Source organism: Gammaproteobacteria bacterium (genome assembly GCA_015709695.1).
Lineage (GTDB): Bacteria > Pseudomonadota > Gammaproteobacteria > Steroidobacterales.
The window spans coordinates 851987-1081225 of sequence record CP054183.1 but is presented as its reverse complement, the minus strand read 5'-3'; the positions used below and the strand labels follow the sequence as shown (position 1 = coordinate 1081225).

The following is a 229239-nucleotide window of genomic DNA, read 5'->3' as shown; positions in this document are numbered from 1 at the left end:
GGCGCTCGGCGTGGCCCCGGGCGGCCTGCGCCGCGAGCTGCGCATGGGCTGGTGGCTCGGGCTCTCCGAACTCGGCTGGATGCTGATGGCGGCGACACCCGCGGGCATCTGCTGGCTGAGCTTCGGGCCGGCGCCGCAGGCGCTGCTCGATGAACTCGCCACCGCATTCCCGCGTGCCACCTGGGTGGCCGACGGCTCGCGCCTGCGCGCCTGGTTCGAGCAGGTGCGCCAGCACATCCTGCTGCCGGAGGCGGCGCTGGAGCTGCCGCTGGACGTGCGCGGCACCGCCTTCCAGGCGCGCGTGTGGCAGGCGCTGCGGAGGATTCCGCTCGGCCATACCCGCAGCTATGGCGAGCTGGCGCAGGCGCTGGGCCGGCCCAGCGCGGCGCGGGCAGTCGCCGCCGCCTGCGGCGCCAACCGCGTGGCACTGCTGATCCCCTGCCACCGGGTGATCGCGGCAGACGGCTCGATGGCGGGCTATCGCTGGGGCGTCACCCGCAAGCGCAGGCTGCTGGAACGCGAGGGCAGCCTGTGCGGCGGGGCTGCCGCCGGCGGTCAGATGGCGATTTCCACCGCTGGCTCGCGCAGGTTGTAGCGCGAGCTCATCACATGGCCGTAGGCGCCGGCGTTGGCGATCGCCAGCACGTCGCCTTCACGGCACAGGGGCAGCAGGCGGTCCGTGCCGAGCCGGTCGCCGGTCTCGCAGTTCGGGCCGACCACGTTCACCACCTCGGCCGAGGGCTCGCCCCAGCGCGAGAGGTTGGCGATCTCGTGGTAGGCGCCGTACAGGGCCGGCCGGATCAGCGAATTCATCCCGGTGCTCACGCCGACGTACTGCACCTCGCCCTTGCCCTTGGTCTGGGTCACCGTGGTGACCAGCACGCCGGCCTCGGCGATGAGGTAACGGCCCGGTTCGAGCCACAGCTCGTAGGCCGGCCAGGCGGCGCGGATCTCCTCGAGGCTGGCGCCGAGCGCCGCCAGGTCCAGCCGCCGGCCATCGCGCTTCTCGGGCACGCCCAGCCCGCCGCCGAGGTCGAGGAACCGCAGCTGCGGGAAATCCTGTGCCGCCGCGGCCAGCAGGCGCGCGACCTGCTGCCAGTTGCCGTGGCTGAGGATGCCGCTGCCGGTATGGGCATGCAGGCCGACGACGCGCGCGCCGGCGCGCTCGGCCAGGGCGCGTGCTTCCGCCAGCTCGAACAGCGGGATGCCGAACTTGGAATGCACGCCGGCGGTGCGCACGTGCTCGTGGTGGCCGTGGCCATGGCCGGTGTCGATGCGCAGGAACACCTCGCGTCCGGCGAACAGGCCGCCCCACTCGCGCAGCGGATACAGGTTGTCGAGCGTCAGCCAAACCTGCTGCTCGAGGCCGAACTGGTATTCCTCGCGCGGCGCGAAGTTGGGCGTGAAGAGGATGCGGCCGCGGTCGATGTCCGGGAACAGCTCCAGCACGCGGCGGATCTCGCCGGGTGACACGCACTCGAAGCCGAGGCCGGCCGCATGCACCTCGCGCAGTACCGCGGGATTGCTGTTGGCCTTCATGGCGAACAGCACGCGGCCCAGCGCGGGAACCGCCTTGAGCCGGGCAATGGCCGCGCGCACCGATTCGAGGTCGTAGACGTAGGCCGAGGAATGCCGGGCGGCGAGGCCGATCAGCTCGGCGCGCCGCCGCGCCCACCAGGGTTCGGGCAGCGATGCCGGCGCCGGGGCAGCTTCCCGCAGCTCCTCCCAGGTCGGCCCGAACACGGCGTCCTGGCGCGCGGGCTGCACCAGCAGCTCGTGCAGGGCCTGGATGACGCGGCGCGACTGGCCCTCCTCCACGACGATGCTGAGGTTGAGGTCGCTGGCGGCCTGGCTCATGAGGTGGATCGGCAACTCCTGGAATACATCGAACGCCGGACCGATCTGGTGGAGCACGGAGCGGATCTTCTGGCCAACGAGGCTGACGACCTCCACGTTCTCGATGATCTTCACCCGGCAGAGCTTCTCCAGCGCGGCGCGCAGCGCGGCGAGCGTGGCGGCGTCGATGGCATTGGCGCCGGGATCCAGGGTCACCGTCACGTTGCTCTCGGAGGTCGACACCAGGTCGATGGACAGGCCGAGATCGGCGAAGCAGCGGAAGGCGCTGGCGAGGAAGCCCACCGCCTGCCACATGCCGAGCGTCTCCATGGACACCAGCGTCACCCGGGTGCGCCCCGAGATGGCCTTGACGCGCGGCGCATCGCTGCCGGCATCGCGGCTCACCAGCGTGCCGGGCAGGCCCGGCTGGGTGGTGTCCTTGACCCGCAGCGGGATGCCCTGGTGGCGCACCGGCGCCAGGCAGCGGGGGTGCAGCACCGAGCCACCCGTGGAGGCGATTTCCTGGGCCTCGGCATAGCTCAGGGCGCGCAGCAGCCGCGCACCCTGCACGGTGCGCGGGTTGGCGCTGAACATGCCCGGCACGTCGGTCCAGATCTCCAGCCCGGCCGCGCCCAGCTTGGCGGCAAAGTAGGCGCCGGAGGTATCCGAGCCACCCCGCCCGAGGATCACGGTCTCGCCACGCGCATTGCTGGCGATGAAGCCCTGCGTCAGCACCACCCCGTCGGCTTCGCGGCAGCGTTCCTGCAGCGTCGCATCGGCATCGAAGCCGCAGCTGGCATTGACGTAGCGGGTACGTTCGCTGGTGCCCGGCACATCGACCGACTGCAGGACCTGCCGGGCATCGAGCCAGGTGGTCGCCAGGCCGCGCGCCTGCAGGTAGGCCGCGCCCAGCGTCGTCGACATCAGTTCCCCCATGGCCATGGCGCGGGCATGCAGGCGTGGCGTCACTTCCCCGGTGAGGCGCATGCCGGCGAACAGCTGCTCGAGCTCGAGCAGCAGGCCACCGACCAGGGCCCTGCCATCCACGCGCATCTCCGCGGCCAGCGCCAGGTGAGCGGCCTCGATCGCCGCCAGCTGCTCGCGCACGTCCTCGCGGGCGACACGGCCCAGGGCGTCCTGGATGCGGTTGGAGACGCCGGCCAGCGCCGAATGCACCACCAGCGGCCGGTAGCCCGCCGCCACCCGCTCCAGCAGCAGGTCATGGATGCCGGCCCAGTTGCCGGCAGTCGACACGCTGGTGCCGCCGAACTTGAGCACGATCCACGGCGCCTCGCGCAGCGAGGCTGCGCGGGGCCGGGCGGGAAAGGTATCGGCATCCAGTGTGGTCATGGGTGGTTTTCCTGCGTTGATGCGGCTGCACCGGCATTGGCTGCGCCCACATGCAAAAAGCCCGCGCCGGTCGTACCGTTGCGGGCTTCCTGGATGAACGCCTGGTTCCGGGCCTTGCGATTAAGCGCCTTCACCCCCGCAACACGGCGCCGGGGCCCGGGAGGCCTTGCGCTTGAGCCTGGACTGGCGGGGGGTGGCTGACATGGGGCGCAAGTAGACCGGATGCAGGCCAGCCGGTCAAGGGTCCGGCTGGCCCGTGGTGACGGCACCGCGCGAGGCCGAACTCACCAGCTGCGCGTACTTGGTCAGCACCCCGGGCCGCGCCGTGGCCGCGGGTGGCGTCCATTGCGCCCGGCGGCGCTGCAACTCGGCTTCCGTGACGTCCAGGATGATGGCCCGGGCCGCGGCATCGATGGTGATGACATCCCCGTCCCGGACCAGGGCGATCGGGCCGCCCACCGCGGCCTCGGGCGTCACGTGGCCGACCACGAAGCCGTGACTGCCACCGGAGAACCGGCCGTCGGTGATCAGCGCGACGCTGTCGCCCAGGCCGCGCCCCATGATGGCCGAGGTCGGGCTGAGCATTTCGCGCATGCCGGGGCCGCCCTTCGGCCCCTCGTAGCGGATGACGACCACATCGCCGGCGACGACGACGCCACCGAGGATGGCATCGAGCGCCAGTTCCTCGGAACCGAACACCCGCGCCTTGCCGGAGAAGCTCAGGCCCTCCTTGCCGGTGATCTTGGCGACCGCACCGTCCGGCGCGAGGTTGCCCTGGAGCACGACCAGGTGGCTGTCCTTCTTGATGGGCTGGTCGAAACCACGAATGATCTTCTGGCCGGCCGGATAGCTGCCGGCGCCGGCGAGGTTCTCGGCGAGGGTCTTGCCGGTGACGGTCAGGCAGTCGCCGTGCAGCAGGCGCGCGTCGAGCAGCATTTTCATCAGCGGCTGGATGCCGCCGATGGCCACCAGCTCCGACATGCTGTAGTAGCCGCTGGGCCGCAGGTCGGCCAGCACCGGCACCCGTGCGCCGATGCGGGTGAAATCCGCGAGGCCGAGCTCGATGCCCGCCTCGTGGGCGATGGCGAGCAGGTGGAGCACCGCGTTGGTGGATCCACCGACGGCGATGACCAGGGTGATGGCGTTCTCGAAGGCCTCCCGGCAGAGGATGTCCGAGGGACGGATGCCGCGGCGGACCAGCTCGACCACTGCCGCGCCGGCGCGTCGGCAGTCGCTGTGCTTGTGGCTGGACACGGCCTCCTGGGCCGAGCTGTCGGGCAGCGACAGGCCCAGCGCCTCGATGGCCGAGGCCATGGTGTTGGCGGTGTACATGCCGCCGCAGGAGCCGGGGCCCGGAATGGCCGTCTGCTCCACCTCCAGCAGCTGCGCCTCGCTGATGCGCCCGCTGGCCACCGCGCCCACCGCTTCGAATACCGAGACGATGTCGCGGCGCGCGGCGCCCGGCTTGATGGTGCCGCCATAGACGAAGACCGACGGCCGGTCCAGGCGCGCCATGGCCATGACGCAGCCGGGCATGTTCTTGTCGCAACCGCCGATGGAGACGAAGCCATCGAAGCCCTCGGCGCCGACCACGGTCTCGATGGAATCCGCGATGACCTCGCGGGACACCAGCGAGTAGCGCATGCCGGGGGTGCCCATGGAAATGCCGTCGGAGACGGTGATGGTGTTGAACACCACCGCCTTGCCCCCGGCCGCATCCGCACCGGCCGCCGCCTCGCGCGCCAGCGTGTCGATGTGCATGTTGCAGGGCGTGACCATGCTCCAGGTCGAGGCGATGCCGATCTGGCTCTTCCTGAAGTCGGCTTCGGTGAAGCCCACCGCCCGCAGCATGGCCCGGCTGGGTGCCTGGGCGATGCCGTCGACGACCACGCTGGAATAGCGGCGTTCGCCGCCTGGCCTGGAGCCCTTGTCCGTCATGTCCGGTTCCTGGTGCTGCTGGATTGGCGCGGCCACGCACGGTGCCCGCGGCTGGATCCGCCTAGTCTAGCATCCGCGGCGCGCCGGCCGCGCCCTCAGTCGCCGAGGATCTTCCCGGGGTTCATGATGCCGGCCGGGTCGAGCACCTGCTTGATGGCGCGCATCAGGTCCAGTTCCACGCCGCTGCGGAAGCGGCGCAGCTCGCGCGCCTTGAGCAGGCCGATGCCATGTTCCGCGCTGAAGCTGCCGCCGAGCCCGACGGCGATGTGGTTGACCTCGGCCGTCAGCGTCTCCCAGAGGTCGACGAAGGCCGCGGCTTCCATGCCGGTCGGCTGCGTGAGGTTGAAATGGATGTTGCCGTCGCCGACGTGGCCAAAGGCCACCACGCGGACGCCGGGCAGCACCTCGGCCACGCGCTGCGTCGCCTGCCCGAGGAACTCCGCCACCCGCGACACCGGTACCGAGACGTCGTTCTTGATGCTCGCCCCGCCGACCCTCTGCGCATCGGAAATGTGGTGGCGCAGCGCCCAGAATTCCTCGCGCTGGGCGCCGCTGCGCGCCGCCACGCCGTCGAGCACCAGGCCGGACTCCAGGCAGTCGCCGAGGAAATCCTCGAGATCCTCCTCGGTCCCCGCCTGGTCGCGGGCCGTAGCAATTTCCAGCAGCACGGTCCAGGGCGCCGGCTTGTCGAACGGCTCGCGGGCCGAGGCGAGGCTGGCCAGCACGAACTCGATCGACTGGCGGCTCATGAGCTCGAAAGCGATCAGCTCGTCGCCGAGCGCCAGGCGCGCACGGCTGTGCAGGGCGATGGCTGCCGCGGCATCCGCGAGCGCCACGACCGCGGTCGCCACGCCGCGCGGACGCGGGTAGAGCATGCAGGTGGCCGCGGTGATGAAGCCCAGCGTGCCCTCGGCGCCGATGAACAGCTGCTTGAGGTCGTAGCCGGCATTGTCCTTGCGCAGCGAGCGCAGGCCGTCGAAGACCCGCCCGTCGGGCAGCACCACCTCGAGGCCGAGGACCAGCTCCCGCGCCGTGCCATAGCGCAGGACGTTGGTGCCCCCGGCGTTGGTGGAGAGATTGCCGCCGAGCATGCAGCTGCCCTCGGAGGCGAGGCTCAGCGGGAAGAAACGGTCGGCCTCCGCGGCGGCCGACTGCAGGGCCGCCAGCACACAACCGGCTTCCGCGGTGATGGTGTAGTTGTCCGGGTCCAGGTCACGGATATCGGCCATGCGCCGTGCCGAGAGGATGATCTCCGGGGCCCCGACGGTCGAGCGCGCGACGGCGCCCCCCACCAGGCCGGTATTGCCCCCCTGGGGCACCACGCCGATGCCGTGGCGGGCGCAGAGGCCGATGACAGCGGCGGCTTCCTCGGTGGTGGCCGGCAGCAGCACCAGCTCGGCCACGCCACGATACAGGCGGCGCCACTCGGCCAGGAAGGGATCGAGATCCGCAGGATCCTCGAGGCAGCCACCTGGCCCGACGATGTCCCGCAGTTCGCGGGCGACCGCGGAGTCGATGATGCTGCTCATGTTCCTTGCGACGCTCCGGCGGCCGGCCTGCGGCTTGCGCCGTCGCCGATGGATGCAGTACGTTCTACCGCGCCTCATGTTAGTTCCCCATGGCCGGGGAGCCAAGCCTGGCCCGTACCCCTGCCGGGCCCACGAGTGACTGGATGGATGAAATCTTGCGAGGCCACGGCATGTCGGCTGACGCGGAGCGGGAAGCCGACGGCACGCTGGCCGGCGCCAGCCTGGGCTTGCGCCAGCGCAGCACCCTGCTGGACCTCGACCGGCAACTGCATGCGCACTGGAACCTCGGTCGCAACCTGATCCTGGCCTGGTGCCCGTACGAGAGCGGCGTGCTTGCACTGGTGGTGCCCCACTACGCCGTGGCCGAGTACGCCAGCGCAGGCGGTGGCGCCGCTGCCGCGGAGGATGCGCGCCAGGATTTCGTGCTGCGGCTCTTGTCGGGGCCGCGCCGCTTCGACCTGCGCCAGATCAGCAATGCCGCCCGGCTGCTGCATGCCGAGCCGGTGTACCTCGCGCTGCGCCAGCCGCTGGCGGGCAGCGACGGGGAAACGCAGCTCATCGACCACATGGTGCGCCGCTACGGGGTGAGCTTCGTGCCGAGCCGTGCGGTGGCGCTGTTCGACATCGTCGGCTTCAGCCTGTTGCGGCCCTTCGAGCAGATGACCCAGCTCAACAGCCTGGCGCACTCGCTGAATTCCGCCCACAGCAAGATGATCGGCAGCCGCGTCAACGTCAACTTCGCCCGCTCGGGCACCGGTGATGGCTTCTACATCTGGAACCGCGACCTCGGCGTCGAGGCGAACACCAACCTGTACCACCTCATGCACCTGGTGCTGGCCGACAACGCCATCGCCCGGCGCAAGGCCGTCGGCCGCTCCGTGCCGCTGCTGCGCGCCTGCTTCCATGCCGGCAGCTGCTACGAGTTCCACCATGCCGAGGGCCTGAACCCGACGCTGACCACGCAGATCGTCGGCGACGTCACCATCGAGCTGGCGCGCATGATCGAGCGCGCGCTGCCGGGGCAGATCCTGGTCGGCGACTTCCATGCCAGCCTGCCGGACGACGACGCCGCGGCCGGCCGCACCTTCGACCTCGATGCGGTGCAGTTCATGGACCGCGCCCAGGGCAACCTCTCGCGCCTCAACGGCCTGGAGCTGGCCGGCGAGGCGATCGAGTCCATCAAGTGCTACCTCACCGGCCGCGCCCGGGCCGACGGCACCTTCACCATCCGCCGCCTCGCCATCAGCGACAAGCACGGCCTCACGCACCGCGTGTTCAACGCCAAGGTGAACATCTACCGGCGGGCCGCCGAGCCCATCCTGCTCGGCATCGAGGACCGCTACCTGCAGGGCGACCAGGGGGCGCTGGCCACGGCCGGCCACATCGTCCGTCCGGCCACCACGCACTGATGATCAAGGGAGAGTCCAGTATCAGCTGTGTCCGGGGCGGGGGCGGCGTCACTTACGCATGCAATACATCAGTGGGCACTGGTATTGCCTGCTTTCCCGTTCGAGATGCGACCTTGAGGAATCCAGACAATCTGTCCTCGAGTCAGTGGCTCATCCCGAATCAGAATCTCTTGCCTCCCATCCGTCAGAGACACCGCTGCGACGTGCCAAGTCTCCACCGGGAAGCCACGCCACCACGCGCCGCGTGTCAGTTGCACAAGCAAAGCGTTGTACTCCTCAATGTAGACAAGGGGTGATGCATGCGGCGGCAGTTTCAGCTCCTGATAATCTCTGCCATCGAGGCCGACAAAATAGTGCTCGTCCGTTCCATCTATGCCACACAGAAGTTGGTGCGTTATTGTCCGCCATGCGTATGGGGTGCATCGTCGTGCAAACGGCAGCCGGGCGGCTTGATTTGTCGCTAGATTGACCAGCCAGGGAGCTATTGCTTGCCCCACCCCACTGCCTGCCTGGAGCACGATCTGATGAAGGCCGACCTGAACCACATTGTTATACGAGGGAAGACGACCCAATGCGGGCACTACCTCCTGAACATCGTGGTCATCAATCAGATCCGCCAGGAACAGGCGAGGGCCTGTTTCGGTGGAGGTACGAAAAAAAACATAGCTGTCGGAACCAGCCAGAAACGTCGGGTGGTAGCCCGCATGACGGTCATACGCGGCTGAAGTGTCCCGATCAATCACCACAATTCTCGATGGTGGGCCCATTCTGCTGGTATCCACCAACAGTCTCCTCTCGTCAACCACTGCCAGCGACCCGTACGGCGCATACGCCGACGCGGACCACTCGATCAATCGGACACTTGTTCGTGATTCCAGATCGAATTCGATGACCCCCTCATTGTTTGTCGTATAAATGAGGGTCCCGCGCGGCAAGATGCTACTGTGCATACTTTCCCCAGTGGCAGTAACCGGGAGCGACCATAAGGCAAAAAGAAGCAATGCTCCGGCAGGGCCATTGGCCCTTATTGGGTACGCGAGCAACTTTGGAAAACACATGTCCTAGTCGCTGAACCTAAGAAGGGTCTGATCTATGCGCTGCACGGAGGCGTGATAGGCCTCTCGTGCAGAAGACTTTCTTAAGCCGCCGACACGGTCGGATTGCAGAAGTACTCCAATGTCACGGGCCGGGCGCCCTTCCTGACGAAAATAGAGCGGGTGGTGCTCGTGCCCGGTGAACCCGCGCCGTGTGGTCGCCGTGATGGTGGTCCACTCCGCCGCCAGCAGCTGGTCCTGCCAGGCGCTGCCGCGGCGGGTCCCGAAGGCAGCGAAGCTCAGCTGGCTGAGCAGCGTGCCGTCGGCCTGCATCACCGCGGTGGCCGAGCCCAGATGATCCCCGGTGACGTAGTAGGTGGCGCTGGCCGGGCTGCCGGCGCTCTTGCGCACCTGCAGCGCCATCGTGCCCGCCCCTGCCGGGATGTAGTGCTTCCACTCGGTCACCGCGCCGCGGGTCACCTTCTCCATCACCCCGCCGAGGTAGAGCGTGGTCTCCGTGGTGCTGGCGGAGTACACCGCCACCTGCTTCCAGCGGCTGCGGTTGGGCCCATAGGCAAACTGGCTGGAGGCAAACTGGCTGGAGACACCGTCCTGGGTAATCAGGACGGGCAGGTCGTAGCTGCTCCAGCTGATGGTCCTGCCGTCGGTAGCACCTCCGCGGGTAGTCATGTTGCCGTTGGCGTCGTAGGCGTAGGTATCGCTCAGGCAGTCGCAGCCGCAGTCGTGGAGCACCTCGCTCACCGCGTGCGGGTGGGCCGCGTTGCTGTACTGGTAGCTGTAGCTCATCCCGCCCTCCAGCCGGCTCGCGATGCTGCCGTTGGCGTTGTAGCCGAGCGCGAGGTTCTGCATCCCGGCGCGCTGGGAATAGGACAGGCGGTTCAGCGCATCGTAGAAGAACGTCTCGGTCAGCCCGCCCTGGGTGTGGTCGGTGCGGGTCTTCAGGTTGCCGCCGGCATCCCAGCTGAACGAGAGGTCCTGGCGCACCGCGCTGCCCACGCTCGCCGTGCGGCTCTCCAGCAGACCGGTCAGCGGATCGTGGCTGCTGATCACGCCGATCCCCGGGCTCGCGCTGCCGAGCGTCTCATCGAGCGCCTGGCCGCGGGCATCCATGGTGTTCAGCTGCCAGAACACCGTGGCCGGGTTGTCGTAGTCCGAGACCTTGTTCAGCAGGCCGTGGTCGTAGCCGTAGCGCACCCGCAGCGGCGTGCCCGTGCTCGCCGGGTAGGTCAGCGAGTCGGGCATCCCGGCAGCGTTGTAGTCGCGCTTGAGCACATAGGGTCCGCCATCGGCCGTGATCGTGGTCTGTGCCAGTCGGCCGGCCGAGTCGTAATCATAGACCTCCGCGTAGCCGTCCGGGCCGCTGACCTGGCGCAGCTGGCCGATCTCGTGCAGCCCCGCCTGGGTGCCCCAGGTCCAGGTGCTGGTGCCCTCGGGTTCGGTCCGGGTCAGGGGGCGGCCGAGCGGGTCTGGCCGCCGTGCCATCGGCCCGACGGACTTCGTGTCGGTGGGTGACCGCGGCTGGCTCGACGCACAGGGCTATCTCTATCTCAGCGGACGGATCGATGAGGTCATCAACAACGGGCGCCTCAAGGTTTACCCGGAGGAGATCGAGCAGCTCATCCTCAGCCATCCGGCGATCGAGGACTGCGTGGTCTTCCCGATCCCGGACCCTGTGTATGGCCAGGCCATCGCCGCAGCCGTCACCATCGCGGCCGGACACACATTGCGGGAAGCGGATCTTTGCGCATGACTCGCCGGCCGCATGTCGGAACACAAGCTGCCTGTACGCATCTGGTGCGAAACCCAGCCACTGAGGGCCAGCGCCGGAAAGGTCAACCGGCACGCGCTGGCGGAGCGGCTGCTGGCCGGCTCGACCCGAGCGGCCGAGCGAATCTGCCCGCATCGGGTCATGCAATGATGCGTCTGGGTTCCCGACATCCGGCAAAACCAGGCTGCCAGGCGAAATGCCGGAACGTCCGGTCGCGGAAGCTCACTGGCAACCGGCTGCTGCGTCACTCGATCACCGCTACCGCAGGTCGCCGGCTGCGCGCCGGTCGGCTACACTCCGGCGGCATGGGCTTTGAACGTCCTATACGCGACGACGCTGCGGCCAACATCGTCCGCCCGGCCACCACGCACTGATGAACCGGCAATCCATACGCTACAGCGCGCTGGCGCTGCAGGTGACCACGCACTCCGTGGGGCATCTCGCCAGCGGCGACGACACCCGGCGGCAGCTGCGGGAGCACATCGCGCGCCTGGCCCGGACCGTCGCTGCCAGCACGCAGCTCGTCGCCCACACCAGCGGCTCGGCCGTGCGGCTCGTGGTACTGCCGGAATACGCGCTCACCGGCTCGCCGACGCCGGGCCGGTTCGCCATCTGGCGCGCGCGGGCGGCGCTGGTGCCTGGCGGCGCGGAATACGAGGCGCTGGGGAGGATTGCCCAGGATGGCGGCCTGTACCTGGCGGGCAATGCCTACGAGGCCGATCCCGCCTTCCCCGATCTGTATTTCCAGGCCTGCTTCATCATCGGCCCGGCCGGCGACGTCATCCTGCGCTACCGGCGCATCGTCTCGCTGTATTCGCCCTCACCCTACGATGTCCTGCAGCGCTACCTCGACCTCTACGGCCCGCAGGCGCTGTTTCCCGTGGTCGACACGGACATCGGGCGCCTGGCCGCGGTCGCCTCCGAGGAGATTCTCTATCCCGAGATCGCCCGCTGCCACGCCATGCGCGGCGCCGAGATCCTCGTGCACTCCACCAGCGAGATGGGCAGCCCACGGCCCACCGCCAAGGACATCGCCAAGCGGGCGCGGGCCGCCGAGAACCTCGCCTACGTGGTCTCCGCCAACGCCGCCGGCGTGGTCAACACCCCGCTACCCGCCCAGTCCACCACCGGCATGGCCAAGATCATCGACTACGAAGGACGCATCCTCGCCGCCGCACCCGGCGGCGGTGACAGCCTCGCCGCCCACGCCGAAATCGACCTGCACGCCCTGCGCGCGCGCCGTCGCCAGCCGGGACTCACCAACGTCCTCGTCCGCCAGCCCTTCCAGGCCTATGCCGAGAGCTACCGCAGCGTCACCTTCCACGCCGCCGGCCAGCTCGAAGCAGCCGGCATCACCGCCGAGACCGCCACGCTGCGCGAAGCGCAGCTGCGCGACATCGAGCGGCTGGCGGGGCTGGGGTTGATTTGAGGGCCAGCGTGGCCAGCTAGCGACGCCGCCCCTTCGCGCCGCCCTTGCGGCTGCTGCGTTCATGAGCGTGCGCCTCGCCGTCCCCGTGGTCGTGAACGTAGAGGTCGGCAGTGCCTGCGCCAGCCTGGCCGTCCTCGTTGGCGTAGTCGTAGGCGGGGAACTCGAAGTCGTGCGGATGGTTGTGGCCGTCCGGCGAGCGGATCCACTTGTAGAGGTTCGGCTTGTTCCGGCGCAGCTGGGCGGCGGAGCGCTCGCGGTTCTCGTCGGGAGTGGACCACGGGTTGAAGTGGAAGTAGTTGTGCAGGATGCTGTCGGTGCGGCCGAAGCCCAGCACGCCGAGTTCGCTGGCGAAGGCGCCGTGGTTGATCCAGGCGGGCCGCCAGAAGTAGCCGCCGGTCGGCAGGTTGCCGAACTGCATCATCGAGGAGGTGCCCCAGATGTGGTAGCTCTCCTCCGCGCAGTCGTGGTAGGAGATGTTGTCCTGCCAGTAGTTGGGCGTCATGCAGTAGAGCAGCGAGTGCGCGTGGGTCTGCGGGTCCGAGCGCAGCATCTTCACCATGCAGCCGGGCGCCACCGACGGATTGACGAAGTTGGCGACCTTCCACTGCAGGCCCTCGTAGGCGTCCACCATGATGAGCTGGTCACGCAGCGCCCGCGGGTGGTCCTCGTCGGACTCGAGGAAGCTCGGCTCGCCGTAGTTGTAGAACATCAGGCCCTCGGCACCGCGCGGCGAGCTCATCGCCGGCATGGACACGCCCGCCGGGACGAAGAAGTAGTTGCCCTTCCCGTACACCTTGTCGCCGTACTGCACGGATCCGGACAGGATGAACAGTTCCATCTCCGAATAGCTCATGCCCGGAGGCTGGCGATAGCCCGACTCGAACCGCACCGTCATCGAGCAGGCCCCGGTGTCGGTATCCAGGCTCAGCATCTTGTACTTCATCCCCTTGGGGAAACCCGGCAGGGTCATTCTCTTGAAATCGACATCGCGGTCGACGAAAGGCTCGATATGCGGACGTGCCATGGCTGTGGATCTCCGTGAATGCGCTTGCTGGCCGGACTCTGCACCGGAACGACGCGCCCGGCAAATCGGCCGGGCGCCGGGCTTTGTCATGTCGTAATGACAATAGAATGCCGAAAAAAGCCCCGGAGTGAAAGCAGCATGACGCCGCGAGGCCTTGAACGGAAAATGGTCGGGGCGAGAGGATTCGAACCTCCGACCCCCTGCACCCCATGCAGGTGCGCTACCAGGCTGCGCCACGCCCCGAATCGGAAACTGCGGAATGATCCTGCCACCTGCGGATCGTGCGAACCGGCGAGCCGCGCAACGTGTGCGGAGACCGCCGGTCGGGGGTAAAGAGCCCGCAAGGGCGCGCAATCATAACCCAGCCGCCGCCGCCGGGGAACCGCGGGCGCTCAGCGGCGCAGGATCTTCAGGATTTCCTCGAGCTCGACGCGCAGCTGCCGCACGATCTGCTGGCTCTGGGAGACGTCGCTCTTCGCTTCCTCGCCGGTGAGCTTCTGGCGCGCACCGCCGATGGTGAAGCCTTCGTCATACAGCAGGCTGCGGATCTGGCGGATGATCAGCACGTCCTGACGCTGGTAATAGCGCCGATTGCCGCGGCGCTTCACCGGCTTGAGCTGCGGGAACTCCTGCTCCCAGTAGCGCAGCACGTGCGGCTTGACCGCACACAGCTCGCTGACTTCGCCGATGGTGAAATACCGCTTCCCTGGGATGGGCGGCAGTTCGTCGTTATTTCCCGGTTCCAGCATAGGCTTCCACTCGGGCTTTTAGTTTTTGTCCCGGACGGAAGGTCACGACCCGCCGCGCGGTGATGGGAATTTCTTCGCCCGTCTTCGGGTTCCGGCCCGGCCTGGTATTCTTGTCGCGCAGATCGAAGTTGCCGAATCCGGACAGCTTCACCTGTTCGCCGCTGGCAAGGGACGCTCGCAGGTCCTCGAAAAAGAGGTCGACGAGTTCCCTGGCTTCACGCTTGTTGAGGCCAAGCTCGTTGAACAGGGATTCTGCCATATCGGCTTTTGTCAGGGCCATGACTGCTGATTCTCTCGCTGGCCGGCCTATTGTCTGATTCTGGCCTTGAATTCGCGGCCCAGCGCCGCAGTCACTTCCTGCAGGACGCCGTTCGCTTCCTCGTCCGTTAGGGTGCGGGATGTATCCTGCAAAATCAAGCCTATAGCAACGCTTTTTTCAGCGTTGCCAACCTGCGGACCGGTGTATATGTCAAATACGAACGCATCCCGCAGCAGCGCGGGCGGCGTGGTGGCACGCACCCGTGCCAGCAGGCTCGCCACGGGAATGTCCCGCGTCACCACCATGGCGATATCGCGGCGCACCGCCGGCAGCTGCGAGAAACCCGCGAACGAAGGCTTCGACGGGATCAGCGCTTCCAGCGACAACTCGAAGAGCATCGTGCCCGGCAGCTCCAGTTCCGCGGCGAGCGCCGGGTGCAGCTCGCCGAGCCAGCCGGCATCACGGCCCGCCACGCGGATGCGGGCGGACCGGCCCGGGTGCAGCGCCGGATGCGACGCCACCTCGAAGCTGACGGCATCCAGCCGGCCACCCCGGGCCAGCAGGGCTTCGACGTCCGCCTTCACGTCGAACACGTCCACCGGCTGGGCGCGCTCGCCCCATTGCTCGGGCCAGCGCGGGCCGATGGCGATGCCGGCCAGGCAGCGCTGCTCCTCCGGCGCCTGCCCGTCACGCCCCAGGTAGCGCGCGCCGGTCTCGAACAGGCGCAGCCGCGGTTGCTGCCGGCGGAGGTTCTCGCGCGCCGCCAGCACCAGTCCGGGCCACAGCGACTGGCGCATCACCGCCAGCTCGGCGGAGATCGGGTTGGCCAGCTGCAGTGCCGCCGCCGGATCGGCGCCGAAGCGGCTCGCCATGGCCGGCTCGATGAAGCTGTAGGTGATGGCCTCCTGGTAGCCGCGCGCCACCAGCAGCATCGCTGCATGGCGCACCGGATCCGGCACCTCGCCCACCGCTGCCGGCTGCACCGTTGCCGCACCGGGCAGGGCGGGAATGCGCTCATAGCCGTGGACGCGGGCAACCTCCTCGATGAGGTCCTCCTCCCGCTCGATGTCGAAGCGTGCCGCCGGCGGCGTCACCAGCCAGCCCTCCCCGTCCGGTTTTACCTGCATGCGCAGACGCACCAGGATCTCCTGCACCTCCGCCGGGTCGATCTCCACGCCCAGCACCCGGGCGAGACGCGCGCGGCGCAGCCGCACGGCATGGCGCACCGGCAGCCGGGCCGGTTCGCAGCGATCCACCACCGGCCCGGGCCGGCCACCGGCAATGGCCAGCACCAGTTCCGTGGCGCGCTCGATGGCACGTGGCGGCAGCGTCGGATCCACACCACGCTCGAAGCGCAGCGAGGCCTCCGTATGCAGGCCGAAGCGCCGGGCCCGGCCGGCCATGGCGGCCGGCGTGAAGAAGGCGGCCTCGAGAAAGATGTCCCGCGTGGTGGCGCTGACCGCCGTACGGCTGCCACCCATGATGCCCGCCAGCCCCACCGGCCCCGTCCCGTCGGCGATGACCAGCACGTCTTCCTGCGGGTGGACCTCCTGGCCATCGAGCAGCACACAGGCCTCGCCCGGCCTGGCGAGCCGCGCGGTGACAGCGCCATCGAGCCGCGCCAGGTCATAGGCATGCATCGGCTGGCCCAGCTCCAGCATCACGTAGTTGGTCACGTCCACTACCGGGTGAATAGGGCGCACGCCGCAGCGGCGCAGCCGCTCGCGCATCCACAGCGGCGTTGCCGCATCGGGCCGCAGGCCGCGGATGATGCGGCCCGCGAAACGCGGGCAGGCGCCAGCATCGGCGAGTTCGATCGGTTGCACATCGGCAATCGTCGCCGCGATGGCCGGCTGCGCGGCCTCGGCCCGCGGTGCCGCCTCGAGGGCCGCGACTTCGCGGGCGATGCCGAGGATGCTGAAGCAGTCGGCGCGGTTCGGCGTGATGTTGAGATCGAGCACCGGATCGCCCAGCTTCAGCAGGCCCGTGACATCGCTGCCCGGCACCGCATCGGCATCGAGTTCCAGCAGGCCGTCGACACCGGCCTCCAGGCCCAGCTCCCTGGCCGAGCACAGCATTCCGGCAGAGGGTTCCCCGCGCAGTCGCGTCGGCTTGATGACCAGGCCACCCGGCAGCCGCGCACCTTCCAGCGCCGTGGCGTACAGGCCGCCTTCGCGGACATTGGCGGCGCCGCAGACGATGCCGAGCGGCTCGGTGGCGCCGATGTCCACCTGGCACAGCGACAGCTTGTCGGCGTTGGGATGCCGCCTGAGGCCGACGACGCGCCCGACGACCACCCGCTCCAGCGGTTCGCCTGCCCTGTCCAGGGCATCGACCTCCAGGCCGAGCATGGTCAGCCGCCGGGCCAGCGCCTGCGGGTCCAGCCCGTGGGGAACCTGTTCCTGCAGCCAGGAGTCGCAGATCTTCATCGGCGCCTCAGTTGAACTGGCGCAGGAAGCGCAGGTCGTTGTCGAAGAACAGGCGCAGGTCGTTGACGCCACAGCGGAGCATCGTCAGGCGCTCCACGCCCATGCCAAAGGCGTAGCCGGTGAACTCCTCGGGATCCACACCGGCCTGGCGCAGCACTTCAGGGTGAACCATGCCGCAGCCGAGGATCTCCAGCCAGCGCCCGGATTCGGCCTGCACATCGACCTCCGCCGACGGCTCGGTGAAGGGGAAATAGGACGGCCGGAAGCGCAGCGTCGCCGGGCGCTCGAAGAAGCGCTCGACGAACTCGTGCAGCACGGCCTTCAGGTTGGCGAAGCTGACACCGCGACCGACCACCAGGCCCTCGACCTGGTGGAACATGGGCGTGTGGGTCATGTCCGAATCGCAGCGGTATACACGCCCTGGGGCGATGAGCCGGATCGGTGCCCCCTGCGCCCGCAGCGCGCGGATCTGCACCGGCGAGGTATGCGTGCGCAGCAGCCGCCCGCCAGGGAAGTAGAAGGTGTCGTGCATCGCGCGCGCCGGATGGTTCTCCGGGATGTTCAGCGCCGTGAAGTTGTGGAAGTCGTCCTCGATCTCCGGCCCCTCGTGGACCGCGAAGCCGGCGCCGCGGAAGATCGCCTCGATGCGCGCCAGCGAGCGGCTCACCGGGTGTTCCCCACCCGGCGCCGTACCGCGTCCGGGCAGTGTCAGGTCGACGCGTTCCCCGGCCAGCGTGGTCGCCAGCTGCTCGGCCTCGAGCTGGGTGCGGCGCTGTTCCAGCGCGGCGATGACGGCATCACGGGCCACGTTGATGGCCTGGCCGGCCGCCGGGCGCTCCGCGGCCGGCAGCCCGCCGAGCTGCTTCAGCAGCGCCGTCAGCTCGCCCTTCTTGCCGAGGAAGCGGACCCGGACTTCATCGAGCACGGCGAGGTTCGCGGCCTCGGCCACGGCAGCCCGCGCGCGACCCATGAGCCCTTCGAGTGCGTCCATAGGTTCCTGCAACAGAACGGCCCCGGCACCTCTGCCGGGGCCGTCCGGTGATCTCCGCCAGCGGCCGCGGCCGGATCAGGCCGCGAGCTGGCCCCTGGCCTGCTCGGCCAGGGCGGCGAAGGCCTCGGCATCGTGCACCGCCAGGTCGGCGAGGACCTTGCGGTCGACCTCGATGCCGGCCAGCTTCAGTCCGTTGATGAACCGGCTGTACGACAGGCCGTGGGGCCGGATGGCGGCGTTGATGCGGGCGATCCACAGGGCGCGGAACTCGCGCTTCTTCACGCGGCGGTCGCGGAACGCATACTGCCCCGCCTTGATGACAGCCTGCTTGGCCGCACGGTAGACCTTGCGGCGACCGTTGTAGTAGCCCTTGGCCTTCTTGAGGATCTTCTTGTGGCGCTTGCCTGCGGTAACGCCACGCTTGACTCTTGCCATGTCCTGTTCCTCCCGTTACGCGTAGGGCAGCTGCTTGCGCAGGCCCGGCACGTCGCATTCCTCGACCTGGTGCATCGGGCCGAGCTGGCGCTTCCGCTTGGCGCTCTTCTTGGTGAGGATATGGTTCAAGTGGGACTGGCCGTGCTTGAAACCGCCATTCCCCGTTGCACGGAAACGCTTTGCAGCGCCGCGCTTGGTCTTCATCTTCGGCATGTCACTCTCCTGGGGCCTGAACCGAACCTCGCGGCCGGGGCAGGCGGGTTTCGGCCAGAGGCTCCGGGCGGGATGCCCGGCGCTGGCTGGCCGTCACTCACTTTCTCTTTGGTGAAATCACCATCACCAGCTGGCGGCCTTCGAGCTTCGGCATCTGCTCGACTGCGCCATGCTCCTGAAGGTCCTGCTGCACACGTTGCAGCAGCTTGAAACCCAGGTCCTGGTGCGCCATCTCGCGCCCCCGGTACCGCAGGGTCACCTTCGCCTTGTCACCTTCGCTCAGGAAGCGCACCAGGTTGCGCAGCTTGACCTGGTAGTCGCCTTCCTCGGTGCCGGGGCGGAACTTCACTTCCTTGACCTGGATCTGCTTCTGCTTGCGCTTGGCAGCATGGGCCTTCTTGTTCTGCTCGAACAGGAACTTGCCGAAATCCAGGATCCGGCATACCGGCGGGTCGGCGGTGGGGGAAACCTCCACCAGGTCCAGTTCCTGGGACGATGCCATCTCGAGCGCCTGCTCTCTGGTCATCACCCCGATCATCTGCCCGTCGGCGCCGATGACCCGCAACTGGCGGGAGTCGATTTCCTCGTTCCGCCGAATCCTCTTGCTAGCGACGATGCGTCAATCCTCCATAGCGACGCGGCCGCGGCTCGCGACCTCGGAACCAAGGTGCCGGGACAGTGCCTCGAGGGACATCGTGCCCAGATCCTTGCCGCTTCGCGTGCGCACGGCCACGGTCTTCGTTTCGGCTTCCCGGTCGCCCGTCACCAGGAGATAGGGAACCCGCTGCAGCGTGTGTTCGCGAATCTTAAAGCCGATCTTCTCGTTTCTCAAGTCCGCCGCGATTCGAAAGCCCTGATTTTCCAGTACTTCCTTGACCGTGCCGGCGTAGCCGGCCTGGCGGTCGGTGATATTGAGGACCACGGCCTGCACCGGCGCCAGCCAGGACGGCAGCCGGCCGGCGTGGTGTTCGAGCAGAATGCCGCAAAACCGCTCCAGGGAACCGAACATGGCCCGGTGGAGCATGACCGGCACCCGCCGCTGGCTGTCGTCGGCGACGTAGCTGGCCCCCAGACGCCCCGGCAGGTTGAAGTCCACCTGCAGGGTGCCGCATTGCCAGTCCCGGCCGATGGCGTCGCGCAGCACGAATTCGAGCTTCGGGCCGTAGAAGGCCCCCTCCCCCGGGTTGCGGGTCATCTCCAGGCCCGCCGCCTCGGCCGCGGCCAGCAAGGCCGCCTCGGCCCGGTCCCAGATGGCGTCGCTGCCGACACGCTTCTCCGGCCGGTCGGAGAACTTGATGCGGATGTCCTCGAAGCCGAAGTCGCGGTAGATACCGAGGATCAGGTGGGTGATCGCCACCGACTCCGCGGTGATCTGCTCCTCGGTGCAGAACACGTGGGCATCGTCCTGGGTGAAGGCGCGCACGCGCATCAGGCCATGCAGCGCCCCGGAGGGCTCGTAGCGGTGGACCTTGCCGAACTCGCAGATCCGCAGCGGCAGCTCGCGGTAGCTCTTCAGGCCCTGGTTGAACACCTGGATGTGGCCCGGGCAGTTCATGGGCTTGATGGCGTAGACCCGCTCGTCCGGAGTCCGGGTCATGAACATGTTCTCGCCGAACTTCTCGACGTGACCGGATTGCACCCAGAGGCTGCGGTCCATGACCTCCGGGGTGTTGACCTCGAGATAACCCGCCTGCTGCTGGCGCTCGCGCATGTAGCCGATGAGCTGCTGGAACAGCGTCCAGCCCTTCGGGTGCCAGAAGACGGCGCCGGGCGCTTCTTCCTGGAAGTGGAACAGGTCGAGCTCGCGGCCGATGCGGCGGTGGTCGCGCTTCTCGGCCTCCTCGAGACGGTGCAGATAGTCCTTGAGCGACTTCTCGTCCGGCCAGGCGGTACCGTAGATGCGCTGGAGCATCTCGTTGCGCGAGTCACCCCGCCAGTAGGCGCCGGCCACCTTCATCAGCTTGAACGCCTTGAGCTTGCCGGTGGACGGCACGTGCGGGCCGCGGCAGAGGTCGAACCAGTCGCCCTGCCCGTAGAGGCCGATCTCCTCGCCTGCCGGGATGCCGGCGATGATCTCCGCCTTGTACTTCTCGCCGAGGTCGCTGAAGACCCTGACGGCCTCATCGCGCGGCAGCACGCGCCGGCTGACGGGCAGGTCGGCCCTGGCCAGCTCCTTCATCTTCGCCTCGATGGCGGCGATGTCCTCGGGCGTGAAGGGCCTCTCGAAGGCAAAGTCGTAGTAGAAGCCGTCCTCGATCACCGGGCCGATGGTCACCTGCGCGGCGGGGAACAGCGCCTTGACCGCCTGCGCCAGCAGGTGCGCGGTGGAATGCCGGATGACCTCGAGACCGTCGGCGTCCTTGTCGGTGACGATGGCGACGCGCGCATCGCCGTCGATGCGGAACGAGGTATCGACCAGCCGGCCATCGACGCGGCCCGCCAGCGCGGCGCGTGCCAGGCCGGGGCCGATGGCGGCGGCCACCCCGGCCACCGTGACCGGGTGATCGAAGCTGCGGGTGCTGCCATCGGGCAGGGTAACGACGGGCATCGGTGGCCTTCGGGGCTGTACGCTGGAATGGTAGGCGCGAGTGGAATCGAACCACCGACCCCTTGCATGTCAAGCAAGTGCTCTAACCGCTGAGCTACGCGCCTGTGGGCATTCGGGCCGCCGGCAGGCGGCCACGGAGGCGCAACGATACCCAATCGGCCGCCCCCGCCGCAAGGCACTCAGCCCGCCTGGCGCGACGGGGGCAGTCCCAGCCCCTGCTCACGCAGCGCCGCGATCTGGTCCCGCAGCCGGGCGGCCTGCTCGAATTCCAGGTTGCGGGCATGCTCGTGCATGCGCTTCTCCAGCCGGCGCAGTTCCTGCGCCGTGCCCGCGGGACCCAGGCTGGCGTAGTCCGGCGCGGCCGGTTCGGCCACCCGCCGACGCTCGCGGCCCCTGCCGCGGGCCGGCTCGCTGCGCGCACCCTCGAGGATGTCGCGCACGTCCTTGCGGATGCTGGCCGGGACGATGCCGTGGGCCTCGTTGTAGGCCAGCTGCCGGGCGCGCCGGCGGTTGGTCTCGGCCATTGCCCGCTCCATGGAACCCGTGACGCGGTCCGCATAGAGGATGGCGGTGCCGCGGACGTTGCGTGCCGCCCGGCCGATGGTCTGGATCAGCGATCCCTCCGAGCGCAGGAACCCTTCCTTGTCGGCATCGAGGATCGCCACCAGCGAGACCTCCGGCATGTCGAGGCCCTCACGCAGCAGGTTGATGCCGACCAGCACGTCGAAGCGGCCGAGGCGCAGGTCGCGGATGATCTCCGTGCGCTCCACGGTCTCGATGTCGGAGTGCAGGTAGCGCACCCGCACGCCATGCTCCTGCAGGAAGTCGGTCAGGTCCTCCGCCATGCGCTTGGTCAGCGTGGTGATCAGCACGCGCTCGTCGTCGGCCACCCGGCGGTTGATCTCCGACAGCACGTCATCCACCTGCGTGGCGGCGGCGCGCACCAGAACTTCCGGATCCAGCAGCCCGGTCGGCCGCACCACCTGCTCCACCACGGCCTGCGATTCGCGGCGCTCGTACGGACCAGGCGTCGCCGAGACATACACGGTCTGCGGCGCGATGCGCTCGAATTCGTCGAAGCGCAGCGGGCGGTTGTCCAGAGCCGATGGCAGGCGGAAGCCGTACTCCACCAGCGTCTCCTTCCGCGAGCGGTCGCCACGGTACATGCCGCCCAGCTGCGGGATGGTCACATGGCTCTCGTCGACGATCAGCAGTGCATTGCGCGGCAGGTAGTCGAACAGGCAGGGCGGCGGCTCCCCGGGCTGGCGCCCCGAGAGGTAGCGGCTGTAGTTCTCGATGCCGTTGCAATAGCCGACCTCGTTGATCATCTCGAGGTCGAACATCGTGCGCTGCTCCAGCCGTTGCGCCTCGAGCAGCTTGCCCGCCTGGCGAAGCACCGCCAGGCGCTCGCGCAGCTCCTCGCGGATCTGCTCCACGGCGCGCAGCATGATGTCGCGCGGCGTCACGTAGTGGGTCTTCGGGAACAGCGTCAGGCGCGGCACGGACTCGCCCTGCTCGCCGGTCAGCGGGTCGAACCAGGTGAGCGACTCGATCTCGTCGTCGAACAGCGCGACGCGCACCGCCTGGCGCTCCGAATCCGCGGGGAACACGTCGAGGATCTCGCCACGCACCCGGTAGCTGCCCTGGGACAGCTCGAGGTCATTGCGCGTGTACTGCATCTCCGCGAGGCGACGCAGCAGGTCGCGCTGGTCGACGCGATGGCCACGCGAGAGGTGCAGCACCATGCTCAGGTAGGCCTGCGGATCGCCGAGGCCGTAGATGGAGGAGACCGTGGCGACGATGATGGCGTCGGCACGTTCCAGCAGCGACTTGGTGGCCGAGAGCCGCATCTGCTCGATGTGGGCATTGATCGATGCGTCCTTCTCGATGTAGGTATCGGTGGACGGCACGTAGGCCTCGGGCTGGTAGTAGTCATAGTAGGAGACGAAGTACTCGACGCGATTGCGCGGGAAGAACTCCCGCATCTCGCCGTAGAGCTGCGCCGCCAGGGTCTTGTTGGGTGCGAGGATCATCGCCGGACGCTGGATCGCGGCGATGACGTTGGCCATGGTGAAGGTCTTGCCCGATCCGGTGACGCCGAGCAGCGTCTGCCTGGCGAGCCCGGCCTCGATGTCGGCCACCAGAGCGCGAATGGCCTCGGGCTGGTCTCCCGCTGGCCGCAGCGCTGTCGTCAACTCGAACCTGTCCATGTGCGCCCTTGGTTGCCGCAGGGGGATACCTTAGTATCTGCAGCCGCCTCGTATCGGCCGGATTGCCGGGGATCAGCCGTTGAGCCTATCAGTTTCCCAGCGCCTGCAACGCGCCAGGCCCTCACCCACCATGGCCACCAGCGCGCTGGCCACGGAGCTGCGCAGCCAGGGCCGTCCGATCATCGACCTCAGCGCCGGGGAGCCGGACTTCGACACGCCGGCCCACGTCCGTGCCGCCGCCATCGAGGCCATCGGCAGCGGCCTGACGCGCTACACGCCGGTCGAGGGATCGGCGGCACTGAAGGCTGCCATCATCGGCAAGTTCCGGCGCGAGAACGGCCTGGAATTCGCGCCGGAGCAGGTCATCGCCTCCTCGGGCGCCAAGCAGTCCTGCTTCAACCTGGCCATGGCCGTGCTGAATCCGGGTGACGAAGCCATCATCCCGGCGCCCTGCTGGGTGTCCTATCCCGACATGGTCCGGCTGGCGGACGCCGAGCCGGTGATGGTCAATGCCAGTCTCGCCGACGGATTCCGCATCACGCCGCGCGCGCTGCAGGCCGCCATCACCGAACGCACGCGGCTGCTGTTCCTCAACAGCCCGGGCAATCCCACCGGGGCCGCGTACAGCCGCGCCGAATGGCAGGCGCTGGGTGCGGTCCTGGAGCAGCACCCGAACATCGTCATCGGCGCGGACGACATCTACGAGCACATCTACTGGGGCCCGGAGCCGTTCGTGAGCTTCGCGGCGGCCTGTCCGTCGCTTGCGGATCGCACGGTGACCATCAATGGCGTCTCCAAGTGCTACGCGATGACGGGCTGGCGCATCGGCTACGCGGCGGGACCGCGGAAGCTGGTGGCCGCCATGAAGAAACTGCAGGGCCAGAGCACGTCGAATCCCTGCAGCATCTCCCAGGCTGCCAGCATCGCCGCGCTGGAGGGTGGGCAGGATTGCGTGCGGGAGATGACGCAGGCATTTCGCGTGCGCCATGACTACATCGTGGCCGCCCTGGATGCCATCCCGGGCCTGCGCTGCATTCCGGCTGCCGGCGCGTTCTACGCCTTCCCCGATGCGGGCGAAGCCATCCGCCGCCTTGGTCTGGCGGATGACGTGGCCCTGTGCGAGCTGCTGCTGCGCGAGGCCGACGTCGCGGTCGTGCCGGGATCGGCCTTCGGTGCCCAGGGGCATTTCCGCCTGTCGTATGCCTGCGGTATCGACACCCTGAAGGAAGCGATCGGCCGGATGCGCCGCGTCCTGGCCTGATTGGCCCGGCCGACGGACAGGTGCCTTGACTTGGCCTGCCGCTTAAAACAGAATCGCCCCGCTTCTCAAGGGCTTAAGCCCCGCAGCATGAGTCTGGTATCCACTCCCCGGTAGCTCAGTGGTAGAGCGATCGGCTGTTAACCGATTGGTCGCTGGTTCGAGTCCGGCCCGGGGAGCCAGTCTCCTGCTGCCGCTGCGATAACGCAGCCCCCCATTCAGCGTTCCTCCCCGCCGAAGCGCACGCGCGCCGTGAGGCCCCAGGTGGCCAGGCGGGGATGCGTCACCGTCAGCCGCCAGGGAAAGAAGTCGTCCGGGGTCGAGGATGGCGGCGCCTGCTGGTAGACGTCCGTGGCATTGGTGAAGAAGACGTCCCGATAGGCGGCGATCGGGCTGTCGTCGTTGAAGACGTTCCGTCCCCAGAGCTCGACCGAGTAGCGGCCCGATTCGATGCCGAGCGTCAGGTTCACGTAGCTGTGGTCCGGCAACCAGCTGTCGTTGCTGTTGCCCTCGTAGACCTTGCCCTGGTAGCTGTAGTCGGCACGCGAGAACAGGCTCCATTCGCCGGACAGCTGCCGCCGGTAATCCAGGCTGGCGCTGGCCTGCCACTCCGGCTGGCGCAGCATGGTGTTCCCCGAGATATCGCCGGAGCGGGCCTTGCAGTCCGCTTCCGCGGCAGGGTTGGTCACCGCCGCCTGGCAGTCATCGGGCCGGAAACCCGGGAAGGTCGCCAGCGTCGCCTGGCGGGTCCCATGGTCCCAGGTGGCATCGGTATGCGAGCCGCTCAGCCGCATGGACAGGTCATCGGTGATCTGCACGTCCATCACCACTTCCCAGCCGATGATCGTCGCGTTGCCCAGGTTGCCGTTGAAGCTCACCGGTGTCTGGAAAGCCCGGCCATCGAAGGGGCTGCTCTCGTAGACCTCGGGAATGACCACGTCATCCCAGTTGTTGAGGTACACCGACATGTCGATCGCCATGCGCCCGTCGGGCGTGTGCCCCTTGATGCCCAGTTCGGTGGCCAGCAGCTTCTCCTCGTCGAAGGGCTTGATGAGCAGTCCCGAGCTGAGATCGACATAGTTGACGCTGACGACGTCGAAGCCGCCGGATTTTTCACCCCTGGACACCGACGCGTAGGTCATCCAGTCGGGGGAGACGTCGAGCTTTGCGCCCAGCCGCCAGGTGACGGCATCCCAGCTGTCCTTGTCGTGGGCACTGAGGAGCGGGTCGGCAGCGGCGAGATTCACCTCGTCCCAGCGGTACCCCTGCACTTCCTTTTCCTCATGCCCGTAGCGCAGCTGGGCATCGAGCGTCAGGGCATCGGTCACATCCATCTCGCCCGAGGTGAAGACCGACCAGGAATTGTCCCGGTTCTCCTGGATGTGACGCTCGAGCGGATCGGCATCACCCCCGGGCTTGAACCAGGGGCGGAAGGCGGCATCGCCGATGATGATCGGGAAGGTCGTGACGATGGGGCCGAACTGGTTGGCCGGGAAGGCGGGCGCCGGCTGATTGGTCGCCTCGACGCCACGCTCGCGCACGTCTCGATCCACGTCGTACCAGTAGGCACCGGCCGACCAGCGGAAGGGCTGGTCCTGGCCGCTGGTGAAGCGGATTTCCTGGCTGATCTCCTGCGTCTCGCTCTCCTGCTGGAGCTGCAGCAGCCCAGTGGTGAGGCGGTCGACCTGGAGCACGCCAGCGAGGCGGTTGCAGGTGTAGGCCCCGCCACCGAGGTCGGTGGTGCTGGTGCAGAAGACGAAGGGCAGGTCGACGCCGAGGCTGCGGTTGCCATCGACCAGGGCAGACTGCGTGGTTCTGGAATAGCCGGTCAGGGCGGTGACCGTCCCGCCGAGCACGTCCCAGTCGATCGTCAGGTGGCCCCGCGCGAGGTCCCGGTCCTCGCCGAGTGCGCGCGCGATCTTGGGGATGGACTCGTTGGCCAGCGCATCGGCAAGGTACTGCGCAGACGGGGTGCCGATGCCGCGCAGGCTGTCGGCATACTCGTCCATGCTGGGGATCCGGCCGCAGAAGTCCTGCAGGCGCTTCAGGTTGAGGTTGGCATCCACGCGGTTCTGGCAGGTGGCCGGGTAGGCCGTGGTCGCCGAGTCGTCTATCTCGTCATTGGAGTAGTACAGCGCGCCGGTCATGCTGAAGCTTTCCGCCGGCACCCAGCGCAGTGTTCCCTGGGCACTGCGATAGCGGTAGCCGGATATGTCCTGGTGGCCCAGCGGATTGCCATAGGTGCCGTCGAATTCGTCGTAGAGCGCCGACAGGCGCCCGGTCAGCTGGTCGGAGAAGATGGGCCCGGTGATCGCCGCCTGCCCCCCCATCCGGCCATCCGAGCCACCGGTCATCTCCGCCTTCATGCCGAACTGGTCGGAGGGCATCTTCGTCACGTAGTTGATGGCGCCGCTGAAGGCATTGCGGCCGTACAGCGCGCTCTGCGGCCCCTTGACCACTTCGATGCGTTCCAGGTCGAGCTGGGAGAAGTTCAGCCCCTCGCGACCCGAAACGTAGATGCCATCGACGAAGATCGCCGCGTTGTTCTCGCCGAAGATGTCCGTGGGTGCCATGCCCCGGATCACCGGCACCGCGAGGAACTCGCCCTGCGCATTGAAGAAGGACAGGCCTGGTGTCAGCTCCGCGACGTCATAGAGGTCACGGATGCCCGCACTCTCGATGGCGTCGGAGGTGAAGGCCGTGACGGCCACCGGCACCTCCTGCAGGTTCTCGGCCTTCTTGCGCGCGGTGACGACGATCTCCTGGATCATCGTGTCGACCTGCGCCAGTGCCATGCCCGTGGGCACACTCACCAGTAGCGCGGTGGCGACGACTGCAGACAGTTGGACGATGCCATTGCGACGGCATGGCGCTTGCTGCTTTCCCATGGTTGCCCCCCCCTGACAAACCCCAGTCAACCGGGCCCGCCGGGCAGTCCGACAGGGCGCCCGAACCGGTCCTGTTGGCTGGTATAACCGAATTTCAGCCCGGGCGCCACATCCGCGGCCGCCGAAAGCCGCCGGGTGCGGGCGGGAAAACAACGGCGGCTGCCGCGGTGCCCAGGCCTCAGCGATGCGCGGCGAGGTGCGCCTTCAGCGACTCGCGCAGCGCCTGGTCCTCCATCGCGAAATCGACGATGGCCTCCACGTAGCCGAGCTTGCTGCCGCAGTCGTAACGCCGGCCGGCGAAGCGGAAGGCGTGCACCGGCTCCTGCCGCAGCAGCGCCGCGATGCCGTCGGTGAGCTGGATCTCCCCGCCCGCGCCGCGGCCGATATTCTCCAGCATGTCGAAGATGGCGGGCGTGAGCAGGTAGCGGCCCACCACCGCCAGGGTCGATGGTGCCTTGTCGGGTGCCGGCTTCTCGACGATCCGGCGCAGCCTGCCCTCGCTGTCCGCATCGACGATGCCGTAGCTGCTGGTCTTCTCCGCCGGCACGTCCTCCACCGCCAGCACGCTCGCGCCATGCTGCTCGTAATGCCCGCGCATCTGCGCAAGGCAGGAAGTACGGGCGCGGATCAGGTCATCAGGCAGGTGCACGAAGAACGGCTCGTCGCCCACCGCCGGACGGGCACAGAGCACGGCGTGGCCGAGGCCGAGGGGCTCGCCCTGCCGGATGTACACGCAGGACACCCCGTTCGGCAGGATGTTCCTGACCAGTCCCAGCAGCTGCTGCTTGCCGGCCGCTTCCAGCGCGCGCTCGAGTTCCGCATCGCGATCGAAATGGTCCTCGATCGAACGCTTGGTGCTGCCCGTGATGAACACCAGCCGTGTTGCACCGGCAGCCAGTGCCTCTTCCACCGCATACTGGATCAGCGGCTTGTCGACGATAGGCAGCATCTCCTTGGGCATCGCCTTGGTAGCGGGCAGGAAGCGTGTGCCCCGCCCGGCCACCGGGAAGACTGCCGTTCGTACCGGCTTGAACCTGGCCATGGTTGCTGGATCCGCCTGGGAATGGACGCAAGATCTTAGCGAAATCCCCGGGCGAATTCCGCGACGGGCATGGCCTGTGGACGGGTACGGCGCCGCCGGCGCCGCACCCGTCCCGCAGGAGCCGCCTACCTGGCAGGATCGCGGAGCTGGAGGTTGGCCTTGTTCTGCTGGAGGACCTGGGGCCCGATGCCCTTGACCTTGAGCAGCTCGTCGGCGGAGCGGAACTTGCCGTTCTTCTCCCGGTATTCGACGATCGCCTTGGCGCGTGCCAGGCCGATGCCGTCGAGTTCCCGCGCCAGGGTGGCGGCATCCGCGCTGTTGAGGTCGACGGGCCCGGCCAGCCCCAGGGCAGGCACCAGCAGCGCCGCGGCGATGATCAGCCAGTTTCGCATGTCAGTCTCCTTGATGTGTCAGCAGGGGTATCACCCGCCACCATGGCGGATGCTGACAGCCTAGGATCCGGACCAGGACGATCCCAGCGGGAAAACATGCGTGAAACAGCGGAAACGCGGGCCACGGCGCCGCGACAGCTTCAGCGATCACCCGACTCGAAAGCCAGCCGCACGCGCGGCCGCACCACGTCCCAGGCCGCGCAGCCCGGGCACTGCCACTGCAGGCTGGCACTGGCGTAGCCGCACTCGAGGCAGCGGTAGGAACGGCCGGCGCTCGCCATGTGGCGCAGCGCCCGGCGCACCCGCTCCAGGGCCTGCGCCCGCTCGGCCTCGGGCGCCGATGCCAGCCGCTCGCCATCGACGAGCGCCTGCAGGGTGGCATCGGCACGGATGAAATCCCGGAGGCAGGCCAGTGCGCGCGGGTCATTGATGCCAGGATCGAGGATGGTGGCAAACGCCACCGCGCGTGCTGCCCGTGGATCCTGCGCCAGCAGGTCCTCGATGAACCGCGAGAAATCAGCATCGCGGCCGGCAGCGCGGCAGGCCGCGGACAGGCGTGGCAGGACATCCACCAGCAAGGACGGCTCGCGCTCCGCGACGCGCTGGTAGCAACGGATGGCCTGTTCATGGTCGCCGGCGTCGGAGGCCACCGCGGCGCGCACCAGCGCCAGCCGCACGCTGTCCTGGCGAGCCTGTGCGGCCCGGTCCAGCCAGGCGATGGCCTGCGGCAGGTTCCTGGCAAGCCTGGCCTGCTCGGCCAGTTCGCAGAGGTAATGTGCCACCCGGCCGGAACGCGCTGCCGTACGATCCACCGCCTCCAGCTCGCGGTGCAGCTCGATGGCGCGCTCCCACTCGTGGGTGAGCTCCGCCAGGCGTATCAGGCGGCGCAGCGCTTCGATCCCCTGCCGCGGGGAACCGCGCAACTCCGCCAGCAGGGTCTCGGCGCGGTCGAACAGGCCGGCACTCAGGTAGTCCTCTGCCAGCGCGAACTGCGCCTGCTCCCGGTGGTCGCGCCGCAGGTTGGGGCGATCGATCAGGTCCCTGTGGACGCGGATGGCGCGCTCCACCTCGCCCCGCTTGCGGAACAGCTGCCCGAGCGCGAAATGGGTCTCGATGGTGTCTTCATCGAGTTCGCCAGGGGTGGTGAAGGCCTCCAGTGCCCGGTCCGGCTGCTCCCTGAGCAGGAACCGGAGGCCGCGCACGTAATCGAGGCCGCTGGGTCCCAGTTCCTCGTCGTCCAGCTGCCCGAGGCGGGCGAATACGTAGCCGAGCGCTGCCGCGATGAACAGCAGCCCGGCAAAGAAGAACGCCGCCTCAGTCGGCATGCGGCGGAGGCAGGCTGCGCAGCGTATGGACCTCGGCCTCGGCGAGGCGCAGCGCCTTGCGCAGCTTGCGCCGCTCCAGCCACATGCGCAGCAGCACCAGCGCCAGGCTCAGCAGGCCGAATACCCAGCCGGCGGCAAATGCCAGCGTCAGCGCCAGCGACTTCTGCATGCGGGTCTCGAACAGCCCGAGGTCGAGGTCGACGAGTCCCGGGTTCATGGCCGCGAACAGCACGGCCAGCACCAGCATGAGGAACAGCAGCAACAGCCAGAAGATCCTGTGCACGATGATCCCTGCCACCTCCGCCGGGGTTGGGGGACGGCTATTCCTTGATCGGCAGCGACTTGTTCTCGTTGACGCGGTCGCGCAGGTCCTTGCCGGGCTTGAAGTGCGGGACGAACTTCCCGGCCAGCGCCACGGCCTCGCCCGTCTTCGGGTTGCGCCCCTGACGTGGAGGCCGGAAGTGCAGGGAAAAACTGCCGAAACCGCGGATCTCGATGCGCTCGCCCGATGCCAGCGCGTTGCTCATCAGTTCCAGCAGGTGCTTGACCGCCAGTTCGACGTCCTTTGTCGGCAGATGCTTCTGCTTGCGTGCCAGCAGCTCGATGAGTTCAGACTTCGTCATGGCCAAGGCAGTACTCCCCCTGATCATCCGTCACCGCCGGCCCGGGTCTGCTGCCCCGGCAGCCGGCGGTGGCGCCCCATCACGCCCGGTTGCGCTCAGCCCTCGCTGCCGCCGCCGGCGATCCGCTCCTTGAGCAGGTCGCCCAGCGTGGTCCCGGAAGTGGCATCCGAGGAACGGTAGCTTTCCACCGCCTCCGCCTCCTCATGGGCCTCCTTGGCCTTGATGGACAGCGAAATGACGCGGCTCTTGCGGTCCAGGCCGGTGAACTTCGCCTCCACCACGTCGCCGACCTTCAGCACGGAACGCGCATCCTCGACGCGGTCACGCGCCAGCTCGCTGGCGCGCAGCTGCCCCTGGATGCCGTCGCCAAGGTCGATGACTGCGGCACGGGCATCCACCTCGATGACCGTTCCCTTGACGATGCTGCCCTTGGGAAACTGCGCCATGAACGTCGACAGCGGGTCGTTGTCGAGCTGCTTGACGCCGAGCGAGATGCGCTCGCGCTCGGGGTCGATGCTGAGCACCACCGCCTCGACATCCTCGCCCTTCTTGTACTTGCGCACCGCCTCCTCGCCGGGGGCATCCCAGGAAATGTCGGAGAGGTGCACCAGGCCGTCGATGCCGCCAGGCAGGCCGATGAAAATGCCGAAGTCGGTGATCGACTTGATCTTGCCGGTGACGCGGTCGTTCTTGTTGTAGCTCGCCGCGAACTCGGCCCAGGGATTCGGCTTGCACTGCTTGAGACCCAGCGAGATGCGCCGGCGCTCTTCGTCGATGTCGAGGACCATGACCTCGACCTCGTCGCCGATCTGCACGACCTTCGACGGATTGACGTTCTTGTTGGTCCAGTCCATCTCCGAGACGTGGACCAGCCCCTCGACGCCCTCCTCGATCTCGACGAAGCAGCCGTAGTCGGCGATGTTGGTGACCTTGCCGAACAGCCGGGTATTGGGCGGATAGCGGCGGGAGATCGCCTCCCAGGGATCCGAACCCAGCTGCTTCACGCCGAGCGAGACGCGGTTCTTCTCGCGGTCGAAGCGCAGGATCTTGACGTTGATCTCGTCGCCGACATTGACCACTTCCGAGGGGTGCTTGACGCGCTTCCACGCCATGTCGGTGATATGCAGCAGGCCGTCGATGCCGCCGAGGTCGACGAAGGCACCGTAATCGGTGAGATTCTTGACGATGCCCTTGACGGTGGCGCCTTCCTGCAGCTGCGAGAGCATGGCCTCGCGCTCGGAGCTGTATTCCTGCTCCACCACCGCGCGTCGCGACACCACGACGTTGTTGCGACGGCGATCGAGCTTGATCACCTTGAACTCGAGGTCCTTGCCCTCGAGGTAGGAGGGGTCGCGCACAGGGCGCACGTCCACCAGCGAGCCCGGCAGGAATGCGCGCACATAGTCGACGTCCACCGTGAAGCCGCCCTTGACGCGCCCGCTGATCAGGCCCCTGACGATCTTGCCGTTCTCGAAGGCATCTTCCAGCTGCTCCCAGGTGCGGGCGCGCTTGGCGCGTTCGCGGGACAGGCGGGTCTCGCCATGGCCGTCCTCGACGGAGTCCAGCGCCACTTCGACGTGGTCACCGATCTGCACCTCGATCTCGCCACGTTCGTTGCGGAACTGGCTGGTAGGAATCACGGCCTCGGACTTCAGTCCGGCGCTGACGACCACGACCTCGTTGGACACCTCCACCACTCGACCGGTGAGGATGGTGCCGGGGCGGATACGGCTGCTGGCAAGACTTTGCTCAAAGAGCTCGGCAAAAGATTCGGTCATTTATGTTCATCCGGCCGCCAACATCAGGGCGGCGATTGGTTGTGTCCGCAACATCCTGTCGCGAAACGGTTCAGTTGCAACTCCGCAGGTCACCCACGCCCCTGCGGTCCGGTCCCGGGCGCCACTCCGGGGAATGCCGCGGCTGCCCAGCCGAGCACCCTCGAAACCACCTCATCGACACCGATGCCGGTGGAATCCAGGGTGCGTGCGTCCGGGCAGGCCCGCAGCGGCGCGACGGTTCGCTCCGCATCGCGGCGGTCGCGCTCCGCCATGTCCTTGGAAAGGGCGGCAAGGCTAACATCAATACCCTTCTGCTTCAACTGGTTATGGCGCCTGCGGGCGCGCTCGTCCACGGCGGCCGTCAGGAACACCTTCAGCCCGGCATCCGGGAAAATGACCGAGCCCATGTCGCGCCCGTCGGCCACCAGTCCCGGGGCCACGCGGAATCCCCGCTGGCGACCGACGAGGGCGGCGCGCACGGCCGGCCACGCGGCCACCCGCGAGGCGGCGGCGCCGGCGGACTCCGAGCGGATGGCGCTGCTCACGTCGCGCCCGCCCAGCAGCACCCGGCCCTCGGGGCCGGCGAAGGCATCGAAGCGGGCATCGAGGCTGGCAGCAACCGCCGCCAGGCCGGATTCGCCGTCCAGGGAAAGCCCCTGCTCCAGCGCCGCGACCGCGACGACCCGGTAGAGCGCACCGCTGTCGAGCAGATGCCAGCCGAGGCGACGCGCCACGGCCCGGGCCACGGTGCCCTTGCCGGAACCACCCGGGCCGTCGAGGGCGATGACCGGGACGTCAGGCGGGGCGGTCACTGCCAGCGGTCTCCTCGATACGCAGGCCGATGCGCTGCGCCAGGGCGGCAAAGCCAGGGAACGAGGTGGCGACGTTGGCCGTGTCGAGGATGCGCACCCCGCCCTGCGCGCAGCTGGCACCGACCGCGAAGGCCATGGCAATGCGGTGGTCGCCGGCACTGTCCACCTCGCCACCACCGAGCGGGCCACCCTGGATGCGTGCGCCGTCGGCGGTCTCGATGATCCCCGCACCGAGGGCCCGCAGGCCGCTGGCCATGACGGCGATGCGATCGCTTTCCTTGTGCCGCAGTTCCTCGGCGCCGCTGATCACGGTTTCGCCGTCGGCCAGTGCGGCGGCCACGAAGACCGCGGGAAACTCGTCGATGGCGAGCGGCACCAGAGCCGGCGGAATCACGGCTCCACGCAGCTGCGAGGGGCGGACGGTGATGCGCCCGACCGGCTCGGCACCCGGCGCGACCTCCTGCGCCTCCACCGTGAAATCCAGGCCCATGAGGCGGAATATTTCCAGGATGCCGGTCCGCGTCGGGTTCAGGCCAACGTGTTCGATGACCAGCGAACCCTCCCGGGCCAGGCCGGCGGCGAGGATCAGGAACGTGGCGGAAGACAGGTCCCCGGGCACATCCACCGGCACGGCCTCCAGCTTCCCGGCCGGCTCGAGGTGGACCACCAGCCCTTCGCGCCGCACGGCCTGGCCGAAGGCCGCCAGCATCCGCTCGCTGTGGTCGCGGGTCACCGCGGGTTCGCGCACCGTGGTCGTGCCGCTGGCGTACAGCCCGGCCAGCAGCAGCGCGGACTTCACCTGTGCGCTGGCCACCGGCATGGCGTAGTCGATGCCATGCAGGGCGGCACCGCCGAGGATGCGCAGCGGCGGGTGCCCATCGACGGTCTCGATGCCGGCACCCATCTCGCGCAGCGGCTGCGCGACCCGCTCCATCGGCCGCTTCGACAGCGAGGTGTCACCGACCAGCGTGGACTCGAAGGACTGCCCTGCCAGCAGGCCGGCCAGCAGCCGCATGGCGGTGCCCGAGTTGCCCATGTCGAGCGGACCGGCGGGCGGGCGCAGCCCGCGCAGCCCGGCACCGGCCAGGGTGACTTCGGTATGGCCGGTGCGGACCACATCCACGCCCATGGCCTGCATTGCCGCCAGCGTCGCCAGGCAGTCCTCGCCGGGCAGGAAGCCGCGGATGCGGGTGGTGCCGGAGGCGATCGCGCCCAGCATGATGGCGCGATGCGAAATGGACTTGTCGCCCGGTACCCGGATGGCGCCATCGACGCGCCCGCCCGGGCTGGCCAGCAGGCACTTCACGGGCCACTCCGGCCGACAGCGTCGGTGAGCCGTGCCATGCGCGGCCTAGAGGATGGCCTTCGGGTACGAGCCGAGGACGCGGAACAGGTCTGCCTGGCGGCGCAGCTGCTCCAGCGCGCGTGCAACGTGGCGCTCCTCGGCATGGCCGTCGACATCGACGAAGAACACGTAGTGCCACTTGCGCTGGCGCGACGGCCGGGATTCGATGCGCGTCATGTTGACCTTGTGCTCCGCCAGCGGCGCAAGCAGGCGGTGCAGCGCGCCGGCGTCCTCGCCCTTGCTGCTCGAGAGCAGCAGGCTGGTCTTGTCGTCGCCACTCGGCGGGAACAGCTTGCGCCCCACCACCAGGAACCGCGTGGTGTTGTCCGGCCGGTCCTCGATATCGGCCACCAGCTTGTCGAGGCCGTAGACCTCTGCCGCCGCATCGCCGGCGATGGCGGCGGTGCCGGCCTCGTCGCGGGCGCGGCGGGCACCTTCGGCGTTGCTGGTGGCCTCCACCGTCGGCACTCCCGGCAGGTATTCACGCAGCCAGGCACGACACTGGGCCAGTGACTGCGGATGCGCGCAGACCCGCGCTACCTGTTCCAGTGCCGGCATCGTGCCCAGCAGATGCTGGCGCACGCGCAACTCGACCTCGCCGCAGATCTTCAGCGGCGAACCCAGGAACAGGTCCAGCGTGTGGTTGACGGTACCCTCCGTGGAATTCTCCACCGGCACCACGCCGAAATCCGCGGCGCCGGACTCCACTTCGTGGAACACCTCGTCGATGGTCCCCAGGGGCAGCGCACGCACCGAATGGCCAAACTGCTTGTAGACGGCCGACTGGCTGAAGGTGCCTTCCGGGCCCAGGTAGCCGACCTTCAGCGGCTCCTCCTGCGCCAGGCAGGCGGACATGATCTCGCGGAACAGCCGGACCATCTCCTCGTTGCTGAGTGGCCCGCGGTTGCGGGCGGCCACGCCGCGCAGCACCTGCGCCTCGCGTTCCGGCCGGTAGAAATCCACCGCACCGTGCCGGCCCTTGGCGACGCCCACCTGCTGTGCCAGCCGGGCACGCTCGCTGATGCGTTCGCCCAGCTCGGCATCCAGCGCATCGATCCGCGCGCGGATGGCGCCCAGGTCCGCCTCCGGCGGCGCCGGACGTGCCCTGCGCCGGGATCCGGGCGAGGACTTGCGCTTGCGGGCCATGAAGGGAGCGATCCCGGTCAGGCCGACTGCGGCCGCCCGAGGTCGCGCACGCAGAGCACGCCCTCGATGCCGCGGATCTTCGCCAGCACCTGGGGCGTGGGCGCGCCATCCAGGTCGACGATGGTATAGGCGAGGTTGCCGCGCGACTTGTTGAGCAGGTCGGCAATGTTCAGGCCCGCATCGCCGAGGCTGCCGGAGATCTGCCCGACCATGTTCGGTACGTTGGCGTTGGCGATGGTGATCCGGTGCGCGTTCATGCGCGGCAGGTCCGCATCGGGAAAATTCACCGAGTGGCGGATCAGGCCATTCTCCAGGTAACCGCGCACGGTGTCGGCCACCATCACGGCGCAATTGATCTCGGCTTCCTCGGTGGATGCACCCAGGTGCGGCAGGGCGATCACGCCCTCCCGGCCCAGCAGCCGGCGGCTGGGGAAATCGCAGACGTAGGCGGCGAGCTTCCCGGAGCCCAGCGCATCGAGGATGGCCGCCTCGTCGACGATCTCGCCGCGCGCGAAATTCAGCACCACGGCCTTGCCGGGCATCAGACGGATGCGGGTCTCGTTGACCAGCGCGCGGGTGGCATCCAGCAGCGGCACGTGCAGGCTGATGACATCGGCACGGCTGAACAGCTCGTCGAGACTGCGCGCCTTCTCCACACCGGAGGACAGCTCCCAGGCACGCTCCACCGTGATCTGCGGATCGAAGCCGATGACGCGCATGCCGAGTGCGAGCGCCGCATTGGCCACCTGCACGCCGATGGCGCCGAGGCCGATGACACCGAGCGTGCGGCTCGGCAGCTCGAAACCCACGAACTTTTTCTTGCCGGCCTCGACGGCCTTGTCGAGTTCGGCACCCTCGCCGGGCAACTGACGGGTGAAATCCCAGGCCTGGCAGAGGTTGCGCGCCGCGAGCAGCATGCCGCCGATGACCAGTTCCTTCACCGCGTTGGCGTTGGCCCCGGGCGCGTTGAACACCGGGATGCCCAGCTTCGACAGACGCTCCACCGGGATGTTGTTGGTGCCGGCTCCGGCGCGGCCGATGGCCAGCACCGATTGCGGAATGTCCATGTCGTGCATCTTTGCCGACCGCACCAGGATGGCGTCGGGATGGCCGATCTCGGAAGCCACTTCGTAGCGTTCCCGCGGCAGCCGCTTCAGCCCCTGGACCGCGATGCTGTTGAGCGTGAGTACCTTGTACATTGCAGTGCTTGCTTCGTCGTTTCCGGGTGAGTGCTGCCGTCAACCGTGACGGCGCGCGAAATCCGCCATGAAGGCGACCAGGGCATCGACCCCCGCCTCCGGCATCGCATTGTAGATGCTGGCGCGCATGCCGCCGACGGAGCGATGGCCCTTCAGCTCGGCCAGCCCCGCGGCTGCTGCCTCGGACAGGAACACCGCATCCAGCTCCGCATCCGGCAGGGTGAACGGCACGTTCATCCACGAACGATGCGCCTTCGCCACCGGGTTGCGGTAATAGCCCGAGCCATCGATGGCCTGGTAGAGCTTGGCGGCCTTGCGCCGGTTCACCTCGGCCATGCATGCCAGGCCACCCTGGCGCTTCAGCCACTGGAATACCAGGCCGGCGATGTACCAGGAATAGGTCGGGGGCGTGTTGAGCATGCTCCCTTCCTTGGCCTGGGACGCGTAGCGCAGGATCGGTGGCACGGTCTCTGGCACCCGATCGAGCAGGTCCCGGCGCACGATCATGAGCACCAGGCCCGCCGGGCCGATATTTTTCTGGGCGCCCGCATAGATCACGCCGAACTTCCGCACATCCACCGGACGCGACAGGATGGTGGAGGACATGTCCGCCACCAGCGGCGCCATGCCCACATCCGGCACCTCATGGAACTCCAGCCCGCCGATGGTTTCGTTCGGGCAGTAATGCACGTAGGCCGCCCCGTCGCTCAGGCGCCAGCTGGCGCGGGCGGGCACGTCGGTGAAATTCCCGGCTGCGCCATCGGCGACGACGTTGACCTTGCTGACTGCCCTGGCCTCGGCGGCCGCCTTCTTCGACCACTGCCCGGTCACCACGTAGTCAACCACCTGCCCGGGCGCCGCCAGGTTCATCGGCAGCAGCGCGAACTGCTGCGTGGCGCCACCCTGCAGGAACAGCACGGCGTAGTCGTCGGGCACGGCCAGCAACTCGCGGACATCCGCTTCGGCCTGCGCCGCCACATTGATGAAGGCCTTGCTGCGGTGGCTGATCTCCATGACGGAAACGCCGCGGCCCTGCCAGTCGGTCATCTCGTCCCTGGCCTGCTCGAGCACCTCCAGCGGCAAGGTGGCCGGACCCGCGCTGAAATTGAATATGCGACCCATAAGCCTAGCTTCCTGTCTCCGTTGAGAATGGCGAGGGCCGCCGCCTGCGGCCTGCGCCCGTTGCGGTCCGTCCTGCCGTCACTCCTGGTCGTCGTCGCCCGAGAGGGCGATGATGCGGTCCAGTCCGACCAGGCGCTCGCCTTCGTCGAGGCGGATGAGGCGCACGCCCTGGGTGTTGCGGCCCTGTTCGGAAATCTCGTCCACCGGCGTGCGCACCAGCGTACCCACCGAGCTGATGAGCACGACATCGTCGCCGGGCTCGACCTGGATGGCGCCGACCATGCGGCCGTTGCGTTCCGAGGTCTGGATGCCGATCACGCCCTGGCCGCCGCGGCCCTGCAGCGGGAACTCGTCGACGCGCGTGCGCTTGCCGAAGCCGTTCTCCGTCGCGGTCAGGATGGTGCCGTCGGCAACGATCATGAGCGCGATGACCTCGTGGCCGTCACCCAGGCGGATACCGCGTACCCCGGCCGCGGTCCGGCCCATCGGCCGGACATCGTCCTCGTGGAAGCGGATGGCCTTGCCGGAACTGGCGCAGAGCATGATGTGGCTCCTGCCGTCGGTGATGGCCACGTCCACCAGCCGGTCGCTCTCGTGCAGCTCCACCGCACGGATGCCCGCATTGCGCGGCCGCGAGAACGCATCGAGGCTGGTCTTCTTGACGATGCCCTGGCTGGTGGCCATGAACACGTACTTGTCCTGCTCGAAGTCGCGGATCGGCAGCACGGCATTGACGCGCTCCCCTTCCTCCAGCGGCAGCAGGTTGACGATGGGCCGGCCGCGCGCTTCGCGGCTGGCGCGGGGCAGCTGGTAGACCTTGAGCCAGAACAGGCGCCCGCGGCTGGTGAAGCACAGCAGCGTGTCGTGGGTGTTGGCCACGAACAGCTTGTCGATGAAGTCCTCGTCGCGAACCTTGGCCGCCGCGCGCCCCCGGCCGCCGCGGCGCTGCACGTGGTAGTCCGCCAGGCTCTGCGCCTTGGCGTAGCCACCGTGGGAGAGCGTGACCACCACGTCCTCCTGCGGCACGAGGTCCTCGATGGACAGGCTCTCGTGGCTCTCGATGATCTCGCTGCGGCGCGGATCGGCGTAGCGCTCGCGGATCTCGCCGAGCTCTGCGCGGATGACGGCCATGAGCTTGTCCGGGTTGCGCAGGATCTCGGTGAACTCGCGGATGTTGTCGAGCAGCTCCCGGTACTCGTCGAGGATCTTGTCCTGTTCCAGCGCGGTCAGCCGGTGCAGGCGCAGATCGAGGATCGACTGGGCCTGGACCGCCGACAGCCGGTAGCCGCCGTCGACCAGGCCGAATTCGCCACCGATATCCGGCGGACGCGTGGAGATCTCGCCGGCACGTGCCAGCATGTCCGTCACGGCCCCGGGCATCCACACGCGCGCCACCAGCGCCTCGCGCGCCGCGGCCGGCGAAGCCGAAGCCTTGATGACGGCAATCACCTCGTCGATGTTCGCCAGCGCCACGGCCTGGCCCTCGAGCAGGTGGGCGCGCTCGCGGGTCTTGCGCAGGTCATGGATCGTGCGCCGCGTCACCACCTCCCGGCGGTGCCGCAGGAAGGCCTCGAGCATCTCGCGCAGGTTGAGCAGCCGCGGGCGCCCGTCGCGCAGCGCCACCATGTTGATGCCGAACACCGTCTCCAGCGGCGTCTGCGCGAACAGGTTGTTCAGCACCACGTCGGTGAGCTGGCCGCGGCGCAGCTCGATGACGATGCGCATGCCGTCCTTGTCGGACTCGTCGCGCAGCTCGCTGATGCCCTCGATCTTCTTGTCGCGGACCAGGTCGGCGATCTTCTCGATCAGGCGCGCCTTGTTCACCTGGTACGGCAGCTCGGTGACGATGATGGCCTCGCGGCCCTTGTCGTCGATGGGCTCCACATGGGTGCGGGCCCGCACATGGCAGCGGCCGCGGCCGCGGGCATAGGCCTCGTAGACACCGTGCGTGCCGTTGATGATGCCCGCCGTCGGGAAGTCGGGACCCGGGATGCGCTTGATCAGTTCCGCCAGCGTGATGTCGGGGTCGTCCATCAGCGCCAGCACGGCGTCGATGACTTCACCGAGGTTGTGCGGCGGGATGTTGGTGGCCATGCCGACGGCGATGCCGGATGAGCCATTGACCAGCAGGTGCGGGACCCGCGTCGGCAGCACGGTCGGTTCCTGCTCCGAGCCGTCGTAGTTCGGCACGAAGTCGACCGTCTCCTTGTCGATGTCCGCCAGCAGCTCGCCGGCGATGCGTGCCATGCGCACCTCGGTGTAGCGCATGGCGGCCGGCGCGTCGCCATCCACGGAGCCGAAGTTGCCCTGCCCGTCCACCAGCAGGTAGCGCATCGAGAAGGGCTGGGCCAGGCGCACGATGGTGTCGTAGACGGCCACGTCGCCGTGCGGGTGATACTTGCCGATGACATCACCGACCACGCGGGCGGACTTCTTGTAGGGCTTGCTGTGGTCGTTGCCGAGTTCCCGCATGGCGTACAGCACGCGGCGGTGCACCGGCTTGAGGCCATCGCGGACATCGGGAAGCGCGCGGCCGACGATGACGCTCATGGCGTAGTCCAGGTAGGACTGACGCATCTCGTCCTCTAGATTGACCGGCAGGATTTCCTGGGCTATGTCCGCCATGATCGCAACAATTCACCGTCACCGGCCCCCGGCGCGACGCGCCAGGAACCGATTGCAAGCACCGTCTTTCGAAACCCGGCCGGGCAGTGGCCGACAGACCGATTCCAGCCGCGAAGTCTAGCACAGGCAGTGCGCCGGCCGCAGGCTTGACATGCGTTCCCGGGCAGCGAAATACCGCGGTTTTATCGCGCCATGTGATCAGGCAATATGCCCCGCCGATGTCTCATTCAGCCACCAGTCATGCCGACCTCATCATCCGTGCACGCTGGCTCCTGCCGGTGGAACCGGCGGGTGTCAGCCTCGAGGAACATGCACTGGTGGTCGGCGATGGACTCATCCTCGCACTGCTGCCACAAGCCGAAGCCATGCGGCGGTTCGGCGCCGCCACCGTCATCGACCGGCCACACCATGTCCTGCTGCCGGGCCTGGTCAATGCCCACAGCCGCGCTGCCACGAGCCTGATGCGCGGACTCGGGGCAGGGCTGCCGCCGGAGGAACGCCAGCAACGGCATATCGGCCCCGCGGAAGCCCGCTGGGTGGGTCCCGGATTCGTCCGCGACGGCACGCGACTCGCCATGCTCGAGATGCTCCGCAGCGGCACCACTTGCTTCGGTGACAGCTACTACTTTGCCGATACCGTGGCGGCGCTCGCCGTCGAGCACCACATGCGCGCATCGGTCGGCATGCTGGTCGGCGAGCGGCCCACGCCCTGGGCGCAGGGCACGGAAGAATGCTTCGCGCGGGGCCTCGCGGTCCACGACCAGTACCGGGACCACGCGCTGGTGCGCACGCACTTCGCGGCCGATGCGCCGAATGCGCTGGGCGATCCGACGCTGCGCCACCTGCGGTTGCTGGCCGACGAGCTCGACGTGCCGGTGCACATGCCCCTGCACCAGACCACGGACGAAGTCAGCCTGGGCATCGCCAGCCATGGCTTGCGCCCGCTGGAGCGCCTGGCCGGGCTGGGCCTGCTGACGGGCGGCTTCGCGGCGCTGCACGCCACGGAGATCTCCGGCGAGGACTGCGCCCGGCTCGCGGCCGCTGGCGCCAGCATCGTCCACTGCCCCACGCGCAGCCTCCTGCATGCCAGCGGCTGCATCCCGCTCGCCAGACTGCTCGACGCCGGGGTCGGGCTGGCGCTCGGCACCGGGGGTGCCGAGTCCTGCAATCGCCCCGACCTGTTCGGCGAGCTGCGCCTGGCCTCGCTGCTGGCGCGTGGCCAGAGCCGCGCTGCCTCGGCCATTCCGGCCGCGACGGCACTGTCCATGGCCACGCTCGGCGGCGCCCGCGCCCTCGGCCTCGGCGAACAGCTGGGCAGCCTGGTGCCGGGGAAGTACGCCGACCTGATCTGCGTCGACCTCGGCAGCAGCGGAATCCCGCCCGGTCCCTGCGACCTGTGGCAACTCGTGCTGGGCGACGACCACTGCGTCACCGACAGCTGGATCGGCGGCCGCCAGGTACTGGAGGATGGTCGCGCCCTGTACTTCGACGAGACCGCGGTGCGGGCTGCGGCAGCAGCCTGGCGCCAGCGGCTGGGCAGCGCATGAGCGACCCGGGCCGCAATGCGGATGCCGGGGAAGTCACGCGCTTCAACGCGCTGGCGAACCGCTGGTGGGATCCGGCCGGGGAGATGCGCCTGCTGCACCGGATGAACCCGGTGCGCGTCGCCTTCATCGCCGCGAGGGCACGGCTGGACGGCGCCCGCTGCCTGGATGTCGGCTGCGGCGCTGGCTTGCTGAGCGAAGCGCTGGCACAGGCCGGGGCCAGCGTGACGGGTATCGACCTGGCGGCCGACTCCCTGGCCGTGGCGCGGCTGCACCAGCTGGAGTCGGGCCTGGATGGCATCCGCTACCTGCAAACCACGGCGGAAGAACTGGCGGCGACGGAGCCGGGCAGCTACGACATCGTCACCTGCCTCGAGGTCCTCGAGCATGTGCCCGATCCCGCGTCCACGGTGGCGGCCTGTGCACGCCTGCTGCGCCCGGGTGGCGCGGCATTCTTCTCCACCATCAATCGCAACCTGGCCGCCTACCTGGTCACCATCGTTGGCGCCGAGTACCTGCTCGGCGTGCTGCCGCGGGGCACCCACGACTACGCCCGTTACATCCGGCCCTCGGAACTCGACGCCTGGGCCCGGCAGTCCGGTCTCGTGCTGGAGGACCTGGCGGGCATCGAGCCCTCGGGCACCGACGACTTCCGCATCGGCGACAGCGTGCGCGTCAACTACATCGCCCACTGCCGGAAGGCCGCCTCGTGACTTCCGGCCTGAGTACCGTGCTCTTCGATCTCGACGGCACCCTGCTCGACACGGCACCGGACATGGTGTCCGCGCTGAACGACCTGCTGCGGGAGGAATCCGCGAGGCCGATGCCGTTCGAGGTGGCGCGCTGCCACGTTTCCAATGGCGTGCTGGGCCTGATCCGCCTTGCCTTCGGCGATGTGCCGGACGACGAACGCGGGCGGCTGCAGCAGCGCTTCATCGATCTCTATTCGCGACAGCTCGCCCGGCAGACTCGCCTGTTCCAGGGCATGGATCGCGTCCTCGCCACCCTCGAGGCTGCGGGCGTCCCCTGGGGCGTCGTCACCAACAAGCCGGGCCGCCTCACCGAACCGCTTCTCGCCGCGCTGGCGCTGCGGCGTCGCTGCGCCGCGGTCGTCAGCGGCGACACCACGCCGGAGCGCAAGCCCCATCCGCAACCCCTGCGCCATGCACTGGCCGAGATCGGCGCCGATGCCCGCTCTGCGGTGTACGTCGGAGACGCAGCGCGCGACGTCAGCGCAGGGCGCGCCGCCGGCATGCGCACCGTAGCCGCGCTCTACGGTTATATTCCGCCCGGTGAGGACCCGCAGGCCTGGGGCGCCGACCACCACATCGAGGCTCCGGAAGACCTGCTGGCCATGATCGAGGCACGGGCTGACAGGATGGGACGGCGATGAACCCCGACGTGACGTCCATGCTCGCTGCACTGCTCGCGGCCGCGGCACTGGGCGCGCTGCTCGGCTGGCTCTGGGCCTCGCTGCGGGCCGGGCGCCGCCAGGCACAGCTCGAGCAGGAACAGGCGGGACTGCTCGCCCGCCTCTCGGGCGAGGAAGCGCGATCCGCTGAGCGCGCTGCCGTCGTCGCCCAGGCCGAGGAACGCCTCGGTGCGGCGTTCAGCCGCCTGGCCGGCGATTCCCTCACCCGCAACAGCGAAACCTTCCTGCGCCTCGCCCGGGAAAACCTCGGCATGCACCAGGAGAAGGCCAGGGCCGAGCTGACGGAGCGGGAACAGGCCGTCGCCGCGCTGCTGGCACCGATCCGCGAGGCGCTGGAGAAGACCACGCAGCAGATCTCGGCCATCGAGAAGGAGCGCACCGAGGCCTTTGGCAGCATCCGCACGCAGCTGGCGGCCATGACCGCCGACCAGCAGCTGCTGCACACCGAGACGCGCAACCTCGTCAATGCCCTGCGCCGCCCGGAAGTCCGTGGCCAGTGGGGCGAACTGACGCTGCGCCGGGTCGCGGAGCTGGCCGGCATGGTGGAGCATTGCGACTTCGTCGAGCAGACCACGATCAATACCGCCGATGGAACCATGCGTCCCGACATGGTGGTGCGGCTGCCGGATCGCGGGGCACTGGTGGTGGACGTGAAGACGCCGCTGGACGCCTACATCGAGGCCATGGAGGCCGGCAGCGACCAGGAGCGGCGCGCCGCGCTCCAGCGGCATGCGCGCAAGGTCGCCGACCGCGTGCGCGAGCTCTCGGCCAAGGCCTACTGGGCACAGTTCCCCGAGAGCCCCGAGTTCGTCATCCTCTTCATCCCGGGCGACCAGTTCCTCTCGGCGGCGCTGGGGGAGAACCCGGGCCTGCTCGAGGATGCGCTGCGCAACAAGGTGGTTCTGACCACGCCATCGAGCCTGGTGGCGCTCCTCAAGGCGATCGCCTATGGCTGGCGGCAACTGTCACTGGAGCGCAATGCCGAGGAGATCCGCCGCCTGGGCCAGGATCTCTACGACCGCCTGGCACCCTTCATTGGCCACATGGCACGCCTCGGCAAGCAGATCGAGGGTGGCGTGAAGGCCTTCAACGACGCCGTCGGCTCGCTGGAGCGCAAGGTGCTGCCCGGCGCGCGCCGCCTCACGGAACTCGGCATCAGCAGCCGCCAGCAGCTCGATGCGCCCCAGCAGGTGGAAACCACGCCGCGCGAGCCGCTGCCACCTCCCACGTCAGGCGCTACGGAATCCGGCGATCCGGAGCCGGCCGCCGAGAGCGACGACCTGCCACGCCCGCACTGAGCGGCACTGGATTCGACCGACATGAGCCGTATCGACCACCGCAACTACCAGCCGCACCCGCAACTGCTCGACGGGCGCGTCATCCTCGTCACCGGCGCGGGCTCGGGCATCGGCGCGGCGGCAGCCCAGGCCTTCGCCGCCCACGGCGCGACACTCATCCTGCTCGGCCGGACCACGCGGAACCTCGAGTCGGTACACGACGCGATCGTCGCCGCGGGCCATCCCCGGCCCTCGATCGCGGTGATGGACCTGGCAAAGGCGCAGGGTCCGGCGTACTTCGACCTCGTGGCGCAGCTGCGCGCGACCTATGGCCGCCTCGACGGCCTGCTGCACAACGCGGCGATGCTCGGGGACCGCACTCCCATCGAGCAGTACGATGTCGGCACCTGGCACCAGGTGCTGCACCTGAACCTGACGGCGCCTTTCGTGCTCACCCAGCAGCTGATGCCGCTGCTGCGCGAATCGGCCGATGCCTCGGTGGTCTTCACCAGCAGTGGCGTGGGCCGGCATGGTCGCGCCTACTGGGGCGCGTATGCGGTGTCGAAATTCGGCATCGAGGGCCTGGCGCAGGTGCTGGCCGACGAGACCCGCGACGTCACCCGCATCCGCGTCAACTGCATCAACCCGGGCGGCACGCGCACCGCCATGCGTCGGCACGCCTACCCGGCCGAACTGCCCGATGCCCGCCCGGAGCCGGCCCGCATCATGGGGCCTTACCTCTACCTGATGGGGCCGGACAGCGTCGGCTGCACCGGCCAGAGCCTCGACTGCCAGTAGGCCCGCGCGGCCTCAGCCCGCGTCCGCGCCGGGCGCCGGCAGGCCCGCTGCCGCGTAGAGGCCGGCGAGCTGCTGCGGGCTCATCTCGGCGAAGCGCCCGCGCGGCAGGTGACGGGGCAGCCGCACCGGTCCGAAGCGCACGCGGATCAGCCGGCTGACCTGGCAGCCGACCGCCTCCCACAGGCGCCTGACGATGCGGTTGCGGCCCTCGGCCACGCACACCTTGTACCAGCGGTTGGCGCCCTCGCCGCCTTCGGCCGCAACGGACGCGAAGCGCCCCGGTCCGTCGTCGAGCTGCAATCCCTCGCACAACAACTGCAGCACGTCCTCGGTGACGACACCGCGGACCCGCACGGCGTATTCGCGCTCCAGCCCGCTCGATGGGTGCATCAGTGCGTGGGCCAGCTCGCCATCAGTGGTGAACAGCAGCAGGCCCGAGGTATCGATATCGAGCCGTCCGACGCTGATCCAGCGGGCACCGTTCGCCCGCGGCAGCGACTGGAAGACGGTCGGACGGGCCTCCGGATCGGTGCGGGTGCACACCTCGCCCACCGGCTTGTGATAGACGATCGCCCGGGGCTTCGGCCGGCGCCGCCGCGACACACCGCGCAGTGGCTGCCCGTCGAGGGTGATGCGCTCGCTGCCACTGACCTTCTGCCCGAGGCTGGCCAGCTTGCCGTTGACGCGCAGGCGGCCGGCGGCGATCCAGCCCTCGATCTCGCGACGCGAGCCGAGGCCTGCCGCCGCCAGGAATTTCTGCAACCTCTCCGCCATGGCGGCCGGCCCAGCGCCGCGCGCGGCGGCAGCTCAGCGGACCTGCAGCGGTATGACGTCGGCCGATTCCGCCGCGTCCGTCCCGGCGGCCACCTCGACGTGGGCCACCAGCGCCGCAGCCCGCGCCTCGGCAATCGAAGCCACTGTGGCCGGCTCTGCCGGCAGATGCGGGTCCAGCGGGCGCACCAGGGGCTCGGCCGTGCCCGGCGCGGCCTCCGCGGCGAACCCGCCTTCGCCCAGGTCCAGCTGCGCGGTGAGCCGGTCCAGGTCACGGATCTCCGCCAGCGGCGGCAGGTCCTCCAGGTGGCGCAGGCCGAAGTAGTCGAGGAACTCGCGCGTGGTGCCGTACATGGCCGGCTTGCCGGGCACGTCGCGATAGCCCACCACCTTGATCCAGCCCCGCTCCATGAGCGTGCGCATGATGTTGGTGGTGACGACGACTCCGCGGATCTGCTCGACGTCACCCCGGGTCACGGGCTGGCGGTAGGCGACGATGGCCAGCGTCTCCATCAGCGCGCGCGAATAGCGCGGCGGGCGCTCTTCCCACAGCCGCCCGAGCCAGGGCGCCATGGCCGGGCGCACTTCGATGCGAAATCCGCTCGCCACCTCGTTGACCATGATGCCGCGCCCGTCGTAATCCTGCTGCAGCTCGTCGAGGGCGGCCCGCAGCTCGGTGCGCTCCAGCGGGGACTCCTCTCCGAACAGCCCGCGCAGCTGGTCCAGCGTCAGCGGCCTGCCCGCCGCCAGCAGGGCCGCTTCGATCACGTGCTTGATCTCGTTCTTCTCCATGGTCGGCTACTCCGGATGCTCGTTGGCGCCGCCGGGCAGCCCCGGCGCTTCCGGCCCGGCTGCCGTGGCAATGCGCACGTGAATGGGTGCGAACGGCTCGGACTGGACGATTTCGATGAGGGATTCCTTCAGCAGCTCCAGCATGGCGAGGAAGGTCACCGTCACGCCCATGCGTCCCTCGCGGGGTTCGAAAAGGCGGTGGAATTCCTCGAAGCCACCCTGGTTGAGGCGGGACAGCACCTCGGACATGCGCTGGCGCACGGACAGCGGTTCGCGCTGGATATGGTGGCGGGCGAACATGTCGGCCCGCTGCAGCACTTCCTGGAACGCCAGCAGCATTTCCTTGAGCGTCACGTCGGGGAGTTTCACCACCACCGGCCGCTCCCGCAACCCGGCGCTCGCCTGGAAGGTGTCGCGCTCCAGGCGGGGCAGCTGGTCCATGGCTTCGGCCGCCTGCTTGAAGCGCTCGTACTGCTGCAGCCTGCGCACCAGTTCCGCGCGCGGGTCGGCCTCCTCCTCGTCCAGCGACTCGGGTCGTGGCAGCAGCATCCGCGACTTGATCTCCGCCAGCATGGCAGCCATGAGCAGGTACTCTCCCGCCAGTTCCAGCTGCAGCTCCTTCATCACCTCGATGTAGTTGACGTACTGGCGCGTGATCTCCGCGATCGGGATGTCGAGGATGTCGAGGTTCTGGCGGCGGATCAGGTAGAGCAGCAGGTCGAGGGGGCCCTCGAAGGCCTCGAGGAACACCTCCAGCGCATAGGGCGGGATGTAGAGGTCGCGCGGCAGCTCGGTGACCGGCTGGCCCTCGACGACGGCGAACGGCATCTCGCCCTGCGCGGGCTGGCCACCCGGCTGTTCCGGCAGGAACACCCCGGCCGGCCCGGTGGTGTTGTCGACCACCGTCAGCGCGGGCTCGCCTGCCACCTCGGCCATGGACATCGTCAACCGCCTTTCACGCCAGCGACCAGCAACACCAGATCCCGCACCACCGCGAACAGCGGCCACAGCACGTCGTTGAGCACACCGAGAAGCAGCAATCCCAGGATGATTATAAGGCCGTAGGGTTCGATGGCATCGAGCCGGCGCCCGATGGACTCGGGCACCAGGCCGCGCAGCACCCGGCCGCCATCGAGAGGCGGCACAGGAAGCAGGTTAAAAATGCCCAGCAACACGTTGAATGACACGCCAAGCCTCGCCATGCGCGCGAGGAAATCCGCGGCCACCGGCGCCCACTGCGCCAGTCCGGCCGCCAGGTGCAGCGACGCTGCCCAGCCGATCGCCATCAGCAGGTTTGCACCCGGGCCGGCTGCGGCCACGGCGATCATCGCCCGCTTCGGGTTGCGCATCGCGCGCGGATTGATCGGCACCGGCTTCGCCCAGCCGAACAGCAGGCCACCCATCCACAGCGTCAGCAACGGCACTACCACCGTGCCCAGCGGATCGACGTGGCGCAGCGGGTTGAGGCTGAGGCGGCCCAGCATCTCGGCGGTCCGATCGCCGTAACGACGCGCCATCCAGCCGTGCCCGACCTCGTGCAGGGTGATGGCGAAGATCACCGGGATGGCGCCCACGGCAATCATGCGGATGAATTCCGGGGCGTTCCCTGCGTCCATCGGTGGAGTATACGGGGCGATGCCGCCGGGAATCAGCTGAACGCCGCGGTGTCGCCGCGGCCCTGCCGCAGCACGCGGGGGAAGCCGGCGATCAGGTCGACGACCGAGGTCGGCTCGACGCTGCAATTGCCGCTCTCGATCACCAGGTCCACCTGGCCACGCAGCCGCGCGTAGATCTGCTCGGGATCGTTGAGCGGCATGGCATCGCCGGGCAGGATCAGCGTCGAGCTCATGATGGGTTCACCCAGTTCACCGAGGATGGCCAGCGGCACCGGGTGGTCGGGCACGCGGATGCCGATGGTGCGGCGCCGCGGATTCTGCAGGCGGCGCGGCACTTCGCGCGTCGCCGGCAGGATGAAGGTATAGGGACCCGGCGTGCGCGCGCGCAGCAGCCGGTATGCCCAGTCCTCCACCCGCGCATAGGTGGCGATCTCCGAGAGGTCGCGGCACACCAGGGTGAAGTTGTGGTCCTTGCCGGTCTGGCGCAGCCGTTCGATGCGCGCCACGGCGTCGCGTGCACCCATCTGGCAACCGAAGGCATAGGAGGAATCCGTGGGGTAGACCATCAGGCCGCCGTCGCGCAGGATAGCGACCGCCTGCTGCACCAGGCGGCGCTGCGGATTGTCGGCGTGCATGATGAAACGCTGGGTCACGGCCGCCATTCTAGTCAGGGCAGGCCACCGGCGCCGGGAATTTTCGCTATCATCGGCGCCACCGAAACGGCTCCTGCCATGCAATCACTCATCGACCTGCTGCCCGTCGTCCTTTTCTACGTCGCCTACAAGTTCAGCGACTTCCGCACCGCCATTGCCGTGATGATGGTGGCGATGACCCTGCAGGTCGCGCTGACCTGGCTGATCACTCGCCGCGTCCATCGCATGACGCTGATCTCCGCCGGCCTGGTGGTGGGCCTCGGCGGCATCAGCCTGTTGCTGCGCAACGAGCTCATCTTCAAGTGGAAGCCGACCATCCTGTTCTGGGTCTTCGCCATCGTCTTCCTTGGCAGCCAGTTCATCGGCGCGAAGCCGATCGCACAGCGCTTCGTGGAATCGGCCAGCAAGGACGCGCTCAGCATCCCCGCGGACGACTGGCGCACGCTGAACATCATGTGGGTGGCATTCTTCGCGCTGGTCGGCGCGCTCAACCTGTACGTGGCCTACAGCTTCCCGGAGGATGTCTGGGTGAATTTCAAGCTGTTCGGGCTGACCGGGCTGACCCTGCTGTTCGCGCTGGTGCAGGCGTTCTGGCTGTCGCGCCACGAAGCCAGGGACGGGGGTTGACCATGCTCTATGCCATCATCGCGGAAGATGCCGCGGACAGCCTGCCCGGACGCAGGCAGGCGCGGCCGGCCCACCTGAAGCGCCTCGAGCAGCTGCGCGACGAAGGCCGCCTGGTGCTGGCGGGGCCGCATCCGGCGCTCGATGCCCCGGACCCCGGGCCCGCGGGCTTCACCGGCAGCCTGGTCGTCGCCGAATTCGAGTCGCTCGAGGCGGCCCGGCGCTGGGCCGACCAGGATCCCTACTGCGCGGCCGGGGTCTATGCGCGGGTGGCCGTCAAGCCGTTTCGCCAGGTGCTGCCGTGAACGCCGCGGAACGCCGCGCTGCCATCCATGCCCGCATCAGCGCCAGCCTGCAGCCGCAGGAACTGGTGATCGAGGACGAAGGCCACCTGCACATCGGCCATGAAGGTGCCCGCGACGGACGCGGACACTTCCGCGTGCGGGTGGTGAGCGAGCGCTTCTCCGGGCTCGGCGCCCTGCAGCGGCACAGGCTGGTCTACGCCGCGGTGGGTGAGCTGATGCAGACCGACATCCACGCCCTCACCGTCGTCGCCCTGACGCTCAGCGAGGCAGCCCGGCAAGGCTGACCGGCGTCGAGGGCAGCACTTCGCCGGGACGGGTGACGCCCAGCCAGGCCGCGGCGGCCAGGGCCAGCCAGCCCGCCAGCATCAGCGGCAGGACGGCATTGAGCCGCGCCACGGCCACTTCGCCGCCCTGGCCCGCGGCGCCGCCGCGCGACCGCCGCTCCTCGTCCGCGAAGACGCGCCAGGCTGCCCTCACCCGCAGGCCGAGGGCCAGCAGCAACGCGAACAGCAGCAGCTTCACCGCCACATACGGCGCCGTGTCCAGGCGGCCGGTGAACCAGGACCAGGCCACCGACAGCGGCACCGCGACGATCAGCAGGCGACGCAGCCCCTCCTCCAGTCGTGACGCGTACTGGCCGGCCACGCTGCCGGCAGCGAACCAGGCCACCAGCACCAGGCCTGCCCAGGCGGGGCCAAGGGCAACGATGGCTGCCATCTGCCACCAGGGGTGGCCGATGCCGACGTACTCGGTGAGGATGCCGCCCACCGTGAGCATCAGGCTGGCAGCCAGGCGTGGCGCCAGATCGATGGCGCGGGCCAGCTCCAGCGTGCGCGAGCGCTGCTCGGGCAGCAGCCGCGAGGCCGCTGCCGCCCGCACCGCGAGCACGACACCGAGATCCGCGCCCAGCCAGAAGACGAACAGGATCAGGTGCGCGAAGGTCCACAGCCGGTGCGCGGTGATGCCCGGCACGCTGCGTTCGCCGACCGCCGCCGCGGCCAGCGCCAGCGCCGGCAGCAGCGCCAGCAACACCAGCGGCCAGGCCGTGCCGCGGCGGTTCATCAGTCGCGCGCCGGCAGGACGCGCTCGCCCAGCACACTGTGCGCGCACCCACCGACCCCTTCGTTGATCGCCACCAGCCCGGCGAGCCTCGCGCCGGAATGACTGGCCTCCAGGACGACATCCACCCTCATGGCTCCTCCTGCCCGCAGCCGGCGCCACGCGCGGCCGGGCCCGGAGTATACGCAGCGGTCATCCGCAGGGTCCACGCCGGATGCGCGCGCAGCGGCTAATATCCGGCCATCACCAGCCGTCGGGATTACCTGCACATGAGCTGCTTCCGCCGGATCGTCCCGGGGCCTGTCCTTGCGCAGCTGCTGATCGTCACGGCCTGCGCCCTGCCCGCTGCCTGCAGCACGACCTCCCTGCCGGAAGCTGACCCGGCGCTGCAGGCCTTGCCGCAGGCCGGAGACTACTGCCTTGCCGCCGAGCGCGTGGTCAGCCGCAGCAGCCTGCCGATGCAGCTCGTGGTGCACCGCGATTTCCAGGACTTCGTCAGGTCCAAGGCGCTGATCGCCGGGCCGACACTGCAGCAGTTCGACTGGATGGATGCCGACGGCAAACCCCTCGGCATCTCCTGCAAGCTGAAGAGCAGCGACCATCTCCTGCAGGCCTTCGGCCCCGGCAGCGCCGGGCCCGATGGCCGCTGCCAGGACATGAACCGCGCGGTCCTCGCCCTGGTTGCCCGCCAGGTGCCACACCCGGCCTTTCCGCGCGTGGTGCTCGACCCCGACGAGGTCGTCGTCAACGAACAGCAGCCGGGCATGACCGGCCCGGACTGGCTGGCACCGTTCACGCTGGCGACGGTGGATGCCGATGGCAGCCTGCGGATCCACAGCAAGGGATTCATCGTCGATTTCCTCGACCCCCGCTTCGCGGCGATGCCGGAGCGCTTCCGCGGCGTGCACTACTGCCACTTCATCGCACCGGATTACCTGCGGGCACTGCTCGAGGGCAAGGCCGGCGCCGGCGCGGTCATCGGCCGGAAGCTGGACCTGCCCGCAGCACGCTGACCGGCCTCAGCGCAGGCTGGACTCGCACAGCCAGCGCAGCAGGCCGGCTTCCGGGCCCCACCCGGCCAGCGCATCGAGGGCCTCGCGCTGCAGCGCCCGCATGCGCTCCCGCGTGGCCTCCGGCCCCAGCAGGGACAGCAACGTGGCCTTGCCGTGCCGCTGGTCGCTTCCCCGCGGCTTGCCGCTCGAGGCCGGCGGCACTTCCAGGTCGATCAGGTCATCGGCGAGCTGGAAGGCGAGGCCGTATGCCCGGCCGAAGCGCTGTGCCGCCTCCAGCCAGCGCGGCTCAAGCCCGGGACGCAGACGACAGGGCATGAGCACCGCGGCTTCCAGAAGCCGGCCGGTCTTCAGCCTGCAGATGGCTTCCGCCTGCTCCACGCCAGCGGGCCGGCCCGCCGCCTCCATGTCCAGTGCCTGGCCACCGGCCATGCCGGAAGACCCGCTGGCCATCGCCAGGTCGCGCACCAGCTGGCAGCGCGCCGCAGGCGAGGCATCCATGTCGCTGTCGGTGGCCAGCACGAGATAGGCATGGGCCTGCAGGGCGTCGCCGACGAGGATCGCCGTCGCCTCGTCGAAGGCCACATGGGTCGTCGGCCGGCCGCGTCGCAGGTGGTCATCGTCCAGCGCCGGCAGGTCGTCGTGCACCAGCGAGTAGGCATGCACGATCTCCAGGGCGACGGCAATGGCATCCACCCTCGCCGGCGGCAGCCCGAGCCAGGTTCCGGCAGCATGCGCAAGCAGGGGGCGCAGGCGCTTGCCGCCGCCCAGAACCGCGTAGCGGATCGCCGTGTGCAGGCGCGCCGGGCAGGTGGCGGCCGGGGGCAGCCAGCGATCCAGCGTCTGGTCGACGCGCAGGCGCAGCTGCTGCGCCAGTTCTTGCGGGTTCACGGCGCAGGCACCCGTGCCGCCGGCGGCATCAGCGGCAGTAGCGGTAGTACTCGACACCCTCGTCGGCGAATTCTGCCGAGCTGCTGGTGCCGATGCGGTCGATGACGAATTCGTCGTGCCCGGCCAGCGGCCGTGGTCCGGTTCCGGTCCGGTGCAGTGCCACGTACTCGTCCTGCGTGAGATCGACAGCCGGCTCGAGCGCATCCGCGAAACCGATGCGGCCGGCAGCCACGGTCCAGCCCGGCACGACACGCATGGGCATGGCCTCGGCGGCATCGCCGCTGCCGTAGCCGAGCGCCAGCACTTCCCTGCCCGCCAGGTCCATCCCGGATTGCGCCGCCTCTTCCAGTCCCGCCGCCAGCCAGGCTGGCAGCGATGCCGAATAGACGTTGCCGAGTTCCCGCATCGGCCGTGCGCCGAGCCGCATCCTCGCGGCGACGAGTTCCTGGTACAGCGGCTGGTCACGGAATTCCCGCAGCAGCCTCATGGTCAGCGGCCAGGGATCGCGCTCGAGGCCGCCCTCGCGGACCAGCGCCAGGATATCCGGGGCCGCGCGCATCTCGGCCAGCACGTCATCGATGCCGACACCGGCCGTCTCGCAGTAGCCCGCGAGCTCGGCCTGGCCCGCGGCACCGCTGCGGGCGAGCCCGGTGAGATAGCAGAACCCGAGCGCATTGAGCGGCATGCGCTCGTAGGGGCGATGCATGAACACGGCGCCGACCGAGCGGAAGTAGCCGAGAGGATCGCGGCCCAGCCGGCGCAGCATCTCGCGGACGGCGTGCTGCGCCTCGTCGAGGTAGCAGGTGGTGGAATACTTGCCGTTGAAGACCGGCGTTTCCCTGAAGCAGCTGCCCTGGCCGTTGGCGCGGACCATCGGCTTGCGGAAGTCGATGGCCCGGTAGGCCGAAGCGCTGCCGCAGCCGGCGAGATCCACCTCCAGGAGTCCAGGCCGCTTCTCCAGCAACACCGCCACTGCCCCGGCGCCCTGGGTCGCTTCCCCGGAACTGCCCCGCTCGTACTTGGCCACATCCGCGCTGATGGCGATGCCCACGGCATCCCCGGGTTCGGTCGCGAGGAACCGCAGTGCGCCCTTCATGGCATAGATGCCACCCAGGCAGGCATGCTTGAACTCGGGCACCTCGCAATGACGGCTGAGCGGCGCCACACCCCGCTCCTGCATGGCCAGGTCCAGCATGCCGCGGACGATCACCGCACCGGCGGAGTTGTCGGTGCTCGATTCGGTGCCCAGCGCCAGGAACCGCACCCGGCCCGGGTCGATGTCGTAGCGGTCCATGAGCCGCAGCGCCGCGGTCGCCGCCATGGTGTAGATGCTCTGTCCGGGACCGGCCATGCGGAAGCCGGTACCCACCACCGAGCTGACCTTGTCCCAGGAAGTGCCGGTCCAGCTGCACCACTGGCGCAGGTCGACGCGATACGGCGGCAGGTAGGCTGCAAAACCCGAAATGCCGACGGCTTCAGTGCTCATTGCGATGGCGACCATGTTCCGGAGGGCCAGCCACCCCGCTGCACCCGACATCCGGGGGCGAATAGTAAAGGAGCGCCGCCGGCCTCGAAAGCGGAGTATCCCTTACCAGGCCGGCCGCCAGTCCCTGCCGCCCGGCGGCAGCAGTGGCCTGCACGGCCGCCCTCCCCGCCGCAGCCGGCGGGGGCGCCCGCTGCGCTAGTGCTGGCCGAAGCGGTAGGTTGCCCGGATGCCGAAGATGCGCGGATCCGGCAGCGTGCCCCAGTAGTGCATGATGCCGAGGCCGCCGGTGAAGCCGGTCTCGGAGACCTGCCGGCCGAAATCCGGGCCGGATCCGCCGCTGCGGATGGTGTCGTCGTCGAGCAGGTTGTCGATGTAGGCGATGATCTCGTACTTGGGATGGATCAGGCCGACCCGCGCGTCCACGTTCCAGTACGGATCGAACCAGACGCCGTTGTCCTGGTCGAGATAGCGCCGGCTCTGCCAGTTTGCATTCACCTCGGTCAGCAGGTCGATGCCGTCGTCGGTCAGCGGATGCTTGTAACTGGCGCCCAGCGCCAGCGCGTGCTCGGGTGTCCGCTCGAGCCAGGCGCCGTCATAGTCGATCTGGCAGGCGACGGAACCGATGGCCTGGAAAGTCGCCGGATTGACGGTCTGCCCATCGGGCACCGTCGGATTGTCGAGGTAGACCAGCTTGCAGCCGCGTCCCGAGCTGTACGCCTGGGCGATGCGCTGCGCGCTGGTCACGTTGTCGACGAAGCTCGTGTACTTGGCATCGAGATAGGTGTAGGCCGCCGTCAGCACCAGCCCGTCGACGAACTCCGGCTGCCACAGCAGTTCCAGCTCCAGGCCCCAGATTTCTGCGCCGGAGGCGTTGAGCACGCGTGGCGTGGCCACGCCGTCGACCATCACCTGCGTGGTGATCTGCTTGTCGGTGTAGTCCTGGAAGAAACCGGAGATGTTGGCCTGCAAGGGGCCGAAGAAATTCGTGGTGTTCTTGCTGCCGATCTCCCAGGCCTGCAACTCCTCCGGGTCGTACTTCTCGGCGGTCACCGTGGAGGCGACCCCGCCGGACACCAGCTGGTTGATGCCGCCCGGCTTTTGCGCCTTCGCCCAGAAGAAGTACAGCAGGTTGTCCGGGGTGACCTTCCAGTTCAGCGTCACCTTGGGAGTATGGTAATTGGAGGATGTCGAGGCCTCCAGCGTCCGGTAGCTGTCGTTGCTGGTGAGGTTGTTGCCGATGATGACTTTCTCGGCCGAGCAGATGACGTTGGTGCCACTGGTCTGCTCGTCGAGGAACACCTGGCCGATGATGCCCATGTAGCCGAGGTTGGTGCAGCCGACCTGGTTGGGCTTGAGCAGGCGGAAGCGCTCGGACACGAGCCGGTCCTCCACCACCAGCTGCCAGTCGTCGGTGATCTGCCAGTCGATGTTGCCGTAGAACGACCAGTGGCGCGTATCCGCCTCCCAGTAGGGCGCGGGCATAGGCAGCGTATTCAGGTACTCCTGCTGCCAGCCGATGACGGAGTTGCCGGTGCCGTCGCAGACGCCGGGCTGGTAGCCGAAGGTCGGGTAGGTGAAGCGGCCGCTGCCGTCGACATCCAGCCGGCCCTCCTTGTCCAGCGGCATGCACAGGTACAGGCCGTTGCGGTCGTCCAGGGTGCGCTTCTCGTCCCAGTACAGCGCGCCCACCGTGTACTGCCAGGCGCCATCGAGCCGCGATTCGAACCGCAGTTCCTGGCTGAGCTGGTCGACGCCGGACTCGGTGTCGGCGATCTGGCTCGCCAGCAGCTGGTCGGGGCGGCGGCCATGGTAATAGGCGCCCGGTGGGGGGGTGGCCGGGTAGCTTGCCGGCGCGCCCCCGGGCGGCGTGAACTTGTAGTCCGCCTCGGCCTGCCAGTCCTGGTCGAAGCTGTCCCGGCCGTTGAAATTGGTCCAGCCCGTGAAGGAGCTGAGACGGCCGCCGTCGAGATCGAAGGTGGCGATGATGCTGAGCCGGAAGGTTTCGAGGTCGCTGCCATCGAAGTCCTGGCCAGTGAGCGGATTCTCGCTCTGCTTGACCACCCGGCCCTTGCCGTTGCCCATCGAGGTGGGCTGGCAGAATCCCGGGCCTTTCGACGGATCCTTCAGGCTGTCGGGGCAGTACTGGTTGAAGTCGAGGAGCGCGGTCGAGCCGTTGCTGCCGGACTTGGTGAAGCCCAGGCCATTGAGCAGCACGTCGTCGTTGCCGGGCTGGGCGGCACGCACCGCGAACATGTTGCGGGCGTGCTGGAGCATGGCATCCGGGTAGGGCATCAGCCGGTTGCCAGGCCCATCCTGCCAGCCGCCGCCGACGCGGGCGTTGGCCATCGGACCGTAGTCCTCGCGGCTGTACTCGCCGCGCAGCTTCACCTTGGTGATGTCATCCGGGCGCCAGACGGCGGTGAGCGCCGCCCCGGAGCCGCTGCTGTCGCCCACGTCCTGGCCCGACATGGCATTCACGTAATGGCCACCCTGGCTGTACCAGAAGCCGGTCATCCGCAGGCCCAGCGTGTCCGTCACCGGACCACCGAAGGCCGCGTCCACCTGCTGGAAGCCGTCCTGGGCGAAATCGAGCCGCGCGGTGCCGTTGAACTCGTCGCCGGGATCGCGGGTGATGTAGTTGATGGCGCCGGCGAACGCGGCACGGCCATACAGCGCGCTCTGCGGCCCCTTGACGATCTCGATGCGCTCCACGTCGCTCAGCAGGCGGCGATTGGCGAGCAGGCCGGAGCCGGCCGAGATGAGGTTTTCCGTGGTGACGTCGATGTTGTCCACCAGGAACGCCACGTTGGAACGGCCGCGGGTGTTGGACAGGCCGCGGATGGTGATGCGCGTGTCCGACGGGCCGAAGGCGCGGTCGAACTGCACGCTGGGCGAGCTCTTCACCACGTCGCTGAGATCGGCGACGCCCTGGCGCTCGATCTGGTCGGCGGTGATGGCCGACACGGCGATCGGCACGTCCTGGAGGTTCTCCTCCTTCTTGCGGGTGGTCACCACGATTTCTTCGATCTGTGGCCATGCCGCGCCGGGCATTGCCGACATGGCAGCCGCCGCGAGCAGTGCCAGGCGCCGTACGCTCACCATATATCCCCCAAAGCAAAGCCGTCACGCCGGCCGGCGATCACCTCGCCATCGCCCGGCCAGCGTGCTTTCGTTACCGGCAACCCGGATGACCCCGACCACCTCGACCGGTAAGGCTATCTCAACGAACCCCAGCTTGCCTATCCGCACATCGGACAGCGGCAACGGATAGTGGCTGCCGATGCGATTCGCTATAGTCGCGCAGCTAGAATCGCCGGAGCAGAAAATCCGGCACCCGGCTGATGCGTCGGCCGTGGCAGCGGCCTGTACCAACCCGGGAAGACAGCATGACGAGCATTCTCAAGCGCGCCAGCATGGCGATCCTCGCGTTGTTGCCGATGACGGCCGTCGCCGATGTCAGCTGGTACGTGGGTGGCGGCGTCGGTGGTGCCAAGCTCGAGGAGGATGTCGATGTGGCCATCGGCGCCTTCGTCAACGACGGCAGCGGCGGCCTCACCCCCCTGACCTGCCAGCAGCCAGCCGGCAACATCTATGGCTGCACGCCCGGCCAGCCCGTCGAGAAGAGACTCGGCAAGTTCCGCGGCAGCGACCTCGGCTACCGGCTGTTCGGCGGCGTGCGCTTCGGCCGCTACTTCGGCATCGAAGCCGGCTACGTCGACCTCGGGGAGCCGGAGGACTCGCTGGACCTGGCGATTCCGCCCTCCGCCACCAGCCCGGAGACGGACGTCGCCCTGAAGCTGTCCGACGAGATCCACGGCATCGATGCCTATCTGGTGGGAGCCCTGCCCCTCGGCGAGCGCTGGGAGGTCATCGCCAAGCTCGGCATGATCAGCTGGGACTCGACCTTCAAGGCACGCAATGCCTACGGCGAAACCTTTCCGAACACCGGGACGGCAACGCTGCCGACGGTGCTGCCTTCGAGCTTCTCGGTGGGCACCGACGGCACCGACCTCGCCGGCGCCATCGGCTTCAACTACAAGGCCAGCGAGCACATGACGCTGCGGGCCGAGGGCAGCTGGTACGACATCGAGGACACCGAGCAGGCCTGGCTGCTCGGCGGTTTCGTCATCTATACCTTCTGAAGGGCCGCGCGCCCTGCTCGGCAGCGTGGCCGCCGGGCCTCACTGGTCCGCGGTGGCTGCGGCGGGCGCTTCCAGCGGGGCCGGCAGCGCCACATGGTTGCCGGTGCTGAACTGGTAGTCGCGGAAGACGTGGGTCGCGGTGAGGATCTGGTAGCGGCCATCGGCAAGGCGATGCGTCGTGTCCTTCAGCCGGTACACGTAGTGGCCGCAGGTGTAGCAATTGAACTTGCTGAAGTGGTAGCAGAGGCACACCTTGCCCTGCACCGGCAGCTTGTGGCCCTTCTCGTCGACCGGCGTCGCGTCGTAGGCGTCGAGGTAGGCACAGGTGCCCTCGCGGCTCAGCAGGTAGCCGAAGGCCTCGCACTGCGGCTTGATGTTCGAGTCGAAGCAGGGGCTGTAGGACAGCAGGCGGATGGGATAGCCGGTCGGTGACACGCCGGAGACCACCAGGTCCTCCTCGCGGGCGCGGGCGTAGTCCTGCTTCACCCGGGCCGGCAGCCCGCACTCCTCGGTGATGGTGAAACGGGTGGCGACCTGGACGGCGGCCGCGCCCATGCGCAGGTAGGACGCGGCATCGGTGCCGGTGAAGATGCCGCCCGCCGGCAGCACCGGGATGTCGAGCTTCTCTTCCCGGAGGAACGCGAGGATCTCGGCGACGATGCTGCGCAGGTCGTAATCCCGCCAGTCATCACCGAAGCCGAGATGCCCGCCGGCGAGCGGGCCCTCGACGATCACGTAATCGGGCATGCGCTTCAGGCGCGCGGCACCCTTGAGGAAGATCTTCAGCGCGCGGACGCTGGAGACGATGGGGCCGATCTTCACGTCGCGGAACCGCGGGTGGTCCTCGACCAGCTTGAGGCTGCCGATGTGCAGGCCGGCCGACAGCGTGATGCCGTCGATGCCGCCGTCCATGGCACCCGCCAGCCGGGCCCGCAGCGTGTCTCCCGGCGCACCCATGGTCAGCTTCTCCATCACGTTGATGAAGATCGCGCCGGGACCCTGCTTGCGGTCCATGGTGTGCCGCACATGGTTGAGCTGCGCCTGGCGCAGGTGCTCGAGGTCGAACTTGACCGTGGTCTTGTCGATGCCGTCGCGGGTGCCGCGATGCTTCTCGGACTTGGCCTTGGTGAAGTGGGTGTCGTACTTGCGGTCCGAGACGTGCTGGACCATGGCATCGGAAATGTGGCCCACCCCGCCGAGGCGGCAGGCGGTCAGCGCCAGCTCGGAGGTGGAGATGTCGACGCCCATGCCGCCGATGACGATCGGCACCAGCTCCAGCCGGCCGAGTTGCCAGCGGTAATTGTCGACCTTGTCTTCGGAAAGGTCCCGAGCGTCCATCACACCTTCTGCGACAACAAGCCAGGAGGCGATATTAAAGGAGTATCACCCTCCGGAACAGCACCGCCTGCGGCAACCGGCATCCGGGGGCCACCGGTGATACTGTCGTTTCGAAACCACTTTACCACCACTCCGGGCATGTCGGGCGCTGAAACCGCGCCACAGCCCGCGCTGGTACTGCCGGCAGGACTGGTGGGCCGTGCGCGATTCGAACGCGCGACCAACTGGTTAAAAGCCAGCTGCTCTACCGACTGAGCTAACGGCCCGGGGGGACTGGGCGCGAATCATAGCCGATCGCGACCCGGCCGACCTAGCCAGCCGGGCTGCCGGCCTGGTAGCGGGTGACGTCGGCCATGCCCGCAGCCTCGAAGCCTGCCCGTCGCAGCCGGCAGGCATCACAGGCACCACAGGCGGCGCCACCGGCATCGGCCTGGTAACAGGAGACCGTGGCGGCGAAGTCCACCCCGAGATCGTGTCCGAGGCGGATGATGTCCGCCTTGCCCAGCGCGATCAGCGGTGCCCGGATCTCCACCGGCCGGCCGTCGACGCCGCGGCGGGTCGCGAGGTTCGCCATGGCCTGGAAGGCGGCGACATATTCGGGGCGGCAATCCGGATAGCCGGAGAAGTCCACGGCGTTGACGCCGGTGTAGATGAAATCCGCATCGAGGACTTCGGCCCATGCCAGCGCGAACGAGAGGAACACGGTGTTGCGCGCGGGGACGTAGGTCACGGGAATGCCCACGACGGGATGGCGTGGCACGGCAATGCCGGGATCGGTGAGCGCCGAGCCGCCGAGCGCACCGAGGTCGATGCGCAGGCAGCGATGCTCGCATGCGCCGAGCAGGCCGGCGACGCGGACTGCGGCATCCAGCTCGGCGCGATGCCGCTGGCCATAGTCGAAGCTCAGCGCATGGCAGCGGTGGTGCTCGCGGCGCGCGGCCAGCGCCAGGCAGGTGGCGGAATCCATGCCGCCGGAGAGCAGGACCACGGCCCGGCCACGCTCAATGGCCACGGGCATCCCCCCAGAGCAGCTTGTGCAGCTGCAACTGCAGGCAGACATCGAGACGGTCGGCGAGGATCCACTCGGCCAGCAGGCGCGGCTCGAGCAGGCCCCAGGCCGGCGAGAACAGCACCGCGCAGCGTGCCCGCAGGCCATGGTCGGCGAGCACCTGCCTCGCCCAGTCGTAGTCACTGCGATCCGCAATGACGACCTTCACCTGGTCGCGGGGCTTGAGGCTGTCGAGGTTGACCCAGAGATTGCGTGCCGACTCGCCGGAAGATGGCGCCTTCAGGTCCATGATCACCGCCACGCGCGGGTCGATGCCGGTGATGTCCAGGGCGCCACTGGTCTCGAGCTGCACGAGGTAGCCGGCATCGCAGAGCCGGCCGAGCAGCGCGCGGCAGTCCGCCTGGGCCAGGGGCTCGCCTCCGGTCACGCACACGTGGCGGGAGCCGAAGGCCGCCACGGCATCCATGATCGAGTCGAGGCTGCGCAGCTCGCCACCGCTGAAGGCATAGGCGGTATCGCACCAGCTGCAGCGGAGCGGGCAGCCGGTGAGGCGCACGAACACCGTGCGTTCACCCGTGGTGTGCGACTCCCCCTGGATGGAGTGGAAGATCTCGCTCACCCTCAGCCGCGCCGGGCGGCTGGTGCTGCTGTCCGCTTCCGGAGTCATGGCCGTGGGCACGGCGGCACCCGCGGTGCCGCGATCAGTGGCCCTCGCCGGCCATGGATTGCAGGCGCTGGCTGGCGAGGCGGGCGGCGGTCGTGTCGCCGTAATTCTGCACGACCGTCGTCAGCGCCTTGCGGGCGGCGTCGTAGCGCTTGAGCTCGTAGTTGCAGTAGCCGACCTTCAGCAGCGCATCGGGTGCCTTGCGTGACTGCGGGTACCTCGACATCACGGCCTCGAATTCCGGCAAGGCCTCCTTGTACTTCTGCGCCACGTAGAGGCTCTCCGCCAGCCAGTACTGGCCGTTGTCCGCCAGGCTGCTCTGCGGGTAGCTGGCGAGGAACTGCCGGAAAGCCTGCGTGCCCTGCTCGTAGCGTCCCTGCTTGAGCAGGTCGAAGGCGGCCTGGTAGCTGGCACGGTCATCGCCGGCCGCCGTCGCGGCGGCAGCCGCCCCAGCCACGGCCGCTGCGCCCGGTTCGGCCACTGCACCGCGTTTCTCCAGGGCCTGCAGGCGCTGGTCGAGATCGAGGTAGAGCTGGCGCTGGCGCTCGCCACCCTGCTCCACCGTGTTGCGCAGGGTCTCGACGTCGTTGCGCAGCGAGCGGTTCTCCTTCTGCAGGCTGTCGATCTGGGACATGAGGTTCATCAGTCCCTGGTTCTCGACCACGCGCTCCACCCGCGTCAGGCGGTTGTCCAGCTCCACCTGCTTCAGGTGACCCGGGTCCTCCTCGGGAGGCACCATCTGGCACCCGCCGGCCATGACGGCCAGGGCGGCGAGTGCCAGCGTTGCGTACGAGGTGCCGCGCGTACTCATTGCCGGCTCAGGGTGCGTAGACGATTTCGACGCGACGATTCAGCGCCCAGGACTCCTCGTCGCTGCCGGTGGCGGCCGGGCGTTCCTCGCCGTAGCTGACGGTGCTGATCTGGCTCGCTGCCGCCCCCTGCAGCAGCAGGGCCTGCTTGACCGCCTGCGCGCGGCGCTCGCCGAGGCCGATGTTGTACTCGCGGCTGCCACGCTCGTCGGTGTGGCCTTCGAGCCGGACCCGGGTGCCCGGGTTGGCGGCCAGGTAGCGGCCATGGGCGGCGACGATCTCGCGGAAATCGGCCTTGATGTCATCGCGGTCGTAGTCGAAGTACACGGTGCGGTTCTTCACCGACGCCCTGGGACCGGCTGCGGCGGAATCATCGATGGCCGTGCCCTGGCCCATGCCGCCATCGGCGACCCCGCCCGACTGGGCGCCGGCTGCCGCACCCGACTGGGTGCCATAGCCGAGCGCATCCTGCTCCTTGGTGCCCTTGCCCGCGCAACCCGCGAGTACGACCATCATCAGAACCAGGCAGACATTCTTGATGCTCATGAAACTCGTCACTCCTGCATTGGCTCGATGGGCGCCGCGGACCATCCGCGGCATCCCCGTCGAAATCAGTTCGTGCGGAACGGCGACCAGGCCGGCTCGCGCACATCGCCCTCTGCCGCCGGGATCCGCTGCCGGACACGCCCGTCCGCCGACACCGTGGCGAGCACGCCGCGCCCGCCCTCGCGGGTGGCGTAGATCAGCGTCTCGCCATTGGGCGCGAAGCTCGGCGACTCGTCCTGCCGCCCGTCGGTGAGGACCTGGCTGAAACCGCGCTCCAGGTCGAGGATGGCAATTCTATAGTTGCCCCGGTCATTGGTCACCACGGCCAGCCGCTTGCCGTCGGGGGACACGCGCGGCCGCGCGTTGTAGTTGCCCTCGAAGCTGACCCGCTGGGCGCCGCCACCCGTGGCGAGAATGCGGTAGATCTGCGGCCCCCCGGCCCGGTCCGAGGTGAAGTAGATGCTGCGCCCGTCGATGGACCAGGCCGGCTCGGTCTCGATGGAGCGCTGGTCGGTCAGGCGCGTGAGCACCTGGGAGCCCAGGTCGAGGGTGAACAGGTCGAGGTTGCCCTCCCCCCGTGACAAGGTCAGCGCCAGCATGCGCCCATCCGGGGACCAGGCGGGCGAGCCGTTGACGCCGGAGCGCGCCGAGACTTTCTGCCGCGCCCCGCTGCGCACGGTCTGCACATAGATCTCGGCCACCTTGTTCTCGAACGACACGTAGGCGAGCTTGCGCCCGTCCGGCGACCAGGCCGGCGACATGATCGGCTCGCGCGATTCCACCATGACCTGCTCGTTGGCCCCGTCGGCATCCGCGATGATCAGCCGGTAGATGTCCGGCTTGCCGCCCTTGTGCAGCGCCGCCACGTAGGCGATGCGCGTGGAGAAGATGCCGGGGACGCCCGTCAGCTTCTCGTAGACGACGTCGGCCACGCGATGCGCCGCCAGGCGCAGCTCGGCGGCAGTGGCCGGCTGGCGATAGCGCAGCAGCCGCTGGCCACGCAGCACGTCGAAGACGAGGAACTCGATGTCGTACTGGCCGGCCGCTGTCTCGCGCAGCTGGCCGATCACCACGGCCTCGGCGCCGACGGCCTTCCAGTCCCCGAGGTCCACCTCGGCCTCGGTCGTCGGCCGTTGCACCAGGTCACGCCCGGCCAGGGGCTCGAAGCGGCCGGAACTCGCCAGGTCCCGGGCAACGAGGCCGGCCACATCGAAGGGTGCCGTGCCCGCGCCCTGCCAGCCGAAGGGCACGACGGCGATGGGCACCGGCCGGGCCACGCCACCGACGATCTCGATGCGCAGCTGCGCCGGAAGCGGCAATGCCAGCATGGTCAGGCAGCAGAACGCGACAAATCTCGGCAACAGGTGCTTCGGCATGGCGTGCACATCGACCTCCGGAGGGCGGCTATTGTTCCGGTTTGAAGGTAAAGAGCAAGTTCCGGTCGAACAGGCGCGGATCCGAGGGCAGCGGCAGCGGCGAGGCCCGCAGCACCGCGGCCTCGACCGAACGCGCGAAGGCGGCATCGCCGGTGCAGTTGAAGGCCACCGCGGAGGTCACCTCGCCACCCGGGATCTGCTGGACACGCACCTCGCAGCTGTCGCCCGTCCTGGCGCTCGGCGGCTGGTTCCAGTTGCGCCGCACCTTCTGGGCGATGATGTCCCGGTACTCCGCGGCCGCCGGCGATCCGGCCACCGCCGCCAGCGCTTCCTCCTCCGCCATCTGGCGCGCGAGGTCGGCCTGGCTCTGCGCACGGCGCTTCTCGGCCCTGGCCCGGGCTTCGGCTTCCGCCTTCGCCTTCGCGGCTGCCTGGGCATCGGCCTGTGCCCTGGCACTGGCTTCGGCACTGGCTTCGGCCCTGGCTTCGGCCTCGGCCTTCTCCTGCGCCCGGGCCTTCTGCTGCGCATCCGCCCTGCGCTGCGCGGCTTCGCGCTCGCGCGCCTGGGCCTGGGCCTGGCGCTCCTGCTCGGCCTGCCGGCGCTGGTCGGCGAGGCGGCGGGCCTCGGCTTCGCGCCTGGCGTCTTCCCTTTCGCGTCGCTGCTGCTCGGCCTGTTCCGCCAGCCGCGCGCGCTGCAGCGCCTCGGCCGCGCGCTGGCGCTCGGCGCGGCTGTCGATCACCGTCGCCTGGATCGCCAGGCGCGCCGGCTGCGGCGGAGTCCGGGGCAGCAGGTCGAGGTTGAGCGCCAGCAACACCAGCAAGGCCAGGTGCAGCAGCGCCGACACCGTGAGCACCACGCCGTGCTCGCGCAGGAACTCGTTCTGGAACCTCAGGGTTTCAGTCATGCGTAGGGGATGCAGCCCGGACAATGGTCCTAGGTCTGACCGCGCCGCCTGCGGGAAGTGTCGGGCGGGTCGGTGAGGAAGCCGACCTTGGTCGCCCCGGCCTGCTGGAGCAGCACCATGGCCTCGACGACGCGCCCGTACGCCACCTTCTGGTCCGCCTTCACCAGCACCGGCGTCTCCGGCTTGCGGCGCAGCACGGCCGAGGCGAGTCCCACCACTCGCTCGGCGTCGATGGGCGCATCCTCGCGGTCACCCACACTGAGGTAGAAGCGGCCGGCGGCATCCACCGAGAGCACCAGCGGCTCGTCGTTCTTTCCCGAGTCGATCGGTTCGGCGGCCGCCTTGGGCAACTCCACCTCCACGCCCTGGGTCAGCAGCGGCGCGGTCACCATGAAGATGATGAGCAGCACCAGCATCACGTCGATGTAGGGCACCACGTTGATCTCGCCCATGAGGCGGCGTTTCGGCTTGCGGCGCATGGGCGGCTACTTCCCCTCGCGCTCGCCCGCCGGCCGCGGGTGCGCGTGGCGCTGCAGGATGGCCGAGAACTCCTCGGTGAAGGTATCGAAGCGCACCTCCAGGCGCGTCACCTTGTCGGCATAGCGGTTGTAGGCGATCACCGCCGGGATGGCGGCGAACAGCCCCATGGCCGTGGCGATCAGCGCCTCGGAGATGCCCGGCGCCACCATTGCCAGCGTCGCCGACTGCACGTTGCCGATGGCCTGGAAGGAATTCATGATGCCCCAGACGGTGCCGAACAGCCCGACATAGGGGCTGGTGGAACCGATGGTGGCCAGCGTGGCCAGGTTCTGCTCGAGGCGATCCATCTCGCGCATCTGCGCCACCTGCATGGCACGACGGCAGCCCTCGAGCAACTGCTGGGGCGCCAGCCCCGGTTGCTGCGCCAGCCGGCGGAACTCGCGGAAGCCCGCCTCGAACAGTCCGGCCATGCCGCTCGGCGCGCTGCCGGCCTTGGTCACGTCGCGGTAGATCGCCGTGAGATCGCCACCACCCCAGAAAGTGCTCTCGAAGGCGTCGGATCCCAGCGCCGCCTCGCGCAGCGTCCGGCGCTTGCGCAGGATGATCGCCCAGGAGGCGATCGAGGCGCTCACCAGCAACAGCAGCACCAGCTGCACGACGAAACTCGCGCCCAGCACCAGGTCGAGGAAGGAATGGCTTCCGGTCATGCGTCATCACCCATGTCGGTCGGTCCCTGTAAGGATATCGGGCAGGATTCCCGGCGGTATCCGCCGTGGACGGAAGTTCGCCGCCTCGAGGCAGGCGGCCTCGCAGCGCGCGCTCGCCAGCAGCACGCCGTCGCCGGCGCGGCACACCTGCTGGTCCAGCGAGAAGCGCACCCGTTCACGGCCGACGAGCCGCGTGCGCACCAGCAGCTCGTCGTTGAAACGCGCCGGCTGGTGGAACCGCAGGTCGGCCGCCGTGACGGAAAAGCACAGGCCGTGTGCCGCCAGCAGCTGGTCCTGCTCGACGCCGTGGCTGCGCAGCCACTCCGTGCGGCCCCGCTCCATGAAGCGCAGGTAGTTGGCGTAGTACACGACGCCCTGTGCATCGGTGTCCTCGAAGTACACGCGCACCGGAAACTGGTGCCAGCCTGCGGGGGATGTGCCGGTCATGCCTGCTTCAGTCGCCGTCGCCCGGCGCCTGGCCCTCCTGGCCCTCGTGGCCCTCGTGGCCCGCAAACAGCGAGAGCGAGGACTCGCGTGCGCTGCGCGGCACGGGCAGGCCGAAATGCTGGTAGGCACGCGCCGTGGCCATCCGCCCCCGGGGCGTGCGCATCAGGAAGCCGCGCTGGATGAGGAACGGTTCCAGTACATCCTCGATGGTGCCGCGCTCCTCGCTGACCGCCGCGGCCAGCGACTCGATGCCCACCGGCCCGCCGCCGAAGTTCTCGATGATGGTCAGCAGCAGGCGCCGGTCCATGGTGTCGAAGCCGTTCGGATCGACCTCGAGCATGTCCATGGCGGCGCGGGCCGTGGCTTCGTCCACCCGGCCGCTGCCCTTGACCTCGGCATAGTCGCGCGCGCGCCGCAGCAGCCGGTTGGCGATGCGCGGCGTGCCGCGGGCGCGGGCGGCGATGAGCCGCGCGCCCCCGGCATCGATGGCCACACCGAGGATGTGGGCCGCGCGACTGACGATGTCGTGCAACTCGTCCTCGGTATAGAACTCCAGGCGCTGCACGATGCCGAAGCGGTCACGCAGCGGCGAGGTCAGCAGGCCCGCCCGGGTGGTCGCGCCCACCAGCGTGAAGGGCGGCAGGTCGAGTTTGATCGAACGTGCAGCCGGACCCTCGCCGATCATGATGTCGAGCTGGAAGTCCTCCATGGCCGGGTAGAGCACTTCTTCCACGACCGGGCTGAGGCGGTGGATCTCGTCGACGAACAGCACGTCGCGGGCCTCGAGGTTGGTCAGCAGCGCCGCGAGGTCACCCGGGCGTTCCAGCACCGGCCCGGAGGTGTGCCGCAGGTTCACGCCCAGTTCGTTGGCGACGATGTGCGCCAGAGTGGTCTTGCCGAGGCCAGGGGGACCGAAGATCAGCACATGGTCCAGCGCTTCGGCACGCTGGCGCGCGGCCTGCACGAAGATCTGCATCTGCCGCTTCACCGATGCCTGCCCGATGTAGTCCGCCAGCGTGCGCGGGCGGATGGCCCGCTCGTAGGCCTCCTCCTCGCCGCGACCGGCGGCGGCAACGATCCGTTCCGGTTGTGCATCCGTCATGGCGCGGGCCTCAGCTGCGTCCGCCGGGCGCCGCCGCCCTGAGGGCAGCGCGCAGGATGTCGGCCGTCGTCGTCGCCCCGGCCGCCTGCGCCTGCTCCACCAGGCGGCGCGCTTCCACCGGGCGATATCCCAGCGCCTGCAGTGCATCGACGACCTCGGCCTCGGCCCGGGCCGCGGGAGGGTCCGCCGGCGCCACGGCGGCACCGAGGCCGGCCGCAGCCATTTCCTCGACACGCTCGCGCAGGTCGAGGATCAGCCGCTCGGCCGTCTTGCGGCCCACACCCGGCACCCGCGTGAGCGCCGCCGTGTCACGCGCCTGCACACAGCGCACGAAGCCATCGACGCTGATGCCGGAGAGGATGGCCAGCGCGATGCGCGCGCCGACGCCGGTCACCTTGAGCAGGTCGCGGAACAGCCGCCGCTCCGCCTCGGAGGCAAAGCCGAACAGCAGGTGCTGGTCCTCGCGGATCACCAGGTGCGTGCGCAGCTGCACTTGGCCGCCGATCTCCGGCAGGCGCACCCAGGTGGACGCGGGCGCCTCCACCTCGTAGCCGACACCGGCCACCTCGACCAGCAGCTGCGGCGGATCCTTGTGCACCAGCGTGCCGCGCAGGAAACCGATCATCGCCGCACCACGCGCAGCCGCCCCATGCCCACCAGGCGCGCGCCGAGGGGCCGCGTATGGGCGTGGCACAGCGCGACGGCCAGTGCATCGGCCTCGTCGGCCGCCAGCGGTGCCGGCGGCTGCAGCAGCGCGCGCACCATGTGCGCCACCTGCGGCTTCTCGGCGCCGCCCTGGCCCACCACCGCCAGTTTCACGGCCCGGGCCGCGTACTCGTGCACCGTCAGCTGCCGATCGAAGCTGGCACAGATGGCGGCGGCACGGGCCTGGCCCAGCTTCAGCGCGCTGTCGGCGTTGCGATGCACGAAGACGCGCTCCACGGCGAGTTCCACCGGCTGGTGGGCGGCGACGATGGCGCCCACGCCGGCGAAGATCTCGCGCAGGCGCGCCGGCAGGTCCTCGCCTTCGGTGCGGATGCAGCCGCTCGCCACGTAGCGCACCGTGGCGCCGCCGGCATCCACCACACCCCAGCCGGTGACGCGGGAGCCGGGATCGATGCCGAGGATGCGTGTCCAGCCCGCATGGCCTGCCGCCCCCATGACCCTGCGCTGGCCGCCTCAGGCGAGGCGCGCCAGCACCCCCCCGGGGAACCCGGCGTTGCAACAGACCTGCTGGACGTCGTCGATTTCCTCCAGCGCATCGAGCAGGCGGGCCACGGCCAGGGCGTCCTCGTTGCCGAGCGGCACCGCGGTGGCCGCGCGCTGCATGACCTCCGCCGCCACCGGCTCGAGGCCCGTTGCCCGCAGCGCATCACGCACGGCGACGAAATCCGCTGGTGCGGTCAGCACCTCGGCCGAGCCATCGGCGGCGATGACGACGTCCTCGGCGCCCGCATCGAGCGCCGCCGCGAGCAGTCGCTCCTCGTCGATCCCGGGCGGGAAGGTCAGCACGCCTGCCTGACTGAACAGGTAGGCCACGGACCCCGCGGCACCGAGGTTGCCCCCATGCCGGGCGAAGACATGGCGCAGCTCCGACACGGTGCGGTTGCGGTTGTCGGTCATGCACTCGACCAGCACCGCGACACCACCCGGGCCGTAGCCTTCGTAGCTGATTTCCTCGATGTCGCTGCCCTCGAGCCTGCCGGCGCCGCGACGCACGGCGCGCTCGATGGTATCCCGCGGCATGTTCTGCGCCCTCGCGCGGTCCAGCGCCAGGCGCAACCGCGCATTGGCTTGCGGATCCTCGCCCCCCATGCGCGCGGCCACGACCAGCTCGCGGATGAGCCGCGAGAACGCCTTGGCGCGCTTGCTGTCCTGGGCGCCCTTGCGGTGCTGGATGTTCGCCCACTTGCTATGGCCGGCCATGCGCATCCCGTCCGGAGCGGCACCGGCCGGGACGGCCTGGCGCCTGCGGAAATGGCGAGCGCCCGCGGCTGGCGGGTCCTCGCGACGACAACGCCGGCATCATAACCGAAACCGGGCGCCGGCCGGGCCGGCTGCGGCAGCCCGATTCAGCGATTGATGGCGTGGATCGCGCGCCGGTCGACCGACAGCGCCGCCTCGTGCACCGCCTCGGCGAGCGTCGGATGCGCATGGATGGTGCGCTGCAGGTCCTCCGCGGTGCCCTGGAACTCCATGGCGACCACCGCCTCGGCGATCAGCTCGCCGGCCATGGGCCCGCAGACATGCACGCCGAGGATCTCGTCGGAGCCGGCATCCGCCAGTACCTTGACCAGCCCGGCCGCCTGGTCCATGGCCTTGGCGCGGCCACTGGCGGCGAAGTTGAACGTGCCCGCCTTCCAGGCGATGCCCGCCTGGCGGAGTTCATCCTCGGTACGCCCCACCCAGGCGATCTCGGGTGTCGTGTAGATCACCGACGGGATGATGCTGTAGTTCATGTGGCCGTAGCGGCCGGCGATCAGGTCGGCGACCATCACGCCCTCCTCGGATCCCTTGTGCGCCAGCATCGGGCCGCGTACCACGTCGCCGATCGCCCAGACGCCGGCGACCGTCGTGCGGCACTGCCCGTCGACCTCGATGAACCCGCGCGCGTCCACCGCCACACCGGCCAGCGGATCGAGGAGGCCCTCGGTCCAGGGTCGGCGGCCCACCGCCACCACGACCTTGTCGACCTCGATCTCGTGGGAACCCTGGCGGTCCTCGTAGCGCAGGCGGACGCCGCCGGCGGTGCGCTCCCCGGACTGCACCTTCGCGCCCAGGTGGATGTCCAGCCCCTGGCGGCGGAACTGCCGCTCCGCCTCCTTGGCGATCTGCCCGTCGGCCATGAACAGGAAGCGGTCCATGGCTTCGAGGATGGTGACTTCGGCGCCGAGCCGGCGCCAGACGCTGCCGAGCTCGAGGCCGATGACGCCGGCACCGATGACGCCGAGGCGCCCCGGCACGGCGTCGAAGGCCAGCGCGCCGGCCGAGTCGACCACGCGCTCGCCGTCGAACGGCAGGGACTGCAGCGCGGTCGGCGCCGATCCGGTGGCGAGGATCACGTTCGTGGCCTCCAGCAGCCGCGGCTCGCCCGCCGCCGGCGTGAAGCGCACCTTGTTGCCCGGCAACAGCTGGCCATGGCCCGCCAGCGAGGTGACGCCATTGGCCTTGAACAGCCCCTGGATGCCGCCGCAGAGCTGGGCGACGATGGCCGCCTTTCGCGCCTGCATGGCCGGCAGGTCGAGGTCCACGCTGCCCAGGCGGATGCCGTGGGTGGAGAACTCGTGGCGGGCACGATGCAGGAGTTCGGAGGACTCGAGCAGCGCCTTGGAGGGAATGCAGCCGGCATTGAGGCAGGTGCCACCCAGCGAGGGCTTGCCCTCGGGCGTGACCCAGGCATCGATGCAGGCCGTGGACAGGCCGTTCTGCGCCGCGCGGATCGCGGCCACGTAGCCGGCGGGCCCGCCGCCGATGACGACGACATCGAACTTGCTGCTCATGGCATCAGACCTGCAGCAGCAGCCGGCCCGGATCTTCCAGGACGTCCTTGACCGCGACCAGGAACTGCACCGCCTCGCGACCGTCGATGATGCGGTGGTCGTAGGTCAGCGCCAGGTACATCATCGGCCGCGCCACGACCTGGCCGTCGACGATGACCGCCCGCTCCTGGATCTTGTGCATGCCGAGGATCGCGCTCTGCGGCGGGTTGAGGATCGGCGTGGACAGCAGCGAGCCGAAGATGCCGCCATTGGTGATGGTGAAGGTGCCGCCGGTGAGGTCCTCCATGCCGATGCTGCCCTCGCGCGCGCGCCGGCCATACTCGTTGATGGCGGCCTCGACCTGCGAGAAGGAGAGCCGGTCGGCGTCGCGCACCACGGGCACGATCAGCCCGCGCTCGGTGGAAACGGCGATGCCGATGTCGTAGTAGTCATGATGGACGATGTCGTTGCCCTCCACCGAGGCGTTCACCACCGGATAGCGGCCGAGTGCCTCGATGCAGGCCTTGACGAAGAACGACATGAAGCCAAGCTTCACCCCGTGCTGCTTTTCGAAGGCCTCGCGGTAGCGGCTGCGCAACGCCATCACCGCGCTCAGGTCCACCTCGTTGAAGGTGGTGAGCATCGCCGCATTCTGCTGGGCATCGACCATGCGCTGGGCGATGCGCGCGCGCAGCCGGCTCATCGGCACGCGGCGTTCCCCGCGCCCGCCGTCGGCCACCGCTGCGCGTGCCTCCGCCGGCCGGTCAGCGGCCGGGGCGGCTGCCACGGTGCCGGCAGCCGCGGCAACGTCGGCCTTGAGGACGCGGCCCTCGCGGCCACTGCCGCCGATGGCGGCGAGATCGACGCCGGCCTCGCTGGCGGCACGCCGGGCAGCCGGACCCGCCTTGCCTGCGCTGCGGCCCGCCGACGCGCTGGCCGCAGCAGGCGCGGCGGCAGCAGTGGCTGCGGGCTTTGCCGGGGCTGCGGCGGGCTTCGCCGCCGCGCCCGCAGCCTTCGCCTCGCCCTCTTCCAGCACGGCGAGCAGTTCGCCGGCCTTGACGGTCGCGCCGTTCTGCACCCGCAGCTCCTTGATGATGCCGTTCACGGGCGAGGGAACCTCGAGGACGACCTTGTCGGTCTCCAGCTCCACCAGGCTCTCGTCGCGGCGCACCGCGTCACCGGGCGCCTTGTGCCAGGCAATCAGCGTCGCGTCGGCGACCGATTCCGGCAGCTGCGGGACTTTCACTTCGATGGTCATGGCCATGCGATCTCCGGTGAATGCGCTCAGGCGTCCGGCGCCTTGATGCCGAGCGCCGCGTTGACGAGAACCTGTTGCTGGTACACGTGCAGCTGGAACACGCCGGGCGCCGGCGCGGCGGCGGCCGGCCTGCCGGCGTAGTAGAGCTCCTGCGCACGCCCCAGCGGCTCCTGCAGGCGGTGGCGGATCTGGTACCAGGCGCCCTGGTTCTGCGGCTCCTCCTGGCACCATACCACCTCGCGGACCGCCGGATGGCGGTCCAGCACCGCGGCCAGCTCGCGCGACGGGAACGGATAGAGCTCCTCGATGCGGACGATGGCCACGGTCCCCAGCTGCTGCTTGCGGCGCGCTTCCAGCAGGTCGTAGAACACCTTGCCGCTGCAGACCACCAGCCGCGTGACGGCGCGCGCCTCCAGCGGATCGATTTCGGGGATCAGCGACTGGAATCGGCCCTGCACCAGCTCGGCCAGCGGCGAACTCGCCAACCGGTGGCGCAGCAGGCTCTTCGGCGTCATCACCACCAGCGGCTTGCGCAGGTCGCGCAGCATCTGCCGGCGCAGCAGGTGGAACATCTGCGCCGGAGTCGACGGCACGCAGACCTGCATGTTCATCTCGGCGCAGAGCTGCAGGAAACGCTCGAGGCGCGCCGAGGAATGCTCCGGGCCCTGGCCCTCCTGGCCATGCGGCAGGAACAGCGTCAGGCCGCAGAGCCGGCCCCACTTGGCCTCGCCGGAACTGATGAACTGGTCGATGACCACCTGGGCGCCGTTGACGAAGTCGCCGAACTGGCCCTCCCAGATGACGAGCGACTGCGGTTCCGTGCTGGCATAGCCGTATTCGAAGGCGAGCACGGCCTCCTCGGAGAGCAGCGAGTCGGTAACCGTGAACGCACCGCGCCGCCCACCGAGGTTCTCCAGCAGCACATGGGTGTCGCCGGTGACCTGGTCATGCAGGGCCGCATGGCGATGGAAAAAGGTGCCGCGACGGCTGTCCTGGCCGGTCAGGCGCACCCTGAACCCGGCCTTCACCAGGCTGGCGTAGGCCATCATCTCCGCGAAACCCCAGTCCATCGGCAGCTCGCCGGCCGCCATGCGCACGCGATCCTGGACAATGCGGGCCACCTGCGGATGCAGCGTGAAGCCGGCCGGGATCCGCGTGACCTCGGCGGCCAGCAGGGCGACATCCGCCTCCGGCAGCACGGTCGACACCGGCTCGTTCCAGTCGGCCTTGCGGTAGCGGCTCCAGTCCACCGTGTACTCGTTGCCGATCATGCCGAGCACCGCCTGCGGCAAGGGCTGGCCCTGGTCCAGCCGCTCGCGGTATTCCTCGGCGAGGCGCTCGGCCTCGGGCGCATCCATGACGCCGCCCTCGACCAGCCTGCGCATGTAGAGCTGGCGGGTGGTCGGGTGCTTCTTGATGGCCTGGTACATCAGCGGCTGGGTGGCGGCCGGCTCATCGGCCTCGTTGTGGCCGTGGCGGCGATAGCAGACGAGGTCGATCACCACGTCCTTGCGGAACGTCTGGCGATACTCCAGTGCCAGGCGCGTGACCAGCACGGCCGCTTCCGGGTCGTCGCCGTTCACGTGGAACACCGGCGCCTCGATCATCCTGGCGACGTCGCTGCAGTAGGGTGTCGAACGCGCATCGTCCGGGTTGCTGATGGTGAAGCCCACCTGGTTGTTGACGATGATGTGCACCGTGCCGCCGGTGGTGAAGCCACGCGCCTGCGACATCTGCAGTGTCTCGGCGACCACGCCCTGGCCGGCGAACGCCGCGTCGCCGTGGATCAGCACCGGCAGCACTTCCTCGCCGCTGCCATCGCCGCGCCGTTCCTGGCGGGCGCGCACCGAGCCCTCGACCACCGGATCGACGATCTCGAGGTGCGAGGGATTGAATGCCAGCATGACGTGCACGTTGCCTCCCGGGGTACGGATGTCCGAGGAAAACCCCATGTGGTACTTCACGTCGCCCGAGCCGGTCATGGCCTCGATGTTCTGCTTGCCCTCGAATTCCCTGAACAGCGCCTGCGGCGCCTTGCCCAGCACATTGACCAGCACGTTGATGCGGCCGCGGTGCGCCATGCCGATGACGAGCTCCTGGATGCCGCGGGCGCCGCCCTGCTGGATCAGGTCGTCCAGCATGGGAATGAGGCTGTCGCCGCCCTCCAGCGAGAAGCGCTTCTGGCCGACGTAGCGCGTGTGCAGGTAGCGCTCGATGCCTTCCGCGGCCGTGAGCTGGCCGAGGATGTGGCGCCGTTCCGCACTGGTGAAGGGTTCGCCCAGCTGGCCGCGCTCCAGGCGCTCGCGGATCCAGCCGCGCTCGCGGCTGCGCGACAGGTGGGCGTAATCGGCACCGATCTTTCCCGAGTACACCCGGCGCAGCAACGCCAGGATGTCCCGGAGCTTCATGCGGGCACCGCCGGTGCTGGCCAGCCCGTTGGTGAAGAACTCCGTCTCCATGTCGGCCTCGCCCAGCCCGACATAGTCCAGCCGCATCACCTGCGGCAGGCGCCGCTCGGCGAAGCCCAGCGGGTCGAGATCGGCAACCTGGTGGCCGCGCTGGCTGTACACCTGGATGAGCCGCGACACCGCCGCCTGTTTCGCGCTGAAGGCATCGCCTGGCCGGCCCGCCGGCGCCACGGCAACGGTTCGCGCAGCGGCAGGCCGGGGCCCGCTGGCCGCCGATGACGGCAGCTCGACGACCCGGGAAACCTTGTCCGGGACCGGCCCCATGCTGGCGAAGAACGACCGCCAGTTCTCCGGCACCGATGCCGGATCGCGCTGGTAGGCCTCGTAGAGGTCCTCGACGTAAGGGGCGTTGGCGCCAAACAGTGGCGAAGAAAGGTAGTGGTCCCTGATGGACTGGCTCATGGACGGCCCGGGAAGCGCTGAGAAGCTGCGAATGATAGAACGAGGCGCAGGCCCGTGCTACCGCGTGCTGCCGCTCATCCGCCGAACAGCATCCCGGCGCCGCCGGCTTCCGCCATGACCTGGTACAGCAGGTACAGCTCCCAGCCGATCAGCGTGACATAGCCGAAGACACAGGCCTTGAGGAGTCCCAGCACCGGCACGCTGCCGAAGATGCGACGCCTCGCGGCAACGGCGAGGGCGACGACGCTGGCCGCGGTCAGGCCGATCTTGGCCCTGAGGAACCAGTGCGGCCCCTGGCCCAGCAGGGCCCGCATCAGCACGTTGAGTTCCTCGCCGCCGACCGCCAGCAGGTTGAGGGTGAACAGTGCATCCGCACAGCTCATCAGGACGATGGCCAGCGCCAGGTACAGCACCCGCGGCTCATGCCAGTCGAGGAAGATGCGCTGCTCGTCGCCCCGGCGCCGGCCCACGCGTCGTCGCGGCCTCAGGCCTCCATAAAAGAAGGACCAGGTCGAGTGATGCCGGCGATCGGCGGCGCCACGCCGCTCCTCCCGGGTATCGGAACCGGCCTGGGCATCCAGCGCCGGCATGGCGGACATGGCATTCCTGCGGAGAAACGGCACGTTAAGTTTAATTGCTAAATTATTGTTATTACAGGGCAGGAGACTAACAGGAACCGGGTTATCCGGCCAGTGCCCGTAACCGCTCATCACCCCTGGCGCAGGACGGCCGGCGCCGGGCGGCTACCCCGGCCGCCGAAGCCGCCGCAGCAGGCTGGAGGTATCCCAGCGCCCGCCCCCCATGGCCTGGACTTCGGCGTAGAACCGGTCGACCAGCGCGGCCACCGGCAGCTGCGCGCCGTTGCGGCCTGCCTCGGCCAGGCACAGGCCGAGGTCCTTGCGCATCCAGTCCACGGCAAAGCCGAAATCGAAGCGGTCGCCGATCATCGTCGCGCCGCGGTTGTCCATCTGCCAGCTCTGTGCCGCGCCCTGGCCAATGGCCTCGAGGACACGATGCATGTCGAGGCCGGCCGCCTGGCCGAAGGCAATGCCCTCGGCCAGGCCCTGGACGAGCCCGGCGATGCAGATCTGGTTGACCATCTTGGCGAGCTGGCCCGATCCCGGCGGACCCAGCCGGGTCACCGCCCGGGCAAACGCCAGCGCCACCGGCCGCGCCCGCTCGAAGGCCGCCTCCTCGCCGCCGCACATCACCGTCAGCTGTCCGCGGAGCGCGCCCGCCTCGCCGCCCGATACCGGCCCGTCGATGAAATGCAGGCCGCGGCGGGCGGCCTCCGCCGCCAGCTCGCGTGCCAGCACGGCCGAGGTGGTGGTGCAGTCGAAGAAGATGGCCCCGGCATCCATGCCGGCGAAAGCACCCGAGGCACCGAGCACCACCTCGCGCAGGTCGGCATCCGCACCCACGCAGGCGAAGACGATCTCCGCGCCACCGGCCGCCGCCTGCGGCGTGGTCGCGACGGTTCCCGCAAACTCGCCGGCCCAGCGCTGCGCCTTTGCCGGGGTCCGGTTGTACACCATGGTGTCGTGCCCGGCGCGGACCAGGTGGCCCGCCATCGGGTAGCCCATGGTTCCGAGACCTATGAATGCCACGCGCATCTGGGGCCTCCCTCCATCTGGTGGCCATCGCCGCCACATTATGGCAACGAGTCCTTGACCTGTGCGAACCGGCGCGGACATCCTGCAAGCGGGGCCCAACAAATCCGATCAACATGCTCCCGGGGAGGGAAACCATGAAACAGCTGATGGCTGCAGCAGCGCTGCTGCTGGTCGCTTCCGTGTCGAATGCCGCACCGGTCACCTACACGCTGACCGGCGTGGACTACATGAACTCGTTTGCCAGCGCACCCGTCATCTGCACCGGATGCGGGACCGGCACCGCGATCGACGACGGTGCCGGCAACATCACCATCAGCGGCATGGCCTGGGAACTCAACGCCGGCGGCAACCACTACCTCGCCAGCTTCGATGGCACCACCACCCTGGCACCCACGCAGACGCCGGTCACCAATCCGGTCAATTCGCTGCCCGCCGGCAGCGTGCTGACCCGCAGCGGCGGTTTCTGCACCACCATCGTCGTCGGCACCTCCGACCTCTGCGATCCGGCGTCCGTGCGCTCGGGTTACGCGGCGTCGTTCAACTTCTACACCGGCACCAACAGCGCCGGCGGCACCTGCGGCCAGCCGCTGACCAACTACAACTCCATCAACCGCTGCCGCGTGGACCTGTCGGTGTCGGGCAACACGCTGACGCTGCAGCTCAAGCGTGCCCTGTCGGAGAGCGCCACCTCGGGCAGCTACCAGTTGCTGACCTTCAGCTTCGAATCGGCCGTGGTGCCGGTACCGGGTGCGGTCTGGCTGTTGGGCTCGGCGCTCGGCTTCCTGGGCCTGGTCCGTCGCCAGCTCGCCTGAGCAGGAGATACACAGATGAAACCGCTCAAGCTGATCGCCGCAGCGGCCGTGCTCGGCACGGTCTCGCTGACGTCCCATGCCGCCCTGCTTGGCCGTGACCTGAATGGCAGCCCGGCGAGCATCGAGGGCTACTACGATACCGCGCTCGACATCACCTGGCTGGCCGACGCCAATCTCGCCGCGACCAACACCTTCGGCGTGTCGGGCATCACCGGCACCGGCCAGATGAACTGGACCACGGCCAACGCCTGGATCGCTGCCATGAACTCCGCCAGCTACCTTGGCATCAGCAGCTGGCGGCTGCCGAACCTGTTCGACATCGGTGGCGACGGCTGCACCGTGTACTCGTACAGCTCCTACAACGGCGGCGACTGTGGCTACAACGTGGTCAGCACCGGGCCGCAGGCGTCGGAGCTGGCCTCGCTGTACCACGCCACGCTGGGCAACGTCGCCTACTACAACACCAGCGGCGGCGCGAACTACGCCGGCCCCCCGCACATCCAGGCCACCGGCCCGTTCCAGAACCTGGGCAACACGCTGTACTGGTACGGGCAGTCGACCGTCACCGACAGCTCCGGCAACAACTGGGGCGAACCGCCGCTCAATGCCTGGTACTTCGGCATGCCCTCCGGCGGCCAGCGCCCGATCGACATGACCCAGGTGACCACCATGACCGCCTGGGCCGTGTTCGATGGCGATATCCAGGCCACCGTGCCGGTGCCTGGTGCCGTGTGGCTGCTCGGCTCGGCCGTCGGCCTGCTCGGCCTGGTGAAGCGCGTCAGGCCACGGGCGGAGCGGGCGTAAGCAGCTCGGGGCGGTTGTTTGCGGGGGAATTCACCGCGGTCGTCACCGTCCAGGCTTCCATGCCCGCCTCGGGATAGGGGGCGAGGCAAGCCAGGGCCGCATCCGGCCCGCCTGCCAGCCAGGCAGCGTGATCCTCGCGTCGCAGGATTGCCGGCATCCTGCGCTTCGCGTTGTGGATCTCCGCCATCAGCGGGTTCGCCGGAACGGTGATCAGCGTCACCGATTCCAGCGTATCGCCATCCGCCGGGGCCGACGCATCCCAGAGCCCCGCGAGGCCGAACAGCTCGCGGTCGCGCAGATGGATGAACCAGGGCTGCTTGCGTGCGCCGATCAGCTGCCATTCGTAGAAGCCCAGCACGGGCACGATGCAGCGCTGGCCCTTCTTCCAGGGGCCCCGGTAGCTCGCCGCCGTGGTCATCGTCTCCACCCGTGCGTTGATGGTGCTGAACTTCGGCACCACGCCCTTCGCCCAGAACGGCACCAGGCCCCATCGCAGCAGATCACAGCTGCGCCGCCCGTCGCGCTCGCGGACCACCGGCACCCGCTGGCTGGGCGCGACGTTGTAGCTGCGGATGTAATCGCCCAGCGGATCGTGGCGCGGCGGCAGCGACCACTCGAGCTCGATGGCGGCGATGTCGGGGCTGACGTAGCGGCCACACATGGGGCGATCTTACGCCCGCCGGTCAGGACCGGGACGGTGGCAGGCTGGTACCCCGGCCGCGATTCGAACGCGGGACCTTCCGCTTAGGAGGCGGACGCTCTATCCCCTGAGCTACCGGGGCACGGGGATCGGAAGCGGGGGATTCTAGACTGTAGAGTAGCGGCATGACACCCGAACGATTCGCCAGGCTCAGGGCCGTGCTCGACCGCAGGCAGCCGGACCTCACCGTGCTCTGCGAGGACGTGCACAAGTCGCACAACATCTCCGCGATCCTGCGCACCTGCGATGCCGTGGGCGTGGCCGAGCTGCACGCCGTGTCGCCGGGCGGGGAATGGAGCCGCCACCGGGGCGTGTCCGGAGGCAGCCGCAAGTGGGTGAAAAGCCGTGTCCACCGGGATCTCGGCGAGGCTGCCTCCGAATTACACAGCCTTGGATATCAGATAGTTGCAGCACATTTCTCGGAATCCGCCATCGACTACCGCCGCTGCGATTTCACCCGCCCCACCGCGGTGCTGCTCGGCGCGGAGCGGCTCGGCGTCAGCGCGCGTGCCGCAGCGCTCGCCGATGCGCACATCGTCGTGCCCATGCGCGGCCTGGTGGAATCGCTGAACGTCTCGGTGGCCGCCGCGGTGATCCTCTACGAGGCGGCACGCCAGCGCGAGGAGGCGGGCATGTACTCCAGGCCGCGACTGGACGGGCAGGCCTACCGCGAGCTGCTTTTCGAGTGGAGCTACCCGGCGGCCGCCCGGCATTGCCAGGCCCGTGGCCTGCCCTACCCCGCGCTGGACGCGGAGGGCTTCATCCAGCGCCGGCAGCTGGCGGGTTCGCTGCGGGAGTCCCGGCTGGCGCAACGTAGGGCACGCCGTACTTCAGGCGCAGGGTCTTGACCTTGCCGTACCAGGGAATGCTGACGACATAGAGGTTGTCGTACTCCTCGGCGGCCATCGGCGGCAGCTTCTTGCTCCCGTGCAGCTCCTGGATGAGCAACGGCAGCGGCTCGGTGTGCGTGACCACCAGCACCACCTTGCCCTTCCATTCCTTGAGGATGTGGTCGAGCAGGCCATCGATGTCCTTGACGTCCGTGACCTGGACCTTCAGGTGCAGCCGGCGGGCCAGCGGCTCGGCCGTCTCCTGGGTGCTGCGGTACTGGTTGGCGAATATGGCATCGACGCCTGCCACCACGTCCACGTCGCCGAGCACGCGCGCGAGTTCCTCGGCACGCGCCTGGCCTGCCGCGGACAGGCCGGGGTTGTCGCCCTGGCTGCGATCGATGTCGGCGTAGCGGGTGAGGATCACCGTGGTGGTGGCCTGCGACTCGAAGAACCAGGCGAGCGCGAAGGCCATCATCAGGAAGACCAGCACGGCCGCCTGGCGCCGCAGGCGGCGGCGCTTGCTCCTGCGCTGGTCGTTGGTCATGGCGCGCGCCCTCCCCCCTTGCCCGGCTGCTGCTCTCCACGCATGGCGGCACATTCTACCGGCGCCGCGGCGCCATGGGGCAGGCCGGCTGGCACGAGGTCAGGCAACGACGCCCTCGAGCAGCGACAGCGTCGCCGGCGCAGGCAGCGGCAGCACGCGCACCAGCCGCAGATCGGCCGCCTCGAACAGGCGGCGGAACTCCGCCTCGGTCCGCTCGCGCCCGCCGGTCAGCGCCATCATGTTCACGTCCATGAACTTGTTCGGGTCCGGGGCATTTCCCGGTTTCATCACCGCATCGATGACGAGGATGCGCGCGCCGTCGCGCAGTGCCTCGCGGCAGCCGCGCAGCACCGCCAGCGCATGCTCGTCGTCCCAGCCGTGCATGATGCGCTTGAGCACGTAAAGGTTGCCGCCGGGCGGGATGGTGCGGAAGAAATCCCCGCCCACCACTTCCCAGCGGCCCGCATAGCGATCGGCAGCGAGCTGCTCCGGGGCAGCGACCACCTGCGGCTGGTCGTAGAGCACCCCGTGCACCTCGGGATGGCGGTCGAGCACCGCGGCCAGCAGGCCGCCCTGCCCGCCACCGACGTCCACCACAAAGGGGAAATCGCCGAAAGGATAGCTCGCCGCGATCAGCGGGTTCTCGATCTGCGACAGGCGGGCCATCGAGCGGTCGTAGATCGTGTTGATGTCGGGGTGCGAGGCCAGGTAGTCGAAGAACGAGCGGCCATGCGCCTGGTCGAAGGCGGTCACCCCGGTGCGCAACATCTCCGGCAGGTGCTCGTAGCTGCGCCAGAGCAGGTCCTGCCAGGGGCGGCGCAGGCGGTCACGCACCGATCCGGGCACGTTGACACGCAGGAACTCCCCGCGCGGCGTCAGGTGGAAGCGGTGGTCCTCGTCTTCCGCGAAGAAACCGAAGGGCGCGAGGAAGCGCAGCATGCGATAGAGCGTCTCCTCGTGCAGGCCCGCGCCCGCTGCCAGCTCCGCCGCGGTCTTCGGGCCCGGCCCGAGGCGATCGGCGATGCCCTGCTCGGCCACCGTGACCAGGCAGCGCACCAGCAGCGCATTCGCGTAGAGATCCTGCAGGAAAAGCGCCGTCTCGGCGCCTGGGTCGAAGGACCCGGAATCGCTCATCGTCTGTTCGCTCCTCGTGGACTGGCGGGAGTGAGGGATTCTAACCAGACTGCAAGCTATTGATCCTCAACCTCATTTCCGTCTGCTGGAATATCAGTACCATAAGAAGTACCAAGTTCCATTTCATCCCGCGCCGCCAGCAACTTTCTCTCGGCGACAGCTACATTTTAGCCCAAAGACCCTCCGTCAGTCTTTAGCTTCGGTGTCTTCAATATTCGCCACCGACGACGCATTGTCCACAGCATCCTTAATGGTTAGTGCAAGCTTTCAGCTACTGCAAGACAAGACCTAGCCGGACAGTGCGATGACACTTGCAACTGGCCGTAGATAGATGCCCAAGGTCAGCGCCTCTCCAACTGCAGGCGGCTTGTAGCGAATAAAGAATGACTCGAACAAGAACACATGCGCATCACCGTTGTCGTCCTGCAGCACAACTTCTGCGCTCCCTAGAGGTCCGCCCATCTTCGCGGTGCAGTACCTCTCCACAGCTTGAAAAAGAGTTACCTCATCTACTTTTCCAAATCGGGTATCAAAAGCCGGCGACTGGATGCAGTGACGACAAGGGTGAAAGGGATCAAAATCGGAAAGCCGACGGGTGATGTGAGGATGGCCACTGATCATCGCCACCATTGGCTGACTTTCGCCCAGCGTCTCAACAAACCTCCATAGCGTGCTCGAAATCGTGTTGCCAAATTTCCCGTTCAGGGACTGGATAGTTTCAATGGTAGGTTGCAGGGATCTAGCCTCCTCGCCAAAGCGATCGCGGAGAAAGAGCAATCGCCCCGCGGCATAGTTAGCCTCGGCTTCTATTTCAGCCTGGCAATGCGGCAATAGCGTGTGCCGGTTGTCTCCGTGCATGACATCGTCATGCCAGGGAATCAGACTGTGCCCCACTTCATGAGCTTCGCTCCATCGATGCTTTTTCTCCGGAAGCGAGCCATCGAGAAGAATTCTCTTTCTGTCTGGTACGTATAACGCCTGGAGCGACCATTTCTTGATCGCATCCAGCAAGAGCATGGGGCGCTGCGCGACTTGAATTGTTGCAACCCGGATCCGCGACACAACCTCGCGAAGAAGCGTTGGGTCATCGGCGCGATAGAACTCCCTGTCGAGTTTCAGTAGATCGCGGACGTCTTCGAGCCTCAATGGGGGCTCGGGATTTCCGAGCCCCCGTATTACGCGTTCGATCCGACCGTCGATGTCCCGGGCTGTCCGCAGCGTTATTCGAGTATTCTTTGCCAACAGACTTTCGCTCCGTTCACTTCTTTTCGCTCAACACCGCGACAAAGGTTTCAAGCGCCTCTCGCTCCTCCCGAGTCAGAGCCACAACGGGCTCTGAGCGCGCGGCAAAGCGCACAGCTTCTTCATAAATCCGTTCATTCTTGGGCTGGGTAAGTCCGGCGATTTGCAACAGGTTGGATCGTTGCACATCGAAAATCATCGACAACTGATAAACCGTACGGACTTCCGGCTTGAAATGCGGATCATCCTCAATACCCACCAGCTCGCCAATATCTACATCGGCATCATTGGCTAGCTTTTCAATGGTCAAGCCGCGGCTGCGCCGCATTAAACGCACAAAACGGCCAAACGCAACCGCAGGTTCGTCGTGTGCGCGTTGTTCCATCAGCTCTCCGTCAAATACGGGATCGATGGCGAGAAAGCCCGCACCGATATCCGCATCTCCTTCGAGCTGTGCCATGTTCATGCACCACTCTTCTGTGAGATCAATTTTCATGGCTGTATTCCTTTCGCAATAAAAGCCTCCGCTTGTTCAGGTGTCATTTCGAAATAACGCATCGGGCTGTAGTTCGGATCTGTATCCACACCAAAATCACTCATCGCGCACGTCTTCGCATAGAAGGCATTCGACTGTGGCAAGGCGTGCAGCCCAATCCGCCCCCGGAAACCTTCGCTGCGACTCAACTCTATAGCCGCCCGAACCAGGATTGACCCTACGCCACGGTAGCGCGGCGGATCGAACAGCTCCTTCTGGTTCCACGGCGCGTTCTCCAAATACCGCACATAGACCAAGTTCTTCCCCCGATGCGCTTCGACGCGGCATCGCTTGGTCGTGGTATCCAGAATCATCATGCCCTGAGTTACGCCGCCGCAGACGACACTGAACCCCGGATGCGCCAGCAACCCCTGGAGAGAAGCGGTCTTCTGGCGCCAGTCCCAGTGGCGGCTCTGCGGCCAGAGCTTTCGCGGCACGCCCGCCCGGTGCAGTCGCTGCAGGGCCTTGAGCATCTCAGGGACCCACTCGCCTTCCCAGTCCGCGAGCTGCTGTTCCGTGATGGCATCCCATAGCTCAGCTCTTTCCGGCTTGCCGGCCTCCGTATTGAACAGAAATGCCGTTGAGACGATGACGCTCACAACATCATGACCTCAGCCTTTTCCTTGGTCTTGTCATCTTCAAAAAAGAGCTTTTCGCCCTTCTCGATTCGAGCCTCAAAGACCTGATAGAGACGCAAAGCCTGCCGAAGTACAGCGGTCTTGCTCAGATCCTTCTTCTCACAGAGCTCCTCAAGCACCCGCATTTCTGCATCCGTCAGATTCAGGGTCATGGTCCGTTTTGCATTCATGAGAATTCTTATACTCGACTAGATGATTGAATTTCAATCAGTATTTAAATTCTTCAGGGCTATTGACTAGCTATTATTTAGCTATATTATATGTATTCATGGGCTCTAGGGCCCTCCAGCAATCAGGTGACCCATGACCAATTCGGATACTTCGGTTGAAGACCTCGGCGAGGCACTGCGAGCCGGTCGCACTCCTCGCGAACATGGCCCCTACCGCATCCAGCTCGGCGACGAGCGCTTGCATTTCCGACCCGTCGTCATCGCCGACCCCGTCCCGACCGGCCTTCAGCTGCTGGAAGCCGCCGGCGCGCTTCCGATTGCTGAGCACCTGGTATTCCAGATACTGGCAAACGGGCTGCTGGAAGGACTGCGACCGGACGAGACCACTGACCTGCGCACCGCTGGCGTGGAGAAGTTCGTCGTGTTCCGGAGCGACCGATCCTTCCGCTTCATTCTGGACGACCGCAATTTCGAATGGGGTGCAGAACGAATTCTCGGCGGCGTGCTGCAGAAGCTTGCCGGCGTCGATCCAAGTACGCATGCCGTATACCAGGACCGTCCCGGAAGCCAAGACAAGCTGATTGGCGAGAGCGAGTACGCGAACCTGCAACCCGCGGGCGTAGAACGGTTCCACACCCAGTCCATTGGGGTCACTATCGTCGTCGAAGGCACGCCGCACGGATGGACGAAGGAAACCATCACCTATGCGCAGGTGGTCACTTTGGAAGTGCCTGACTACGCGCAACACCCCGAAATCACCTACTCGGTGAAATACAAGAACGGCCCCAGCCAAAATCCAGAAGGCGTGCTTTCTCCGAATGGGTCAGTGTTGTTTTGCGCTTAAAGGTGACCCGGGATTTGCATCTAAAGTTGACCCGCCTTGGTCGTTGTCAGTATGTCTCAGGCAGGGGTGGATTTGGTGGTTCGTCGCTCCTTGCGGGGTTGGGTTGAGCTGTTCCTGAACCGGTAGCTGTCATTGCCGGTCTCGACGATGTGACAGTGATGGGTGAACCGGTCCAGCAGGGCCGTGGTCATCTTCGCGTCCCCGAACACGCTGGCCCACTCTGAGAAGCTCAGGTTGGTGGTCACCAGCACGCTGGTTCGCTCGTAGAGCTTGCTGAGCAGGTGGAACAGCAGTGCTCCTCCGGCCTGGGAGAACGGCAGGTAGCCGAGTTCGTCCAGGATGACCATGTCGGTGTTGGCAAGGCCCTTGGCAAGATACCCGGCCTTGTTGAAGGCCTTCTCGGCCTCGAGCTGGTTGACCAGATCGACGGTGGAGAAGAACCGCACCCGCAGGCGATGATGCACGACGGCCTGGATGCCTATGGCGGTGGCCAGATGTGTTTTGCCGGTGCCGGGTCCGCCGACGAGCACGACGTTGTGGGCGCTGCGCAGGAACTGGCACTCGTGCAGTGTCTTGACCAGCGCGGCATCCACGCCACTGTGCTCGAACCGGAACCCGGCCAGATCACGGTGCGCCGGGAACCGCGCACCCTTGAGCTGATAGTTGACCGAGCGCACTTCACGCTCGGCGACCTCGGCCTTGATCAGGTCTTCCAGGATCGGCCGAGCCTGGGTGAACGCCGGACCCTGCTGGGCAGACAGGTCATCCACCGCATGGGCCATGCCGTAGAGCTTCAGGGACTTGAGAGAAAGGGCCAGGGCGTCAGCCGACATGGCGATCTCCCAGCAGGTGATCGTAGCGGTCCACGTTGGCTTCGGGTTCCTGTTGCAGGGCCAGGCGCGCCGGGGTGTGGATGGGCGCTGGCACATCGGCGGCCAGCAGCCGACTCAGCAGGTTCAGGATGTGCGGCTTGGAGACGGTGCCGGAGTCCAGCGCCAGCTCGACGGCGCACAGCACCGCCTGCTCGTCATGGCGCAGCACCAGGGCGAGGATCTCCACCATCTCCCGATCTCCGCCCGGGCGCTTGAGCAGCACCGACTGCAGGCGCCGCAGTCCTTCCGGGAACGTGGCAAAGGGGGCGCCATTGCGCAGCGCGCCGGGCTTGCGCTGGATGACGGCCAGATAATGGCGCCAGTCGTAGACGGTGCGAGCTGCGTTACTGCTGTGGTCGCGCGCAAACAGGCGCGCATGCTCGGCGATGATCTGCCCTTCGGCCACCACGACGAGCCGATCGGCATAGGCGCGCACGCTCACCGGCCGGTTGGCGAACGAGGCCGGGACGCTGTAGCGGTTGCGCTCGAAGGTGATCAGGCACGTGGGCGAGACGCGCTTGGTGTCCTCGACATAGCCATCGAACGGCGAAGGCGCAGGCATCAGGTGAGGCTGCTCCTCGGCCAGCACCTGGGCCACGGTGCGTTGCGGATGTTCCGGGTGCTGGATCTGGCTCCACAGGCCGATGCAGCGTCGCTGCAGCCAGTCATTGAGCGCCGGCAGATCCGGGAACCGGGGCACCTCGTGCCAGATGCGCGGTCGCGCATCCTGCACGTTCTTCTCGATCTGGCCCTTCTCCCATCCGGCGGCCGGGTTACAGAAGTCGGTCTCGAACAGGAAGTGACTGGCCATGGCCCGGAAGCGCACGTTGACGATGCGCTCCTTGCCGCGTCCGATCTTGTCCACCGCGGTCTTCATGTTGTCGTAGATGCCGCGCCGGGGTACGCCGCCAAAGACAGCGAAGGCGTGATTATGGGCGTCGAAGAGCATCTCGTGGCTCTGCTGTGGATAGGCCCGCAGCAGGAAAGCGCGGCTGTGGCACAGCTTGAACTGCGCCACGGAGAACTTGCAGCGTTCCCCGCCGATCACCGCCCAGTCCTCGCTCCAGTCGAACTGGAACGCCTCTCCAGGCGCGAATCTCAGCGGCACGAACGTGCCGCGGCTGGTGCGCTCGGCTTCTTGAAGCTGGCGCTGCCATGCGCGGGAAAAGGCCGCTACGCGGTCATAGGAACCCTCGTAGCCCAACGCCCGCAGATCGTTGTGCAGCTGGCGCCAGTTGCGCCGCTGCTTGCGGCCGCGTCCGGCCTCTCGCTCCAGCCAGCAGGCGAGCATGTCGGCAAACGGGTCGAGCTTGATCGGACTCTTGCGCTGCGGGTAGACCGGCTCCACCACGCCACTGGCCAGGTACTTGCGGATCGTGTTCCGGGACAGCTTGGTGCGCCGGGCAATCTCGCGGATCGGCACCCCTTCGCGCAGGTGCCAGCGTCGTATAACACTCAATATCGCCACGTCGATCACTCCAGAAATCTCCTGCCCCAAAGAGCAGGACGGGGGTGTACACGTGGGTCAAAATTGGATGCAAATACCCGCTATAGGTGGGTCAGTTTTAGGCGCAAATCAACACATGAAGCCACAGCCCAGTGGTTTGGGAGCTGAAAAGGCCCGAAACCACTGGTAGATCCGATCCGTTCCCCAGAACTTCTGCGTCCCCCACGGGAAGGCAATCTCCAGTGGCAGGGGCGTACGCACGGCTTCTTCGTAGTAGTCCCGATATCGGTGGAACTGCCGCCACGCCGTCATGGCGTGATTGCACAGTTCCCGTAACAGCCGCAGGGCTTCGTCCGGTGACGACTGGAATAACGAATGGAATGGCTCGCGCAGGGGAGATTCCGGCCAGAAATTGCGAAAATCGCGATCAACACAGAGTTCTTCCCGCTCGAAATGTGAGATTCCACCGCCGATGAGTGGCGAGGGCGCATCAGCCATGAGTTGCTCAAGGCGAGTTCTCTCAGCTTCCGGCTTTGCGAGCACCTGTCGCCGGCGTTCCGCATTTCTGGCGGCCTCTTCTCGCTCTCGCTTAAGCCGATCATCCGGCAACTCCTGTTTAAGATACGCGAGCGCAAAGTCGACAAGGAGCTTCGAATGTGTCTGGGAGAGCCTTGGCGAAAAGGCAACGATATCCTCAAACCGGTCCCTGAGAAGTCGCTTGGACGTCATGAGGCGTCTCAGGTAATCATCGACCAAACTTGGCTCGGATCGCGACCCTTTCAGGACAAGATTGGAAAGTGACTTTCTGAATTCATCCCACCCGGAAATACTTCCCCACCGTTCAGAGGGGCGATCCCACGAACGTTCGACCTCAGCAGCATCCAGTTCTGCTAGCCATTCGGCGCCCTTTTCGAGAATCGCCTGCGAGGTCCGCAATTGCAGGTCAGCAAACGCGTTCTGCCATACCTCGAAAACCGAAAGGATATCGGGATAGAGCCGAACAGGGATTTCAGATACATGATGGAGAAGAAACGATATAAGCCGACGCCACGCACTGAAATCCGCTGGCCATCCCAGTAGGTCCGCAAAGCGCTGCCTCTGGTCCTGCGGCAGATTGCTTGCAAGAATGTCTTGGTTTGGAATGGTCTTTTCAGCCTGAAACCACACCAGCGCCTTCTTCAGGAACCTGAAGTCTTCCTCAAAGGCCACGTTGGCGAATTGCCCTTCGTCGGCTGAGAAATTGGAGATTCCCATTGGACCCAGGAGCCACGCCCTGGTCCATTGAGATCGCATCTGTGAACCCGCAACACGCGCCAGATGCGCCCCCCAGCCTTGTCCACGGCTGTATTCCCATTGCGCAAGAAGCTCGACGACACGAGACACGGCCGGCGGCTCTCCGCAGGAGCGAATTTCCTCCAGCCAATCGTCATTTCGATCAGTCAATGCGTGGAAGAACGCCCATTCGAAGAAGATATCGTGCGAGAAGCGCACCGAGTGGCCGCGCCTGAACTCCTGAAGAATTCCATCCAGGATGAGCTGGTCGAGTAACGCCACCGACGGCTGGGATAGAAGCCGCAGGGCAATGGGTTCGCTCAGTTTGCGGCTGCGCAGTCCAGCCAGTTCCACGATAGCTCGCTGCCGGGCGATGGCATCCTGGCCGGTGGCGCTGTAGCCTCCCCGAGCCCACCAGTTCTCGATGAGATCGACTTCAGATGCAGGTTCGAACTGCGGGCCGTTCGCATTGGCCGTGTAGTTCTGATTGAGTATCTTGGTGAAGAACGGCCGACGGACGACATCGCGCACGGCCTGCGTACCGAACAGCAGGCTCCTCAGCTGCGGCTTTGCCGTGGCAATCACCTCCGCCTCGTCGTCATCCAGCGACCCGACAGAGACGCTGGCGACACTGACGTTGTCGAGTATGTCGGCCATCCAGTTGCGTAGCATTTCGATGCCGGCGTCCCTGACGGAAACCACGATTCGCCAGTTTTCTAGAACCTGGGATCGAGTGATCTGCCGCAAGACATCCAGAACAACAGACTGGTTCTCCTTCTCGACACGGTCTATGGCGTCGATGTAGAGCACCGGAGTACCAATTGCACCGATCTCCACGAGCAGATCTTGCAGGGCAGCTCCTGACAATCCATGCGCCGATGCGAAGCCAATCCAGTTTCGGCCATCTATCTGGTCGGCTTTCAGGAACAGAACAGGACCACGTCCTAGCGCGCGCTCGACACGCTGACGCAACAGGACCGATTTCCCACTACCTGGGAGTCCCTTGATCTGGATGAGACGTGACGCCGCCAGCTTGTCGTCGAGACTCACGGAAAGCGATGGACGATCCAGTTTGACGCCACCAATATCGTCCTGAATGCCATCTACATAGCTGCGCGCCAGAGTTACCAGCTTGTCCAAGTCCGGCTTGAGGGAGACAGCGACCCGCAGGCCGGCGACCTCCGAGACGGACCGAACCAAACGAGCGCGATCATATTCACCGGCCTTCCCAGCTGATGTACGGGCAAGATTGACCAGATGTGACCAAACCAGCGGGGCCTTCCCTGCTTCAGCGGGAAGCAAGCAGTCACGCACTCGTGACATGGCTTGGGGCGGGTCCACGGCGCCGTCATGGAGGAAGTCAAATTCGATCAGCACGAAGTGCGCCAGGAAGTCTTTGACCTCAACGTCGGAACATGATTCTCCGCGGACTTCGAGGAGAAGGGCCTCGATATCATTCCGGACCGCCCGAACCCCAGTACTCGCGTTGCCTCCTGGAACGAACCGCGCTGTGAAGTGATCTACCGTCACACTCTCTCGGGCAAACTCGCACAGTGTGTTCAATGCCCTCACCTTGTCTTTGGCAACGCTGCCAACGGCTGCCCCATAACGATCTTGCTGCCGCCGAAAGCCAGGTTTCTGAAGCGTCAGCCAGCAGTCGCGAACAACTTCGCAGAAATCCGTATTTGTCTTGGCTTGGCTGATGACCAGTGAACGTTTGGCTTGGAGGCTGAGTCGGGCCAGATCACCTGTTGCGGATCTGGAATCGACGATGATGTCGTCCAGCGGCTCACCGAAGTCACGCTGCTGGAACGCAACGCGGCACACTGCCCGATTGTCGATTCCGGGAGCGAAACCTTCGGCCAGCAGGCTCGCGAGATACAGGGCTCCTACTGAACCTTCGAAGGTAAAGCCCGCCCCGCCGGCTAATTCAGGAGACTGCGACACATTCTCTCCAGATCAAGGTAGGCACAAGACCATCTTCCTAGGAGGATAGTTTTTTTACGACCACGACGACCTGCCTTGCAAGGCGCCTCCGTCTCCACTAGGCGAATACTGACTTCTGGAAAGCTGATGCTGAAGCTAGCGGCTCTGGAATTCGTAGAAATCCCTCTCTATAGCAGTGCCGCGATCTGTATGTTCTTCTCCGAGAAGTCGCAGCATCTTTCGGAAGGCAGATTTTCCAGGTGGAGCAAGAATTAGACGGCAAATTTGAGATCGGACACCAAAGCTGTTGCGCAGCGCCGTCGCTACGCAGCCAACATTCACACCGACCTTGGGCTGGAAATCGATGCCAAGCTGCACTGATGCGATTCCCTTAGAGTCACTTTGTCCGATGAGTCGATCAATGTTAACGCTGACGCTCTGGAGAGTCTTCCTGCGAGCCAAAACCTCACGCATGTCTTCCCCGTCTAGCCCCTGTTGCAGCTCTCCCAACCATCCGCGAAGCTCTGCATAACGGCTGCGGAGCGCGATTGCAGTCGGAATAAGCTGTCCTAGCGTTGCGCATTCGGAGATGACTTCTACGACGATCGGTGGCAGCCTCAGAGTGCCAAAAATCCCATCGGTGCCAGTCCGTTCGTACAACTTGCACTGCTCGCTATCGACAAACTTAGTGAGCATCTCCCGCGCGTTGGGAGGTCCGCCTAGAAATCCAGAATGCATCAGTAAACGCTCTCGTAGTGGATGGGGCGTGTACGGCAGCCGAGACATCTCCGCACGAGCCAGCATGCCTGCTGCACCCCACAGCACTTGGCTCAGCATGGCATCGGATGCCAGTCCACGCTGCTCGAACTCCTTTTTGTTCTCGTCGTGCCCGGCCTGAATGCCGGGTGCACATCGACTGAGTTGATTGGCCAGGATCTCTCGTCGGGGAACCCAGAGCGCTGCCGAACTGCTGTACTCTCGACCGACTATCAACTTCTTCGAATGTAGCGCTGCCGTTGACGGCAGGTCTGTCCAGCTAGAGATGAAGGCCGCATCAACGACAAGCTCATCATTTAAGACGAGATGTTGCAGCAGCTGGCAAAGACAGGCTAATCCAACTACATCTTGCGAGACATCCTGATACTTCGGTTCTCGAGCACTAGCAGTGATGTCAAGCTCGTGCGCGCACTCGCCTCGACACTGCCAGTGGAGTAGTTCACCTGCGTTTTGCAGTGTCCAGTTGTCTACAAGCGCTTTGATGACCATAGCTCAACGCAACCTAGCTTAGTGGCGACTGTCGTGCGCACGCCCGTCTTGTGAATTCAACAGAGAACAAGTCGTGACGGAGGAGCTGGCTAGCAGGGCTCCTTATCGACTCATCAGCAGCGCGGCCAGCAACCCAAGGCCAATCACAATCGCGGCAGAATTGCCTTGCTTCTCAGCCACGATCTCGACGCCCTGCAGGCGCAACTGCGCCTCGTACTGTTCAGCCCAGGTGAGCACGGCAGACGGATGCACACCCAGCCGCCCCGCGATGTTGCGCAACTGCGAGATGTTCAACACAGACTCACCTGATTCTAGTCGCGAGTACGCTGACTGCGACAAGCCCAAGGAGGCTGCGAGGTCTCCTTGCTTTATGCCTTGCGACTCTCGCTGATGTGCCAATATCCTGCCAATCAATGCCGGATAGGCGACCACGGGCTGTGGTGGGGATGTTGACTTCGCTCTCATGTATGCGTTTAATGCAAGTATGCAAGAGGAGAGACTATCATGAACATTGCCCAGCGTCAGCAGTCTGTCTGGGAGCTACCGGCTGGAACCATCATTCGAGTACGCCACGACTGGTACTACCACGTGGGACTGATTGGCGATCGCATCGTGAGTGCGGAGCGTAGCGTGCTCGCCTTCTCGGCCGACACTAAAGGCTTCGTCGAGCAGCCCTACTCCGAATTTGCGAAAGGGCGAGATGTCACTGCAGACGGCTACCCAGGCTGCTTGCCAGCAGCGACTGTCTTGCAGCGAGCACGCGCCATTCGAGACCGGCCCTATTCCTGGGCAGGATTCAATTGCGAGCACTTCGTCAGACACGCACACGGTCTTCCGGTCGAAAGCCCTCAGCTTAGGGAATGGACAATCCTCGCCAGCATCGTCGGGCTGCTGGCGTGCGTAGCGGCGCGCTCGTGAGGGGACCGGTGTGGACCGACGTACCAGCAGATTCAACACCAAGGTCCAATTTGAGCCGTACCTCTCCGTGAATAATGGTGCAGCCGCAGCCACCGGCCTCCGCCCGCCCCCTCCAGCTCCTCTTGCGCTAGCTGGTCCGCCGGCATTGGCGGAAAATCGAGAGCCCGCTTCTCCCTATCAGGCATCTTCCAATGGGCGGGCCGGCCGATACACTCTGGCAGGCTCGTAACTAACTAATCCAACAACGGAAAACCAGGGACGGTACGGTGTATCTGGCGCAGTTGAACATCGGGAATTTCAGGAAGCTGGCCCAGGTGGAGCTGAAGTTCCAGCCGGGGCTCAACGTATTGGTCGGCGCAAACAATGTCGGCAAGACCGCAGTCATCGATGCACTCCGGGCACTGCTGGCAGGCCACGATGAACCTTATCCTCGGCTGGACATCGACGATGTCCACCATCCCAGGGCTGGTCAGCCGGCCGGCGACATCGTCTTCCAGTACATCTTCCGCGACCTCGATCTGGACGAAGAAGCAGATTTCCTTGGGGCTCTGAAACCCGGTAGCGGCGGAAAACTCGAAGCCCATATCACCATTCGCTATACCGATGCCGATAAGACCGGCCGAATGCGCGCCAAGCGCTGGTGTGGCGACCACGAGGACGTGGGCCTGACTGCTGAGATGATGGAGAACCTGCGGGGCGTTTATCTCCCGCCTCTTCGCGATGCTTCGCAGAGCCTGAAACCCAACCGTACGAGCCAGTTGTCCAGGCTGTTCCAACTGCTCGCCGACGACGTAGGGCGAGACGGCATCAACGTTGCCCTGCAGAAGCTTGACGAGGAACTCAAGAAGCACCAGCCGGTAGTCACTACCCAAGATGCCATCAAGAACCGACATAGCAGCATGCTCGGGCCCCTTCTAGCCCAAGCCTTGGATCTCGGCCTAAGCGGCAGCGACTTCCAACGCTTGGCTTCCCGCTTGTCATTGCTGGTGGATTCCTTCGAGATCGAGCAAAACGGACTCGGGTTCAACAACCTGATCTTCATGGCCGTCGTACTCAGCGAGCTGGCAAAGAACCCTGAGGCCAGCTATCGTGGCCTCATCATTGAAGAGCCAGAAGCACATTTGCATCCGCAGCTCCAGGCCGTGCTTCTTGGTTATCTGGAGACCATCAAGACTGCGGAGGGCGAGAAGCCCGTTCAACTCTTTGTAACCAGTCATTCACCGAATTTCGCCAGCATCGCGAACCTCGATACGCTGACATGCTTAGTGGACATGGAGGGCAAGATCGAGGCCTTCTTCCCGCGAACAATCGAGTTCCCGGCAGGAAAAAGAGAGAAGCTCGAACGCTACCTCGACGTGACCCGCGCCGAGTTATTCTTCGCACGTCGCGTGATCTTCGTCGAGGGGGCCGCGGAACTGATGCTTGTAAGTGTTCTTGCCGAGAAGTGTGGCCACAAGCTACGCGAACATGGCATCAGCCTTATCAGCGTAGAAGGCTTGAACTTCGACTCCTTTCTGCCGCTCTTCGGAGAGAAGGCGCTGAGAATTCCCGTGGCGGCGATCACGGATGCCGATCCCGTAGATGATCCAGGAGATGGTAACGAGCCGCAGGCGCTTTACCCTGCGCCAGGGGACACCATCACGGTTTCCAGCAACACCGCCAAGATGAAGACTCGCGAAGACACTTTCGTTAAGGTCTTTCACGGGCTTAAGACATTGGAGTATGACCTTGCCCTTCACGCTGACAATCGTGCGGCGATGTTGAAGGCACTCAAGGAGCTGCATCCCAGAATCGGCGAAATAGTCGAATCGTCTGTTGAGGCCGCGACGGACGACGCAGCTAAGGCGCGAGCGCTATTCAGCGGCATGTTCGAGCGCAAGCAGAATAATGTTCAGAAGGGTCGATTCGGCCAGGCTCTTGCTCAAGTGCTGTCAGATGGCGCGCCGTGCCAAGTGCCAGACTACATCAAGAACGCCGTTGCGCACGCCTGCCAACTGAAGCCAGCAGTGCTGTGACGACGCTATCGCAGGAGCAACTGGATGTCATTGGCTCGGACCCTGTGCCGATGTCGGTGATCGCCTGCGCCGGCAGTGGCAAGACACTCACGGCAGTACGTCGCCTCGTACGCCTACGGCAACACCTCGGGGCACACCGCAGTCGCGTTGCGCTGCTGTCGTTTTCAAATGTTGCCGTTGATACCTTCAGGAAGGGTTATCACGCACTGATTCAGGATGCACCCGCCGGCGCTGCCCTCGGCCGCGTCGAGATCGACACTCTTGATGGATTCATCACTGGAAACGTACTTCGCCCACACGCCTACAGGACGATGGAGGCGAAGCAAGCTGCCTTTCTGGTAACCGGTGGTGAAGCGTTCTTGAGCGGTTTCAACTTCCGGACCGACACCTATCCTCGCGATATTGCATCTATGCAGGTCGGGATCGACACCGGGTCTGTTTATTTCTGCTATTCGAACAATGACGAGACAAGGCGACTCGATACTACCTATGCCTCCGACATCGTCCAGCGACTGGGGAAGATCGGCGCCTACACGCACAACCTCGGTCGCTACTGGTGCTACCGCACCCTCCAGCATCAGCCGGCCATACTTCGCGCACTCGCCCGGCGCTATGCGCACATCCTGATAGATGAAGCGCAGGACATCGGCTCCTTGCACCAGGCGATCATCGAGCAACTTATTCAGGCAGGGTGTCAAGTCTCGCTAATCGGTGACCCAAATCAGGGGATCTACCAATTCGCGGGAGCGGACGGGGCGTTCCTATCGCAATACGGACTCCGACCTGGCGTGAAGAATCTTGGCCTGACAAGGAATTACCGCTCAGTGCCAGCGATCCTGGATGTCGCGAACAAGTTGGCGACACGCACGGACGCCCCGGACCGATGCGCGCCCGCGACGACGCACGGCAGCTTCTACGTTCCATATAAGAACGCCGACCGCGAGAAACTCGTGGCCGCCTTCCGGGCTGCCGTCGAAGCCGCTGGACTGAGCGTCCAGCGCTCTGCGGTACTCTGCCGGGGCCGCGATCTCGCAGATAAGCTCGCCGGCAATCAGGGCGCTCCCGGCCAAGGACTTGTGCGAGGCATGGCGCAAGCCGCAATACTTCGCGATCGGCATCAGGACTTCCTACGCGCCTTCAAGCATGTGACAGCCTGCATTGTCGGTCTACTTTCCGCTCCGCCACCGGGACTCATTGCAAGGATAACGCAGGCATCACAACAGCCTGCAGACCGATCGCTACGCCGCCTGATCTGGGCATTCACGCGCGACGCTGGTTCCGGCCTCCCATCCTCTGCATTGATTGCCGACACGCAGTGGCATCCGCAGATGGTTGCGCGAACCAAGGCGCTGCTTGCGACTCTTGCGAAGGACCACGGCTTGGCGACTGCCGACAATCTCGGAAACAAGCTCGCCAAGAAGAGCCTGCCGAACTCGCCCCTTGCTTCCGCCAATGATCTAGCTGCGGACGCAGACGCACGCATCCGCGTCGATACCGTCCACCAGGTAAAGGGAGAGAGTCTGGATGCGGTCCTCTACCTAGCCAACAAGGACCACGCCAGCGCACTACTGACCGGTGTGGGCAGCGAGCTAGGGCGAATCGGCTACGTGGCGATAACCCGCGCGCGAGACCTTCTATGGCTCGGCGTGCCTACCAATGCGCTCTCCGAATTGCAGCCAGCCCTGCTCGCGAGTGGCTTTCAGGAATTCAGCGCTACGCCGCAAACGTCCTGATTATCGGCCACTCAAGGAGGCCATGAATCAATGGGGATTAATTATCAGTCCACGGTGATCGGCGATGTGCGCCTTACGCAGGTTAGTGCCGTGCCAGCTACAGGGGCGATGCTGCTGCGATTCACGCTCGAATGGAGCATTCATCCGAGGCGCGACCAAGACTATGCCGTCTTCGGGACCTATGTCCGCATATGCGTCGCGGTCGAGGGCGGCTCTGACTCCGTTCATCTCGGACACGGTCACCCCGAGGTTGCTTGGACCGAGCGCGCACGCGAAGGTATCCCGTATCGCACCCCCCTCATATACAATCTCACTCTGCCCGCCGACCAACTGCTCGCCCTGGAGAGCCGCCGCCAGAACCGCGGCTTGGTGTTCAGAGTCGAAGTCCGCGGAAACACTCTCGGTCAGTACGGCGTCGGTCCGTTGGATGAGACACTCAGTATCAACGTCGGCCTGGGTGACTGGCTGCGGATTCTTGCGGAAGGCGGCACTGCCGAGGCGCTTCTGATCGGCCTCCCACTCTCGCTCGCACCTGATTCGGACGCGAGCACGCCGTTGGTACTCGTCCGCCAAGCTCACCGATTCCTGCAGAGCGGGGAGTATGACGCCTGTGTTGCAGAATGCCGACGGGCCATGGAGAGCCTGTGGAAGGCCGCAGGTGTACAGGACGCAGCCAAGCGCGCACGCGGCGCTCTGGCGAATCCCGCACAGCGTCGCGCCATGACCAAGCTAGATAGGACTCTGGCCATGGGCGAAGCCCTCGTCTCCCTCACCCAGCCTGCTCATCATGTCGGTGACGACGGCGATCCGGAGATTTTCAGCCGAGCGGAGGCGACTTTGGCGCTCGCTACAGCGGCGTCACTAGTCGGAGCAATATCAGCACCGAAACATAGACCAGACCCTTCCGAAGAGACAACTTCGTGACAGTTACGGCATCAGCGGCGCACGCCTTGGCTAAGGCTACAGCTTCGATGGGTCTCAGCAGGGAACAACGCCAACCTAGTGAACGACGAGCCGGTCACCTACTTGAGGCCATAGGAGCCAATATGGTCGCTCGCACTCTTGCAGCCATTCAAGAATCGCGAACCACCCACTATCACCCATGCGGGCACCTTAGGCTTTGTTCGCGTCCTGCGCGACGCGCATTTGACGGCTATTTTCCCAGAAACGCGTCGCCCGGCCGGCATCGCTTGCGACCTCGATAAGTTCGCCACGAGGAAACCGCTATGGAAGCGAACCGTTCGCCGCACCTGCAACGACTGACCCAGGAAGAGCTGCAAGACCTCGTGCAGGCCGTTCAATCCCGGAGATTCGTGATAATCCGCCTGACGTCTGACCAGTTTGGAGCTTTCACCGAACGACGATCCATAGGGCGCCCATTCACGATGGCCATAGCGCCAGATCTCATCAAGGATGTCCGACCACCGACGATCTGCATTATCGTCTCCGCACCAAGCCCGTTTTCCGAAGATCCAGAGGACCCGACAGACGCGCATATCGGCATTCTCGTCGCTAAGCGTCAGCTCACAGCTATCGAGCGCGGCATCAAGATCAATTCCACGCGACCCATCACGCCGTCTACCCTGAAGGGGATTGCAGACCTCCTCCATTCAGGAGCAACTCCCCACGACTTGCGCGCCCGCCTACTGGAGGGAGCCGCCCTCACCCCACTTCCGCCCGTCTCCAGCTCGCACCTCATCAAGGCACTTGCGCAGATACCAGACAATCACGCAGCGATGAGCACCCTCGCTTCCCGCCTACATCGGCCATTGGTCGACCGGCCCAACCGACAACTGCAGGCTGACGCCATCCGTACCGCACTTGAGATTTTCGGTCTTCCCATCGACGCCTTGCCGCGCGAGCTTGACGTGCTCAAAGCCAAGGACACCGAACTTTCAACGTACTGGCTACAGGAGGATTCCGTCATCGAGCATGACGCCCGCCACATACCAGGGCTCGCGCTGGGCCCTGTCCATGTAACAGGTCGGGCGGAGTTTCGACGGCACAACGAAGTGTTGGAAGTGATCACCGCCAATCGCCGTCCGCTGGAGCGGGTTTTTGGTATTGATCTTATCTACCACAACGTAATCCGCAGGAGCTTAGTGATGGTTCAGTACAAGATGCTGAACCCACACCCCGCGGCCCGCAAGGCTGGCGTCCCTGGTGATTGGATCTACAGACCCGACGCCAAACTCTCCCAGGAAGTCGCACGAATGAAGAGGTTCCAGCGAAAGCTCCCATCGAGACCTTCCGACTATCGTCTCAATCCCGGGATGTTCTACATGAAGTTCGTTCGGCGGGACAAGATTGGCGCACGCGCAGCGATCACCGTTCCTCTTGAACACTTCGAGCGACTGCGACGTCGCCCCACCAACAGGGGGCCTCGGGGCGGAATGCTGGTTAGCTACAACGCCCTCGGCGGTACTTATCTGCGTGACGACGCGTTCTTCAGTCTGATACGCGCGGGATACATCGGCTCGCCCGCGGGAACGACCAAAGTTCTGCTACCCCTCATTCAATCTTTAGTGAATGGCAATCGCGCCGTGATCGTGGCTATTCAAAAGGCGGTCCCATAACAACCGCCTGATGCTCTCAGAGCCATCACGCTACTTCTCTGGGAAGTACCTCATGCAGAGCCAACTCGACAGCACGCGCCACGTCAGCCCTAACGAGCGCCGCGTTCCATACAATGACCGACGCCAATTTGTAGCTCAGGGCTGCGGTTTCCCGCGGTTTTCGAAATAGAAACATCGCAGCGTGGATATACTGGCGTGGATGCGGTTCGCCACCAGATACCTTATGCACTTCGGCGACCCATCGGTTCTGCTCAGTACCGGCAGTATCGGGGATCGACTCGAACACGCCAACAATACCTTCGCGACAATACGCAGCATCAAAGTACCGACTCACGACAGCATTGCCGCCCGCAGCCAGCAGGCAGTCGGCGATATCGACAGTCCCCAGCTGGAGTTCGCTAACATCCACAGCCACGATGTTCAATGCTGTCGCCGACGGATTCGGATGAAATTTTCGAGTAGTCGCCTTTTGGATGATGTCACGCTGAAGTCTCACGACATCCGGCAAATCATTGTCGATATGCATGGCGCCTAAGCTGGTTCTCTCCAGTTGCCGATTGATCTCCGCCTTGGTGTTTCGATGCTGCCCGAGAAGTTTCATCTCAATGAACATCTCGCGACCGGCCACGTTCCAACGAAAGTCGATGTCTCCTGTCATTCCCTGCCGGGCACCATAGATCAGATCATGTCCCTTCCTGACAAACAGTTCGGCAAAGTTGACCTCAAGGACACGCCCGCGGAAATCCCCCGCCTCTCGGGCAGTGCAGAACTGGCTGAGCAGACCGGCGAAACGTCCGCTGGCTTCAACGCGATCTATCTTTTCGAGCAAGGCATCGGCGTATGCCATCGCGTTCTCACGACCTCCAGCGGCCCGGATGATTCTTGTAAGTTCCTCGATGGTCATACGACACCCCTAGAGTCCGCGGAATGATACGCGCCTCGCAGGGCTTCATGGCGGCACAATAGCCAATTGGGTTGGCTGAGCGAGCAGGATCAATGCCACACATTCTTTTGACTGGAGCCGGCTTTACGCGAAACTGGGGCGGATGGCTCGCAAAGGAACTTGAGGGCGACCTACTAGCCCGCCTGGCTCAGCACGATCCGTTGCGCCGCCTGATTCAATCCTCAGACAACTACGAAGAGGCGTTAGGAAAGGCGCGTTCTGGTGGTGACGGACGTGTGCGAGTATCCCCGGAGGAAGTAAGGATACTCGAGGACGGGATCAAGGAGTCCTTCTGGGCCATGAACATCGCCTTGGGTCAGCGTGTATCAATGTATCTGGCAGGCGAGACAGAGCACTCCATTCTCAGCTTCCTTCCCAAGTTTGATGCGATATTCACGTTGAATCAGGACTTGCTTCTGGAGTTGCACTACAACGCCGCACACCGGCCCGGTCGTTGGGCTGGGAGTTATTACCCGGGAATCGAGCCGGCCGTAGCGACCCCACTGAACAGCCGAGAGGTCATTAGGCTTGAACGACGTGTTGGGACAGTAGGCCAGCCAGATCCCAGTAGACAACCGATTTACAAGCTCCACGGTTCCATTGAATGGACTGATGGAACGGATTCCTTGTTTGTTGTCGGTGGTGGAAAGGAAGCTTACATCCAAGAAAAGCCGCTTCTCACGCAATACTTCAAGATTCTTAAGGACTATCTGCACCAACCCAATACTCGACTCATGATTATCGGATACGGTTTTGCAGACAATCACGTCAATCAATTAATCGAGTCCTCGTCTCAGGCAAATCCCTCACTGAGCGTTTACTACGTTCATCCACACGGACGTGACGCCATACGCCGAGGAGTGCAGAACAGGGCAGTTATACAACCCATTCCACCACTGGCCGACGTGCCTTGTATCGGAGAATCGCGGCGGCCACTGACGACCACATTCGGGGGAGACACCCTTGAATACGACAAGGTGATGCGATTCTTTGAATGGCCTTTGAAGCATTAGACGGTGAAATGCCGTTGTATCGAGTCATCCACATCTTCACCCACCTCGCTCTGGACTACTCACGCTTGCTCGGTCAACTCTATGCGTCGTCGCGCGAATTTAGCTAGTTGGCTTTCGAAGTGCCGATCCCACGACCTACCGTGACCGGCTCCTGCCGCGCTCGGCGCCCAGATGGACGTTTTGAACCAGTTCAGCAGCAATGAGGTCACGATCGGTACGTGGCGATCCCATATTCGCAACGAACTGCCGCACGTCATTCGCCAACCCATGCCGCCCCTCCGACTCCAGCTTAGATGCAACCTGATTCCATCCCTGCACGACATGCTTGCGCGTCTCGACGAGATGTCGCTTTCCAGGTTCCACACGTATGTCTCCCTTCAAGAGGTCACGCGCGACAGCCTCTGCCTGCGCTCGCATGTAGGTCGAGTCACCACGCTGGCTAGCCCGATAGATGCCATCCTTTTTTGACGAACGGCTCTCACCCCTCACCGCTCGCTCTGTGGCATTGGCCGCCACGCCTAGCAATCTCAGGTGCCGCGCGAATTCCGAGCGCCAGTGCCGCAGCGTCGCCTTCTTGATGTTTAGACGCACGCCCTGCTCACTGACTGCCTTCAACACGAGATGGACGTGAGGATGCGGCTCGTCCGTGTGGAGCACGAACGCATAGCGATGCTGGAGGGCGAACTGCTGTCGGGCAAGATTGCGAACCGCACCGAGCACCTTGTCCGGCGGAGTGCCGGGCGGCATGGAGAACATGAGCTTGTGGATCAGTTTCGGAGGCTTGCGACCGTTGGCCACCACTAGGCCAGACTGCTGGCGCACGCCATCCAGATCGAGATCCCAGTCCTCCAGAAGTGCGTTACCAATGCACCCCTGCAGGCGCTCCCCATCATCGCCCTCAAGTTCCAGCTCGCCGTACCGGCCGATGTAGTCCAGATGCTTGCCGGCCGCCTTGAGGTCGTTGCTGTCGCGGGGCAGAACCTTCACCACGGCCTCGGGGACACGCTGCACGGTCCTCCGCACCTGCTCCACCTGCGCAGGCGTCAGCCGGTCAGGCGGCCGCATCCCTCCCCGCGCATAGCTGGCGATGTCGAGCAGGGGTTCGCCCTTTGGGAACCTAAACGTCTTCGCCACAGCCGCTCTCCCAACTGGTCAGGTTCGCTTTCAGAAGGCCCTTGGTGTTGTCGCGCAATGCCTCGCAGACCTTCAGCATGGCCCGGAACTCGTCCCGCACAGAGCCGGGTGGCCGGCCGCCCTCGTTCGCTGCCCGGGCGATCTGGTTGATGTTCCGGCCGATGGCCGCCAACTCGCCAATGCTGCGCTTGAGGGCCAGCAGCTCATCCTTGGGCAGCGGTGCGAGCTTGCGTAGATGCGCCCGAAGCAGGACGGACGCGTAGGTGGCAGGCCGCATCCCACGCGCCTCAGCACGCGCGTCCAGCAACAGCCGGTCGTCGTGCCGGAGCCGGACGAACATCGGCCGGCCACACGCGCTCGACCCGTGCGCCTCCCGGCCCGGTTTCCGGACACTGGCCGCGCGGCACGATATGCGCTCCCCTACATCCGTTCCGCGCGCGCTCCGAATCTCCCGGATGACGAGCCGCTTCAGCCACGCCGCCTCGGAGAGAAGTTCGCCGTCGGCGAGCGCCTTCGCCTGGACTTTCAGTTCCGGAGCGACTCTGGTCTTCAATACTTCGTTGTCACCCATGGGGCCAATTTGGCCCCAACAGCAAGCCGCAGGCTATCCTGCGTTTTCGGGAAAATAGCACCCAAACCCTCACCACTTCCGCGCCCGACCTCCAGCGACTCCGCACCGCCAGCGCTGAAGCCCTCGTCCGATCGAGCCCGATGCAGCCACCTGCACCGGGCTCTCTTGGTCTACAGCCACCCACCCGCCCGCAGCGCCTCGCGGTTCGCTCGGTGGGCCTCCAGCGTCGATTCCCGCTGCTCCGGTGGCGCCTGCTTGTAGTGCTTGCCCCGACTCTTGATGGCGTGGCTTACGGTAGTCGTGGATACGCCCAGACTGTCGGCCAGCTGCTTCAAGGTCATTCGCGAGTCATGCCAGGCCAGCACGGTTGCGATCTGGGCCTCGGTCAACGCCCGGGGGCGACCCAGGACAGACCGCCTGAGATAGCGATCGGATTCAGGGATGGGCTCCTGCTTCGGAGAGGAATTCTGCGATGCATTGCCCCGACGACGTGGGCTGGGCGGCAGTCTGTCTGCACGTTCTAGACGGTTCATGATGACGGTATCTCCTTGGGTTCGAAGCGAGCCTCATGCCCGCTCACCACCCCGGAAAACCTCTTCAGCGACCCCAAGACGCCGCCGACCGTCCAGCCAGAAAAATCCGTGACCGGCGCAGCCGGCGAAGCAGCGCGGCCTTGCGCGCTGGTGCGGATTTTGGGAACGCCAACGTTGAACGAAGCCCTGCGGCAGCGGCCAACCCACAGGCCCGCCCCCACCCTCCAACGGATCATCACGGAAGGAGCGCCAAGCCGACGCTCCTTCCCAAGCCATCACAGGACGCCGCGCTCCGCCAGTGACACCACCTTGGCACCGGCGACGATCAGGTGATCGAGCACCCGGATATCCACCACACCCAAGGCGTCCTTCAGGCGCAGCGTGATCAGCTCGTCGGCCTGGCTCGGCTCGGCCACCCCGGATGGGTGGTTGTGCGTCAGGATCACGGCTGCGGCGTTGTGCGCCAGCGCCCGCTTCACGACCTCCCGCGGGTGCACGCTCGCCCCGTCGATGGTTCCCCGGAACAGCTCGTCACAGGCGATCAGCCGGTGACGGTTATCGAGGAACAGACAGCAGAACACCTCGTGCTCGAGACTGGAGAACCGCAACGCGAGGTACCTGCGGGTCACAGTCGGACTCTCGAACAGATCGCCCCGCACCAGTTGCTCGGCCAGGACTTTCAGGGCGGCATCGATCAGGACTTCATCGCTGATCGGGCCACCACTCGCCGATACCCAGCCTGTGCTGAACTTCGGCTCGGCGATCCGGATCGCTCCCGAGACCGGACGGACACTCAATACTCGCGCAACGCGCTGCCGTGTAGACATGAGACTTCTCCAACTCTGCAGGCGGGATTGCCTGCTGAGCCCTCGCCACACGCCGCAGCGCAGCCGTCAGGGCCGCGCGTAGCGCGCTCGCGAGCACGGGCCGCAGGCCCGCGCGCAGGCCTTGACGGCGAGAACGGCGTGTTACGCTGAAATCCATAAAGGCAATCCCGCCTTCCTGGTCTTGCTCTCCGGCGGAAAAAAAAACGGGAGAGAGCACCGAGTGGTGCCCTCTCCCGAATCCGCTCAGGCCGCAAGCCTCTGCGAGGCCAGGTCCCACAGCCGGCTGTTGATCCGCACGTCCTCCCGGATCGAGCTGATCCGGCGCGTGCGCGTCAGGCGTCCGCTGACCGACCGCCGGCTGAGGCCACCCCGCAGCAGGTTCTCCTGCACGCGGTTCAGCACCCGCCACAGGTCGTCACCCACGTCCTCCACACGCCGAGGCGCCAGCAGCGCCGAAGGCTGCATGCCGGCCTGAGCGATATCCTCGAATCGGATCGCCAGCGCCTGGGCAGCGAAGTCGATCTGCTCATCCTTGAACATGGAGCGCTGCTCCATGAGCTCCACCTGGCCGGCCAGGACCTCGAACCGCTCCGCCATCTCCAGCGCGCCCGTGATGACGGCATCCACCACGTCGCCGCGATGGTTGACCCGCACCATCGGGAACGCACCCTGCGAGACGATCAGCCCGTTGGTGCAGATGACGCGATAGATACCCACCCGCAGCTGGTAGGCACTGGTGCCGTCGTGGCTGTTCAGGAACACAATCTCCGGGATCGAGTCCTTGAGCTGCACCGTCTCGAACCGCCGCCGCATCCGCAGGATGTGACGCGTGTGGAGCGGACTACCCTTGCGCGACTGCGCCTGCCGGCCCTCCACCGGCACGAACCCGGCGTTCATCAACCCCGACAGCACGCGCTCGGTCGGAATGAACGTGTACTTCTCGCTGAGGCTCTCATGCGCGGTCGGCGCGAACACCGCCGGCACCTGCTCGCGCAGCGCCTCCATCGACAGGGCATGAGTGAACGCCGTGCTGCGAGATGCAAAGAACATGGAAGTGGAAACTGCATTCATGGTCGTGATCCTCGAAATGTCTTGGGCGGGATTGCCCGCATCCTCGGAATCACGGCGCGCGCAGCCGTCAAGGATCGCCAGACCGCCGCAGGCGGCGAGCGCGGTCGCCGCGCTCGTCCTTGACGGCGAGCACGGCGTGATAGGCTGAAGCGAAACAGAAATCCCGCCCTCTTGGCTCTTCTTCCACTGGCGGGACAAAGAGGATGCAGACCGCAATGAAGACCCACCCATTCACTCGCCCGACTATCATCGCCGCGACCGAATTCCTAGGGGAGACGCTGACACAGGCGAAGTTCGATCAAGTCGTAGTGCGGTTGGGACTTGAGGAAGACATTCCGCAAGGACCTGGAAAGAGCGTTACCGCAAAGAGCGCTATGTTGGCGCGCCTCGTTAACCAACGCGCTTCTCACATTGTCAGCACTTTGGATGGGCCCGCGACCCTGGCCGAAGCCACGGTACGGGAAGCCGTTGGAGCGACCGTATTCCAGTACGCCAATGCCGGACAGGAGCGGCTTCTACGAGGGTTGGCGCTCGACGGTTACGTAGTCTCCTGGGATCCGGTCACACGAATGCCGCTACTGCGCGCGGCGTTGCCGGGCAACGTGGATCTTCCCGCAGCCGATGACGAAGTTCACCAGCTTCTGAAGAAGTTCAACTTCACTGTATCGTTAGGACACCTGGAACAAGCCATCGATGCGCACACACGCGGCGACTGGGCTGCGGCGAACAGTCAGATACGCACCTTCATGGAAGGTCTGCTCAACGACATTGCCATGCACGTTGATCCGCAAAAGGCTGCTGCTCTGGCATCGAGCGAGAACCGACGCGCGTGGCTGGCTGAGCTAGGGTTCCTGTCGATAGGCAGAAACGAATGGACTCCTGATGGAAAGAACTACTTGAACGGCCTGTTCAAGATGCTTCATACGGACGGATCACATCCAGGTCTATCGGACGAAGATCACAGCACATTCCGGCTACACCTTGGCCTTATCACCGGCCGGACTTTGCTTCGCCGTCTTAATAACAGATGCTGACCGGCATCCCGCTCATGACATAGAGAGACTGTAGTAATGGGACAAGCAGCAAAGATATTCTGGTCCTGGCAGAGCGACTATTCACCCAAGACATGCCGCCACTTCATCCGCGAATCCCTGGTAGATGCAATCACCCAAGTCGCCGAAGAGATCAGTGTTGATGATGCAGACCGACCTGAGATTGATCATGACACCAAGGGCGAACGGGGCATGGCCGACATCGCAACCACGATCCTCAACAAGATCGAGAATGCGGCGGTATTCGTCGCCGACCTCACCCCCATCGCGCGGTCTCCAGAAGGAAAGTGGCTGCCAAATCCTAACGTGATGATCGAACTCGGGTGGGCAATGCATAGGCCCGGCTGGGAGCGAGTCATCGGAATCTTGAATATGGCCGGCGGAGCGAAGGTGGAGGATCTTCCCTTCGATATTCGTCAACGGCGAGTAGTCACATTCGTGCTGAACGATGCTGCCGACAAGTCAACGCGAGCGGCAGTCCGATCGAAGCTCGTAAGTGAGCTCAAGGAGGCCCTAAGAATTAATCTCGAGGAGCGACTCGATGACCTCTCGGAACCTCAGCAGGTTAATGGCATTGCTTCAATGGCAAGCAACTATTCCATTTGGTCTTCAGCGGGTGAGGCGCTAACACACAACGATGCCTTTGGAGGAGCAAGACGCAAGAAAGTAGCGATTCCAGACGTTCCGCGTGCCTACGTGCGAATCATCCCCGCAGGCTGGAAGGGCGGTGCACCTTTAGTTTCAGACATTGCCAAGCTGGATCCGTCAGAGAGCGTCGATGCACCATTCGGCGGCGGAAGTAGTGGGGATTATGGAGCGACGGAAGAAGGTCATGTTCGCTATTGGATCACTAGCCAGTTGGAAATGAGTGAAGCATCCTCTATTGATATGACCATGTATTTCGAGGACACAGGCGAGTTCTGGATGTTACATGGCAGTGTGATCGCACAGCACGAAGGTCAGCTCTTGCTAAGAGACCATCCGATGCTCGGACAATGGTCACAGTTTCTGCGGAAGGCAACAGCTGTGATGGATCGTTTTCAGGCACTGAAGATGCGAAAGGTCGAAGCGGGACTCTTTGGAGTTAAGGACCTTCAGTGGTACTCCGAATGGCGAGGAAGTCGGACACCTTCCCGACGGAACGACACGCGAATAACTAGGCAGAGCCAGGACTGGGGACAGGAAGCGCAACTGACCTTTCTAACCGATGCCTACAACCGCGTTAAGAACCTATTTGGCCTTGAGCGAAGTACGGAAGCCGAAATTTCCCGGATATTGCAGCAGTTCGATCCAGCTCGGCTTCGAGAAAGAACTTAGTCAATTGAGACCAACCAGTTCCGAGAGCTACTGTGATGGTTCGTCGCGGACTAACCTCGGCGTCCGACTCCGGTTACGATCAGCGTGGCGCGGCTGGGGTGCCGGCCTGCCTTGTTGCACGGAGGCTTCCATCACGGCTTGGACACGGCTCACGAACAGCTCGCGGTCGCGCGGATCACGGATATGCCGCTCTGCGTAGGCGCGCGCGATCCCCAGGCAAACAAACGCGCTACGCAGCTCAGGACGTTCGCTCATTGCGCGTCTGTCCTCCAGGCGCGCTTTGACCTCGCGTCTTGCCTCCTGGGCGGACTGCGCGAAGTAGCTGACGCTCTCCACAACCCACCGGGCGCGGTGAAACGTCCGCTGCCGATCCGTGCTGCGATCCCCTTCCCTGGCCGGGATGGTGACGGCTTCTGAGCCTACCCGCCGGACGCCGACCATCGCGCCGATCTTCGGCTGGGTCCGGGAGCGCGTGATCGCGCGCTCCAGGTCCGTTCCCCACAGGGTCTCGATGCCGCGGCCCGTGACAAGCTTGAGGTAGTAGGACGGACTGCCGTCGGGCTCGAACTGGTAATTGGCCCTGCCGTGACCTTCCAGGCGGCCGGTGATCAGTTCCCCTCGCCGGCCGCGCGGTGGTACCAGCGTGCGGTTCACGCTCATGCCCTTTCAGCGCGTCGGGTGGAAATCGCGGTCCTGGCTACGCGGTTGCACGGCGCGCTCCTCCGCGGCTCGCAGGTGCACCGGCTCCAGCGGCTGTCCATACTCGATGCGCTGCGCCAGATGCGCCCGCAGGTGCTCCACGAACTGCTCACGTTGCTCCTTGCTGCGGAACCGGTCATCGGCCAGCGCACCACCCATCTGCAGCTGCAGGTAGGAGCCCTCCAGCTCCGGATGTCGGCGTATCGCATCGGTGGCGCTCAGGCTGGTATCGCGCAGCACCTCGGCCATCTTGCGCCGCTCGTCCAGAAAACTCTTGCGCTCCAAAATCCATTGATTGCGGTGCGTATCCAGCGGCTCGGTCCCGATCTGGCGGCCTTCCTTGTCCGCCTTCGCCGCGAGCACCGTCACCGCCTCCTTGCCTATCGCGCGCAAGCCGACCACATCCCCGATCCCTGGCGTACTGAGCGAGTGACGGAACGCGCGCTCCAGATCGACGCCCCAGATCTCCCGGTCCCCGCGCTCGGTCTCGATGCGCACGAAGTACGACATGGCCTGTTTGGGGTCATGGGAGTACGGCGCCGCACCGTGATCCACCAACCGGCCAACGATCAGGTCGCTACCCGGCGGTCGCCGATCCGATGCCTTTTCTGTCGCCGAGGGCGATGACGGCTCGCGCTCGCCCGCGTCGGCCGATTTCGTGTCGGCCGCCGGGGCGCGACGCGCGGCGATGGCGCGCGCCAGGCGCTCGCGCTCGAACTCGGTGGGCTCGTAGCCCCGTACTTCGAGGCCGGCGAGGTTGCCGGCGAACCAGGCCTCCTTGCGAAAGAACTCCGTGCCTCCGACCGTGACCGGCCCGGAAGCCTGCTCGCGGGCAATCGCCACCATGCTCTGTATCACCACGGCGTTCTCGGAGCGCGTGGTCAGGCGGTTGCCCTGGTGTGTGAACGCCTCCGTTCCATCCGGAAAGTGAAACTTGTTGCCGATGTGGATGAACCGCTCCTGCACCGAATCCGGCACACGCAGCCTGCGGCGGGAGTCGTCGGAAGCCTTGGCAGCAGACGCCGCGTCGGCCTTGCGCCCGGGCTGCTCGGCAAACGCCAGCGTGTTCTGCGCCGGGCGCTTGCCGGCCTCAGCTTGGCCGAACTGTATGAAGTTGCCATCGGCCTCGACGACGGCATCGGTGCGGACCGGTGCCGCGGACTTGCGCGGCGCCTTGGCCCGCTTGCGTTCGGGTGGAGAATCTGGGGTCTTGGCCATGAACGGCTCCTAGCGCTCGCGCAGCGCGGAGAGAAAGGACTCGACAGCGGTATCCAGCTCCTGGGGCGTCAATCGTTCTCCTTCGGGCTTGTCGGGCAGTCGCACTCCACTCAAGTCCACGTCGAAATCCTCCAGCTTCAGTTGCTCGATCCGTTCAATGTCCTGCGCCGTGGCACGCCGACGGCGCCTGGGCTTCGCCGGCGGCGGCGCCATGGCCGCCTCGACACCCGCCACGTCGGGCGGCGAAGCCGCCGGCTTGACAGTGGGCGGTGCCGCGGCCAAACCCGGCGCCGCATGGCGCGGCGGCGGACTGATCAGCCGCTTGAACCGCCGCTCGCGGAAGTAGCGGATCTTCGTGCAGCGGATCGGCCGGATGCCCTCGTAGAACACGATGGCCTCTTCGCCCTTCAGTGCCTGCACCTCCTGCGGCAGCATCAACGGCCGGCGCTGCTCGCTGACACTAACGCTGCGCGAACGGTGCGACTTTCTGAACAGGTCGAACGTGGGCTTGGACACCGATCGCGCCTCAACCGTGATCGTGCCCAGCTCCTCGGAGATCTCCTTCGCATCCGAATACTCATCGGCACCAAATACCACGCGTGCGGCGAGGTTGCGAAGGATGGTTTCGGCGGCATTTGCACCATAAACCTCACGCAGCTGCGACCTGGCCTGGATTACCAGCACCGTGCGGATGTTGTAGCCGCCCATGAGCCCGATGGCCTCGGCAATGATCGGGATGCGCCCCAGCGACGTGAACTCATCGAGCAGGAACATGACCTGGTAGACCAGTGCCGGATTGTGCTCGGGCAGCTGCCGGGTCTGCAGCGCGATGGCCTGCTGGAAGAACAGCGACAGCACGGGGCGCAGCCGATGCAGATCCTCCGGCAGCACGCCGACGTAGATGCTCATGCGCCTGGCGCGCAGCTCCCGCAGATCGAAGTCATTGGCCGAGGTCGCCCAGTCCAGGATAGGGTTCAACCACAGGTCGAGCCGCGAAGTGAACGTCTTGCGGATGCTGGAGGCCGTCACCGGCGCCAGATCAATCACATCGCACAGCGCCCGCACACACTCGGCCGACAGCGGATACTTGCCGCTGTTGCGACCCTCGATCAGCCGCTTCCAGTGCGCACCGAACCCCTCATCATCCGAAGCCATGCCCTGCCGCAGGATCTCCCCGATGGTCTTCGGCAGGCTGGGTGTCTCGAACACGTACAGTCCGATCCCCAGGAACAGCGTTCGGGCCGACGCACTCCAGAACGGATCCACACCGGGGGATTCCTGGTAGAGCATGTCCGCGATGCGCTGCAGCCCATTGATGCGCAGCGCCGGGTCGTCGGAGATATAGCCCAGAGGATTCCAGCGGGCGGTGTTGCGGCTTTCCGAGAACGGATCAAACAAGAACACGGCATGGCCGGTGCGCGCCCGGTGACCTGCCGTGATGGTGTAGTTCTCGTGCTTGGGATCGACGCAGATCAGTGAGTCCGGCCATTCGAACAGGTTCGGGATCACGATGCCCGCACCCTTGCCACTGCGCGAGCGGGCAATGACCGCCACCCCCTGCTGGCCGAACAACCGCAGCAGCTTCCTTCCCACCCGCGCCAGAATGATCCCGCTGGGCGCAAACAGTCCCGCCCGACGCACCTGCCCCTTGGTAGAGAACTTCGCATCCCCATGCAGCGGCGGCGAGCGCGGCCTCAGTGCAATGACCAGCGGGATGAATGCGAGCAGCAGGCCGGCGCCGGAGCTGACCCAGAGCTTGCGCCGGATGTCCTCCCGCTCACCGAAGTAGTACCCGTAGCGGAGCACCGTCAGCGGGCTCGCGGCCTTCGGATCAGCCCGCACCCACTGCAGGAACACGAACCCGGCCAGGTACTGCGCAGCAATCAGCAGGCACACCGCCACGACGAGGCCCTTGAGCGTGCGCGCGAGCCACGCCGATCTAGCGGGCGGCCGCCAGCGAGCGGCGCTTGCGTGAAGGGTCATACCAGATTTCCTTGATGCAGCGCTGCCGGTGCTCGACACCGAACTGCACCACCACATCGATGAGCAGATACAGGAGGTGTTTGATCTCCTCGCGGGCCAGCTCCTGGCCGGCACGGCTCTGCTTCACCAGCAGCACCAGCTGCTCGAACGCGAGCTCCGCGCTGGCCGCATGGATGCTGGTGATCGAGCCCGGATGCCCGGAATTCACATTGCGCAGGTAGTCGAACGCCTCCTCGCCGCGCAGCTCCGCCAAGAGGATGCGATCAGGCTTCATGCGCAGACAGCTCTCCAGCAACTGCTTGGGCGTCACCCGCGCCAGCCCCTGATCGTCCTTCGAGTAGAACAACCGCACATGGTTGTCGTGCCGGTCGAGCACCAGCTCCTTGGCATCCTCGATGGTGATCAGCCGCTCGTCGGTGGGGATTTCCCGGATCAATGCCTTTGTGAACGTGGTCTTGCCGGAGCCCGTCGGTCCGGAGACCAGAATGTTCCGCCGCCGCGCCACGGCCAAGCGCAGGAACGACTGATAGTCCTTGGCTTCCAGCAACCGCAGCAGTTCATTCTCTGTGTCATCCGGCGCTCCGCTCGCCCGACGCGTGGCCCGGAACACGCCACGCTGCTCCAGCTCGTCCAACGTCCACACCTCATCGGCTGGCCTTCGGATCGTGATAGCCACCTTCCCCGGCGTCGTCGCCGGCGGCAGCACGATCTGTATGCGCTCGCCGCCAGGCAATGCCGCCGACAGCAGCGGCGATTCGGCGTCAATGCGCTGGCGCGTGGAGTTCGCCACCAGCCGCGCCAGCAACTGGCACCACTCGAACGTCGCGAATGGCAAGGCTTCGCACCGCCAGCCAGTGCGTGTCTCCACATACGCCTCGCCCGGACGGTTGATGCAGATTTCCGTGACCTCCTGATCCGTGAGGATCGGCCGCAATGCCCGCAGCGTCAGATCGAGCGCGGAGGACTCCGCCACGGCCGGCGGCCGCGTGAAGCTCGCCGCCGGCACGGTGACTTCAGCGACTGACGGGCTTGAGTTCATACACGCTCCGGAAATCCAGATCCCGTGCCACCAGCACCTGGATGCGATCCCCCTGCGGCTTCACGACGGTGGGCGGAATGTTCACCGTGGAGCGCAACACCTCGGTCATGATGTCCCGCGTCCCTGAGGGATCGACGACCACCGTCGAGCCCTCCTGGCGCTGCGAGGCAATCGCCGTCTGGATGACCCCGTCAATGACGCTCACCAAAATAGCCGCCCCGAACCGCTCGAAGAAGTGCCCGTTGACCTGTCCCGGCAACCCCGAGCGCCCGAGCTCGTCCGTGCCCGGTGAGGCCAACGGCACCACCACGCCCCCCGGTGTGCGCGCCTCCGTCCACAGCACAAACACGCGTGCCGCGCCCTGCCGCACCTGACCGCGCGTCTCACCCACCAGCTTGGTGCCTCGCTCCAGCAGCACCACACGACCATCCGCGCTGAACGTGTCGGTGGCCAGGATGCAGGTGGTCATGCCCGGCAGCGTCGAGTCGAGCGCCGTCTCGAGCGTGCAGTCGAGGAACGCGCCCTTGGGCAAGAGCAGCCGCCGCGTCGGCAGCACCTGCGCCTGCACCGCCGGCGTCACGCTGGGACGCAGCATCGACGTGAGGTCACCGGAGGGCGCAGCTTCCTCACCCTCAGGGATCGCAAGTTCCGCGATGCCGCCGCTCCCGACACTGCTCGACGCAAACGCGCGACCGGCGAGCAATCGCTCCTGCCGCAGATCCTCTGGGGTCTTCACCGGAGCAGCCGCCGCCGGTGTATACGGCGCATACGCGGCCTCCTGTGCCGGCGCCAACCACGCGTCGGGAGTATCCTCCGGCGGTGGCTCCTCCGGTGCCTCTCCCAGCAACCCCTGCAGCATGGATGGCGGATCGACACGACCCAACGGCCGAAGGTTTATCTCGCCTTCTGCCTTCTCCTGCGCCGAGGACTGCGCCGCCTCTCGCGCATTGGCCCGACCACCGACCCAGTTTGCGTAGTACCAGGCCAGGAGCCCGACACCAATTGCCGCCATCAGCCCGACAGCCAAGAGATTGCTCAATCGCGATTGCAGCGACGGCGGCCGTTGCACAGCGCTCGCCCCACGCTCACCCGGAACCTCTCCGTCCGCCGGCGTATCAACCGGGTCCCGTGAACCTGTCTCAGGTGGCCGACCTCGCAGCCGATCCAGCAGGCTCACGGCGGCGCCCCCTTCACATCGCGCTCCACCAGCGGAGAAACAGTGCCGGATTCCAGGCGCTGCCCTGCCCCGGCAAAGCCCTTATTGACAATGCAGCCGGTCAATCGTCCCCGCCGCAGGATCAGTCGCGGCGCCAGGCGATGGATCACCACATCCCCGGCATCCATCGAGAAGTTCAGCAGCGACTCCGTACCATCCTCGTTGCCAATGAACAGTGCGGGGATCTCCGAGCGGTCGCTGAACGTGATGCGCGTCTGCACGCCATCATCCGAGGCCGCAACGGGCCGAAGCGAGGCATGTCCGCAGTACCAGTAGTCGGCATTGCGAGGCCTAGCTGCCGCTGCGGTGGCCAACTCCCGCTCCATCCGGACCCTAGGATCTTCTCCATCGATCTTCGGAGGCGGCGGATAGGAGAACCGCACGGCATACATCAGTTCATCGGACCGTTCGGGCCGGCGCGCCAGCACCGTGTAGTCAAACCGATACGCGCGCCGATCCGTGAACACCACGAGATTGGTCGCCACGATGGCGGCGCGCGGCTTCAGCAGCACCGAGCTGCCATGACTATCGACCGTCACGCCTTCCAGATCGCCACCACCGGTTCCCGAGAACTGTTCACCCTCCTCGAAGATCAGCTCGATGGCATAGCCCACGAACCCCTGCAGCTTGTAGACCTGATCGGCGTGGTAGGACGCCGTGCGGATACGCGGATCCAGCTGCCCACGCACCGGCAGCGTCTCAGCCCACAGTGCGGCAGACAGAAGAACACCAAGAACAGCCGCGGCGACCCGCCTCACGGAGCACCCCTTGCCGGACTCGCCGCACTGGTTGGGAGGGGTTCCGCCGGCAGCGCCTCGGCCTCGGTCCGGTAATCCACCACCTTGAACCCCAGCGGGTTCCAGCGCCGCATCCGCGCATCCCGGGCCGGTGTGCCATAGACGTACTGGACGGTGGCAATCCAGTGCGAGAGCTGCTCATTGCCATTGCCCGTGCGCTGGGACTTCACGTAGCGCACCTGCGCCAGGTCTTCCACCCCGTTGCCACGCTCGAAGAACGTGATCGAACTGACCTGCACGCGGATGCTGGAGCCATCCTTGTGTTGGTTCAGTGGCGAATCGGGATTGGCACGGTCCCACAGCGTCATCCACTCCTGGTGACGCGCCGGCGCATGGAAGCTCGAACACTCCTCGTAGTCACTCTCGGCGGTGGCGAAATTGAACCGCTCGCACACGGTCAAGTAGTGATCCAGAAAGTAGCGCGTCACGACCTCCGGCATCGAGGCCTGCCCCGCGAACGCCGGCACCACATCGACAATACCCGTGGTGTTGTCCACCCGGATCACGAACGGCTCGACCTGCTTCAGAGGCACCAGCAGCATCAACGCGAACAGCGCCAGCACGGTGACGACGCAGGCACCGGCGGCGACGCGCCAGGCGGTACGCACACTGCGGGCGTTCAGGGCCGCACGATCCGCATCCCAGGAGGCTGCTTCCGCGAAGTACGCCGTCAGCGCCTCATCCTGCTTCATCGCGGATCCCCGGCAGGAACCGGCACAGGCTTTGGCGTCGGTGCATTGATGGGCTGCAACCGCTTCTCACAGTCCACCCGCAGTGCCTGCGTACTGCACCCGGCCACGGCCAGCACCGCCAGTACCAGCAAGCCCACCGACCTGAGTTGCTGTGCAGCTCTCATCATGGTTCACCCGTAACGGATCGAGTTCTGCCGGGGTCGCTTCTCGCGCACCATGCGCGCACCCACCATGCGCTGCCCCGCTTTTCTGGTGAGGCTGTCCCAGCGGCTGCTATCCCGGTCGATGAGCGCACCGCGCCCGAACTGCCCCGCGTGCCGCACCCCGGACTTGAGCCCACCCAGTCCCATCCGCACCAGGTTCCCCACCGCGCCGAACCCGGACAGCGCAATGCCACTAGCCATGCCCTGCGCCATCGCCGGCACCTGCCGCATGATCAGGAACGTCAGCGCCGCGGCCGCGCAGACATGCAGCGCATGGGCGATCTGGATGCCGCCGCCGGTGGCCGCCGCAGCCTCGGCCGCGGTAGAGATCACATCCAGCATCAGCGCCGCCACAAGAATGGTCAGGATCGCAAGGAACGCGTAGTTGCTAAGCTGCGCCAGCCATGCCTCGAAGAACCGCTTGCTGGACTCAAAGAACAGCATCGCCAGGAACAGCGGCCCCAGCGCCAGCAGCACCGCGAGTGCGATCTTGCTCATCGCCAGCAGGAACATCGTGTAGACCGCAGTCAATCCCACGATCAGATACACCGCAAAGGCGGCGAGATAAAACACGATGTCCTCGCCAAAGATCTCCCCCTTCTCCATCAGGAGGCTTGCCGCATCATCCCCGTCGAAGAAGATCTCATCGACCACGGACACCGGCGCGAACGGCGGCGCGGCAGGATCACGGGCCGCGATGATCCCGGCGGCGAGCTGCGTCGGCGCCTGGAAGAACGTATCGACAATGACGGCGTTGTAGTGCCAGAGCTGCAGCGACAGCCCCAGGATCACCCCCAGCGTCAGCAGCCGTTTGGCCCCCTCGATGAACGGTTCCTCGATCTTGCCCATGAGCTGCAGATAGCCCCAGACAATCACGTAGAACACGCCCAGCGTGACGATGGCCGGCTCCAGGATCGCCGCAATCACCGCAAGATTGCTGCCGATATAGGCCGACAGAATGCCGGTCAGCCATGCATCGAACTCGCCGAAGAACCCCATACCCTACTTCCCGGGCACCGGATCGAGCCCCAGCGGCGGCAGATCGCGCAGCGATCCACGGCTCTCCAGCCGCTCGGCCTCGATGGCATTGATGCAGTCTGGCGTCTCGCCCAGCGAGCCCGGATCTGCCTTGCAGCGCCCGAACATCGCCTGCCGCAGCCGCGCATCGGCGCGGTACTCATCCACCGTGTGCTCGGCCACCAGAGGTTCCGGAGATTGCAGCTGGTAGACCAGGACGACCACCCCGAACACGGTCGCCAGAACAGCCAGGAGGATATTCCGGCGCATCTAATTGCCAAGCCCGATCGGTGGCAATCCGCGCAGCGAACCATAGTTCGCAATGGCCAGTTCCCGCGCCCGCTGCTGCTGCGCCCGCTCCTCGGCCAACGCCGCCTGGTGCAGCACCATCAGCTTGGTCTGCTCGTTCTGCAGCATCGCCTGCTCGGCCGCGATGCGCGCCTGCAGGTCCAGCGCCGCCTTGGTGTCGGTGGCCGTCGGTATGGCGTCGATCAGCCCCTGCAGCGAGGTAAAGCGCTGGCTGCTGGCCTGCAGCGCCTGACGGCTCGTCACCTGCATCATGGCCACCGAACGGCGATCGGCCTCCAGCTGCGCTAGTGAGTCCGTCGCCAGGTGCGCCGTCTGCGCGGGGGTCAGCACCGCGTTGCCACGCAGTACCGCGTCCATCTGCGCCGCCAGCGCCGCGTAGCTGGACTCCGCACCACGCACGGCGGCTTCGAGTGCCACCCAGTCCGGCGGCAGATAGTTGCGGGCCGTACCCGACAACAGCCGCTCCATGCCCCGCGTGCCGATCATGGACTGGTACTGCTGCTGGGCCTGCGTAAGCTGGTTGCGGGCCGTGGTCAACTGGTTCTGCAAGGCCTGCAGCTGACTGCGCATCTGCGCAATGGCACGGATGTCGACGACCGCCATCGCGGCCTGCACGCCAGGCGCGGCCAACATGCAGGCGAGGATCAACACGAACACGCCGTATCGCTTCATGACACAACCTCCTGTTCGAGAAAGACCGGCAACCACACTTTCGGATCGGACCCAGTCCGCGCCATCACACGGTGCAACTGCTCCACCGTGCTGGCACGGCCGGAGATCACCTTCAGTTCTGCATCGAACCCCTTCAGATCCAGCTGGCACACCACCGAGTAGTGGCCCTGCTTGATGAGGAACTGCCGCGAGCCCGGCTCCAGTTGTTCTTTAAGCAACTTGAACTCGCGCTCGGAGAGCCCGAACCCCTCGATGTACTCGGCGGCATTGGCATCCGGGTTGGGAAACAGGATCTTGGTCGGCGTCTGCTCGATGATCGTGCGGCTGATCGGACTGTCGAGCACGTCGCTCGCGCTCTGCGTCGCCAGGCACATCACGCCGTTGAGCTTCCGCCAGGTCTTGGGACCGTCCTTCGCGAACCCCTCGAACGCCGGATCGGCGAGCAGCTTCCAGAACTCATCCATCCAGCACACGAAGCGCCGCCCATCCAGCAGCTGCCGGATCACATGGAACAGGTACAGCGTCACCGGCGAGCGCGTCAGTGCGTTGTCGAGGAAGTCCGTGACATCCACGCCGAACAGATTGGCCTGCGACAACTGCCCGGCGAGCGAGTCCGCCGCGTTGTCGAACACCCAGGCATAGTCACCGCGGCTGCTCTCGCACCAGCGCGACAGCCGCATGTGGATGCCCTCGGCCCGCGTCGCATCGGTGAACTCGATCAGGCGCGAGAGCCGGCGGGACGGCGCATCCAGCGCCAGCGTGCCCACCAGCGCCGCATCTAGGTCCGCCTCCTCCCGGATGGTCAGCGTCACGGTGCCGCGCACCAGCGCCCGCAGCCAGATCTTCAGGAACTCGATGTTCTCCGGCGTGGGCGCGAGCTGCAGCGGATTGAACCCAGTGGGCACCCCGTTTTTCAGCGACAGGTACGTGCCGCCCAGCGCCCGCGTCAGGATCTCAAGCCCCCGATCTTTGTCGAACAGCACCTGGGTTGCGCCCTGCCGGGCCAGCATCGTCACCAGAAACCCGATCAGCACCGACTTGCCCGATCCGGTCGGACCACAGATGAACGTATGCCCCGTGTCCTTGCGGCTGCCGCCATCCGGATCGCGCGGATCACTGGCATGCAGCGAGAAGTAGTACGGCGAGCGGGCACTGGTCACGAACAGCGCCAGCGCGTCGCCCCAGTGATTGCCTGTGGGCCGCCCGGCCGGGAAGTTGTGGAACGGCGCCATCGCGCACAGGTTCCGCGAGGTGATCGGCGCCTTGCGCGGGCGCATCGCGAAGCAGCCCGGCAGCTGCGCCCAGAACGCCGCCTCCAGTGCCAGATCCTCGCGGGCTGTCGTCAGCCCCGTATCCGCCAGGATCGCCCGGGCGAGTGCCACGTCGTCATTCAACGCCCGCAACCGCTGCTCGGCCGATATACCGGCCTGCTTGCCCGCGATACTGCTCAGCACCTGCAGCGTGAAATGATGATCTCCCATCACGAACTCATTGGAGGTCAGCTCATCCAGCGCATCCTTCAGCTGCTCGGCCTGACTCACTGCGAAGTCGCCGGCATTGGCCATCTGGTTGTACTGGCGCTGCAGCAGTCCCTGCCCGGCCGCCTTGGTCAGGAACGAGAACGACTGCGTCAGCACGAACTCGAACGGCGCCGACAGCAGCGCGTCATACATGCCTACCGTCGTCGGCGTCGCATACTCCTTGATGCCCAGCACCGCCCCGAAGCGTGTCTGCGTCGGCAGGCGGTACTCCACGGTCTCGCTGCCGAAGATCACCCGCGTGGTCGCCAGCACCTCATTGATGGGCGCCGTGGGCAGCGGCACCGGCACGCGCTCGGCATTGAGCAACAGGCCAAAGAACTCCAGCACCCGCGAACAGTGCCGCCCTCCCAACAAGTACACACCTAATCGCTCCGGGTCATAGCGGGCCAGAGACGAGCTGACCGTCTGCGCCAGCTTCTCGCAGGCATCCAGCGCATCCGCCCGCTCCATCGCCCCAGAACCTGCAGCCGGCGAGCGCATCAGCCGCACGAGCAGATTGGGCGCCGCGCCGGCAATCGGCCGGTAGACCACCGACAGGCACAGCTCGTTGACCATCAAGGTCTCGGTGGACAAGCGCGCCTGATAGCGCAGGGCCAGGCGCTCCGCGAACCCCTCCTGTGACCGCACATCCGAGGCCTGCACCTGCTCTCGCCGGCGGATCACATGCACCCACAGCGCGACATTGGGCCCTGCGATGTTGCGCCACAGGACATTCAGGCGCTCATGCCAGTTGTTGAGCACCTCATCATCGGCGGTCTCGAAGCTCGCGCCATCGAGCCGGAACACCTGCACGTAGTCGCCGGCTTCCGTGCGCACCACATGCGGCGACAGATGCACGCGATAGGGACTCCGGAACGCCGCCGGCAACTCTCGCCGCAAGGCGGTGGCCCTCTTCATGCCACACGCACCACGGCAGCCGCCCTGCGCCGTCCATGCCGATCCGGCAGATCCAGTACCAGCGGACTGTAGCTCACACCCTTCCAGAACCGGATACTGCACACATAGCCCAACAGCCGCGTCTTCATCCACATCATGAGCAAATCGAAGTAGCGCGCATCCCGCGCACACAGCAGCATGCACACGCCGTGGATCGGAAACAGCATCAACAGCACAAGCAGGTTCTTCGTCACGAGGAACAGCTCCATCGTGAACGCCGCATTCAGGAGCAGCGCCGCATAGGTCACCCCGAAGCGCATCGGCGGCCGCGTCACGCCCACGAACAGCGGATCGGCGGTGACTCCGGCGTTGCGCGCCTCCATGTCTACACGCCGAACATCGAGCGAATCCACGCCACGATCTGCGGTGCACCGAAGATCGCCGCAATGCCCACCAGCGCACCGATCACCCAGCCCCAGGAGATGCGGCCGACTGCCGCGGCCAGAGCAAGGCCGATCACGACCAGCACGGCAATGGGTGTCGCGATGGTCAGCGCAAAGCTCACCATCGAGTTGGCGCCGGTATCAAAGGGCGAGGCCTGCGCCCATGCCATGCCCGGCAAAAGCATGAATAGGAGTGAGACCCGGGCAACAATACGGCTGCCGTAGCAGGCTTGAGGCTGATCCACCGGGCACCTCCCTTTTTTTTGAGGAGTGCCATCGGATCACGACCGAAGTCACCAGCTGGAGGGGGAGTTTCCGGGACATTCACCCCCAAACCCACACATCACACCTCATCAGGCTGCCAAACACTTCCCCGGACTCATCTTGCAGCCCCCTGCTCCAACGACGCCCTCTCCAACTGGAGTTTCACGCATAGCAGCATTCACTTTTCCAGTGAAATCACGGCGTTGCGGATCTTTCAATGCGAATTCCGGGAAGTCGGTGATATATTTCAAAGCGTGCTGAGACGCGCCATCTTCTTCCATGTGATATTTGCGCTCCTGCTGGTGCAGGTAAGCGGGTTACATCTGCATCTTTGCGCTGGGCACGAGACAGGCAACAGCCACCCGGTCGCTCACTATGCCGATGATGGTCTTTTCTTTGGTGAGGACCACGCCGAGGATGACTCTAACGACCGCGAGGTGTCGCTCCCTGCGTCGACATTCACTTCGTCAAACCATGCCGAGTATCTGTTTAGTTTTGATTTCGATTCTGCGTGGGTATTGTTCCTTGCTCCAGCCGCTGACCTTGTATCGGCAGCAGTAGAACCTTTTTCCAAGCGCGCGTTTTTTGCAGCATCACTATCCTCACAGGCTTTTGATACGCCTCCCGCGAGGGGTCCACCCTCCAACTCCTGAGTTTCGCCGCCCGGACCAGCCGCATCGACTGGTTCTTTCAGCGTCCCCTAGGAGTTCTTCATGCTTCCTCTTGCTTTTGCTGGGCGTCAGACGCCCATTGTCAGGCTAGCTGTCGAAGGGCCGAAAGATGCTTATCGTGCAGATTCACCACATGCCGGGAGCGGTGTTGCACCATTAGAGGCCAAACGCGCGACAGGAGTTGCCCGCTTAGGGCTGACCTGGGCCCATGAGCATGATGCTGAGCAGACGCCTCTCCGCGTGGTGCCTCAAGGAAAGAAACCGATCTTCGGCGGCCGCCCTAGACGCGTTAAGAATCTCACGCCAGAACTTCGGCTTGTCGTCCCATCGAATGCGCATCACTTGCGCGCATTGGACAGAGATGATCCGGACACCCTGCATCGACAACGACGCTATGTTTCGTGCCACTTCTGGCGCCATTCCGAAGACCATATGCGCGACTCTCCGATCTTCACGCGCAACTTGCCACGCAAACATCAGAGCTTCAAGTGCAAGGCACTCCCATCGCGAACCCGTTATGCCAGGAGGGACAGGACTACCCTCAAGTCGTGCTGGACCTTTACTTCTCACTTTCCCCCACCACGCCTCGTCTCCAAAGCGGATGTCAATGATGACAAATGGAAACGTGGTCAGGCGACGCCGCGCCTCTGGATCCAAACGACTCCACAAATCTCGGTTGGACAAGTAGAACGGCCATTGAACGGAGACCATATTGTCATTGGCCAATTCACAGAGAAGGTCAATGCACTGCTCATTCATCTGATGGGCAAGATGAATGGCTGCAGACCCCTTCCACTGCGTGAGAGACGATGAGCAATCCTTCTCTGCTTCTGTCCCGATCTCTGATTGATTCATTGACGCCGTCGCCATACCTCATAGGCAAAGCGGAATTGTCGGCAGGATCGAAGCAAAAAACGCTTGAGGGTTTCCTAGGTTCAGATGGTAGAAACTTAAACAAGGACGGCCTCATGGATACCAAGGTTGGTGATGATAGGTTCGACCGCCACTATCGGCGGCTACATCTGGGATTACGCCTTCTGACACATGGCGCTCGCGCACAGACCGCCAGCGAGTGGAGCGGACTGACCCCGGATCGATTGACCACCCTGAAACGTCGTTGGTTGCCGGAAGCCGGAGATGGATTTAGGGGTCCAGCGCCGACATCATTCCAGCCTCATTTCCGCTCCACTACCCGGGCTGTTCACGCAACTCTCTTCACTGGCATCTACCAAACTCTGTACCGGCACGATCGGCGCCACAGCTCCGTACGCGAACTGCAACCAAGCCTGGAGAACGGAGAGTTACTGTGCGAAGCCTATGAAGTGTTTCGCATGTGGGCCGAAGAGTCCGATCTAGAATTTGATCAAGCGGTCTTGCTGGCAAAAGGCGTCTCAAAGTCCGACACCATCGAATTGGCACAGTGCAAACACTGCGAGGGCGTATTACTAGTCGACAGGTTGGCCAAGAGAAAGGAACTCTGCAGCGACTGTCGCCATGGAGATTTTGATTAGTTCACTCCTGCGACGTGCAATGGCCAGCACAAAGGACCGCCATCCAGCTCATAAGCATCATGCCGCTATGAAGATACTTCGATTACACCTTGGATCATTCTGCAGATTCTCCCCGACATCGCACGCATACCGTATGCGGCATGGTCCCCCCAAAGCATCGATGGGACAGCCATCAGGCAGACCACGCTCTGGTCCAGTCTACATTCGTGCCTAGAAAGCGAACGTCACGACGCAGGGGCAAGCATGCGCAGCCTGCAAGGCAATCCGAGTTCTCTCGGCGGTCTCGCCGTGGTGCCAACCGCCTGCTTGTCGCGTTCGCAGCATTCAGCACGCTGGGCTTTGGATTGATTCTATGGCGTATCGTGGACAACCTAGCACTGGATCTTGTGGTGTTCTCGTCCAGCAGGACGATCACCCACGCGAACCAGTGGGTGGAGAATCTGCGAAGCAGCGGATTTCACGTCCATCTCGTTGAAACGAGCAGTCCGATACCCTGTCTCGACCTACACATTCCCAAGCAACTTTCTTCCAAGGTCTGTGCAATCACGAAGAACCCTACACGCTATGTCCTGTCTGGCTATGTACCCGCCGAAACGATCTCTCAAATGCTTCGTGAAAAGCCCGGATTTTATGGAATCGCCGCACCTGATTCGAACGCGTCTTCGGACGATCTAGCTTCACCCACGGAGTCACGGCAGCTGATCTGGGGCTTCTGGACTAACGGACACCACGAACTCTTTGCAGTGCCAGGTAGATCGCGCCTTTGAAGCCGCCACATGGAGTAGCTACGCGGCCACACCCGCCATACCCCCGACGACGCAACTAGCGCGAGAAGGATTACGCTCCATATTCCTGGGTAGTAGCTCCGAACGGCATGAAAGCACTCCCCTCGCTGAAGGTGGCTTCGATAGATATTTAGCCCCTCCCACCCCGAGAGGAGTTCCCCTTGTTAGAGCGAGGCGCCGCTGCTCACCACTGCTAGTGATTGAATTCACGCTGTTTTTTGAAAACGCGGTGGCCATCTCAGGATTTTCCGGCTCTTGATGCTATATTCACAGCGTGGGTAAACGTGCCACCTACATATTTCTGATTTTTTCGGTCCTGCTGGTGCAAATCAGCGGGCTTCATCTGCATTTGTGCACCGGTGAAGAAAGCGGCACGGACCATGCGAGCGCTCACTATGCAGACGGCGGTCTCCTATTCGGAGAGCATCATCAGGAAGATGATTCCGACGACACTGAAGCGTCATTCCCGGGCGCAACATTCTCGTCTTCTTCAAGCGCACAGCACGAGCCTGATTTCAGCTTCGATTTCACATGGGTATTGTACGAAATCCCCGCCGTGGAATCCCCGTATGCACGACTTGCAAGAGTAGCGATCCGCACTCAGCCGCAGGTTCCGCTCCCGTCTCAACCGCCTGATCTTCCGCCTGCGAGGGGTCCACCCTCCTACTCCTAAGGTATCGCTCGCCGAGGTGGCTATTGGCCGCCTTTGACTGCGTCCATTAGGAGTTTTTCATGCTTCGTGTTTCTTCACTTGGGCGTACAACGCTCATGGTGCTGCTGTCCATGGGGTGGGCCGGCCACGCAGTGGCTGCCCAAAGCCCACTTACGCTAAGGGATGCCCTCTCCCGAGCCGTACGCTCCAACCCGGAGCTTAGTGCCTATGAATATCTGCTCATCGCACAAGATGGTCGCATTGCTCAAGCCGGTGTAAGGCCGAATCCGACGCTCAACGCCAATCTAGAGAACGTGTTGGGCACCGGCGATGTCAGTGGGTTGAAGGGCGCCGAACTGACCTTGGGCCTAAGCCAGCTCATTGAGATCGGCGGCCTGCGAGATCGCCGTATTGAGGTAGCCCAGGCCGAGCGGGACGGCCTCCAGTCTGAGAAGGCAATCCGTCGCCTCGATCTGGTTGCCGAAACCGCACGGCGCTTTATCACCCTTGTAAGCATGCAGGAGCAGCATGCGCTGACCCATCGCAGCGTTACGCTGGCAGAGGAGACTTTGGCGGCAGCGCAGGCGCGGGTCGAAGCCGCTCGGTCACCTCAGGCTGAGCAGGATCGCGCTGGGGTGGCGCTGGAGCGAGCACGCATTGCGGACGCCCATGCTGAACACGAGCTGATCTCGGCCCGGTATGCGCTTGCCGAAGCGTGGGGCGAAGAACAGCCTGACTTCGAAGCTGTATCGGCTGACCTCTACGCCCTGCCCCCTCCAATCAACTACGAGGAACTACTCCGCTCCCTGGAGAAGGCACCAGACATTTCGCGGTACATCTCGGAATCACGCCTGCGCGAATCTGAAATCCGCCTCCACACGGCCACACGTCGCCCCGGAATAGAACTTGGGGCAGGTCTGCGGCGAATGGAGGCGACAAAGGATACAGCGCTGGTCTTCTCGTTCAGCATGCCCCTCGGTATCAACAATCGCAACGAAGGTCTCATCGCCGAGGCACGAGCACGCCGCGACGGCGCCGAAGCCAACCGCTCCGTGGCTCTCTTGAAGGCGCGAACTCGTCTTGGTCAGCTGTACCGCGAGATGCAGGACCGGGCCCGGGAAGTACCCGCCCTGAGGGATCGCGCCCTCCCGCAAATGGAGGAAGCGTTGCGCAACACCACCTACGCCTTCGAGCGGGGACGCTACAGCTACTTGGAGCTGATCGATGCGCAACGTGAACTGCTCGACCTGCAGGCAGATTTGATCGATGCCGCGACCGAATACCACCAGACACTCATTGAAATCGAACGGCTGACCGGGACGGCGGCCATCGAAGAAGGAATCCAGCCATGAATAAGCCCATCACCATCGTTCTCTCCATTCTCTTCTCCGCAGCACTCGCAACCGGCTGCTCGGACAAGCCTGCCGAAGACAATCACGATCACGACTCGCACTCCGAATCTCAGGAGCACGCCGAGCACGACAAACATGACGATCACCGCGAGGGTGACAAGCACGAGGATCATGGCGACCACAAGGATGAGGCAAGCCATGGCGCCACTGAGGCTTCCACGGCAAAAGGAGCGCAGAAGTGAACAAGCCCATGACACGCGCTGTCGCAGTTCTACTTGCCACCCTGCTCATCGGTGGTTGTGGCGACAGATCTGCTTCCGAGACTGCAGCGTCTTCCGAGCATGCCCATGAGGAAGGCGAAACGCATGGCGATCATGAAGAGCATGGCGACGAAGCAGCGGGAGAGCACGGCGAGCACGAGGAAGGTGGCCACTCGGAAGCACTCCAGCTGACCGCAGAAGCTCGTAAGAATGCCGGCATCGTGGTCGCAGCAGTCGGAGCCGGAAGCATCTCAGAGGTAATCCCGCTCTACGGGGTACTGAAGCCGAATGCCGAGGCCGTTCGCAGCGTCGCCGCACGATTTCCAGGTGTCGTTCGGTCGGTCTCGGCGGTCATCGGGCAAACCGTGAAATCCGGCAGTCCTATGGCAACGGTGGAGAGCAATGAAAGCCTGCAGGTCTATACCGTCACAAGCCCACTGGACGGCGTGGTCACCGAACGCTTCACTAACGTTGGCGAGCAGGCCGGCAGCACTCCCCTGTTCACGGTCGCCAATTTGTCCACGCTCTGGGCTGAGCTGTCGCTGTTTCCTCGCGACCGCACCCGCATTCGTGTTGGTCAGACGGTCAAGATCCGCGTAACGGATAGCGACGACACGATCACCGGAAAGGTCGTGTTCATCTCCCCGCTGGGCACGAGCGCCTCGCAGAGTCTCACAGCGCGCGTGGTCGTCGACAACCGCGACGGCGCATTGACGCCAGGACTCTACGTCCGTGGAGACGTTGCTGTGAGCCAGACACAAGTTCCGTTAGTGGTACCTGCCAGCGCACTGCAAGAACTCGAAGGCGGCACCTCGGTGTTCGTGGAAGACGAGGATGGAATGGAGCCCCGGGTAGTCAAGACGGGACGTACGGACGGCACAGCCGTAGAACTTCTGGAGGGACTCAAAGCCGGAGAACAGGTGGTCGTAGAAGGTAGCTTCGTGCTCAAGGCAGAGCTCGGTAAGGGCGAGGCCGAACATGAACATTGAGGCCGCATTCCTCTGCATCCCCTTCTTCGGAGTACATGTCCATGCTTGAATCCCTGCTGAGGGCGTCCATCGCCCGCCGGGGCGTAGTGATGATCGCCATGCTGGCCATCGCTGCCCTTGGAGTTTGGAGCTATCAGAAGCTTCCCATCGACGCCGTTCCCGACATTACCAACGTTCAAGTCCAGATCAACACCCAAGCTCCCGGCTCTACGCCGCTGGAAGTCGAACAACGCATCACGGTGCCCATTGAGACCGCCATCACCGGACTGCCTGGACTCGATTACCGGCGGTCACTCTCTCGTTACGGACTTTCGCAGATCACCGTGGTGTTCAAGGACGGCACGGACATCTACTTCGCCCGCACGCTGGTAAATGAACGCCTGCAATCGGTACGTGACCGATTGCCCGCAGACGTTGCGCCTGCGATGGGACCGATCGCGACAGGCCTTGGCGAGATCTACGTCTACACCGTTGAAGCCGATCCCGAGGCGCGTCAGCCCGACGGAACAGCCTACGATCCCATGGCATTGCGTTCTCTGCAGGACTGGGTTATCCGACCGCAGCTCTTGCAGGTCGAAGGTGTCACGGAGGTCAACTCCATTGGCGGCTTCGCCAAGCAGTTCCACGTGCAACCTGACCCTGCGCGCCTACTGGCATTCGGCCTGACCTTCAAGGATTTGGCTGAGGCACTGGAGCGCAACAATGCCAACCAAGGCGCAGGTTACCTGGAACGCAACAAGGAACAGTTGCTGGTTCGCATCCCAGGCCAGCTCTCCGGCCTTCAGGATATCGGTGAACTTGTCATCGCCACGCGCGACGGGCTACCCATCAGGGTGCGAGACGTTGCGGATATCAGCTTGGGCAAAGAACTGCGCTCCGGCGCCGCGACTCGCGATGGGCATGAAACCGTGCTCGGCACGGCGGTCATGCTGATCGGGCAGAACAGCCGTACGGTAGCCAGGTCTGTGGCCGAACGGCTGGAAGTGGTCAACAACTCCCTGCCTGACGGAGTCAGGGCCGTGCCGGCCTATGACCGTACCATTCTGGTGGACAAGGCCATTGCCACTGTTCAAAAGAACCTGATCGAAGGGGCCGTCCTCGTCATCGTTGTTCTTTTCCTACTATTGGGGAACCTGCGCGCGGCCCTGCTGACTGCCGCAGTCATTCCCATCGCCATGCTGATGACGATCACCGGCATGGTGCAAACCAAGGTGTCGGCAAATCTGATGAGTCTGGGCGCCTTGGACTTCGGGTTGATCGTTGACGGCGCCGTCATCATTGTCGAGAACTGCCTGCGACGCCTGTCTGAAGAGAGTTCTGCTCGGGGCACGCTAACGCTACGGGAGCGCTTGGACACGGTCTACACTTCCACTGCCGAAGTAATACGTCCAAGTCTGTTCGGCGTATTCATCATCACGGTTGTCTACATCCCGATCTTTGCGCTGGAGGGCGTGGAAGGAAAAATGTTCCATCCGATGGCCCAGACGGTGGTGATCGCTCTTGTGTCGGCGTTGATCCTGTCGGTGACCTTCGTACCGGCGGCCGTGGCCTTCCTATTCCGGGGTCCTGTCAAGGAGAAGCACAACATCATCCTGAGCGGCGCGCGGCGTGGATACGAACCACTGCTGCGCTTCGCGCTGCGCGCGCGCCTGGCATTCGTAGCAGGCGCCGTCGTGCTGGTAGTGCTCTGCGGCCTGCTCGCGTCGCGCATGGGCAGCGAGTTCATTCCCAGTCTGAACGAGGGCGATCTTTCCGTACAGGCTTTGCGCATACCGGCGACGGGTCTCACGCAATCGGTAGAGTTCCAGAAGCAGATCGAAACTCGCCTCATGCAGTTCCCGGAAGTGCAGACGGTGTTTGCGAGGACCGGAACAGCAGAGGTCGCGACAGACCCGATGCCGCAGAACATCTCTGATGGATACGTAATGCTCAAGCCTCAGAAGGAGTGGCCCGATCCGAAGAAGCTCAAATCCACTCTCTCGGCGGAAATGGAGGAGGCGCTGGCAGACCTGCCAGGCAACGCCTACGAAATGAGTCAGCCGATCCAGCTGCGATTCAACGAGCTGATCTCCGGCGTCCGTTCTGACTTTGCCGTGAAGATCTACGGTGACGACATGGACACGCTGCTGGCAACGGGTAATCGTCTCGCCGGTGCTCTGAGAGATGTGGATGGTGCGGCCGACGTGAAGGTCGAACAGGTAACGGGCCTGCCGGTCCTGTCAGTGAAGCCCCGTCTGTCAGCTCTTGCTCGCTACGGCATAGAGCCGGCGATCGTCCAGTCAGTCGTGGCAACCGCCATCGGCGGCTTGCAGGTCGGACAGATCTTCGAAGGCGACGCCCGTTACGACATCGTTATCCGGCTTCCAGAACGTGTCCGTGATGATCTGCACGAGATCGAGCGCCTGCCCATTCCGCTTCCCTCCGGTGGACAGGTCCCACTGGCAGAGCTTGCGGAACTGAACATCAGCCCCGGACCGAACCAAGTAAGCCGCGAAGACGGTAAGCGGCGCCTGGTTGTGACCGCCAACGTCCGGGGCCGGGATCTGGGCAATTTCGTGCAGGATGCGCAGGAGAGCATCGAAGCAATCAGGTTGCCAGCTGGCTACTGGATCGACTACGGCGGAACGTTTGAGCAGCTGCAGTCGGCCGCGAGCCGCCTTTCCATCGTCGTACCTGTGACGCTGCTACTGATCCTCGCGCTGCTGATCCTTGCCTTCGGCAGCGTCAAGGATGCTCTGATCATCTTTTCCGGAGTGCCTCTTGCACTTACCGGTGGCGTGCTGGCGCTGTGGCTCAGGGACATCCCGCTGTCCATCAGCGCCGGGGTGGGTTTCATCGCACTGTCCGGTGTCGCTGTACTGAACGGGCTGGTGATGGTGAGTTTCATCAGGAGCCTGCTCGCTGATGGGAAGGAGCTCTCGGACGCCATTATCGAGGGGGCGTTGACGCGCTTGCGGCCAGTGCTGATGACGGCGCTAGTCGCAAGCCTGGGTTTCGTGCCAATGGCGCTTAACGTCGGGACGGGCGCAGAGGTGCAGCGCCCACTGGCAACAGTCGTCATTGGCGGGATTGTCTCCTCGACGATTCTGACCCTGCTTGTGTTGCCGGGGTTGTACTACCTCGTCCATAACCGCCGAAATCCGAAACTTGGTCCAACGCCCATACCCGCAGTGGAGACGTGAGATGGTCAAGCCAGGCGTTACAACCACGGAGCTGCACATTCCAGCGATGGACTGTGCCTCCGAGGAGGCGGAGATCCGGCGCACCCTTGAGAAGGTGGCCGGCATTGATGGCCTGAACTTCCGTCTGGGAGATCGGGTACTGAGCGTACGCTCTGCCCCCGAGGCCATCCCATCCGTGCTGCAAGCTATTGAAGACGCCGGCCTGCGCGCAACAGTACGTCAGAGCGGCGCCACAACGGCTGCCTCTTCCCGTTTCGCCGGACTGACGCGAGAGATGATGCAGCTATGTGCTGCCCTACTACTCGCACTGGGCGCGGAGGCCATCTCGTTCGCACTTCCCGAAAGCTCGCTCAGTACGGTGCTGCAGCTCGTCCTGTCGCTCGCGGCGATCGCATTGTCGGGTCTGGAGACCTACAAGAAAGGCTTGCAGGCACTTCGCAAGGGTCGGCTCAACATCAACGCCCTGATGAGCGTAGCTGTCACGGGCGCGTTTCTGATCGGGGAATGGCCCGAAGCCGCAACGGTCATGGCGCTCTATTCGATCGCAGAGCTGATCGAGGCCCGTGCAGTAGATCGGGCGCGCAATGCCATCAAGTCCCTGCTGGCCCTCGCGCCCGAAGAAGCCCAAGTGCGCCAAGGCAGCGGCAACTGGGAAACCGTCCCCTCAAGCTCCGTGGCGATAGGCCAGGTCATCCGGGTCAGACCCGGTGAACGATTGCCGCTGGATGGCAAGATCGTCAAGGGCGCGAGCGCCATCAACCAGGCACCGGTGACGGGTGAATCCCTACCAGTGGACAAGCGGGTTGGCGACCCTGTATTCGCGGGAACGATCAACGAAGCCGCCGAGCTGGAGGTCGAGGTCTCGGCGGTGGCGAGCGATTCCACGATCGCGCGTATCATCCATGCGGTCGAAGAGGCTCAAGGCAGTCGCGCACCGACGCAGCGCTTCGTGGACCGGTTTGCGGCGGTCTACACGCCCGGCGTGTTCTTCCTGGCCCTGGGGGTGGCCATCGGCGCCCCGTTGCTGTTCGACTGGGAGTGGATGGCCGCAATCTACAAGGCACTGGTATTACTTGTGGTTGCCTGCCCCTGCGCACTGGTCATCAGCACGCCCGTCACGATCGTCAGCGCATTGGCAAGCGCAGCTCGTCGCGGCGTGCTGGTCAAAGGCGGCGTTCACATGGAAGGCGCCCGAAAGCTTTCGGTGATTGCGCTCGACAAGACGGGCACTGTAACGGAAGGGAAGCCGAGGCTGGTCCATTCCGCAACGCCAGGCCGATCCCGTCCGCCCGACCAAGAGGTGCAGACGCTGGCCGCCAGTCTCGCGTCTCGTTCGGATCACCCCGTCTCCCGCGCCATCGCGGCGGGACTCACTGGGATACCGCACAAAGAGGTGAACGAATTTACCGCTCTTGCGGGCCGTGGTGTTCAGGGCAGCATCGATGGCCAGACCTACTTCCTCGGTAACCATCGACTCATTGAGGAGAAGGGGTTATGCGGCCCGAAGCTCGAAGCTGAACTGGAAGCACAGGAGGAACAGGGACGTACCGTAACCTTGCTTGCAACGGCTGATCGCGTATTGGGCATCTTCGCGGTAGCAGACACGATCAAAGAGAGTTCCAAGGACGCCATTGCAAACCTGCATGCACTGGGCGTCGCCACCGTGATGCTCACTGGCGATAATCAGGCGACAGCCAACACCATCGCCCAGGAGGCTGGCATCTTTGCGGCCAGAGGGAATCTGCTGCCCCAGGACAAACTTGAAGCGATCAAGGAACTCCAGAAGTCCAAGGGGCCTACCGGCATGGTGGGTGACGGCATCAACGACGCTCCCGCACTGGCGGCTGCAGACATCGGCATCGCAATGGGCGCCGCGGGTACCGACACAGCCATAGAGGCAGCCGACCTGGTCGTGATGAACGACGATCTGCGACGCCTGCCAGAAACCGTCAGTCTCTCGCGAAAAACACACGCTGTTCTAGCACAGAACATCACGCTCGCGATCGGCATCAAGGCTGTGTTTCTGGTGCTAGCGATTCTTGGCAACACTTCCATGTGGATGGCTGTGTTTGCGGACATGGGCGCAAGCTTGATCGTCGTTGCAAACGGGCTTCGCCTGCTTCAGGCCAGCAACATGAATTCACTCGCACGTACGTCTCAGCCGCCGACTGCGGACGATGGCCGTGAAAACCCAGGAGTTCGCGAATGAAGTACTCAGATGCTTACGCAAGAATGCTTGTTGCAATGCTCACGGTCACCGCTACGGGCTGCGTGAATCTTCCCGAACCGCATCCGCATCCCATTTCTACGTTCGACGAGGCACTGCATACATGCCGATCCTTGCAGCCCGTTCGCGTCACCAGGAGGTTTCAACTCGCCCCAACCGACTCCCGCATATCGGCATGCCTGGGGCGCCACGGCTGGAATTCTGACGCGACAAAGCTGGCAAGCTCATGAACCTAGAGCATAGACCCGAATCCGAATAGCAAAGAGACCCCCAGCAACAGGAAGATTGCGGCAGCGATCCCATGCACAGCCCGCACAGGTAGCTTCTTCGCAGCCACCTCGCCCAAGAGCACTGCCGGCACATTGGCCAGCATCATACCCAGTGTAGTGCCACCAACCACTGCAGCCAGCGCGCTGTACTTTGCGGCGAGCGCAACCGTTGCTATCTGCGTCTTGTCCCCCATTTCGAGCAGGAAGAAGGCGACCAATGTGGTGCCGAACACACCGAAACGTGCGGTGGAATCCTTGCCGTCGTCGATCCGGTCGGGCACCAGCATCCAGATGCCCATCGCAATGAACGATGCGCCCAGTATCCAGCGCATACCCACTGGACCGATCAGTGCGGACACCCATGCACCCACCACGCCAGCCAGAGCGTGGTTCACCAGTGTGGCGACCAATATGCCGAGGATGATGGGAACGGGTTTGCGGAAGCGGGCGGCAAGCACCAGAGCCAGTAGCTGGGTTTTGTCGCCAATCTCGGCGAGCGCGACCACGCCGGTAGACACGAGGAAAGCTTCGATCAAGATGGAACTCCAGGGTCAGGCCCGCGACGCAATGACGCACTCCTCGCCCAACCCATGGATAAGGAGTACATCATCGGTCTCGCCAAGCCCTGTGCCGGCCGCGCCATGGAGCGAACTCCAAGTCTGTTGACGCGTCCCCGCCTTTTACGGCGGCGGCTACTCCCCAACGAAGTAACGCGAGTGTATCAGGTTTGTCGCGCCCACCAAACCCCACCATCAGCAAGCAATCAACTCAAGTTGGCATGCTAGCGCCTACGGAATCGCTTCTATCCCTTCAGAAGCAGCGCGATCAAAGCATGGTAGAGAATCAGAAGAGCACCGAACGCCAAAGAAATCCAAAGGATGACCAAGAAGGGGAACCGCGGACCGACGGCGGATACTTCGAACAGGATGCCCGCGAAGACACCGCCAAACATCATGAAGCAGCAAACGAAGCTGACAACCGGCTCCAGTAAGACCAGCGTGGTCAGAATCGGGACCAGCAGCATTTTCGCCACTATGCGTACGGAGGTGCGCAAGACTTGATGAATCTTCACGACCGCCTCATCGCAGGAATGCCTGTCCATATTGCCGGGGCGTCATTCCGTAATGGGCGCGAGTTTCCACTCCGATTCGAGCAATAACCCCTATGCGAGAGGCTGGGGCGCTGCGTTTTACCCGGATTCTTCCCGACTACCCACAGCTGTCTTCCACGACGATCTGAACGAGCCTAGATCCCGACGCATCAATTAATGCTCGGGAGTGAACTTCAATGAGTGCCGATGCTGTTTTGTCGAGCCGGGCGACTTCCAAGGTCTCGCCCCCGCCTGTCGTCCTGTCACGCTGGGTCAACGAGCGGTGCCCGGCACTGGCGGAAATCCTCAGCGCCCACGACGTGGCGCGACTGACCCGCAGGCCATGCTGGGTACTGCTGGGCTTGAGCCTAGTCGGCCGTTTTCCGAAGAGGACTACATACAGAGGGCGCTCGGTCGGCTGGAGTCGCTCGGAGGTACTAGCATGGATGACGCGGGAATTGGAGCTAGACCCCGAACAGAGAATCCCCCGCCGTTGCAGGCGCGGCCGTCCGCATCAACGACGCCTACCACTTAGCTTGCCGCCGCGGCGTAGCGCACCTTGAGGGCTGTGCCATGGATCAACCCTTGTTGCCTTCATGCGTGGGGCAGGCCACGGCCCATCAAGAGCAGCTCGCCCCTGCTTTCTTCCGGATGCGCGATGTACTGCGGATAACCGGACTCAGCCGACCCACCTTGTATCGGCGCATCGCCGCTCGCAAGTTCCCGCCACCAGTCCACTTGGGTGGACGGGCTTGCGGGTGGCCTTGCGCTGCCCTGCGATCCTGGGTGGCCGATCCCGAAGGCTACCGTGCTCCCGAGGCCGACCACGATCAGCTGCCCCGTGGGAGGGGTCGGCCCCGCAAGTACGCGACATAGCGAACCTTGCGAGCGATCAGGCAGCCAGCTTCTGCTCCTGCCCGGTCTTCTGCTGCCGCAACTTGTCCAGATAGTCAGCCCACGCCTGCATCATCTTCGCTCGCGGCTCCAGGTACAGCGCATGATTGTAGGCGGCACTCACGGCGTTACGCTCCTGATGCGCGAGTTGCAGTTCGATGTGATCATGCGGCCAGCCTTGCTCGTGCAGAATCGTCGAAGCAACACCCCGGAACCCGTGCCCCGTCATCCGGCTGCGGTACCCCATACGGTAAAGCGCGAACAGCAGCGTGTTGTTGCTCATCGGCTTCTGCGGGTTCACATCTCCGGGAAAAACCAGTTCGTGATCGAAGGAGATTTCCTTCAATCGCTTAAGAATGGCCGTGGCCTGAGTGCTGAGCGCCACGATGTGGGGCGTCCTCATCTTCATCCGTTCGGCCGGAATGTCCCAGCGAAGCTCCTTCATATCAAACTCCGACCAGCGGGCGCCGATCAGCTCGGAGGTCCGCACGAAGGTCAACGCCATCAATTGCAGGGCCAGCCGGGTATGCTCACTGCCAATGTATCCGTCGATCGCCCGGAGCAGGTCAGGGAGCTCCTTGGCGGTCACGCGGGGGTAATTGCGCCGCTTGTGCGGTTTCAGGATGTCGGCGGGTTTCACGTCCGCCACGGGGCTGTGCGCTACCAGATCGTTGACCACGGCATGGCGCATGATCTGACCACAGGTCTGCAGAACCCGGCGGGCGATGTCCAACGCACCCCTCTTCTCGATTCTCTGAGCCAGATCCCGGAAATCCGACGCCGAGAGCCCTGAAACCGGACGTGTTCCGATCCATGGGAAAACATCCGCTTCCAGTCGCCGCAGCACATAGACGGTATGTCGCTCATTCCGACCCGCCTTCCAGCGGCCGTACCATTCCCGGGCCACGGTCTCGAACGCCTTGTTCGTGGCCCGCTTCTCGGCAGCTGGATCTATCCCGTCCGCCAGCTGCTCCCTTGCCGCCTGCAGGCGGTCTCTGGCCTTGGCAAGCGACACATCAGGATAGATGCCCAGAGCAAGCGTCTTCTGCTTGCCGCCAAACTGGTAGTTGAAGCGCCAGTAGCGCCCGCCATTCGGCATGACCTGCAGGTACAGGCCCCTTGAATCCGCGAGCTTCCAAGGGCGATCCAAGGGCTTCGCGCTGCGAACCTGGCTGTCAGTCAATTTCATGGTATCTCCCGAAGTTGCGGTGCCGATACCATGATTGATACCGGCGCCGGGTTGAGACATACCGAGAGTCTATGAAACACCTTGAATCCCCTAAATCGTTGGATTCATGGCATTTTTGGGCGTTTCTTAGACGACTTGAGACAGCGTGGGATCAATAATTGGCGGAGAGGGAGGGATTCGAACCCCCGAGGGACGTGAGTCCCTAACGGTTTTCAAGACCGCCGCATTCGACCGCTCTGCCACCTCTCCGCGCTGCGACATCGGGCAGGCCGCGCACCCGGCCGGCCCCGGAAACCGGGGCGGATTGTCCGCTGCCATGCCCCGGGGGCGCAAGTTCCGGGGTACACCGTAAAGGCGTGCCCGACCTGTGTCGAAGCGGAGTGCGCAATGCAACAGGGGGCAGGCCTGCGCCTGCCCCCTGTCTGCCGTGATCAGCCGGCTGCGCAGTGCGTCAGCCGGGAAAAACCAGCACGCCCGTCAGTGCGGGAGCTTGCGCCGCGCCAGCCCCAGCACGCCCAGTGCCGAGCCGAGCAGCCACGCCGCCGCCGGCACCGGAACCGGTGAAACCTGAACCAGGGCGTCGGTGAATGCCGCGTCGGCATGCTGCACCGTGAGGATGGCCTGGTCGCCGATCGCGGGCAGCACGTGGCCGGGAACCAGGCGATCGAGGAGCGAGGTGTTGAGCAGCAACTCCCATGAGCTGACATGCCCCACCGATCCGTCATAGATCCAGATCATGCGCGCGGCATACTTGCTCGGCTGCGGATCCGGCCCGATGCCAGCCCAGTCGATGTGGCTGTCCTTGTCCAGCACCAGCAGCTGGCCGGAGTTGCCGGCCCAGGTCCAGGGTTCCGTCTGCCCTCCGGTGACCACGGTGGCGCCGAAGTAGGCCGAGGTCTTCACCTGGACCCGGCCGCCGCCGCTGCCGCCGCTGCTGTTGCCATCGCCGCTGCCTGGCGCGATGGTGCTGGTGGTCCAGGTGGCGGCACTGGTGCCGAACTTCGCCTGCAGCTTGAGGTTGCTGGGATTCTGCCCCGCCGGCAGCAGGGCGTTGACGGCGCCACCCGAGAAGGCGCCCCAGCCTGCGGCTGCTGCCGTGATGTCCTGGAACTTGCCACCGACGGCCACGACGTTGTCCCCGGCCAGCCAGGAGTACATGCCATCGCTGATTTCAAGGTTCGATCCGGACGCGATCGAGAACCCGAGGCTGTAGGTGTCGAAAGCGTAGTTCGCCGAGCCTGTCACGTAGACGCCGGACGCCAGCGAATTGCCACCGTAGACCCAGCCGTCCGCTCCGGGATCGCCGGTGACCGACGCCGCCTGCGCAATACCCGCCAGCAGCAGCGACAGCGCCGCGCCGACCCGGATTCCAGTCTGCTTGTTCATGTTCCCCCCGCTACGCCTGTTTGCTGTTCTTCCCGGCAGTCCCTGCGGCTCCCGGGTCTTCACCATGGACCGTACCGCCTCGCCGTACCGCCTGTACATCCCCCGGATGAGTGAATTTCGGCACGCTCCACGCTTCGTTATGTGAAAAGCGGCGGCATCGTCAGGGGGAAATGCTCTCCATGCCGCCCATGTAGCGCCGCAGCACGTCCGGGATGCGGATGCTGCCATCGGCCTGCTGGCCGTTTTCCATCACCGCCACCAGCGCACGGCCGGCGGCGACACCCGAGCCGTTGAGGGTGTGCACCAGCTCGGGCTTGCCCGTCTCCGGGTTGCGCCAGCGCGCGCCCATGCGCCGCGCCTGGAAATCCCGGAAGTTGCTGCAGGAAGAGATCTCGCGATACCTGCCCTGCCCCGGCAACCAGACCTCGAGATCGTAGGTCTTCGCCGAGCCGAAACCGATATCGCCGGCGCAGAGCGCCATCACGCGGTAAGGCAGCTCCAGGCGCTGGAGGATGGTCTCGGCATGACCCGTGAGCACCTCCAGTGCGGCACCGGAATCGGCCGGCGGCACGATCTGCACGATCTCCACCTTCTCGAACTGGTGCTGGCGGATCATGCCGCGCGTGTCCTTGCCATAGGAGCCCGCCTCGGAGCGGAAGCAGGGCGTGTGCGCCGTCAGCTTCAGCGGCAGCTCGCGCGCCTCGAGGATGCGCTCGCGGGCGAGGTTGGTCAGCGGCACTTCGGCGGTCGGGATGAGATAGAGACCCTGTGCGCCGTCGACCGCAAACAGATCGGCGGCGAACTTCGGCAGCTGCCCGGTGCCCTGCAGGCTCGCCGCGTTGGCGAGGTACGGCACATACGCCTCGGTATAGCCATGCTCGCCCGTGTGGGTATCGAGCATGAACTGGATCAGCGCCCGCTGCAGCCGCGCCAGCGGCCCGCGCATGACGGCGAAGCGCGCCCCGGCGATACGCCCGGCCGCCTCGAAATCCAGCCCGAGACGCGCACCGAGGTCCACGTGATCCAGCGGCTGGAAGCCGAACTCGCGTGGCGTGCCCCAGCGACGCAGTTCCTGGTTGGAGGATTCGTCACGCCCATCCGGCACCGAATCATCCAGCAGGTTGGGCAGGCCGAGCTGCAGTTCGTCGAGCTGGCCCTGCACCGCCTGCAGTTCCGCCTCGGCCGTGGCGAGCGCGGCACCGAGGTGCTCGACCTCGGCCAGCAACGGGGCGATATCCGTCCCCTGCGCCTTGGCCTTGCCGATGCCTTTGGAGCGGACGTTGCGTTCGTTGCGCAACTGCTCGACCCGCAGCTGCACGCTGCGCCGGCCCTCCTCGAGGGCGAGGAACTCCGCGGTGTCCAGCCGGAAGCCACGTCGTGCGAGGTTGGCGGCAACGCGGTCGAGGTCGGTGCGCAGCAGTCGGGGGTCGAGCATGATCCTGGTTCTCCGGCGGGCGGGGCTTGCCGTCCGCGGCGAATTCTACCCGCTTGCGGGCGCGCTACCCCGGCTTCCTGCTGTGGCCCGCAGCGCGGTTGCGCTCGCGCAGCTCCTCCAGCCTGGCGGCGATCTTCAGCTCCATGCCGCGGCCGGAGGGCTCGTAGTAGGTCCGCGGTGGCAGCCCATCCGGCAGGTAGCGTTCGCCGGCGGCAAAGGCATCGGGCTCGTCATGGGCATAGCGGTAGCCCTGCCCGTGGCCGAGATCCTTCATCAGCCGCGTCGGCGCATTCCTGATGTGCAGCGGCACCTCGAGCGAGCCGTGCTTCACCACGTCCTCGCGGGCCGCCGCGAAGGCGCGGTACACCGCGTTGCTCTTCGCCGCGCAGGCGAGGAACACCACGGCCTGGGCGATGGCCAGCTCGCCTTCCGGGCTGCCGAGCCGTTCGTAGGCGTTCCATGCTTCCAGCGTCATGGTCAGGGCCCGGGGATCCGCCAGCCCGATGTCCTCCACCGCCATGCGCACCACCCGCCGCGCGAGGTAGCGCGGGTCGCAGCCGCCATCGAGCATGCGGGCCAGCCAGTAGAGCGCCGCATCGGGGTCCGAGCCGCGCACCGACTTGTGCAGCGCGGAGATCTGGTCGTGGAAGGCATCCCCGCCCCGGTCGAAGCGGCGCCAGCTGCCGGCCACCACCTGGGCCACGGTGTCGTCACTGACTTCCCGCGCGCCGGCATCGGCTGCGCGCTCGACCGCCGCGGCAAGGTCCAGCAGGTTGAGGGCGCGGCGCGCATCGTCATCCGCGGCCTGGGCGATCGCCTCCAGCGCGGCATCGCCGAAGGTCAGCTCCAGGGCACCCAGCCCGCGCTCGCGATCGGTCAGTGCACGGCGCAGCAGCGTGACGATGTCGGCGGGCTCCAGCGGCCGCAGCACATACACCCGCGCACGGGAAAGCAGCGCGTTGTTCAGTTCGAAGGACGGGTTCTCGGTGGTGGCGCCGATGAAGATCACCGTGCCATCCTCCACGAAGGGCAGGAAGGCATCCTGCTGCGCCTTGTTGAAGCGGTGCACCTCGTCGAGAAACAGCACGGTTGGCTGGCTGCGGTCGCCCTGCGCCGCCGCGATCGCCTCGCGCACGTCCTTGACGCCCGCGAGCACCGCCGACAGGCCGATGAAGCGTGCACCCGCGGCCTGCGCGACCAGCCGCGCCAGCGTGGTCTTGCCGGTGCCCGGCGGCCCCCAGAGGATGGCCGAGTGCAGCGGCCGCGCCTGGAGCAGGCTGGTGAGCGGCCTGCCCGGGCCAAGCAGCTGCGTCTGGCCGACCACCTCGTCGAGGCTGCGCGGCCGCATGCGATCGGCGAGCGGTTGCCAGCCCGGCGCCGTGTCTTCCCCCGTGATGCCGCTGCCGGCCACGGCGGCCGCCTACTCCGGGCTGGCGCCCAGCCAGCCCTCCACCCAGCCGCACCAGCGGCGCAGGCCGGCGCCGGCCAGGAGCCAGCCGATGCCGATGCCGGTGAAGTCGGCGAGCACGTCCCAGGGATCGGCGGCACGATACGCGAGGAAGCTCTGCAGGAACTCGATCAGCAAGCCATAGGCCGCAAGCAGCGCGATCACCCTGAGGGTCATGCCCTCGTCGACCACGCCAAGGAACCAGGTGACGAGGACGGCGAACGCCAGCACATGCATGAGCTTGTCGCCATTGGCCATGGCGATCGGCGTCGCCATCGGCAGCAGGGCGAGCCCGAGGGTCAGCGCCAGGCCGCCCAGTCCCGCACCCAGCCAGAACCACTTGTAGCGCAGCGGCTGCATGGCGCGACTAGAGGCCGCCCTCGCGGATCACGTCGGCCCCGGGCGGCACCTTGAAGACGAAGGCCTCGTCTTCGACCGGTGCGTTGAGCCGCACGTCGGTGAAGTACACATGGGTCTGCTGGCCCAGCCGGTCCTCCAGCACCAGTTCCGCCGGGCGCTCGCCGGCGAACGCCACCGCCACGCTGCTGAAATCCGCATCCTGCGCCCGCGGCCTGAGCTTGACCCAGGCCAGCTTCTCGCCGCTCCAGGTGCTGACCCGCTCGAAGCGGTCGAGGACCTTGCGGTCCCCGGTCAGCAGCGCCGCCGGCGTCTCGCCCAGCGTATCGGTGAGCGGACGCACGGTGACCTGCTGCAGGTCGGCCTCGTAGAGCCAGAGGCGCTGGCCGTCGGCGACCAGCACGCGTTCGTAGGGAGTGCGGTAATCCCAGCGAAAGCGCCCCGGCCGCTTGAGCAGCAGGGTACCCGCGGCACGCTCCACCACCTGCTGTTCGCCGTCGACGACTTCCTGGCGGAAGCCGGCGCGCATCGACCGCGTGCCTTCGAGGAAGGCCTCGAGGCGGGCCATGCCATCCGGCGCGGCTACGGCTCCGGCGCTGGCAAGGCCACCGAGGAGCAGCAGGACAGCCGCCAGCAGCTGCGGACGAGCCACGACCTCAGGCTTCGGGCGGCGGCGGCGCCAGGACTTCGCGGAAGCCATTGGATTGCAGCGGCCCGACCAGCCCCGCCTGCTCCATGGTTTCGACGAGGCGCGCGGCGCGGTTGTAGCCGATCTTCAGGCGGCGCTGGATGCCGGATACCGAGGCGCGGCGCGTCTCGGCGACGATCTGCACGGCCTGGTCGTAGAGCGGATCCGCCTCGCCATTGCCGTCATCGCCACCGGTCGCCGGCTCGCCCGGCAGCCCGGGGATCGGCGTCGACGGCCCTTCGAGGACCTCGTCGAGGTACTGCGGGGTCCCGGAGCCCTTGAGCTGGCCTGCGACGCGGTGGACTTCCTGGTCGGAGACGAAGGCGCCGTGCACCCGCAGCGGTGCGGCCGTCCCCGGCGCCATGAACAGCATGTCGCCGTGGCCGAGCAGGCTTTCGGCACCGCCCTGGTCGAGGATGGTGCGCGAATCCACCTTGGCCGAGACCTGGAAGGCGATGCGGCAGGGAATGTTGGCCTTGATGAGGCCGGTGATGACGTCCACCGACGGGCGTTGCGTGGCGACGATCATGTGGATGCCGGCGGCGCGCGCCTTCTGCGCCAGCCGGGCGATCAGTTCCTCGACCTTCTTGCCGACGATCATCATCATGTCGGCGAGCTCGTCGATGATGATGACGATGAACGGCATGGGCTGCAGCGGCTCGGCCTTCGCCGGCACGCCTTCGGCGGTGTTGGGCGGGAACGGATCGGGGATGGTCTCGCCCTTCTCCTGCGCGGTGCGGATGCGACGGTTGTAGCCGGCGATGTTGCGCACGCCGAGTGCCGCCATCAGCCGGTAGCGCCGGTCCATCTCCACGACGCACCAGCGCAGCGCGTTGGCGGCGTCCTTCATGTCCGTCACCACCGGGCAGAGCAGGTGCGGGATGCCCTGGTAGACCGAGAGCTCGAGCATCTTCGGATCCACCATGATGAGGCGCACTTCCTCGGGCTTTGCCTTGTACACGAGGCTCAGCACCATGGCGTTGATGCCCACCGACTTGCCCGAGCCGGTGGTACCGGCGATCAGCAGGTGTGGCATGCGCTGCAGGTCGGCCACCACCGACTTGCCGCTGATGTCCTTGCCCAACGCCAGCGTCAGCGGCGAGTTCATCTCCTCATACGCCTTGGAGCGCAGGATCTCGCCCAGCGTCACCAGCTCGCGGGTCTCGTTGGGGATCTCCAGTCCCACGGTCGACTTGCCGGGGATCACCTCGACCACCCGCACGCTGACCGCCGACAGCGAACGGGCGAGGTCCTTGGCGAGGCCGCTGATCTGGCTGACCTTGACGCCCGGTGCGGGATTGAGCTCGAAGCGCGTCACCACCGGGCCGGGATGCACCGAGACCACCTCGACCTCGACGCCGAAGTCGCGCAGCTTCATCTCCACCAGCCGCGACATGGCCTGCAGGCCCTCCGTGGAGTAGCCCGGCGCCTGTTGCGGCGGATCATCGAGCAGCGACAGCGGCGGCAGCTCGCCCGGCATGGTCTGCTCGAACATCCGTACCTGGCGTTCCTGCTGCACGCGGGCGCTGGGCTCGGGCGGCTTGACCACCGGCTCGATGCGCGGGGGCGGCTTCTTCGCCACCTTCTTGCGCTCGGCGCGCACCACTTCCTGGCGCTGCTCCTGGGCCTGCTTCATGTCGGCCCGCTCGCGGAGCTGCCGCACGAGGCTGCGCAGGCGGTCGAAGCCGTCGAGGACCAGGCGGCCGGTGGCATCCATCAGCGCCAGCCAGGACAGGCCGCTGAAGATCGAGACCCCGGCCAGCCACAGCGACAGCAGCAGCAGCGTGGCGCCGGTACTGCCGAGGCTCCCTGCCAGGCCGGTGCCGACCAGTTCACCGAGTGCGCCGCCGGCCGACTGCGGCAGCGAACCCGCGGCGAAGTGCAGGGTGCCGAGCCCGCAGCTGGTGAGCAGCGTCAGCAGGAAACCGGCGAGGCGCGTGCCGAGGACGACGCGATCCAGCGGCCCGGGGAGCTTGCGCATGGTGAACACCAGCCAGCCGGCCAGGGCCGTCATGGTGGGCAGCAGATAGGCCGGGCCACCGAAGAAACTGAAGGCGAGATCGGCAAACCACGCGCCGCCGGAGCCGATCTGGTTGTGGACGGACGAGCCGCTGCCGGTGTTGCTGAAACCGGGATCACGGGGGTCGTAGCTGAACAGCGCCACCAGCATGATCAGCGCGAGCGCACCCAGCACCCACAGGGCGGACTCCCTCAGGGCATTGCCCGCGGGACCTGCCGGAATGCTGTCGCCGTCGAGACGGGCTGCTTTGCTCACAGGGGATTTCACAACAACAACGGGTGACCGCTCCTGCGCCAGAAGCAGTCGCGGGTCATCATAGCAGCAAGTCCCCGGAGGGTTGAACTCTCGCCCGGACGCATGCCGGCAGGCACTTGGCCCATTGCGGCATTCTTCCCTACACTACCGCGCCGGGCGGCACGCCCGCCCCGGATCCACCCGCGGCAGCGCGCTGCACAACCGTCACCCGAAGGATTGCCCGATGGCCGACGCCCAGCACGCCCGACTCCTGATCCTCGGCTCCGGCCCCGCAGGCTACACGGCCGCGGTCTATGCGGCACGGGCCAACCTCGAGCCGCTGCTGGTCACCGGCATGGAGCCGGGCGGCCAGCTCATGAACACCACCGAGGTCGACAACTGGCCAGGCGGTCCCGATGGGCTGCAGGGCCCGCAGCTCATGGAGCAGCTGCGCGAGCATGTCTCCCGCCTCGGTGTCGAAATGGTCTTCGACCACATCCGCGAGGCAGACCTGGGCGGCCGGCCCCTGCGCCTCAGGGGCGGCGAGCGCGAGTACACCGCCGACGCCCTGATCATCGCCACGGGTGCATCCGCGCGCTACCTCGGGCTGCCCAGCGAGACGGCCTATCGCGGCCGGGGTGTCTCCGCCTGCGCCACCTGTGACGGATTCTTCTATAAGGGCCGCGACGTGGCCGTGGTCGGCGGGGGCAATGTCGCGGTGGAGGAAGCCCTGTATCTCGCCAACCTCTGCAACCGCGTGACGCTGATCCACCGTCGCGACAGCCTGCGGGCGGAGAAAATGCTGCAGGACCGGCTGCTGGCCCGTGCCCGCGACGGAAACATCGACATCCTCTGGAACCACGAGGTCGCCGAGGTGCTCGGTGACGAGGCCGGCGTCAACGGCCTGCGGCTGCGGGACACCGGGGGCGCCAGCCGCGAGCTCGCCGTCCATGGCTTGTTCATCGCCATCGGCCACGACCCCAACACCGGCGTGTTCACTGGCCAGCTCGCCATGAACAATGGCTACATTACGGTGCGCTCCGGCCTGCACGGCGGCGCCACCGCCACCAGCGTGCCGGGCGTGTTCGCCGCCGGGGATGTGGCCGATCACGTCTACCGGCAGGCCATCACCTCCGCCGGCTCGGGCTGCATGGCCGCGCTCGACGCCGAGCGCTACCTCGATTCGGCCTGACGTTTGACAGCTCGCGGATCCGCGCCGACGCTGTGGGCCCAGGCCACCCGGGCGGTGGATCATCGGACAAGACGTGCAGCTGCAGATCCTCGAGAGCGTCAGCGCGACCACCGCCGCCGAATGGAATGCGCTGGAGCACGGCGGCCAGCCGTTCCTGCGCCATGAGTTCCTCGCGGCGCTCGAGGACAGCGGCTGCGTGGGCCCGGCAACCGGCTGGACGCCGCGCCATGTGGTTGCCCGCGATGCAGCAGGCCGGCTGGCGGGCGCCCTGCCGCTGTACCGCAAGACGGATTCCTGGGGCGAGTTCGTCTTCGACTTCGCCTGGGCCGATGCCTACCGGCGCGCGGGGCTGCGCTATTTCCCGAAGCTGGTGGCGGCGGTGCCGTTCACGCCCGCCACCGGGCCACGCCTGCTGACCGCAGCGGGGACGGACCGCCCGGCCGTGGCTTCGGCACTGCTCGATGCCGCACTGGAGCACGCGCGCGAGACCGGGGCCTCGTCCCTGCACGTGCTGTTCCCCGACGGTGACGAAGCCGCCAGCCTCGGCAGACGCGGACTGCTGGTGCGCAAGGACTGCCAGTTCCACTGGCACAATCGCGGCTACGGCAGCTTCGATGACTTCCTCGGGCAATTCACCGCCGAGAAGCGCAAGAAGGCCCGGCGTGAACGGCGGCGCGTCGCCGAAGCCGGCATCCGCTTCCGCATCCAGGACGGCGGCGACATCGACGCGCCGCTGTGGGACGCGATCATGCCGCTCTACGCCAGCACCTTCTGGCGCCGCGGCCGCGAACCCTATCTCAACGAGGACTTCTTCCGCCGCGTGGCACGGGCCCTGCCCGGGCAGATGCTGGTCGTGCTGGCAATGCTGCACGAGGCGCCGGTCGCCGTGGCCATCCTGTTCCGCAGCGCCGATACCCTGTACGGCCGCTACTGGGGCAGCTCGGGGGATTACCACAGCCTGCACTTCGAGACCTGCTATCACCAGGGCATCGAGTACTGCATCGCGCATGGGCTGCAGCGCTTCGAGCCGGGCACGCAGGGCGAGCACAAGATCGCCAGGGGCTTCGAACCCGAGGCGGTATGGTCGGCGCACTGGCTTTCGGACCCGCGCTTTTCGGCGGCGATCGATCGCCACCTGGAGCGCGAGCGCGAGCACATCGACGGGTACATCGACGTGGTGCAGGACCACGTGCCCTTTCGCAGGGAGCTGCCATGAAGCGCGGCGCGCGCCTCGCGTGGCTGGATCCGGGCGACCCGCCCGATGCCTTTCCCGATGCCGCCCGTGCCCTCGAACAGCCCAACGGGCTGCTGGCCGCGGGCGGCGACCTCGCCCCGGAGCGGCTGCTGGCAGCCTACGGCCGCGGCATCTTTCCCTGGTTCAGCGCCGGCGAGCCGATCCTCTGGTGGAGCCCCGATCCGCGCGCGGTACTGCGGCCTGGCGAACTGCATGTCTCCAGGCGCCTCGCGCGGACCCTGCGCAGCGGCCGCTTCACGGTATCGGTGGACCAGGCATTCGGCGAAGTCATCCACGCCTGCGCCGCCACCCGCGGCGAGTCGGCAACCTGGCTGACGCCGGAAATGATCGACGCCTATTGCCGGCTGCATGAGATGGGGGTGGCCCATTCGGTGGAATCCTGGTCGGCGGGACGGCTGGCCGGCGGCGTCTACGGCATCAACCTCGGCAGCGTGTTCTTCGGCGAGTCCATGGTGAGCCTGCTGCCCGATGGCTCGAAGGTCGCCATGGTGAAGCTCGCGGCACTGGCGACCGGTCTCGGCATCCACCTCATCGACTGCCAGGTGCCCAACCCGCACCTGATGCGGCTCGGCGCCGTGCTCATGCCGCGAGAGGAGTTCCTGGGTCTCATCGGCCGCGGGACGCGGGAGGCGCCGGTCCGGCGCCTGCGCGCCGAAGCCGCCGGCCCCGTTCCCTTGCGCCCATAGGCAAGTTCTTGCACAATCCGCCCGCCCCCGATACCGGAAGCCCCAATGCCGAAAGAGGAAGCCCTCCAGCTGGATGGCGTCGTCACCGAGACCCTGCCGAACACGACCTTCCGCGTGAAGCTCGACAACGGCCATGTGGTGACGGCACACATCTCGGGCAAGATGCGCAAGAACTACATCCGCATCCTCACCGGCGACCGCGTCACCGTCGAGCTGACGCCCTACGATCTCACCAAGGGCCGCATCACCTACCGCGAACGCTGAGCTTCCCGGGGCAATCCCCGCGGATCGGCACCGTGCGACTTCAGCCAGGCTCGGCGAGATGCGCCAGCTTCCTGGTGTTCGGCAGTGACCTCAGGCCGAGCTGGCCATCATCGTCCAGCACGATGCGCACATGCCCGCCATTGGCCAGGTCGCCGAACAGCAGGTGTTCGGCCAGTGGCCTCTTGATGTGCTCCTGGATGACGCGGGCCATGGGTCGCGCGCCCATGGCGGGGTCGTAGCCCTTTTCCGCCAGCCAGTCGCGCGCCTCGGGGTCGAGTTCCACCGTCACGTCGTTGCGCTCGAGGGCCGCCTCCAGCTCCATGACCATCTTGTCCACGACGCGCAGGATCGCCTCGCGGCCGAGCGGCTTGAACTGGATGATGGCATCGAGGCGGTTGCGGAATTCCGGCGAGAACAGCCGGGTCAGCGCCACCATGCCATCGGTGGCGTGGTCCTGGCGGGTGAAGCCGATGGAGGCGCGGCTCATCTCCTGGGCACCGGCATTGGTGGTCATGACGATGATGACGTTGCGGAAGTCGGCCTTGCGGCCGTTGTTGTCCGTCAGCGTGCCGTGGTCCATGACCTGCAGCAGCAGGTTGAACACCTCGGGATGCGCCTTCTCGATCTCGTCGAGCAGCAGCACCGCATGGGGATTCTTGCTGATGGCCTCGGTCAGCAGGCCACCCTGGTCGAAGCCGACGTAGCCGGGCGGCGCGCCGATCAGGCGCGACACGGTATGCCGCTCCATGTACTCGGACATGTCGAAGCGGATCAGCTCGATGCCAAGGCAATGCGCCAGCTGGCGGGTCACCTCGGTCTTGCCCACTCCCGTGGGTCCGGAGAACAGGAAGGCGCCGACCGGCTTCTCCGGTTCGCGCAACCCGGAGCGCGCCATCTTGATGGCCGAGGCCAGTGCCTCCACCGCCTGGTCCTGGCCGAAGATGACCAGCTTGAGGTCCCGCTCGAGGTTGCGCAGCTGGTCGCGGTCGGATGCCGAGACGCTCTTCGGCGGGATGCGCGCGATGCGCGCCACCACCTTCTCGATCTGCCCGACGTCCACCACGTTGCTGCGCGTCTCCTCCGGCTCCAGGCGCATGCTGGCGCCCGCCTCATCGATGACATCGATGGCCTTGTCGGGCAGCTGCCGCTCGTTGATGTGCCGCGCGGACAGTTCCGCGGCCGACGACAGCGCCTCGTCCGTATAGCGCACGCCGTGGTGCTCCTCGAAGCGCGACCTCAGGCCCTTGAGGATCTCGACCGTCTCCGGCACCGATGGCTCGGGCACGTCGATCTTCTGGAAGCGCCGCGCCAGGGCATGATCCTTCTCGAAGATGTGCCGGTACTCGCGGTAGGTAGTCGAGCCGATGCAGCGCAGCTCGCCGTTGGCCAGCACCGGCTTGATGAGGTTGGAAGCGTCGAGCACACCTCCCGAGGCGGCACCGGCGCCGATCACCGTATGGATCTCGTCGATGAAGAGGATCGCGCCCGGGTTCTTCTTCAACTCGTTGATGACGCCCTTCAGGCGCTTCTCGAAATCGCCGCGGTACTTGGTGCCCGCGAGCAGCGCGCCCATGTCCAGCGCATAGATGGTGCAGTCCTTGAGCACCGGCGGCACCTGGCCGTCGACGATCATCTTCGCCAGGCCCTCGGCCAGCGCGGTCTTGCCGACACCCGCCTCGCCCACGTAGAGCGGGTTGTTCTTCCTGCGGCGGCAGAGCACCTGGATGGTGCGCTCGATCTCCGCCTGCCGCCCGATGAGCGGATCGATACGACCCTCCGCCGCGCGGCGATTGAGGTTCGACGCGTAGTTCTCCAGGGCACTGCCTGCCGGATCGCCGTCACCCTCCTCGGCCTCTGCACCGCGGGCGCCCGTGCCGCGGCGCTCGCCGAACTTGGCGAGCCCGTGGGAAATGAAATTGACCACGTCCAGGCGCGCGACATCGTGCAGGCCCAGCAGGTAGACGGCGTGCGACTGCTTCTCGCCGAAGATGGCGACCAGCACGTTCTCGCCCTTCACTTCTTTTTTGCCGCTGGACTGCACGTGGAACACGGCCCGCTGCAGCACGCGCTGGAAGCCCAGGGTGGGCTGCACGTCCTGGTCGCTCTCTCCCTTGAGGCGCGGGGTCGACTGGTCGGTGAACTCCTCGAGCTCACGGCGCAGGCGCTCCATGTCGGCACCGCAGGACTTGAGGATCTCCGCCACCGACGGGATATCGAGGATGGCCAGGAGCAGGTGCTCCACGGTCATGTATTCGTGACGATTCCTGCGGGCCTGTTGAAAGGCCTCGTTCAGGCAGTATTCCAGTTCGCTGCTCAGCATGCCCGCCTCACGTTTCCTCCAGCGTACACAGCAGCGGATGCTGGTGCTGCTGTGCGTACGAAGTGACCTGCGCGACCTTGGTTTCGGCGATCTCGTAGGTATACACGCCGCAAACGCCCTTGCCCTTGGTGTGCACCTCGAGCATCACCCGCGTCGCCTTGGGCCGGTCCATCGAAAAGATGCGCTCCAGGATCTCCACCACGAATTCCATCGGCGTGTAGTCGTCGTTGATCAGCACCACGCGGAACAGCGGCGGCCTCTTGAGCTTCGGCCGGGCCTCCTCGACAGCCAGACCACGCCCGTCTTCCGGCCGGTTGCCGGGTGGATTGCCTTCACTGGCCATGGCGGAGTTGGTGAACATCGACAGCCTGCACGACAGCGACCATATTACCGCCGGGAAGCGCGACATCGATGCATCCCGGGGCGGACCGGGCACGACAATATGTATACCATCCGCCCGGCGGCCGGACCGTGCGACATCGCACGGCAACCGCGCGGTCGCCGGTGCTTCACTGCGGCTGGCGCGTGACCCGGTCTCCTGCTGATCCCGCGCGTGAAGTCCCGACGCCATCCCGATGCCCCGCCAAAGGAAATCCCCGCCTTCTACGCCCTTACCCCAAGCCCTTGATTATGCTAATTTGCGGTCTCCCGGGCGCGGACTGCGCCGGCCCGGTCCTTCCTGTTGCATGCCCGTGGAGCATCATTGAACCTCGCCGAAACCATGCAGCGCTGGACCGCGCAGAGCCCCGAGGCCCTCCTTGGCCGCGCCAGCGAGACGCTGCCATTCTGGGTGTCGCTGCTGCTGGTGATCGGTATCGGTTACTACTGCGCCCGGCTCATCTGGTTGCTGGTTCCCGGCCCCGCTCCGGCCGCGTGGACACCACCGCCACCGGTTGCTGCGGCGGCCCCGGCCGCGTCGGCCGGCAGCGGTCCGGGTGCCTATGCTGCCGTCGGTGCCGCCCACCTTTTCGGGCAGGCTGCAGCCGAACCCGCCCCGGGCCTCGCCAATGCCGCCAACGCACCGGAGACACAGCTGCAGCTGCAATTGCGCGGCGCGGTCGCCGCCCTCGACGAGCGTTTCGCCCATGCCATCATCGCCGACAGCGCCGGCAACGAGAAGGTGTATTTCATCAAGGACCCGCTGCCGGGCGGTGCGGTCCTGCAGCAGGTGCAGGCCGACCGCGTGATCCTCAGTCGCGGGGGCGCGCTCGAGGCCCTTCTCCTGCCGCGCCTCTCCACCGGCGGCAGCGCGGGCGGGCCGCGCACCCAGGCACCGCAGCCACTGGCGCGCCGGCCGGCCACGCCGTCGATGCAGGAAGCCGTGTCGCAGAATGCGGCGACCATCACCGAGATCATCCGGCCGCAGCCCTTCATGCCGAACGGCGAGCTCAAGGGCTACCGGGTGTATCCCGGCCGCAACCGCGAGCAGTTCGTGGCCCTGGGCCTGAAGCCTGGGGACCTCGTCACAGAAATCAATGGCATGGCCCTCAATAATCCCGCGCAGGCCATGGAGACCTTCCGTTCCCTGGCCAACACGACCCAGGTCACGGTGACCGTCGATCGCGATGGCCAGTCCCAGACGCTGACGCTGGATTCCAGCCAGGTGGCAGCGGCCGGCGAGGGGCCGGCCGGCGGGGCCGCGAGCGCCGCCGCACCCGGGGCCGCCACGACACCCGCAGCAGCGGGCCAATCCGATGCCACGCCGGCCGCGGCGGGCCAGCAGTAGTGTGGACAGGCGCATGCGCAGGATTTCGGGGTTGACGCGGGTGATGCAGCAGCTGGTCGCGCTGGCCGTGGCGCTCGCCCTGGTCTCGGGCCCCGTGGCCGCGCAGCAGGCACAGGGCGCCATCACACCCAACTACAAGGATGCGGACATCCGCCAGGTGATCGAGGCGGTCGGTGCCGTGACTGGCAAGAATTTCGTGCTCGATCCGCGCGTCAAGGCGCAGGTGACGATGCTGTCATCGGCGCCGATGACGCCCGATGCCTTCTACGAGGCATTCCTCTCCATCCTCGCGGTCTACGGTTTCATCGCCGTGCCGTCGGGTAACGTCGTGAAGATCCTGCCCGATGCCAACGCCCGGCAGGTTCCCGGCGCGGAAATCGGCCCGGGCGGCGGCCGTGATGCCGACGACATGGTGACGCGCATCCTGCCGGTGCGGAACGTGGCGGCAGCGCAGCTGGTGCCGATCCTGCGGCCGCTGATCCCGCAGTACGGCCACCTCGCCGCGCACCCGCCGTCCAACATGCTCATCATCTCCGACCGTGCCGCGAACGTCGAACGCATGCAGCGCATCATCGAGCGCATCGACACGGAGAGCACCTCGGACATCGAGGTGATCCGGCTGGAGAACGCCTCGGCGGCCGAAGTGGTGCGGGTGATCACCACGCTCGGGCAGGGCGCCAAGACCGAAGGTGGCGCCGCACCTACGGCCACCATTGTCGCTGACGAGCGCACCAACAGCGTGCTGGTGAGCGGCGACAAGACCGAGCGGCTGCGCCTGCGTACCCTGGTGGCCCACCTCGACACGCCGCTGCAGGAAGGCGGCGACACCCGCGTGCGCTACCTGCGCTACGCCGAGGCGAAGGACCTGGCCACCAAGCTGCAGGCCCAGTACCAGAAGCAGGGCGGTGGTGGCCCCGCCGCGGCGGGCGCCAATGCCGCACCGCCCACGGAGCGTGGCGAGGTCAGCATCTGGGCCGATGAGTCCACCAATGCGCTCATCATCACCGCCCCCCCCAAGGTCATGAAGGCGATGATGGCGGTGATCGACAAGGTCGACATCCGCCGCATGCAGGTACTGGTGGAATCGCTGATCGTCGAGGTCAGCGCCGACAAGGCTTCCGAACTCGGCGTGAACTGGGCCGTCGGGGACTCCAATCTGGAGAACATGGCCGGCGTCACCCGATTCGACCTGCCGAACACGGGCGGCGGCGGCATCATCGGCCTGGCCGCCGCAGCCAAGAGCGGCGAGACGGCGGCCATCGGCGCCGCCATCGGCAAGGGCCTGAACATGGCCGTGGGCAAGGTGCAGGACTCGGGCACCAGCTTCGCCGCGTTGATCAATGCCCTGGCCTCGGATGCCAACACCAACATCGTCGGCACGCCGGTCCTCGTGACCATGGACAACGAAGAGGCCGAGATCAAGGTGGGCCAGGAGGTGCCATTCGTCACCGGCCAGTTCACCAACACCGGGGCCACGGGCGGCACCACCAGCGTGAATCCATTCCAGACCATCCAGCGCGAACAGGTCGGGCTGACCCTCAAGCTGACGCCGCAGATCAACGAGGGCGACGCCGTGCTGCTGAAGATCGAGCAGGTCCTCTCCGCCCTGGCCGCCAATGTCCGTGGCGCCGCCGACCTGGTCACCACCAACCGTTCCATCACCACCTCGGTGATCGTCGAGGACGGCGGCACGCTGGTGCTCGGCGGCCTGATCCAGGATGACCTCACCGAGCAACAGCAGCGGGTGCCGATCCTCGGCAGCATTCCCCTCCTCGGTCAGTTCTTCCGCGTGGACAGCACCACGAAGAAGAAGACCAACCTGATGGTGTTCATCAAGCCGACCATCCTGCGCGATGCCTCGCAGGCCGCCTTCGAGACCAACTCGAAGTACAACTTCGTGCGCAACCAGCAACTCGCCCTCAACCCGGACAAGGTGCGGCTGATGCCCGGCGAGTCCCGGCCCATGCTGCCGCCCGTCGCACCGGCGGCCCCGCCCGCGCTGGACCTGCGCCAGTTGCGACTGGACGCCGCGCCGACCTCCGGCCAGGCCGCTCCCGAAACCGATGGCAACGCCGGCCAGCCAGCTCCCTGACGACGTGACGCTGGAGTTGCCGGCAGCCCCGATGCCGGCAGCGCCGGCCGGCACGACTGCCGGGAACGGCCTGCGGCTGCTGCCGTTTCCCTTTGCCAAGCGCCATGGCGTGCTGGTGCTGGGCTGCGAGGACGGCCACGCGCAGGTTCTCGCCCGCCCGGGCGTGCAGCCGCTGGCCATTGCCGAAACCCGGCGCTTCCTGGGCATGCCGCTCGCCCTGCGACGGGTGGGCAGCGAGGAATTCGACGCCCGCCTCCAGGAAACCTACGAGCGCGAGTCCAGCTCGACCATGCAGATGGTCGAGGGACTGCGCGACGACACCGACCTGCTGCAGGTCGCGCAGCAGCTGCCGGAGCCGTCGGACCTGATGGAGAGCGATGACGACGCGCCCATCATCCGCCTCATCAATGCGGTGCTGACCGCGGCGGTGAAGGAAAACGCCTCCGACATCCACATCGAGCCCTACGAGAACCGCCTGGTCATCCGCTTCCGCGTCGATGGCGTGCTGCGCGAGGTGCTGCAGTCGCGACGGGCGGTGGCGCCACTGGTGGTGTCCCGCATCAAGGTCATGTCGAAACTCGACATCGCCGAGAAGCGCCTGCCCCAGGACGGCCGCATCTCGTTGCGCGTGGCGGGCCGCGCCGTCGACGTGCGCGTCTCCACCATGCCATCCGGCCACGGCGAGCGCGTGGTGCTGCGGCTGCTGGACAAGCACGCCGGGCGCATCGACCTCGACAACCTCGGCATGGACCCGGCGACGCAGGACACCATCGACGAGCTCATCCACAAGCCGCACGGCATCATCCTCGTCACCGGGCCCACCGGCTCGGGCAAGACCACCACACTGTATGCGGCGCTCGAGCGCATCAACGACAACACCCGCAACATCATGACCGTGGAGGATCCCATCGAGTACTACATCGACGGGATCGGCCAGTCGCAGGTCAACACCAAGGTGGAGATGACCTTTGCCCGCGGCCTGCGCGCCATCCTCCGCCAGGACCCTGATGTGGTGATGGTCGGCGAGATCCGCGACCTCGAAACCGCGGAGATCGCCGTGCAGGCGAGCCTCACCGGACACCTGGTGCTGTCGACGCTGCACACCAATACGGCCGTGGGCGCGGTGACCCGCCTGCGCGACATGGGCATCGAGCCCTTCCTGCTCTCCTCGAGCCTGGTCGGCGTGCTGGCCCAGCGCCTGGTGCGCATGCTCGATCCCGATGCGCGCCAGCCCTACACCGCGTCGGAGTATGAATGCCGCGTGCTCGGGGTCGATCCCGGGAGCCCCCCCACCCTGTACCGGCCGCGGGATGACGTGCCGGGCAGCAACGGCTACAAGGGACGCACCGGCATCTACGAGCTCGTCACCATCGACGACGAGCTGCGCACCATGATCCACGACGGCTCGGGCGAACATGAGCTCGAGCGCCACGCCCGCACCCGCAGCCCCAGCATCCGCGACGATGGCCTGAAGAAGGTCCTCGCCGGCGTGACCACGCTGGAGGAAGTCCTGCGGGTGACGCGCGCCAACTAGCCGCCGGGCACGCCGGACCGGCAACGGCCCATGGGAGCCTTCGAGTACACCGCGGTCGACAGCGGCGGGCGCGAGACCCGCGGCGTCATCGAGGGCGACACGCCGCGACAGGTCCGGCAGCTGCTGCGCGAGCGCAAGCTGCTGCCGCTGACGGTCGCCGAGGTGGCCCAGCGGGAAGCGACGCGGCAACGCTCCTTCACGCTTCGGCCGTCCATGACCGCGGCAGACCTCTCGCTGGTGACGCGCCAGCTGGCCACCCTGGTGCAGTCATCCCTGCCGCTGGAGGAGGCCCTGCTGGCCGTGGCGGAGCAGACCGAGTCGCCGCGGGTGAAGAGCATCCTGCTCGGGGTGCGCTCCAAGGTCATGGAAGGCCACACCCTGGCCGATGGCCTCGGCGACTTTCCCAAGGCCTTCCCGGAGATCTACCGGGCCACCGTGGCCGCGGGCGAGCAGTCCGGCCATCTCGATGCGGTGCTGGAGCGCCTCGCCGACTACACGGAGAGCCGCCAGGAACTGCGGCAGAAGCTGCAGAACGCGATGATCTACCCCGTGGTGCTCACCAGCCTCGCGCTGCTGATCGTGGGCGGCATGCTGGTCTACGTGGTGCCCAAGGTGGTGTCGGTCTTCGCCAGCACCGGCAGCGAGCTGCCGGTGCTGACCCGTGCGCTGATCGCCGTCAGCGACTTCCTGCGCGGCTACGGCCTGTTCCTCGCCGTCGGCATCGCCTTCCTCGCCTGGGGAGCGAGGCGGCTGCTGCAGCAGCCCGGGCCCCGCCGCCGCTGGCACCAGACGCTGCTGCGCCTGCCGGTGATCGGCCGCCTGACGCGCGGCTTCAACACGGCGCGCTTCACCCGCACGCTCAGCATCCTCACCGGCAGCGGCGTGCCGGTGCTGGAAGGCCTGCGCATCGCCGCCGAGGTCGTCACCAACCTGCCGATGCAGTCCGCGGTGCAGGATGCGGCAGCACGCATCCGCGAAGGTGCCCCCATCGGCCGCTCGCTGGCAGCCAGCGGCCACTTCCCGCCGATCTGCATCCACCTGATCTCCAGCGGCGAAGCCAGCGGCGAGCTCGAGGCCATGCTGGCCCGCGCCGCAGCCAACCAGGAAAAGGAAGTGGACGGCCTGATTTCCGCGCTGATGGGCCTGCTGGAACCCGCGCTCATCGTCACCATGGGAGCCATCGTGCTGATGATCGTGCTGGCGATCCTGCTGCCGATCTTCCAGATCAACCAGCTCATCAGCTGAGCGTACGCGGGGCTATTGCCAAGCTGCGGAAATCCGATTATATAGCCGCCAATCAGCGCAGCCTGGGACGTCATGTGAGGAAGGCCAAGACAGTCAAGAACCCTCCGGCAAGCCGGCCGGAAGTCGAGTCCGAGCCGGAGGGCGACCAGCGGGTCGACGACGCTGACGCCGAAGGCGATGGAGAAGCCGGCAGGACTGCAGGATCCACCGACAACGTCGGTGACATCTCCGTCGAGGTGAACGTCGAGGATCTCATCGCGCAGATCGAGACCGAGAACAAGGGCGGGCTGGCACCCGACGGCTCGGCACGTCGCAAGATCGAGGACATCCTCGAGGAGAAGCGCGTGGCAAAGGAGATCATGGATCTCGAGGACTTCGACATCGGCGACTGACGGCAGGCTGGCCGGCCTGCATCAGTGGAAGTCACGACTGCGCACCGCCAGCTTCCCGAGCAGCGGACTGTGATCCTCCAGGCTGCCGGCGATCACGTGCAGCACGTCACCCTCCCGCTGCAGCCTTCCCCACACACCCATGAGCATCGCCCGCAGCAGCACACGCCGCTGCCGCAGCACCAGCCGTCCCCGGACGATGACGTTGACCTGCCCGGTTTCGTCCTCGAGGGTCACGAACACGACCCCGCCGGCGCTGCCGGGACGCTGCCGCGTGATGACCAGGCCCGCCGCATGGACCAGGCTGCCTGACTCCAGGCTCCAGAGTCCGGCGGCGCTCACCACCGCCTCGCGGGCCAGCCGTGCGCGCAGCAGCGCCAACGGATGGCGTCCCAGCGTCAGGCCGGTGCTGGCATAGTCGGCAACGATGTCCTGGCCCTCGCTCGGCCTGGGCAGCAGGGGGATGCCCTCGGCGACCTGCGGCCTCGGCCACAGTGGCAGGGGCGGCTCCGTGCCGGCCACGCTCCAGGCAGCGCGGTGGCGATGGCCGGCGATGGCCGCCAGCGCGCCACAGGCGGCCAGCGCATCCAGCTCGCGCCTGCCGATGCCGGCACGTGCGGCGAGATCCTGCACGCTGGCGAAGCGCTCCGTCCCGCGCGCCGCCACCAGCCCCAGGGCCGACGCCGCGGACAGGCCGCGGGCCAGGCGCAATCCCAGGCGCAGCGCCGGTCCCGCCTGCCCGGGCTCCAGTCCGCAGTCCCAGTCGCTGGCATTGACGTCGATGGGGCGGATTTCCACGCCATGGCGACGCGCATCCTGCAGCAATTGCGCCGGCGCGTAGAAACCCATCGGCTGGCTGTTCAGCAGGGCGCAGGTGAAGGCCGCGGGCTCGTGATGCTTCAGCCAGGCGGAGACATATACCAGCAGCGCAAAGCTTGCGGCGTGGGACTCCGGGAAACCGTATTCGCCGAAACCGAGGATCTGCCGGAAGACCTGCCGGGCGAACTCCGGGGCGTAGCCGCGCCGGCGCATGCCTTCCATGAGACGGCGTTCGAAAGGCTCGAGCCCGCCGCGGCGTTTCCATGCCGCCATGGCCCGGCGCAACTCGTCGGCCTCCCCGGGCGTGAAGCCTGCGGCGACGACGGCCAGCTGCATGACCTGTTCCTGGAAGATCGGCACGCCCAGGGTGCGCTCCAGCACCTTCCGCACCTCGGCGCCCGGATAGCTCACCGCCTCCTCGCCATTGCGCCGGCGCAGGTAAGGATGGACCATGTCGCCCTGGATCGGCCCCGGGCGGATGATCGCCACCTCGATCACCAGGTCGTAGTAACAGCGTGGCCGCAGCCGCGGCAGCATGGCCATCTGCGCGCGGGACTCGACCTGGAACACGCCGACGGTATCGGCACGGCTCAACATGGCGTAGACGCCGGGATCCTCCGCCGGCACGCTGGCCAGCGTGAGGTTGCCGCCGCGGCAGGCGTTGACCAGCGCCAGGGCACGGCGGATGGCTGACAGCATGCCGAGCCCCAGGATGTCCACCTTGAGCAGGCCGAGGGCATCGAGGTCATCCTTGTCCCACTGGATGACCGTGCGCTCCGCCATGGCCGCATTCTCGATGGGCACCAGCCCGGCCAGCGGGCCGCGGGAAATCACGAAGCCGCCGACGTGCTGGGACAGGTGGCGCGGAAAACCGATGAGCCCGCGGACCAGGCCCACCAGGCGGCGCACCACGGGACTCGCCGGATCGAGCCCCGCCTCGGCGATGCGCCCGTCGCCGATGTCGCTGCCATCCCACCACTGCATGGCACGGGCCATGCGCTCCAGCTGCGGGCCCGCCATCCCCAGGGCCTTGCCGACATCACGCACGGCACTGCGGGGACCGTAGCTGATCACCGTCGCGGCGAGCGCGGCGCGGTCCCGGCCATATTTTCCATAGATGTACTGGATGACTTCCTCGCGGCGCTCGTGCTCGAAGTCCACGTCGATGTCCGGCGGCTCGTTGCGCTCGCGGGAGATGAAGCGCTCCATCAGCATGGCCATGCGCGCGGGATCCACCTCGGTGATGCCCAGGCAGAAGCACACTGCCGAATTGGCCGCGGAGCCCCGCCCCTGGCAGAGGATGCCGCGCTGGCGGGCATGGCTGACGATGTCGTGCACGGTGAGGAAGTAGGGCTCGTACTGCAGCTCGGCGATGAGCGCCAGCTCGCGGTCGATCTGGCTGCGCAGGCTGGCGCCGATGCCGCCGGGCCAGCGCCGGCCGATGCCCTCTTCCACCAGCTGCCGCAGGTGGCTGGCGGCTGACATGCCGGGTGGCACCAGTTCCCGCGGATACTCGTAGCGCAGCTCGTCGAGGCTGAAGTCGATGCCCGCGGCGATATCCAGGGTGGCGCGCAACAGCTCCGGCGGATAGATCTCGCGCAGGCGTGCCAGTGGCCGCAGGCTGCGCTCGGCGTTCGGCTGCAACCGACCGGCTGCGCCAGCCAGCGTGCTGCCGAGGCGGATCGCCGTGAGCGTGTCCTGCAGCGCGCGCCGGCTGCCGTCATGCATGTGCACGTCACCGGCAGCAACCGCAGGCAGGCCGCAGGCCGTGGCCAGGGCCAGGAGACGGCCAAGCCGGGCCCGGTCGCGGCCGCCGGCAAACAGCCCGATGCCGAGCCAGGCACGCCCCGGGAAGCGCCGGCTCACCCAGGCGGCCTGCGCTGGCGTGGCGGCCTCGTCGGCCAGCCAGATGGCGAGGCAGCCTTCGACACGCTCGGGGAAATCCCCGGGTCCCAGCCGGTAGCTGCCCTTGGGAGCGGCACGCCTGCCGCGGGTGATGAGCTGGCAGATCCCGCCATAGCCGTCCCGGCTGGCCGCCAGCAACACCAGGCGCAGGCCGTCGTCCAGGCGCAGTTCCGTGCCGACGATGAGCTTCAGCCCCAGCTTGCGTGCGGCAACATGGGCACGCACCACGCCGGCGACGGAGCACTCGTCGGTGATGGCGAGTGCCGCATAGCCAAGCGCCGCGGCACGCTCCACCAGCTCGGCGGGATGGGATGCACCCCGCAGGAAAGTGAAATTGCTGATGCAGTGGAGCTCGGCGTAACCGGGCACCGCCTGCAGCCGTGCTGCTTCCGGCACCGGATCACCCGAACAGGCCGTGCAGGTACCAGCGTCCGCTGCGGCGTTCACGAAACACCCACAGCCGCATGCCCCAGCGACTGCGGGCCACGTAGTAATCGCGGCGCACATCGTCGCCGTCCCACCAGCCTGCCTCGATGCGCTCCGGTCCGTCTTCGAGGACCAGGGCTCCATGGAACAGCGGCGTATCCCCGCGCCGGGCCAGGGCCGCCGGCCTGGCCAGGATCCACAGGGGACGCGGGCCGCAGCTCGCAGTGCCTGCGAACGCCGGCCCCGACTCCATGGCATCGACCACCGGCTGCCAGGCCTTCTCGGGGCGGTGCTCGGGACTGGCCCGCAGCCCGTGCACCGCGTGGATGCCGAGACGCAGCCGCAACCGCTCCACCAGTCCGGCCAGCCGTTCGCCCTGGTCGAGCCTCAGGCCGAGCAGGTCTGCTGGCGTCACGGGCTGCAACTCGGCGATGTCGGCCTCCAGTACCAGGGCGACCACGGGCGCGGCCAGGCGCACCGCGGAGAAATGGATGGCCGCCAGTTCGCGCAACTGCGCCACGTCGATGCCGGGCCTGAGCAGGCCGATGCGCAGCAGGCTGTCGCCGGCAGCGTGATGGCGCAGGCGCAGCCACAGGACCCGCGCACCCGCCTGGCGTGGCTGCAGCCGCGCCCGCAGCCTGAGCAGCAGCACCTGCAGGGCTTCGAGCAGCAGCGCACCGTCACGGGTTTCTGCCGGCAGTTCCAGCTCCTCGCGCCAGTGTTCCTCCTGGTGGCGGGCCGGACGCAACTCCGGGCGCCGCCCCAGCGCCTCGTCGATCTCCCGCAGGCACTCCCGGCCGAGCCGGCGTGCGAGGCCATCACGCGGCAGCCGCATGCAGTCACCCAGGTTGCGGACCCCCATGCGCAGCAGGCCGCCGGCTGCTGACGCGGGCCAACCGGCCAGGCTGACGGGAATGTCCGCAAGCATGGCCGGCAGCTGCGCGCTGTCCGTGACCACCCGCCGGTTTCCCGAGCGTGCCAGCCAGAGTGCTGCCCGCGCGGTGGGCGCGATGGCAGCCACGACATCGTGGCCGCGCCCGCTGGCCCCGGATACGGCCGCCTCGAGCAACGCCCCGAGGCCACCGAACAACGCGAGGCTCGAGGCGATCTCCAGCAGCAAGGCATCGCCACCGGGATCCACGTTGACCAGCGGCGTGAAGCGCGTCATCCAGGCTGACAGGCTGGCCAGGCTGGCCTGCTCCAGGTCCGGCCGGCGCTGCCGGACACCGAGACCAGGCAGCAATGCCAGCGCCGCGTTGAGCGGCATGCCAGGGTGGAGGCCACAGGCGGTGGCGGTCGCGCTGGCCAGCAGGATGACGGGGTTGCGCCTGTCATCAGCCAGGACCGCCTGCGGTGCATCACCCGGCGAAACAACCACCTCCAGCGGCAGTTGCGGCAGATGCAGGCACAGCCAGAGGCGGTGGCTGCCCTGTGCCGGCAGGCCGGCAGCGGCCGCTGCGACCAGCGGCGGGGTTGCAGCCGTGAACGGCAGGGACAGGTTCGGGGAGCGCAGGGACATGGTGCATCAGCCGATGTCTGCGACCACCGTCACCGGTGGCCCGCCCCTGCGCTTGAGAACCTGCAGCCTGGCACGGCCCGTGCCGCACTCTCGCGTGAAACGGATGCGCAGCGGTGCCGGTGATGATGCCCGTCGTGCCCTGGCATCACGAAACAGCAGGACCCATGCATCACCGGGTTCCGCCGCCAGTTGCAGACGCCGCAGCGAAGTCTTTCCTGCGGCACCTGCCCAGCCTGCCACCACGGCACAGCTGCGCGAGCGCAGCGCCTGCTCCATGACCCACAGGGTGTCCGTCTCCTGCTTCGAGTGCACGACCAGGAACCTGGCGGGATCGAGGCCGGCACAGGCCAGCGCAGGCGCGTAGGGAATGTAGGGTGGCGCCACCAGCATGATCTGCCCTGGCACCTCGCCTGCACCCCTTGCCCGGGCAGCCAGTCGCCTCAGTGCCGGCAACAGCAGCGTGAATTCGCCCGTGCCAGGGGCCTCGACGAGGAGTTCGGTCAGCTGCCCGAGCGGCCAGCCGCCGCCGAGGGCATGGTCGAGCCCGGGCCAGCCTGTCGGCAGTCCTGCAGCCGGGTTTGCGGACGCACGTCCCGCCCGCCAGATGCGGGAATCCTGCAGCAACCGGCCAATCGATCCCTGGAATGCCACCGGCCTGCCGCCATTGTCAGGAGAGATGGTTGCGCAACACGCCGACCACCACGCCCTCGATCACCATGGGGTCCTCATGGAGGTCGACGCGGATGGGTTCGAAATCGGGATTCTCCGGGATGAGCCACACCACAGGGCCTTCCTGGCGATAACGCTTGACGGTAACTTCCTCCTCGAGCCTCGCCACCACCACCTGCCCATTGCGCACCTCGGGCGTGCGGCAGACGGCCACGAGATCGCCGTCGAGGATCCCCGCGCCCTGCATGCTCATGCCCTGCACACGCAGCAGGAAGTGCGGCTTTGGACTGAACAGCGATCCATCGATGCGATAGCGGCCCTCGATGTTTTCCTGGGCGAGGATCGGATGACCGGCGGCGACGCGACCGATGAGTGGCAACAGATCCTGGTCGCGCAGCTCACCGCTGAGCTGGATACCGCGGGATGCACCCGGCAGCAGCTCGATGACCCCCTTGCGTTGCAGGGCCCTCAGGTGCTCCTCGGCGGCATTGGCGGAGCGGAAACCCAGTGCCCGGGCGATTTCCGCGCGCGTGGGCGGCATCCCGGATTCGTCGATAAACGACTGTATGAACGAAAGAATTTCAGCCTGACGGGAGGTGAGTTCGGCCATGTCCGGATACCTGTAAATAATCCCAATACTGTGATTATCTACAGTTATTCGGCCAGTGCAAGCCCGGGCCGTTTTGCTGAAGCCTGCCGTGCAACAGCCCTCTCTCGCAACCGCGTTCCGGGCGGGGCACGTCCTGCCCGCTGCCGCCGTCCGGTATCGCCGTCCGCTATCCGTTGCACGACGGTGGCCAACGATGAACCGACATCGACGGCAACACATTCATCGCGATTGCCCGGCGTCTGGCACGGCGTACGCGCAGCCTCGCGGATTGCGAAGCACGCTGGATTCGTTCATCATTATGACCGCTTTGGGGGAGGCTCCAGCAGTTTTCTCCCATGTTTTGGCCGCGGTATTCGCCGCAATCTCGTCAAGATCACCAATCCAGAGGACTTGTGATGAACACAAAGCTCGCAATGAAGGCAGGCGTTGCCGCTCTTGCCCTGATGATGGCAGCCGGCTGCTCGTCGGTTGCAAAGAAGGACTTCGACGCGCTGAGCGCCAAGGTCGACCAGCTGACCCGGGACACCGCGTCCGCCAAGTCTGCTGCCGACGCCGCCAGCGCCGCCTCCAGCGAGGCCGGCCAGAAGGCCGCCGCCGCGCAGAGCACCGCCAACCAGGCCCTGAATGCCGCCAACCAGAGCCAGGCCTGCTGCGACGCCACCAACGAGAAGATCGACCGGATGTTCAAGCGCAGCCAGGCCAAGTAAAGCCTGAGCCATGCAAAAAAGGCCGCAGCGAAAGCTGCGGCCTTTTTCTTTTCCAGCACGCCCGCGCCGGTCACCTGCGCGGGTATTTCACCGCATCGCCGGACCGCCCCGCGGCCGGCTCCCGCTCCGGCGAATTACCGGCAACAGCGCTGCTGACCGCGGTGTCCGCAGCCTGCAGCGGTCCGCCAACCCGTACCGGAATTCCGAGCTTCGCCTGGTACACCGCCTCCACGAGCGGCCAGTCCACCTGCGCCGGACGTCCCTCGGTGGCACGCACGTAGCGCGCCATGAGGTCCGTCATGCCCTGGTCGCCGGCACCGGCATCGCCTTCGAGGTGCGGATGCACTTCCAGGTAAAGGCCATCGGCGGCCCAGCCGAACTTGTAGGGCTGGTTGACGATCTGCACCGGCGCACCGACCGGCACCTGCGGGAACAGCCACTGGATGTCTTCCGGATACATGCGGATGCAGCCATGGGTGACCTGCATGCCGATGCCGACCGGCCTGTTGGTGCCATGGATCAGGTACCCGGTATTGGTCAGACGCATGGCGTAGTCGCCCAGCGGGTTCTTCGGCCCCGGTGGTATGGCGCGCGGCAGGATATCGCCATCGGCGGCATGCTCGGCGCGGATGCTCGCCGGCGGATACCAGGTCGGCTGCGCCTGCTTGGACAGTATTTTGTGCATGCCGATCGGCGTTGCCCAGTCCATGCGGCCGATGCTGATGGGGAAGGTCGCCACCACCGGGCGTCCCTCATCCTTCGTGAAATAGTAGAGCCGGTATTCCGCGATGTTCACCAGCACACCCTGGCGCGTGCCTGCCGGCAGCACGTAGCGGGTCGGCAGCAGGATCTCCACGCCCTCGCCAGGCAGCCAGGGGTCGACGCCCGGATTGGCACGCACCATGTCCTCGTAGCCGAGGCCGGCACGCCGGGCGATGTCGGTCAGCGTGTCTTCATAGGTCGAGCGGACCGTCGCCAGCGCACCGACCAGGTCGGACCCCGGCTCCAGCGCCAGCGTCTCGGCCCGCAGTGCGGGAGCCGCCAAGCCGATGAGCGCCGCCAGTGCCAGCGCAGCCAGGCGCCAGCGGCGGTAGTCGGCAGCGCAAAGCAGCAAGAATCGCGGTACCAGTCGCATGATGTGATTCTATTGGGGGCACCGGCTGGCAGCCAGTGCACAGGCCCGCCGGTATTCAGAAGCGGATCAGGCAGGCGCCCCAGGTGAAGCCGCCGCCGAAGCCCTCCAGCAGCAGCAGGTCGCCGCGCTTCACGCGGCCATCGCGCACGGCGACATCCAGCGCCATCGGCACCGATGCGGCCGAGGTATTGCCGTGGTCCTGCAGGGTGAGCACGACGCGATCCATCGGCATGTCCAGCCGCCTGGCCGTCGCCTGGATGATGCGCAGGTTCGCCTGGTGCGGTATCAGCCAGTCGATCGCCGAGTGCTGCAGATTGTTGGCGCCGAGCGCTTCCTCGACCAGCCCCTCCAGCGTCTTCACGGCAACCTTGAACACCTCGTTGCCCTTCATGTGGATGAAGGCGCCGGCGTCCTCGCCGAACACCGGGCCCGGCCGCCGCGAGGGACCGTAAGGGTGATACAGCAGGTCCTTGTAGTGGCCATCGGCACCGAGATGGCAGGAAACGATGCCGGGTTCGGCAGCGGGCTTCAGCACCACGGCACCGGCGCCGTCGCCGAACAGCACGCAGGTGGTGCGGTCGCTCCAGTCGGTGATCCGCGAGAGGGTCTCGGCACCGATCACCAGGGCGCATCGCGCCTGCCCGGTGGCGATGAAGCGGTCGGCGATGCTGAGCGCGTAGATGAAGCCGCTGCAGGCCGCCTCGACGCTGAACGCCGCGCAACCGCGGATGCCCAGCCGTTCCTGCAGCAGGCAGCCGACATTGGGGAACACCACGTCGGGCGTGGTCGTGCCGACCACGATGAAATCGATTTCCGACGGGGTGACGCCGGCCGCCTCCATGGCGCGTCGCGCAGCCTGCTCGGCCAGGTCCGTCGTGGTCTGCGTCTCGGCGGCAATATGCCGGCGCTCGATGCCGGTGCGATCGCGGATCCACTCGTCGGTGGTATCCACCATCTTCTCGATGTCCTGGTTGGTCAGGATGCGCTCGGGCAGATAGCGTCCGGTACCGGCGATGCGCGAGTACATCTAGCTGGCCTGTTCCTGGAGGAGCCTGCGGATCTGGTCGGGCACCTGCTTGGAGACCTCGATCATCGCCGTGTGGATGGCCTGGCGGTAAGCCACCTTGTCGGCGCCGCCGTGGCTCTTGATGACGATGCCGTCGAGGCCCACCAGGCTGGCGCCATTATAGCGGCGCGGGTCGAGCCTGTTGGCGAGCGAGCGCAGCACCGGCAATGCCACCAGCCCCGCGAGCCGGCCGTAAATGCCGGAGCGGAACTCCTGCCGGAGGAAGTGGCGCACCAGGCGGGCCGTGCCCTCCATCGACTTCAGCGCGACATTGCCGGTGAAGCCGTCGCAGACTACGACATCGGCACGCTGGTCGGGGATGCGGTCAGCCTCGATGAAGCCGACGTAGTTCAGGGGGCTTGCCGCCAGCAGCGCCGCTGCCTGCTTGACGGTCTCGTTGCCCTTGATCTCCTCTTCGCCGATGTTGAGGAGCGCAATGCGCGGGTACTCGATGTTCTCGATTCCCGTGGCCACCACCGAGCCCATGACCGCGAACTGGAACAGGTGCTGCGGCGTGCAGTCCGAGTTCGCGCCGAGATCGAGCATGTAGGTGCGGCCGTGGATGGTGGGCACCGGGACCATGATGGCCGGGCGGTCGATGCCGGGCAGGGTCTTGAGGACGAAGCGGGCGGTCGCCATGAGGGCGCCGGTGTTGCCGGCGCTGACGCAGGCATCGGCCTGGCCGGCCTTCACCAGGTCGATCGCCACGCGCATGGAAGAGTCTTTCTTCTTGCGCAGGGCGTCGGCCGGATGCTCGTCCATGCCCACGACCTGGCGGGCGTCCTGCACGGTCACGCGCGAGGCAATGTCGCCGAGGTCCTGGACGTAGGGATCGATGACCTCGCGCTGCCCGACGAAGATCAGGTGGAGGTCCGGGTGGTGGCGCAACATCGCCAGCCCGGCGGGAACGCACACCGCTGCGCCCTGGTCGCCGCCATGGGCATCCAGCGCGATGGTAACGGGCCTAGACAAGGCTTGCCCTCAGGCCGTATCGCGTCGATGAACGGGTGGCGAGCGGTGACAAACGGCCGACGCAGCTACTCGGGCGATTCTTCCGCGGTCTCGATGACTTTCTTGCCGCGGTAATAGCCATCGGGACTGACATGGTGCCGGCGATGCGTCTCGCCAGTGGTCGGCTCGACCGAGACCGCCGGCTTTTCCAGCCTGTCATGCACACGGCGCATGCCGCGCGTCGACGGGGTCCTGCGACTCTTCTGAACTGCCATCTCGAACTCTCCTGAAAATCCTATTTCCTGTCCTTGCCGCCATCCCGGATCAGAGCACCCAGGCCGGCAAAGGGCCGGCTGAACCGGGCTCCCGCGGCGGGCTGCAGTGCCGGCCCTGCAGCGATGCCAGCGGCTGGCTTGCAGCCCTCGGCCTCCTGATGCAGTAGCGCCAGCGGCATCATCGCCAGGATCTCGTCCTCGACCATCGACCGGAGCGGCAATGCCCCATCGCTGTCCAGCATGACGCTGTCGAACGGATCTGCCAGATCGTCCGCCGAAGCATCGTCCGGCACCACGGTCAGGGCCGCGTGCAGTTCCGCCGGCCAGCGCACCGCGCCCAGGCATCGCTGGCATGGCAATGGCAGCGCACCAGTCACGCTGACTTCCACCACAGGGAAGCCCTCCGGGCCATTCCGGAACCGCAACGACACATCGAGGTGGCCGTCGTCGCCTGCCGCGAGCAAGGCAGCCACGCGCGGTAGCTTGCTGCCGCCGAAGCTGTCGGCCAAGCCCGCGCCTGCCGCCGCCAGCTCGACGAGCTGTGCGGATCCAATGCGCTCAGCGAGCATAAACATTGAAGTTTAAGGACGCTGGCATACCCTGTCAAAATCCAGTAGCGTCGCCCTGCCATGCAGACCGCCGCAGCAAGCACACCCGGCAGCGTGCCACGGGTGGTCCTGGGATCGGGCTCCCGGTACCGGCGACAGCTGCTGGCGCGCCTTCTGCCCGCCTTCGAGGTGGCGGTGCCGGAGGTCGACGAGACCGCGTTGCCTGGTGAGTCCGGACCCGCTCTGGCGAGCCGCCTGGCCCGGCTCAAGGCGGCAGCGGTGGCCCGGAGCTGGCCAGCTGCCGTCGTCATCGGCAGCGATCAGGTCGCTGCATGCGCCGGGCGCATCCTCGGCAAGCCTGGAATCGCCGCAAGGGCCGCCGAACAGCTCGGCCACTGCTCCGGTCAGCCCCTGCTGCTGCACACGGCAGTTGCGGTGCAGGGACCCGATGGCCGCTGCCTGGAACACCTCGACCGGACCACCCTGCAGTTCCGCACCCTGGACCGCGACGAGATCCTGCGCTACGTGGAACGCGACAACCCGGTGGACTGCGCCGGCGCGTTCCGCTTCGAGTCGCTTGGCGTGGCGCTCTTCAGCAAGGTGGATACCCATGACCCCACGGCCATCGAGGGGCTGCCCCTGGTCTGGCTGGCCACGGCGTTGCGCGGATTCGGGGTCGCCATCATCTAGCCGGGGTGCGCAGGGCACGCAGCCGGGCAAGTACCGCGCGCAGGTCTTCGGGCAGCGGACTCGTGACACGGACGACGCGTTCGTCACGGGGACTGGAAACGGCGATGGATGCCGCATGCAGGAACAGGCGCTGCAGCCCGGCCTGGAGCACAACCGGATCCGGCTCCTGGCCATAGCGGGTATCACCTGCCAGCGGCAGCCCGATGTGGGCGGCATGCACGCGGATCTGGTGGGTACGGCCCGTGAGCAGTGCCACCCGCACCAGCGTTGCACCGGGCAGGCGCTCCTCCACCGTCATGCGGGTGGCAGCGGGCTTGCCGCGCTCGTCCACGCGCACATGCCGCTCGCCACCACGCCTCTCGGTGGTGAGCAGCGGCGCCTCCACCAGTCGCTCCGCGTCGCGCAACCTGCCGACCAGCAGCGCGAGATAGATTTTCTCGACCTCACCGGCGCGGAACTGGGCCTGCAGGTGCCTGAGGCTGGAGGCCCGCTTGGCGAACATCAGGCAGCCGCTGGTATCGCGATCCAGCCGGTGCACGAGTTCCAGGAAGCGGGCAGCGGGCCGCGCCGCGCGCAACAGTTCCACGGCACCCAGGCTGACCCCGCTGCCGCCATGGACCGCCAGGCCGGTCGGCTTGTCGATTACCAGCAGGTCCGGGTCCTCGTGGAGGATGCGCGCCTCGAGCCAGTCGGCGCTGCCAGGCTGCACTGGCCGTCCCGCGGTGCCGGGAGCCTGGCGCACGGGCGGGATGCGCACCCTGTCGCCCTCTTCCAGCCGGTGGCTGGCTGGCGCGCGCCGGCTGTTCACCCGCACCTCGCCGGAGCGGATGATCCGGTAGACATGCGCGCGGGGCACCCCCTTCAGGCGTGCGACGAGGAAATTGTCGAGGCGGCGGTTCGCCTCCTCGGCATCGACGGTGACGTTCAGGACACGGGGCTGCCTGGCCACCGGCGGGTCCGGCGCGGGGTCGTCGGTGTTCAACGCTTGCGTAATCCATTGATGACAAAGGTTCTGGCTGGTATATTACCGGCCGCGTACGCTTTGTGCGCTTTCGGTTGCCGGGTTGAGGCGTCCGTCCCCCGACGGGCCCGATACCGGCGGTTCCGAGTTTCCGGAGCCTGCTCCTGGCAGGCTCACCGTTTGGGCTTCCCTGGCTGGCGGACACGGGCCAACACCCGCTCCGCCGCGCCGCGAATTCCAGTGACAGTGCCGCATGCCGGACCCGGTTCAGATGAGGATCAACGAGTGCGGGACAGCCCACCGGGCACCCGCGCCGGGCATGTCGCGGGCATCGGGCGCCAACCCGGGCGCCAGCACGTCACGTCGTTCGCTGGCGCGCGGCCGTCTTCCAGGGCTACCCGCACACCACCCACAAGTAGGGCCCCATGAAGAGAATGCTGATCAATGCAACTCAGGAAGAAGAGTTGCGCGTGGCCATGGTCGATGGCCAGAAACTGTACGACCTTGACATCGAGTCACCCTCCCGCGAGCAACGCAAGGCAAATATCTACAAGGGACGCATAACCCGCATCGAGCAGAGCCTGGATGCGGCCTTCGTCGACTATGGCGCCGAACGCCACGGCTTCCTGCCGATGAAGGAGATCTCCCGCGAATACTTCGTGACCGAGCCCAGTGGCGAGCGGATGAACATCCGCGAGCTGCTGCGCGAAGGCCAGGAAATCGTCGTCCAGGTGGACAAGGAGGAGCGCGGCAACAAGGGTGCGGCGCTCACCACCTTCATCAGCCTGGCCGGCCGCTTCATCGTGCTGATGCCCAACAACCCGCGGGGCGGCGGCGTCTCACGCCGCATCAGCGGCGAGGAGCGCGACGAGATCCGCGAAGCCATGCACGACCTCGATGTGCCGGGCGGCATGGGCGTGATCATCCGCACCGCCGGTGTCGGTCGCAGCACCGAAGAACTCAACTGGGACATGCAGTACCTGTTGAGCATCTGGGAAGCCATCAAGGCCTCCGTGGTCAGCCGGCCGGCGCCGTTCCTGATCTTCCAGGACAGCAATGCCATCATCCGTGCCCTGCGCGACCACCTGGCAAACGATGTTGGCGAGATCATCATCGACGATGCCGCCACCCACGAGGAAGCGCGCCAGTTCATGGAGCGCGTCATGCCGCAGAACCTGCGCAAGCTGCGGATGTACCAGGATCCGGTGCCGCTGTTCACGCGCTTCCAGATCGAAAGCCAGATCGAGTCCGCCTTCTCGCATGTCGTCACCCTGCCCTCCGGTGGCAGCCTGGTGATCGAGCAGACCGAGGCACTGGTATCCATCGACATCAACTCCGCCCGCTCCACCAAGGGCGAGGACATCGAAGCCACGGCATTCGCCACCAACCTGGAGGCGGCCGATGAAGTCGCGCGCCAGTGCCGGCTGCGTGACCTGGGCGGCCTGCTGGTGGTGGACTTCATCGACATGTCCTCGCAGCGCAGCCAGCGCGAGGTGGAGAACCGCCTGCGCGATGCCATGAAGATGGATCGCGCGCGGGTACAGACCGGGCGCATCTCCCGCTTCGGGCTGCTGGAGCTGTCGCGCCAGCGCCTGCGCCCCTCGCTGGGCGAATCGGCGCACCAGACCTGTCCGCGCTGCAATGGCTCCGGCTCGATCCGCGGGGTCGAGTCGCTGGCGCTCGCGGTACTGCGCCTGATCGGCGAGGAAGCGCGCAAGGACCGCTCGTCCAGGGTGATCGCGCAGCTGCCGGTCGATGTCGCCACCTATCTCCTCAACGAGAAGCGCGACTGGATCCGCGCCATCGAGGAGCGTGACCACGTGCAGCTGGTACTGATCGCCAACCCGCATCTGGAAACGCCCAACTACAGCCTGCGGCGCGTGCGCGACGACCAGGTGTCGGCCCCGGAGAACACCGGCGCCAGCTACACGCTCGCCGCGCAGGAGCAGCCACCGTCCGATGCGGCCCTGGACCTGTTCGCACCCCGCGTGAAGCCCGAGGAACCGGCCGTGGTGCCGGCCATGCCCGCCACACCGGCACCGCCGCCGCCTCCCGAGTTTGCCGCCGAGGAGCGGCCCGCGGCAGCACCGGCCGCGCCGACGCTGGGCCTCTTCCCGCGGCTGCGGATCTGGTTGTTCGGCAGCGGCACGACCGCGCCTGCCCAGCCATCCCGGCCAGAGGGCGAGCGCCGCAAGGACCATCACCATCGCCATGACGGCGGCCGCCACCGCGACCAGCACGGCCGCAGCCGCCGCGACGAGCGCCGTGGCGGACGCGGCCACGGTGGCCCCGGTGGCTCCAGTGGCCAGGGCAACCCGGGCTCCCAGTCCAGCCAGGAACGGCGTGACGGCCGGGGCGAGCGTGACAACCGTGACAACCGTGACCAGCGGGGCCAGCGCCCGCCACGTCAGGACAGCGGGCGCCCGCCCGAGCAGCGTGGCGAGGGCCGGTCCGAACCACGCCAGGGCGACGAGCAGCGTCGCAGCCAGGCACCCCGCCAGGGCGCCAACGGCAGCGATCCCGACCCGTCCGCCCGGCGCGACCGCTCGCGTCCGCGCCGCCGCGGTGGCCGGGGTGGTCGTGGTGGTGGCGGTGCCGAGGAGCGCCAGGGGCGTGAAGGCGGACCATCCGGGTTGCCGGCCGAGCCGCGGCCAGCCCCGGAGGCTGGCACCTTTACCGACCCGCAGCGGACGGATGACGGTGGAGCACTGCCGCGGCCCGAGCGCGAGATCGGCGAGCGGCCACAGGATCATGGCCCTGCCTCGCACCCTGCACCGGGTGCAGCCTCCGCAGAGCAGGCACCACGGGAATCCGGTGACGGCCCTCGCCAGCTGCCCTGGGAACCGCCAGCCTCCGGTGGCACCCGCAGCTACACGGTGTGGTCTTCAGGCGCGGGCGACACGGATTTCTCGGGCCGCGACCGCGATTGAGCGATTGCCGGGGCGGTGCGCGTCCGCACCGCCCCGGCAGGATCTGCCTTACCGCTCGTCGAACCCGGCCTGCAACCGCTGCAGCAGGCCTTCGGTCGCCTCCTCCACCATGTCGAGTACTCGCTCGAAGCCGATCGGCCCGCCGTAGTAGGGGTCGGGCACCGAGCGGCCGGCGTCACCGGCCGCGTACTCCATGAAAAGGTGGATCTTCTGCCGATGCTCGACCGCAGCGGCCTCGCGGAGACTGGCGAGGTTGTCCTCGTCCATGGCGAGGATCAGGTCGAAACGCGTGAAATCCTCTGCCGCCACGGCACGCGCCCGCAGGTCGGAAATGTCGATGCCACGACGGGCGGTCGCCGCCTGCGCGCGCTCGTCGGGCGCCGAGCCGGCGTGATAGCCATGGGTTCCCGCCGAATCGACTGCCACCCGCTCCTGCCACCGCAGCTCCCGCAGCCTATGGCGCACCATGCCGTGCGCCATGGGCGAGCGGCAGATGTTGCCCATGCAGACAAGCAGGATGCGGGTTTGCACGCTATCACCCGGAGTCACCATGCCGCTGCTCAGCCTCGCCTGCCGGCCAGCCAGGCCTCGACGGCGGCGAGGTCGGAAGGCGTGTCGACGTCGGGCCCATGGCCCTCCTGCGCCGGGGCGATGCGGATCTCCATGCCCATCCACAGTGCCCTGAGCTGTTCGAGCTTCTCCACGGTCTCAAGGTAGCACGGTTGGCCCGCGCTGAGGCGCTGCAATTCCCCGCAGCGATAGGCATAGATGCCCAGGTGACGCCAGGCGCCCGGCAGCCCGGTGCTGCCATGGCCTGCGCTGGGAATGGAGGCACGGCTGAAATAGAGAGCGCGTCCAGCCTGATCCATGACCACCTTGACCACATGAGGACTGGCGTAGTCCTCCGGCGTCGCGACCGGCACGCACAAGGTCGCCATGGATGCCCGCGGATGGGCGGCCAGCAGCGCCGCGACCTGCAACACGCTGGCCGCCGGCGTGAGCGGTGCGTCACCCTGCACATTCACCACGATCGTGTCCGCCGGCCAGCCGCGGGCGGCGGCCACCTCGGCGATGCGATCCGTGCCCGAGACGTGGTCGGCCCGGGTCAGGGCCACCGTGCCACCGAAGCCGCGCACCGCATCGGCGATGCGCCCGTCGTCGGTCGCCACGATCACCTCGGCCGCGCCGCTCGCCACGGCACAGCGGTGCACATGCTCGATCATCGGCCGCCCGGCCAGCCGGGCCAGCGGCTTGCCCGGGAAGCGCGATGAAGCGTAGCGCGCCGGGATCACCACGCGGAACTCAGCCATGGGCGGCTCCTGCGGCCTGCAGGCGGGAGGCGATGCACGACATCAGCCGATCCTCCGATCCGGGAGCCATCTGCAGCTCCACCGGCAGGTACCAGGTGTCCGGATCGGTCCAATGCGGATATTTCACGGCATCCTTCTCCGTCATCAGGATGGGCCAGGGCACTTCGCTGCGCAGGAGCGCCAGGTCCGCCCTGCCGTGGTCAGGCACCGCCGCCGTCATGACCTGCATGCCGAGGGAGGCCAGCAGCGCGTGGAACCGCGCCGGGTTGCCGATGCCCGCCACGGCCAGTACCCGGCGGCCGGCGAAGTGCTCCAGGGCGCGGCGCTCGCCCGTGGCCAGCGACACAGCCGTCCCGGGGCAGAGCCTGAAGCCGGTTTCCGTGGCACCGGGCTCGCCGCCGTTGACCACCAGCATGTCGACCTCGGCGAGACGGCTCAGGGGCTCACGCAGGGGGCCCGCCGGCAGCAGCCGGCCATTGCCCCAGCGCTGCACGCCATCCACCACGACGATCTCCACGTCCCGGCGCAGCGCATAGTGCTGCAGGCCGTCGTCGGCGACGATGACATCGGCGCCGCTGCGTGCCGCTGCCTGCGCCGCCCGCAGCCGGTCGACACAGACCACGATCGGCGCGCCGGTGCGCCGTGCCAGCAGCACCGGCTCGTCCCCGGCGATGGCCGGGTCGGTGGCCGCGTCCACCAGCAGCGGCTCTGGCTGCGGCACGCCACCGTAGCCGCGGCTGACGACGCCCGGATGCCTGCCGGCTTCCCTCAGCCGCTGCACCAGCCAGGCGACCAGTGGCGTCTTGCCGGCACCACCGGCGGTCAGGTTGCCGACGACGATGACCGGCACGCCGGGGTGGCCGGAGGCAAGCCAGCCGCGCCGGTAGGCGCTGCGGCGCAGGCGCACCGCAAGGCCGAACAGCCAGGCCAGGGGCTGGAGCAGCGGGCCGAGCAGCGAACGGCCATACCAGGCCTGCCGGATGGCGCCAGCCACCACGCCGCTAGTCATCGCGGAACTGCATCCGGTACAGCATGGCGTACTGGCCGCCCGCGGCCAGCAGCTCGTCATGGGTGCCGCTCTCGATGATGGCTCCGGCGGCCATGACGATAATGCGGTCGGCGTTCTCCACCGTGGACAAGCGGTGGGCGATGACGAAGGTCGTGCGGTTGGCCATCAGCTCGTCGAGTGCCGCCTGGATGTAACGCTCGGACTCCGTGTCCAGCGCCGAGGTGGCTTCGTCGAGGATGAGGATGGGCGCGTCCTTCAGCAGCGCACGCGCGATGGCGATGCGCTGGCGCTGGCCGCCGGAGAGCAGCAGCCCGCGGTCGCCGACCAGTGTGTCGAGGCCCTGCGGCAGCTGGGCCAGCAGGTCCCCCAGGTGCGCCGCACGGGCCGCCCGCTCGATGTCCGCGCGCGGCGCGCCGTTCAGCGATCCGTAGGCGATGTTGTTGGCCACGCTGTCGTTGAACAGCGTGACCTCCTGGCTCACCAGGCTGATCTGCTGGCGCAGGCCCTGCAGGGAGTACTCGCGGATGTCGCGGCCATCGATGAGGATCTGCCCATGGCTGGCTTCATAGAACCTGGGCAGCAGGTTGACCAGCGTGGTCTTGCCGCTGCCCGAACGCCCGACGATGGCCAGCTTCTGCCCCGGCGGCACCCGCAGGCTGATGTCGCGAAGCACCGGGCCCTTGGCCGCGTCGTAGCTGAAGCCGACACCGCGGAACTCCACGTCCCCGCGCACGCGCCCTGGCGCGACGCTGCCGCTGTCGACCTCCTCCGCCTCGTCCAGCAGGCTGAACACGCTCTCTCCCGCCGCCAGCCCACGCTGGATCACGGCGTTGATGCCGCCCACCTGGCGCAGCGGCCGCATGAGCAGCAGCAGCGCGGTGATGAAGCCGCCGAAGTCGCCGAGGTTCATGTGGTTGCGGACGGACGGCGAGATCGCCACCGCCGCCACGGCCGCGAGTCCCACCGCGGCGACCAGCGCCACCAGGCCATCGCCCACGCCCTTGGTCACCACCAGCCGCATCTGCAGGCGCCGGCTCTTCTCGTTGGCGACCTCGAAACGCCGGTACTCGTAGTCGCGGGCGTTGAAGATCCTGATCACGCGCTGGCTCTGCAGCGACTCCTGCGCCACCCGGGTGACGTCGCCCATGGACTGCTGGATGCGCTCGCTGTAGCGGCGGAAATAGCGGCCCAGGGTGCGCGTGATGAACGCCATGAGCGGCGCGGCGATCAGGATGAACGCCGACAGCGTCGGGCTCAGGTAGAACATGTAGGCGACGAGGCCGATGGCGGTGAGCACCTCGCGCAGCATCACCGTGACGACGGTGGATGTCGACTCGGCGATCTGGTCGATGTTGAAGGTCAGCCGCGACAGCAATGCGCCGGTGGACGAGGTGTCGAAGTACTGCGCCGGCAGCCGCATGAACTTGTCGAACACCTGCTGGCGAATGTCGGTGACCACTCGCCGCCCTATCCATCCCAGCCCGTAGCTGGAGGCGACATCGGCCGCGCCGCGGGTGAGGAACAGCACCATGATGGCCAGCGGGATCCAGCGGCGCAGGTCGTCCTCGCCGGGGGCCTGGCTGCCGGGGCCCACCACCTCGAGCAGCCGGTTCACCACCCAGGCGAAGGCGGTGTTGGTGCCGGCATAGACGATCATGCCCGCGCCGGCCAGCAGGAACATTCGCCAGTAGCGGAAGGACAGGCCCAGCATGCGGCGGTAGAGCACGGTGGAGTCGCCGCCCTGGCCTGCCATCACCGCTCCTGTTCGCCGCGCGCGCGCAGCGTGGCGATGTGCACGTCGGTGATGCCGAGCCGCCCGGCGACGTCCATGGCCGTCACCACGTCCTGGTGCGCGGCGCGGGCGTCGGCGTTGATGGTCACGGCCTGCACGCCGGCCTGGGGCATGACGCGACGCATGGCGGCCATCAGCGTTTCCGGCCGGTTGTCCACCAGGGCGCGGCCGTTGACGAAGAAGCCGCCCCGCGCGGTGACGGTGACCTCCAGCGCCGGCGCCACGGTGTCGCGGCCGGTCTCGGCCGCTTCCGGAAGGTGGATCGCCAGCCGCGACTGCGCCACGAAACTGGTGGTCAGCACGAAGAAGATCAGCAGCAGCAGGACCACGTCCACCAGCGAGATCAGGTTGAGTTCCGGGTCGTCCCGGGAGCGATCATGCCTTCGCAGGTTCATCACGCCGCCCGATGCTGTCGATGTACTGGCGCCGGTGCAGCGCATCCACCAGCGTGATCGCCTCCTTCTCCATGTCGATCACCAGGCTGTCCACCCGGTCGCGCAGGAAGCGGTAGGCCACCAGCGTCGGGATCGCCACGACGAGCCCGCCCACCGTGGTGATCAGCGCCTCGGAAATGCCGCCGGCCAGTGCCGCCGGATCGCCGACGGCACCGGTGGAGCTGATGGCGGCGAAGATGCGCACCATGCCGGTAACCGTGCCGAGCAGCCCGAGCAGCGGCGAAATGGCGGCGATGGTGCCCAGCAGGTTCAGGTAGCGCTCGAGGTCGTGCACCACGTGTCGGCCCGTGTCCTCGATGCTCTCCTTCATGATCTGGCGGTCGCGGTTGCGGTTGAGCAGCCCCGCGGACAGGATCCGCCCCAGCGGCGAACCCTCCTGCAAGGTCTGGATGTGCGCATGATTGAGCTCGTTGCGGCTCACCCATTCCCAGACCTGGCGCGTGAGATCGTCGGGCAGCACCCGGCGACGCTGCAGCGTCCACAACCTTTCCAGCATGATGGCCAGCGCGATCACCGAGCAGCCGATGATGGGGATCATCAGCACCCCGCCCGCCTTGATGATTTCCAGCATGGATCCGCGGCCCCGAAACGCCTTCCGGTCAGGACTATAACCCGCTCAACGGCCGACAGTTTAACCCAGCGGCGGCAGGGCGCGTGGCGGCCCGGGCACGGTGCAGGACGATGCTGCCGGCATGGGCGTGGTCCACAGGTGGCTGTCATCGCGGCGCGTGATGCGGGCGAGGCGCAGACCCTGCCCGCCGAGCACGAACACCAGGGCACCGGTCGCCGAGGTGTCGAAGGTACAGGCACCGGCCTGCTCCCAGCGTTCGCGCACCACCTCTGCCGGAAATCCCCAGCGGTTCATGAATCCGGCCGAGAACACCACCACCCGCGGCCGGGTGGCGGCCACCAGCGCCGGCCCCGAGGAGCTGCGGCTGCCATGATGGGGTGCCAGCAGCAGGTCGACGGGCGCCAGCGCACCGCGGGCTGCCAGTACTGCTTCCTGCCGGAGCTGCACATCGCCGGGCAGCAGGACGCTGCCGCTGGCGGCATCCACCCTCAGCACGCAGGATGCGTCGTTGTCGGAGAGCTGCGCACCCGCCGGCGGATTGAGGATGCTGAAGCGGACACCATCCCATAGCCAGGCTTCCCCGGCCACGCAGGGCCGCGCCCTGGCGGCAGCGAGCCGCGCCGCATTGCCGCCGATGAGCACGGCCCCCGGATAGGCGCGCAGCACGGTCGCCGCGCCCCCCGCATGATCGAGGTCGTCGTGGGAGATGAGCAGTGCATCGAGCTGGCGAATCCCGGCGGCACGCAGCACCGGCACCACGACGGAATCTCCGGTGTCGAGCCGGCGGTAGGCGGGCCCGGCGTCGTAGACCAGCGAATGGCTCGCGGTCTGCAGCAGCACGGCGAGCCCCTGGCCGACATCCATGACCGTCACGCGCAGCTCCCCGGCCTGCAGGTCACCACGGCCTTCGCTGCCCGCGACCAGTGGCAGCAGCAGCACGCCGGCCAGCAGGCGCAACGGCAACGGCCGCCACCAGGCCAGCATCGCCGCCGCGACCAGGCAGAGCACCAGGCTGGCGATGCCCTGGGGCGGCGGCTGCCAGGCGCCGTCGCCGGCGAGCATCCCGGCCAGCGCCGCCAGCAGATCCATGAGCCGCGCCACCACGGCAGCCGCCAGCCGCAGCAGCAGCGTGCCCGGCAGCGGAAACGCCAGCAGCAGCGCCGCGCCGCCCAGCGCCAGCGGCATGACGACGAGGCTGAACACCGGCACCGCCAGCAGGTTCGCCAGCGGTGCCACCAGCGACAGCTGCTGGAAGTAGGCCAGGGTCAGCGGTGCCAGGCCAATTCCCAGCAGCAGCTGCAACCGCAGCAGGCTGACCGCCCCACCGAAGATGCGCCGCGCAAACCCGCGTGGCGGGACGGCCGCCGGCCGTGGCCGGCGCGTCGCCGCCACCAGCAGCCAGGCGACACCGGCGAACGACAACCAGAAGCCCGCCGACAGCACGGACGCCGGATCGATCGCCAGGATCAGCAACGCCGCCGCGGCCAGCGCATCCAGGCTGTCCGCCGGGCGGCGGCGCCAGGCCAGCAGCGCCACCACGCCCAGCATCAGCAGGGCCCGCAGCACGCTGACACCGAATCCGGCGAGCGCGCTGTAGAGGGTGGCGACCGCCAGCGCCAGTGCCGGGCCCGCGCCCGGCCGGCCGGCCAGCCATGGCCAGATGTGCCCGAGCCAGGGCACCAGCAGCACGAAGGGCGCCGCCACCAGGGCGATGTTGAAGCCCGAGATCGCCAGCAGGTGCGTGGTGCCGGTGCGGCGCATCAGCTCCCAGTCCGCCGGCGACAGCCCCGCGGTCACGCCCACTGTCAGGCCAAGCACATGGGCGCTGCCCGGGCGCCCGGCCAGCGCCGCCTCGATGCGGCCCGCCAGTGTCGCCCGCAGGGTGCCGACGGGACAGTCCGCCAGCTGCGCCTCGAGCCGGCGGTTGAGGCGCGAGGCGCGCACGTAACCCGATGCACCGATGCCACGCTGGTACAGCCATTGCTCGAAGTCGAAGCCACCGGGATTGGCGAGCCCATGCGGCGGCTTCAGGCGCACCAACAGCTGCCAGCGCTCGCCGGGCCGCAGTGGCGGCGATGGCGCGTACCAGCTCAGGTGCAGGCGCGCCGGCAGGCCCTCGCCGCGCCCCGCCGCTCCGGTCTCGAGTACCAGGCGCTGCGCTTCGGCGTCCGGCCGCGGGAAATCGCAGACCACGCCCTGCACCAGCAGGTCGCGCCCGGCCAGCGCGGCGGGCAGGCGTGCATCGACGAGCCATGCGGCACGGTACAGCGTCCAGCCCGCCAGCAGCACCAGCAGCGCCACACGTCCACCCAGGCCGTGCCAGGCCAGCAAGGCGATCGCGCACCAGGCCACCGCTGGCCATGCCAGCAGCGACGGCGTGCCGAAGTATTGCAGCAACCACGCAGCGGCAACGGCAGGGACAGCCAACCAGGACATGTGCGACGGGCCGCCGGATGAACGATAATGCACCGGCACGCGAGGCAGGCTCGCGACGAAATCTCCCCGGTGCGCGGTCCCGACCCCACGTGATTCACCCGGCAGTGTAGGCAATGCCGCGAAAATTCCTGCGGCGCATATCCCGGCAGTACCGCCAGAATGAGCAGGCCTGGTACCTGCGGCCGTTCCGCGGCCTGCTGCGCCAGCCGATGTACTTCGCCGTCAACCGGCGCAGCGTCACCGGCGCACTCGCCATCGGCGCCTTCATCTCCATGCTGCCGGTGCCGGGCCACACGCCGCTGGCGGTGGTGTGCGCGCTGCTGGCGGGAGTGAACCTGGGTGTCGCGGCGCTGGCTGCCTGGCTGAACAGCCCGCTGACGCTGATCCCGGTGTTCTACTTCGAATACCGCCTGGGCGCCCGCCTGCTCGGCATGCCGCCGCAAGCCTGGCCGGATACCGTCAGCTGGGCCTGGCTGCAGGCGCAGCTCGGACTGATCTGGCGCCCCCTGTTCCTCGGTGCACTCATTGCGGCAACGCTGACCGCCGCCATCATCTATTTCGGCAGCAATGCCCTGTGGCGCTGGTCGTCGGCGCGACGCCTGCGCCGGCGCCAGGCACGCCAGCGCGGCTGAAGGCGGCCCGGGCCGCGACTCAGGCCACCATCTCGCCCGCCACCTCGCGCAGGCGCCCGTCTTCCATGTGCAGCACGCGATCCATGCTCCGTGCCCGGGCCAGGTCGTGGGTGACGATCACCAGGCTGGCGCGGGTCTCGGCATTCAGCTCGAGCATGAGTTCGAAGACGCGATCACCGGTGCGGTGATCGAGGTTGCCGGTGGGCTCGTCGGCGAGCACCACCGCCGGTGCCGTCACCAGCGCCCTCGCCACGGCGACCCGCTGGCGCTCGCCGCCGGAGAGCTCGCCCGGCTTGTGATGCAGGCGCGCACCGAGCCCCACCCGCTCCAGCAGCCGCTGCGCCTCCGCGCTGACCTGCGCCAGCGGCAGGCGGCGCAACAGCAGCGGCATGGCGACGTTCTCGATCGCCGTGAACTCCGGCAGCAGGTGGTGGAACTGGTAGACGAAGCCGAGCGACTCGTTGCGGATGCGGCCACGCTCGGCCTGGCCCAGGGTCGCCACATTGCGGCCGAGCACGTAAACGGCGCCGCGGGTGGGGGTATCGAGCCCGCCGAGGAGCTGCAGCAGCGTGGTCTTGCCGGCGCCGGAAGCACCGATGATGGCGATGCGCTCGCCCCGTGCCACCTGCAGGTCCACGCCATGCAGCACCCGCACCACTGCCGGTCCTTCGCGGAATTCCTTCTCGAGCGCGACGCAGGCCAGCGGGATGGCTCGCGGATCCGCGGCAGGGGTGTTTGCAGGACTGTCCATGGCGGGTTGCGGTTCCGTGTTCAGTAGTGGCGCAGCGCCTCGGCGGGCGGCAGGGTCGAGCCGCGCCAGGCCGGATAGAGCGTGGAGCTGAAGGCCAGCCCCAGGGCGATGCCGCCGATGACGGCCACATCGGACCAGCGGAGCTGGGTGGGAAAATCGCTGATGAAATAGATGTCCGGTGCCAGGAACTTCATGCCCAGCGCATGCTCGACCATGCCGACCAGCACATCCAGGTTGACCGCGACCAGCACGCCGAGTGCGACGCCAATGGCCGTGCCGGTGACGCCGATGAGCGTGCCCTGCGCCATGAAGATGCGCACGATGGCCGCCGGTGCCGCACCCAGTGTCCGCAGGATGGCGATCTCCCCCCTCTTCTCGCGGACCACCATGACCAGCGTGGAGACGATGTTGAAGGCCGCCACCGCCACCACCATCAGCAGGATGATGAACATGATGGACTTGGTCAGCTCGATGGAACGGAAGAAGTTGGCGTGCTCCCGCGTCCAGTCGCTGACGTACACGCCGCCACCGTAGGCCCGGGCCACGCCCACCACGCCCTGCGGCGCCATCGCCGGGTCGGCGAAGGCCAGGCGCAGCCCGCTCACCGTGTCACCCATGCGGAACAGCCGTGCCGCATCCTCCATGTGCATGAACACCAGCCCGCTGTCGTACTCGTACATGCCCGCATTGAAGATGCCGACCACGCGGAAGCGGCGCATGCGCGGCACCACGCCGGCCGGGGTGGCGACGCCCTCGGGCACCAGCACCACGACCGGGTCACCGATCCCGACCTGCAGCCGCTCGGCCAGCGGCTGGCCGATGACGATGCCGTAGCCGCCAGGCACCAGCGCGCGGAAATCCCCGGCACGCAACAGCGTCTGCAGGGCAGCCGTGGCCAGCTCAGGCCCGGGCTCGATGCCGCGCACCTCGACTCCCTTCACGGCGCTCTCGCCCACCACCATGGCTTCGCCGCGCACGAACGGCGCGCTGGCCACCACGCCCGGATAGGCGGCCGCGACCTCCTCCATGCGATGCCAGTCGCTGATCCGTCCCTCGAGGCCGGTGATGGTGCCGTGGGCGAGCACGCCGAGGATGCGCGCACGCACCTCGTGCTCGAAGCCGTTCATGGCCGAGAGCACGGCGATCAGCACCGCCACGGCCAGCGCGATGCCCGCCACGGACATCAGCGAGATGAAGGAGACGAAGCGGTTCTTGCTGCGCGAGCGGACATAGCGCAGGGCTATCGCCAGTTCAACCGGTCGCAGCATGGATCCCCGCCCGCTCATTCATAGCGCAGCACTTCGGCCGGCTCGACCGCCGCGGCCCGCGCCGCCGGATAGACAGTCGCCACCGCGGTCATGGCCAGCGCGACCAGGCCCACGGACAGCACGTCGGTCCAGCGCAGGTCGGACGGCAGCGCCGTCAGGTAATAGACATCGGCGGGCATGAACTGGAAGCCGAGCAGCCGCTCCAGCGCCGGCGCGACGACGCCGATGTTGGCAGCCAGCGCCGCCCCGCTGGCGATGCCGGCCACCACGCCGATCCAGCCGATGGCGACGCCCTGTACCGCGAACACGCGCACGATGTCGGCGCGCGAGAACCCCAGCGTGCGCAGGATGGCGATGCTGCCGCGCTTGTCGGTGACCACCATGACCAGCGTCGCCACGATGTTGAAGGCGGCGACACCGACGATCAGCGACAGCAGCACCATCATCATGGTCTTCTCCAGACGCACCGCCCGGAAGTACGTGGCATGGTCCTGCGTCCAGTCGCGCACCAGCAGGCCGGCGCCGTGGCGGGCCGCCCAGGCGCGGATGATGCCGGGCGCCGCGAAGATGTCGCTCGTGGTGACGCGGATGCCGCCGACACGCTCGCCGAGCCCGCCCATGGCGGCCGCATCGGCCATGCTGACGAAGGCACGCGTGCCGTCGTGGTCCTTGACGCCGAGTTCGAACACGCCACGCACGGTGAACTGCCACAGGCGCGAGCGCAGGCCGTTCTCGCGGTCCTTGGTCGGCACCAGCACCGTGACCGCATCACCGACACGGGCGCCGATGCGCGCCGCGAGGGCGTCGCCGAGAATGATGGCCCGGCTGCCGGGCTGCAGGCTGTCGAGGTCGCCCTCGCGCATCCCCTTGCGCAGCGGCGAGCTGTCGCCTTCCAGGGCTGGATCGACCCCCGTCACCACCGCCCCGGCCAGGTCCGCGGCGCGGGCCAGCACGGCCTCCAGTTCGATGACGGGCACCGCCCCGGTGATTCCCGGATAGGCCAGCAGGTCGCGGCGCAGCTCCTGCCAGCCGGCCAGGCCGTCGGCGCGCGATACCCATGCGTGGCCGGTAACGCTGGTCAGACGGTTGCGCAGTTCATCCTCGAAGCCGTTCATCACCGACAGCACGACGATCAGCGCCGCGACGCCGAGCGCCACGCCGAGGGCCGAGGCCAGCGTGACGAAGGAGGCGAACTGGTTGGCGCGCTGGCTGCGCAGGTAGCGCAGCCCGATGTATCCGGAGACGGGACGCCTCACCGGACACTCCTCGGGTGGTCGACGGCACGGGCGTGCACTGGGCGGGTCTCCTCGGCGGGCGGCACAGTATGCACGCCTTCCGGCCGCATCCCCAAGCGTCGGCAGCGGGCCTGCCCGCGTTCCTGCCGGCAGCACGCGATCCCCGTGCTCTGCCGCCGCGGCACCGGCCTCCCGCGGTCGTGCCAGGCCACCCAATAATGTGAAGCAGGTTCAAGAAGCCGCCGGTTTTTCTGCATTACGGTGCGATGTTATAGTCGACTGCTCAAGCGCTGTTGAGGTTATCACGATGCGCAACCGCTCCTGCATTTTCCTCGCCGCCGCCCTGGGATTCCTTGGCATCGCGGGCGTCGCCCGCGCCGACACCCTGATCATGCAAGGCATCGAAGCCGCACGCGACAGCGCCGCCGAGCGTCCCGCCCGCGGCATGAGCATGAAGGCCGTGGAGGCGAAATGGGGTGAGCCGGCAGGCAGGCAGCCGCCCGTCGGCAAGCCGCCCATCACGCGCTGGGACTACGGCAGCTTCGTCGTCTACTTCGAGTACGATCACGTGATCGACGCGGTGATCCGGCGCCACTGAGCCGGCGACCGCTCCGGCCGCCGCGGGGCTGCCGCCACCGCGGCTCCCTGCCAGCAGCAGGCGCGGGCCCGCGCCGGGATGCCGCCCGGCCGCCCACGCCCCGTGTGTGATAATCGCGCCCCCTGACTTCGACCTGGATGTCCATGGCGCGCCCCCTGCTTGCCCGTCCTGACGAACTGCCCGCGCCGGGCACGACCCGCCGCTGGACGAGCCCGCCGGGCTGCGCGCCGGCGCTGGCCCTCACGGAGCTCGCGGCAGGTGGCCGCGGGCTGCTGGTGCTCGCCGGCAGCGTGGCACAGGCCGAGGCGCTGGAGGCGGAGCTGCGCTTCTTCGGCCAGGCCACGGCCCGTATCGAGCTGTTCGCCGACCTCGAGGTGCTGCCCTACGACAGCTTCAGCCCCCATCAGGACCTGGTGTCGGCGCGGCTGCGCATCCTGCGCGGGTTGCGCTCCCGCCCGGCAGGCATCCTGGTCACGGCGGCGTCCACGCTGCTGCCACGCCTGGCCCCGGTCTCGTACCTGGAACACCACGCGGTGCGCGTTGCCGTGGGCGAGGCGCGCAGCCTCGAATCCTTCCAGGCCAGCCTCGACCAGGCCGGTTACCAGCGGACAGGCCAGGTATCCGTGCACGGCGACTACGCCCTACGCGGCTCGCTGATCGATTTCTTCCCGACCGGCTACGAATTCCCGGTGCGGGTGGATTTCCTCGATGACAGCGTCGAGTCGATCCGCAGCTTCGATCCCGACACGCAGCTTTCCGCCGCGCCGCTCGACGCCGTGGACACCATGCCGGCCCGCGAGTTGCCGAACGACGCCGAATCCATCCGCCAGTTCCGCCAGCGCTATCGCCGGCGCTTCGAGGGCAACCCGGCCGAGTCGGTGATCTATCGGGAGGTTTCCGCACGGCGGCTGCCCGGCGGCGTCGAGAGCTACCTGCCGCTGTTCTTCGAGCGGACGGCGACGATCTGGGACTACCTGCCGGCCGACACGCTGGTGGTGGCGCTGGGCGATCCGGGGAAGCTCTTCCAGCAGGGATGGCAACAGGTCGAGGAACGCCACGAGCAGCTCGGCTCGGATCGCGAGCGCCCGCTGCTGCAGCCCGCGGAAGCGTATTGCCCGCCGGCTGAACACCTCGGGCGCCTCGGCACGCTCCCCGTGCTGCAGCTGGAAACCGAGCCCGATCCGGTGGCCGCGCCCGGCGACGTCGCCCTGGCAGCCACCCCGGCACCGCCGCTGATGCTCAATCCGCGCGAAGACGAGCCCGGCGCGCGCCTCGGCCGCTTCCTTGCCGGGCATGGCGGGCGGTTGCTGCTGTCCGTGGATTCCCCCGGGCGCCGCGAGTGGCTGCAGGACCTGCTGCAGCGCCTGGGCGAAACTGCCGATGCCGTGGACGGCTGGGCGGCGTTCCTCGCCAGCCCGCGGCGCGTCGGCCTGGCGATCGCCGGCCTGGAACGCGGCATGCACCTGCCCGGCGCCGGCATCACGGTCCTCGGCGCGCAGGAAATTTTCGGCCAGGCGAGCCGCTCCCGCACACGTCGTCGTCGCGGCCGCGATCCGGAGAGCATCGTCGGCGACCTCACCGACCTGCGCGTGGGCGCACCCGTCGTCCATCTCGACCACGGCGTCGGCCGCTATGTCGGCCTGACCCGCATGACCATCGGCGACACCGTGGGCGAGTTCGTCACGCTCGAGTACGCGGGCGGCGACCGGCTGCACGTGCCGGTCAGCTCGCTCGAACTGGTGTCGCGCTATACGGGCGCGGCGCCCGAGATGGCGCCCCTGCACCGCCTCGGTACCGACCAGTGGCTGAAAGCGCGGCGCCGTGCGGCGGAGAAGATCCGCGACGTCGCCGCCGAACTACTCGACCTGTACTCGCGCCGCGCCGCCCGTCCCGGACGCAGTGCCCGCGTGGATGCCGCAGGCTACGAGGCGTTCGCCGCCGGCTTTCCGTTTTCACTCACCGAGGACCAGGCGACGGCCATCGACAACGTGCTGGCAGACCTCGCCAGTCCCTCGCCGATGGACCGCCTGGTGTGCGGCGACGTGGGCTTCGGCAAGACCGAGGTGGCGCTGCGCGCCGCCTTTGCCGCCGTCGGCAGCGGCCGGCAGGTGGCGGTGCTGGTGCCGACCACGCTGCTCGCCCAGCAGCACCACGAGACCTTCGCCGACCGCTTTGCGGACTGGCCGGTGACGGTCGAGGTGCTGTCGCGCTTCAGGACTCCGCAGGAACATCGCCAGGTGCTGCAGCGCGTGGCCGCCGGCCAGGTGGACATCGTCATCGGCACCCATCGCCTGCTGCAGAAGGACGTGGCCTTCAAGGACCTCGGCCTGGTGATCATCGACGAGGAGCACCGCTTCGGCGTGCGCCACAAGGAGCAGCTGAAGGGCCTGCGCGCCGAGGTCGACATCCTCACGCTCACCGCCACGCCCATCCCGCGCACGCTCAACATGGCCCTGGGCGACCTGCGCCAGCTCTCGCTGATCACCACGCCACCGGCGTCGCGACTCGCCATCAGGACCTTCCTCAGCACCTGGAGCACGCAGCTGATCCGCGAGGCCTGCCTGCGCGAGCTGCAGCGTGGCGGCCAGATCTACTTCGTGCACAACCGCATCCAGGACATCCGCACGATCGGCGAGAAGCTGGCGAAGATCATGCCCGAGGCGCGCATCGAGGTGGCCCACGGGCAGATGCACGAGCGCGAGCTGGAACGGGTCATGCTGGACTTCTACCACCGGCGCTTCGACATCCTGGTCTGCACGGCCATCGTCGAGAGCGGGCTCGACGTGCCATCGGCCAATACCATCATCATCGACCATGCCGAGCAGTTTGGCCTCGCGCAGCTGCACCAGCTGCGCGGCCGCGTCGGCCGCTCGCACCACCAGGCCTTCGCCTACCTGCTGGCGCCGCCACGCGAGGCGCTGCAGGCCGACGCGCGCCAGCGCCTGGAAGCAATGGAGGCCCTGGAGGACCTGGGTGCCGGCTTCGTGCTGGCGACCCACGACCTGGAAATCCGCGGTGCCGGCGAGCTGCTCGGCGAGGACCAGAGCGGGCAGATCCAGGAGATCGGCTTCGCGCTCTACAACGAGATGCTGGCCCGGACGGTGCGCGCCCTCCAGGATGGCCTCGATGCCGATGCGGCACAGGACGGCGCGCGCGGTCCGGAGATCGAGCTGCAGATCCCGGCGCTGCTGCCCGATGAGTACCTGCCGGACATCCACCTGCGGCTGGTGCTGTACAAGCGCATCGCCAATGCCGGCTCCGACGCGGAACTCGCCGCGCTGGGGCGCGAGCTCGCCGACCGCTTCGGCCAGCTGCCCCCCGCAACCACCAACCTGCTGCGCGTGGCCGGGCTGCGCCTGCGCGCCCGCGAGCTGGGCATCGCGCGCCTCGCCGCCGGCGCCACCGGCGGCAGCGTCGAGTTCGGCAGCGCCACCCGCGTGGATCCGGCCGTGCTGGTGCGTCTGATCCAGTCGGACCCGCAGCAGTTCCGGCTGGATCCGCGCCAGCGGCTGGCGTTCCGCGCCGGCATGGAAACCACCGAGGAACGGCTGGCCTACGCCGACCACCTGCTGGCACAGCTCGGCGCCGCGGCGGCAGGCCCCGCCGCTCCCCGCAGGACAGCCGGCATGGCATCATGACCCGCATGGAATGGCGCATGGCCACAGCGATCAGCCATCACGCCGCGGCGGCGGTGCTGGCGTTGCTGGCACTGGCGGCAGCGGCGCCTTCCGCTGCCGTCGCGGCCGACGACAGCGGCGCCTATGAAGTGGAGATCCTCGTGTTCCGCAACCTCGACCAGCGCGGCAACACGACGGAGGTCCCGGTTCCTGCTGGTCAGGCCACCACGGCTGTCGCCCCCGCCCTGCCCGCCCCGGGCGCCGCCGTCGGCGTGCCAGCCACCGGCCTCGATCCGGGCGAACTGCGGCTGACGTCGCTCGCGGCGCGCCTGCGTCGCGGCCCGGCCTATCAACTCGTCTACCACGGCGGCTGGCGGCAGGCAGCCGTGCCGCGGGCGCAGGCCCAGCCGACGACCCTGCCCGCCGCGGCGGCCCAGGCGGGACTCGGCGGCACGGTGACGCTCTACCGCGACCGCTACCTGTACGCGCTGCTGGACCTGTCGCTGCCGGCCGAATCCGGCGCCGCGGGCCAGGTCTGGCACATCAGGCAGGGGCGCCGGCTGCGCGGCGATGCGCTCCAGTATTTCGACCAGCCGGGATTCGGCGTCATCCTCGCCGTCAGGTCGCCGGCGGGTACGGCTGACACCGCGCCGGCGTCGGCGACCGACGAGGAACCCTGAACCGCGCGCAGGCGTTGCACCGCCAGCTGCGGTGCGGGAAAGCCGCTTCAGCCGACGCCGCGTTCCTCGCCGGATGCGCTGGAAGGACGCGCAACCTCGGCTTCGGCCTGCTGCAACAGGCCGTGGTCATTCCTGCCCCAGGCCGGCACCACGCTGCCGAGGCCGACGGAGACCGTGACATAGCGGCCGCTGGGCGAGCGCGGATGATGGATGGCCAGTTCGCGGACCTTGCGGGCGATCTGCCCGGCAAACTCGCGCAGCTGGGACTCCTCGCCACCGCCGAGCAGCGCCGCGAAGCGGTTGTCGGCCACGCGGGCAGCCACATCCCCGGTACGCCGCAACGAGCCGCTGATGGCATGGGCCACCTTGCGCAGGCAGGAGTCCGCGGCATGCTTGCCGTACAGGTCGCGGTAGCGATCGAGGGCATCGACCTGGAAGACGACCACGCTGATGCGCCGCTGTTCGCGGCTGGCCACGGACCAGTCGCGCTGCACCACCTCGAGAAACGCCTGGCGGTTGGCGAGGCCGGTGATGGCATCGCTGCGATCGAGTTGCCGCAGTCTGAGCTGGGCATCGCGCAAGGCCATGCGCAGCGTGTCCTCGCCGGAGGCATCACCGGCTGCCGCCTCGGCATCCAGCGTCACCAGCCAATACGCGGGGTGCCCGGGCCGGTCGAACAGCGGCGAGACCTGCAGGGCCATGTCCACGGGCTCGCCCGATCGCGACTGCCAGCGCTGGCGCAGGTGGCGCACCACCAGGGCGGGACTGCCGAGCAGGCGCTCGCGCTGCGGGGCCAGTTCCTGCGGATCCACCAGCAGGCCATGCCAGGGGCAACCGACCAGGGTCGCGGTATCCAGCCCGGTGAGTTGCCCGATGATGGAATTCATGTAGATGACAGGCCAGTGGTCCTGGCGGGCATCGATGATCAGTGTGCCCAGCGGAAGCTGGTCCAGCGCCTGGATGAGGATATTTTTTTCTATATCTTTCATCAGTATATGTACTGGACTTCAGGCAATTCCGGTCTGGCCTGCGGCGGGCGGCCTGCAGGCGATGCGGCTGGACATAAGGGCCAGCGTGCATCTTAGGCAGCGGCGTGCAGCGGGTCTGTGAAGCAGGTCACCGCCACGCAGGCGAAGCCGGCTTGCGGCGGGAAGAGCGCGCTAGCGTCCGGGGCCATCGCCGGCGGGATCCGCCAGCGCGTAGACGCCGCGCAGCTGCCGCCAGCGTTCCTGGAGATCCATGCCGCAGCCGAAGACGAATTCGTCCCCGATCTCCAGCCCGATGTGCTCGGGCACCGTCGATACCACCGGTCGCGGATGGCGCTTGCGGGCGAGGACGGCACTCACCACCTGCCGTGCACCCGCCGCCCGGCAATGGCGCTGCAACTCGGCCAGCGTGTGGCCGGCGTCGAAGATGTCATCCACCAGCACCGCCACCCTGCCGCGCAGGGGCTGGCGTGGCCTGCTGATCCAGCGGATGTCCCCACCCGTGGTGCTGTCGCCGTAGCGTGTCAGGTGGCAATAGTCGAGGACGAAGTCCCCCTCCAGGCGTCGCGCGATCTCCACCAGCGGGATCATGCCGCCGACCATGACGCCGATGAGCACGCAGTCGCCCGCGTGCACCAGCGGTTGCAGGCCGGCCGCCAGGCGCGACCAGGCACACTCGACCTCGGCGGCCGGAACCAGCAGCCGCGCACCGTGAATGGGCGGATCAGCCATGCAGCTCGAGCGGTGGACGGCCCAGTGCAGCCGCCAGTTGCGCCGTGGCCTGCTTCCACTCGCCGCGTTCGCGCAGTGCCGGCGTCTCCAGGCCTTGCTGCGGCCGGGCCCGCATCGCCACCAGCCTGGCGTGCGCGGCCGGATCACTGAAGCCGGCGAGATCCCGGAGCACTCCGGCTGCGGCAGCCGGATCGTTGCACACCAGTGCCATGTCCGCGCCCGCCTCCAGCGCCTGGCGCACGCGTGCGGATGCACTGCCGCCCGCCGCTGCACCCGCCATGCTCATGTCGTCGGTGAAGATCACGCCCTGGAAGCCGAGCCGTCGCCGGAGCTGGCCCTTCAGCCACAGCGGTGAAAGGCTGGCAATGCGCGCATCGACACGCGGGAAGCGGATATGGGCGACCATGACACCGCCGAGGCCGTGGTCGATCAGCCGCCGGTACGGCGACATGTCCTCCTCGATCTCGACCAGGGAGCGGCGGTCCACCGGCAGTTCATGGTGGGAGTCCGCGGCCACGGCGCCATGACCGGGAAAGTGCTTGGCGACCGCCGCCATGCCTGCCGAGCGCATGCCCTGCATGTAGGAGAGCGCCAGGCTGGCCACGGCCTCCGGGTCGCGGTGCAGGGCGCGATCACCGATGACGCCGCTCACGCCCCAATCGATGTCCACACAGGGCGCGAAGCTGAAATCGACACCATCCTCGACCAGCTCGGCGGCCATGATCCAGCCGCAGGCGAAGGCGAGATGGCGCGCACGGTCGGTATCCTGCTCGTACTCGTGCCCGAGCCAGCGCAGGGCAGGCAGGGCGGTAAAACCGCTGCGGAAGCGCTGCACGCGGCCACCTTCCTGATCCACGGCGATCAGCGGGGCCGGGTGCCGCACCGCGCGGATGCTGGCCGTGAGGGCCCGCAGCTGCTCGCGGTCCTGGAAATTGCGCGAGAAAAGAATCACGCCGCCCACCAGCGGATCGGCCAGGCGGGTGCGCTCCTCATCCGTCAGGGCCAGGCCCTGGACGTCGATCATCAGGGGTCCGAGTGTCATGCAGCCACGCGCCTCGCCAGGCTGCGGCGGTCAGGGCACGATGTCCACTTCGGTCCCTGCGTCGACCCGGTCGAACAATTCGATGACATCCGCATTGCGCATTCTGATGCAGCCATGGGAAAAAGGCACGCCCATGGGCTCGCTGTCCGGCGTGCCATGGATATAGATGTAGCGGCGCATGGTATCGACCTCGCCGAGGCGGTTGCGGCCGGGCTCGACGCCCGACAGCCAGAGGATGCGGCTGAGGATCCAGTCGCGCCCCGGCTGCCCCGCGGCGAGTGCCGGCGTCCACACCTCGCCCGTCGGCCGGCGCCCGCGGAGCACCGCCGCGGCAGGCAGCCCCGCACCGATGCGGGCGCGCACGATGTGGCGGCCACGTGGCGTGCAGCCGCTGCCCTGCCGCTCGCCAGGACCGAAGCGGGATGTCGATACCGGATAGCCGGAGCGGCCCTGTCCGCCGTCGAGCACTTCCAGACGTTGCTCGGTGAGGATGATGCGCAGGCGGATCACGGGACTCGCTCGCGTTCGAACAGTGCCACGGATTCGACGTGGCTGGTGGAGGGAAACATGTCGAGGATGCCGGCCGCGGCCAGGCGATAGCCGTGCCCGTGCACCAGTGTGCCTGCATCCCGGGCCAGCGTCCCGGGATGACAGGACACGTAGAGGATGCGCCGGACACCGGTCCGCGCCAGCGGCTCGATGATGGCGGCCGCTCCAGCCCGTGGCGGGTCCAGCAATGCGGCGTCGAACGCCTGCCCGGCCCAGGGGATGGCACCATCGGCCGTCGACAGGTCGGCCAGGGCGAAGGTCGCGTTGCCGATGCCGTTCCGCCGGGCGTTGTCCCGCGCCCGCGTCACCATCGGCGCCGCGCCCTCCACGCCCAGCACCTCGCCGGCCCTTTGCGCCAGCGGCAGGGTGAAATTGCCGATGCCGCAGTACAAGTCGAGCAGGCGCATGCCGGGCCCGAGGGCCAGCAATTCCACGGCCAGGCGGATCATGCTGTCGTTGATCGCGCTGTTGACCTGGATGAAATCGGTGGGGCCGAAGCCCATGCGCAGACCCGAGTCCGCGATCCCGTACCAGAGGTCTCCGCCATCCTGCTCCATGTCCAGGGGTTGCAGAGAATCCGGGCCACCGGTCTGCAGCAGCAGGCGCAGGCCGTGCCGCTGACGGAAGGCACGCAGCATGTCCAGGTCCGCGGGGTCCGGCGGCTCCAGCACGCGGAACACCAGTGCCGTCGCGTTGTCGGCGACCACCGCCTCGACCTGCGGAATCCGCTGGCGGATGGACAGGCCGCCGATCAGGTCCGCGAGCGGGCCGACCAGCGCGGCCAGCGCCGGGTGCAGCACCTCGCAGTGCCGCATGTCGGTGACCCATGAGCCATGACGCTCGGAGAACCCCACCAGCACGCGCCCCTTGCCGTCGACGTAGCGTGCGCCAAGGCGGGCGCGACGGCGATAGCCCCAGGCCGGTCCGGTGACCGCCGGCATCAGCCGGCCCGGCGTGACCTGGCCGATGCGCCTGAGGCCCTCGACCAGCGTGCGCTCCTTCAGCGCCAGCTGTGCCGCCGGCGACAGGTGCTGCAGGCTGCATCCGCCGCAGGTGCCGAAATAGCGGCAGGCTGGTTCCACCCGCTGCGTCGCGGGCGCATCGATCGCCAGGAGCTCGGCTTCGTCGTAGTTGCGATGTGCGCGCAGCCGCCGGAAGCTCACGGCCTCGCCGTCGATCGCGCCATCGATGAAGACGCGCTTGCCATCGACGCTGACCACACCCTGACCCTCGATGGTCATGTCCTGGATGACACCCGTCTCCGCTGCCGCGTGCTGCAGCCTGCGGAACGCCCGGCGACCACCCATCGCCGTCAGCCGCCCGCCGCTGGCGTGGCCTCGCGCCAGGCCGCCAGGAACCGGGCGAGGTGCGGCTGGCCGGATGCGGCGAGCAGGTCGCGCACCCGGGCGAGCTCGCGCTCCAGCCCAGCCTCGTCGAGCAGGCCGCGGATGTGCTGGAAACGCAGGTAGACCAGGTAGGTGTTGACGACGTCGGTCTCGCAGTAGTCGCGGATCTCGCCGATGCGCCCGGCCTGCCAGGCCTCCCAGACCTTGCCGCCTTCCATGCCCAGCTTTCCCGGGAAGCCGAGCATCACCGAGATGGCATCGAGTCCCGCGCGGCCGCGGCCCTGGAAGCCCGACAGCACGTCCATGAGATCGATGTGTCGCCAGTGGAAGCGGCCGAGGTAGTTGTTGTAGCGGAACTCGCGGTCCTCGTCGCCGACATCCCAGTAGCGGTGCGAAACGATCCCGTGCAGCAGCGCCCGGTAGTGCAGCACCGGCAGGTCGAAGCCGGCGCCATTCCAGGACACCAGCTCCGGCGTGTAGCGGTCGATGCCGTCGAAGAAGCGGCGCACCAGCTCCCGCTCGTCGCTGTCCGGGCTGCCGAGGCTCCAGACCTTCAGCTCGTCCTGGCGGCGGAGCACGACGGAGATGGCGACGATGCGCTGCTGGTACAGCGGCAGGAACTCGCTGCCGACGGCCTGCATCTGCTGGAAGGCCATGGCCTTGGCGACATCGGCATCGTCGATGCCGTCGAGGTTGTACAGCCGCCTGCCCAGCGCCACGTCGGGAATCGTCTCGATGTCGAACACCAGCGTCGTCATGGCCGCCCGCCCTGTTCCCTGCGCATCAGCACGGCCACGGCCACCACCAGCCCCGCCTCGTCGGAAAGCGTCAGGTGGCCCGCGCCGATCCCGAGTTCGTCGCAACGACGGCGGCCCCGGGGCGAATAGATGATCTCCGGCCGCCCGCGCGCATCGGCTGCCACCCCCGCATCGCGCAGCCACATGCCATGGGCGAAGCCGGTGCCCATGGCCTTGACGATGGCCTCCTTGGCGGCGAAGCGCATGGCGAGGAAACGCTCCGGCTGGCGCGTGCGCCTGAACTGCGCGAGTTCCTCGGGCATGAGCAGCCGTTGCGCGAAACGGTCGCCGAAGCGGGCGAATGCCGCCGCGATCCGCTCCGTCCGCAGGATGTCCGTGCCGATGCCGTGGATCATGCCGGCCGGGCGCTGACCATCAGCCGCTTCATTTCGGCCACGGCCGCGGCCAGGCCGTCGAACACCGCGCGGGCGACGATGGCATGGCCGATGTTGAGCTCGGAGATCTCCGCGAGCGCCGCCACCGGCTGCACGTTGTGGTAATGCAGGCCGTGGCCGGCATGCACCTCGAAGCCGAGGCGGGCCGCATGCCGGGCCGCCTGCCGCAGGCGTTCCAGTTCGCGGGCCTGGCCGGCGGCGTCGGGGGCTTCGGCATAGCGCCCGGTGTGCAATTCGATGGTGCGCACCCCGGCCGCGGCGCAGGCATCGACCTGGACAGGATCCGGGTCGATGAAGGGCGCCACGCGGATCCCGGCCGCGGCCAGCCTGGCGGCCGCCTCGCGCACGCGGCCCAGGTCGGCGGCCACGTCGAGGCCGCCCTCGGTGGTCAGTTCCTGGCGGCGCTCCGGCACCAGGCAGCAATCCGCCGGCCGCAGAGTCTCGGCCAGGCGCAGCACCGGCTCCGCCAGCGCCATCTCGAGGTTCATGCGGGTCTGCAGGGTCCGCGAGAGCACCTCGATGTCGCGCTCCTGGATGTGGCGGCGGTCCTCGCGCAGGTGCACGGTGATGCTGTCGGCGCCGGACTGCTCGGCGACCCAGGCCGCCATGACCGGATCGGGGAAACGGCTGCCACGGGCCTGGCGCAGGGTGGCGACGTGGTCGACGTTGACGCCGAGGAGAATGCTGCTCATGTCTCGCGGGAATCCCAGGTGGCTGCCCGGTCCGGGCCTGTGCCGGCCGGGTGGCGCATGATCTCACCGGCCCTGCGCATGGCGCAACGCGCCGCTGCTCAGCGACGCATGGCCCTGACCACCCGGCGTGTCTGCAGCGGCTGCCCGCCCAGGTGATGATCGAGCACGGCGCGGAGCAGGCGCCGGGCGCTGGCCACGGCATCGGCGCCATCGAACTCGCCGCGGCCGATGGCGAGCAGCTCGGTGCCGCGGAAGGTGGTGTCGTCGTCGGCATCATCGGCGACCACCGGGCCGCGCTCGACCACGTAACGGTAGCGCCCGTCCGGATCCAGCGGCAGGCCGGACTGCGCATCGTGGTCGAGGTTCAGGCCATAACCCGCCTCCGCCAGCAGCTGCATCTCGAAGCCGCGCAGCACCGGTCCGGCAGCCGCCCCGTCACCGAGGCAGGCCAGCGCCTGCGCGTAGGCACCGAACACCTGCGGGTGCGGATCGCCCCGGTGCAGGAAGCGCAGCAGCAGCTCGTTGAGGTAGAAACCCGACATCAGGCGCTCGCCCGCCAGGTCCAGCGGCACGGCGGCAGGCTCCGCCGCACCCAGCGTCATCAGCCCGCCGGCGCGCCCCGACCAGGACAGCAGCAGGGGCCGGAACGGCTGCAGCAGCGCCCGCAGCCGGCTTCGCGGCCGGCGCACGCCGCGAGCCACCAGGCTCACCCGGCCATGATCGCGGCTCATCACCTCCAGCAGCACGCTGGTCTCGCGATAGGCCCGGCCATGCAGCACGTAGCTGGGTTCCAGCAGCACGCGCTCGATGGCGCTCACTGCTCGGCCTCGTAGCCGAACTGGCGCAGGGCGCGGGCGTCATCGGCCCAGTTGCGGCGCACCTTGACGTGCGTCTGCAGGTAGACCTTCTTGCCGAGGAAGGCCTCGAGATCCAGCCGCGCCGCCTGGCCAATCGCCTTGAGCCGTTCACCGCCGCGCCCGAGGACGATGGGTCGCTGCGAGTCCTTCGCCACCCAGATGAGGGCATCGATACTGGCCAGCCGTTCGCCGTCCTCGACGGCACCGATCTCCACGGCCAGGCCATAGGGTACCTCCCGCTCCAGTGCCGCCATGAGTTTCTCGCGCAGGATCTCGCCAATGCGGAAATCCCGCCCGCGATCGGTCTTCATGTCCTGGGGATAGAAGCGCTCCCCCGCCGGCAGCCGCGCGAGGATCAGCTCCACCAGCCGCTCGAGGTTTTCGGCCTGCAGTGCCGAGACCGGCACGATCTCCGCGAACAGCTGGCGCGCCTGCGCGGCCTCCAGCAGCGGCAGCATTTTCGCTCGTGGTCGCAGCAGGTCGGCCTTGTTGACCACCAGGATCACCGGCGCGGCGACCCTGGCCAGCCGCTGCAGCACATGCTCGTCCGCGGCACACCAGCCGCTGGCCTCGATGACGAAAAGCACGACATCGGCGTCGGCGAGTGAACTGGCGGCGGCACGGTTCATGGTGCGGTTGATGAGCTTGCGGGCATTGCCGTGCAGCCCCGGGGTGTCGACGAACACCACCTGGCTGTCGGCGCGGCTGCGGATGCCGATGATGCGGTGGCGCGTGGTCTGCGGCCTGGCGGTGACGATGCTGACCTTCTCGCCGACCAGCGCATTGACCAGCGTCGACTTGCCGGTATTCGGCCGGCCCACCACGGCGACGAAGCCGGAACGAAAGCCGCCGGCGCTGGTCATGGGGCCGCCGCATCCGGCCGGACCGCGCGGACCTGCTCCAGGGCGCGCTGCGCCGCGTCCTGCTCGGCGATGCGCCGGCTGGCCCCATGGCCGCCGGCCGCCACGCCCAGGGCCTCGATCTCGCAGACCACCTCGAACGTCTGCGCATGGGCGGCACCGGCGACGTTGCGCACGACGTAGGCCGGCGGGCGGTGGCCTCGCGCCTGCAGCCATTCCTGAAGGCGCGTCTTCGGGTCCCTGAGTTCCTCCTCGTCGGGCAGCTCGTCCAGGCGGCTGGCATACAGCCGCAGTATCACGGCCTCGGCCGCTGCCATACCGCTGTCGAGATAGATTGCGCCGAGTACCGCCTCCAGCGTATTGGAGAGGATCGAGGATCGCTGGTGGCCGCCGGTACGGGTCTCGCCGCTGCCCAGTCGGACGAACTCGCCGAGACCGAGTTCGCGGGCCATCTCCGCCAGCGTTTCACCGCGGACCAGTCGCGAGCGGATCCGGCTCAGCAAGCCTTCACCGGCATCCGGGCGGCGCCGGTAGATGGCATCGGCGATCACCAGGCCGAGAACCGCGTCACCCAGGAACTCCAGCCGCTCGTTGTTGCCGGCCGAGGCGCTGCGGTGGGTCAGGGCGCGTTCGAGGAGCTCCTGGCGAGCGAAGCGATGGCCGAGCCGGTCCTCGGCCCAGCGCAAGGCCGCTTTCACTTGCGTATCTCTACCTCGTCATCGAAGCTGGCCAGCAGGGAGATGTTGGCGATGAACGGCTCGGCACGCTCATAGCGCGCGGCCACGGACAGGCCGCTATCGGAACTCTCGATCTCGAAGTCGCGGGCCTTGAGGCTGTAGACCATCTCGATGTCCAGCTTCTTGTCGATCGCGTTGCGAATGGCCATGGCCGTGGTCTGCTGGCCGTCGAATTCGGCCTTCACGTCGTTGAGTATCTTCCTGATCTTCATGTTCTCCAGGTATACCGGCGTGAGCTTGAGACCGCCGAAGCCGATCAGGCCAATCATGGCCGCCAGGATCAGGAAACTGATGAACGTCACACCCTTCTGCTTGCTACGCATGCGCTGTCACTCCCTAGCCGCAGACACTGCCGGGACCGGAACCACGGCACAAAGGATACACAACCCGCGCAGGCCGCGGGCGCCGCCCTACTCGACCCGCCCGCCGATCCGGCTCCAGCGGGGCATGGCCGGGAAGTCCCAGTTCATCCAGATCCGCACCGCGCGCCCGACGATGTTGCCCTCGGGTATCGGCCCGATGAAGCGGCTGTCCTGGCTGTTGTCGCGGTTGTCGCCCATCATGAAATAGTGTCCCGGCGGCACCACGAACGTGCCATCACCGCGGCCGGAGACCCCGGGGATCAGCAGGATCTGGTGGCGCACGCTGCCGAGCTGCTCCTGCATCAGGATCGAGCCGGGCTGCAGCTCGCCGTCGTACACGCCGAGAAGGGATTCCTCCACCGGCTGGTCGTTGATATAGAGATGGTCGCCGGCGTAGCGGATGGTGTCGCCCGGCATGCCGACCAGACGCTTGATGTAATTGACGCTCGGATCCGACGGCAGGCGGAAGACCATGACATCGCCGCGCTCGGGCTCGCCGATATCGACGATCTTCGTGTTCAGCACCGGCAGGCGCAGCCCGTAGCTGTACTTGTTGACGAAGATGAAGTCGCCGATCAGCAAGGTCGGCATCATGGAACTCGACGGGATGCGGAACGGTTCGAAGAGAAACGAGCGAACCAGCAGCACCAGCAGCAGCACCGGGAAGAACGAGCGCGCGTACTCCACCAGCACGGGCTCGGCGCCGGGCGTCGCCCGGGACCAGGCCCGGCTCACCTGGTAGCCGCCCCAGATCAGGCCCGAGGCCAGGGTCGCCAGAACCAGTATCAGCGAGAAATCCATGCCATCCTCACCAGCAGCCGGGGAAAGCCCGGCGGACTGTATCACGGCCGGTCATCACGAATCCGTGCCGCCCTGTCCGGAATCGAGGATCGCCAGGAAGGCCTCCTGCGGGATCTCCACGGCGCCGAACTGTTTCATGCGCTTCTTGCCCGCCTTCTGCTTCTCCAGCAGCTTGCGCTTGCGCGAGACATCGCCGCCATAGCACTTCGCCAGCACGTTCTTGCGCATGGCCTTCACCGTGGCGCGCGCGATGATCTGCGAGCCGATCGCTGCCTGCAGCGCCACCTCGAACATCTGTCGCGGGATGACCTGCTGCAGGCGCTCGACGATCTCCCGGCCCCGCCGCTGCGCCGACTCGCGGTGCACGATGAGCGACAGGGCGTCGACCTTCTCCTTGTTGATCAGGATGTCGAGGCGCACGAGATCACCGGGGACGAAGCGTGAGAACTGGTAGTCGAAGGAGGCATAGCCGCGGCTGATGGACTTCAGGCGGTCGAAGAAGTCGAACACCACCTCCGCCATGGGAATCTCGTACTCCATGGCAACCTGGTTGGCGAGGTACTCGATGCGCTTCTGCACGCCGCGCTTGCCGACGCACAGCTGCATCACCGGCCCGACGAACTCGTTGGGCACGAGGATACTGGCGGTGATGTAAGGCTCGCGCACCTCGGCGATCTCGTTGGGCGGTGGCAACGAGGCCGGGTTGTCGATCATGCGGGTCTCGCCACCCGTGGTGACGATCTCGAACACCACGGTGGGCGCCGTGGAGATCAGGCTGAGCCCGTACTCGCGCTCGAGGCGCTCCTGCACGATCTCCATGTGCAGCAGGCCGAGGAAACCGCAGCGGAACCCGAAGCCGAGCGCCGCCGAGGACTCCACCTCGAAGCGCAGGGCGGCGTCGTTGAGCTTGAGCTTCTCCAGGGCGTCGCGCAGACCCTCGAAATCGTCCGCACTGGTGGGGAACAGCCCGGCGAACACCCGCGGCTTGATCTGCCGGAAGCCGGGCAACGGCTCCGCGCACAGGCGCGACTCCAGCGTCATGGTGTCGCCCACCGGTGCGCCGTGGACGTCCTTGATGCCGGCGATGACATACCCCACCTCGCCGGCGCCGAGCGCCGCGCAGGCCCTGGCCTTGGGCGTGAAGACCCCGACCTCGGTCACCACATGGGTGCGCCCGGTCGACCAGATGCGGACCTTGGCGCCCCTGGGCAGGGTGCCATTCATGACGCGCACCAGTGACACCACGCCCATGTAGTTGTCGAACCAGGAATCGACGATCAGCGACTGCAGGGGTGCTTCCGGGTCGCCCTTCGGCGGCGGGATCCGCCGGATGAGGAGCTCCATGAGCTCGCGCAGCCCCTGCCCGGTCTTGGCGCTGACCAGCGCGCAGTCCGTGGTATCGATGCCGATGATCTCCTCGATCTCGCGCATGACCTTCGGCGGATCGGCACTGGGCAGGTCGATCTTGTTGATGACCGGCACCACCTCGAGGCCGGCCTCGATGGCCGAATAGCAGTTGGCAACGCTCTGCGCCTCCACGCCCTGCGCGGCATCCACCAGCAGCAGCGCGCCCTCGCAGGCGGCGAGCGAGCGTGACACCTCGTAGGAAAAGTCGACGTGCCCCGGGGTGTCGATGAGGTTCAGCTCGTAGATCGTGCCGTCGTCTGACTTGTAGCGCAGCGCCACGGTCTGCGCCTTGATGGTGATGCCCCGCTCCCGCTCGAGGTCCATCGAATCGAGCACCTGGGTGCTCATCTCCCGCGCCTCCAGGCCGCCACACATCTCGATGAAGCGGTCGGCCAGCGTGGACTTCCCGTGGTCGATGTGCGCGATGATGGCGAAGTTGCGGATCTGGCTGAGGCTGGCGCTCATGTGCCGGTCGGCCCGTGTAAAAAGGCGGCAGATTATACCCGGAAGCGGCGTCGCGCCGTTGTTGCCCGGGAGCGGGGATGCGGCTCAGGCGTCCCGGGCGAACCAGGCCGCGAGCCGGGCTTCGTCGAGCGGCCAGGCGGAAATCTCGACGTTGCCTGCCATGACGACCGGAATGCGCAGGCCGAAGCGCTCGCGCAGCGCCTGGTCGCCATCCACGTCGACGAGGTGCAGCCGGATGCCGTGTGCGCGGCAGCGCGGCTCCAGCGCCTCGACCGCCTCCTCGCACAGGTGACAACCGGGCCGGCTGAGCACCGTCAGCTCGCAAACGACGGTCGGCCCGGTCACGGCGCCTGCTTGCGGTCGAGGGAGCGGGCCGACCCGGCAAACATCTCCACGGTACGGGCCGGCACTTCGCCGATCGCCGTGACCATGTAGCCATCGATGCTGGTGGTATAGGCGTTGGCCGCGCCGATCTGCGACAGGCCCTCGGCCTGCTCGGAGGCCGCCACCGCCGGTTCGACGAACAGGGACACCGTGGCCAGGCCGTCCGAATACACGATGTGGCGCAGGCCGTTCAACGCGTCGGGCGCCGGCTGCGCCTTGCGCACCGTCAGCCGGAATCCCGGCGGCAGCGCCATCACTGTCCATTGTGCCCCGGCCTGGTCAGCCGCGGGTCCGGTGGCCGCCTTTGCGGCACGCCGCACCGCATAGGCGCCGGTTGCCACCGTGGGCTTCACGGCCGAGGCCGGGATCCGCTCCGGCAGCACGATCTGCGTGAACAGCAGCTGCTCCAGGACGCGGTCCTGCTCGTCGACCAGCTGCGTCTTCAGCGGCATGTAGGTGGCGCGGTCCAGCCATATCCGGTAGCCGTAGCGGAAGCCATCCCGCGGTCGAATGACGATGCCCCGTGTGTCACGGCCGGCGATACGTTCCGGCGGGGCCATCGACAGCAGGTACAGCGAGTCGTCGATGCTGGCGGCGCCGGGCAGCCGGCCGCGCAGCGGGCTGCTGGGCTCTGCGCGCCCGTCCCGCGGCTCCACCAGCACCGCATGCTGGTCCGGAAAGATGCCGGTCACTTCATCCTTGTTGCGGATGAGCTGCCGGCCCGCGTCTTCACAGGTGATCTTCTCGGTGACCTGCCCGTCCTGCACCTGGTGCGTGATGTGCAGCACGCTGCTGTCGCCGCCATGCAGGTGCACCAGCGTGCCTTCGTAGTTCAGGTATTCGACCGCATTGGCCATGCGCTCGAGCATGGCGCGTGGCGCCTCTGCCGCCGGAAGCGCTTGCGGCAGGCCTGCCAGCACGAGCACCAGCCCGGGCGCGACCTGCAATGGCTGCCACCGTCGCCGGCAGCTAGCGGGCATCGGCCGGATCCTCCGCCTGCCGCCAGGAGGCGCGCTCGGCGCGGGCCGAAACCAGCCGCGAATCGAAGTTGCTGCGGGAAATGGCGTTGGCGTATTCACCATGCGCCATCAGGTAGCCGGTGAGGCGGGCCGCTGCGCGCGGTCCGAGCCGGTGGCTGGCAATGGCATTGACGTCGGCCAGCGGTTCGGGCCCGGTGCTGTCCCGTGCCGCCATGGCCAGCGCGCCGGGCTGGTCAGGCCTCAGCTGGGTGGTGTCCTGCCAGATGCCCGGTGCCGTCAGCAGCAGAGCTGCCGCCGCCAGCGAGGCAGCCAGGGCACCGCCGACCCAGCCCAGTGCCGTTCCCCTGGCGGCCGCGGGTGCCGGGGCCGGCCCGCCTTCCGCGGCCAGCGCGGAGCGCACGCGGTCGGCGACATCCAGCGCAGCGGGTGCCGCCGCGCCCGTGCGAATGCACTCGCCGATCATGGCGTAGCGGCCAAGGGTGGCCCGCCGGGCCGGATCGCGATCGAGCCGCGCGAGCAGCAGGTCGACCTCCTCGGGTGGGAGCTCGCCGTCGAGGAATGCGGACAGCTGCTCGTCGAGAATCTTGCTCATGCGTCGGCCATGGTCCTGTTGCTATTGTGGTTTGCCGCCCAGCGTCGCGATGCTCTGGTCGATCGCCTCGCGCGCCCGGAAGATGCGCGATCGCACGGTACCCACGGGGCACTCCATGGCCGTGGCGATCTCCTCGTAGCTCAGGCCATCGATTTCGCGCAACATGATGGCGGTGCGCAGTTCCTCTGGCAATGCGGAAATCGTGCGCTCCACGGCCTGGCGCAGCTCCTCCTGCATGGCGATTCCCTCCGGGGAATCCTCGTCGCGCAGGCGGGCATTAGCTTCATAATTTTCCGGGTCCTGCAGGTCCAGGCTGTAGTCCACCGGCCGGCGCTGCAGGGATACCAGGTGGTTCTTCGCCGTGTTGATGGCGATCCGGTACAGCCAGGTGTAGAAGGCGCTCTCGCCGCGGAACGATGGCAGTGCCCGGTACGCCTTGATGAACGCTTCCTGGGCCACATCCTGTGCCTCGGCCGGGTCGTGCACGTAACGCATGATCAGCTTCACGATGCGTTGCTGGTAACGGAGCACCAATACGTCAAATGAGCGCCGATCGCCCTGCTGGACGTTCTGCACAAGCAGCTGATCGCTGGTTTGCTCTGCCATGCGGCCCCGATACCGTAAAGCGGCACGGACCCGCATCAGCGCGATAGACTGCGGTCCGTATGGAAAGTTCGGCCGCGTCCGGCCGGAATGGCAACTCCGTCACAACCCGGCTGGTGCGGCGCAGCGCCGGGGCCATTCTACGCCAGGCGCAGGTGTGCACGCAGGCGCCGCCAGTGCGGTCGCGCGCAGCGATGGCGCCACAGCCAGGCCTGGCGACGGCACCCGTCGTCACAGAGCCATTCCAGGGCGATCACCGGCCCGAGCGAGCGGCCCCATGCATGCAGCAGCTGCGCACCCACGGTGCCAGCGCCGGTATCCAGGCGCCAGCGGCCGCCCGGGAGCCAGGTGACGCGGATGACATAAGCGGGATGGCGGAGCGACAGCCGCCACAGGCCGATTGCCAGCCGCAGCAGCAGCGCAGCAGCAATCCCTGCCTGCATCATCGGGTCAAGCCCGGCACTGGTGATCGCCACGCCGCAGGCAGCACCCAGCGCCAGCGCGAACAACAGCCCCTCGCGCCGGGCCTCAGCATCGACCGTGATCGCCTCCAGAAAGCCGTTCACCGAGCACCTGTGCCACCACCGCGGCCAGGTCGGCATCGTCGCTGCGCAGGCGCCCGTCCAGCAAGGCGACAATCTCGGGATCCGGCAGCGAAAGGAGGCGGCGGAACGCGGCCTGGCCGGCGGTACCGGCCACCGCGTATCGCCGCTCGGCGAAGGTCATCAGCAGCGTATCGAGTTCGCGCATGCCGCGCCGGCAGCGCCAGCGCAGCCTGTTGAACTCCTGCTCGGGCGTCATGTCCGCGCGCGGCCGCTACAGCTTGCGCTCCGCGATCATCTGCTTGATCTCGCCGATCGCCCATGCAGGGTTCAGTCCCTTGGGACAGGTGTAGGTGCAGTTCATGATGGTGTGGCAGCGATACAGCCGGAACGGATCCTCGAGCTCGTCGAGGCGTTCACCGGTGGCCTCGTCGCGGCTGTCGGCCAGCCAGCGATAGGCCGCCAGCAGCACGGCCGGGCCAAGGTAGCGCTCCGGGTTCCACCAGTAGCTCGGGCAGGCGGTCGAACAGCAGGCGCAGAGGATGCAGTTCGAGGGCATGTCGATCTTCTCGCGCTCGGCCTTGGACTGCAGGCGCTCGCGGTCGGACGGCGGCGGGCTCTTCGTCTGCAGCCAGGGCTTGATCGAGGCGTACTGGGCGTAGAAGTGGGTCAGGTCGGGGATCAGGTCCTTCACCACGGGCATATGCGGCAGGGGATAGATGCGCACGTCGCCGCGGATGTCCCCGGTCGCCTTGATGCAGGCCAGGGTATTGGTGCCATCGATGTTCATGGCGCAGGAACCGCAGATGCCCTCGCGGCAGGAGCGGCGGAACGTCAGCGTCGGATCGATCTCGTTCTTGATCTTGATGAGGGCGTCGAGGACCATCGGGCCGCAGCGGTCGAGATCCACCTCGTAGGAGTCCAGGCGGGGATTGCCGCCGGCCGCGGGGTCGTAGCGATAGATGCGGAACTTGCGTACCCGCGTTGCGCCGGCGGGCGCCTTGTGCTCGCGCCCGGGCTGGACGCGGGAGTTCGCTGGCAGCGTGAACTCGGCCATCGGTCGTCCTTGTCAGTCAGTTCAGTAGACGCGCGCCTTGGGCGGCACGGATTCGACATCGCTGGTCAGCGTCTGCAGGTGCACCGGCCGGTAGTCGATGTGTACCTTGCCGTTGCCGTCCAGCCACGCCAGCGTGTGCTTCATCCACTTGACGTCGTCCCGCTGGGGAAAATCCTCGCGCGCGTGGGCACCCCGGCTCTCCTCGCGGTTTGCCGCCGCGGTGATCGTCACCATCGCCTGATCCAGCAGGTTCTCCAGCTCCAGCGTCTCGACCAGGTCGGTGTTCCAGATCAGGCTGCGGTCGCTGACGCGCACGTCGGCGAACGAGGCGCAGGTGCGGGCCAGCTTGTCCACGCCTTCACGAAGCGTGTCACCGGTGCGGAATACCGCTGCGTGGCCCTGCATGATCTTCTGCATCTCCAGGCGGATTTCCGCGGTAGGCCGACTGCCATTGGCCTGGCGCAGCCGATCCAGGCGCGCCACCGCCTGCTCACCGGCATTGGCCGCGAGCGGCCGCGGCCGGCCGGCATCCCTGAGCGTTTCGGCGCAACGCCTGGCGGCAGCGCGACCGAACACCACCAGGTCCAGCAGCGAATTCGAACCGAGGCGGTTCGCGCCATGGACGGAGACGCAGGCAGCCTCGCCAACCGCCATCAGGCCGGGCACCACGGCATCCGGGTTGCCATCCTTCAGCGTCAGCATCTCGCCATGGTAGTTGGTGGGAATGCCGCCCATGTTGTAGTGGACCGTCGGCAACACCGGGATGGGCTCGCGCGTCACGTCGACGCCGGCGAAGATGCGTGCCGTCTCGGCGATGCCCGGCAAGCGCTCGTGGATCACCTCGGGCCCGAGGTGCTCGAGATGCAGGTGGATGTGGTCCGCCTCCGGGCCCACGCCCCTGCCCTCGCGGATCTCCACCGTCATGGAGCGGCTCACCACATCGCGCGAGGCCAGGTCCTTGGCGTTGGGTGCGTAGCGCTCCATGAAGCGCTCGCCGCGGGAATTGGTCAGGTAGCCACCCTCGCCCCGCGCACCCTCGGTGATCAGGCAGCCGGATCCGTAGATGCCGGTAGGATGGAACTGCACGAACTCCATGTCCTGCAGCGGCAGGCCGGCGCGCAGCACCATGGCGTTGCCGTCGCCAGTGCAGGTGTGGGCCGAGGTGCAGGAGAAGTAGGCCCGGCCATAGCCGCCGGTGGCGAGGATCACGCGGTGCGCACGGAAGCGGTGCAGCTTGCCAGTGGCCATGTCCAGGGCGACGACGCCGCGGCATACGCCATCTTCCATGATCAGGTCGATGGCGAAGTACTCGATGAAGAACGTGGCGTGGTGCTTCAGCGACTGCTGGTACAGCGTGTGCAGCATGGCGTGACCGGTGCGGTCCGCCGCCGCGCAGGTGCGCTGGGCCGTGCCCTTGCCGAAATGGGTGGTCATGCCGCCGAACGGCCGCTGGTAGATGCGGCCTTCTTCGGTGCGGGAGAACGGCACGCCGTAGTGTTCCAGTTCGATGACCGCCTGGGGCGCTTCCTTGCACATGTACTCGATGGCGTCCTGGTCGCCGAGCCAGTCGGAGCCCTTGACGGTGTCGTACATGTGCCAGCGCCAGTCGTCCTCGCCCATGTTGCCGAGCGCCGCGCTGATGCCGCCCTGCGCCGCGACGGTATGGCTGCGGGTCGGGAACACCTTGGTGATGCAGGCCGTGCTGAGGCCGGCTTCCACCAGACCGAACGTTGCCCGCAACCCGGCACCACCCGCACCCACGACGACGACGTCGTAGCTGTGGTCGGTAAAGGCGTAATCCCCACTCATGTCCCGGCTCCCAGCGACAGCTTGACGACGGCGTAGACGCCGGCAACGCCCAGCGCCACATGCACGAACCTGGCCAGCACCAGGGACAGCACCAGCGCCCCGGGCCCATGCACGTAATCCTCGATGACGACCGTGACGCCGAGGTACGAGTGATAGAGGAGCACCATGACCAGCAGGATCAGCAGGATGGCGTGCGGCGCGGCGGCGATCCACGCGGCCACCGTGGCGTGGTCGGCGGCGCCCATGCCGGCGAGGCTGAACGCGAACCACAGGCCGAGGAGCACCAGCGCCGCCGCCGACAGCCGTTGCCCCCACCAGTGCTCGAAGCCGGACTTTGCCGAACCGCGGCCGAGGGCCCGCCCGAGGGGTGATCGCAGGCCCATGCCTCAGCCCCCCGGGCCCGACAGGGCCACGATCCAGAACACGACGGTCAGGATGACGGCTGCCAGCACGGCCATCCTGCCGGTGAGGTTGGAGCGGGGTATCTCGAAGCCATGGCCCGCATCCCAGAACAGGTGCCGGATGCCGTTGCAGAGGTGATAGAAAAAGCAGAACGACAGGCCCAGCAGCAGCAGCATGCCCACCGGCGACCGCAGCAGGCCGGCAAGGAACCGGTAGGTGTCCGGGCCGCTTGCCGCCGCCAGCAGCCACGCCGTCAGCACCACGGCGCCGAGCGTCAGCGTCAGGCCGGTCATGCGATGGATGATCGACAGACCGTTGCTGATCTGCCAGCGATAGATCCCCAGGTGCGGCGACAGGGGCCGGTCAGGTTGCGCCATTGGCCATTAACCTCGCATCTCTGTTCAGGCGGCTGCCCCCTGGCAGCTCGCAACCAGCAGTAGTGGGCCCGACGCCGGCAGCCGCAGCGGCGCGTGGCGAACTCGTCAGTGGCGCAGCCACCTCAGAAATCGATGCACCTGCCGCCCTTTTCCCAGTCCCCGAACCGGGTGGGCTCCGGGCCTGCGGGCCCGCCGATCTCGCGCCGGCCGGGCTGCGCTGTCCGCTGCGCCGCGACGGCATCGGCCACATGGGTGTCCTGCGGCCGGGCCGGCCGGGGCTCTCCGGAGTCTCCGTCCGGTCTGGGATCAGCCGCTGGCATGCGCAAAAGTGTGCCAGAATGCGCCTCGTTTTTCACCACGGGCTGCTGCAGCCGTGGACCCGACCGAGGACCGCGACAGGCATCCGCCCGGCCATGCCACTGCACGCACTCCAGCTCCTGCGCATCGCGGGCAGTGATCGCGCCGCCTTCCTGCAAGCCCAGCTGACGCAGGACATCCGGCCGGTTTCCGCCGGGCACGGCAGCCGCTATGCATGGGCCGATGCTCAGGGCCGCGTGCTCGTCGCGGGCGAGGTCTTCACCTGGAGCGAGGCGTTCTGGCTCACGGTGCCGGCAATCCTCGCCGAATCCATCGCCAGGCGCCTGCGCCTGTTCGTGCTGCGCTCGCAGGTCACGATCGACATCGCCGGCGGCATCCTCGCGGGCCGCTTCGTGCCGGCCGGCGCCGTGGCCGACCTGCAGGGCAGCGCGCTGCCGCGGCAGCCACTCGGCTGCGCCGCGACGGAGCACTGGCATGCCCTGCGCCTGGATGCGGAGCGGCTGCTGTTCGCCGCCGCGCCGGCGGCCATGCCGGAGCTGCCGGCAACGCTGCCCGGCACCGCCGCCGATGCAGGCGGCTGGGCGCTCGCGGATATCCGCGCCGGATTCGCCCGCCTCGACTCGGCGACGGGCGTCTACATCCCGCAGATGCTCAACCTCGACCTGGCCGGTGCGGTGAGCTTCGACAAGGGCTGCTATCCGGGCCAGGAGATCATCACCCGCACCCGCCACCTGGGGCGACTGAAGCGACGCCTGTTCCGCTACGCCTCGGGCATGCCGCCGATGGCGCCGGGCGATCCGCTGTTTGCCGCTGCCGGCGGCGAGTGCGGTGCGGTGGTGCTGGCCGCGGCGACGGCCACGGGCAGCGAGATCCTCGCGGTGGTGCGCCTCGATGCCGCCGCCGGCACGCTGTTCGCCGATGCGGCGCTGCGCCGCCCGCTGCGGCAGCTGGACCTGCCCTACGCCGTGCCCGGCGCCATACCGGGAACGACGCCAGCCTAGGTCTGACCCTGGCTCTGGCCCTGGGCCTCGCGCATGTGCGGGAACAGCAGCACGTCGCGGATGGATGCGCTGTCGGTCATCAGCATGGTCAGCCGGTCGATGCCGATGCCGAGTCCCGCCGTGGGTGGCAGGCCGTACTCCAGCGCGACCACGTAGTCCTCGTCGCAGGACATCGCCTCCTCGTCCCCGGCCGTCTTCTGCCTGGCCTGCGCCTGGAAACGCTCGGCCTGATCCTCGGCATCGTTCAGCTCGGAGAAGCCGTTGGCGATCTCGCGGCCGTGGATGAACAGCTCGAAGCGGTCGGTGAGGAAGGGATCCGCGTCACTGCGGCGCGCCAGCGGCGAGACCTCGGCGGGGAAACCGGTGACGAAGGTCGGCGCATCCAGCCGATGCTCGGCGGTCTTCTCGAAGATCTCGGTCAGCAGCTTGCCGGCGCCGTGCCCCGGCTGCACGGCGATGCCGAGCTTCCCGCACCAGGCGCGCAACGCCGCGGTATCACGCAGCTGTTGGCGGTCGAGTCCGGGATTGTACTCGGCGACCAGCTCCTCGATCGACACGCGGCGGAACGGCGCGGCGAGGTCGTAGTTGCGGCCCTGGTAGGCCACGGTGGCGGTACCGAGCAGGCACTCCGCCAGGCTGCGCAGCATCTGCTCGACCATGTCCATGAGCACGTGGTAGTCCGCGTAGGCCATGTACAGCTCGAGCATGGTGAACTCGGGGTTGTGCTGCGTGGAAATGCCCTCGTTGCGGAAATTGCGGTTGAGCTCGTAGACACGCTCGAAGCCGCCCACCACCAATCTCTTGAGGTAGAGCTCCGGGGCAATGCGCAGGTAGAGCTGGCGGTCCAGCGCATTGTGGTGGGTGACGAAGGGCCGGGCCATGGCGCCGCCCGCGATGGCCTGCATCATCGGCGTCTCGACCTCGAGGAACTCCATGGCATCGAGGTAGCTGCGCAGGAACTGCACGAGCTGCGAGCGGCGCCGGAAGACCTCGCGGGACTCCTCGTTCATGATGAGGTCGAGATAGCGCTGGCGGTAGCGCGTCTCCTGGTCGGTCAGGCCGTGGAACTTCTCCGGCAGCGGCCGCAACGCCTTGACCAGCAGCTCGAGCTGCGTGACACGCACCGTGACCTCGCCGGTCCTGGTACGGAACAGCTGTCCCCGGGCCCAGAGGATGTCACCGATATCCCAGCCCTTGAATGCCTTGTAGACCGCCTCGGGCAGTGTGCCCTGCTGCAGGCAGAGCTGGATCTGGCCGCTGCGGTCCTGGACCTTCACGAAGCTGGTCTTGCCCATGACGCGCTTGGCCATCATGCGGCCGCCGACGGCGACCTCCACCGCTTCCGCCTCCAGCGCCTCGGTGCCGTGACCTTCGTAGGTGCTGAGGATCTGCCCGGCCAGTGCCGTGCGTCGCAGCTGGTTCGGAAAGCGGAAGCCGTCGGCGCGCAGCGCCTCGAGCTTGCGGCGGCGCTCGGCCACCAGGTGATGTTCGGTTCCGTCCGGGTTGTCGTCGCTCATGTCGCCACCGTGGCCGCGTGCGCGGCGTGCTACAGGCCCTGCTTCAGGCTGGCCTCGATGAAGCGGTCGAGGTCGCCATTGAGGATGTCGTCCGGGTTGCCCGCCTCCACCATGGTGCGCAGGTCCTTGATCCGCGACTGGTCGAGCACGTAGGAGCGGATCTGGCTGCCCCAGCCGACATCGGCCTTGCTGTCCTCGAGGGCCTGGGTATCGGCGCGGCGCTTCTGCTCCTCCAGCTGATACAGCCTGGCCTTGAGCTGCTTCATGGCCGTGGACCGGTTCTTGTGCTGGGAGCGCTCGTTCTGGCACTGCACCACCACGCCGGTGGGCAGGTGCGTGATGCGCACCGCGGACTCCGTGCGGTTGACGTGCTGGCCTCCGGCGCCGCTGGCGCGGTAGACATCGACGCGCAGGTCCGCGGGGTTGATCTCGATCTCGATATCGTCCTCGATCTCCGGAGAGACGAACACGGCGGCAAAGGAGGTGTGGCGACGGTTTCCGGAATCGAAGGGCGACTTGCGCACCAGGCGGTGCACGCCGGTCTCGGTGCGCAGCCAGCCGTAGGCGTACTCGCCGACGACGCGGATGGTGGCGCTCTTGATGCCGGCGACTTCGCCGGCGGAGGCCTCCAGCATCTCCACGGTGAAGCCCTTCTGCTCGCAATACTTGAGGTACATGCGCAGCAGCATTTCCGCCCAGTCCTGCGCCTCGGTGCCGCCGGCCCCCGCCTGGATGTCGACGAAGGCGTTGTCGGCATCGTGGGCCCCGCTGAACATCCGCTGGAACTCGAGCTGGCCGACCTCGCGGCGCGCCGTGTCGACATCGCGCGCCACGCCTTCGACGGCCGCCGCGTCATCCTCCGCCTCGGCCATGTCGAGCAGGTCGGCGCTGTCGGCCAGGAGCTGGTCGATGCGCCCGAACTGGCGCACCAGGCCATCGAGCTGGGCGCGTTCACGCCCGAGGGCCTCGGCCTTGGGCGGGTCCTGCCAGACGCCGGGGTCTTCCAGCGCCTCCCGGACCTCGGTCAGCCGCTCGCGCTTGCGATCGAGGTCAAAGATACCCCCGTAGGGCAGTGGCACGCCCCTGGAGATCGCGGATGAGCTGGCGTATCGGGCTGGTTTCCATGCGGGAAGCGCGGGTCGTTGCGGAAGGCGCGTCATGCTAAGCGCATTGCACGTGTTCCACAACCAACTGCCGGCGCCGGCGGCCGCCGAAGTCGTTGATGCCCAGGCGGTAGCAGCAACGCATCCGTGCCGGCAGCGGCGTCGCCCGGTTGAATGCCATGGCCTCGAGCGGCTCGCCGCCCGCTGCATGGCGCAGGCTGAGCCGCAGGTGCGCGTCCTTCAGCAGCCGCTGGTCCAGCACCTCGAACTCGTTGTCGAACAGCGGCTCGGGGAAGCCCTGGCCCCAGGGGCCGGCAAAGTGCAGCTGTTCGGCCAGCTCCGCCGTCAGTTCCGCTGCCGACAGCGGGCCATCGGTCCACAGCACCTGCCCCGCTTCCACGCCCGCCAGTGCCAGGGCCAGCTCCGCCTGCCAGGCTGTCGCGAAGGCGTCGAGCTGGTCGGCGGGCAGGCGCAGGCCCGCCGCCATGGCATGTCCGCCGAAGCGCAGCTCGCGGACCACGCCGCGGGTGGCCACCGCGGCGAGCACGTCGCGGACATGCACACCGGCCACCGAACGCGCCGAGCCCTTGAGGATGCCGGCCTCGTCGCCGGGCGCGAAAGCCACCACCGGGCGTCCGGTGCGCTCCTTCACCCGCGAGGCCAGCAGGCCGACGATGCCCTCGTGCCAGTCCGGGTCGAAGAGGCAGATGCCCGGGGCTTCCTCGCCCGGCAGGTCGCGGCCGATGCCCGCCAGGTGCTGCTCGGCCTGCGCCTGCATGCGCTGCTGCAGGCTGCGCCGCTCGGCATTGAGGGCATCGAGGCGGGCGGCGAGCCCGCGTGCGCGGCCGGCGTCGGGCGCCAGCAGGCAATCGATGCCGAGCGACATGTCGTCGAGCCGGCCGGCGGCGTTCAGGCGCGGAGCGATGGCGAAGCCGAGGTCGGCGCTGCGGGCCGTGGCCGCATCCCGCCCGGCGACCGCAAACAGCGCCGCGAGTCCTGGCCGCGCCTCCCCGGCGCGCATGCGTCGCAAGCCCTCGGCGACGAGGATGCGGTTGTTGGCATCGAGCGGCACGAGATCCGCCACGGTACCGAGCGCCACCAGGTCCAGCGCCGCAAGCACCGGCCGGCGCAGGGCCTCGTAGCGGCCGAGCCCGGCGCCATCCAGCGCCCTCGCCAGCGCCGCGGCCAGGTAGAAGGCCACGCCGACGCCACACAGGGACTTGCCGGGAAAGGCCTCGCCCGGCAGGTTCGGGTTGATGATCGCCTGCGCGGCCGGCAGTTCCGCGCCAGGCAGGTGGTGATCGGTGACGATGACATCGATGCCATGCGCCGCGGCCCTGGCCACGCCCTCGACGCTGGTCACGCCGTTGTCCACGGTGATGATGAGCTCCGGACGCCTGGCCGCGGCGAGATCGGCAACACCCGGCGAGAATCCGTAGCCGAACTCGAAACGGTTGGGCACCAGGTAGCCGACGTCGGCAAAGCCCATGCCGCGCAGGGCGGAGACCACCAGCGCGGTGGCGGTGGCGCCGTCGGCATCGTAATCGCCGACCACCAGCACGCGCGCCTGGCGGCGACGCACCGACACCAGCCGTTCCGCCGCCGCCGCGACGCCGCCGAGGCTGCCGACCGGCAGCAGCCCGGACAGCGTGGCGCCCAGCTCCGCCGGGGCGACACGCCGCGCCGCATAGACGCGCCGCAGGACCGGGTCGAGTGTCGCCGGCAACGCCCGGTAGAGCGGCTCCGGCACCTCGCGCTGGCGGATGACAGGCACCACGGCTAAGCTGGCCACCCGCCGGAGCCGGGCCCGGCTCCCCGGACAGCGGATGCAGGCGTGAAACTCGATCCCGACATCACTGGCGGCCATCTCGTCCGCGGATTCACCGGCAATGCCATCCTGGTCGGTGCCGAGAGCTTCAGCCGGCCGTTGATCCTCACGGTGGACCGCATCATCCGCGACTGGGATCCCCCGGCCGTGGAGCAGCTGGCGGACGCCGACTTCGCCGCCATCCTCGCGCTCGAACCCGAGGTGATCCTGCTCGGCACGGGCGCCCGGCAGCGGTTCCCCAATCCCAATGTCACCACCACCATCCTGCGCCAGGGAATCGGCATCGAGATCATGAACACTGCCGCTGCCTGCCGCACCTACAATATCCTCGCTGGCGAATACCGCCGCGTCGCCGCGGCATTATTTGTCAGCTGAAGCGCCCCGGCCAGCGGCGCGCGCCGGCAGGTAGCCGAGAGGATCCAGCGGTGCGCCATTGCGCCGGATCTCGAAATGCAGCGCCGCCGGCAATCCTGCCCCGGCGCCCATGTGGCCGATGGCCTGCCCGGCGCGCACCTGCTCGCCCTCCCGCACCAGCAGGTCAGCGTTGTAGCCGTAGGCCGTGAGCCAGCTGGCGTTGTGGCGGATGATGGCGAGCAGGCCATAGCCGGACAATCCGCTGCCCGCGTAGACGACTTCGCCGGCAGCGGCCGCAACCACGGGCTCGCCAGGCCGTCCGCCGATGAGGATCCCGGAGGCCGTGCGCGTGGACTCGCCGAAGCGTCCCAGCACCTCGCCGCTCGCCGGCCAGAGCCAGCCCGAAGCCGGGGGCGGCGCCGCCTCCACACCCGCGTCCGCGGCGCGCGGCGCCGGTGCACTGCCGGCGGCCGGACGCAGCCGCAGGCGCTGGCCCGGGTAGATCAGGCTGCCATCGCCGAGCCGGTTCCAGCGCGCGAGGTCCCGGTGATCGACGCCGAAGCGCCGGGCGATGCCGAACAGCGTATCGCCGGCCTGCACCACGTAGGTGTCGCCACCGCGGCCAGGCTCGTCCGGCCCGGTTGCGGCACAGCCAGCCAGCAGGCCTGCCGCCAGCGCGGCCGCGAGGAAGCCACTGCGTCGCTTCAGCCCTTGCCCTCCAGCAGCGGCACGAAGCTCACCCAGGACAGGTGCTCGCGCTCGACACCGCTCGCCTGGCGGCTGATGCGCACCAGCTCCTGGTTGCCGGCCGGGCCGACGGGGATCACCAGCCGGCCGCCGGGAGCGAGCTGCGCGACGAGCGCGGCCGGCACCTCGGCCGGCGCCGCCGTGACCAGGATGCCATCGAACGGCGCCTGCCCCGGCCAGCCCTCGAAGCCATCGCCGTGGCGAAAGCGCACGTTGCCGATGCCGAGCCCGGCCAGGCGCTGGCGCGCGGCCCGCTGCAGGCCCGCGAGGCGCTCGATGGTGAACAGCTGGCCGACCAGTGGCGCCAGCACGGCCGTCTGGTAGCCGCAGCCGGTGCCCACCTCCAGCACCTTCTCCAGCCGCCGCTCGCCGGCACCCTCGAGCAGGGCCTGCGTCATCAGCGCCACGATGTAGGGCTGCGAGATGGTCTGGCCGAGGCCGATGGGCAGCGCACTGTCCTCGTAGGCACGGCTCGAGAGAGCCTCGTCGATGAACAGGTGGCGCGGCACCGCGCGGATGCGTTCGAGAACCGCTTCGTCGCGGATGCCGCCGGCGGCCAGCCGCTGCACCAGGCGCTCGCGCGTGCGCGCCGAGGTCATGCCGATGCCGCGCTCGCCGTGCTCGCCGCTCATCGGGCGAGCCACCCGGCCAGGGAAGCAATGGCGGCATGGCGCGTCAGGTCGATCTGCAGCGGCGTCACCGAGATGCGGGCGTTGTCGATGGCGTGGAAGTCGGTGCCTGGGCCGGCATCCTGGCCCGGCCCGGAAGAGCCCACCCAGAAGACGGGGCGTCCCTTCGGATCGGCGGTCTCCACCATGGGCCCGGAGCGGTGGCGATAGCCGAGACGCGTGGCCTCGAAGCCGCGGATGTCGCCGAAGGGCAGGTCCGGGACGTTGACGTTGAGAATGGTGTCCGCCGGCAGCGGCTGCTGCTGCAGCTTCTGCAGCAGGATGCGCACCGCCTGGCCGGCGCTGTCGAAATGGCGTGGCGACAGGCCGGCCAGCGAGACGGCGATGGCCGGCAGGCCGAGGAAGCGGCCCTCGACCGCCGCCGCCACGGTGCCCGAGTACAGCACGTCGTCCCCGAGGTTGGCGCCGTGGTTGATGCCGGCGATGACCATGTCGGGCTCGTGGTCGAGCAGCCCGGTGATGGCCAGGTGCACGCAGTCCGTCGGCGTGCCGTTGACGTACAGGATGCCCTCGCGCGTGCGCCCCACGCGCAGCGGCGCATCCAGCGTCAGCGAATGGCTCGCGCCACTCTGGTTGCGGTCCGGGGCGACGATGGTGAGTTCGGCCAGGTCCGCCAGCGCCAGCGCCAGCGTCGCCAGGCCCTCGGACTGGTAGCCGTCGTCGTTGCTAAGCAGTATCTTCAAGAATGCATTCCTTCCGCAGCCGCGCCACCAGCCGATGACCAGCAAACCGCCCAAGGGCCCCGACCCGGATGACGCCGCGCTGTTCCGCGCCGCGGTGGCCGGCGCGCGCCCGCTCAAGGCGCGTCGCCTGCCGTTGCGCCAGGCACCGCCTGCACCGCGGGCGCGCTTTCGCCGCCACGACGAGGCCCAGGTGCTGCGCGAGTCGCTCCTCAGCTCGCCCGAGCAGCTCGAACTCGAGACCGGCGAGGAACTCGTCTTCCGTCGCCCGGGCATCTCCGCCCGCGCCTTCGCCGACCTGCGCCGCGGCCGCTACGCCGTCAAGGCCGAGATCGACCTGCACGGGCTGACCAGCGACCAGGCGCACCAGGCATTGCGCCAGTTCCTCGCAGACGCCCTGCGTGACCGGCTGCAGTGCGTGCGCGTCATCCACGGCAAGGGCCTGCGCTCCGGCGCCCGCGGGCCCGTGCTCAAGCTCAGTGTCAACCGCTGGCTGCGCCAGTGGGACGATGTCCTCGCCTTCGTCTCGGCACCCGCGCGCGACGGCGGCACCGGTGCGCTCTACGTGCTCCTGCGCCGCTAGGCGCCGCAGCCTACTTCTTCGCCAGCCGCGCCACCAGTGCGCGCATGCCGGCCTGGGTCTCCTCCGAGAACCACAGCTGCGTCGCCAGCCGGGCATCGGCCTGCGGTTCCAGCAGGTCGACCAGGCGCCGCCGCGCCAGCATGCGCGTGCGGTTCATGGCCAGCGGCGGCAGTCCCGCCAGTTGCCGCGACCAGTCCCAGGCCCGTGTCATCAGCTGATCGGGTTCCACGGCTTCGTCCAGCAGGCCGACGGCCAGGGCCTCTTCCACGCCGACCAGCTGGGCCGTCATCGCCAGCCGCTGGGCCAGCCGCGCGCCGATCAGGTGCTCGAGGGTGAGCATGATGCAGTCGGGCACCGGCAGGCCGACCGCTACCTCGTTCAGGCCCATGCGGAAGTTGCCGCGGGCACCGATGCGGTAATCGCAGTGGATGGCCAGCACCGCGCCGCCGGCCGGGGCGTGGCCGCTCACGGCCGCCACCACCGGCACCGGGCTCACGGCCAGCGCGCGGGTCAGCCGGAAGAACGCCAGCCAGAACTCCTCCACCGCCGCGCGCGGCTGCGGCAGCAGCTCCGGGACGTCGAGGCCACCGCTGAACATTCCCGGGCGGCCGGTGAGGATGATGACCCGCGCGCCATTCGCGCAGGCGGCCAGGTGCGCATCGTGCAGGCGCGAGACCAGCTCGGTGTTGAGCGCATTGGCCGGCGGCCGGTCGATGCTGATGGCGGTGATGCCATCGCGGCTCTCGGTGTGGATCACGTGCGTCTCCCCGGCACCCGGCCTGCGCCCCTGCTCAGCGGGCAGCCAGGTCGCGGGCCTGCGCGTCCTGCTTGCCGGTGAAGATGTAGAAGGTCTCGTTGGGGCCGATCAGGCCCAGGTCGGAACGGGCCCGCTCCTCCAGCGCCGAGAAGCCCTGCCGCAGGTCGGCCACCTCGGCTTCCAGCCTCCGGTTGCGCTCCGCCAGGCCGCGGTTCTCGGCGCGCTGCTGCACCAGCTGGCCGCGCAGCTGGGCGACGCCGCGGAAGCCGTCCTCGGAAAACCACAGGCGCAGCTGCAGGAGGCCCAGTGCCGCGACCAGCGCGATCGAGACCACCCGCAGCAGCATGCCCTCAGCCTCCCAGCTTCACCGGAAACGCGGACCTGCCGGCGTAGCGCGCCGCCGGCCCCAGCAATTCCTCGATCCGCAGCAGCTGATTGTACTTCGCCATGCGATCGGAGCGGCACAAGGAGCCGGTCTTGATCTGGGTGGCCGCCGTGCCCACGGCGATGTCGGCGATGGTGGCGTCCTCGGTCTCGCCGGAGCGGTGCGATACCACCGCCGCGTAGCCGGCTTCCACTGCCATGGTTATCGCCTCGAGGGTCTCGGTCAGCGTGCCGATCTGGTTCGGCTTGATGAGGATCGCATTGGCGATCCTGCGGCGGATGCCCTCGGCGAGGATGGCGGTGTTGGTGACGAACAGGTCGTCACCCACCAGCTGCACCCGCTCGCCCAGCTCGCGGGTCAGCAGTTCCCAGCCATCCCAGTCGCCCTCGGCCATGCCATCCTCGATGGTGACGATGGGATAGGCCTGCACCAGGCCGCGCAGGTAGCCCGAGAACTCCGCCGGCGAGAAGCTGCGGCCCTCGCCCTCCAGATGGTAGCGGCCGTCCCTGAAGAACTCGGAGCTGGCGACATCCAGGCCGAGGAAGATGTCATGGCCGGCGCGGAAGCCCGCCTTGCCGATGGCTTCCATGATGGTGTCGAGCGCCGCCGCGTTCGACGGCAGGTTCGGCGCGAAGCCGCCCTCGTCGCCCACCGCGGTGCTGAGCCTGCGGGCAGCGAGCACGGCCTTCAGGGCATGGAACACCTCGGTGCCATGACGCAGTGCCTCGCTGAAGCTCGGTGCACCGACCGGCAGGATCATGAACTCCTGGATGTCGACGTTGTTGTCCGCATGGGCGCCGCCATTGATGATGTTCATCATCGGCACCGGCATCGTGTACGGCCCGCTGCCGAGGGCGCGGAACAGCGGCATGCCGCGCGCGCGTGCCGCCGCGTGTGCCGTCGCCAGCGACACGGCCAGCAGCGCGTTGGCACCCAGCCGCGACTTGTTGTCGGTGCCGTCCAGCGCCCGCAGCCTGGCATCCACGCCCGCCTGGTCGCCGGCATCCAGCCCGGTGATGGCGTTGCGGATCTCGCCGTTGACGTTGGCCACCGCCTTGAGCACGCCCTTGCCGAGGTAGCGTTTGCGGCCGCCGTCGCGCAACTCGACCGCCTCGCGGCTGCCGGTCGACGCGCCGGAGGGCACCGCGGCGCGGCCCAGCACGCCGCCGTCCAGCTCGACATCCGCCTCGACCGTGGGATTGCCGCGGGAATCGATGATCTCGCGGCCGCGTATGTTGATGATCCTGCTCATGACCTCACCCGTGCAAATGACAAGCCGGCCGGCGCTCAGGCACCGCCCGGAAGGGAATCCTCGACGAAGGGCGCGCGCTTCACCGCGCGGTCCAGCTCGACCAGCGTCGCCAGCAGCTCCGCCATCAGCGGCAGGGGCCAGGCGTTGGGGCCGTCGCTCAGCGCCTCGGCCGGCCGCGGGTGCGTTTCCATGAACAGCCCCGCCACGCCGGTGGCCACCGCGGCACGCGCCAGCGGCGCGATGAACTCGCGCTGGCCACCGGAAGCCTGGCCGCGCGCACCGGGCAGCTGCACCGAGTGCGTGGCATCGAACACCACCGGGCAGCCGGTGGCACGCATCGCCACCAGCGAGCGCATGTCGGCCACCAGGTTGTTGTAGCCGAAGCTGAAGCCGCGCTCGCAGACGAGGATCTGCCGGTTGCCGGTCTCGCGGGCCTTCGCCACCACGTTGCCCATTTCCCAGGGCGAGAGGAACTGGCCCTTCTTGATGTTGACCGGCTTGCCGCAGGCGGCGACGCCGCGGATGAAATTGGTCTGCCGGCAGAGGAACGCCGGCGTCTGCAGCATGTCCACCACGTCGGCGACCTCGCCGAGCGGCGTGTCCTCGTGGACGTCGGTCAGCACCGGCACGCCCAGCTGCCGGCGCACCTCGGCCAGCGCGCGCAGGCCCGCTTCCAGCCCGGGGCCACGGAAGCTCGCGGCGGAGGAGCGGTTGGCCTTGTCGAACGAAGCCTTGAAGATGAACGGCATGCCGAGCCGCCCGGTGACCTCGCGCAGCGCGGCGGCCACCTCCAGCACCAGCCCCTGGCTTTCGATGACGCAGGGTCCGGCGATGAGGAACAGCGGCTGCCCGGGCCCGGCCTGGAAATCGGGCAGCTTCATGCCTGGGCCACGGCCGGCAGCGTCCCGGCGCGGGCATCGCGCGCCGCCTGCACGAAGCCGCGGAACAGCGGGTGGCCATCGCGCGGATTGGAGCGGAACTCGGGGTGGAACTGGCAGGCCATGAACCACGGGTGGTCCGGGATCTCGACCAGCTCGACGAGGCCATCGACCGAGAAGCCGGAGAACACCAGTCCGGCGGCCTGCAGGCGCTCGAGGTAGCGGTTGTTGAACTCGTAGCGGTGGCGATGGCGCTCGCGGACGACGTCGCGCCCGTACAGCCGGCGCGCCAGCGTGCCGGCCTGCAGGCGGCAATCCTGGGCGCCGAGGCGCATGGTGCCGCCGAGTTCCGACTGCACCGAGCGCGCCTGGGTGCTGCCGTCGCGGTCCTGCCATTCGGTGATCAGCGCGATGACCGGGTCCGGGGTACCGGCATCGAACTCCGTGCTGTGTGCCTTGGGCAGCCCGGCCACGTGGCGGGCGAACTCGATCACCGCCACCTGCAGCCCGAGGCAGATGCCCAGGTAGGGCACGCGGCGCTCGCGCGCGAAGCGGGCGGCCTCGATCTTGCCCTGGATGCCGCGATCACCGAAGCCGCCGGGCACCAGCACCGCGTCCACGTCCTCGAGGCAGCCGGTGCCGGCGGTTTCCAGCGCCCGGGCCTCGACGTAGCGGATGTCGACCCGGGTGCGGGTCCTGATGCCGGCGTGCTGCAGGGCTTCGGCGAGGGAAATGTAGGAATCGCGGAAGTCCACGTACTTGCCGACCATGGCCACGGTGATCGTCGCCTCGGGTTGCCGGCGGGCGGCGACCACCGCCTCCCATTCCCTGAGGTCGGCCGGCGGCAGCTGCAGGCCGAAGCGCTCGACGATGATCTGGTCCAGGCCCTGTTCGCGGAACACCATCGGCAGGCGGTAGATGTCGTCGACGTCCACGGCGGAGATGACCGCGCGCTCCTGGACGTTGGTGAACAGCGCGATCTTGCGCCGCTGCTCCGGCGGCAACGCCTGCTCCGAGCGGCACACCAGGATGTCGGGCTGGATGCCGATTGAGCGCAGCTCCTTCACCGAGTGCTGGGTGGGCTTGGTCTTGATCTCCGCCGAGGTGGCGATGTACGGCACCAGCGTCAGGTGCACGTAGACCACGTGGCCCGGACCCAGGTCGACGCCGACCTGGCGGATGGCCTCGAGGAACGGCAGCGACTCGATGTCGCCCACCGTGCCGCCGATCTCGACGATGCAGATATCGGAATCCCCCGCCCCCAGCGCGATGCTGCGCTTGATCTCGTCGGTGATGTGCGGGATGACCTGCACCGTCGCCCCGAGGTAGTCGCCGCGCCGTTCCTTGGCGATGACGCTGCCGTAGATGCGGCCGGTTGTGAAGTTGCTGTGGCGGCCGGTCGTGGTGCGCACGAAGCGCTCGTAGTGGCCGAGGTCGAGGTCCGTCTCGGTGCCATCCTCGGTGACGAACACCTCGCCGTGCTGGAACGGGCTCATGGTGCCGGGATCCACGTTGAGGTACGGGTCCAGCTTCACCATGCTGACCTTCAGGCCGCGAGCCTCGAGGATGGCGCCCAGGGAGGCCGAGGTAATCCCCTTGCCCAGCGAGGAGACTACGCCACCGGTCACGAACACATAGCGCGGCATCGGCAACCCATCCAGAAAAGCAGGCGACCGGCCCGGAACTCACCCGGCCCAGGCCGCTGCGACAGAGCAATCAGATGGGAGAGGAAAGGTACCAGATAGGTCCGGTGGCGACAATCGACAGGGGCGATGCCCGTCAGTCGATGCCCGGGTGCCGGTCCCAGCGAACACGCAAGCCGCGCTCGCCCGCGGCGGCAACGAACTCGTGGGCGATCCACAGGCCGGCCACTGCGACCAGCTCCTCGCCGGCGTACAGCAGCGGGATGCGGTCGCGCATCCAGGGGACGACGCCCCTTTCCTGCAGCAGTTTCTTCAATTCGCGGCGATGGCCCTCGCCCGCCGGCCGCAGGCGCTCGCCGCCGCGGCGCTGGCGCACCGTGAGGACGGTGCCGAGCCGTCGCGCTGCCAGCCCGCCGGAGCGCGCCCGCACCAGGCTGATGCGCCCCGCACCGCCGCAGTCGAGGCTGGCACCCGCCCGCACCGGCAACTCCCCTGCCGGCATCGCCGCCGGCAGCGGCGGCTGGATGTACAGGCTGCCGCGATACCGCCGCAGCTCCCCGCCGCTCCAGGCGAGCAGCGGCTGGCGGTCGCTGCCGGCCTCCAGCAGCTGCGCGAGACCGGCGTTCAGGCGCCGCTGCGGCGGTGTCGAGCCGGTCTCACGGCGGCACAGGTGGCGCAGCAGGTTGCGCTGCCGCGGCCCGGTCAGCTGCGCGAGCAGCGCAATCCGCACCCGGCCACCGCGCGACACGCGCCGCGCATCGGCCGCCGCCAGCTCATCCAGCAGCTGCGCCGCCTCGGCGCACAGCCGGGCACTGCGGCCGAGCGCGCTGGCGGCCGCCGGCCACCGGCCCGCCAGCAGCGGCAGGACCTGCATGCGCAGGAAATTCCGGTCCAGGCGAGCATCGGTGTTGGCGGGATCCTCGATCCATTCGAGCCCCGCGGCATGGGCATAATCACGCAGTGCCGCGCGCGGCAGCGCCAGCAGCGGCCGCAGCAGCCTGGCCTCCCCGCGCCAGCCGGCACCGGTGATGCCAGCGAGCCCGGCCGGCCCGGAACCGCGCATCAGGTTGAGCAGCAGTGTCTCCGCCTGGTCGTCCAGATGATGCGCGGTGAGCAGCGTCTCGCCGGGATGCAGTCCCGCCAGCAGGGCCCGGTAGCGCGCCTCGCGCGCCGCCGCCTCGATGCCCTCCCCGCCGGGCACCACCTTGACGGCGCAACGGGAGAACGGCACATCCAGCGCCGCGCACAGTGCCGCACAGCGCTCGCCCCAGCGCCCGGCGTCCGCATGCAGGCCGTGGTCGACATAGACGGCGCGCAGGCCGGTGGCCGGGCGCAGCCCCGCCAGCGCGTGCAGCAGCACCGAGGAATCGAGGCCACCGCTCAGCGCCACGCACAGGCCACCGCCCGGAGGAAGCGCGGCCAGCGCGGCGCGGATGGCGTCAGTGACGGCGTCCACGTCTGCCTGGCCCGTGGCCGGGGCGCATCAGCTCTCGCGGAAGCGGCCGCAGGATTGCAGCCTGGCCTGGCGTCGCTTCAGCAGCTCGGCGGTGTCGAGCAGCTCCAGGTCGCGCAGATTGAGCAGCAGCGCGGCGCGCAGGCTCTCGGCGATGGCCGCGGGATTGCGGTGCGCACCGCCGAGCGGCTCGCGCACCAGCTCGTCCACCAGGCCCAGCTCCAGCAGGCGCGGCGCGGTGATGCCCATCGCCTCCGCGGCGGACTCGGCCTTCTCGGCGCTCTTCCACAGGATGCTGGCGCAGCCCTCGGGGGAGATCACCGAATAGACCGAGTACTCCAGCATGATGACGCGGTCGGCGACGCCGATGGCCAGCGCGCCGCCGGAGCCGCCCTCGCCGATCACCGCACTGATGATCGGCGTCTTCAGCCGCGCCATCTCGAACAGGTTGCGGGCGATGGCCTCGCTCTGACCGCGCTCCTCGGCATCGAGGCCCGGATAGGCACCCGGGGTGTCGATCAGCGTGATCACGGGCAGGCGGAAACGCTCGGCCAGCTGCATCAGCCGCAATGCCTTGCGGTAACCCTCCGGCTTCGGCATGCCGTAGTTGCGCCGCACCCGTGAGCGGGTGTCGCGGCCCTTCTGGTGACCGATGAACATCACCGGCTTGCCCTCCAGCCGGCCGAGGCCGCCGACGATGGCCGGATCATCGGCGAACATGCGCTCGCCGTGCAGCTCCTGGAAATCCGGGCTGATGACCTCCAGGTAATCCAGCGTGTAGGGCCGCAGCGGGTGGCGCGCCAGCTGCGCGACCTGCCAGGAACTGAGGCTGGCGAAGATGCTGCGCGTCAGGGCCTCGCTCTTTTCCTTGAGCCGCTCGATCTCGTCGCTGATGTTGATCTCGGAGTCATCGCCGACGAAGCGCAACTCGTCGATCTTCGCCTCGAGCTCGGCGATCGGCTGTTCGAAATCCAGGAACTTGAGGTCCATCGGCGGGCGATCCGGGAGTCTGCGCGCTGACACTATAGCGGCCCGGCCGCCGCGCACAAGCGCCGGTCAGTGCAGCGGCTGGGCGGCTTCATAGACGAAGCGGAAGCCATCGCTGCCGACCAGCTCCGAGAGCCGCTCGCGCAGCTCGCGGCTCGGGCGCACCGCCCACTCCTCGCCCAGCGTCAGGCGGGCCTGGGCATCGGCGCGGCTGTAGTAGACCCAGATGCCGCACTTGCCGGGCCGGAACGGCTCCAGCGCCCGTCGCAGCCGCGTGGCATCCAGCCGCGACTCCGGGCTGCTCGCCCAGCGGATCAGCAGGCGCGTGGCGCGCGTCTCGATCACGCGGTCGATATCGATGATCTCGCGTGCGGCCAGCCGCCAGCCATCGATGAACGCGTCCCAGCGCAGCTGCCCGGTGACCACGACGATGCTGCCCGGGCTCAGGTGGTTGCGGCAGCGGTCGTAGGTCTCCGGGAACACGCTCATCTCGATGACGCCGGTGCCGTCGTCGAGCTCCACGGTGATGCGCCCGGTGCGCCGGCGCAGGCTGGCGACCAGGCCGGCCACCGTGGCATCGCGCGCCGACTGGTACTCGCTGCCGGGCGGGGGCGGCGTGGCGGCGGCCAGCGCCGCCACCGTTCCCGAGGCGAAGTGGCCGGCATCCGCGCGATACTGGTCGAAGGGATGGCCGCTCAGGTAGAGGCCGAGGCTCTCGCGCTCGGCCTCGAGTCGGCGGCCCAGGCCCCAGTCATCGAGCTGCGCGACCACCTCGTCCTCCGCCGCCGCGGCGCCCGCTGCCGCCTGCCCGAACAGGTCCACCTGGCCGGAATCGCGTGAACGGGCCGCCTGTTCCGCACCGCCGAGCGCGGCGGGCAACGCCGCCAGCAGGCTGGGCCGGTTGGGTCCGAGGCCATCGAAGGCGCCGGCCTTGATCAGCGCTTCGAAGGCGCGCCGGCCGATGCGCTGGCTGCCGACGCGGCGGCAGCAATCGTGCAGGCTGCGGAAGGGGCCGCCTTCGGCGCGCGCCTGCACCAGCTGCTCCGCCGCCGCCTGGCCGAGCCCCTTGATGGCGCCGAGCCCGTAGCGGATGGTCCCTGGCCCGCTGACCTGGAACGGACAGGCCGAGTGGTTGACGTGGGGAGGCTGCACGGTGAGGCCGAGGCTCTCGCACTCGCGCCTCAGCATGAGCAGCTTGTCGGTGTCGTCCATTTCGGAGGTCAGCACCGCCGCCATGAATGCCGCCGGATAATGGGTCTTGAGCCAGGCGGTCTGCCAGGACAGCAGCGCGTAGGCGGCCGAGTGCGAGCGGTTGAAGCCGTACTCGGCGAACTTCTCCATGAGGTCGAAGATCTGTGCGGCGAGCGCGGCATCCACGCCGCGCTGCGCGGCGCCCGCCTGGAACACCGAGCGCTGCTTGGCCATTTCCTCCGGCTTCTTCTTGCCCATGGCACGCCGCAGGAGATCCGCCCCGCCCAGGGTGTAGCCGGCCAGCACCTGGGCGATCTGCATCACCTGTTCCTGGTAGACGATCACGCCGTAGGTGCTGCGCAGGACCGGCTCGAGTTCCGGGTGCAGGTAGTTGACCCGCGCCCCGCCATGCTTGCGGGCGATGAAGTCGTCCACCATGCCCGACTGCAGCGGGCCCGGGCGGAACAGCGCCACCAGCGCCACCAGGTCGTCGAAGCTGTCAGGCTGGAGCTTCTTGACGAGATCGCGCATGCCGCGCGATTCCAGCTGGAACACCGCCGTGGTACGCCCCGAGCGCAGCAGGGCGAAGGTGGCGCGGTCGTCCAGCGGGATCGTGCCGATGTCCACCACCGGCTCGCCACTGGCCAGGCGCCCCGCGTTGATGGTCTTCAGCGCCCAGTCGACGATGGTCAGGGTGCGCAGGCCGAGGAAGTCGAACTTCACCAGGCCCACGGCCTCGAGGCCGTCCTTGTCGAACTGGGTGACGGTGGCGGATTCACCCTCCACCCGGTACAGCGGGGCGAAATCGATGATCCGCGTCGGCGCGATCACCACCCCGCCGGCGTGCTTGCCGGCGTTGCGCACCAGGCCCTCGAGCTGGCGCGCCAGGTCGATGACCGCGCGGACTTCCTCGTCGCCCTCGTACAGCGCGCGCAGCTCGGCCTCGCCGGCCAGCGCATCGGCGAGCTTGATCTTCGGCTCCGGCGGGATCAGCTTGGCGATGCGGTCGGTGAAGCCGTAGGGGTGGCCGAGCACGCGGCCGACATCGCGGACCACGGCGCGCGCGGCCATGGTGCCGTAGGTGATGATCTGCGACACGCGCTCGCGCCCGTAGCGGTCGGCCACATAGTCGATGACCCGGTCGCGGCCCTCCATGCAGAAGTCGATGTCGAAGTCGGGCATCGACACGCGCTCCGGATTGAGGAAGCGCTCGAACAGCAGGCTGTGCTGGATCGGGTCGAGCTCGGTGATGCCCAGCGCGTAGGCGCACAGCGAGCCTGCGCCGGAGCCGCGTCCGGGACCCACCGGGATGCCGTTCGCCTTCGACCACTGGATGAAATCGGCGACGATGAGGAAGTAGCCGGCGAAGCCCATGCGGCAGATGACGGCCAGCTCCTGCTCCAGCCGCTCGCCATACGCCTGCTGCCGGGCGTCGTCGGCGATGCCGGTGGCGGCCATCCGTGCCTGCAGCCCGCGCCGCGCCTCCTGCAGCAGGAAATCATTGACGTCCACGCCGCCGGGGACGTCCAGTTCCGGCATGTGCGCACCGCCCAGTTCCAGTGTCAGGCTGCAGCGGCGGGCGATTTCCACCGAATTTTCCAGTGCCTCGGGCAGGTCGGCGAACAACGTGGCCATCGCGGCGGGATCGCGCAGGTACTGCTGCTCGCTGTAGTCCCGGGCGCGGGCCGGATCGTTGAGCACCCTGCCCTGCTGGATGCACACGCGTGCCTCGTGGGCCTCGAAATCCCCCGCCTTCAGGAAGCGCACGTCGTTGCTCGCCACCACCGGGCAACCTGTCTGCGCGGCGAGGGCCACCGCCGCCGCCAGGAATTCCTCCTCCCCGGGGCGTCCGGTGCGCATCAGCTCGATGTAGAAGTCGTCGTCGAACAGCTGGCGCATGCGCGCGAGGATGGCGCCCGCCTCGTCGCTGCGCCCGCCGGCCAGCGCCGCGCCGAGGATGCCCTGGCGCCCGCCCGACAGCGCGATGAGGCCGGTCGCGCCCCCCGCCTCCAGCCACGAGGCATGCACCACCGGCAGCCCGGCTTCCTGTCCCTCGAGGTAGGAGCGCGACACCAGGCGCGCGAGGTTCGCATAGCCGGCGGCATCACGGCAAAGGAGCACCAGGCGCGCAGGCGGGCGGCCGTCATCGGCCAGTCGCAGCCAGATGTCGGTGCCGACGATGGGCTTCACGCCGGCAGCCAGCGCCGCCTTGTAGAACATGACCAGGGCGAACAGGTTGCCCTGGTCGGTCAGCGCCACCGCCGGCATGCCGGCGCGACGCACCGCCGCCAGCAGTTCGGGAATGCGCACCACGCTGTCCGACAGGGAATACTCGCTGTGCAGGTGCAGGTGGACGAAGTCCGCGCTCATGGTCCCGCCCCGGACCTGGCGGCCGCGCGCACCGGCGCGTAGCTCAGCCGATGCGCCGCGCAGGGCCCGAGGCGCAGCAGCGCATCGCGGTGCCCGGCGGTGGGATAGCCCTTGTGGCGCGCGAAGCCGTAGCCCGGATGCGCGGCGTCCAGATCGAGCATTTCGGCATCGCGCGCCACCTTCGCGAGGATGGATGCGGCGGCGATGGCCGGGCAGGAGCGGTCGCCACCGACCACGGTCCGCACCGGGCCGCCGAAACCGGCGAAGCGCGGCGCACGATTGCCGTCCACGGCGATGTCCAGCGGCGGCACGCCGAGCCCGGCCACGGCCCGCTGCATGGCGAGGAACGTCGCCTCGAGGATGTTGAGGCGGTCGATCTCCTCCACGGTCGCCCGGCCCAGCGCCCAGCCGAGGGCTTGCGCGTGGATGCGCGCGACGAGGCGCTCACGCTGCGCTGCCGACAGCAGTTTCGAATCGCGCACGCCCTCGATCACCTGGCCCGGCGCCAGCACCACCACCGCGGCCACCACGGCACCGGCGAGCGGGCCACGTCCCGCCTCGTCCACGCCAGCGGTGCCGGCTGGTGCCGGAGCCGGGGCATCGGGGCCATCGCGGTGAGCAATCATGGGAGCGGATTATAGGGATGAAGCGCCACACCGGCCCTCAGCGCCGGCCCGCCACCTCCAGTGTGGCGCGGGCAGCGAGCGCACTGGCATCGCGGCGCAATTCGCGGTGCTGGGCGGCGAAACGCGCCGCCAGTGCCGCCTGCCGCTGCGGCGAACGCAGGATCGCCGCGAGTTCTTCGGCCAGGCGCGGGCCCGTGACCTGCGCCTGCAGCAGCTCCGGCACCAGGGCCTCGCCAGCAAGGAGATTGGGCAGCGCGAAATGCTTCACCTTGACCAGCCGCAGTGTCCTGGCCAGCCAGTAGGTGAGCGGCGAGAAGCGGTAGGCCACCACCATGGGCCGGCCGACCAGTGCCGCTTCGAGCGTCGCGGTACCCGAGGCCAGCAGCAGGCCATCGCTGGCGGCCATGACTTCGCGGGCGCGACCGTCCACGAGCTTCACCGGCGGGGCTCCCGCATGGCGCGCGAGCCCGGCCTCGAAGGCGGCGCGCACCTCGGCACCCGCCATCGGCGCGATGAACTGCATGCCCGGCCAGTCCCTGGCGAGGATCGCGGCGGCATCGAGGAACGGCGTCCCGAGGCGCGTCACCTCGCCGAGCCGGCTGCCCGGCAGGAGCCCGACGACCGGGCCGGCACCGAGCCCGAGCGCGCGCCGTGCGGCCTCGCGATCGCTCTCCATGGGTATCTGGTCGGCGAGCGGATGGCCGACGAAGCTCGCGGGCACCCCTGCCGCCCCGAGGAACGGCGCCTCGAACGGCAGCAGGCACAGCACCCGGTCGCAGGCTTCGCGCAGCAGCCGCACCCGGCCGGGACGCCAGGCCCAGACGCTGGGCGACACATAGTGCACGGTGCGGATGCCGGCGCGCCGCAGCACCGGCTCGATGCGCAGGTTGAAATCCGGGGCATCGATGCCGACGTAGACATCCGGCGGCTCGGCGAGCAGGCGTCGCAGCAGCGCGCGCCTCAGGCGCAGCAGCCGTGGCAGGTGCCGCAGCACCTCGGCGAGGCCCATCACCGCGAGCTCTCCCGCCGCAAACCAGGCCTCGCAGCCGGCGGCCTGCATGGCGGGACCGGCGACCCCGGCGAAGCGCGCCTCGGGGCACAGCCGGCGCAAGGCGCCGATCAACCCGGCGCCCAGCTGGTCGCCCGAGGCTTCACCGGCAACGATGACGATGCGCATGGCGGCCGGCGCTGCCGGTCCACGGGCTAGCGGACAATGCTGCGTTCCGAGCGGTCGAGGAACTCGACGATGGCGCGCACCTCGGGCTGGCTTGCCGCCAGCGCGGCGAGCTGCTCGCGCGCCTCCACCAGCCGCAGCCCGGAGCGGTAGAGGATGCGGTAGGCCTCCTTGAGGTTGCGCAGCTGCTCGGGCCCGAAACCACGCCGCTTCAGCCCCTCCTGGTTGATGCCGCGCGGTTCGGGCGGGTGGCCGGCCACCATCATGAAGGGCAGCACGTCGCGGGTGACGCCGGAGAGTCCACCGACGAAGGCATGGGCGCCGATGCGGCAGAACTGGTGCACGGCGCAGAAGCCGCTGAGGATCACGTGGTCCTCGACATGCACATGCCCGGCCAGCGTGGCGTTGTTGGACATGATGACGTCGTTGCCGACCTGGCAGTCGTGGGCGATGTGGGTGTAGGACATCAGCCAGTTGTCGTTGCCGACACGGGTGACGCCCGCATCCTGGGCGGTGCCGCGGTTGATGGTGCAGTACTCGCGGATGGTGTTGCGGTCGCCGATCTCCAGGCGCGTGTCCTCGC

The 229239-nt window shown here is 67.4% G+C and carries 215 protein-coding genes, 6 tRNA genes and 1 pseudogene (2 of these 222 only partly in view); 56 read left to right on the top strand and 166 right to left on the bottom strand.

Features of this window, described 5'->3' with window-relative positions:
• Positions 1–595, top strand: partial view of a methylated-DNA--[protein]-cysteine S-methyltransferase gene (locus HRU81_05030; protein ID QOJ31512.1) — the 3' portion only. 338 nt of this gene lie to the left of the window's left edge; the window shows 595 of its 933 coding nt (coding positions 339–933); its start codon lies off the left edge, out of view; it ends in the stop codon at positions 593–595.
• On the opposite strand, the gene HRU81_05025 is transcribed toward HRU81_05030, so the two are convergent.
• The 3 genes from HRU81_05025 to HRU81_05015 form a co-directional block, all read right to left on the bottom strand.
• Positions 556–3186 (bottom strand): bifunctional aspartate kinase/diaminopimelate decarboxylase, encoded by a 2631-nt coding sequence (locus HRU81_05025; protein QOJ31511.1) that lies wholly within the window; start codon positions 3184–3186, stop codon positions 556–558. The genes HRU81_05030 and HRU81_05025 overlap by 40 nt on opposite strands.
• 237 nt (positions 3187–3423) lie before the next feature.
• A complete protein-coding gene (ilvD, locus tag HRU81_05020) occupies positions 3424–5124 on the bottom strand; it encodes a dihydroxy-acid dehydratase (GenBank protein ID QOJ31510.1) in 1701 nt (566 codons plus the stop codon).
• Between the two features lie 95 nt (positions 5125–5219).
• Positions 5220–6653: an FAD-binding oxidoreductase gene (locus HRU81_05015; protein ID QOJ31509.1), complete on the bottom strand. Its 1434-nt coding sequence runs from the start codon at positions 6651–6653 to the stop codon at positions 5220–5222.
• A gap of 170 nt (positions 6654–6823) precedes the next feature.
• Here HRU81_05015 and HRU81_05010 point away from each other — a divergent pair, with 170 nt between their 5' ends.
• On the top strand, positions 6824–8062 hold the full coding sequence (locus HRU81_05010; GenBank protein QOJ31508.1) for a hypothetical protein: 1239 nt from the start codon (positions 6824–6826) through the stop codon (positions 8060–8062).
• Positions 8063–8130: 68 nt separating this feature from the next.
• On the opposite strand, the gene HRU81_05005 is transcribed toward HRU81_05010, so the two are convergent.
• Positions 8131–8844 (bottom strand): hypothetical protein, encoded by a 714-nt coding sequence (locus tag HRU81_05005; GenBank protein QOJ31507.1) that lies wholly within the window; start codon positions 8842–8844, stop codon positions 8131–8133.
• 279 nt (positions 8845–9123) lie between these two features.
• Positions 9124–10599, bottom strand: coding sequence for a hypothetical protein (locus HRU81_05000; GenBank protein QOJ31506.1), 1476 nt, complete (start codon positions 10597–10599; stop codon positions 9124–9126).
• Between the two features lie 16 nt (positions 10600–10615).
• On the opposite strand from HRU81_05000, the gene HRU81_04995 reads away from it, so the two are divergent.
• A complete protein-coding gene (locus tag HRU81_04995; protein QOJ31505.1) occupies positions 10616–10867 on the top strand; it encodes a hypothetical protein in 252 nt (83 codons plus the stop codon).
• Positions 10868–11258: 391 nt separating this feature from the next.
• Positions 11259–12314 carry a nitrilase gene (locus HRU81_04990; GenBank protein QOJ31504.1) on the top strand — a complete coding sequence of 352 codons (1056 nt, stop codon included), beginning with the start codon at positions 11259–11261 and terminating at the stop codon, positions 12312–12314.
• A gap of 16 nt (positions 12315–12330) precedes the next feature.
• Here HRU81_04990 and HRU81_04985 read toward each other — a convergent pair whose 3' ends face one another.
• From HRU81_04985 to uvrB, 12 genes are all read right to left on the bottom strand, one after another.
• The gene (locus HRU81_04985; GenBank protein ID QOJ31503.1) at positions 12331–13338 is read right to left on the bottom strand and encodes a DUF4437 domain-containing protein; all 1008 of its coding nucleotides are present in this window, start codon (positions 13336–13338) and stop codon (positions 12331–12333) included.
• A 166-nt stretch (positions 13339–13504) separates the two neighbouring features.
• Positions 13505–13581: transfer RNA gene (locus HRU81_04980), tRNA-Pro, on the bottom strand.
• Positions 13582–13730: 149 nt separating this feature from the next.
• Positions 13731–14087: a MerR family transcriptional regulator gene (locus HRU81_04975; protein QOJ31502.1), complete on the bottom strand. Its 357-nt coding sequence runs from the start codon at positions 14085–14087 to the stop codon at positions 13731–13733.
• Positions 14068–14367 (bottom strand): integration host factor subunit alpha, encoded by a 300-nt coding sequence (gene ihfA / locus HRU81_04970; GenBank protein ID QOJ31501.1) that lies wholly within the window; start codon positions 14365–14367, stop codon positions 14068–14070. Before ihfA ends, HRU81_04975 begins: the two co-directional genes overlap by 20 nt.
• A gap of 26 nt (positions 14368–14393) precedes the next feature.
• A complete protein-coding gene (gene pheT / locus HRU81_04965) occupies positions 14394–16775 on the bottom strand; it encodes a phenylalanine--tRNA ligase subunit beta (GenBank protein ID QOJ31500.1) in 2382 nt (793 codons plus the stop codon).
• 7 nt (positions 16776–16782) lie between these two features.
• On the bottom strand, positions 16783–17766 hold the full coding sequence (gene pheS / locus HRU81_04960) for a phenylalanine--tRNA ligase subunit alpha (protein QOJ31499.1): 984 nt from the start codon (positions 17764–17766) through the stop codon (positions 16783–16785).
• A 75-nt stretch (positions 17767–17841) separates the two neighbouring features.
• Entirely contained in the window at positions 17842–18201 is a 360-nt protein-coding gene (gene rplT, locus HRU81_04955) for a 50S ribosomal protein L20 (GenBank protein ID QOJ31498.1), read from the bottom strand.
• Between the two features lie 15 nt (positions 18202–18216).
• Entirely contained in the window at positions 18217–18414 is a 198-nt protein-coding gene (gene rpmI, locus HRU81_04950) for a 50S ribosomal protein L35 (protein QOJ31497.1), read from the bottom strand.
• Between the two features lie 97 nt (positions 18415–18511).
• Positions 18512–19012, bottom strand: a complete 501-nt coding sequence (gene infC, locus HRU81_04945) for a translation initiation factor IF-3 (GenBank protein ID QOJ33289.1) — start codon at positions 19010–19012, stop codon at positions 18512–18514.
• Positions 19013–19033: 21 nt separating this feature from the next.
• A complete protein-coding gene (gene thrS, locus HRU81_04940; GenBank protein ID QOJ31496.1) occupies positions 19034–20962 on the bottom strand; it encodes a threonine--tRNA ligase in 1929 nt (642 codons plus the stop codon).
• Positions 20963–20990: 28 nt separating this feature from the next.
• A tRNA-Val gene (locus HRU81_04935) sits at positions 20991–21066 on the bottom strand.
• A 75-nt stretch (positions 21067–21141) separates the two neighbouring features.
• Positions 21142–23172: an excinuclease ABC subunit UvrB gene (gene uvrB, locus HRU81_04930; GenBank protein QOJ31495.1), complete on the bottom strand. Its 2031-nt coding sequence runs from the start codon at positions 23170–23172 to the stop codon at positions 21142–21144.
• Positions 23173–23251: 79 nt separating this feature from the next.
• Here uvrB and HRU81_04925 point away from each other — a divergent pair, with 79 nt between their 5' ends.
• Both HRU81_04925 and HRU81_04920 read left to right on the top strand, forming a co-directional pair.
• Complete coding sequence (locus HRU81_04925; GenBank protein QOJ31494.1) at positions 23252–24433, top strand: pyridoxal phosphate-dependent aminotransferase; 1182 nt, start codon at positions 23252–23254, stop codon at positions 24431–24433.
• A 104-nt stretch (positions 24434–24537) separates the two neighbouring features.
• Positions 24538–24612, top strand: a tRNA-Asn gene (locus HRU81_04920).
• Positions 24613–24648: 36 nt separating this feature from the next.
• On the opposite strand, the gene HRU81_04915 is transcribed toward HRU81_04920, so the two are convergent.
• From HRU81_04915 to gyrA, 13 genes are all read right to left on the bottom strand, one after another.
• Positions 24649–27243, bottom strand: coding sequence for a TonB-dependent receptor (locus HRU81_04915; GenBank protein ID QOJ31493.1), 2595 nt, complete (start codon positions 27241–27243; stop codon positions 24649–24651).
• Between the two features lie 253 nt (positions 27244–27496).
• Complete coding sequence (gene galU / locus HRU81_04910) at positions 27497–28360, bottom strand: UTP--glucose-1-phosphate uridylyltransferase GalU (protein ID QOJ31492.1); 864 nt, start codon at positions 28358–28360, stop codon at positions 27497–27499.
• Between the two features lie 125 nt (positions 28361–28485).
• Positions 28486–28752 carry a helix-hairpin-helix domain-containing protein gene (locus HRU81_04905; GenBank protein QOJ31491.1) on the bottom strand — a complete coding sequence of 89 codons (267 nt, stop codon included), beginning with the start codon at positions 28750–28752 and terminating at the stop codon, positions 28486–28488.
• A 140-nt stretch (positions 28753–28892) separates the two neighbouring features.
• Positions 28893–30077, bottom strand: a complete 1185-nt coding sequence (locus tag HRU81_04900) for a tetratricopeptide repeat protein (GenBank protein ID QOJ31490.1) — start codon at positions 30075–30077, stop codon at positions 28893–28895.
• Complete coding sequence (locus HRU81_04895) at positions 30067–30360, bottom strand: LapA family protein (GenBank protein ID QOJ31489.1); 294 nt, start codon at positions 30358–30360, stop codon at positions 30067–30069. The genes HRU81_04900 and HRU81_04895 overlap by 11 nt, the downstream gene beginning before the upstream one ends.
• A gap of 37 nt (positions 30361–30397) precedes the next feature.
• Positions 30398–30700, bottom strand: a complete 303-nt coding sequence (ihfB, locus tag HRU81_04890; GenBank protein ID QOJ31488.1) for an integration host factor subunit beta — start codon at positions 30698–30700, stop codon at positions 30398–30400.
• A gap of 95 nt (positions 30701–30795) precedes the next feature.
• Positions 30796–32478, bottom strand: coding sequence for a 30S ribosomal protein S1 (gene rpsA / locus HRU81_04885; protein QOJ31487.1), 1683 nt, complete (start codon positions 32476–32478; stop codon positions 30796–30798).
• 89 nt (positions 32479–32567) lie between these two features.
• Positions 32568–33290 carry a (d)CMP kinase gene (locus tag HRU81_04880; GenBank protein QOJ31486.1) on the bottom strand — a complete coding sequence of 241 codons (723 nt, stop codon included), beginning with the start codon at positions 33288–33290 and terminating at the stop codon, positions 32568–32570.
• The gene (gene aroA / locus HRU81_04875; protein QOJ31485.1) at positions 33274–34596 is read right to left on the bottom strand and encodes a 3-phosphoshikimate 1-carboxyvinyltransferase; all 1323 of its coding nucleotides are present in this window, start codon (positions 34594–34596) and stop codon (positions 33274–33276) included. Before aroA ends, HRU81_04880 begins: the two co-directional genes overlap by 17 nt.
• Before the next feature lie 45 nt (positions 34597–34641).
• Positions 34642–35781, bottom strand: a complete 1140-nt coding sequence (gene pheA, locus HRU81_04870) for a prephenate dehydratase (GenBank protein ID QOJ31484.1) — start codon at positions 35779–35781, stop codon at positions 34642–34644.
• A gap of 17 nt (positions 35782–35798) precedes the next feature.
• The gene (locus tag HRU81_04865) at positions 35799–36980 is read right to left on the bottom strand and encodes a phosphoglycerate dehydrogenase (GenBank protein ID QOJ31483.1); all 1182 of its coding nucleotides are present in this window, start codon (positions 36978–36980) and stop codon (positions 35799–35801) included.
• Between the two features lie 39 nt (positions 36981–37019).
• Positions 37020–38102 carry a 3-phosphoserine/phosphohydroxythreonine transaminase gene (serC, locus tag HRU81_04860; GenBank protein QOJ31482.1) on the bottom strand — a complete coding sequence of 361 codons (1083 nt, stop codon included), beginning with the start codon at positions 38100–38102 and terminating at the stop codon, positions 37020–37022.
• Positions 38103–38180: 78 nt separating this feature from the next.
• Entirely contained in the window at positions 38181–40727 is a 2547-nt protein-coding gene (gyrA, locus tag HRU81_04855; GenBank protein QOJ31481.1) for a DNA gyrase subunit A, read from the bottom strand.
• A 218-nt stretch (positions 40728–40945) separates the two neighbouring features.
• Between gyrA and HRU81_04850 the strand changes: the two genes are divergently transcribed.
• From HRU81_04850 to HRU81_04830, 5 genes are read left to right on the top strand one after another with little or no spacing between them, the layout of a single operon-like run.
• Positions 40946–42274, top strand: a complete 1329-nt coding sequence (locus HRU81_04850; protein ID QOJ31480.1) for an amidohydrolase family protein — start codon at positions 40946–40948, stop codon at positions 42272–42274.
• Positions 42271–42984, top strand: a complete 714-nt coding sequence (gene ubiG / locus HRU81_04845; protein QOJ31479.1) for a bifunctional 2-polyprenyl-6-hydroxyphenol methylase/3-demethylubiquinol 3-O-methyltransferase UbiG — start codon at positions 42271–42273, stop codon at positions 42982–42984. Before HRU81_04850 ends, ubiG begins: the two co-directional genes overlap by 4 nt.
• Positions 42981–43664 (top strand): phosphoglycolate phosphatase, encoded by a 684-nt coding sequence (gph, locus tag HRU81_04840; GenBank protein QOJ31478.1) that lies wholly within the window; start codon positions 42981–42983, stop codon positions 43662–43664. The genes ubiG and gph overlap by 4 nt, the downstream gene beginning before the upstream one ends.
• Positions 43661–45001, top strand: coding sequence for a DNA recombination protein RmuC (locus HRU81_04835; protein QOJ31477.1), 1341 nt, complete (start codon positions 43661–43663; stop codon positions 44999–45001). Before gph ends, HRU81_04835 begins: the two co-directional genes overlap by 4 nt.
• Before the next feature lie 21 nt (positions 45002–45022).
• The gene (locus HRU81_04830; protein QOJ31476.1) at positions 45023–45778 is read left to right on the top strand and encodes a YciK family oxidoreductase; all 756 of its coding nucleotides are present in this window, start codon (positions 45023–45025) and stop codon (positions 45776–45778) included.
• Positions 45779–45790: 12 nt separating this feature from the next.
• Here HRU81_04830 and HRU81_04825 read toward each other — a convergent pair whose 3' ends face one another.
• From HRU81_04825 to HRU81_04805, 5 genes are read right to left on the bottom strand one after another with little or no spacing between them, the layout of a single operon-like run.
• Positions 45791–46552 (bottom strand): pseudouridine synthase, encoded by a 762-nt coding sequence (locus HRU81_04825; GenBank protein ID QOJ31475.1) that lies wholly within the window; start codon positions 46550–46552, stop codon positions 45791–45793.
• Positions 46553–46585: 33 nt separating this feature from the next.
• Positions 46586–47341 (bottom strand): SMC-Scp complex subunit ScpB, encoded by a 756-nt coding sequence (gene scpB, locus HRU81_04820; protein ID QOJ31474.1) that lies wholly within the window; start codon positions 47339–47341, stop codon positions 46586–46588.
• A gap of 6 nt (positions 47342–47347) precedes the next feature.
• Positions 47348–48277, bottom strand: a complete 930-nt coding sequence (locus tag HRU81_04815; protein ID QOJ33288.1) for a segregation/condensation protein A — start codon at positions 48275–48277, stop codon at positions 47348–47350.
• Between the two features lie 8 nt (positions 48278–48285).
• Entirely contained in the window at positions 48286–48957 is a 672-nt protein-coding gene (locus HRU81_04810) for a site-2 protease family protein (protein ID QOJ31473.1), read from the bottom strand.
• 32 nt (positions 48958–48989) lie between these two features.
• Positions 48990–49610, bottom strand: a complete 621-nt coding sequence (locus HRU81_04805) for a threonylcarbamoyl-AMP synthase (protein QOJ31472.1) — start codon at positions 49608–49610, stop codon at positions 48990–48992.
• 78 nt (positions 49611–49688) lie between these two features.
• On the opposite strand from HRU81_04805, the gene HRU81_04800 reads away from it, so the two are divergent.
• The 3 genes from HRU81_04800 to HRU81_04790 are packed head-to-tail and all read left to right on the top strand — an operon-like array spanning position 49689 to position 50823.
• On the top strand, positions 49689–50237 hold the full coding sequence (locus HRU81_04800) for a septation protein A (GenBank protein ID QOJ31471.1): 549 nt from the start codon (positions 49689–49691) through the stop codon (positions 50235–50237).
• Positions 50238–50239: 2 nt separating this feature from the next.
• Positions 50240–50539 (top strand): YciI family protein, encoded by a 300-nt coding sequence (locus HRU81_04795; protein QOJ31470.1) that lies wholly within the window; start codon positions 50240–50242, stop codon positions 50537–50539.
• A 23-nt stretch (positions 50540–50562) separates the two neighbouring features.
• On the top strand, positions 50563–50823 hold the full coding sequence (locus tag HRU81_04790) for a BolA family transcriptional regulator (GenBank protein ID QOJ33287.1): 261 nt from the start codon (positions 50563–50565) through the stop codon (positions 50821–50823).
• Here the strand turns inward: HRU81_04790 and HRU81_04785 are convergent.
• A complete protein-coding gene (locus HRU81_04785; protein QOJ31469.1) occupies positions 50798–51601 on the bottom strand; it encodes a hypothetical protein in 804 nt (267 codons plus the stop codon). The two genes, HRU81_04790 and HRU81_04785, sit on opposite strands and share 26 nt — an antisense overlap.
• A 266-nt stretch (positions 51602–51867) precedes the next feature.
• Between HRU81_04785 and HRU81_04780 the strand changes: the two genes are divergently transcribed.
• Positions 51868–52611 (top strand): hypothetical protein, encoded by a 744-nt coding sequence (locus HRU81_04780; protein ID QOJ31468.1) that lies wholly within the window; start codon positions 51868–51870, stop codon positions 52609–52611.
• 6 nt (positions 52612–52617) lie between these two features.
• On the opposite strand, the gene HRU81_04775 is transcribed toward HRU81_04780, so the two are convergent.
• From HRU81_04775 to HRU81_04765, 3 genes are all read right to left on the bottom strand, one after another.
• Positions 52618–53499: a polyprenyl synthetase family protein gene (locus HRU81_04775; GenBank protein ID QOJ31467.1), complete on the bottom strand. Its 882-nt coding sequence runs from the start codon at positions 53497–53499 to the stop codon at positions 52618–52620.
• Between the two features lie 28 nt (positions 53500–53527).
• The gene (locus HRU81_04770) at positions 53528–54985 is read right to left on the bottom strand and encodes a hydroxymethylglutaryl-CoA synthase (protein ID QOJ31466.1); all 1458 of its coding nucleotides are present in this window, start codon (positions 54983–54985) and stop codon (positions 53528–53530) included.
• A 195-nt stretch (positions 54986–55180) separates the two neighbouring features.
• Positions 55181–58084: a TonB-dependent receptor gene (locus tag HRU81_04765; GenBank protein ID QOJ31465.1), complete on the bottom strand. Its 2904-nt coding sequence runs from the start codon at positions 58082–58084 to the stop codon at positions 55181–55183.
• A 287-nt stretch (positions 58085–58371) separates the two neighbouring features.
• On the opposite strand from HRU81_04765, the gene HRU81_04760 reads away from it, so the two are divergent.
• Positions 58372–59127: an outer membrane beta-barrel protein gene (locus HRU81_04760; protein ID QOJ31464.1), complete on the top strand. Its 756-nt coding sequence runs from the start codon at positions 58372–58374 to the stop codon at positions 59125–59127.
• Between the two features lie 39 nt (positions 59128–59166).
• Here HRU81_04760 and HRU81_04755 read toward each other — a convergent pair whose 3' ends face one another.
• The 20 genes from HRU81_04755 to HRU81_04660 all read right to left on the bottom strand — a co-directional run bounded on the left by HRU81_04755 (position 59167) and on the right by HRU81_04660 (position 77768).
• Positions 59167–60465 (bottom strand): nitronate monooxygenase, encoded by a 1299-nt coding sequence (locus HRU81_04755; GenBank protein ID QOJ31463.1) that lies wholly within the window; start codon positions 60463–60465, stop codon positions 59167–59169.
• A 190-nt stretch (positions 60466–60655) separates the two neighbouring features.
• Positions 60656–60731 (bottom strand) — tRNA-Lys (locus HRU81_04750).
• A 44-nt stretch (positions 60732–60775) separates the two neighbouring features.
• A complete protein-coding gene (gene queC, locus HRU81_04745) occupies positions 60776–61483 on the bottom strand; it encodes a 7-cyano-7-deazaguanine synthase QueC (GenBank protein ID QOJ31462.1) in 708 nt (235 codons plus the stop codon).
• Positions 61467–62141: a 7-carboxy-7-deazaguanine synthase QueE gene (queE, locus tag HRU81_04740; GenBank protein ID QOJ33286.1), complete on the bottom strand. Its 675-nt coding sequence runs from the start codon at positions 62139–62141 to the stop codon at positions 61467–61469. Before queE ends, queC begins: the two co-directional genes overlap by 17 nt.
• A gap of 34 nt (positions 62142–62175) precedes the next feature.
• Positions 62176–62949, bottom strand: a complete 774-nt coding sequence (gene ybgF / locus HRU81_04735) for a tol-pal system protein YbgF (protein QOJ31461.1) — start codon at positions 62947–62949, stop codon at positions 62176–62178.
• Positions 62950–62956: 7 nt separating this feature from the next.
• The gene (gene pal / locus HRU81_04730) at positions 62957–63493 is read right to left on the bottom strand and encodes a peptidoglycan-associated lipoprotein Pal (protein QOJ31460.1); all 537 of its coding nucleotides are present in this window, start codon (positions 63491–63493) and stop codon (positions 62957–62959) included.
• Between the two features lie 65 nt (positions 63494–63558).
• Positions 63559–64869, bottom strand: coding sequence for a Tol-Pal system beta propeller repeat protein TolB (gene tolB / locus HRU81_04725; protein ID QOJ31459.1), 1311 nt, complete (start codon positions 64867–64869; stop codon positions 63559–63561).
• Positions 64870–64897: 28 nt separating this feature from the next.
• Entirely contained in the window at positions 64898–65773 is an 876-nt protein-coding gene (gene tolA, locus HRU81_04720) for a cell envelope integrity protein TolA (protein ID QOJ31458.1), read from the bottom strand.
• A gap of 29 nt (positions 65774–65802) precedes the next feature.
• On the bottom strand, positions 65803–66252 hold the full coding sequence (tolR, locus tag HRU81_04715; GenBank protein ID QOJ31457.1) for a protein TolR: 450 nt from the start codon (positions 66250–66252) through the stop codon (positions 65803–65805).
• 6 nt (positions 66253–66258) lie between these two features.
• The gene (gene tolQ / locus HRU81_04710; protein ID QOJ31456.1) at positions 66259–66960 is read right to left on the bottom strand and encodes a protein TolQ; all 702 of its coding nucleotides are present in this window, start codon (positions 66958–66960) and stop codon (positions 66259–66261) included.
• A 6-nt stretch (positions 66961–66966) separates the two neighbouring features.
• Complete coding sequence (ybgC, locus tag HRU81_04705; protein QOJ31455.1) at positions 66967–67407, bottom strand: tol-pal system-associated acyl-CoA thioesterase; 441 nt, start codon at positions 67405–67407, stop codon at positions 66967–66969.
• A 7-nt stretch (positions 67408–67414) separates the two neighbouring features.
• Complete coding sequence (gene ruvB / locus HRU81_04700; protein QOJ31454.1) at positions 67415–68509, bottom strand: Holliday junction branch migration DNA helicase RuvB; 1095 nt, start codon at positions 68507–68509, stop codon at positions 67415–67417.
• 10 nt (positions 68510–68519) lie between these two features.
• On the bottom strand, positions 68520–69134 hold the full coding sequence (ruvA, locus tag HRU81_04695) for a Holliday junction branch migration protein RuvA (protein QOJ31453.1): 615 nt from the start codon (positions 69132–69134) through the stop codon (positions 68520–68522).
• Complete coding sequence (gene ruvC, locus HRU81_04690; GenBank protein QOJ31452.1) at positions 69131–69670, bottom strand: crossover junction endodeoxyribonuclease RuvC; 540 nt, start codon at positions 69668–69670, stop codon at positions 69131–69133. The genes ruvA and ruvC overlap by 4 nt, the downstream gene beginning before the upstream one ends.
• An 18-nt stretch (positions 69671–69688) precedes the next feature.
• Positions 69689–70435, bottom strand: a complete 747-nt coding sequence (locus HRU81_04685) for a YebC/PmpR family DNA-binding transcriptional regulator (protein QOJ31451.1) — start codon at positions 70433–70435, stop codon at positions 69689–69691.
• Positions 70436–70581: 146 nt separating this feature from the next.
• Positions 70582–72009 carry a dihydrolipoyl dehydrogenase gene (gene lpdA, locus HRU81_04680; GenBank protein QOJ31450.1) on the bottom strand — a complete coding sequence of 476 codons (1428 nt, stop codon included), beginning with the start codon at positions 72007–72009 and terminating at the stop codon, positions 70582–70584.
• Between the two features lie 4 nt (positions 72010–72013).
• Complete coding sequence (gene odhB, locus HRU81_04675) at positions 72014–73246, bottom strand: 2-oxoglutarate dehydrogenase complex dihydrolipoyllysine-residue succinyltransferase (GenBank protein QOJ33285.1); 1233 nt, start codon at positions 73244–73246, stop codon at positions 72014–72016.
• Between the two features lie 26 nt (positions 73247–73272).
• A complete protein-coding gene (locus tag HRU81_04670; protein QOJ31449.1) occupies positions 73273–76116 on the bottom strand; it encodes a 2-oxoglutarate dehydrogenase E1 component in 2844 nt (947 codons plus the stop codon).
• 74 nt (positions 76117–76190) lie between these two features.
• Complete coding sequence (locus tag HRU81_04665; GenBank protein QOJ31448.1) at positions 76191–76715, bottom strand: hypothetical protein; 525 nt, start codon at positions 76713–76715, stop codon at positions 76191–76193.
• A gap of 144 nt (positions 76716–76859) precedes the next feature.
• Positions 76860–77768, bottom strand: coding sequence for an NAD(P)-dependent oxidoreductase (locus HRU81_04660; protein ID QOJ31447.1), 909 nt, complete (start codon positions 77766–77768; stop codon positions 76860–76862).
• Between the two features lie 95 nt (positions 77769–77863).
• Here HRU81_04660 and HRU81_04655 point away from each other — a divergent pair, with 95 nt between their 5' ends.
• Together HRU81_04655 and HRU81_04650 are read left to right on the top strand one after the other, a co-directional pair.
• Entirely contained in the window at positions 77864–78541 is a 678-nt protein-coding gene (locus HRU81_04655; protein ID QOJ31446.1) for a PEP-CTERM sorting domain-containing protein, read from the top strand.
• Positions 78542–78556: 15 nt separating this feature from the next.
• The gene (locus tag HRU81_04650; GenBank protein ID QOJ31445.1) at positions 78557–79345 is read left to right on the top strand and encodes a hypothetical protein; all 789 of its coding nucleotides are present in this window, start codon (positions 78557–78559) and stop codon (positions 79343–79345) included.
• On the opposite strand, the gene HRU81_04645 is transcribed toward HRU81_04650, so the two are convergent.
• Positions 79320–80006 (bottom strand): SOS response-associated peptidase, encoded by a 687-nt coding sequence (locus HRU81_04645; protein ID QOJ31444.1) that lies wholly within the window; start codon positions 80004–80006, stop codon positions 79320–79322. The two genes, HRU81_04650 and HRU81_04645, sit on opposite strands and share 26 nt — an antisense overlap.
• A 45-nt stretch (positions 80007–80051) precedes the next feature.
• Positions 80052–80127 (bottom strand) — tRNA-Arg (locus HRU81_04640).
• A 43-nt stretch (positions 80128–80170) separates the two neighbouring features.
• On the opposite strand from HRU81_04640, the gene trmH reads away from it, so the two are divergent.
• Positions 80171–80893, top strand: coding sequence for a tRNA (guanosine(18)-2'-O)-methyltransferase TrmH (trmH, locus tag HRU81_04635; GenBank protein QOJ31443.1), 723 nt, complete (start codon positions 80171–80173; stop codon positions 80891–80893).
• On the opposite strand, the gene HRU81_04630 is transcribed toward trmH, so the two are convergent.
• The 6 genes from HRU81_04630 to HRU81_04605 all read right to left on the bottom strand — a co-directional run bounded on the left by HRU81_04630 (position 80805) and on the right by HRU81_04605 (position 85141).
• Positions 80805–81422: a histidine phosphatase family protein gene (locus tag HRU81_04630; GenBank protein QOJ31442.1), complete on the bottom strand. Its 618-nt coding sequence runs from the start codon at positions 81420–81422 to the stop codon at positions 80805–80807. The two genes, trmH and HRU81_04630, sit on opposite strands and share 89 nt — an antisense overlap.
• Positions 81423–81521: 99 nt before the next feature.
• Positions 81522–82556 carry an SAM-dependent methyltransferase gene (locus tag HRU81_04625; protein QOJ31441.1) on the bottom strand — a complete coding sequence of 345 codons (1035 nt, stop codon included), beginning with the start codon at positions 82554–82556 and terminating at the stop codon, positions 81522–81524.
• A gap of 288 nt (positions 82557–82844) precedes the next feature.
• Positions 82845–83798: an ImmA/IrrE family metallo-endopeptidase gene (locus HRU81_04620; GenBank protein ID QOJ31440.1), complete on the bottom strand. Its 954-nt coding sequence runs from the start codon at positions 83796–83798 to the stop codon at positions 82845–82847.
• A 16-nt stretch (positions 83799–83814) separates the two neighbouring features.
• A complete protein-coding gene (locus HRU81_04615) occupies positions 83815–84264 on the bottom strand; it encodes a helix-turn-helix transcriptional regulator (protein QOJ33284.1) in 450 nt (149 codons plus the stop codon).
• A gap of 26 nt (positions 84265–84290) precedes the next feature.
• Entirely contained in the window at positions 84291–84932 is a 642-nt protein-coding gene (locus HRU81_04610; GenBank protein QOJ31439.1) for a GNAT family N-acetyltransferase, read from the bottom strand.
• The gene (locus HRU81_04605; protein ID QOJ31438.1) at positions 84929–85141 is read right to left on the bottom strand and encodes a ribbon-helix-helix protein, CopG family; all 213 of its coding nucleotides are present in this window, start codon (positions 85139–85141) and stop codon (positions 84929–84931) included. The genes HRU81_04610 and HRU81_04605 overlap by 4 nt, the downstream gene beginning before the upstream one ends.
• Before the next feature lie 133 nt (positions 85142–85274).
• Here HRU81_04605 and HRU81_04600 point away from each other — a divergent pair, with 133 nt between their 5' ends.
• Positions 85275–85985, top strand: coding sequence for a multiubiquitin domain-containing protein (locus tag HRU81_04600; protein ID QOJ31437.1), 711 nt, complete (start codon positions 85275–85277; stop codon positions 85983–85985).
• A 56-nt stretch (positions 85986–86041) separates the two neighbouring features.
• Here the strand turns inward: HRU81_04600 and HRU81_04595 are convergent, their stop codons facing one another.
• The 5 genes from HRU81_04595 to HRU81_04575 form a co-directional block, all read right to left on the bottom strand.
• Entirely contained in the window at positions 86042–86818 is a 777-nt protein-coding gene (locus HRU81_04595; protein QOJ31436.1) for an ATP-binding protein, read from the bottom strand.
• The gene (locus HRU81_04590; protein ID QOJ31435.1) at positions 86808–88334 is read right to left on the bottom strand and encodes an IS21 family transposase; all 1527 of its coding nucleotides are present in this window, start codon (positions 88332–88334) and stop codon (positions 86808–86810) included. Before HRU81_04590 ends, HRU81_04595 begins: the two co-directional genes overlap by 11 nt.
• Positions 88335–88433: 99 nt before the next feature.
• Positions 88434–91523: a hypothetical protein gene (locus HRU81_04585; protein QOJ31434.1), complete on the bottom strand. Its 3090-nt coding sequence runs from the start codon at positions 91521–91523 to the stop codon at positions 88434–88436.
• Positions 91524–91658: 135 nt separating this feature from the next.
• On the bottom strand, positions 91659–92768 hold the full coding sequence (locus tag HRU81_04580) for a hypothetical protein (GenBank protein ID QOJ31433.1): 1110 nt from the start codon (positions 92766–92768) through the stop codon (positions 91659–91661).
• A 102-nt stretch (positions 92769–92870) separates the two neighbouring features.
• The gene (locus tag HRU81_04575) at positions 92871–93200 is read right to left on the bottom strand and encodes a helix-turn-helix transcriptional regulator (GenBank protein QOJ31432.1); all 330 of its coding nucleotides are present in this window, start codon (positions 93198–93200) and stop codon (positions 92871–92873) included.
• Between the two features lie 72 nt (positions 93201–93272).
• On the opposite strand from HRU81_04575, the gene HRU81_04570 reads away from it, so the two are divergent.
• From HRU81_04570 to HRU81_04550, 5 genes are all read left to right on the top strand, one after another.
• Positions 93273–93686 (top strand): hypothetical protein, encoded by a 414-nt coding sequence (locus HRU81_04570; protein QOJ31431.1) that lies wholly within the window; start codon positions 93273–93275, stop codon positions 93684–93686.
• 266 nt (positions 93687–93952) lie between these two features.
• Positions 93953–95701: an AAA family ATPase gene (locus HRU81_04565; protein ID QOJ31430.1), complete on the top strand. Its 1749-nt coding sequence runs from the start codon at positions 93953–93955 to the stop codon at positions 95699–95701.
• Positions 95698–97434, top strand: a complete 1737-nt coding sequence (locus HRU81_04560) for a UvrD-helicase domain-containing protein (protein QOJ31429.1) — start codon at positions 95698–95700, stop codon at positions 97432–97434. Before HRU81_04565 ends, HRU81_04560 begins: the two co-directional genes overlap by 4 nt.
• A gap of 108 nt (positions 97435–97542) precedes the next feature.
• Positions 97543–98358 (top strand): hypothetical protein, encoded by an 816-nt coding sequence (locus HRU81_04555; protein QOJ31428.1) that lies wholly within the window; start codon positions 97543–97545, stop codon positions 98356–98358.
• A gap of 302 nt (positions 98359–98660) precedes the next feature.
• Positions 98661–100010 carry a hypothetical protein gene (locus tag HRU81_04550; protein ID QOJ31427.1) on the top strand — a complete coding sequence of 450 codons (1350 nt, stop codon included), beginning with the start codon at positions 98661–98663 and terminating at the stop codon, positions 100008–100010.
• A 25-nt stretch (positions 100011–100035) separates the two neighbouring features.
• Here the strand turns inward: HRU81_04550 and HRU81_04545 are convergent, their stop codons facing one another.
• Positions 100036–100914 carry a hypothetical protein gene (locus HRU81_04545; GenBank protein QOJ31426.1) on the bottom strand — a complete coding sequence of 293 codons (879 nt, stop codon included), beginning with the start codon at positions 100912–100914 and terminating at the stop codon, positions 100036–100038.
• Positions 100915–101006: 92 nt separating this feature from the next.
• On the opposite strand from HRU81_04545, the gene HRU81_04540 reads away from it, so the two are divergent.
• Entirely contained in the window at positions 101007–101966 is a 960-nt protein-coding gene (locus HRU81_04540) for an SIR2 family protein (GenBank protein QOJ31425.1), read from the top strand.
• Positions 101967–102101: 135 nt separating this feature from the next.
• On the opposite strand, the gene HRU81_04535 is transcribed toward HRU81_04540, so the two are convergent.
• The 5 genes from HRU81_04535 to HRU81_04515 all read right to left on the bottom strand — a co-directional run bounded on the left by HRU81_04535 (position 102102) and on the right by HRU81_04515 (position 106102).
• Positions 102102–103100, bottom strand: coding sequence for a relaxase (locus tag HRU81_04535; GenBank protein QOJ31424.1), 999 nt, complete (start codon positions 103098–103100; stop codon positions 102102–102104).
• Positions 103084–103671, bottom strand: a complete 588-nt coding sequence (gene mobC, locus HRU81_04530) for a plasmid mobilization relaxosome protein MobC (protein ID QOJ31423.1) — start codon at positions 103669–103671, stop codon at positions 103084–103086. The genes HRU81_04535 and mobC overlap by 17 nt, the downstream gene beginning before the upstream one ends.
• 170 nt (positions 103672–103841) lie before the next feature.
• Positions 103842–104012 (bottom strand): hypothetical protein, encoded by a 171-nt coding sequence (locus HRU81_04525; protein QOJ31422.1) that lies wholly within the window; start codon positions 104010–104012, stop codon positions 103842–103844.
• A gap of 467 nt (positions 104013–104479) precedes the next feature.
• On the bottom strand, positions 104480–105031 hold the full coding sequence (radC, locus tag HRU81_04520; GenBank protein ID QOJ31421.1) for a DNA repair protein RadC: 552 nt from the start codon (positions 105029–105031) through the stop codon (positions 104480–104482).
• 243 nt (positions 105032–105274) lie between these two features.
• Positions 105275–106102 (bottom strand): DUF945 domain-containing protein, encoded by an 828-nt coding sequence (locus HRU81_04515; GenBank protein QOJ31420.1) that lies wholly within the window; start codon positions 106100–106102, stop codon positions 105275–105277.
• Between the two features lie 215 nt (positions 106103–106317).
• On the opposite strand from HRU81_04515, the gene HRU81_04510 reads away from it, so the two are divergent.
• Positions 106318–107136 carry a hypothetical protein gene (locus HRU81_04510; GenBank protein QOJ31419.1) on the top strand — a complete coding sequence of 273 codons (819 nt, stop codon included), beginning with the start codon at positions 106318–106320 and terminating at the stop codon, positions 107134–107136.
• A gap of 36 nt (positions 107137–107172) precedes the next feature.
• Positions 107173–108471 (top strand): hypothetical protein, encoded by a 1299-nt coding sequence (locus tag HRU81_04505; protein ID QOJ31418.1) that lies wholly within the window; start codon positions 107173–107175, stop codon positions 108469–108471.
• 27 nt (positions 108472–108498) lie between these two features.
• Here HRU81_04505 and HRU81_04500 read toward each other — a convergent pair whose 3' ends face one another.
• The 14 genes from HRU81_04500 to HRU81_04435 form a co-directional block, all read right to left on the bottom strand.
• The gene (locus HRU81_04500) at positions 108499–109131 is read right to left on the bottom strand and encodes a hypothetical protein (GenBank protein QOJ31417.1); all 633 of its coding nucleotides are present in this window, start codon (positions 109129–109131) and stop codon (positions 108499–108501) included.
• A gap of 6 nt (positions 109132–109137) precedes the next feature.
• Entirely contained in the window at positions 109138–110388 is a 1251-nt protein-coding gene (locus tag HRU81_04495) for a hypothetical protein (protein QOJ31416.1), read from the bottom strand.
• Positions 110389–110397: 9 nt separating this feature from the next.
• The gene (locus HRU81_04490; protein ID QOJ31415.1) at positions 110398–112371 is read right to left on the bottom strand and encodes a type IV secretory system conjugative DNA transfer family protein; all 1974 of its coding nucleotides are present in this window, start codon (positions 112369–112371) and stop codon (positions 110398–110400) included.
• Complete coding sequence (virB11, locus tag HRU81_04485; protein ID QOJ31414.1) at positions 112328–113410, bottom strand: P-type DNA transfer ATPase VirB11; 1083 nt, start codon at positions 113408–113410, stop codon at positions 112328–112330. The genes HRU81_04490 and virB11 overlap by 44 nt, the downstream gene beginning before the upstream one ends.
• Positions 113385–114449, bottom strand: a complete 1065-nt coding sequence (gene virB10, locus HRU81_04480; GenBank protein QOJ31413.1) for a type IV secretion system protein VirB10 — start codon at positions 114447–114449, stop codon at positions 113385–113387. The genes virB11 and virB10 overlap by 26 nt, the downstream gene beginning before the upstream one ends.
• Before the next feature lie 134 nt (positions 114450–114583).
• Positions 114584–115384 carry a TrbG/VirB9 family P-type conjugative transfer protein gene (locus HRU81_04475; GenBank protein QOJ31412.1) on the bottom strand — a complete coding sequence of 267 codons (801 nt, stop codon included), beginning with the start codon at positions 115382–115384 and terminating at the stop codon, positions 114584–114586.
• The gene (locus tag HRU81_04470) at positions 115381–116115 is read right to left on the bottom strand and encodes a hypothetical protein (GenBank protein QOJ31411.1); all 735 of its coding nucleotides are present in this window, start codon (positions 116113–116115) and stop codon (positions 115381–115383) included. The genes HRU81_04475 and HRU81_04470 overlap by 4 nt, the downstream gene beginning before the upstream one ends.
• A 170-nt stretch (positions 116116–116285) precedes the next feature.
• Positions 116286–117317 (bottom strand): type IV secretion system protein, encoded by a 1032-nt coding sequence (locus HRU81_04465; protein QOJ31410.1) that lies wholly within the window; start codon positions 117315–117317, stop codon positions 116286–116288.
• A gap of 3 nt (positions 117318–117320) precedes the next feature.
• A complete protein-coding gene (locus HRU81_04460; protein QOJ31409.1) occupies positions 117321–117605 on the bottom strand; it encodes an EexN family lipoprotein in 285 nt (94 codons plus the stop codon).
• A complete protein-coding gene (locus tag HRU81_04455) occupies positions 117606–118295 on the bottom strand; it encodes a type IV secretion system family protein (protein ID QOJ31408.1) in 690 nt (229 codons plus the stop codon).
• Positions 118296–118312: 17 nt separating this feature from the next.
• Positions 118313–120754 (bottom strand): VirB4 family type IV secretion/conjugal transfer ATPase, encoded by a 2442-nt coding sequence (locus HRU81_04450; GenBank protein ID QOJ31407.1) that lies wholly within the window; start codon positions 120752–120754, stop codon positions 118313–118315.
• The gene (locus HRU81_04445; protein QOJ31406.1) at positions 120751–121116 is read right to left on the bottom strand and encodes a VirB3 family type IV secretion system protein; all 366 of its coding nucleotides are present in this window, start codon (positions 121114–121116) and stop codon (positions 120751–120753) included. Before HRU81_04445 ends, HRU81_04450 begins: the two co-directional genes overlap by 4 nt.
• Positions 121117–121118: 2 nt before the next feature.
• Complete coding sequence (locus HRU81_04440) at positions 121119–121421, bottom strand: TrbC/VirB2 family protein (GenBank protein QOJ31405.1); 303 nt, start codon at positions 121419–121421, stop codon at positions 121119–121121.
• A 108-nt stretch (positions 121422–121529) separates the two neighbouring features.
• A complete protein-coding gene (locus HRU81_04435) occupies positions 121530–121721 on the bottom strand; it encodes a hypothetical protein (protein ID QOJ31404.1) in 192 nt (63 codons plus the stop codon).
• A 1199-nt stretch (positions 121722–122920) separates the two neighbouring features.
• Between HRU81_04435 and HRU81_04430 the strand changes: the two genes are divergently transcribed.
• From HRU81_04430 to HRU81_04400, 7 genes are all read left to right on the top strand, one after another.
• Entirely contained in the window at positions 122921–123622 is a 702-nt protein-coding gene (locus HRU81_04430; GenBank protein ID QOJ31403.1) for a hypothetical protein, read from the top strand.
• Between the two features lie 362 nt (positions 123623–123984).
• Positions 123985–124389 carry a hypothetical protein gene (locus tag HRU81_04425; GenBank protein ID QOJ31402.1) on the top strand — a complete coding sequence of 135 codons (405 nt, stop codon included), beginning with the start codon at positions 123985–123987 and terminating at the stop codon, positions 124387–124389.
• An 801-nt stretch (positions 124390–125190) separates the two neighbouring features.
• Entirely contained in the window at positions 125191–126411 is a 1221-nt protein-coding gene (locus tag HRU81_04420; protein QOJ33283.1) for a TolC family protein, read from the top strand.
• Positions 126408–126653, top strand: a complete 246-nt coding sequence (locus HRU81_04415) for a hypothetical protein (protein ID QOJ31401.1) — start codon at positions 126408–126410, stop codon at positions 126651–126653. Before HRU81_04420 ends, HRU81_04415 begins: the two co-directional genes overlap by 4 nt.
• Before the next feature lie 8 nt (positions 126654–126661).
• A complete protein-coding gene (locus HRU81_04410) occupies positions 126662–127660 on the top strand; it encodes an efflux RND transporter periplasmic adaptor subunit (protein QOJ33282.1) in 999 nt (332 codons plus the stop codon).
• Positions 127661–127701: 41 nt separating this feature from the next.
• Positions 127702–130842: a CusA/CzcA family heavy metal efflux RND transporter gene (locus HRU81_04405; protein QOJ31400.1), complete on the top strand. Its 3141-nt coding sequence runs from the start codon at positions 127702–127704 to the stop codon at positions 130840–130842.
• A gap of 46 nt (positions 130843–130888) precedes the next feature.
• The gene (locus HRU81_04400) at positions 130889–133051 is read left to right on the top strand and encodes a heavy metal translocating P-type ATPase (GenBank protein ID QOJ33281.1); all 2163 of its coding nucleotides are present in this window, start codon (positions 130889–130891) and stop codon (positions 133049–133051) included.
• 250 nt (positions 133052–133301) lie between these two features.
• On the opposite strand, the gene HRU81_04395 is transcribed toward HRU81_04400, so the two are convergent.
• The gene (locus tag HRU81_04395; GenBank protein QOJ33280.1) at positions 133302–133871 is read right to left on the bottom strand and encodes a TMEM165/GDT1 family protein; all 570 of its coding nucleotides are present in this window, start codon (positions 133869–133871) and stop codon (positions 133302–133304) included.
• Between the two features lie 269 nt (positions 133872–134140).
• Positions 134141–134410: a hypothetical protein gene (locus tag HRU81_04390; GenBank protein QOJ31399.1), complete on the bottom strand. Its 270-nt coding sequence runs from the start codon at positions 134408–134410 to the stop codon at positions 134141–134143.
• A 215-nt stretch (positions 134411–134625) separates the two neighbouring features.
• On the opposite strand from HRU81_04390, the gene HRU81_04385 reads away from it, so the two are divergent.
• Both HRU81_04385 and HRU81_04380 read left to right on the top strand, forming a co-directional pair.
• Positions 134626–134991: an AlpA family phage regulatory protein gene (locus tag HRU81_04385; GenBank protein QOJ31398.1), complete on the top strand. Its 366-nt coding sequence runs from the start codon at positions 134626–134628 to the stop codon at positions 134989–134991.
• A gap of 10 nt (positions 134992–135001) precedes the next feature.
• Positions 135002–135304: an AlpA family phage regulatory protein gene (locus tag HRU81_04380; protein ID QOJ31397.1), complete on the top strand. Its 303-nt coding sequence runs from the start codon at positions 135002–135004 to the stop codon at positions 135302–135304.
• A gap of 16 nt (positions 135305–135320) precedes the next feature.
• Here the strand turns inward: HRU81_04380 and HRU81_04375 are convergent, their stop codons facing one another.
• The 8 genes from HRU81_04375 to HRU81_04340 all read right to left on the bottom strand — a co-directional run bounded on the left by HRU81_04375 (position 135321) and on the right by HRU81_04340 (position 144147).
• Positions 135321–136511 (bottom strand): tyrosine-type recombinase/integrase, encoded by a 1191-nt coding sequence (locus HRU81_04375; GenBank protein ID QOJ31396.1) that lies wholly within the window; start codon positions 136509–136511, stop codon positions 135321–135323.
• A gap of 159 nt (positions 136512–136670) precedes the next feature.
• Positions 136671–136760, bottom strand: a tRNA-Ser gene (locus tag HRU81_04370).
• Between the two features lie 228 nt (positions 136761–136988).
• Positions 136989–137897, bottom strand: coding sequence for a VPLPA-CTERM sorting domain-containing protein (locus tag HRU81_04365; GenBank protein QOJ31395.1), 909 nt, complete (start codon positions 137895–137897; stop codon positions 136989–136991).
• Between the two features lie 160 nt (positions 137898–138057).
• Positions 138058–139332 (bottom strand): serine--tRNA ligase, encoded by a 1275-nt coding sequence (gene serS, locus HRU81_04360; protein QOJ31394.1) that lies wholly within the window; start codon positions 139330–139332, stop codon positions 138058–138060.
• A 64-nt stretch (positions 139333–139396) separates the two neighbouring features.
• Complete coding sequence (locus HRU81_04355; protein ID QOJ33279.1) at positions 139397–140680, bottom strand: replication-associated recombination protein A; 1284 nt, start codon at positions 140678–140680, stop codon at positions 139397–139399.
• A 72-nt stretch (positions 140681–140752) separates the two neighbouring features.
• Positions 140753–141139, bottom strand: a complete 387-nt coding sequence (locus HRU81_04350; GenBank protein QOJ31393.1) for a VanZ family protein — start codon at positions 141137–141139, stop codon at positions 140753–140755.
• Positions 141140–141146: 7 nt separating this feature from the next.
• Entirely contained in the window at positions 141147–141788 is a 642-nt protein-coding gene (gene lolA / locus HRU81_04345; GenBank protein ID QOJ31392.1) for an outer membrane lipoprotein chaperone LolA, read from the bottom strand.
• Between the two features lie 4 nt (positions 141789–141792).
• The gene (locus HRU81_04340) at positions 141793–144147 is read right to left on the bottom strand and encodes a DNA translocase FtsK 4TM domain-containing protein (protein QOJ33278.1); all 2355 of its coding nucleotides are present in this window, start codon (positions 144145–144147) and stop codon (positions 141793–141795) included.
• A gap of 175 nt (positions 144148–144322) precedes the next feature.
• Between HRU81_04340 and trxB the strand changes: the two genes are divergently transcribed.
• From trxB to infA, 4 genes are all read left to right on the top strand, one after another.
• On the top strand, positions 144323–145270 hold the full coding sequence (gene trxB, locus HRU81_04335; GenBank protein ID QOJ31391.1) for a thioredoxin-disulfide reductase: 948 nt from the start codon (positions 144323–144325) through the stop codon (positions 145268–145270).
• Between the two features lie 73 nt (positions 145271–145343).
• Entirely contained in the window at positions 145344–146486 is a 1143-nt protein-coding gene (locus HRU81_04330; protein QOJ31390.1) for an N-acetyltransferase, read from the top strand.
• Complete coding sequence (locus HRU81_04325; protein ID QOJ31389.1) at positions 146483–147211, top strand: leucyl/phenylalanyl-tRNA--protein transferase; 729 nt, start codon at positions 146483–146485, stop codon at positions 147209–147211. Before HRU81_04330 ends, HRU81_04325 begins: the two co-directional genes overlap by 4 nt.
• 45 nt (positions 147212–147256) lie before the next feature.
• Positions 147257–147475 carry a translation initiation factor IF-1 gene (gene infA, locus HRU81_04320; protein ID QOJ31388.1) on the top strand — a complete coding sequence of 73 codons (219 nt, stop codon included), beginning with the start codon at positions 147257–147259 and terminating at the stop codon, positions 147473–147475.
• A 40-nt stretch (positions 147476–147515) separates the two neighbouring features.
• Here the strand turns inward: infA and clpA are convergent, their stop codons facing one another.
• Both clpA and clpS read right to left on the bottom strand, forming a co-directional pair.
• Positions 147516–149795 (bottom strand): ATP-dependent Clp protease ATP-binding subunit ClpA, encoded by a 2280-nt coding sequence (clpA, locus tag HRU81_04315; protein ID QOJ31387.1) that lies wholly within the window; start codon positions 149793–149795, stop codon positions 147516–147518.
• A 7-nt stretch (positions 149796–149802) separates the two neighbouring features.
• Positions 149803–150138: an ATP-dependent Clp protease adapter ClpS gene (gene clpS / locus HRU81_04310; protein QOJ33277.1), complete on the bottom strand. Its 336-nt coding sequence runs from the start codon at positions 150136–150138 to the stop codon at positions 149803–149805.
• Between the two features lie 360 nt (positions 150139–150498).
• On the opposite strand from clpS, the gene gspC reads away from it, so the two are divergent.
• The 5 genes from gspC to HRU81_04285 all read left to right on the top strand — a co-directional run bounded on the left by gspC (position 150499) and on the right by HRU81_04285 (position 156784).
• On the top strand, positions 150499–151521 hold the full coding sequence (gene gspC / locus HRU81_04305; protein ID QOJ31386.1) for a type II secretion system protein GspC: 1023 nt from the start codon (positions 150499–150501) through the stop codon (positions 151519–151521).
• A gap of 13 nt (positions 151522–151534) precedes the next feature.
• On the top strand, positions 151535–153613 hold the full coding sequence (gene gspD / locus HRU81_04300) for a type II secretion system secretin GspD (GenBank protein ID QOJ31385.1): 2079 nt from the start codon (positions 151535–151537) through the stop codon (positions 153611–153613).
• A 31-nt stretch (positions 153614–153644) separates the two neighbouring features.
• A complete protein-coding gene (gspE, locus tag HRU81_04295; protein QOJ33276.1) occupies positions 153645–155147 on the top strand; it encodes a type II secretion system ATPase GspE in 1503 nt (500 codons plus the stop codon).
• A gap of 30 nt (positions 155148–155177) precedes the next feature.
• A complete protein-coding gene (gene gspF, locus HRU81_04290) occupies positions 155178–156392 on the top strand; it encodes a type II secretion system inner membrane protein GspF (GenBank protein ID QOJ31384.1) in 1215 nt (404 codons plus the stop codon).
• Between the two features lie 74 nt (positions 156393–156466).
• Positions 156467–156784 carry a hypothetical protein gene (locus HRU81_04285; protein ID QOJ31383.1) on the top strand — a complete coding sequence of 106 codons (318 nt, stop codon included), beginning with the start codon at positions 156467–156469 and terminating at the stop codon, positions 156782–156784.
• A 21-nt stretch (positions 156785–156805) separates the two neighbouring features.
• On the opposite strand, the gene HRU81_04280 is transcribed toward HRU81_04285, so the two are convergent.
• Genes HRU81_04280 through lexA form a run of 4 tightly spaced genes read right to left on the bottom strand, consistent with a single transcriptional unit; the run spans position 156806 to position 162729 of the window.
• Entirely contained in the window at positions 156806–160012 is a 3207-nt protein-coding gene (locus HRU81_04280) for an error-prone DNA polymerase (GenBank protein ID QOJ31382.1), read from the bottom strand.
• Positions 159906–161450 carry a DNA polymerase Y family protein gene (locus HRU81_04275; GenBank protein QOJ31381.1) on the bottom strand — a complete coding sequence of 515 codons (1545 nt, stop codon included), beginning with the start codon at positions 161448–161450 and terminating at the stop codon, positions 159906–159908. Before HRU81_04275 ends, HRU81_04280 begins: the two co-directional genes overlap by 107 nt.
• A 6-nt stretch (positions 161451–161456) precedes the next feature.
• The gene (imuA, locus tag HRU81_04270) at positions 161457–162101 is read right to left on the bottom strand and encodes a translesion DNA synthesis-associated protein ImuA (protein QOJ31380.1); all 645 of its coding nucleotides are present in this window, start codon (positions 162099–162101) and stop codon (positions 161457–161459) included.
• Between the two features lie 16 nt (positions 162102–162117).
• Complete coding sequence (gene lexA, locus HRU81_04265) at positions 162118–162729, bottom strand: repressor LexA (GenBank protein ID QOJ31379.1); 612 nt, start codon at positions 162727–162729, stop codon at positions 162118–162120.
• A gap of 395 nt (positions 162730–163124) precedes the next feature.
• Between lexA and HRU81_04260 the strand changes: the two genes are divergently transcribed.
• On the top strand, positions 163125–163436 hold the full coding sequence (locus HRU81_04260; GenBank protein ID QOJ31378.1) for a hypothetical protein: 312 nt from the start codon (positions 163125–163127) through the stop codon (positions 163434–163436).
• A 70-nt stretch (positions 163437–163506) separates the two neighbouring features.
• On the opposite strand, the gene HRU81_04255 is transcribed toward HRU81_04260, so the two are convergent.
• From HRU81_04255 to HRU81_04235, 5 genes are all read right to left on the bottom strand, one after another.
• On the bottom strand, positions 163507–164571 hold the full coding sequence (locus HRU81_04255; protein ID QOJ31377.1) for a L,D-transpeptidase family protein: 1065 nt from the start codon (positions 164569–164571) through the stop codon (positions 163507–163509).
• Positions 164572–164626: 55 nt separating this feature from the next.
• Positions 164627–165598 carry a ketoacyl-ACP synthase III gene (locus HRU81_04250; GenBank protein ID QOJ31376.1) on the bottom strand — a complete coding sequence of 324 codons (972 nt, stop codon included), beginning with the start codon at positions 165596–165598 and terminating at the stop codon, positions 164627–164629.
• Positions 165599–166609, bottom strand: a complete 1011-nt coding sequence (gene plsX, locus HRU81_04245; protein ID QOJ31375.1) for a phosphate acyltransferase PlsX — start codon at positions 166607–166609, stop codon at positions 165599–165601. It abuts the gene before it with no gap.
• 65 nt (positions 166610–166674) lie between these two features.
• The gene (gene rpmF, locus HRU81_04240; GenBank protein QOJ31374.1) at positions 166675–166863 is read right to left on the bottom strand and encodes a 50S ribosomal protein L32; all 189 of its coding nucleotides are present in this window, start codon (positions 166861–166863) and stop codon (positions 166675–166677) included.
• A gap of 20 nt (positions 166864–166883) precedes the next feature.
• Positions 166884–167432, bottom strand: coding sequence for a DUF177 domain-containing protein (locus HRU81_04235; protein QOJ31373.1), 549 nt, complete (start codon positions 167430–167432; stop codon positions 166884–166886).
• 60 nt (positions 167433–167492) lie between these two features.
• Here HRU81_04235 and maf point away from each other — a divergent pair, with 60 nt between their 5' ends.
• A complete protein-coding gene (gene maf, locus HRU81_04230) occupies positions 167493–168101 on the top strand; it encodes a septum formation protein Maf (protein QOJ31372.1) in 609 nt (202 codons plus the stop codon).
• On the opposite strand, the gene HRU81_04225 is transcribed toward maf, so the two are convergent.
• The gene (locus HRU81_04225) at positions 168094–169083 is read right to left on the bottom strand and encodes an RluA family pseudouridine synthase (protein QOJ31371.1); all 990 of its coding nucleotides are present in this window, start codon (positions 169081–169083) and stop codon (positions 168094–168096) included. The two genes, maf and HRU81_04225, sit on opposite strands and share 8 nt — an antisense overlap.
• Positions 169084–169487: 404 nt before the next feature.
• Between HRU81_04225 and HRU81_04220 the strand changes: the two are divergent.
• Positions 169488–171443 (top strand): annotated as a pseudogene (locus tag HRU81_04220) (Rne/Rng family ribonuclease).
• A gap of 597 nt (positions 171444–172040) precedes the next feature.
• Here HRU81_04220 and HRU81_04215 read toward each other — a convergent pair.
• The 7 genes from HRU81_04215 to HRU81_04185 are packed head-to-tail and all read right to left on the bottom strand — an operon-like array spanning position 172041 to position 179565.
• Positions 172041–172544 carry a low molecular weight phosphotyrosine protein phosphatase gene (locus tag HRU81_04215; GenBank protein QOJ31370.1) on the bottom strand — a complete coding sequence of 168 codons (504 nt, stop codon included), beginning with the start codon at positions 172542–172544 and terminating at the stop codon, positions 172041–172043.
• An 8-nt stretch (positions 172545–172552) separates the two neighbouring features.
• Entirely contained in the window at positions 172553–173302 is a 750-nt protein-coding gene (kdsB, locus tag HRU81_04210) for a 3-deoxy-manno-octulosonate cytidylyltransferase (protein ID QOJ31369.1), read from the bottom strand.
• A complete protein-coding gene (locus HRU81_04205; protein ID QOJ31368.1) occupies positions 173295–174371 on the bottom strand; it encodes a tetraacyldisaccharide 4'-kinase in 1077 nt (358 codons plus the stop codon). Before HRU81_04205 ends, kdsB begins: the two co-directional genes overlap by 8 nt.
• Positions 174304–176064, bottom strand: coding sequence for a lipid A export permease/ATP-binding protein MsbA (msbA, locus tag HRU81_04200; GenBank protein ID QOJ31367.1), 1761 nt, complete (start codon positions 176062–176064; stop codon positions 174304–174306). Before msbA ends, HRU81_04205 begins: the two co-directional genes overlap by 68 nt.
• Positions 176064–176498: a biopolymer transporter ExbD gene (locus HRU81_04195; protein QOJ31366.1), complete on the bottom strand. Its 435-nt coding sequence runs from the start codon at positions 176496–176498 to the stop codon at positions 176064–176066. Before HRU81_04195 ends, msbA begins: the two co-directional genes overlap by 1 nt.
• On the bottom strand, positions 176479–177129 hold the full coding sequence (locus HRU81_04190) for a MotA/TolQ/ExbB proton channel family protein (protein QOJ31365.1): 651 nt from the start codon (positions 177127–177129) through the stop codon (positions 176479–176481). The genes HRU81_04195 and HRU81_04190 overlap by 20 nt, the downstream gene beginning before the upstream one ends.
• A gap of 60 nt (positions 177130–177189) precedes the next feature.
• Positions 177190–179565, bottom strand: coding sequence for a DNA internalization-related competence protein ComEC/Rec2 (locus tag HRU81_04185; protein ID QOJ31364.1), 2376 nt, complete (start codon positions 179563–179565; stop codon positions 177190–177192).
• Positions 179566–179678: 113 nt separating this feature from the next.
• Between HRU81_04185 and HRU81_04180 the strand changes: the two genes are divergently transcribed.
• On the top strand, positions 179679–180197 hold the full coding sequence (locus HRU81_04180) for a DUF2062 domain-containing protein (GenBank protein ID QOJ31363.1): 519 nt from the start codon (positions 179679–179681) through the stop codon (positions 180195–180197).
• Positions 180198–180216: 19 nt separating this feature from the next.
• Here the strand turns inward: HRU81_04180 and lolD are convergent, their stop codons facing one another.
• The 3 genes from lolD to HRU81_04165 are packed head-to-tail and all read right to left on the bottom strand — an operon-like array spanning position 180217 to position 183472.
• Positions 180217–180948 (bottom strand): lipoprotein-releasing ABC transporter ATP-binding protein LolD, encoded by a 732-nt coding sequence (gene lolD / locus HRU81_04175; protein ID QOJ31362.1) that lies wholly within the window; start codon positions 180946–180948, stop codon positions 180217–180219.
• 20 nt (positions 180949–180968) lie between these two features.
• Positions 180969–182216 carry a lipoprotein-releasing ABC transporter permease subunit gene (locus HRU81_04170; GenBank protein QOJ31361.1) on the bottom strand — a complete coding sequence of 416 codons (1248 nt, stop codon included), beginning with the start codon at positions 182214–182216 and terminating at the stop codon, positions 180969–180971.
• 14 nt (positions 182217–182230) lie between these two features.
• On the bottom strand, positions 182231–183472 hold the full coding sequence (locus HRU81_04165) for a lipoprotein-releasing ABC transporter permease subunit (GenBank protein ID QOJ31360.1): 1242 nt from the start codon (positions 183470–183472) through the stop codon (positions 182231–182233).
• Positions 183473–183758: 286 nt separating this feature from the next.
• Between HRU81_04165 and HRU81_04160 the strand changes: the two genes are divergently transcribed.
• From HRU81_04160 to HRU81_04150, 3 genes are all read left to right on the top strand, one after another.
• Complete coding sequence (locus HRU81_04160; protein ID QOJ31359.1) at positions 183759–184049, top strand: hypothetical protein; 291 nt, start codon at positions 183759–183761, stop codon at positions 184047–184049.
• Between the two features lie 143 nt (positions 184050–184192).
• On the top strand, positions 184193–187687 hold the full coding sequence (gene mfd / locus HRU81_04155) for a transcription-repair coupling factor (GenBank protein QOJ31358.1): 3495 nt from the start codon (positions 184193–184195) through the stop codon (positions 187685–187687).
• Positions 187688–187704: 17 nt separating this feature from the next.
• Positions 187705–188346: a hypothetical protein gene (locus tag HRU81_04150; protein QOJ31357.1), complete on the top strand. Its 642-nt coding sequence runs from the start codon at positions 187705–187707 to the stop codon at positions 188344–188346.
• Between the two features lie 47 nt (positions 188347–188393).
• Here HRU81_04150 and HRU81_04145 read toward each other — a convergent pair whose 3' ends face one another.
• From HRU81_04145 to HRU81_04025, 25 genes are all read right to left on the bottom strand, one after another.
• The gene (locus HRU81_04145) at positions 188394–189335 is read right to left on the bottom strand and encodes a diguanylate cyclase (protein ID QOJ31356.1); all 942 of its coding nucleotides are present in this window, start codon (positions 189333–189335) and stop codon (positions 188394–188396) included.
• A gap of 171 nt (positions 189336–189506) precedes the next feature.
• The gene (locus tag HRU81_04140) at positions 189507–190064 is read right to left on the bottom strand and encodes a hypoxanthine-guanine phosphoribosyltransferase (protein QOJ31355.1); all 558 of its coding nucleotides are present in this window, start codon (positions 190062–190064) and stop codon (positions 189507–189509) included.
• Positions 190057–191106: a beta-N-acetylhexosaminidase gene (gene nagZ / locus HRU81_04135; GenBank protein ID QOJ31354.1), complete on the bottom strand. Its 1050-nt coding sequence runs from the start codon at positions 191104–191106 to the stop codon at positions 190057–190059. Before nagZ ends, HRU81_04140 begins: the two co-directional genes overlap by 8 nt.
• Before the next feature lie 30 nt (positions 191107–191136).
• Positions 191137–191613, bottom strand: a complete 477-nt coding sequence (locus tag HRU81_04130; protein QOJ33275.1) for a L,D-transpeptidase — start codon at positions 191611–191613, stop codon at positions 191137–191139.
• Positions 191613–192962: a 23S rRNA (uracil(1939)-C(5))-methyltransferase RlmD gene (gene rlmD / locus HRU81_04125; GenBank protein QOJ31353.1), complete on the bottom strand. Its 1350-nt coding sequence runs from the start codon at positions 192960–192962 to the stop codon at positions 191613–191615. Before rlmD ends, HRU81_04130 begins: the two co-directional genes overlap by 1 nt.
• Before the next feature lie 5 nt (positions 192963–192967).
• A complete protein-coding gene (locus HRU81_04120) occupies positions 192968–193759 on the bottom strand; it encodes a 3'-5' exonuclease (protein QOJ31352.1) in 792 nt (263 codons plus the stop codon).
• Positions 193756–194154 (bottom strand): holo-ACP synthase, encoded by a 399-nt coding sequence (locus HRU81_04115; protein ID QOJ31351.1) that lies wholly within the window; start codon positions 194152–194154, stop codon positions 193756–193758. The genes HRU81_04120 and HRU81_04115 overlap by 4 nt, the downstream gene beginning before the upstream one ends.
• Complete coding sequence (gene pdxJ, locus HRU81_04110; protein QOJ31350.1) at positions 194151–194885, bottom strand: pyridoxine 5'-phosphate synthase; 735 nt, start codon at positions 194883–194885, stop codon at positions 194151–194153. Before pdxJ ends, HRU81_04115 begins: the two co-directional genes overlap by 4 nt.
• Positions 194886–194983: 98 nt before the next feature.
• Positions 194984–195694, bottom strand: coding sequence for a DNA repair protein RecO (gene recO / locus HRU81_04105; GenBank protein QOJ33274.1), 711 nt, complete (start codon positions 195692–195694; stop codon positions 194984–194986).
• A gap of 5 nt (positions 195695–195699) precedes the next feature.
• Positions 195700–196605 carry a GTPase Era gene (era, locus tag HRU81_04100; GenBank protein ID QOJ31349.1) on the bottom strand — a complete coding sequence of 302 codons (906 nt, stop codon included), beginning with the start codon at positions 196603–196605 and terminating at the stop codon, positions 195700–195702.
• Positions 196602–197300 (bottom strand): ribonuclease III, encoded by a 699-nt coding sequence (gene rnc, locus HRU81_04095; protein QOJ31348.1) that lies wholly within the window; start codon positions 197298–197300, stop codon positions 196602–196604. Before rnc ends, era begins: the two co-directional genes overlap by 4 nt.
• Positions 197297–197662: a DUF4845 domain-containing protein gene (locus HRU81_04090; GenBank protein QOJ31347.1), complete on the bottom strand. Its 366-nt coding sequence runs from the start codon at positions 197660–197662 to the stop codon at positions 197297–197299. The genes rnc and HRU81_04090 overlap by 4 nt, the downstream gene beginning before the upstream one ends.
• An 87-nt stretch (positions 197663–197749) precedes the next feature.
• Positions 197750–198502, bottom strand: a complete 753-nt coding sequence (gene lepB, locus HRU81_04085) for a signal peptidase I (protein ID QOJ31346.1) — start codon at positions 198500–198502, stop codon at positions 197750–197752.
• A gap of 54 nt (positions 198503–198556) precedes the next feature.
• Positions 198557–200374: an elongation factor 4 gene (gene lepA, locus HRU81_04080; GenBank protein ID QOJ31345.1), complete on the bottom strand. Its 1818-nt coding sequence runs from the start codon at positions 200372–200374 to the stop codon at positions 198557–198559.
• Positions 200375–200458: 84 nt separating this feature from the next.
• The gene (locus HRU81_04075) at positions 200459–200719 is read right to left on the bottom strand and encodes a glutaredoxin family protein (GenBank protein QOJ31344.1); all 261 of its coding nucleotides are present in this window, start codon (positions 200717–200719) and stop codon (positions 200459–200461) included.
• Positions 200716–201738: a MucB/RseB C-terminal domain-containing protein gene (locus HRU81_04070; GenBank protein ID QOJ31343.1), complete on the bottom strand. Its 1023-nt coding sequence runs from the start codon at positions 201736–201738 to the stop codon at positions 200716–200718. Before HRU81_04070 ends, HRU81_04075 begins: the two co-directional genes overlap by 4 nt.
• Positions 201728–202330: a sigma-E factor negative regulatory protein gene (locus HRU81_04065; GenBank protein QOJ31342.1), complete on the bottom strand. Its 603-nt coding sequence runs from the start codon at positions 202328–202330 to the stop codon at positions 201728–201730. Before HRU81_04065 ends, HRU81_04070 begins: the two co-directional genes overlap by 11 nt.
• Positions 202331–202351: 21 nt before the next feature.
• Positions 202352–202936, bottom strand: coding sequence for an RNA polymerase sigma factor RpoE (gene rpoE / locus HRU81_04060; protein ID QOJ31341.1), 585 nt, complete (start codon positions 202934–202936; stop codon positions 202352–202354).
• A gap of 137 nt (positions 202937–203073) precedes the next feature.
• Positions 203074–203499, bottom strand: coding sequence for a hypothetical protein (locus HRU81_04055; protein ID QOJ31340.1), 426 nt, complete (start codon positions 203497–203499; stop codon positions 203074–203076).
• A complete protein-coding gene (locus tag HRU81_04050) occupies positions 203462–203734 on the bottom strand; it encodes a succinate dehydrogenase assembly factor 2 (GenBank protein ID QOJ31339.1) in 273 nt (90 codons plus the stop codon). Before HRU81_04050 ends, HRU81_04055 begins: the two co-directional genes overlap by 38 nt.
• Before the next feature lie 15 nt (positions 203735–203749).
• The gene (locus HRU81_04045; GenBank protein QOJ31338.1) at positions 203750–204532 is read right to left on the bottom strand and encodes a succinate dehydrogenase iron-sulfur subunit; all 783 of its coding nucleotides are present in this window, start codon (positions 204530–204532) and stop codon (positions 203750–203752) included.
• A gap of 21 nt (positions 204533–204553) precedes the next feature.
• On the bottom strand, positions 204554–206341 hold the full coding sequence (locus tag HRU81_04040) for a succinate dehydrogenase flavoprotein subunit (protein ID QOJ31337.1): 1788 nt from the start codon (positions 206339–206341) through the stop codon (positions 204554–204556).
• Positions 206338–206724, bottom strand: coding sequence for a succinate dehydrogenase, hydrophobic membrane anchor protein (gene sdhD / locus HRU81_04035; protein QOJ31336.1), 387 nt, complete (start codon positions 206722–206724; stop codon positions 206338–206340). The genes HRU81_04040 and sdhD overlap by 4 nt, the downstream gene beginning before the upstream one ends.
• Before the next feature lie 3 nt (positions 206725–206727).
• Entirely contained in the window at positions 206728–207120 is a 393-nt protein-coding gene (sdhC, locus tag HRU81_04030) for a succinate dehydrogenase, cytochrome b556 subunit (GenBank protein QOJ31335.1), read from the bottom strand.
• Positions 207121–207242: 122 nt separating this feature from the next.
• On the bottom strand, positions 207243–207440 hold the full coding sequence (locus HRU81_04025) for a DUF1674 domain-containing protein (GenBank protein QOJ33273.1): 198 nt from the start codon (positions 207438–207440) through the stop codon (positions 207243–207245).
• A 93-nt stretch (positions 207441–207533) separates the two neighbouring features.
• On the opposite strand from HRU81_04025, the gene HRU81_04020 reads away from it, so the two are divergent.
• Complete coding sequence (locus HRU81_04020) at positions 207534–208439, top strand: folate-binding protein YgfZ (protein QOJ31334.1); 906 nt, start codon at positions 207534–207536, stop codon at positions 208437–208439.
• Here HRU81_04020 and lysS read toward each other — a convergent pair.
• From lysS to recJ, 3 genes are all read right to left on the bottom strand, one after another.
• The gene (lysS, locus tag HRU81_04015) at positions 208436–209956 is read right to left on the bottom strand and encodes a lysine--tRNA ligase (protein ID QOJ31333.1); all 1521 of its coding nucleotides are present in this window, start codon (positions 209954–209956) and stop codon (positions 208436–208438) included. The two genes, HRU81_04020 and lysS, sit on opposite strands and share 4 nt — an antisense overlap.
• A 29-nt stretch (positions 209957–209985) precedes the next feature.
• Positions 209986–211081, bottom strand: a protein-coding gene (gene prfB, locus HRU81_04010) for a peptide chain release factor 2 (GenBank protein ID QOJ31332.1) whose coding sequence is annotated in 2 segments (ribosomal slippage) — positions 209986–211008 and positions 211010–211081 — 1095 coding nt in all. Because the reading frame shifts where the segments join, the coding sequence is not laid out codon by codon here.
• A 36-nt stretch (positions 211082–211117) separates the two neighbouring features.
• A complete protein-coding gene (recJ, locus tag HRU81_04005; protein QOJ31331.1) occupies positions 211118–212926 on the bottom strand; it encodes a single-stranded-DNA-specific exonuclease RecJ in 1809 nt (602 codons plus the stop codon).
• Between recJ and HRU81_04000 the strand changes: the two genes are divergently transcribed.
• The gene (locus HRU81_04000; protein QOJ31330.1) at positions 212894–213262 is read left to right on the top strand and encodes an Xcc1710-like domain-containing protein; all 369 of its coding nucleotides are present in this window, start codon (positions 212894–212896) and stop codon (positions 213260–213262) included. The two genes, recJ and HRU81_04000, sit on opposite strands and share 33 nt — an antisense overlap.
• On the opposite strand, the gene HRU81_03995 is transcribed toward HRU81_04000, so the two are convergent.
• Genes HRU81_03995 through surE form a run of 3 tightly spaced genes read right to left on the bottom strand, consistent with a single transcriptional unit; the run spans position 213248 to position 215360 of the window.
• Positions 213248–213949, bottom strand: coding sequence for a peptidoglycan DD-metalloendopeptidase family protein (locus HRU81_03995; protein QOJ33272.1), 702 nt, complete (start codon positions 213947–213949; stop codon positions 213248–213250). The genes HRU81_04000 and HRU81_03995 overlap by 15 nt on opposite strands.
• Positions 213946–214620, bottom strand: a complete 675-nt coding sequence (locus tag HRU81_03990; GenBank protein ID QOJ31329.1) for a protein-L-isoaspartate(D-aspartate) O-methyltransferase — start codon at positions 214618–214620, stop codon at positions 213946–213948. The genes HRU81_03995 and HRU81_03990 overlap by 4 nt, the downstream gene beginning before the upstream one ends.
• Positions 214617–215360 carry a 5'/3'-nucleotidase SurE gene (surE, locus tag HRU81_03985; GenBank protein ID QOJ31328.1) on the bottom strand — a complete coding sequence of 248 codons (744 nt, stop codon included), beginning with the start codon at positions 215358–215360 and terminating at the stop codon, positions 214617–214619. The genes HRU81_03990 and surE overlap by 4 nt, the downstream gene beginning before the upstream one ends.
• A 34-nt stretch (positions 215361–215394) precedes the next feature.
• On the opposite strand from surE, the gene HRU81_03980 reads away from it, so the two are divergent.
• Complete coding sequence (locus tag HRU81_03980; protein ID QOJ31327.1) at positions 215395–215940, top strand: Smr/MutS family protein; 546 nt, start codon at positions 215395–215397, stop codon at positions 215938–215940.
• 10 nt (positions 215941–215950) lie between these two features.
• On the opposite strand, the gene HRU81_03975 is transcribed toward HRU81_03980, so the two are convergent.
• The 11 genes from HRU81_03975 to lpxA all read right to left on the bottom strand — a co-directional run.
• Positions 215951–216697, bottom strand: coding sequence for an enoyl-CoA hydratase/isomerase family protein (locus HRU81_03975; protein ID QOJ31326.1), 747 nt, complete (start codon positions 216695–216697; stop codon positions 215951–215953).
• 34 nt (positions 216698–216731) lie between these two features.
• Entirely contained in the window at positions 216732–217043 is a 312-nt protein-coding gene (locus tag HRU81_03970; protein ID QOJ31325.1) for a septum formation initiator family protein, read from the bottom strand.
• Positions 217044–217047: 4 nt separating this feature from the next.
• Complete coding sequence (gene eno / locus HRU81_03965; GenBank protein QOJ31324.1) at positions 217048–218334, bottom strand: phosphopyruvate hydratase; 1287 nt, start codon at positions 218332–218334, stop codon at positions 217048–217050.
• Positions 218335–218369: 35 nt separating this feature from the next.
• Positions 218370–219215, bottom strand: a complete 846-nt coding sequence (gene kdsA / locus HRU81_03960) for a 3-deoxy-8-phosphooctulonate synthase (protein QOJ31323.1) — start codon at positions 219213–219215, stop codon at positions 218370–218372.
• Positions 219212–220858, bottom strand: a complete 1647-nt coding sequence (locus tag HRU81_03955) for a CTP synthase (protein QOJ31322.1) — start codon at positions 220856–220858, stop codon at positions 219212–219214. The genes kdsA and HRU81_03955 overlap by 4 nt, the downstream gene beginning before the upstream one ends.
• 133 nt (positions 220859–220991) lie before the next feature.
• Positions 220992–222311 carry a tRNA lysidine(34) synthetase TilS gene (tilS, locus tag HRU81_03950; protein ID QOJ31321.1) on the bottom strand — a complete coding sequence of 440 codons (1320 nt, stop codon included), beginning with the start codon at positions 222309–222311 and terminating at the stop codon, positions 220992–220994.
• Positions 222312–222338: 27 nt separating this feature from the next.
• The gene (locus tag HRU81_03945; protein QOJ31320.1) at positions 222339–223298 is read right to left on the bottom strand and encodes an acetyl-CoA carboxylase carboxyltransferase subunit alpha; all 960 of its coding nucleotides are present in this window, start codon (positions 223296–223298) and stop codon (positions 222339–222341) included.
• A gap of 66 nt (positions 223299–223364) precedes the next feature.
• On the bottom strand, positions 223365–226856 hold the full coding sequence (gene dnaE, locus HRU81_03940; protein ID QOJ31319.1) for a DNA polymerase III subunit alpha: 3492 nt from the start codon (positions 226854–226856) through the stop codon (positions 223365–223367).
• On the bottom strand, positions 226853–227482 hold the full coding sequence (locus HRU81_03935) for a ribonuclease HII (protein QOJ31318.1): 630 nt from the start codon (positions 227480–227482) through the stop codon (positions 226853–226855). Before HRU81_03935 ends, dnaE begins: the two co-directional genes overlap by 4 nt.
• Before the next feature lie 37 nt (positions 227483–227519).
• Positions 227520–228659 carry a lipid-A-disaccharide synthase gene (gene lpxB / locus HRU81_03930; protein QOJ31317.1) on the bottom strand — a complete coding sequence of 380 codons (1140 nt, stop codon included), beginning with the start codon at positions 228657–228659 and terminating at the stop codon, positions 227520–227522.
• A 26-nt stretch (positions 228660–228685) separates the two neighbouring features.
• Positions 228686–229239: the 3' portion of an acyl-ACP--UDP-N-acetylglucosamine O-acyltransferase gene (gene lpxA, locus HRU81_03925; protein ID QOJ31316.1), read on the bottom strand. The gene runs 217 nt beyond the window's last position; 554 of the gene's 771 nt are visible here — the last part of the coding sequence; its start codon lies off the right edge, out of view; it ends in the stop codon at positions 228686–228688.

Bases quoted from the DNA above. Each gene is read 5' to 3' on its own strand.
- HRU81_05025 (QOJ31511.1), bottom strand. From the start codon at position 3,186: ATGACCACACTGGATGCCGATACCTTTCCCGCCCGGCCCCGCGCAGCC.
- ilvD (QOJ31510.1), bottom strand. From the start codon at position 5,124: ATGACGGACAAGGGCTCCAGGCCAGGCGGCGAACGCCGCTATTCCAGC.
- HRU81_05015 (QOJ31509.1), bottom strand. From the start codon at position 6,653: ATGAGCAGCATCATCGACTCCGCGGTCGCCCGCGAACTGCGGGACATC.
- HRU81_05010 (QOJ31508.1), top strand. From the start codon at position 6,824: ATGTCGGCTGACGCGGAGCGGGAAGCCGACGGCACGCTGGCCGGCGCC.
- HRU81_05000 (QOJ31506.1), bottom strand. From the start codon at position 10,599: ATGGCACGGCGGCCAGACCCGCTCGGCCGCCCCCTGACCCGGACCGAA.
- HRU81_04990 (QOJ31504.1), top strand. From the start codon at position 11,259: ATGAACCGGCAATCCATACGCTACAGCGCGCTGGCGCTGCAGGTGACC.
- HRU81_04985 (QOJ31503.1), bottom strand. From the start codon at position 13,338: ATGGCACGTCCGCATATCGAGCCTTTCGTCGACCGCGATGTCGATTTC.
- HRU81_04975 (QOJ31502.1), bottom strand. From the start codon at position 14,087: ATGCTGGAACCGGGAAATAACGACGAACTGCCGCCCATCCCAGGGAAG.
- ihfA (QOJ31501.1), bottom strand. From the start codon at position 14,367: ATGGCCCTGACAAAAGCCGATATGGCAGAATCCCTGTTCAACGAGCTT.
- pheT (QOJ31500.1), bottom strand. From the start codon at position 16,775: ATGAAGATCTGCGACTCCTGGCTGCAGGAACAGGTTCCCCACGGGCTG.
- pheS (QOJ31499.1), bottom strand. From the start codon at position 17,766: ATGGACGCACTCGAAGGGCTCATGGGTCGCGCGCGGGCTGCCGTGGCC.
- rplT (QOJ31498.1), bottom strand. From the start codon at position 18,201: ATGGCAAGAGTCAAGCGTGGCGTTACCGCAGGCAAGCGCCACAAGAAG.
- rpmI (QOJ31497.1), bottom strand. From the start codon at position 18,414: ATGCCGAAGATGAAGACCAAGCGCGGCGCTGCAAAGCGTTTCCGTGCA.
- thrS (QOJ31496.1), bottom strand. From the start codon at position 20,962: ATGCCCGTCGTTACCCTGCCCGATGGCAGCACCCGCAGCTTCGATCAC.
- uvrB (QOJ31495.1), bottom strand. From the start codon at position 23,172: ATGGACAGGTTCGAGTTGACGACAGCGCTGCGGCCAGCGGGAGACCAG.
- galU (QOJ31492.1), bottom strand. From the start codon at position 28,360: ATGGCCAGGTTCAAGCCGGTACGAACGGCAGTCTTCCCGGTGGCCGGG.
- HRU81_04905 (QOJ31491.1), bottom strand. From the start codon at position 28,752: ATGCGAAACTGGCTGATCATCGCCGCGGCGCTGCTGGTGCCTGCCCTG.
- HRU81_04900 (QOJ31490.1), bottom strand. From the start codon at position 30,077: ATGCCGACTGAGGCGGCGTTCTTCTTTGCCGGGCTGCTGTTCATCGCG.
- ihfB (QOJ31488.1), bottom strand. From the start codon at position 30,700: ATGACGAAGTCTGAACTCATCGAGCTGCTGGCACGCAAGCAGAAGCAT.
- rpsA (QOJ31487.1), bottom strand. From the start codon at position 32,478: ATGACCGAATCTTTTGCCGAGCTCTTTGAGCAAAGTCTTGCCAGCAGC.
- pheA (QOJ31484.1), bottom strand. From the start codon at position 35,781: ATGGCCCGCAAGCGCAAGTCCTCGCCCGGATCCCGGCGCAGGGCACGT.
- HRU81_04865 (QOJ31483.1), bottom strand. From the start codon at position 36,980: ATGTACAAGGTACTCACGCTCAACAGCATCGCGGTCCAGGGGCTGAAG.
- serC (QOJ31482.1), bottom strand. From the start codon at position 38,102: ATGGGTCGCATATTCAATTTCAGCGCGGGTCCGGCCACCTTGCCGCTG.
- gyrA (QOJ31481.1), bottom strand. From the start codon at position 40,727: ATGGCGGACATAGCCCAGGAAATCCTGCCGGTCAATCTAGAGGACGAG.
- HRU81_04850 (QOJ31480.1), top strand. From the start codon at position 40,946: ATGTCTCATTCAGCCACCAGTCATGCCGACCTCATCATCCGTGCACGC.
- ubiG (QOJ31479.1), top strand. From the start codon at position 42,271: ATGAGCGACCCGGGCCGCAATGCGGATGCCGGGGAAGTCACGCGCTTC.
- HRU81_04835 (QOJ31477.1), top strand. From the start codon at position 43,661: ATGAACCCCGACGTGACGTCCATGCTCGCTGCACTGCTCGCGGCCGCG.
- HRU81_04830 (QOJ31476.1), top strand. From the start codon at position 45,023: ATGAGCCGTATCGACCACCGCAACTACCAGCCGCACCCGCAACTGCTC.
- HRU81_04825 (QOJ31475.1), bottom strand. From the start codon at position 46,552: ATGGCGGAGAGGTTGCAGAAATTCCTGGCGGCGGCAGGCCTCGGCTCG.
- scpB (QOJ31474.1), bottom strand. From the start codon at position 47,341: ATGGAGAAGAACGAGATCAAGCACGTGATCGAAGCGGCCCTGCTGGCG.
- HRU81_04815 (QOJ33288.1), bottom strand. From the start codon at position 48,277: ATGGCCGAGGTGGCAGGCGAGCCCGCGCTGACGGTGGTCGACAACACC.
- HRU81_04810 (QOJ31473.1), bottom strand. From the start codon at position 48,957: ATGGACGCAGGGAACGCCCCGGAATTCATCCGCATGATTGCCGTGGGC.
- HRU81_04800 (QOJ31471.1), top strand. From the start codon at position 49,689: ATGCAATCACTCATCGACCTGCTGCCCGTCGTCCTTTTCTACGTCGCC.
- HRU81_04795 (QOJ31470.1), top strand. From the start codon at position 50,240: ATGCTCTATGCCATCATCGCGGAAGATGCCGCGGACAGCCTGCCCGGA.
- HRU81_04785 (QOJ31469.1), bottom strand. From the start codon at position 51,601: ATGAACCGCCGCGGCACGGCCTGGCCGCTGGTGTTGCTGGCGCTGCTG.
- HRU81_04780 (QOJ31468.1), top strand. From the start codon at position 51,868: ATGAGCTGCTTCCGCCGGATCGTCCCGGGGCCTGTCCTTGCGCAGCTG.
- HRU81_04770 (QOJ31466.1), bottom strand. From the start codon at position 54,985: ATGAGCACTGAAGCCGTCGGCATTTCGGGTTTTGCAGCCTACCTGCCG.
- HRU81_04760 (QOJ31464.1), top strand. From the start codon at position 58,372: ATGACGAGCATTCTCAAGCGCGCCAGCATGGCGATCCTCGCGTTGTTG.
- HRU81_04755 (QOJ31463.1), bottom strand. From the start codon at position 60,465: ATGGACGCTCGGGACCTTTCCGAAGACAAGGTCGACAATTACCGCTGG.
- queC (QOJ31462.1), bottom strand. From the start codon at position 61,483: ATGCCCGTGGCCATTGAGCGTGGCCGGGCCGTGGTCCTGCTCTCCGGC.
- queE (QOJ33286.1), bottom strand. From the start codon at position 62,141: ATGACTCCGGAAGCGGACAGCAGCACCAGCCGCCCGGCGCGGCTGAGG.
- ybgF (QOJ31461.1), bottom strand. From the start codon at position 62,949: ATGAGTACGCGCGGCACCTCGTACGCAACGCTGGCACTCGCCGCCCTG.
- pal (QOJ31460.1), bottom strand. From the start codon at position 63,493: ATGAGCATCAAGAATGTCTGCCTGGTTCTGATGATGGTCGTACTCGCG.
- tolB (QOJ31459.1), bottom strand. From the start codon at position 64,869: ATGCCGAAGCACCTGTTGCCGAGATTTGTCGCGTTCTGCTGCCTGACC.
- tolA (QOJ31458.1), bottom strand. From the start codon at position 65,773: ATGACTGAAACCCTGAGGTTCCAGAACGAGTTCCTGCGCGAGCACGGC.
- tolR (QOJ31457.1), bottom strand. From the start codon at position 66,252: ATGCGCCGCAAGCCGAAACGCCGCCTCATGGGCGAGATCAACGTGGTG.
- tolQ (QOJ31456.1), bottom strand. From the start codon at position 66,960: ATGACCGGAAGCCATTCCTTCCTCGACCTGGTGCTGGGCGCGAGTTTC.
- ybgC (QOJ31455.1), bottom strand. From the start codon at position 67,407: ATGACCGGCACATCCCCCGCAGGCTGGCACCAGTTTCCGGTGCGCGTG.
- ruvB (QOJ31454.1), bottom strand. From the start codon at position 68,509: ATGACGGATGCACAACCGGAACGGATCGTTGCCGCCGCCGGTCGCGGC.
- ruvA (QOJ31453.1), bottom strand. From the start codon at position 69,134: ATGATCGGTTTCCTGCGCGGCACGCTGGTGCACAAGGATCCGCCGCAG.
- ruvC (QOJ31452.1), bottom strand. From the start codon at position 69,670: ATGGGGGCGGCAGGCCATGCGGGCTGGACACGCATCCTCGGCATCGAT.
- HRU81_04685 (QOJ31451.1), bottom strand. From the start codon at position 70,435: ATGGCCGGCCATAGCAAGTGGGCGAACATCCAGCACCGCAAGGGCGCC.
- lpdA (QOJ31450.1), bottom strand. From the start codon at position 72,009: ATGAGCAGCAAGTTCGATGTCGTCGTCATCGGCGGCGGGCCCGCCGGC.
- odhB (QOJ33285.1), bottom strand. From the start codon at position 73,246: ATGACCATCGAAGTGAAAGTCCCGCAGCTGCCGGAATCGGTCGCCGAC.
- HRU81_04670 (QOJ31449.1), bottom strand. From the start codon at position 76,116: ATGAGCCAGTCCATCAGGGACCACTACCTTTCTTCGCCACTGTTTGGC.
- HRU81_04665 (QOJ31448.1), bottom strand. From the start codon at position 76,715: ATGTCCGCCATGCCGGCGCTGGATGCCCAGGCCGGTTCCGATACCCGG.
- HRU81_04660 (QOJ31447.1), bottom strand. From the start codon at position 77,768: ATGTGGCGGCGATGGCCACCAGATGGAGGGAGGCCCCAGATGCGCGTG.
- HRU81_04655 (QOJ31446.1), top strand. From the start codon at position 77,864: ATGAAACAGCTGATGGCTGCAGCAGCGCTGCTGCTGGTCGCTTCCGTG.
- HRU81_04650 (QOJ31445.1), top strand. From the start codon at position 78,557: ATGAAACCGCTCAAGCTGATCGCCGCAGCGGCCGTGCTCGGCACGGTC.
- HRU81_04645 (QOJ31444.1), bottom strand. From the start codon at position 80,006: ATGTGTGGCCGCTACGTCAGCCCCGACATCGCCGCCATCGAGCTCGAG.
- trmH (QOJ31443.1), top strand. From the start codon at position 80,171: ATGACACCCGAACGATTCGCCAGGCTCAGGGCCGTGCTCGACCGCAGG.
- HRU81_04630 (QOJ31442.1), bottom strand. From the start codon at position 81,422: ATGACCAACGACCAGCGCAGGAGCAAGCGCCGCCGCCTGCGGCGCCAG.
- HRU81_04625 (QOJ31441.1), bottom strand. From the start codon at position 82,556: ATGAGCGATTCCGGGTCCTTCGACCCAGGCGCCGAGACGGCGCTTTTC.
- HRU81_04615 (QOJ33284.1), bottom strand. From the start codon at position 84,264: ATGAACATGGCACAGCTCGAAGGAGATGCGGATATCGGTGCGGGCTTT.
- HRU81_04605 (QOJ31438.1), bottom strand. From the start codon at position 85,141: ATGAATGCAAAACGGACCATGACCCTGAATCTGACGGATGCAGAAATG.
- HRU81_04600 (QOJ31437.1), top strand. From the start codon at position 85,275: ATGACCAATTCGGATACTTCGGTTGAAGACCTCGGCGAGGCACTGCGA.
- HRU81_04595 (QOJ31436.1), bottom strand. From the start codon at position 86,818: ATGTCGGCTGACGCCCTGGCCCTTTCTCTCAAGTCCCTGAAGCTCTAC.
- HRU81_04580 (QOJ31433.1), bottom strand. From the start codon at position 92,768: ATGGTCATCAAAGCGCTTGTAGACAACTGGACACTGCAAAACGCAGGT.
- HRU81_04570 (QOJ31431.1), top strand. From the start codon at position 93,273: ATGAACATTGCCCAGCGTCAGCAGTCTGTCTGGGAGCTACCGGCTGGA.
- HRU81_04555 (QOJ31428.1), top strand. From the start codon at position 97,543: ATGCTGCTGCGATTCACGCTCGAATGGAGCATTCATCCGAGGCGCGAC.
- HRU81_04550 (QOJ31427.1), top strand. From the start codon at position 98,661: ATGGAAGCGAACCGTTCGCCGCACCTGCAACGACTGACCCAGGAAGAG.
- HRU81_04545 (QOJ31426.1), bottom strand. From the start codon at position 100,914: ATGACCATCGAGGAACTTACAAGAATCATCCGGGCCGCTGGAGGTCGT.
- HRU81_04540 (QOJ31425.1), top strand. From the start codon at position 101,007: ATGCCACACATTCTTTTGACTGGAGCCGGCTTTACGCGAAACTGGGGC.
- mobC (QOJ31423.1), bottom strand. From the start codon at position 103,671: ATGGGTGACAACGAAGTATTGAAGACCAGAGTCGCTCCGGAACTGAAA.
- HRU81_04525 (QOJ31422.1), bottom strand. From the start codon at position 104,012: ATGACCTTGAAGCAGCTGGCCGACAGTCTGGGCGTATCCACGACTACC.
- radC (QOJ31421.1), bottom strand. From the start codon at position 105,031: ATGTCTACACGGCAGCGCGTTGCGCGAGTATTGAGTGTCCGTCCGGTC.
- HRU81_04515 (QOJ31420.1), bottom strand. From the start codon at position 106,102: ATGAATGCAGTTTCCACTTCCATGTTCTTTGCATCTCGCAGCACGGCG.
- HRU81_04510 (QOJ31419.1), top strand. From the start codon at position 106,318: ATGAAGACCCACCCATTCACTCGCCCGACTATCATCGCCGCGACCGAA.
- HRU81_04505 (QOJ31418.1), top strand. From the start codon at position 107,173: ATGGGACAAGCAGCAAAGATATTCTGGTCCTGGCAGAGCGACTATTCA.
- HRU81_04500 (QOJ31417.1), bottom strand. From the start codon at position 109,131: ATGAGCGTGAACCGCACGCTGGTACCACCGCGCGGCCGGCGAGGGGAA.
- HRU81_04495 (QOJ31416.1), bottom strand. From the start codon at position 110,388: ATGGCCAAGACCCCAGATTCTCCACCCGAACGCAAGCGGGCCAAGGCG.
- HRU81_04490 (QOJ31415.1), bottom strand. From the start codon at position 112,371: ATGACCCTTCACGCAAGCGCCGCTCGCTGGCGGCCGCCCGCTAGATCG.
- virB11 (QOJ31414.1), bottom strand. From the start codon at position 113,410: ATGAACTCAAGCCCGTCAGTCGCTGAAGTCACCGTGCCGGCGGCGAGC.
- HRU81_04470 (QOJ31411.1), bottom strand. From the start codon at position 116,115: ATGAAGCAGGATGAGGCGCTGACGGCGTACTTCGCGGAAGCAGCCTCC.
- HRU81_04465 (QOJ31410.1), bottom strand. From the start codon at position 117,317: ATGGGGTTCTTCGGCGAGTTCGATGCATGGCTGACCGGCATTCTGTCG.
- HRU81_04460 (QOJ31409.1), bottom strand. From the start codon at position 117,605: ATGCGCCGGAATATCCTCCTGGCTGTTCTGGCGACCGTGTTCGGGGTG.
- HRU81_04450 (QOJ31407.1), bottom strand. From the start codon at position 120,754: ATGAAGAGGGCCACCGCCTTGCGGCGAGAGTTGCCGGCGGCGTTCCGG.
- HRU81_04445 (QOJ31406.1), bottom strand. From the start codon at position 121,116: ATGGAGGCGCGCAACGCCGGAGTCACCGCCGATCCGCTGTTCGTGGGC.
- HRU81_04435 (QOJ31404.1), bottom strand. From the start codon at position 121,721: ATGGAAGAAGATGGCGCGTCTCAGCACGCTTTGAAATATATCACCGAC.
- HRU81_04430 (QOJ31403.1), top strand. From the start codon at position 122,921: ATGAGCAATCCTTCTCTGCTTCTGTCCCGATCTCTGATTGATTCATTG.
- HRU81_04420 (QOJ33283.1), top strand. From the start codon at position 125,191: ATGGGGTGGGCCGGCCACGCAGTGGCTGCCCAAAGCCCACTTACGCTA.
- HRU81_04415 (QOJ31401.1), top strand. From the start codon at position 126,408: ATGAATAAGCCCATCACCATCGTTCTCTCCATTCTCTTCTCCGCAGCA.
- HRU81_04410 (QOJ33282.1), top strand. From the start codon at position 126,662: ATGACACGCGCTGTCGCAGTTCTACTTGCCACCCTGCTCATCGGTGGT.
- HRU81_04405 (QOJ31400.1), top strand. From the start codon at position 127,702: ATGCTTGAATCCCTGCTGAGGGCGTCCATCGCCCGCCGGGGCGTAGTG.
- HRU81_04400 (QOJ33281.1), top strand. From the start codon at position 130,889: ATGGACTGTGCCTCCGAGGAGGCGGAGATCCGGCGCACCCTTGAGAAG.
- HRU81_04385 (QOJ31398.1), top strand. From the start codon at position 134,626: ATGAGTGCCGATGCTGTTTTGTCGAGCCGGGCGACTTCCAAGGTCTCG.
- HRU81_04380 (QOJ31397.1), top strand. From the start codon at position 135,002: ATGGATCAACCCTTGTTGCCTTCATGCGTGGGGCAGGCCACGGCCCAT.
- HRU81_04375 (QOJ31396.1), bottom strand. From the start codon at position 136,511: ATGAAATTGACTGACAGCCAGGTTCGCAGCGCGAAGCCCTTGGATCGC.
- HRU81_04365 (QOJ31395.1), bottom strand. From the start codon at position 137,897: ATGAACAAGCAGACTGGAATCCGGGTCGGCGCGGCGCTGTCGCTGCTG.
- serS (QOJ31394.1), bottom strand. From the start codon at position 139,332: ATGCTCGACCCCCGACTGCTGCGCACCGACCTCGACCGCGTTGCCGCC.
- HRU81_04355 (QOJ33279.1), bottom strand. From the start codon at position 140,680: ATGCGGCCGCGCAGCCTCGACGAGGTGGTCGGCCAGACGCAGCTGCTT.
- HRU81_04350 (QOJ31393.1), bottom strand. From the start codon at position 141,139: ATGCAGCCGCTGCGCTACAAGTGGTTCTGGCTGGGTGCGGGACTGGGC.
- trxB (QOJ31391.1), top strand. From the start codon at position 144,323: ATGGCCGACGCCCAGCACGCCCGACTCCTGATCCTCGGCTCCGGCCCC.
- HRU81_04325 (QOJ31389.1), top strand. From the start codon at position 146,483: ATGAAGCGCGGCGCGCGCCTCGCGTGGCTGGATCCGGGCGACCCGCCC.
- infA (QOJ31388.1), top strand. From the start codon at position 147,257: ATGCCGAAAGAGGAAGCCCTCCAGCTGGATGGCGTCGTCACCGAGACC.
- clpA (QOJ31387.1), bottom strand. From the start codon at position 149,795: ATGCTGAGCAGCGAACTGGAATACTGCCTGAACGAGGCCTTTCAACAG.
- clpS (QOJ33277.1), bottom strand. From the start codon at position 150,138: ATGGCCAGTGAAGGCAATCCACCCGGCAACCGGCCGGAAGACGGGCGT.
- gspD (QOJ31385.1), top strand. From the start codon at position 151,535: ATGCGCAGGATTTCGGGGTTGACGCGGGTGATGCAGCAGCTGGTCGCG.
- gspE (QOJ33276.1), top strand. From the start codon at position 153,645: ATGCCGGCAGCGCCGGCCGGCACGACTGCCGGGAACGGCCTGCGGCTG.
- gspF (QOJ31384.1), top strand. From the start codon at position 155,178: ATGGGAGCCTTCGAGTACACCGCGGTCGACAGCGGCGGGCGCGAGACC.
- HRU81_04280 (QOJ31382.1), bottom strand. From the start codon at position 160,012: ATGTGCGCCGCGATTACTACGTGGCCCGCAGTCGCTGGGGCATGCGGC.
- HRU81_04275 (QOJ31381.1), bottom strand. From the start codon at position 161,450: ATGTCCCTGCGCTCCCCGAACCTGTCCCTGCCGTTCACGGCTGCAACC.
- lexA (QOJ31379.1), bottom strand. From the start codon at position 162,729: ATGGCCGAACTCACCTCCCGTCAGGCTGAAATTCTTTCGTTCATACAG.
- HRU81_04260 (QOJ31378.1), top strand. From the start codon at position 163,125: ATGAACACAAAGCTCGCAATGAAGGCAGGCGTTGCCGCTCTTGCCCTG.
- HRU81_04255 (QOJ31377.1), bottom strand. From the start codon at position 164,571: ATGCGACTGGTACCGCGATTCTTGCTGCTTTGCGCTGCCGACTACCGC.
- HRU81_04250 (QOJ31376.1), bottom strand. From the start codon at position 165,598: ATGTACTCGCGCATCGCCGGTACCGGACGCTATCTGCCCGAGCGCATC.
- rpmF (QOJ31374.1), bottom strand. From the start codon at position 166,863: ATGGCAGTTCAGAAGAGTCGCAGGACCCCGTCGACGCGCGGCATGCGC.
- HRU81_04235 (QOJ31373.1), bottom strand. From the start codon at position 167,432: ATGCTCGCTGAGCGCATTGGATCCGCACAGCTCGTCGAGCTGGCGGCG.
- maf (QOJ31372.1), top strand. From the start codon at position 167,493: ATGCAGACCGCCGCAGCAAGCACACCCGGCAGCGTGCCACGGGTGGTC.
- HRU81_04215 (QOJ31370.1), bottom strand. From the start codon at position 172,544: ATGGTGACTCCGGGTGATAGCGTGCAAACCCGCATCCTGCTTGTCTGC.
- kdsB (QOJ31369.1), bottom strand. From the start codon at position 173,302: ATGGCTGAGTTCCGCGTGGTGATCCCGGCGCGCTACGCTTCATCGCGC.
- HRU81_04205 (QOJ31368.1), bottom strand. From the start codon at position 174,371: ATGACGAGCTGCTGGCCGCGGGCGGCCAGTACGCCATGCTGTACCGGA.
- msbA (QOJ31367.1), bottom strand. From the start codon at position 176,064: ATGGCAGGCCAGGGCGGCGACTCCACCGTGCTCTACCGCCGCATGCTG.
- HRU81_04195 (QOJ31366.1), bottom strand. From the start codon at position 176,498: ATGAACCTGCGAAGGCATGATCGCTCCCGGGACGACCCGGAACTCAAC.
- HRU81_04190 (QOJ31365.1), bottom strand. From the start codon at position 177,129: ATGCTGGAAATCATCAAGGCGGGCGGGGTGCTGATGATCCCCATCATC.
- HRU81_04185 (QOJ31364.1), bottom strand. From the start codon at position 179,565: ATGTCCTGGTTGGCTGTCCCTGCCGTTGCCGCTGCGTGGTTGCTGCAA.
- HRU81_04180 (QOJ31363.1), top strand. From the start codon at position 179,679: ATGCCGCGAAAATTCCTGCGGCGCATATCCCGGCAGTACCGCCAGAAT.
- lolD (QOJ31362.1), bottom strand. From the start codon at position 180,948: ATGGACAGTCCTGCAAACACCCCTGCCGCGGATCCGCGAGCCATCCCG.
- HRU81_04170 (QOJ31361.1), bottom strand. From the start codon at position 182,216: ATGCTGCGACCGGTTGAACTGGCGATAGCCCTGCGCTATGTCCGCTCG.
- HRU81_04160 (QOJ31359.1), top strand. From the start codon at position 183,759: ATGCGCAACCGCTCCTGCATTTTCCTCGCCGCCGCCCTGGGATTCCTT.
- mfd (QOJ31358.1), top strand. From the start codon at position 184,193: ATGGCGCGCCCCCTGCTTGCCCGTCCTGACGAACTGCCCGCGCCGGGC.
- HRU81_04150 (QOJ31357.1), top strand. From the start codon at position 187,705: ATGGCCACAGCGATCAGCCATCACGCCGCGGCGGCGGTGCTGGCGTTG.
- HRU81_04145 (QOJ31356.1), bottom strand. From the start codon at position 189,335: ATGAAAGATATAGAAAAAAATATCCTCATCCAGGCGCTGGACCAGCTT.
- HRU81_04140 (QOJ31355.1), bottom strand. From the start codon at position 190,064: ATGGCTGATCCGCCCATTCACGGTGCGCGGCTGCTGGTTCCGGCCGCC.
- nagZ (QOJ31354.1), bottom strand. From the start codon at position 191,106: ATGACACTCGGACCCCTGATGATCGACGTCCAGGGCCTGGCCCTGACG.
- rlmD (QOJ31353.1), bottom strand. From the start codon at position 192,962: ATGGGTGGTCGCCGGGCGTTCCGCAGGCTGCAGCACGCGGCAGCGGAG.
- HRU81_04120 (QOJ31352.1), bottom strand. From the start codon at position 193,759: ATGACGACGCTGGTGTTCGACATCGAGACGATTCCCGACGTGGCGCTG.
- HRU81_04115 (QOJ31351.1), bottom strand. From the start codon at position 194,154: ATGATCCACGGCATCGGCACGGACATCCTGCGGACGGAGCGGATCGCG.
- pdxJ (QOJ31350.1), bottom strand. From the start codon at position 194,885: ATGAGCAGCATTCTCCTCGGCGTCAACGTCGACCACGTCGCCACCCTG.
- era (QOJ31349.1), bottom strand. From the start codon at position 196,605: ATGACCAGCGCCGGCGGCTTTCGTTCCGGCTTCGTCGCCGTGGTGGGC.
- HRU81_04090 (QOJ31347.1), bottom strand. From the start codon at position 197,662: ATGCGTAGCAAGCAGAAGGGTGTGACGTTCATCAGTTTCCTGATCCTG.
- lepB (QOJ31346.1), bottom strand. From the start codon at position 198,502: ATGGATTTCTCGCTGATACTGGTTCTGGCGACCCTGGCCTCGGGCCTG.
- lepA (QOJ31345.1), bottom strand. From the start codon at position 200,374: ATGAGCGCCAGCCTCAGCCAGATCCGCAACTTCGCCATCATCGCGCAC.
- HRU81_04070 (QOJ31343.1), bottom strand. From the start codon at position 201,738: ATGCCCGCTAGCTGCCGGCGACGGTGGCAGCCATTGCAGGTCGCGCCC.
- HRU81_04065 (QOJ31342.1), bottom strand. From the start codon at position 202,330: ATGAGCAAGATTCTCGACGAGCAGCTGTCCGCATTCCTCGACGGCGAG.
- rpoE (QOJ31341.1), bottom strand. From the start codon at position 202,936: ATGGCAGAGCAAACCAGCGATCAGCTGCTTGTGCAGAACGTCCAGCAG.
- HRU81_04050 (QOJ31339.1), bottom strand. From the start codon at position 203,734: ATGACGCCCGAGCAGGAGTTCAACAGGCTGCGCTGGCGCTGCCGGCGC.
- HRU81_04045 (QOJ31338.1), bottom strand. From the start codon at position 204,532: ATGGCCGAGTTCACGCTGCCAGCGAACTCCCGCGTCCAGCCCGGGCGC.
- HRU81_04040 (QOJ31337.1), bottom strand. From the start codon at position 206,341: ATGAGTGGGGATTACGCCTTTACCGACCACAGCTACGACGTCGTCGTC.
- sdhD (QOJ31336.1), bottom strand. From the start codon at position 206,724: ATGGGCCTGCGATCACCCCTCGGGCGGGCCCTCGGCCGCGGTTCGGCA.
- sdhC (QOJ31335.1), bottom strand. From the start codon at position 207,120: ATGGCGCAACCTGACCGGCCCCTGTCGCCGCACCTGGGGATCTATCGC.
- HRU81_04025 (QOJ33273.1), bottom strand. From the start codon at position 207,440: ATGCCAGCGGCTGATCCCAGACCGGACGGAGACTCCGGAGAGCCCCGG.
- HRU81_04020 (QOJ31334.1), top strand. From the start codon at position 207,534: ATGCCACTGCACGCACTCCAGCTCCTGCGCATCGCGGGCAGTGATCGC.
- lysS (QOJ31333.1), bottom strand. From the start codon at position 209,956: ATGAGCGACGACAACCCGGACGGAACCGAACATCACCTGGTGGCCGAG.
- recJ (QOJ31331.1), bottom strand. From the start codon at position 212,926: ATGGCCGCCAGTGATGTCGGGATCGAGTTTCACGCCTGCATCCGCTGT.
- HRU81_03990 (QOJ31329.1), bottom strand. From the start codon at position 214,620: ATGAGCGGCGAGCACGGCGAGCGCGGCATCGGCATGACCTCGGCGCGC.
- HRU81_03980 (QOJ31327.1), top strand. From the start codon at position 215,395: ATGACCAGCAAACCGCCCAAGGGCCCCGACCCGGATGACGCCGCGCTG.
- HRU81_03970 (QOJ31325.1), bottom strand. From the start codon at position 217,043: ATGCTGCTGCGGGTGGTCTCGATCGCGCTGGTCGCGGCACTGGGCCTC.
- eno (QOJ31324.1), bottom strand. From the start codon at position 218,334: ATGAGCAGGATCATCAACATACGCGGCCGCGAGATCATCGATTCCCGC.
- kdsA (QOJ31323.1), bottom strand. From the start codon at position 219,215: ATGAAGCTGCCCGATTTCCAGGCCGGGCCCGGGCAGCCGCTGTTCCTC.
- HRU81_03955 (QOJ31322.1), bottom strand. From the start codon at position 220,858: ATGCCGCGCTATGTGTTCGTGACCGGTGGCGTAGTCTCCTCGCTGGGC.
- HRU81_03945 (QOJ31320.1), bottom strand. From the start codon at position 223,298: ATGGACCTCAAGTTCCTGGATTTCGAACAGCCGATCGCCGAGCTCGAG.
- dnaE (QOJ31319.1), bottom strand. From the start codon at position 226,856: ATGAGCGCGGACTTCGTCCACCTGCACCTGCACAGCGAGTATTCCCTG.
- HRU81_03935 (QOJ31318.1), bottom strand. From the start codon at position 227,482: ATGATTGCTCACCGCGATGGCCCCGATGCCCCGGCTCCGGCACCAGCC.
- lpxB (QOJ31317.1), bottom strand. From the start codon at position 228,659: ATGCGCATCGTCATCGTTGCCGGTGAAGCCTCGGGCGACCAGCTGGGC.